This window comes from Burkholderia sp. AU16482, assembly GCF_002223285.1.
In the GTDB taxonomy this organism is placed as follows: domain Bacteria; phylum Pseudomonadota; class Gammaproteobacteria; order Burkholderiales; family Burkholderiaceae; genus Burkholderia; species Burkholderia semiarida.
In genome coordinates, this window is sequence record NZ_NKEY01000004.1 from 224695 (window position 1) to 450720 (window position 226026).

The 226026-nt window shown below is 67.4% G+C and carries 211 protein-coding genes, 1 tRNA gene, 1 other RNA gene, 2 pseudogenes and 1 riboswitch (1 of these 216 only partly in view); of the genes and pseudogenes, 96 read left to right on the forward strand and 119 right to left on the reverse strand.

The window, feature by feature from the left end:
* Window positions 1–92 precede the first annotated feature (92 nt).
* On the forward strand, window positions 93–776 hold the full coding sequence (locus tag CFB35_RS12660) for an HAD family phosphatase (protein ID WP_059576911.1): 684 nt from the start codon (window positions 93–95) through the stop codon (window positions 774–776).
* 82 nt (window positions 777–858) lie between these two features.
* Here CFB35_RS12660 and CFB35_RS12665 read toward each other — a convergent pair whose 3' ends face one another.
* The 5 genes from CFB35_RS12665 to apbC form a co-directional block, all read right to left on the reverse strand.
* Window positions 859–1653, reverse strand: coding sequence for a lysozyme inhibitor LprI family protein (locus CFB35_RS12665; protein ID WP_059576675.1), 795 nt, complete (start codon window positions 1651–1653; stop codon window positions 859–861).
* Entirely contained in the window at window positions 1653–3932 is a 2280-nt protein-coding gene (locus CFB35_RS12670) for an arginine/lysine/ornithine decarboxylase (RefSeq protein WP_059576678.1), read from the reverse strand. Before CFB35_RS12670 ends, CFB35_RS12665 begins: the two co-directional genes overlap by 1 nt.
* 81 nt (window positions 3933–4013) lie before the next feature.
* Window positions 4014–4583, reverse strand: a complete 570-nt coding sequence (dcd, locus tag CFB35_RS12675) for a dCTP deaminase (protein WP_006398615.1) — start codon at window positions 4581–4583, stop codon at window positions 4014–4016.
* A 268-nt stretch (window positions 4584–4851) separates the two neighbouring features.
* Window positions 4852–5388: a superoxide dismutase [Cu-Zn] gene (gene sodC, locus CFB35_RS12680; RefSeq protein ID WP_089465049.1), complete on the reverse strand. Its 537-nt coding sequence runs from the start codon at window positions 5386–5388 to the stop codon at window positions 4852–4854.
* A gap of 133 nt (window positions 5389–5521) precedes the next feature.
* Window positions 5522–6613 carry an iron-sulfur cluster carrier protein ApbC gene (gene apbC / locus CFB35_RS12685; protein ID WP_059576684.1) on the reverse strand — a complete coding sequence of 364 codons (1092 nt, stop codon included), beginning with the start codon at window positions 6611–6613 and terminating at the stop codon, window positions 5522–5524.
* Window positions 6614–6965: 352 nt separating this feature from the next.
* Between apbC and CFB35_RS12690 the strand changes: the two genes are divergently transcribed.
* Complete coding sequence (locus CFB35_RS12690; RefSeq protein WP_059576687.1) at window positions 6966–7613, forward strand: OmpA family protein; 648 nt, start codon at window positions 6966–6968, stop codon at window positions 7611–7613.
* A gap of 378 nt (window positions 7614–7991) precedes the next feature.
* The gene (gene metG / locus CFB35_RS12705) at window positions 7992–10148 is read left to right on the forward strand and encodes a methionine--tRNA ligase (RefSeq protein ID WP_089465050.1); all 2157 of its coding nucleotides are present in this window, start codon (window positions 7992–7994) and stop codon (window positions 10146–10148) included.
* 91 nt (window positions 10149–10239) lie between these two features.
* Here metG and CFB35_RS12710 read toward each other — a convergent pair whose 3' ends face one another.
* Together CFB35_RS12710 and CFB35_RS12715 are read right to left on the reverse strand one after the other, a co-directional pair.
* Entirely contained in the window at window positions 10240–14292 is a 4053-nt protein-coding gene (locus tag CFB35_RS12710) for a translocation/assembly module TamB domain-containing protein (protein WP_089465051.1), read from the reverse strand.
* A gap of 40 nt (window positions 14293–14332) precedes the next feature.
* Window positions 14333–16147, reverse strand: a complete 1815-nt coding sequence (locus CFB35_RS12715; RefSeq protein WP_089465052.1) for an autotransporter assembly complex family protein — start codon at window positions 16145–16147, stop codon at window positions 14333–14335.
* A gap of 248 nt (window positions 16148–16395) precedes the next feature.
* On the opposite strand from CFB35_RS12715, the gene CFB35_RS12720 reads away from it, so the two are divergent.
* From CFB35_RS12720 to panD, 4 genes are all read left to right on the forward strand, one after another.
* Window positions 16396–16584: a DUF3460 family protein gene (locus tag CFB35_RS12720; protein WP_006484044.1), complete on the forward strand. Its 189-nt coding sequence runs from the start codon at window positions 16396–16398 to the stop codon at window positions 16582–16584.
* Window positions 16585–16588: 4 nt separating this feature from the next.
* Entirely contained in the window at window positions 16589–17461 is an 873-nt protein-coding gene (locus CFB35_RS12725; protein WP_012329011.1) for a ScpA family protein, read from the forward strand.
* Between the two features lie 257 nt (window positions 17462–17718).
* Window positions 17719–18558, forward strand: a complete 840-nt coding sequence (gene panC / locus CFB35_RS12730; RefSeq protein WP_059576698.1) for a pantoate--beta-alanine ligase — start codon at window positions 17719–17721, stop codon at window positions 18556–18558.
* A 44-nt stretch (window positions 18559–18602) separates the two neighbouring features.
* Window positions 18603–18989, forward strand: a complete 387-nt coding sequence (gene panD / locus CFB35_RS12735) for an aspartate 1-decarboxylase (protein WP_011885716.1) — start codon at window positions 18603–18605, stop codon at window positions 18987–18989.
* Between the two features lie 134 nt (window positions 18990–19123).
* Here the strand turns inward: panD and CFB35_RS12740 are convergent, their stop codons facing one another.
* From CFB35_RS12740 to CFB35_RS12750, 4 genes are all read right to left on the reverse strand, one after another.
* Window positions 19124–19783, reverse strand: coding sequence for a ParA family protein (locus CFB35_RS12740; protein WP_059576701.1), 660 nt, complete (start codon window positions 19781–19783; stop codon window positions 19124–19126).
* 147 nt (window positions 19784–19930) lie between these two features.
* On the reverse strand, window positions 19931–20344 hold the full coding sequence (locus tag CFB35_RS12745; RefSeq protein ID WP_089465053.1) for a DoxX family protein: 414 nt from the start codon (window positions 20342–20344) through the stop codon (window positions 19931–19933).
* Between the two features lie 149 nt (window positions 20345–20493).
* Complete coding sequence (locus tag CFB35_RS34950) at window positions 20494–20631, reverse strand: hypothetical protein (protein ID WP_179231738.1); 138 nt, start codon at window positions 20629–20631, stop codon at window positions 20494–20496.
* A gap of 91 nt (window positions 20632–20722) precedes the next feature.
* Window positions 20723–22225 carry a cobyric acid synthase gene (locus CFB35_RS12750; RefSeq protein ID WP_089465054.1) on the reverse strand — a complete coding sequence of 501 codons (1503 nt, stop codon included), beginning with the start codon at window positions 22223–22225 and terminating at the stop codon, window positions 20723–20725.
* Window positions 22226–22300: 75 nt separating this feature from the next.
* On the opposite strand from CFB35_RS12750, the gene cobU reads away from it, so the two are divergent.
* The 4 genes from cobU to CFB35_RS12770 are packed head-to-tail and all read left to right on the forward strand — an operon-like array spanning window position 22301 to window position 25737.
* Window positions 22301–22855: a bifunctional adenosylcobinamide kinase/adenosylcobinamide-phosphate guanylyltransferase gene (gene cobU, locus CFB35_RS12755; protein WP_089465055.1), complete on the forward strand. Its 555-nt coding sequence runs from the start codon at window positions 22301–22303 to the stop codon at window positions 22853–22855.
* Window positions 22849–23793 (forward strand): adenosylcobinamide-phosphate synthase CbiB, encoded by a 945-nt coding sequence (cbiB, locus tag CFB35_RS12760; RefSeq protein WP_089465056.1) that lies wholly within the window; start codon window positions 22849–22851, stop codon window positions 23791–23793. Before cobU ends, cbiB begins: the two co-directional genes overlap by 7 nt.
* Window positions 23786–24805, forward strand: a complete 1020-nt coding sequence (cobD, locus tag CFB35_RS12765; protein WP_089465057.1) for a threonine-phosphate decarboxylase CobD — start codon at window positions 23786–23788, stop codon at window positions 24803–24805. The genes cbiB and cobD overlap by 8 nt, the downstream gene beginning before the upstream one ends.
* Window positions 24802–25737 (forward strand): cobalamin-binding protein, encoded by a 936-nt coding sequence (locus tag CFB35_RS12770; RefSeq protein WP_089465058.1) that lies wholly within the window; start codon window positions 24802–24804, stop codon window positions 25735–25737. Before cobD ends, CFB35_RS12770 begins: the two co-directional genes overlap by 4 nt.
* 92 nt (window positions 25738–25829) lie before the next feature.
* Here CFB35_RS12770 and cobC read toward each other — a convergent pair whose 3' ends face one another.
* The 5 genes from cobC to CFB35_RS12795 all read right to left on the reverse strand — a co-directional run bounded on the left by cobC (window position 25830) and on the right by CFB35_RS12795 (window position 30209).
* The gene (gene cobC, locus CFB35_RS12775; protein ID WP_089465059.1) at window positions 25830–26414 is read right to left on the reverse strand and encodes an alpha-ribazole phosphatase; all 585 of its coding nucleotides are present in this window, start codon (window positions 26412–26414) and stop codon (window positions 25830–25832) included.
* Complete coding sequence (locus CFB35_RS12780; RefSeq protein ID WP_089465281.1) at window positions 26399–27151, reverse strand: adenosylcobinamide-GDP ribazoletransferase; 753 nt, start codon at window positions 27149–27151, stop codon at window positions 26399–26401. Before CFB35_RS12780 ends, cobC begins: the two co-directional genes overlap by 16 nt.
* A 13-nt stretch (window positions 27152–27164) precedes the next feature.
* Complete coding sequence (gene cobT, locus CFB35_RS12785; RefSeq protein WP_089465280.1) at window positions 27165–28220, reverse strand: nicotinate-nucleotide--dimethylbenzimidazole phosphoribosyltransferase; 1056 nt, start codon at window positions 28218–28220, stop codon at window positions 27165–27167.
* A gap of 61 nt (window positions 28221–28281) precedes the next feature.
* Window positions 28282–29097 carry an ABC transporter ATP-binding protein gene (locus CFB35_RS12790; protein WP_089465060.1) on the reverse strand — a complete coding sequence of 272 codons (816 nt, stop codon included), beginning with the start codon at window positions 29095–29097 and terminating at the stop codon, window positions 28282–28284.
* On the reverse strand, window positions 29094–30209 hold the full coding sequence (locus tag CFB35_RS12795) for an iron ABC transporter permease (protein WP_089465061.1): 1116 nt from the start codon (window positions 30207–30209) through the stop codon (window positions 29094–29096). Before CFB35_RS12795 ends, CFB35_RS12790 begins: the two co-directional genes overlap by 4 nt.
* A gap of 41 nt (window positions 30210–30250) precedes the next feature.
* A riboswitch (cobalamin riboswitch) is annotated at window positions 30251–30498 on the reverse strand.
* Between the two features lie 154 nt (window positions 30499–30652).
* Between CFB35_RS12795 and CFB35_RS12800 the strand changes: the two genes are divergently transcribed.
* The 5 genes from CFB35_RS12800 (at window position 30653) to CFB35_RS12820 (ending at window position 33068) form a co-directional block, all read left to right on the forward strand.
* Window positions 30653–31003 carry an ATPase gene (locus CFB35_RS12800; RefSeq protein WP_006478092.1) on the forward strand — a complete coding sequence of 117 codons (351 nt, stop codon included), beginning with the start codon at window positions 30653–30655 and terminating at the stop codon, window positions 31001–31003.
* Window positions 31000–31314 carry a cell division protein ZapA gene (locus CFB35_RS12805; protein ID WP_011352906.1) on the forward strand — a complete coding sequence of 105 codons (315 nt, stop codon included), beginning with the start codon at window positions 31000–31002 and terminating at the stop codon, window positions 31312–31314. Before CFB35_RS12800 ends, CFB35_RS12805 begins: the two co-directional genes overlap by 4 nt.
* An 81-nt stretch (window positions 31315–31395) precedes the next feature.
* Window positions 31396–31577, forward strand: a non-coding RNA gene (gene ssrS, locus CFB35_RS12810) — 6S RNA.
* A 108-nt stretch (window positions 31578–31685) separates the two neighbouring features.
* Window positions 31686–32147: an EVE domain-containing protein gene (locus tag CFB35_RS12815; protein ID WP_059576737.1), complete on the forward strand. Its 462-nt coding sequence runs from the start codon at window positions 31686–31688 to the stop codon at window positions 32145–32147.
* Between the two features lie 180 nt (window positions 32148–32327).
* Window positions 32328–33068 (forward strand): SIMPL domain-containing protein, encoded by a 741-nt coding sequence (locus tag CFB35_RS12820; protein WP_059576741.1) that lies wholly within the window; start codon window positions 32328–32330, stop codon window positions 33066–33068.
* Window positions 33069–33202: 134 nt separating this feature from the next.
* Here the strand turns inward: CFB35_RS12820 and lgt are convergent, their stop codons facing one another.
* Entirely contained in the window at window positions 33203–34099 is an 897-nt protein-coding gene (gene lgt / locus CFB35_RS12825; protein ID WP_059576743.1) for a prolipoprotein diacylglyceryl transferase, read from the reverse strand.
* An 89-nt stretch (window positions 34100–34188) separates the two neighbouring features.
* Window positions 34189–35103, reverse strand: a complete 915-nt coding sequence (locus CFB35_RS12830) for a LysR substrate-binding domain-containing protein (protein ID WP_059646287.1) — start codon at window positions 35101–35103, stop codon at window positions 34189–34191.
* A 137-nt stretch (window positions 35104–35240) separates the two neighbouring features.
* Here CFB35_RS12830 and ilvD point away from each other — a divergent pair, with 137 nt between their 5' ends.
* Window positions 35241–36914 (forward strand): dihydroxy-acid dehydratase, encoded by a 1674-nt coding sequence (gene ilvD, locus CFB35_RS12835; protein ID WP_089465062.1) that lies wholly within the window; start codon window positions 35241–35243, stop codon window positions 36912–36914.
* A gap of 126 nt (window positions 36915–37040) precedes the next feature.
* Window positions 37041–37367 carry a c-type cytochrome gene (locus CFB35_RS12840; protein ID WP_059576751.1) on the forward strand — a complete coding sequence of 109 codons (327 nt, stop codon included), beginning with the start codon at window positions 37041–37043 and terminating at the stop codon, window positions 37365–37367.
* 142 nt (window positions 37368–37509) lie between these two features.
* Here the strand turns inward: CFB35_RS12840 and CFB35_RS12845 are convergent, their stop codons facing one another.
* From CFB35_RS12845 to CFB35_RS12855, 3 genes are read right to left on the reverse strand one after another with little or no spacing between them, the layout of a single operon-like run.
* Window positions 37510–38277, reverse strand: coding sequence for a DUF2486 family protein (locus tag CFB35_RS12845; RefSeq protein ID WP_089465063.1), 768 nt, complete (start codon window positions 38275–38277; stop codon window positions 37510–37512).
* A gap of 25 nt (window positions 38278–38302) precedes the next feature.
* Window positions 38303–38719, reverse strand: a complete 417-nt coding sequence (locus CFB35_RS12850; RefSeq protein WP_006484796.1) for a DNA polymerase III subunit chi — start codon at window positions 38717–38719, stop codon at window positions 38303–38305.
* A 34-nt stretch (window positions 38720–38753) separates the two neighbouring features.
* Complete coding sequence (locus CFB35_RS12855; protein WP_060010213.1) at window positions 38754–40265, reverse strand: leucyl aminopeptidase; 1512 nt, start codon at window positions 40263–40265, stop codon at window positions 38754–38756.
* Between the two features lie 122 nt (window positions 40266–40387).
* Between CFB35_RS12855 and lptF the strand changes: the two genes are divergently transcribed.
* From lptF to CFB35_RS12870, 3 genes are read left to right on the forward strand one after another with little or no spacing between them, the layout of a single operon-like run.
* A complete protein-coding gene (gene lptF / locus CFB35_RS12860; RefSeq protein ID WP_059576759.1) occupies window positions 40388–41482 on the forward strand; it encodes an LPS export ABC transporter permease LptF in 1095 nt (364 codons plus the stop codon).
* Window positions 41483–41485: 3 nt separating this feature from the next.
* Window positions 41486–42634, forward strand: coding sequence for an LPS export ABC transporter permease LptG (lptG, locus tag CFB35_RS12865; protein WP_059576762.1), 1149 nt, complete (start codon window positions 41486–41488; stop codon window positions 42632–42634).
* Between the two features lie 27 nt (window positions 42635–42661).
* Window positions 42662–43045, forward strand: coding sequence for a sirohydrochlorin chelatase (locus CFB35_RS12870; RefSeq protein ID WP_059576764.1), 384 nt, complete (start codon window positions 42662–42664; stop codon window positions 43043–43045).
* Between the two features lie 135 nt (window positions 43046–43180).
* Here CFB35_RS12870 and cobA read toward each other — a convergent pair whose 3' ends face one another.
* The 6 genes from cobA to CFB35_RS12900 all read right to left on the reverse strand — a co-directional run bounded on the left by cobA (window position 43181) and on the right by CFB35_RS12900 (window position 49398).
* Window positions 43181–43930 (reverse strand): uroporphyrinogen-III C-methyltransferase, encoded by a 750-nt coding sequence (gene cobA / locus CFB35_RS12875; protein WP_059576768.1) that lies wholly within the window; start codon window positions 43928–43930, stop codon window positions 43181–43183.
* Window positions 43931–44024: 94 nt separating this feature from the next.
* Window positions 44025–45341, reverse strand: coding sequence for a sulfate adenylyltransferase subunit 1 (locus tag CFB35_RS12880; RefSeq protein WP_059576771.1), 1317 nt, complete (start codon window positions 45339–45341; stop codon window positions 44025–44027).
* A 22-nt stretch (window positions 45342–45363) separates the two neighbouring features.
* Window positions 45364–46326: a sulfate adenylyltransferase subunit CysD gene (gene cysD / locus CFB35_RS12885; protein WP_059576774.1), complete on the reverse strand. Its 963-nt coding sequence runs from the start codon at window positions 46324–46326 to the stop codon at window positions 45364–45366.
* Window positions 46327–46401: 75 nt separating this feature from the next.
* Window positions 46402–47154, reverse strand: a complete 753-nt coding sequence (locus CFB35_RS12890; protein WP_059646263.1) for a phosphoadenylyl-sulfate reductase — start codon at window positions 47152–47154, stop codon at window positions 46402–46404.
* Window positions 47151–47693: a DUF934 domain-containing protein gene (locus tag CFB35_RS12895; protein ID WP_059576779.1), complete on the reverse strand. Its 543-nt coding sequence runs from the start codon at window positions 47691–47693 to the stop codon at window positions 47151–47153. Before CFB35_RS12895 ends, CFB35_RS12890 begins: the two co-directional genes overlap by 4 nt.
* Before the next feature lie 25 nt (window positions 47694–47718).
* On the reverse strand, window positions 47719–49398 hold the full coding sequence (locus CFB35_RS12900) for a nitrite/sulfite reductase (protein ID WP_089465064.1): 1680 nt from the start codon (window positions 49396–49398) through the stop codon (window positions 47719–47721).
* 214 nt (window positions 49399–49612) lie between these two features.
* On the opposite strand from CFB35_RS12900, the gene CFB35_RS12905 reads away from it, so the two are divergent.
* The 4 genes from CFB35_RS12905 to CFB35_RS12920 all read left to right on the forward strand — a co-directional run bounded on the left by CFB35_RS12905 (window position 49613) and on the right by CFB35_RS12920 (window position 53418).
* Window positions 49613–50554, forward strand: a complete 942-nt coding sequence (locus CFB35_RS12905) for a CysB family HTH-type transcriptional regulator (RefSeq protein ID WP_027785173.1) — start codon at window positions 49613–49615, stop codon at window positions 50552–50554.
* A gap of 123 nt (window positions 50555–50677) precedes the next feature.
* Window positions 50678–51853, forward strand: coding sequence for an ABC transporter substrate-binding protein (locus tag CFB35_RS12910; RefSeq protein ID WP_089465065.1), 1176 nt, complete (start codon window positions 50678–50680; stop codon window positions 51851–51853).
* Window positions 51854–51945: 92 nt separating this feature from the next.
* A tRNA-Leu gene (locus tag CFB35_RS12915) sits at window positions 51946–52030 on the forward strand.
* Window positions 52031–52203: 173 nt separating this feature from the next.
* Window positions 52204–53418 (forward strand): integrase arm-type DNA-binding domain-containing protein, encoded by a 1215-nt coding sequence (locus tag CFB35_RS12920; RefSeq protein ID WP_089446242.1) that lies wholly within the window; start codon window positions 52204–52206, stop codon window positions 53416–53418.
* Between the two features lie 615 nt (window positions 53419–54033).
* Here the strand turns inward: CFB35_RS12920 and CFB35_RS12930 are convergent.
* From CFB35_RS12930 to CFB35_RS34300, 9 genes are all read right to left on the reverse strand, one after another.
* Window positions 54034–56895 carry a DUF927 domain-containing protein gene (locus CFB35_RS12930; protein ID WP_179231739.1) on the reverse strand — a complete coding sequence of 954 codons (2862 nt, stop codon included), beginning with the start codon at window positions 56893–56895 and terminating at the stop codon, window positions 54034–54036.
* 127 nt (window positions 56896–57022) lie between these two features.
* Complete coding sequence (locus CFB35_RS12935; protein WP_013699103.1) at window positions 57023–57349, reverse strand: hypothetical protein; 327 nt, start codon at window positions 57347–57349, stop codon at window positions 57023–57025.
* Window positions 57350–57359: 10 nt separating this feature from the next.
* Complete coding sequence (locus CFB35_RS12940; RefSeq protein WP_009908645.1) at window positions 57360–57707, reverse strand: hypothetical protein; 348 nt, start codon at window positions 57705–57707, stop codon at window positions 57360–57362.
* Window positions 57700–57912 (reverse strand): hypothetical protein, encoded by a 213-nt coding sequence (locus CFB35_RS12945; RefSeq protein WP_089465282.1) that lies wholly within the window; start codon window positions 57910–57912, stop codon window positions 57700–57702. Before CFB35_RS12945 ends, CFB35_RS12940 begins: the two co-directional genes overlap by 8 nt.
* The gene (locus CFB35_RS12950; protein WP_077188936.1) at window positions 57905–58207 is read right to left on the reverse strand and encodes a hypothetical protein; all 303 of its coding nucleotides are present in this window, start codon (window positions 58205–58207) and stop codon (window positions 57905–57907) included. Before CFB35_RS12950 ends, CFB35_RS12945 begins: the two co-directional genes overlap by 8 nt.
* The gene (locus tag CFB35_RS12955) at window positions 58200–58376 is read right to left on the reverse strand and encodes a hypothetical protein (protein WP_088510010.1); all 177 of its coding nucleotides are present in this window, start codon (window positions 58374–58376) and stop codon (window positions 58200–58202) included. The genes CFB35_RS12950 and CFB35_RS12955 overlap by 8 nt, the downstream gene beginning before the upstream one ends.
* A 327-nt stretch (window positions 58377–58703) precedes the next feature.
* A complete protein-coding gene (locus tag CFB35_RS12965) occupies window positions 58704–59228 on the reverse strand; it encodes a hypothetical protein (RefSeq protein WP_089465067.1) in 525 nt (174 codons plus the stop codon).
* Window positions 59225–59416, reverse strand: coding sequence for an AlpA family transcriptional regulator (locus CFB35_RS12970; protein WP_089465283.1), 192 nt, complete (start codon window positions 59414–59416; stop codon window positions 59225–59227). The genes CFB35_RS12965 and CFB35_RS12970 overlap by 4 nt, the downstream gene beginning before the upstream one ends.
* Window positions 59417–60077: 661 nt before the next feature.
* Entirely contained in the window at window positions 60078–61022 is a 945-nt protein-coding gene (locus tag CFB35_RS34300) for a hypothetical protein (protein ID WP_143328718.1), read from the reverse strand.
* Window positions 61023–61701: 679 nt separating this feature from the next.
* On the opposite strand from CFB35_RS34300, the gene CFB35_RS12975 reads away from it, so the two are divergent.
* On the forward strand, window positions 61702–62670 hold the full coding sequence (locus CFB35_RS12975) for a reverse transcriptase domain-containing protein (protein WP_069224411.1): 969 nt from the start codon (window positions 61702–61704) through the stop codon (window positions 62668–62670).
* Window positions 62667–64010 (forward strand): AAA family ATPase, encoded by a 1344-nt coding sequence (locus CFB35_RS12980; RefSeq protein ID WP_069224286.1) that lies wholly within the window; start codon window positions 62667–62669, stop codon window positions 64008–64010. The genes CFB35_RS12975 and CFB35_RS12980 overlap by 4 nt, the downstream gene beginning before the upstream one ends.
* Window positions 64011–64419: 409 nt before the next feature.
* On the opposite strand, the gene CFB35_RS34305 is transcribed toward CFB35_RS12980, so the two are convergent.
* Window positions 64420–65769: a hypothetical protein gene (locus CFB35_RS34305; RefSeq protein ID WP_143328719.1), complete on the reverse strand. Its 1350-nt coding sequence runs from the start codon at window positions 65767–65769 to the stop codon at window positions 64420–64422.
* 394 nt (window positions 65770–66163) lie between these two features.
* Between CFB35_RS34305 and CFB35_RS12985 the strand changes: the two genes are divergently transcribed.
* On the forward strand, window positions 66164–66739 hold the full coding sequence (locus CFB35_RS12985; RefSeq protein WP_060010189.1) for a recombinase family protein: 576 nt from the start codon (window positions 66164–66166) through the stop codon (window positions 66737–66739).
* A gap of 369 nt (window positions 66740–67108) precedes the next feature.
* On the opposite strand, the gene CFB35_RS12990 is transcribed toward CFB35_RS12985, so the two are convergent.
* Together CFB35_RS12990 and CFB35_RS12995 are read right to left on the reverse strand one after the other, a co-directional pair.
* Window positions 67109–68203, reverse strand: coding sequence for an NmrA family NAD(P)-binding protein (locus tag CFB35_RS12990; protein WP_060010187.1), 1095 nt, complete (start codon window positions 68201–68203; stop codon window positions 67109–67111).
* Between the two features lie 185 nt (window positions 68204–68388).
* Window positions 68389–69306 carry a DMT family transporter gene (locus CFB35_RS12995; RefSeq protein WP_060010184.1) on the reverse strand — a complete coding sequence of 306 codons (918 nt, stop codon included), beginning with the start codon at window positions 69304–69306 and terminating at the stop codon, window positions 68389–68391.
* A 99-nt stretch (window positions 69307–69405) separates the two neighbouring features.
* On the opposite strand from CFB35_RS12995, the gene CFB35_RS13000 reads away from it, so the two are divergent.
* Together CFB35_RS13000 and CFB35_RS13005 are read left to right on the forward strand one after the other, a co-directional pair.
* On the forward strand, window positions 69406–70314 hold the full coding sequence (locus CFB35_RS13000; RefSeq protein ID WP_060010182.1) for a LysR substrate-binding domain-containing protein: 909 nt from the start codon (window positions 69406–69408) through the stop codon (window positions 70312–70314).
* A 672-nt stretch (window positions 70315–70986) separates the two neighbouring features.
* Window positions 70987–71889, forward strand: coding sequence for an SDR family oxidoreductase (locus tag CFB35_RS13005; protein ID WP_089465068.1), 903 nt, complete (start codon window positions 70987–70989; stop codon window positions 71887–71889).
* Window positions 71890–72599: 710 nt separating this feature from the next.
* Here the strand turns inward: CFB35_RS13005 and CFB35_RS13015 are convergent.
* Window positions 72600–73502 carry a LysR family transcriptional regulator gene (locus CFB35_RS13015; RefSeq protein WP_089465069.1) on the reverse strand — a complete coding sequence of 301 codons (903 nt, stop codon included), beginning with the start codon at window positions 73500–73502 and terminating at the stop codon, window positions 72600–72602.
* Window positions 73503–73622: 120 nt separating this feature from the next.
* Here CFB35_RS13015 and CFB35_RS13020 point away from each other — a divergent pair, with 120 nt between their 5' ends.
* Together CFB35_RS13020 and CFB35_RS13025 are read left to right on the forward strand one after the other, a co-directional pair.
* Window positions 73623–74360 (forward strand): SDR family oxidoreductase, encoded by a 738-nt coding sequence (locus CFB35_RS13020; protein WP_089465070.1) that lies wholly within the window; start codon window positions 73623–73625, stop codon window positions 74358–74360.
* Window positions 74361–74403: 43 nt separating this feature from the next.
* Complete coding sequence (locus tag CFB35_RS13025) at window positions 74404–75303, forward strand: SDR family oxidoreductase (protein WP_089465071.1); 900 nt, start codon at window positions 74404–74406, stop codon at window positions 75301–75303.
* Window positions 75304–75333: 30 nt separating this feature from the next.
* Here the strand turns inward: CFB35_RS13025 and CFB35_RS13030 are convergent, their stop codons facing one another.
* Window positions 75334–76224 carry an alpha/beta fold hydrolase gene (locus CFB35_RS13030; protein ID WP_089465072.1) on the reverse strand — a complete coding sequence of 297 codons (891 nt, stop codon included), beginning with the start codon at window positions 76222–76224 and terminating at the stop codon, window positions 75334–75336.
* Between the two features lie 106 nt (window positions 76225–76330).
* Between CFB35_RS13030 and CFB35_RS13035 the strand changes: the two genes are divergently transcribed.
* A complete protein-coding gene (locus tag CFB35_RS13035; RefSeq protein ID WP_089465073.1) occupies window positions 76331–77218 on the forward strand; it encodes a LysR family transcriptional regulator in 888 nt (295 codons plus the stop codon).
* Window positions 77219–77291: 73 nt separating this feature from the next.
* On the opposite strand, the gene CFB35_RS13040 is transcribed toward CFB35_RS13035, so the two are convergent.
* The 4 genes from CFB35_RS13040 to copC all read right to left on the reverse strand — a co-directional run bounded on the left by CFB35_RS13040 (window position 77292) and on the right by copC (window position 80284).
* Window positions 77292–78221, reverse strand: a complete 930-nt coding sequence (locus CFB35_RS13040) for a LysR family transcriptional regulator (RefSeq protein WP_089465074.1) — start codon at window positions 78219–78221, stop codon at window positions 77292–77294.
* A gap of 168 nt (window positions 78222–78389) precedes the next feature.
* Window positions 78390–79163, reverse strand: a complete 774-nt coding sequence (locus CFB35_RS13045; RefSeq protein WP_089465075.1) for an SDR family oxidoreductase — start codon at window positions 79161–79163, stop codon at window positions 78390–78392.
* A gap of 179 nt (window positions 79164–79342) precedes the next feature.
* Window positions 79343–79843: a DinB family protein gene (locus tag CFB35_RS13050; protein ID WP_059576802.1), complete on the reverse strand. Its 501-nt coding sequence runs from the start codon at window positions 79841–79843 to the stop codon at window positions 79343–79345.
* Window positions 79844–79909: 66 nt separating this feature from the next.
* Window positions 79910–80284, reverse strand: coding sequence for a copper homeostasis periplasmic binding protein CopC (copC, locus tag CFB35_RS13055; protein ID WP_059576805.1), 375 nt, complete (start codon window positions 80282–80284; stop codon window positions 79910–79912).
* A 114-nt stretch (window positions 80285–80398) separates the two neighbouring features.
* Here copC and CFB35_RS13060 point away from each other — a divergent pair, with 114 nt between their 5' ends.
* Entirely contained in the window at window positions 80399–81115 is a 717-nt protein-coding gene (locus tag CFB35_RS13060) for a 16S rRNA pseudouridine(516) synthase (protein WP_060010162.1), read from the forward strand.
* A 106-nt stretch (window positions 81116–81221) separates the two neighbouring features.
* The gene (locus tag CFB35_RS13065; RefSeq protein ID WP_011546000.1) at window positions 81222–81410 is read left to right on the forward strand and encodes a hypothetical protein; all 189 of its coding nucleotides are present in this window, start codon (window positions 81222–81224) and stop codon (window positions 81408–81410) included.
* Here CFB35_RS13065 and CFB35_RS13070 read toward each other — a convergent pair.
* A complete protein-coding gene (locus CFB35_RS13070) occupies window positions 81393–82427 on the reverse strand; it encodes an NAD-dependent epimerase/dehydratase family protein (protein WP_059576812.1) in 1035 nt (344 codons plus the stop codon). The two genes, CFB35_RS13065 and CFB35_RS13070, sit on opposite strands and share 18 nt — an antisense overlap.
* A 108-nt stretch (window positions 82428–82535) precedes the next feature.
* On the opposite strand from CFB35_RS13070, the gene CFB35_RS13075 reads away from it, so the two are divergent.
* From CFB35_RS13075 to CFB35_RS13085, 3 genes are all read left to right on the forward strand, one after another.
* Window positions 82536–83567 (forward strand): CDP-6-deoxy-delta-3,4-glucoseen reductase, encoded by a 1032-nt coding sequence (locus CFB35_RS13075; RefSeq protein WP_006478058.1) that lies wholly within the window; start codon window positions 82536–82538, stop codon window positions 83565–83567.
* Between the two features lie 295 nt (window positions 83568–83862).
* Entirely contained in the window at window positions 83863–85047 is a 1185-nt protein-coding gene (locus CFB35_RS13080) for an acetylornithine transaminase (RefSeq protein ID WP_059576815.1), read from the forward strand.
* Window positions 85048–85060: 13 nt separating this feature from the next.
* Entirely contained in the window at window positions 85061–85516 is a 456-nt protein-coding gene (locus CFB35_RS13085) for a GNAT family acetyltransferase (RefSeq protein ID WP_059576818.1), read from the forward strand.
* Window positions 85517–85698: 182 nt separating this feature from the next.
* Here CFB35_RS13085 and CFB35_RS13090 read toward each other — a convergent pair whose 3' ends face one another.
* The 7 genes from CFB35_RS13090 to CFB35_RS13120 form a co-directional block, all read right to left on the reverse strand.
* Complete coding sequence (locus CFB35_RS13090) at window positions 85699–86415, reverse strand: ABC transporter ATP-binding protein (RefSeq protein WP_059576820.1); 717 nt, start codon at window positions 86413–86415, stop codon at window positions 85699–85701.
* On the reverse strand, window positions 86415–87191 hold the full coding sequence (locus tag CFB35_RS13095) for an ABC transporter ATP-binding protein (protein WP_059576822.1): 777 nt from the start codon (window positions 87189–87191) through the stop codon (window positions 86415–86417). The genes CFB35_RS13090 and CFB35_RS13095 overlap by 1 nt, the downstream gene beginning before the upstream one ends.
* A 23-nt stretch (window positions 87192–87214) precedes the next feature.
* Complete coding sequence (locus tag CFB35_RS13100) at window positions 87215–88384, reverse strand: ABC transporter ATP-binding protein (RefSeq protein ID WP_059576825.1); 1170 nt, start codon at window positions 88382–88384, stop codon at window positions 87215–87217.
* A 19-nt stretch (window positions 88385–88403) separates the two neighbouring features.
* On the reverse strand, window positions 88404–89354 hold the full coding sequence (locus CFB35_RS13105; RefSeq protein WP_006478051.1) for a branched-chain amino acid ABC transporter permease: 951 nt from the start codon (window positions 89352–89354) through the stop codon (window positions 88404–88406).
* 211 nt (window positions 89355–89565) lie between these two features.
* Window positions 89566–90210 (reverse strand): amino acid-binding protein, encoded by a 645-nt coding sequence (locus CFB35_RS13110; RefSeq protein WP_089465076.1) that lies wholly within the window; start codon window positions 90208–90210, stop codon window positions 89566–89568.
* A 268-nt stretch (window positions 90211–90478) separates the two neighbouring features.
* Window positions 90479–91459, reverse strand: coding sequence for a 4-hydroxy-3-methylbut-2-enyl diphosphate reductase (gene ispH / locus CFB35_RS13115; RefSeq protein ID WP_059576830.1), 981 nt, complete (start codon window positions 91457–91459; stop codon window positions 90479–90481).
* Between the two features lie 2 nt (window positions 91460–91461).
* Entirely contained in the window at window positions 91462–91917 is a 456-nt protein-coding gene (locus tag CFB35_RS13120) for a peptidylprolyl isomerase (RefSeq protein WP_006488950.1), read from the reverse strand.
* A gap of 135 nt (window positions 91918–92052) precedes the next feature.
* Between CFB35_RS13120 and radC the strand changes: the two genes are divergently transcribed.
* From radC to nadB, 4 genes are all read left to right on the forward strand, one after another.
* A complete protein-coding gene (radC, locus tag CFB35_RS13125; RefSeq protein WP_059576833.1) occupies window positions 92053–92826 on the forward strand; it encodes a DNA repair protein RadC in 774 nt (257 codons plus the stop codon).
* Window positions 92827–93063: 237 nt separating this feature from the next.
* Window positions 93064–93297: a 50S ribosomal protein L28 gene (gene rpmB, locus CFB35_RS13130; RefSeq protein WP_004186391.1), complete on the forward strand. Its 234-nt coding sequence runs from the start codon at window positions 93064–93066 to the stop codon at window positions 93295–93297.
* A gap of 17 nt (window positions 93298–93314) precedes the next feature.
* On the forward strand, window positions 93315–93482 hold the full coding sequence (rpmG, locus tag CFB35_RS13135; protein WP_006478046.1) for a 50S ribosomal protein L33: 168 nt from the start codon (window positions 93315–93317) through the stop codon (window positions 93480–93482).
* A 161-nt stretch (window positions 93483–93643) separates the two neighbouring features.
* Window positions 93644–95230: an L-aspartate oxidase gene (nadB, locus tag CFB35_RS13140; RefSeq protein WP_059576836.1), complete on the forward strand. Its 1587-nt coding sequence runs from the start codon at window positions 93644–93646 to the stop codon at window positions 95228–95230.
* A gap of 95 nt (window positions 95231–95325) precedes the next feature.
* Here nadB and nadC read toward each other — a convergent pair whose 3' ends face one another.
* The 6 genes from nadC to purN all read right to left on the reverse strand — a co-directional run bounded on the left by nadC (window position 95326) and on the right by purN (window position 102338).
* Complete coding sequence (gene nadC, locus CFB35_RS13145; RefSeq protein WP_059576839.1) at window positions 95326–96207, reverse strand: carboxylating nicotinate-nucleotide diphosphorylase; 882 nt, start codon at window positions 96205–96207, stop codon at window positions 95326–95328.
* Window positions 96204–97340, reverse strand: a complete 1137-nt coding sequence (gene nadA, locus CFB35_RS13150; RefSeq protein ID WP_059576914.1) for a quinolinate synthase NadA — start codon at window positions 97338–97340, stop codon at window positions 96204–96206. The genes nadC and nadA overlap by 4 nt, the downstream gene beginning before the upstream one ends.
* 261 nt (window positions 97341–97601) lie before the next feature.
* A complete protein-coding gene (locus CFB35_RS13155; protein WP_059576842.1) occupies window positions 97602–98798 on the reverse strand; it encodes an acyl-CoA desaturase in 1197 nt (398 codons plus the stop codon).
* A 214-nt stretch (window positions 98799–99012) separates the two neighbouring features.
* Window positions 99013–100395 carry a mechanosensitive ion channel family protein gene (locus CFB35_RS13160; protein WP_059576844.1) on the reverse strand — a complete coding sequence of 461 codons (1383 nt, stop codon included), beginning with the start codon at window positions 100393–100395 and terminating at the stop codon, window positions 99013–99015.
* Between the two features lie 18 nt (window positions 100396–100413).
* Complete coding sequence (locus CFB35_RS13165; RefSeq protein ID WP_059576847.1) at window positions 100414–101679, reverse strand: RsmB/NOP family class I SAM-dependent RNA methyltransferase; 1266 nt, start codon at window positions 101677–101679, stop codon at window positions 100414–100416.
* Window positions 101676–102338, reverse strand: a complete 663-nt coding sequence (purN, locus tag CFB35_RS13170) for a phosphoribosylglycinamide formyltransferase (RefSeq protein WP_059576850.1) — start codon at window positions 102336–102338, stop codon at window positions 101676–101678. Before purN ends, CFB35_RS13165 begins: the two co-directional genes overlap by 4 nt.
* A 122-nt stretch (window positions 102339–102460) precedes the next feature.
* Here purN and CFB35_RS13175 point away from each other — a divergent pair, with 122 nt between their 5' ends.
* The 5 genes from CFB35_RS13175 to dut all read left to right on the forward strand — a co-directional run bounded on the left by CFB35_RS13175 (window position 102461) and on the right by dut (window position 108675).
* Window positions 102461–103453 (forward strand): bifunctional riboflavin kinase/FAD synthetase, encoded by a 993-nt coding sequence (locus CFB35_RS13175; RefSeq protein WP_059576853.1) that lies wholly within the window; start codon window positions 102461–102463, stop codon window positions 103451–103453.
* A gap of 102 nt (window positions 103454–103555) precedes the next feature.
* On the forward strand, window positions 103556–106393 hold the full coding sequence (gene ileS / locus CFB35_RS13180; protein WP_059576856.1) for an isoleucine--tRNA ligase: 2838 nt from the start codon (window positions 103556–103558) through the stop codon (window positions 106391–106393).
* A 2-nt stretch (window positions 106394–106395) separates the two neighbouring features.
* Window positions 106396–106896: a signal peptidase II gene (gene lspA / locus CFB35_RS13185; RefSeq protein ID WP_059646204.1), complete on the forward strand. Its 501-nt coding sequence runs from the start codon at window positions 106396–106398 to the stop codon at window positions 106894–106896.
* Between the two features lie 67 nt (window positions 106897–106963).
* Window positions 106964–108175 (forward strand): bifunctional phosphopantothenoylcysteine decarboxylase/phosphopantothenate--cysteine ligase CoaBC, encoded by a 1212-nt coding sequence (gene coaBC, locus CFB35_RS13190; protein WP_059646201.1) that lies wholly within the window; start codon window positions 106964–106966, stop codon window positions 108173–108175.
* Between the two features lie 53 nt (window positions 108176–108228).
* Window positions 108229–108675 carry a dUTP diphosphatase gene (dut, locus tag CFB35_RS13195; RefSeq protein ID WP_060966753.1) on the forward strand — a complete coding sequence of 149 codons (447 nt, stop codon included), beginning with the start codon at window positions 108229–108231 and terminating at the stop codon, window positions 108673–108675.
* A 31-nt stretch (window positions 108676–108706) separates the two neighbouring features.
* Here dut and CFB35_RS13200 read toward each other — a convergent pair whose 3' ends face one another.
* From CFB35_RS13200 to clpS, 3 genes are all read right to left on the reverse strand, one after another.
* Entirely contained in the window at window positions 108707–110086 is a 1380-nt protein-coding gene (locus CFB35_RS13200; RefSeq protein ID WP_089465284.1) for an amino acid permease, read from the reverse strand.
* A gap of 103 nt (window positions 110087–110189) precedes the next feature.
* Window positions 110190–112490, reverse strand: coding sequence for an ATP-dependent Clp protease ATP-binding subunit ClpA (clpA, locus tag CFB35_RS13205; protein ID WP_059576869.1), 2301 nt, complete (start codon window positions 112488–112490; stop codon window positions 110190–110192).
* The gene (clpS, locus tag CFB35_RS13210) at window positions 112487–112801 is read right to left on the reverse strand and encodes an ATP-dependent Clp protease adapter ClpS (protein ID WP_006398529.1); all 315 of its coding nucleotides are present in this window, start codon (window positions 112799–112801) and stop codon (window positions 112487–112489) included. Before clpS ends, clpA begins: the two co-directional genes overlap by 4 nt.
* Window positions 112802–113348: 547 nt before the next feature.
* Here clpS and CFB35_RS13220 point away from each other — a divergent pair.
* Window positions 113349–113552 carry a cold-shock protein gene (locus tag CFB35_RS13220; protein ID WP_004196460.1) on the forward strand — a complete coding sequence of 68 codons (204 nt, stop codon included), beginning with the start codon at window positions 113349–113351 and terminating at the stop codon, window positions 113550–113552.
* A gap of 272 nt (window positions 113553–113824) precedes the next feature.
* On the opposite strand, the gene CFB35_RS35315 is transcribed toward CFB35_RS13220, so the two are convergent.
* The 3 genes and pseudogenes from CFB35_RS35315 to CFB35_RS13230 form a co-directional block, all read right to left on the reverse strand.
* On the reverse strand, window positions 113825–114835 hold the full coding sequence (locus CFB35_RS35315; protein ID WP_230951146.1) for a YadA family autotransporter adhesin: 1011 nt from the start codon (window positions 114833–114835) through the stop codon (window positions 113825–113827).
* 54 nt (window positions 114836–114889) lie between these two features.
* Window positions 114890–115483: pseudogene (locus CFB35_RS35610) on the reverse strand (hypothetical protein); the annotation flags it as partial.
* A 338-nt stretch (window positions 115484–115821) separates the two neighbouring features.
* The gene (locus tag CFB35_RS13230) at window positions 115822–117429 is read right to left on the reverse strand and encodes a multicopper oxidase family protein (protein ID WP_059576874.1); all 1608 of its coding nucleotides are present in this window, start codon (window positions 117427–117429) and stop codon (window positions 115822–115824) included.
* 599 nt (window positions 117430–118028) lie between these two features.
* On the opposite strand from CFB35_RS13230, the gene CFB35_RS13235 reads away from it, so the two are divergent.
* Window positions 118029–118253, forward strand: coding sequence for a hypothetical protein (locus CFB35_RS13235; RefSeq protein WP_006490888.1), 225 nt, complete (start codon window positions 118029–118031; stop codon window positions 118251–118253).
* Window positions 118254–118376: 123 nt separating this feature from the next.
* On the opposite strand, the gene CFB35_RS13240 is transcribed toward CFB35_RS13235, so the two are convergent.
* Window positions 118377–120605, reverse strand: a complete 2229-nt coding sequence (locus CFB35_RS13240; RefSeq protein ID WP_059576877.1) for an NADP-dependent isocitrate dehydrogenase — start codon at window positions 120603–120605, stop codon at window positions 118377–118379.
* A 282-nt stretch (window positions 120606–120887) separates the two neighbouring features.
* A complete protein-coding gene (icd, locus tag CFB35_RS13245; protein ID WP_006478026.1) occupies window positions 120888–122144 on the reverse strand; it encodes an NADP-dependent isocitrate dehydrogenase in 1257 nt (418 codons plus the stop codon).
* Between the two features lie 278 nt (window positions 122145–122422).
* Between icd and CFB35_RS13250 the strand changes: the two genes are divergently transcribed.
* From CFB35_RS13250 to CFB35_RS35325, 6 genes are all read left to right on the forward strand, one after another.
* Complete coding sequence (locus CFB35_RS13250; protein WP_059646186.1) at window positions 122423–123001, forward strand: pseudouridine synthase; 579 nt, start codon at window positions 122423–122425, stop codon at window positions 122999–123001.
* A gap of 282 nt (window positions 123002–123283) precedes the next feature.
* A complete protein-coding gene (locus CFB35_RS13255; RefSeq protein WP_006398520.1) occupies window positions 123284–123496 on the forward strand; it encodes a hypothetical protein in 213 nt (70 codons plus the stop codon).
* Between the two features lie 160 nt (window positions 123497–123656).
* Window positions 123657–124157, forward strand: a complete 501-nt coding sequence (locus CFB35_RS13260) for a DUF192 domain-containing protein (protein ID WP_060966750.1) — start codon at window positions 123657–123659, stop codon at window positions 124155–124157.
* Window positions 124158–124372: 215 nt separating this feature from the next.
* Complete coding sequence (gene fusA, locus CFB35_RS13265) at window positions 124373–126484, forward strand: elongation factor G (protein WP_059576886.1); 2112 nt, start codon at window positions 124373–124375, stop codon at window positions 126482–126484.
* A 133-nt stretch (window positions 126485–126617) separates the two neighbouring features.
* Window positions 126618–127667 carry a HoxN/HupN/NixA family nickel/cobalt transporter gene (locus CFB35_RS13270; RefSeq protein WP_059576889.1) on the forward strand — a complete coding sequence of 350 codons (1050 nt, stop codon included), beginning with the start codon at window positions 126618–126620 and terminating at the stop codon, window positions 127665–127667.
* A gap of 289 nt (window positions 127668–127956) precedes the next feature.
* Complete coding sequence (locus CFB35_RS35325; RefSeq protein ID WP_256939982.1) at window positions 127957–129153, forward strand: hypothetical protein; 1197 nt, start codon at window positions 127957–127959, stop codon at window positions 129151–129153.
* A gap of 19 nt (window positions 129154–129172) precedes the next feature.
* Here the strand turns inward: CFB35_RS35325 and CFB35_RS13280 are convergent, their stop codons facing one another.
* Window positions 129173–130018 (reverse strand): aldo/keto reductase, encoded by an 846-nt coding sequence (locus CFB35_RS13280; protein WP_059578345.1) that lies wholly within the window; start codon window positions 130016–130018, stop codon window positions 129173–129175.
* Between the two features lie 167 nt (window positions 130019–130185).
* Between CFB35_RS13280 and CFB35_RS13285 the strand changes: the two genes are divergently transcribed.
* Complete coding sequence (locus CFB35_RS13285; protein ID WP_006489667.1) at window positions 130186–130932, forward strand: GntR family transcriptional regulator; 747 nt, start codon at window positions 130186–130188, stop codon at window positions 130930–130932.
* A gap of 21 nt (window positions 130933–130953) precedes the next feature.
* On the opposite strand, the gene CFB35_RS13290 is transcribed toward CFB35_RS13285, so the two are convergent.
* Complete coding sequence (locus CFB35_RS13290) at window positions 130954–132345, reverse strand: CoA transferase (protein ID WP_059578349.1); 1392 nt, start codon at window positions 132343–132345, stop codon at window positions 130954–130956.
* Between the two features lie 140 nt (window positions 132346–132485).
* Here CFB35_RS13290 and CFB35_RS13295 point away from each other — a divergent pair, with 140 nt between their 5' ends.
* Window positions 132486–133718, forward strand: coding sequence for a citrate/2-methylcitrate synthase (locus CFB35_RS13295; RefSeq protein WP_089465078.1), 1233 nt, complete (start codon window positions 132486–132488; stop codon window positions 133716–133718).
* Here CFB35_RS13295 and CFB35_RS13300 read toward each other — a convergent pair.
* On the reverse strand, window positions 133691–134014 hold the full coding sequence (locus CFB35_RS13300; protein WP_089465079.1) for a DUF2917 domain-containing protein: 324 nt from the start codon (window positions 134012–134014) through the stop codon (window positions 133691–133693). The two genes, CFB35_RS13295 and CFB35_RS13300, sit on opposite strands and share 28 nt — an antisense overlap.
* A gap of 237 nt (window positions 134015–134251) precedes the next feature.
* Here CFB35_RS13300 and mdtD point away from each other — a divergent pair, with 237 nt between their 5' ends.
* Both mdtD and CFB35_RS13315 read left to right on the forward strand, forming a co-directional pair.
* Window positions 134252–135688 carry a multidrug transporter subunit MdtD gene (mdtD, locus tag CFB35_RS13310; protein WP_059578356.1) on the forward strand — a complete coding sequence of 479 codons (1437 nt, stop codon included), beginning with the start codon at window positions 134252–134254 and terminating at the stop codon, window positions 135686–135688.
* 168 nt (window positions 135689–135856) lie between these two features.
* Window positions 135857–137131, forward strand: coding sequence for an EAL domain-containing protein (locus CFB35_RS13315; RefSeq protein WP_059644873.1), 1275 nt, complete (start codon window positions 135857–135859; stop codon window positions 137129–137131).
* A 23-nt stretch (window positions 137132–137154) separates the two neighbouring features.
* Here CFB35_RS13315 and CFB35_RS13320 read toward each other — a convergent pair whose 3' ends face one another.
* Window positions 137155–137760, reverse strand: a complete 606-nt coding sequence (locus CFB35_RS13320; RefSeq protein WP_059578363.1) for a bifunctional 2-polyprenyl-6-hydroxyphenol methylase/3-demethylubiquinol 3-O-methyltransferase UbiG — start codon at window positions 137758–137760, stop codon at window positions 137155–137157.
* 238 nt (window positions 137761–137998) lie between these two features.
* On the reverse strand, window positions 137999–138523 hold the full coding sequence (locus CFB35_RS13330; protein WP_059644867.1) for a DUF962 domain-containing protein: 525 nt from the start codon (window positions 138521–138523) through the stop codon (window positions 137999–138001).
* Window positions 138524–138604: 81 nt separating this feature from the next.
* Between CFB35_RS13330 and CFB35_RS13335 the strand changes: the two genes are divergently transcribed.
* Entirely contained in the window at window positions 138605–139312 is a 708-nt protein-coding gene (locus CFB35_RS13335) for a Crp/Fnr family transcriptional regulator (RefSeq protein WP_089465081.1), read from the forward strand.
* Window positions 139313–139439: 127 nt separating this feature from the next.
* Window positions 139440–140651, forward strand: a complete 1212-nt coding sequence (chrA, locus tag CFB35_RS13340; protein ID WP_089465285.1) for a chromate efflux transporter — start codon at window positions 139440–139442, stop codon at window positions 140649–140651.
* A 111-nt stretch (window positions 140652–140762) separates the two neighbouring features.
* Here the strand turns inward: chrA and sodB are convergent, their stop codons facing one another.
* Both sodB and xseA read right to left on the reverse strand, forming a co-directional pair.
* The gene (gene sodB / locus CFB35_RS13345) at window positions 140763–141341 is read right to left on the reverse strand and encodes a superoxide dismutase [Fe] (protein WP_059578375.1); all 579 of its coding nucleotides are present in this window, start codon (window positions 141339–141341) and stop codon (window positions 140763–140765) included.
* Between the two features lie 229 nt (window positions 141342–141570).
* Entirely contained in the window at window positions 141571–142953 is a 1383-nt protein-coding gene (gene xseA / locus CFB35_RS13350; RefSeq protein WP_059644857.1) for an exodeoxyribonuclease VII large subunit, read from the reverse strand.
* 473 nt (window positions 142954–143426) lie between these two features.
* Between xseA and lpxK the strand changes: the two genes are divergently transcribed.
* From lpxK to adk, 4 genes are all read left to right on the forward strand, one after another.
* The gene (gene lpxK, locus CFB35_RS13355) at window positions 143427–144455 is read left to right on the forward strand and encodes a tetraacyldisaccharide 4'-kinase (RefSeq protein ID WP_089465082.1); all 1029 of its coding nucleotides are present in this window, start codon (window positions 143427–143429) and stop codon (window positions 144453–144455) included.
* A complete protein-coding gene (locus CFB35_RS13360) occupies window positions 144436–144630 on the forward strand; it encodes a Trm112 family protein (protein WP_006482216.1) in 195 nt (64 codons plus the stop codon). The genes lpxK and CFB35_RS13360 overlap by 20 nt, the downstream gene beginning before the upstream one ends.
* Before the next feature lie 123 nt (window positions 144631–144753).
* Window positions 144754–145545: a 3-deoxy-manno-octulosonate cytidylyltransferase gene (gene kdsB, locus CFB35_RS13365; RefSeq protein WP_089465083.1), complete on the forward strand. Its 792-nt coding sequence runs from the start codon at window positions 144754–144756 to the stop codon at window positions 145543–145545.
* A 207-nt stretch (window positions 145546–145752) separates the two neighbouring features.
* Window positions 145753–146415 carry an adenylate kinase gene (gene adk, locus CFB35_RS13370; RefSeq protein WP_089465084.1) on the forward strand — a complete coding sequence of 221 codons (663 nt, stop codon included), beginning with the start codon at window positions 145753–145755 and terminating at the stop codon, window positions 146413–146415.
* A 230-nt stretch (window positions 146416–146645) separates the two neighbouring features.
* Here the strand turns inward: adk and CFB35_RS13375 are convergent, their stop codons facing one another.
* Window positions 146646–147488: a SirB1 family protein gene (locus CFB35_RS13375; protein ID WP_060313760.1), complete on the reverse strand. Its 843-nt coding sequence runs from the start codon at window positions 147486–147488 to the stop codon at window positions 146646–146648.
* 8 nt (window positions 147489–147496) lie between these two features.
* On the reverse strand, window positions 147497–149047 hold the full coding sequence (gene murJ, locus CFB35_RS13380) for a murein biosynthesis integral membrane protein MurJ (RefSeq protein WP_059578388.1): 1551 nt from the start codon (window positions 149045–149047) through the stop codon (window positions 147497–147499).
* Window positions 149048–149350: 303 nt separating this feature from the next.
* On the opposite strand from murJ, the gene rpsT reads away from it, so the two are divergent.
* On the forward strand, window positions 149351–149623 hold the full coding sequence (gene rpsT, locus CFB35_RS13385; protein WP_006482211.1) for a 30S ribosomal protein S20: 273 nt from the start codon (window positions 149351–149353) through the stop codon (window positions 149621–149623).
* Window positions 149624–149779: 156 nt separating this feature from the next.
* Here the strand turns inward: rpsT and CFB35_RS13390 are convergent, their stop codons facing one another.
* Entirely contained in the window at window positions 149780–150100 is a 321-nt protein-coding gene (locus tag CFB35_RS13390) for a DUF3579 domain-containing protein (protein WP_034178852.1), read from the reverse strand.
* A 413-nt stretch (window positions 150101–150513) separates the two neighbouring features.
* Between CFB35_RS13390 and argF the strand changes: the two genes are divergently transcribed.
* A complete protein-coding gene (gene argF / locus CFB35_RS13395) occupies window positions 150514–151443 on the forward strand; it encodes an ornithine carbamoyltransferase (RefSeq protein ID WP_089465085.1) in 930 nt (309 codons plus the stop codon).
* Window positions 151444–151528: 85 nt separating this feature from the next.
* Here argF and murB read toward each other — a convergent pair whose 3' ends face one another.
* The gene (gene murB, locus CFB35_RS13400; RefSeq protein ID WP_089465086.1) at window positions 151529–152578 is read right to left on the reverse strand and encodes a UDP-N-acetylmuramate dehydrogenase; all 1050 of its coding nucleotides are present in this window, start codon (window positions 152576–152578) and stop codon (window positions 151529–151531) included.
* A gap of 136 nt (window positions 152579–152714) precedes the next feature.
* Here murB and CFB35_RS13405 point away from each other — a divergent pair, with 136 nt between their 5' ends.
* Window positions 152715–153200 (forward strand): YajQ family cyclic di-GMP-binding protein, encoded by a 486-nt coding sequence (locus CFB35_RS13405; protein WP_034208219.1) that lies wholly within the window; start codon window positions 152715–152717, stop codon window positions 153198–153200.
* A gap of 78 nt (window positions 153201–153278) precedes the next feature.
* Here the strand turns inward: CFB35_RS13405 and plsY are convergent, their stop codons facing one another.
* Both plsY and ybaK read right to left on the reverse strand, forming a co-directional pair.
* A complete protein-coding gene (plsY, locus tag CFB35_RS13410; RefSeq protein ID WP_059578394.1) occupies window positions 153279–153920 on the reverse strand; it encodes a glycerol-3-phosphate 1-O-acyltransferase PlsY in 642 nt (213 codons plus the stop codon).
* Between the two features lie 116 nt (window positions 153921–154036).
* Window positions 154037–154528 (reverse strand): Cys-tRNA(Pro) deacylase, encoded by a 492-nt coding sequence (gene ybaK, locus CFB35_RS13415; protein ID WP_012329097.1) that lies wholly within the window; start codon window positions 154526–154528, stop codon window positions 154037–154039.
* A 235-nt stretch (window positions 154529–154763) separates the two neighbouring features.
* Between ybaK and CFB35_RS13420 the strand changes: the two genes are divergently transcribed.
* Complete coding sequence (locus CFB35_RS13420; RefSeq protein ID WP_089465087.1) at window positions 154764–156326, forward strand: class I adenylate-forming enzyme family protein; 1563 nt, start codon at window positions 154764–154766, stop codon at window positions 156324–156326.
* A gap of 68 nt (window positions 156327–156394) precedes the next feature.
* Here CFB35_RS13420 and xerD read toward each other — a convergent pair whose 3' ends face one another.
* The 3 genes from xerD to queG form a co-directional block, all read right to left on the reverse strand.
* Window positions 156395–157345: a site-specific tyrosine recombinase XerD gene (gene xerD, locus CFB35_RS13425; protein ID WP_089465088.1), complete on the reverse strand. Its 951-nt coding sequence runs from the start codon at window positions 157343–157345 to the stop codon at window positions 156395–156397.
* Window positions 157342–157812 carry a methylated-DNA--[protein]-cysteine S-methyltransferase gene (locus CFB35_RS13430; protein WP_059578402.1) on the reverse strand — a complete coding sequence of 157 codons (471 nt, stop codon included), beginning with the start codon at window positions 157810–157812 and terminating at the stop codon, window positions 157342–157344. Before CFB35_RS13430 ends, xerD begins: the two co-directional genes overlap by 4 nt.
* Window positions 157813–157877: 65 nt before the next feature.
* Window positions 157878–159101 (reverse strand): tRNA epoxyqueuosine(34) reductase QueG, encoded by a 1224-nt coding sequence (gene queG / locus CFB35_RS13435; protein WP_059578404.1) that lies wholly within the window; start codon window positions 159099–159101, stop codon window positions 157878–157880.
* A 17-nt stretch (window positions 159102–159118) separates the two neighbouring features.
* Here queG and tsaE point away from each other — a divergent pair, with 17 nt between their 5' ends.
* The gene (tsaE, locus tag CFB35_RS13440; RefSeq protein ID WP_059578407.1) at window positions 159119–159670 is read left to right on the forward strand and encodes a tRNA (adenosine(37)-N6)-threonylcarbamoyltransferase complex ATPase subunit type 1 TsaE; all 552 of its coding nucleotides are present in this window, start codon (window positions 159119–159121) and stop codon (window positions 159668–159670) included.
* Complete coding sequence (locus CFB35_RS13445; protein WP_089465089.1) at window positions 159652–161178, forward strand: N-acetylmuramoyl-L-alanine amidase; 1527 nt, start codon at window positions 159652–159654, stop codon at window positions 161176–161178. Before tsaE ends, CFB35_RS13445 begins: the two co-directional genes overlap by 19 nt.
* Before the next feature lie 45 nt (window positions 161179–161223).
* Here the strand turns inward: CFB35_RS13445 and CFB35_RS13450 are convergent, their stop codons facing one another.
* Window positions 161224–162105, reverse strand: coding sequence for an EamA family transporter (locus tag CFB35_RS13450; RefSeq protein WP_179231749.1), 882 nt, complete (start codon window positions 162103–162105; stop codon window positions 161224–161226).
* 43 nt (window positions 162106–162148) lie between these two features.
* Window positions 162149–162364, reverse strand: coding sequence for a hypothetical protein (locus tag CFB35_RS34960; protein ID WP_059578415.1), 216 nt, complete (start codon window positions 162362–162364; stop codon window positions 162149–162151).
* Between CFB35_RS34960 and CFB35_RS13455 the strand changes: the two genes are divergently transcribed.
* On the forward strand, window positions 162363–163244 hold the full coding sequence (locus CFB35_RS13455; protein WP_059578417.1) for a pirin family protein: 882 nt from the start codon (window positions 162363–162365) through the stop codon (window positions 163242–163244). The genes CFB35_RS34960 and CFB35_RS13455 overlap by 2 nt on opposite strands.
* Window positions 163245–163296: 52 nt before the next feature.
* Window positions 163297–164145: a thioredoxin gene (gene trxA, locus CFB35_RS13460; protein ID WP_059578420.1), complete on the forward strand. Its 849-nt coding sequence runs from the start codon at window positions 163297–163299 to the stop codon at window positions 164143–164145.
* A 108-nt stretch (window positions 164146–164253) separates the two neighbouring features.
* Here trxA and CFB35_RS13465 read toward each other — a convergent pair whose 3' ends face one another.
* The gene (locus CFB35_RS13465; protein ID WP_059578424.1) at window positions 164254–165111 is read right to left on the reverse strand and encodes a ThiF family adenylyltransferase; all 858 of its coding nucleotides are present in this window, start codon (window positions 165109–165111) and stop codon (window positions 164254–164256) included.
* A gap of 128 nt (window positions 165112–165239) precedes the next feature.
* Here CFB35_RS13465 and pdxH point away from each other — a divergent pair, with 128 nt between their 5' ends.
* The 3 genes from pdxH (at window position 165240) to CFB35_RS13480 (ending at window position 168548) form a co-directional block, all read left to right on the forward strand.
* Window positions 165240–165884 (forward strand): pyridoxamine 5'-phosphate oxidase, encoded by a 645-nt coding sequence (gene pdxH / locus CFB35_RS13470; RefSeq protein ID WP_059578428.1) that lies wholly within the window; start codon window positions 165240–165242, stop codon window positions 165882–165884.
* A gap of 121 nt (window positions 165885–166005) precedes the next feature.
* Window positions 166006–167226 (forward strand): cyclopropane-fatty-acyl-phospholipid synthase family protein, encoded by a 1221-nt coding sequence (locus CFB35_RS13475; RefSeq protein WP_059609116.1) that lies wholly within the window; start codon window positions 166006–166008, stop codon window positions 167224–167226.
* 23 nt (window positions 167227–167249) lie between these two features.
* On the forward strand, window positions 167250–168548 hold the full coding sequence (locus CFB35_RS13480) for a DUF72 domain-containing protein (protein WP_089465090.1): 1299 nt from the start codon (window positions 167250–167252) through the stop codon (window positions 168546–168548).
* A 22-nt stretch (window positions 168549–168570) separates the two neighbouring features.
* Here the strand turns inward: CFB35_RS13480 and msrA are convergent, their stop codons facing one another.
* A complete protein-coding gene (gene msrA / locus CFB35_RS13485) occupies window positions 168571–169131 on the reverse strand; it encodes a peptide-methionine (S)-S-oxide reductase MsrA (protein WP_059578436.1) in 561 nt (186 codons plus the stop codon).
* A gap of 216 nt (window positions 169132–169347) precedes the next feature.
* On the reverse strand, window positions 169348–169581 hold the full coding sequence (locus tag CFB35_RS35330; RefSeq protein WP_226094298.1) for a hypothetical protein: 234 nt from the start codon (window positions 169579–169581) through the stop codon (window positions 169348–169350).
* Window positions 169582–169693: 112 nt separating this feature from the next.
* On the opposite strand from CFB35_RS35330, the gene CFB35_RS13495 reads away from it, so the two are divergent.
* From CFB35_RS13495 to CFB35_RS13505, 3 genes are all read left to right on the forward strand, one after another.
* Window positions 169694–171100, forward strand: a complete 1407-nt coding sequence (locus CFB35_RS13495) for a selenium-binding protein SBP56-related protein (protein WP_089465091.1) — start codon at window positions 169694–169696, stop codon at window positions 171098–171100.
* Window positions 171097–171762, forward strand: a complete 666-nt coding sequence (locus CFB35_RS13500) for a hypothetical protein (RefSeq protein ID WP_089465092.1) — start codon at window positions 171097–171099, stop codon at window positions 171760–171762. The genes CFB35_RS13495 and CFB35_RS13500 overlap by 4 nt, the downstream gene beginning before the upstream one ends.
* A gap of 284 nt (window positions 171763–172046) precedes the next feature.
* The gene (locus CFB35_RS13505; protein ID WP_059578443.1) at window positions 172047–172556 is read left to right on the forward strand and encodes a flavin reductase family protein; all 510 of its coding nucleotides are present in this window, start codon (window positions 172047–172049) and stop codon (window positions 172554–172556) included.
* Here CFB35_RS13505 and CFB35_RS13510 read toward each other — a convergent pair.
* On the reverse strand, window positions 172543–173043 hold the full coding sequence (locus CFB35_RS13510; protein ID WP_006477992.1) for an Lrp/AsnC family transcriptional regulator: 501 nt from the start codon (window positions 173041–173043) through the stop codon (window positions 172543–172545). The genes CFB35_RS13505 and CFB35_RS13510 overlap by 14 nt on opposite strands.
* A 129-nt stretch (window positions 173044–173172) precedes the next feature.
* On the opposite strand from CFB35_RS13510, the gene kynB reads away from it, so the two are divergent.
* The 3 genes from kynB to kynA all read left to right on the forward strand — a co-directional run bounded on the left by kynB (window position 173173) and on the right by kynA (window position 176122).
* Window positions 173173–173814 carry an arylformamidase gene (gene kynB, locus CFB35_RS13515; RefSeq protein WP_089465093.1) on the forward strand — a complete coding sequence of 214 codons (642 nt, stop codon included), beginning with the start codon at window positions 173173–173175 and terminating at the stop codon, window positions 173812–173814.
* Window positions 173815–173842: 28 nt separating this feature from the next.
* Window positions 173843–175096: a kynureninase gene (gene kynU / locus CFB35_RS13520; RefSeq protein WP_264160269.1), complete on the forward strand. Its 1254-nt coding sequence runs from the start codon at window positions 173843–173845 to the stop codon at window positions 175094–175096.
* Between the two features lie 90 nt (window positions 175097–175186).
* Window positions 175187–176122 carry a tryptophan 2,3-dioxygenase gene (kynA, locus tag CFB35_RS13525; RefSeq protein WP_059578451.1) on the forward strand — a complete coding sequence of 312 codons (936 nt, stop codon included), beginning with the start codon at window positions 175187–175189 and terminating at the stop codon, window positions 176120–176122.
* 20 nt (window positions 176123–176142) lie between these two features.
* On the opposite strand, the gene CFB35_RS13530 is transcribed toward kynA, so the two are convergent.
* From CFB35_RS13530 to mdlC, 4 genes are all read right to left on the reverse strand, one after another.
* Window positions 176143–177615: an MFS transporter gene (locus CFB35_RS13530; RefSeq protein WP_179231742.1), complete on the reverse strand. Its 1473-nt coding sequence runs from the start codon at window positions 177613–177615 to the stop codon at window positions 176143–176145.
* A gap of 194 nt (window positions 177616–177809) precedes the next feature.
* Complete coding sequence (locus CFB35_RS13535) at window positions 177810–178754, reverse strand: ketopantoate reductase family protein (protein ID WP_060012036.1); 945 nt, start codon at window positions 178752–178754, stop codon at window positions 177810–177812.
* A gap of 14 nt (window positions 178755–178768) precedes the next feature.
* On the reverse strand, window positions 178769–180220 hold the full coding sequence (locus tag CFB35_RS13540; RefSeq protein WP_089465095.1) for an aldehyde dehydrogenase: 1452 nt from the start codon (window positions 180218–180220) through the stop codon (window positions 178769–178771).
* A 29-nt stretch (window positions 180221–180249) separates the two neighbouring features.
* The gene (gene mdlC / locus CFB35_RS13545; RefSeq protein WP_089465096.1) at window positions 180250–181857 is read right to left on the reverse strand and encodes a benzoylformate decarboxylase; all 1608 of its coding nucleotides are present in this window, start codon (window positions 181855–181857) and stop codon (window positions 180250–180252) included.
* A gap of 99 nt (window positions 181858–181956) precedes the next feature.
* Between mdlC and CFB35_RS13550 the strand changes: the two genes are divergently transcribed.
* The 4 genes from CFB35_RS13550 to CFB35_RS13565 all read left to right on the forward strand — a co-directional run bounded on the left by CFB35_RS13550 (window position 181957) and on the right by CFB35_RS13565 (window position 187102).
* Entirely contained in the window at window positions 181957–182868 is a 912-nt protein-coding gene (locus CFB35_RS13550) for a LysR family transcriptional regulator (RefSeq protein ID WP_059578464.1), read from the forward strand.
* A gap of 175 nt (window positions 182869–183043) precedes the next feature.
* Complete coding sequence (gene dalD / locus CFB35_RS13555; protein WP_060966723.1) at window positions 183044–184438, forward strand: D-arabinitol 4-dehydrogenase; 1395 nt, start codon at window positions 183044–183046, stop codon at window positions 184436–184438.
* A 105-nt stretch (window positions 184439–184543) separates the two neighbouring features.
* Entirely contained in the window at window positions 184544–186025 is a 1482-nt protein-coding gene (gene xylB, locus CFB35_RS13560; protein WP_089465098.1) for a xylulokinase, read from the forward strand.
* Window positions 186026–186088: 63 nt separating this feature from the next.
* The gene (locus tag CFB35_RS13565; RefSeq protein WP_089465099.1) at window positions 186089–187102 is read left to right on the forward strand and encodes a sugar-binding transcriptional regulator; all 1014 of its coding nucleotides are present in this window, start codon (window positions 186089–186091) and stop codon (window positions 187100–187102) included.
* A gap of 28 nt (window positions 187103–187130) precedes the next feature.
* Here CFB35_RS13565 and CFB35_RS13570 read toward each other — a convergent pair.
* Both CFB35_RS13570 and CFB35_RS13575 read right to left on the reverse strand, forming a co-directional pair.
* Window positions 187131–187418, reverse strand: a pseudogene (locus CFB35_RS13570) (MFS transporter); the annotation flags it as partial.
* Window positions 187419–187560: 142 nt separating this feature from the next.
* Window positions 187561–188382, reverse strand: coding sequence for an IclR family transcriptional regulator C-terminal domain-containing protein (locus tag CFB35_RS13575; RefSeq protein WP_089465100.1), 822 nt, complete (start codon window positions 188380–188382; stop codon window positions 187561–187563).
* Between the two features lie 105 nt (window positions 188383–188487).
* Between CFB35_RS13575 and CFB35_RS13580 the strand changes: the two genes are divergently transcribed.
* The 3 genes from CFB35_RS13580 to CFB35_RS13590 all read left to right on the forward strand — a co-directional run bounded on the left by CFB35_RS13580 (window position 188488) and on the right by CFB35_RS13590 (window position 192162).
* Window positions 188488–189447, forward strand: a complete 960-nt coding sequence (locus CFB35_RS13580) for an NAD(P)-dependent oxidoreductase (protein WP_059578479.1) — start codon at window positions 188488–188490, stop codon at window positions 189445–189447.
* A gap of 65 nt (window positions 189448–189512) precedes the next feature.
* Window positions 189513–190796 (forward strand): MFS transporter, encoded by a 1284-nt coding sequence (locus CFB35_RS13585; RefSeq protein ID WP_059578481.1) that lies wholly within the window; start codon window positions 189513–189515, stop codon window positions 190794–190796.
* Between the two features lie 49 nt (window positions 190797–190845).
* Window positions 190846–192162 (forward strand): D-amino acid dehydrogenase, encoded by a 1317-nt coding sequence (locus CFB35_RS13590; RefSeq protein WP_338084707.1) that lies wholly within the window; start codon window positions 190846–190848, stop codon window positions 192160–192162.
* Between the two features lie 47 nt (window positions 192163–192209).
* Here the strand turns inward: CFB35_RS13590 and CFB35_RS13595 are convergent, their stop codons facing one another.
* From CFB35_RS13595 to CFB35_RS13630, 8 genes are all read right to left on the reverse strand, one after another.
* Window positions 192210–193319, reverse strand: a complete 1110-nt coding sequence (locus CFB35_RS13595; RefSeq protein ID WP_089465288.1) for an ABC transporter ATP-binding protein — start codon at window positions 193317–193319, stop codon at window positions 192210–192212.
* Between the two features lie 60 nt (window positions 193320–193379).
* Complete coding sequence (locus tag CFB35_RS13600) at window positions 193380–194057, reverse strand: HAD family phosphatase (protein WP_059578794.1); 678 nt, start codon at window positions 194055–194057, stop codon at window positions 193380–193382.
* A 32-nt stretch (window positions 194058–194089) separates the two neighbouring features.
* Window positions 194090–194941 carry a carbohydrate ABC transporter permease gene (locus tag CFB35_RS13605; RefSeq protein ID WP_059578484.1) on the reverse strand — a complete coding sequence of 284 codons (852 nt, stop codon included), beginning with the start codon at window positions 194939–194941 and terminating at the stop codon, window positions 194090–194092.
* A complete protein-coding gene (locus CFB35_RS13610; RefSeq protein ID WP_006496497.1) occupies window positions 194938–195891 on the reverse strand; it encodes a carbohydrate ABC transporter permease in 954 nt (317 codons plus the stop codon). Before CFB35_RS13610 ends, CFB35_RS13605 begins: the two co-directional genes overlap by 4 nt.
* Before the next feature lie 114 nt (window positions 195892–196005).
* Entirely contained in the window at window positions 196006–197331 is a 1326-nt protein-coding gene (locus CFB35_RS13615) for a sugar ABC transporter substrate-binding protein (protein ID WP_059578487.1), read from the reverse strand.
* 72 nt (window positions 197332–197403) lie between these two features.
* Entirely contained in the window at window positions 197404–198768 is a 1365-nt protein-coding gene (locus tag CFB35_RS13620; protein ID WP_089465101.1) for a D-tagatose-bisphosphate aldolase, class II, non-catalytic subunit, read from the reverse strand.
* The gene (locus CFB35_RS13625; protein WP_059578492.1) at window positions 198756–199712 is read right to left on the reverse strand and encodes a sugar kinase; all 957 of its coding nucleotides are present in this window, start codon (window positions 199710–199712) and stop codon (window positions 198756–198758) included. Before CFB35_RS13625 ends, CFB35_RS13620 begins: the two co-directional genes overlap by 13 nt.
* Before the next feature lie 97 nt (window positions 199713–199809).
* Window positions 199810–200586, reverse strand: coding sequence for an L-iditol 2-dehydrogenase (locus CFB35_RS13630; RefSeq protein ID WP_048988957.1), 777 nt, complete (start codon window positions 200584–200586; stop codon window positions 199810–199812).
* 328 nt (window positions 200587–200914) lie between these two features.
* On the opposite strand from CFB35_RS13630, the gene CFB35_RS13635 reads away from it, so the two are divergent.
* The 4 genes from CFB35_RS13635 to CFB35_RS13650 are packed head-to-tail and all read left to right on the forward strand — an operon-like array spanning window position 200915 to window position 204011.
* Window positions 200915–201376: a Fur family transcriptional regulator gene (locus tag CFB35_RS13635; RefSeq protein WP_011546084.1), complete on the forward strand. Its 462-nt coding sequence runs from the start codon at window positions 200915–200917 to the stop codon at window positions 201374–201376.
* Between the two features lie 46 nt (window positions 201377–201422).
* Window positions 201423–202334, forward strand: a complete 912-nt coding sequence (locus CFB35_RS13640; protein ID WP_059578497.1) for a metal ABC transporter solute-binding protein — start codon at window positions 201423–201425, stop codon at window positions 202332–202334.
* A 17-nt stretch (window positions 202335–202351) separates the two neighbouring features.
* Complete coding sequence (locus tag CFB35_RS13645) at window positions 202352–203236, forward strand: ABC transporter ATP-binding protein (RefSeq protein ID WP_059578500.1); 885 nt, start codon at window positions 202352–202354, stop codon at window positions 203234–203236.
* The gene (locus CFB35_RS13650; RefSeq protein WP_059578504.1) at window positions 203229–204011 is read left to right on the forward strand and encodes a metal ABC transporter permease; all 783 of its coding nucleotides are present in this window, start codon (window positions 203229–203231) and stop codon (window positions 204009–204011) included. The genes CFB35_RS13645 and CFB35_RS13650 overlap by 8 nt, the downstream gene beginning before the upstream one ends.
* A gap of 107 nt (window positions 204012–204118) precedes the next feature.
* On the opposite strand, the gene fghA is transcribed toward CFB35_RS13650, so the two are convergent.
* From fghA to CFB35_RS13665, 3 genes are all read right to left on the reverse strand, one after another.
* On the reverse strand, window positions 204119–204967 hold the full coding sequence (fghA, locus tag CFB35_RS13655; RefSeq protein WP_059578505.1) for an S-formylglutathione hydrolase: 849 nt from the start codon (window positions 204965–204967) through the stop codon (window positions 204119–204121).
* Window positions 204968–204983: 16 nt separating this feature from the next.
* Window positions 204984–206090: an S-(hydroxymethyl)glutathione dehydrogenase/class III alcohol dehydrogenase gene (locus CFB35_RS13660; RefSeq protein WP_059578509.1), complete on the reverse strand. Its 1107-nt coding sequence runs from the start codon at window positions 206088–206090 to the stop codon at window positions 204984–204986.
* Window positions 206091–206304: 214 nt separating this feature from the next.
* Window positions 206305–207786, reverse strand: a complete 1482-nt coding sequence (locus tag CFB35_RS13665; protein WP_089465102.1) for a xylulokinase — start codon at window positions 207784–207786, stop codon at window positions 206305–206307.
* 438 nt (window positions 207787–208224) lie between these two features.
* On the opposite strand from CFB35_RS13665, the gene CFB35_RS13670 reads away from it, so the two are divergent.
* Window positions 208225–209598, forward strand: coding sequence for a nucleobase:cation symporter-2 family protein (locus tag CFB35_RS13670; RefSeq protein WP_059578514.1), 1374 nt, complete (start codon window positions 208225–208227; stop codon window positions 209596–209598).
* Between the two features lie 120 nt (window positions 209599–209718).
* Here CFB35_RS13670 and CFB35_RS34325 read toward each other — a convergent pair whose 3' ends face one another.
* From CFB35_RS34325 to CFB35_RS13700, 7 genes are all read right to left on the reverse strand, one after another.
* Entirely contained in the window at window positions 209719–210138 is a 420-nt protein-coding gene (locus tag CFB35_RS34325) for a hypothetical protein (protein ID WP_143328720.1), read from the reverse strand.
* Between the two features lie 57 nt (window positions 210139–210195).
* On the reverse strand, window positions 210196–210849 hold the full coding sequence (locus CFB35_RS13675; protein ID WP_059578516.1) for a M35 family metallo-endopeptidase: 654 nt from the start codon (window positions 210847–210849) through the stop codon (window positions 210196–210198).
* Complete coding sequence (locus tag CFB35_RS13680) at window positions 210846–211400, reverse strand: hypothetical protein (RefSeq protein ID WP_081066496.1); 555 nt, start codon at window positions 211398–211400, stop codon at window positions 210846–210848. Before CFB35_RS13680 ends, CFB35_RS13675 begins: the two co-directional genes overlap by 4 nt.
* Window positions 211397–212074 (reverse strand): PAAR domain-containing protein, encoded by a 678-nt coding sequence (locus CFB35_RS13685; protein ID WP_081066497.1) that lies wholly within the window; start codon window positions 212072–212074, stop codon window positions 211397–211399. Before CFB35_RS13685 ends, CFB35_RS13680 begins: the two co-directional genes overlap by 4 nt.
* A gap of 522 nt (window positions 212075–212596) precedes the next feature.
* Entirely contained in the window at window positions 212597–214117 is a 1521-nt protein-coding gene (locus tag CFB35_RS13690) for an efflux transporter outer membrane subunit (RefSeq protein WP_089465104.1), read from the reverse strand.
* The gene (gene bpeB, locus CFB35_RS13695; RefSeq protein ID WP_059578522.1) at window positions 214117–217317 is read right to left on the reverse strand and encodes an efflux RND transporter permease BpeB; all 3201 of its coding nucleotides are present in this window, start codon (window positions 217315–217317) and stop codon (window positions 214117–214119) included. Before bpeB ends, CFB35_RS13690 begins: the two co-directional genes overlap by 1 nt.
* Window positions 217318–217332: 15 nt before the next feature.
* Window positions 217333–218607, reverse strand: a complete 1275-nt coding sequence (locus CFB35_RS13700; RefSeq protein ID WP_089465105.1) for an efflux RND transporter periplasmic adaptor subunit — start codon at window positions 218605–218607, stop codon at window positions 217333–217335.
* Window positions 218608–219006: 399 nt separating this feature from the next.
* Between CFB35_RS13700 and CFB35_RS13705 the strand changes: the two genes are divergently transcribed.
* Window positions 219007–219648 (forward strand): TetR family transcriptional regulator, encoded by a 642-nt coding sequence (locus CFB35_RS13705; protein WP_060966712.1) that lies wholly within the window; start codon window positions 219007–219009, stop codon window positions 219646–219648.
* Between the two features lie 37 nt (window positions 219649–219685).
* Here CFB35_RS13705 and CFB35_RS13710 read toward each other — a convergent pair whose 3' ends face one another.
* Window positions 219686–220351 (reverse strand): cysteine hydrolase family protein, encoded by a 666-nt coding sequence (locus CFB35_RS13710; protein WP_060966711.1) that lies wholly within the window; start codon window positions 220349–220351, stop codon window positions 219686–219688.
* Window positions 220352–220505: 154 nt separating this feature from the next.
* Here CFB35_RS13710 and CFB35_RS13715 point away from each other — a divergent pair, with 154 nt between their 5' ends.
* Window positions 220506–221513: a helix-turn-helix domain-containing protein gene (locus tag CFB35_RS13715; RefSeq protein ID WP_089465106.1), complete on the forward strand. Its 1008-nt coding sequence runs from the start codon at window positions 220506–220508 to the stop codon at window positions 221511–221513.
* Between the two features lie 59 nt (window positions 221514–221572).
* Here CFB35_RS13715 and CFB35_RS13720 read toward each other — a convergent pair whose 3' ends face one another.
* The 5 genes from CFB35_RS13720 to CFB35_RS13740 form a co-directional block, all read right to left on the reverse strand.
* Window positions 221573–222280 (reverse strand): CoxG family protein, encoded by a 708-nt coding sequence (locus tag CFB35_RS13720; protein ID WP_060315140.1) that lies wholly within the window; start codon window positions 222278–222280, stop codon window positions 221573–221575.
* Between the two features lie 28 nt (window positions 222281–222308).
* Complete coding sequence (locus CFB35_RS13725) at window positions 222309–222668, reverse strand: DUF427 domain-containing protein (RefSeq protein ID WP_089465107.1); 360 nt, start codon at window positions 222666–222668, stop codon at window positions 222309–222311.
* Window positions 222669–222797: 129 nt separating this feature from the next.
* Complete coding sequence (locus tag CFB35_RS13730) at window positions 222798–223235, reverse strand: carboxypeptidase-like regulatory domain-containing protein (RefSeq protein WP_089465108.1); 438 nt, start codon at window positions 223233–223235, stop codon at window positions 222798–222800.
* A 103-nt stretch (window positions 223236–223338) separates the two neighbouring features.
* Window positions 223339–224820 (reverse strand): DegQ family serine endoprotease, encoded by a 1482-nt coding sequence (locus CFB35_RS13735; RefSeq protein ID WP_059578544.1) that lies wholly within the window; start codon window positions 224818–224820, stop codon window positions 223339–223341.
* Between the two features lie 118 nt (window positions 224821–224938).
* Window positions 224939–226026 carry the 3' portion of an ATP-binding protein gene (locus CFB35_RS13740; protein ID WP_059578545.1) on the reverse strand. It continues 259 nt past the right edge of the window, so only the last 1088 of its 1347 coding nucleotides appear in the window; its start codon lies beyond the right edge, outside the window; it ends in the stop codon at window positions 224939–224941.

The window sequence follows — 226026 nt, forward strand, 5'->3', positions numbered from 1 at the left end:
CCGGACGGACGCCCGCGGCGTCCGTTTTTCATTCGGGCGGCCATCGTGCCGCTCGTCGCCTTCCCCGCTTCACCGCTTCACGGATGCTCCCGATGACCTTCTCCGCCGCGCTCTTCGACATGGACGGCCTGCTCGTCGATTCCGAGCGGACTATCATGAACACGTGGATCGACGTGTCGAACGCGCACGGCGTCGTGCTGACCGAGATCGATTACCTGCAGATCGTCGGCCGCTCGTTCGCCGAAGGCCAGGTGATCCTCGCGCGGCTGATCGGCGACCCCGCTACGTTCGACGCGGTGCGCGTCCGCGTGCGCGAGCGGCTCGCCGCCCCGGAGCCCCATCCGAAGTTTCCGCTGAAGCCGGGCGCGCTTGCGCTGCTCGACACGCTCGCGCAGGCCGGCATTCCGTGCGCGGTCGCGTCGTCGTCCGCGGGCGACGTGATCCGCGCGCGGCTCGACGCGGTCGGCGTGCTGCCGTTCTTCCGCGCGGTCGCGGGCGGCGACGAAGTCGCGCGCGGCAAGCCCGACCCTGCCGTCTACCGGCTCGCGGCCGAACGCCTCGGCGTGCCGGCCCACGCGTGCATCGCGTTCGAGGACAGCGACTTCGGCGCGCTCTCGGCCGCCGGCGCCGGCGCGGCGGTCGTCACCGTGCCCGACCTGAAGGCGCCGACGCCGGAGATCGTCGCGCTGAGCCTGCACGTGCTCGCGTCGCTCGACGATGCGCTCGCGCTCGTGCCGTCGTGGTTCGGGCTGCAGGGCATGTCGCAGCCGGCGTAGGCGATACACCGCGCCATGCAAAACGGGCACCCTCGGGTGCCCGTTTTGTCGTGTCGCCGGCTCGGCAGCGGCGCGGCAGCCGTTACCGATTGCCGGCCGTCTCCGACAGCCGCTTCATCGTCGCGATGCGCGCGCCGATCAGGTCGACGCGCCCGTCCTCGCCGACGAGCGGCGCCGTCGCATCGCGGAACGCCACCCACGCGCGCTGCGCGCGCACGAGCGTCGCGGCCGAATGCGCGGGCATCTTGCGGCGCAACTTCTGGTAATAGCGGTTCAGGTCGAACAGCGCGTGCTCGCACGCGGCATCCTGCGCACACGGCCGCACGCGGCGCAGCGCCGGCTCGCGGGGCGCGTTCGCCGACTTGGCGCCGCCCTGCGCACCGCTCGTCGCCGCCACCGGCACGGCAGCGGGCGGCGGCGCATAGCGATCGGCCGCCCCGCGTAGCGCCAGCGCGCGATCGCGCACCGGCTGCAGTTGCAGGTCGGCGCTCGACATCGCATACGCGGTGCCGCGTGTCGTGTCGTATACGGCCTTCAGCAGCAGCACCTCGTCCTTGCGCCACGTGAGCCAGCGGCGCTGGCTGTCCTGCCAGCCGCGCTTCGCGTCGGCCGGCGCATCCTTCAACAGGCGCTGGTACGCGCCGTCCATCACTGCCTGCCACTGCTGCTGCGCCTCGCCCATGCACTGGATCTGCCCGGCCGGCGACGACCGGTCGCGCCGCGCGAGGCATTGCCGCATCGCGACGTCGATCGGGTCGGCCGCCGCGACTTCCGCATGGGCGACACCGGCGCCCGCGAGCCCCGTCAATCCTGCCGCCCAGACGACGAGCGCGGCCAGCGCCGCGCGCATCGTCCGGATTCGTCCATGCGTCGCCATCAGTCGCGCACGCAGTCGACGAAGTACTCGACGCGGCCGTTCACCTCTTCCGCGACGAGGCCGTGGATGTCGGTGTGGAAGCCCGGGAAGCGCTCGTTGAAGTCGCGCGCGAACCGCAGGTAGTTCACGATCGTCTTGTTGAAGCGCTCGCCCGGGATCAGCAGCGGAATGCCCGGCGGGTACGGCGTGAGCAGGATGCTCGTCACGCGGCCTTCGAGCTCGTCGAGCGGCACGCGGTCGATCTTGCGGTGCGCGAGCTTCGCGAACGCGTCCGACGGCTTCATCGCCGGCTCCATGTCCGACAGGTACATCTCGGTCGTCAGGCGCGCGATGTCGTTCGCGCGGTACACGTCGTGGATCTGCGTGCAGAGGTCGCGCAGGCCGACGCGCTCGTAGCGCGGATGCTGCGCGACGAATTCCGGCAGCACGCGCCACAGCGGCTGGTTGTTGTCGTAGTCGTCCTTGAACTGCTGCAGCTCGGTCACCATCGAGTTCCAGCGGCCCTTCGTGATGCCGATCGTGAACATGATGAAGAACGAGTACAGGCCGGTCTTCTCGACGATGATCCCGTGCTCGGCCAGGTACTTCGTGACGATCGCGGCCGGAATGCCGGTCTCGCCGAACTCGCCGTCGACGTCGAGCCCCGGCGTGATGATCGTCGCCTTGATCGGGTCGAGCATGTTGAAGCCTTCCGCGAGCGGGCCGAAGCCGTGCCAGTGGTCGTTCGGCTTCAGCATCCAGTCCTCGCGCGAACCGATGCCTTCCTCGGACAGGTTGTCCGGGCCCCACACGCTGAAGAACCAGTCGTCGCCGTATTCGGCGTCGACCTTGCGCATCGCGCGGCGGAAGTCGATCGCCTCGGCGATCGATTCCTCGACGAGCGCGGTGCCGCCCGGCGGCTCCATCATCGCGGCCGCGACGTCGCACGACGCGATGATCGCGTACTGCGGGCTCGTCGACGTGTGCATCAGGTACGCCTCGTTGAAGCGGTGCTTGTCGAACGTGCGGTTCTCCGAATCCTGCACGACGATCTGCGACGCCTGCGAGATGCCCGCGAGCAGCTTGTGCGTCGAATGCGTCGCGAACACGAGCGCGCCGGTGCGCGGACGACCATCGCCGATCGCGTGCATGTCGCGGTAGAACGGGTGGAACGTCGCGTGCGGCAGCCACGCTTCGTCGAAGTGCAGCGTGTCGAGCAGGTCGCCGAGCAGGTCCTTGATCATCTCGACGTTGTAGACGACGCCGTCGTACGTGCTCTGCGTGATCGTCAGAATGCGCGGCTTCATGTCCGGGTTCTGGCGCATCGCCTCGCGCGCGAACGGGTTCGCCTCGATCTTCCTGCGGATGTTCTCCGGCTTGAATTCGTCGCGCGGGATCGGCCCGATGATGCCGAAATGATTGCGCGTCGGCGTGAGGAACACGGGGATCGCGCCCGTCATCGTGATCGCGTGCAGGATCGACTTGTGGCAGTTGCGGTCGACCAGCACGATGTCACCGGGCGCGACCGTCGCATGCCAGACGATCTTGTTCGACGTCGACGTGCCGTTGGTCACGAAGAACAGGTGGTCGGCGCTGAAGATGCGCGCCGCATTGCGCTCGGACGCCGCGACCGGCCCCGTGTGGTCGAGCAGCTGGCCGAGCTCGTCCACCGCGTTGCAGACGTCTGCGCGCAGCATGTTCTCGCCGAAGAACTGGTGGAACATCTGGCCGAGCGGGTTCTTCAGGAACGCGACGCCGCCCGAGTGACCGGGGCAGTGCCACGAGTACGAGCCTTCGTCCGCGTACTTGACGAGCTCCTTGAAGAACGGCGGCGCGAGCGAATCGAGATAGACCTTCGCCTCGCGGATGATGTGGCGCGCGACGAACTCCGGGGTGTCCTCGAACATGTGGATGAAGCCGTGCAGTTCGCGCAGGATGTCGTTCGGCAGATGGCGCGACGTGCGCGTCTCGCCGTACAGGAAGATCGGGATGTCCGCGTTGCGGCGGCGCACTTCGGTGACGAACGCGCGCAGCTCGATGATCGCGGTCGCGAGCTCGGGCAGCTCGCCGTCCGGGCCGGTTTCGCCGAGCATGAGTTCGTCGTCGTCGATCGACAGGATGAAGCACGACGCGCGGCTCGATTGCTGCGCGAACGACGTCAGATCGCCGTAGCTCGTGAGGCCGAGGACTTCCACGCCCTCCTTCTCGATCGCTTCGGCCAACGCCCGGATGCCGGAGCCCGAGATGTTCTCGGAGCGGAAATCTTCGTCGATGATGACGACGGGGAAACGAAACTTCATGGGCGATTCTCCAAAAAGAACGACCGCGGCGCGTCACGCGCAGCGGTCACCCGGAAACTGGTGAGACGTTATGCAACCAGATCAGGTTTTCGGCAGCGTGACACCGCGCTGCCCCTGATACTTGCCGCCGCGATCGGCGTACGACACGTCGCACACCTCGTCGCTTTCGAAGAAGAGCACCTGCGCGACGCCTTCGTTCGCGTAGATCTTCGCGGGCAACGGCGTGGTGTTCGAGAATTCCAGCGTGACGTAGCCTTCCCATTCGGGTTCGAACGGCGTCACGTTGACGATGATCCCGCAGCGCGCGTAGGTCGACTTGCCGAGGCAGACGGTGAGCACGGTGCGCGGGATGCGGAAATATTCGACGGTGCGGGCCAGCGCGAACGAGTTCGGCGGGATGATGCACACGTCGCCCTTGAAATCGACAAACGAACCCTCGTCGAAGTTCTTCGGATCGACGATCGTCGAGTTGATGTTCGTGAAGATCTTGAATTCGTCCGCGCAGCGGATGTCGTAGCCGTAGCTCGACGTGCCGTAGCTGACGATCCGGCGGCCGTCCTCGGACGCGCGGACCTGATCGGGCACGAACGGCTCGATCATCTTGTGCTCTTCGGCCATGCGCCGAATCCATTTGTCGGACTTGATGCTCATGCCAGCCTCCGCCGGGCCGTCCCAAGGGCGTAGCAGGGAATTCGCAGAGCACCGCTCTGCGCCTGCGCAGCCGGCCGGCTTTGCAAAGCCGGCCGTGGGCGGCTGGCCGTCCCGTCGGGGGACAACGAACGAAGTGAGCGTTGGGGTCGTTGCATATTCAGGGCGCCTGGAAACGCTGCGTGACAGTCGGTGGGGGCCTTACCCGCGAAGCGGCGGCCGGGAAAGGCGCACATTTTACGCGATCATCGGGCCACGCACGCGGCGGCCGTCAACGGATCACGCCGCACGCCAGCGCGGGCCCCGCGCCATGCTGCGCGAACGCCGGGTCGCTCGAGTCGCGGTGCACCAGCGCCGCCCGGTTCATCGCGGAGCGCACGCCATCGAGGGCCAGATCGGGCGCGACGATGAAGCCGGCCGCGACGCCGTTCGCATCCGCATGGATGTTGCCGAGATCGCCGGCGACGCGCGCCCCGGCGCGCAGCCGGTCGGCGGCCGGCGCGAACACGGGGCCTGCGCTCGAGCCGTCGCCGGCGTTGCAGTCGCCGCGTTCGTGCACCTGCAGCGCGTGATCGCTGTTCGGCGGCAGGCCGACCAGGTTGTAGGTGACCTGCACGCCGTCCGGGCGCTCGACGAATGTCACCGCGCCGCGCGCCTGCGAGCCGACCGTCGGCTGCAGTTGCGCGTCGGCCCGTTTTTCGTGCGACGAGGAAAAGGAGCTACAGCCGGCCAGCAGGCCCAGCGCGGCGGCGGCCAGCAGCGCGCGCCGCGCGCGGCCGGCGCGCACGCCGTGATGTCGTTGTTTCATTCGATCCTCATGCCGGCTGGCGGCCGTTTGACACGGCGGCCGCGCCGGGCGGGTAAAGGGACCCGGGAAAAGTCGCCATGATACCGCGCCTCGCGGCGCCGTAAACAGCGTAAGGCCCCGCCCCGCAAGGGTTTTACGTATTTTGAACAACGATCGACGGGAACTTCGACGTCATGTCGCGCGATCGCTCGGCAATCGCCAGCGCGACCCCGCGCGCGATGTCGCGGTAGCGACGCGCGAGCGCGCCTTCGGGATCGGCCGCGACCGTCGGCGTGCCGCTGTCGGCGCGCTCGCGGATCGCGATGTCGAGCGGCAGGCTGCCGAGCACGTTCACGTCGTAATCCTTCGCCATCCGCTCGGCCCCGCCGGCGCCGAAGATGTGCTCCTCGTGGCCGCAGTTCGAGCAGATGTGGATGCTCATGTTCTCGACGATGCCGAGGATCGGAATCCCGACCTTCTCGAACATCTTCAGCCCCTTCTTCGCGTCGAGCAGCGCGATGTCCTGCGGCGTCGTGACGATCACCGCGCCGGTGACGGGCACGCGCTGCGCGAGCGTGAGCTGGATGTCGCCGGTGCCCGGCGGCATGTCGACGATCAGGTAGTCGAGCGCGCGCCAGTTGGTCTGGCGCAGCAGTTGCTCGAGCGCGGACGTCGCCATCGGGCCGCGCCACACCATCGGGTTGTCTTCCTCGATCAGGAAGCCGATCGAGTTCGCCTGCAAGCCGTGGCCGACGAGCGGGTTCATCGATTGATTGTCGGGCGACTCGGGGCGCTGGCCGTGGATGCCGAGCATCGTCGGCAGCGACGGGCCGTAGATGTCGGCGTCGAGTATGCCGACCGACGCGCCTTCCGCGGCAAGCGCGAGCGCGAGGTTCACGGCCGTCGTGCTCTTGCCGACGCCGCCCTTGCCCGACGCGACCGCGACGATGTTCTTCACATTCGGCAACAACTTCACGCCGCGCTGCACCGTATGCGCGACGATTTCCTGCGACACGGCGACGCGCGCGTCGCGCACGCCCGGCACGCCCTGGAGCGCCGCGGCGACGCGCGCGCGCACGTCATCGTGCTGGCTGCGCGCGGGATAACCGAGCACCACGTCGAGCGCCACGACGTCGCCGTCGATCGCGACGTTGCGCACGCCCTTGTTCGCCGCATACGGGCGGCCGGTATTGGGGTCGACGACTGCCGCCAGCGCGGCGTCGACTTGTGCCCGGTCAATGCTCATCAAGACTCCGTGAAAACGTTTTTCTCGCGCGCAAACGTCAAAAAATATCAAATTACGCTGCGAAAATCGGGAAAAGTGAAAGAATCTGTTGCACGCCATTGCGCGAACGCGCGACCCGGCGCACTCTTCGCGTGCGGCATGCTATAGGGCCAAATCGGCCACTCACCGCCTATATTGTAGAGGCTGACGCGTCGCCCCGCCCGAACAGCCCCGCTGACGGACAGGGCATGCGAGCGCCTCGGCGGCTGCCGCGAGCGCAGGCCGGCCCTCCTTTTTCGGACGGCCCGCGCAGGGAGCCATAACTGTTGTTTGTCGTCGTTGTCGACTCGTTCAACCAAGAGAGGAATCCAAGATGAACATGAAAATCGCGACTCGCCTGTCCGTCTTCGCACTCGCCGGCGCACTGCTGGCAGGCTGCGCCACGCAGCAAGGCAACAATACGGCCGTCGGCACCGGCACGGGCGCGGCGCTGGGCGCAGGGATCGGCGCACTGGCCGGCGGCGGCAAGGGCGCGGCGATCGGCGCGGGCGTCGGCGCACTGGTTGGCGGCGTGACGGGTTACAACTGGCAAGCGATCAAGAACAAGCTCGCGCCGTCGGCGGCGCAGACGGGCACGCAGGTCACCGAGCAGCCGGACGGCTCGCTGAAGCTGAACGTGCCGAGCTCGGTCACGTTCGCGACGAACCAGTACGCGATCACGCCGGCGTTCACGCCGCTGCTGAACGACCTCGCGACGACGCTGAACCAGAACCCGCAACTGACGGCGTCGATCGTCGGCTACACGGACAGCACGGGCTCGGCGCAGTTGAACCAGACGCTGTCGCAGAACCGTGCGCAAAGCGTCGTGAACGCGCTCGTGCAGCGCGGCGTGAACGGCGGTCGTCTGTCGGCGCAAGGCATGGGGCCGTCGAACCCGATCGCGGACAACGCGACCGAAGCCGGTCGCGCCCAGAACCGCCGCGTCGAGATCTACCTGCGCGCGCCGCAACAGCATCAGTAAGCACGACCACGAGGGGAAACGTGCGGGCGCCTTGCCCGCACAGCCCCGCCCGGCAAGGCTTTGGGCGGGGCCGGTAACAAATCGAAAAAATTTTCGAACTTCTGTCGCAGGCCGTGGTCAGTATTTACGGTACGCGGCTGGTGTTGCCGGCGCGTCACCATTCTCCTCTTGTCGTTGTTGCTCCGGGGCCGTATCCGCCCCGGTTTTTTTTGCCCGCCGAATTCGTGCTGCAGCGCAGCACAACACGACCGGGCACGCCGCACGTGCGGCCTCGTCCCCGCTGCCGCCCCGTCGCGGCGCTTGCTCGCCGCGCTGGTCCGCGCCCCTGCTAGAATCGCAGTTTCCCGTCGTTTTTCCCGCTGTTCTTCTCCAGACCCTATGTCCGCATCCGACCTCACTTCCGTGCAGGCTGCGGCGCCGCAAGGCGGCCGCCAGATCCTCGTTACGTCCGCCCTGCCCTATGCCAACGGGCAGATCCACATCGGCCACCTGGTCGAGTACATCCAGACCGACATCTGGGTGCGGACGCTGCGAATGCATGGCCACGAGGTCTACTACATCGGCGCCGACGATACGCACGGCACGCCGATCATGCTGCGCGCGGAGGCGGAAGGCCTGACCCCGAAGCAGCTGATCGACCGCGTGTGGGCCGAGCACAAGCGCGACTTCGACAGCTTCGGCGTGTCGTTCGACAACTTCTACTCGACCGATTCGGACGAGAACCGCGTGCTGAGCGAGAAGATCTATCTCGCGCTGCGGGAAGCCGGCCTGATCGCCGAACGCGAAATCGAGCAGGCCTACGATCCGGTCAAGGAAATGTTCCTGCCGGACCGCTTCATCAAGGGCGAGTGCCCGAAGTGCCACGCGAAGGACCAGTACGGCGACAGCTGCGAAGTGTGCGGCTCGACCTACCTGCCGACCGAGCTGCTGAACCCGTATTCGGTCGTGTCGGGCGCGACGCCGGTGCGCAAGACCTCGAAGCACTACTTCTTCCGCCTGTCCGACCCGCGCTGCGAATCGTTCCTGCGCGAATGGGTGAGCGGCCTCGCGCAGCCCGAGGCGACCAACAAGATGCGCGAATGGCTCGGCGACGCCGGCGAAGCCAAGCTCGCCGACTGGGACATCTCGCGTGACGCGCCGTACTTCGGCTTCGAGATCCCGGGCGCGCCCGGCAAGTATTTCTACGTGTGGCTCGACGCGCCGGTCGGCTACTACGCGAGCTTCAAGAACCTGTGCGCGCGCAACGGCGTCGATTTCGATGCGTGGATCCGCCCCGGCTCGAAGGCCGAGCAGTACCACTTCATCGGCAAGGACATCCTGTACTTCCACACGCTGTTCTGGCCCGCGATGCTCGAGTTCTCGGGCCACCGCACGCCGACCAACGTGTTCGCGCACGGCTTCCTGACGGTCGACGGCGCGAAGATGTCGAAGTCGCGCGGCACGTTCATCACCGCGCAGAGCTACATCGACACGGGCCTGAACCCCGAGTGGCTGCGCTACTACTTCGCCGCGAAGCTGAACGCGACGATGGAAGACATCGACCTGAACCTCGACGACTTCCAGGCGCGCGTGAACAGCGATCTCGTCGGCAAGTACGTGAATATCGCGAGCCGCGCGGCCGGCTTCCTGATCAAGCGTTTCGACGGTCGCGTGCAGGACAGCGCGATGAACCATCCGCTCGTCGCGAAGCTGCGCGATGCCATTGCGCAGATCGCCGCGAGCTACGAAGCACGCGAATACGGCCGCGCGCTGCGCCACACGATGGAGCTCGCGGACGAAGTGAACGCGTACGTCGACGGCGCGAAGCCGTGGGATCTCGCGAAGGATCCGGCCAACGCGGTCGCGCTGCACGAAACCTGCAGCGTGAGCCTCGAGGCGTTCCGCCTGCTGTCGCTCGCGCTGAAGCCGGTGATACCGCGCGTCGCCGAAGCGGTCGAAGCGTTCTTCGGGATCGCGCCGCTCGCGTGGGCCGATGCCGGGAAGCCGCTGTCGTCGGCGCAGCCGATCAAGGCGTACCAGCATCTGATGACGCGCGTCGATGCGAAGCAGATCGAAGCGCTGCTGGCCGCGAACCGCGATTCGCTGCAGGCCGGGGCAACGGGTGCGGCCGCCGCGAGCGCGAACGCCGCGAAGGATGCGAAGAACAACGCGAAGGCGAACGCGAAGCCGGCCGCCGCGAATGGCGCCGACGACGCGCCGATCTCGATCGACGATTTCGCGAAGATCGACCTGCGCATCGCGAAGATCGTCGCGTGCCAGGCCGTCGAAGGCTCGGACAAGCTGCTGCAGCTCACGCTCGACGTCGGCGAGGAAAAGACCCGCAACGTGTTCTCGGGCATCAAGTCCGCGTACCAGCCCGAGCAGCTCGTCGGCAAGCTGACGGTGATGGTGGCGAACCTCGCGCCGCGCAAGATGAAGTTCGGCCTGTCCGAAGGGATGGTGCTCGCCGCGTCGGCCACCGACGAGAAGGCGGAACCGGGCCTCTACATCCTCGAGCCGCACAGCGGCGCGAAGCCGGGCATGCGCGTGAAGTAAGCGCAACGCGCGGCTGCCGGCGCAAAAAAGCCCCGCACGAGTCGAATCGTGCGGGGCTTTTTTATCGTCGCCCGGTACGCCGTGCCCGCCCTCACCGCTGCCCGAACCACCGATCGAAGCGCCGCGTGTAGTTCAGGTCGACACCCTGGAACGTGCCGCCGTACGCCGACACCGACCAGAAGCGCGTCAGGTTGATCGTCGCCTTGAACGCGTTGCTCGCCGATTGCAGCCCCTGCTCGAAGCCGAGCACGAAGCGCTCGTTGATCGCCTTCGACACCAGCACGACCTGCGGATCGGTCAGACCGACTTCGCTGCGGCCGACCGACACCTCGTCGAGACCGAAAGTCTGTGCGACACGCTTGCCGGTCACGCTGCCGAGCAGCCCGAGCGCCGCCGTCATCGCGCCCTGCTGGCCGACGTTGTTGCCCTGGTCGGTACCGTGCCCGAACAGCAGCCACGACAGCTTTTCGTTGTCGGTGACGTTCGGCTCCGACACGAGCTTGACCGTCGGCGACTGGATCGTGCCGACCACCTGCACGCCGGCCTCGACCTCCTGGTTGCGCCGCATCGCGAGAATGTTCACGCCCGGGTTCGACACCGGGCCGTTGAACGTGAAGAAACCGTTCTCGATCGCGAGCTTGCGGCCGAACGTCGTGTACGTCGAGCCTTCGGTCACGCGCACGTTGCCGACCGCGCGCAGCGGCACGCCCGGCGCGCTCATCACGGTGATCGTGCCGCGCAGCCCGAGATCCGCGCCGTGGCCCTTGAAGCGGAAGTTGTTGCCGAGGCCGACGTCGATGTTCGCGCGCGGCGCCAGCGACGGCGCCGGCTTGTTGTCGACCGGCTTCGGCTTCGCGGCCGCGGTGCCGGTCGGCGTCTCGCCGCGCACCGTGCCGTCCGGCTGCACGATCACGACGTCGTCGGACAGGTGCGGCGCCGATTGCTCGGGCAGGTCGAACAGCGCGCGATCGACCATGAACTTGCCGTCGATCGACAGCGCGCCGCGCGGCCCGTCGTTCGCGACGGTGGCCTTGCCCGACAGCGACAGCTTGCGGTCGGGCGCCGCGAACAGTTCGAGCTTGTCCGCGACGATGCTCGCGGTCAGGTCCGGCGCCTCGCCGTCGAGGCGCACGCGGCCGAGCGCGCGCAGCGTGCCGTCGCCGCCGTGGAACTCGACCTGCTGGAATTCGACGAGGTTGTCCGACAGCTTCACGCGCACGATGCCGTCCTTCAACTGCACGCCCTGATCGATCAGCGTCGCGGACAGCTCGTCGCCGGTCAGCGTCCCCGACAGGTTCGGCTTCACCGGCGTGCCGGAGACGGTCAATTTCAGCGCCGCGCGCCCGCCGAGCAGGTAGCTCGGCCCGAACAGGTTGCCGGTCGTCTTCAGCGCCGGGATGTCGGCATCGATGCGGCCCGACAGCGGACCGTCGTCGACGATGCCGAACACGCCGTCGCGCAGCGCGAACGGCACCGCGACGTTCGCGTCGAGCGTGCCGATCCGGCTCGCCTTCGCGAGCGCCGTCACGTTGAGCCGGTTGCCGGGCGCGAAGCTCGCGCGTGCGGACAGGTCGGTCAGGCCGAGCGACGCGATGCCGCGCCCGGTCTCGATCGTCACGTCGCCGCCGCGGCGCTTCACCTGCACGTAGCCCGTCGCGTTCGCGCCGAGCGAGAAATCCCAGTCGGCATCGAGCACGACGTCGGTCCGCACCGGCGGCCGCTGGCCGGTCAGCGCCTGGCGCACCTCGAGGAAACGCGCGACCGACGCGCCCGTCACGGCGCCCGCCGAGCGCATCTGGCCGTGATCGAACACGAACGATTTCAGGTCGATCGCCGCGCCTTCGAGCGTCAGCCGCGTCGCGCCGAGCGTCACGCGCCCGGCGCCGGCCGATATCGTCAGCGGCGCCTGCAGCGCGAGCGCCGGCGTGCCGCGATTCGCGAGACGCGTGACGGTGCCGTCCCAGCGCATGCCGTCGCGGGTCTCGACCACACCGCCGTTCGCCGCGAGCGTCAGGTCGATCACGCGGCCGCCGGCCGCCCCGAGCGCCGATGCGTCGAGCGTGTGCTTCGCGCGCGTGCCGTCGAGGTTCGCGCGCAACGACTTCAACTGGAACGACCCGAGCGCGATGTCGGCCGCGTCGGCCGTGAACACGAGGGCGCCGTGCGCGCCGTCGCGGATGTCCGCGCGGCCCTGCGCGGTGCCGATCCGGTTCGAACCGACGACGACGTGCTCGGCCTTGTAGGTGGCCGTCACGTTCGGATGCGCGAAGCTGCCGGTCAGGTCGCCCTGCGCCTGCACGAGCCCTTCGACACCGAAGCCGAGCCGGTCGAGCTGCGGCGCGTCGACGACGAAGCGCAGCCGGTCGCCGGGTGCGCCGAAGCTGCCGCGCAGGTCGACGTGGTTGCCGGCGATCGACAGGTTCGCGTTGCTCGGCAGGATCCGCGAGCCGGCGAGCTGCACGACGCCGGCGCCCGTCAGCGGCACGCCGTCGTACAGGCTGTCGGCGAGCTTGAAGGTCGCCTTCGTCGACACTTGCGGCGCAAACGCGCCCGACGCGGTCAGCGTGCCCGACACGCGCGTCTCGCCGCGCCCGGCCGGCGCCTTGGCGGCCTTCGCCGGCGCCTTGCCGCCGCCCGCCTTCGGCGCGCTCGCCGCGGCCAGCAGCAGCGGATCGAACGCGGTCAGCGTCGCCTTCGCGTCATAGGTCGAATGCGCGTCGTGGCGGAACACGCCCGTCAGGTCGATGCGTCCCTTGCCGGCCGTCACGCGCGTGTCGGTCAGCACGGTCTGCTGCCGCGTCAGCGCGACCTTGGCGCGCGCGCCCAGCGCGAGCTTCGGGTCGTTCAGGTTGAAATCGACGGTCGTCACGTCGCCCGCGAGCGTCACGCCAAGCGGGCCGCCGAGGCGCATCGGCCGCAGCTCGGCGACGAACGCGTTCAGGTCGAGGTTCGCGACCTTCAGGTCGAAGCGGCCCTTGCCGCCCGCGAGCGTACCGCCGCCGGTCACGCTGCCGTCGCGGATCAGCTTCAGCGCGAGGCCGTCGATGCGCTGCGCGTGCGCGTCGAGATGCACGGTCGCGTGCGCGTCGATCACCGGCAGCAGATGGTCGCCGAGCGTGCCCGGCTTCGCGTTGACGATCGACACCGGGCCCGTCACCGCGAAGCCCTTCGCGGGCGCGGAGCCCGCCGGCGCGCTCACCGGCGCGAGTTCCGCGCGCACCGCGAGATCGGCTGCGGGCGCGCCGGGCGACAGCGCCTGCGGGTTCACGTGGTCGAACACGAGCGACGCGCGCGTGAGCGGCACCGGGCCGAACGGCGCGGCCTCGACGTGCGCGCGCCCGTTCAGCTTCATCCCGCTCGCGTCGACGTCGGCGACGAGCGCCTCGAGCGAGCCCGACACACGGGCCCGCGCGTCGACCGGTTCGTCGGACAGCTTGCCGGCGTAGGTCGCCTCGCCCGTCAGCGCGAACGGCTTCACGCCGTCGAGCTTCGCGCGCGCGGTCAGCGCGCCGTACGGCGTATCGACGCCGTCGAGCACGAGTTCGTGGTGGCGGCCGTCGCTGCGGCCGTTCAGCGCGAGATGGTCGAGCTGCGTCGTCGAGCCGCCGTCGTGAATGGCGAGGCGATCAACGCGCAGGTCGTCGATCCGCACCTGCAGCGGCAGGCTCAGGTTCTGCGGCGTCGTGCTCGGCGTCGACGGCCCCGGCGCGATCCGCACGTCGATCGTGCCGGCGCGCAGATACGCGATGGACAGCCGCCACGGCGCGCGCGTCAGCGCCCAGCGACCGTCGAGCCGGTCGATGCGAACCTCGGTGCCGGTGCCGTCGGGGCTCGTCCACGCGAACCCGCGCAAGCGCACGCCGGTCGCGAGCGAGCCGCCGTCGAGCGTGCCGGCGAGCCGCGTGCCGAGCACCTTGCCGGCCGCCTGCCACGCGAGCCGCGTGCCGCGCTCCGTCGTCACCGCCCCCACCACGAGCCCCGCCGCCAGCACGACGAGCAGCACGAGCGACACGAGCGTCCACGCGAGAACGCGCCACGCGCGGCCGCGACGCGGCGCGCGCGGCGGCCGCGGCGGCGTATCGGGCGCGCCGTCGGGCGAATCCGGATCGTGAGGCGGCGGCGTGTCGTTCGGGTCCTTCGTCATGCGGTTCGTCGTGCGGGTCGTCGTGAACAGGGCGACAGGTTCAGAAAGCGATGCCGAGTGTCAGGTACGGGCGCACGCTTTGGTTGCGCAAGCCGTACGCGACGTCGACGTTGATCGGGCCGACCGGGCTGCGCCAGCGCGCACCGACGCCCACGCCCGGATAAAACACGCGCTCGCCCCACGCATCGGTCGCGGTGCCGATGTCGAAGAACGTCGCGGCGCCCCAGTCGCGGTTGAACCAGTGCTGGTATTCGGCCGTACCCGTCATCAGGTACTTGGTCGGCAAAACGGAGCCGGCGACACTGTTACCGATACTCTGGTAACCGTAGCCGCGCACCGAATTCGAGCCGCCCGCGCGGAACAGCAGCGACGCCGGCACGCCCGACGAGCTGCCGCTCGTAAACACGCCACCGAGCTCCGCGCGGAACACGAACAGGTCGCGCTTGCCGATCGGCAGGTATTGCTGCCCGCGCGCGTAGCCGCGAATGAAGGTTTCGTCGGCCAGCACGTGCTTGACCGCGAAGCCGGTCTCCGCGTGAATCAGGTTGCCCGAGCGCGGGAACAGCGGATCGTCGACGTTGCGGCGGGTCCACGCCCACTGCGGCACCAGCGCGCGGCTCGTGGTCGGCCCCGCGCCGTTCTGGTCGAGCCGGTCCTGGTAGTACATCAGCGAATACGCATAGTCGATGAACTGGCCGGTGCGCGTACGCTGCACGCCGACCCGCGCGCTGTAGATGCGCGTATCCGACACGTTGGTGTTCGTGTACGACGCGAGCACGCTGTTGGTCCAGCCCCGCTCGCCCGGCGGCATCGACAGCTGCACCTGCCCGTACTGCTGGATCTGGTCGACCCGGCCCGACACGGTCAGCGGCCATGCGGCGCCGAACGTGTCGAGATACGTATAGGAGCCTTGCACGTGCGGCCCGGTATCGGTGGCAAAGCCGACGCCGCCGCGAATGTTGTTGTACGGGAATTCGCTGACCTTCACGTGCACGGGCGTGCGCTCGGGCTTCGACGTATCGTCGCCGACGTCGATCGCGACGCTCGCGTAGTAAGGCGTGTTCTGCAGTTGCCGCTGCAATTCGGCGATCCGCCGCACGTCGTAGATCTCGCCTTCCGACAGCGGATTGACGTTCGTGACGATCCTTTCCGGATAACGGCGCACGCCGTCGACGTCGACCTTGCCGATCGTAAACGTCGGGCCGCTGTCGAACGCGACCGCGAGCGTCGCGCGCTGCGTGCGCGGATCGATGCGCGCCTCGGACGACGCGATCTTCGCGCCGAGATAACGGCGCGACTGCAGTTGCCGGAGCGCCGCGCTCTTCGCGTCGTCCCAGTCGGACTGCGTGAACGGGTCGCCAGGCTTCATCGAGAACGCGAAGCGCGTGGCGGTTTCCTGCTTCGGATCCTCGGTTTCGACGGGGCCCTTGAACGTCAGGTCGACCGTCGACACGACGGTCTGCTTGCCCGGATCGACCGCGATGCGCACGTCGCGCTTGCCGTCGCGGGTGCGCACGTCGGTGCGCACGATCGGCGAGAAATAGCCGGCCGTCGCGGCCAGATCGCGCACCTGCTGCGGCGTGGCGGTCACGAGGAAGTCGAACTGGTCGTCGCTGATGTCGTCGCGCTTCGCGAAGCGGGCGATATCGAGATGCGTCTTCAGGAGCTTGCGGATCGAGCGCGGCGCGTCGATGTCGACGTCGTACTTCGCATGGGCCGGCAGCGCGAAGCACGCGGCCAGGCAGCCCGCGAGGGCCGCCCGCGCGACGCGGGCCGCGGCGCCGGCGTGATCGCGCGCCGCGCGCGGGCCTGCATCATGCGCCGTGTGTGCTCGATGGTTCGACTGCCCCGCCAAATATGACCTCGCCGTGCTGGTTTGTTACGGTTTCGTGGAAAACCCTGTATTTGACCACAGGGCGCGGGCGTCACAGCCAAACGATTGTGAAAGAATGCCAGCCCCGGGCACGGCCGCCGCACGATCCGCGTCGGCACCGGCCCGCCGATTCGACGCGCGATTGGCGCCGGCTGTTCCCCGCGATGCGGTAAAATCCCGCCATCGTGAATCCGGCGCATCGTGCGCCGCCCGAAACGGAAGATCCAGCCATGCCGTACCAGTCCGACGTCACGCAGTTCCTGAACCAGCTCAAGCAGCAGAAGCCGACGCTCGAGGAAGAGCAGCGCAAGGGCCGTTCCCTGTTGTGGGACAAGCAGCCGATCGATCTCGAGGAGCGCGCCGAGCAGCAGGAATCGCGCGTGAAGCAGACGCCGTACGTCTACTACCAGAACTTCTGACGACGTGAGCGCCGCCGACGAGGCCAGCGCCGCCCGGCAGGACGACGCGATCGCCGCGCCCGCGGGCGCCGATTCGACGCCCGACACGGTCGACGGTGTCGCGGCGTTCGCTCGCCTGTACGGCGAGCCGCTCTTCAAGCTGCCGCAGGATCTCTACATCCCGCCCGATGCGCTCGAGGTGTTCCTCGAGACGTTCGAAGGCCCGCTCGACCTGCTGCTGTACCTGATCCGCAAGCAGAACTTCAACGTGCTCGACATCCCGATGGCGCAGGTCACCGCGCAGTATCTGGGCTACGTCGACCAGATCCGCACGTCGAACCTCGAGCTCGCGGCCGAGTACCTGCTGATGGCCGCGATGCTGATCGAAATCAAGTCGCGGATGCTGCTGCCGGTCAAGAAGGCCGACACCGGCGAGGAAGCCGAGGATCCGCGCGCCGAACTCGTGCGCCGGCTGCTCGAGTACGAGCAGATGAAGCTCGCCGCGCAGCGGCTCGACCAGTTGCCGCAGCTCGGCCGCGATTTCCTGCGCGCCGAGGTGTACATCGAGCAAAGCGTCACGCCGCGCTTTCCCGACGTCAATTCGGACGACCTGCGCGCCGCGTGGGCCGACGTGCTCAAGCGCGCGAAGCTCGTCCAGCACCACAAGATCTCCCGCGAGGAGCTGTCGGTGCGCGAGCACATGAGCCTGATCCTGCGCCGGCTGCAGAACGCCCGCTTCATGGAGTTCGCCGACCTGTTCGACACGTCGCGCGGCGTGCCGGTCGTCGTCGTGAACTTCATCGCGATGCTCGAACTCGCGCGCGAATCGCTGCTCGAGATCACGCAGGCCGAGCCGTTCGCGCCGATCTACGTGCGTCTCGCGTACCTGCCCGCGTAAGGGCCCCCCCGCCGCTTCCCGTTCCCGGTTCGTCCCGACGCTCGCGCTTCGCCGCGGCGGAAGGCCGTCCGGCGGGTGTCCCGCACGTCCCGATATAAAGTGAACGATCGTTCTTTTATCGATGCGTCGCGCGGCCAAATCCTCTACAATCCGCCGACGCCCGATGCGCCGCCCGCGCGCCGGCGTTGTCCGCTTCGACCCCGGCGCCGCTGCTGCGGCGCCCACGCGCACCTGCGCGAGGAACCCGCTACCCGATCATGAAAGTCATCAGCTCGATCCAGGAACTGCGCGACCAGCTGCGCGGCCAGAACCGCACGGCGTTCGTGCCCACGATGGGCAACCTGCACGAAGGGCACCTGTCGCTGATGCGCCTCGCGCGCCAGCACGGCGACCCGGTCGTGGCGAGCATCTTCGTCAACCGGCTGCAATTCGGCCCGAACGAGGATTTCGACAAGTACCCGCGCACGCTCCAGGACGATATCGAGAAGCTGCAGCAGGAAAACGTGTACGTGCTGTTCGCGCCGACCGAGCGCGACATGTACCCTGAGCCGCAGGAGTATCGCGTGCTGCCGCCGGACGACCTCGGCGGGATACTCGAGGGCGAGTTCCGTCCCGGCTTCTTCGCCGGCGTGTGCACGGTCGTCACGAAGCTGATGTCCTGCGTGCAGCCGCGCGTCGCCGTGTTCGGCAAGAAGGATTACCAGCAGTTGATGATCGTGCGCCGGATGTGCCAGCAGCTCGCGCTGCCGGTCGACATCGTCGCGGCCGAGACCGTGCGCGACGAGGACGGCCTCGCGCTGTCGTCGCGCAACCGCTACCTGACGGCCGACGAGCGCAAGGAAGCGCCCGAACTGGCGAAAACGCTGCAGCGCGTGCGCGACAGCGTGCTCGGCGGCGAACGCGACCTCGGCAAGCTCGAGCAGCACGCGCACACGCACCTGGCCGAACGCGGCTGGGCGCCCGACTACATCGCGATCCGCCGCCGCGCGAACCTGATCGCACCGAGCGCCGCCGAACTCGAAGCCGGCGAGCCGCTCGTCGTGCTCGCGGCCGCGAAGCTCGGCGCGACGCGCCTCATCGACAACCTGGAAATCTGACGGCCGGCCCGCCCGCGCCTCTCACGACGCATCACGGAGACCCCATGCAGCGCCACATGCTCAAATCGAAGATCCACCGTGCGGCGGTCACGCACTGCGAACTGCACTACGAAGGTTCGTGCGCGATCGACGAAGACCTGCTCGAAGCGGCGGGCCTCATCGAAAACGAACGGATCGACATCTGGAACATCAACAACGGCGAGCGCTTCTCGACGTACGCGATTAAGGGCGAGCGCGGCAGCGGGATGATCTCGCTGAACGGCTCGGCCGCGCGCCGCGCGCAGCTCGGCGATCTCGTGATCATCGCGGCGTTCGCGATGGTCGACGAAGCCGAACTGCAGGCCGGCTGGAAGCCGAAGCTCGTGTTCATCGACGAAGGCAACAAGATCAAGGGCCATCGCGATCACGTGCCGACGCAGAGCTGGACGTAAGCCGAGCGGCACGCGCGCGGGCCGCGGCGCGCGGCTGCGGCGCTGCCGTTTGCCGCCGACGGGCCGGATACCGTACGCCACGGGATCCGGCCCTTTCTCATTGGGTGTCGCGCCGGCCGGGACGGCCCGGGCGCTCAGGAAGCCTTCACGGCCTTCTCGGCCTTCGGCGCGCGGCGCTCGGCCCATTCGACGATCGGCCGCCACTGCTCGAGATCCTTCTCGACGCGACTTTTCGCGACGTCCCACAGCGTCAGGCCGTGCGCGGCGATCTGCACGTAGTTCTGCGTGTCGCGCACGTAGCCGAGCACCGGCAGGCCGAGCCCTTCGACGAACCGGTGCAGCTGGTCGGACGAACGCGTGCGCGCATCGACCCGCATCCCGACGATTCCGACCTCGACGCTGCCCTTGCGCACGGCCTTCTCGCCGGCGAGGCGCTCCAGAAACTGCTGCGTCGCGAGAATATCGAACATCGACGGCTGCAGCGGCACGATCACCTTGTCGGCCAGTTGCAGCGCGACGTTGAGCCGCGTGCCGTGCAGGCCGGCCGGCGTGTCGATCACCGCGTATTCGAGCCCGCGCGGCGGCTTCGACGGCGCCTCCGGATCGAGTTCCCACGCCTCGATCGCCGGCAAGCCGGCCGGCCGCAGGTCGAGCCACGCATGCGCGGACTGCTGCCGGTCCAGGTCGGCCAGCGCGACCCATGCGCCCTGCGCCGCGAAATAGCCGGCTAGATTGGTGGACAGCGTGCTCTTGCCCACGCCGCCCTTCGGATTCGCCACCACGATGACCGTCATGAATTCCCCCGAAAAAGCCGCGCGGCGCCGGCCGCATGGCAGGCGCCGCTCGATTGCGGATACAGGGAGCGATGATATCGGCAAACGGGGGGTCACCGGAACCGGTGGCGCGGCACCACGCCCCCCTTTCGTCCGCTTTCCTTCACGTCACGCGCGCTGGAGGGCTGTGTCCCGCGCGCCGATCGCGAACGCGCCGCCGCCCAGCAGCGCCTGCACGGCCAGCGTGACGGCCCAGAACGCCGGATATTCCCAGCCGCCGTGCGGCGACGAGAAGCTCCAGCCGTTCGGCAGATGCGCGGCGACCGCGCCGAGCATGAACGGCAGCAGCACCAGCGCGGCGATGCGCACGCGGAACCCCGCGAGCAGGGCCAGGCCGCCCGCCAGTTCGACGAACGTGGTCAGGTACGCGAGCCAGGCCGGCAGGCCGATCGACGCGAAGAACTGCGCGGTGCCCGGCAGCGTGAAGACGAATACTTTCTGCGCGACGTGCGCGAGGTACAGCACGCCGAGGGCGACGCGCAGCAGCGTCGCGGCGAAATCGTTCAGGCGGTTGGTGTTCATGACGGCTTCCTTCGTGAGTGGAGGGGAATGGATCGCACTCTATTCGAATCGATTCGGCCGATAAACACGCGAACCCGCTTAAATTGTTTCCATTCAGGAATGAATTGATGCAACAAAAAGGGCATGACCGATCATGCCCCGCATCCTGCTCAGTAGCCGCTCTTGCCTTGCGTGGCGTCACCGCCGGACTGGCCGCCACCCGGCGCATACGAATCGCACGCCTGCGCGGCCGCGGACACGCCCAGCAGCGCCGCGAGCAGTACGCCCCACCACCATCGAGCCTTCATCGTCGCCCTCCTTCGGGCGGACCTCCGCCCTCCTCTGTTGTACGCGATCGGGCGGAAAAAGCGAGGGCCGACCGACGCGGCCCGAGGAAACTCAGCGAAACTCGGCGTACAGCGCGTCGAGGTCGAGGTGCTCGGCGAACGTGTCGGCCAGCCGCTCGAGCGAGGCCTCGCGCAGCGCCGGATAGTCGATGCGGGCCGCGCCGTCGAGCCCCGCCCATGCGAGCAGCGCCGCGCAGGCGTCGGGCGCGTCGAACAACCCGTGCACGTAGGTCGCGAGGATCTGGCCGTCGGCCGACCGCGCGCCGTCGGGGCGCACGCCGTCCCGCGCGGCGTCGGCGGCCAGCGTCAGCGCGGGCGTCGCGAGCGCCGGCCCGCGCGTGTCGCCCATGTGGATCTCGTAGCCGCGCACGGCGGCCTCGCCCGGCAGCGCGAGTTGCCCCGTCACGTTCTTCAGCGTCTTGTCGGGTTGCAGCGTCGTGTCGAAATCGAGCAGCCCGAGCCCCGGCACGCTGCCGGGCGCGCCTTCGAGGCCGAGCGGATCGTCGAGCGTGCGGCCGAGCATCTGCATGCCGCCGCAGATGCCGATCACCTTGCCGCCGTAGCGCAGATGGCGCCGGATCAACGTTTCCCAACCCGCGTCGCGCAGCCACGCGAGGTCGCGCTGCACGCTCTTCGAACCGGGCAGGATCAGCAGGTCGGCGTCGGGCACGGGGCCGCTCTTCCAGTACGTGAATTCGACCTGCGGATGCGCGCGCAGCGGATCGAAATCGGTGTGGTTGCTGATGCGCGGCAGCGCGGGCACGACGACGCGCAACACGCCGGCTTCGCCGCGTGCGGCGGCGCTGCGCGCTTGCCCGGGCAGCATGTCCTCCGCGTCGAGCAGCAGCCCGTGCAGGTATGGCAGCACGCCGAACACCGGCTTGCCCGTGCGCGCACGCAGCCAGTCGAGCCCCGGTTCGAGCAGCTTGAGGTCGCCGCGGAAGCGATTGATCACGAAGCCGCGCACGCGCGCGCGCTCGCTGTCGGACAGGCAGGCGAGCGTGCCGACCAGATGCGCGAACACGCCGCCGCGATCGATGTCGGCGACGAGCACGACCGGGCAGTCGACGCGCTCGGCAAAACCCATGTTCGCGATGTCGCCGTCGCGCAGGTTGATCTCGGCCGGACTGCCGGCGCCTTCGACGATCACCGTGTCGTAACCCGCACGCAGGCGCGCATACGACTCGAGTACCGCATCGAACGCGACCGGCTTGTAGTCGTGATACGCCCGCGCGTCGAGGTTCATGCGCGCCTTGCCGTGAATGATCACCTGCGCGCCGCGGTCGCTCGTCGGCTTCAGCAGCACCGGATTGAAATCCGTATGCGGCGCGACGCCGGCGGCCAGCGCCTGCAGCGCCTGCGCGCGGCCGATCTCGCCGCCGTCGACCGTCACCGCGCTGTTGAGCGCCATGTTCTGCGGCTTGAACGGCGCCACGCGCGCGCCGCCGCGGCGCGCGAGGCGACACAGGCCCGCGACGAGCGTGCTCTTGCCCGCGTCGGATGTCGTGCCCTGGATCATCAGCGTGCCGCGCGGCCGCGGCTCGGGTGCATTCATCGTGTAAAAGGTCGTCGCGAAGCAAAGGCCGCATTATCGCCCGCGGCGGGTCGCCCGCGCCGTTACAATCACGCGATGATTCCGCACGACCTCACCTTCGTCCTCGGCGGCGCGCGCTCGGGCAAGAGCGCGCATGCCGAGCGGCTCGCCGCCGCCAGCGGCCGCCCCGTCACCTACATCGCAACCGCGACCGCCGCCGATGCGGAGTTCGAACAGCGCATCGCGCATCACCGCGCGCGCCGGCCCGCCGAATGGGGGTTCGCCGACGCGCCCGTCGATCTCGCGGGCACGCTCGCGCGGCTCGACGATCCGCACGCCTGCCTGCTCGTCGACTGCCTGACGCTGTGGCTCACGAACCTGCTGTGCCCCGCCGACGGCGAACCGCTCGACGATGCGCAGTACGCGGCGCAGGTCGAGCGGCTCGAACGCGCGTTGCGCGGCGCGCGCGCGAAGGTGATCGTCGTCAGCAACGAGATCGGGCTCGGCGTCGTGCCGCTCGGCTCCGTCACGCGCCGCTACGTCGACGAGCTCGGCCGCCTGAACCAGCGCGTGGCGGCGCTCGCGACGCGCGTCACGCTGCTGGTTGCCGGGCTGCCGCTCGACCTCAAGGCGGGCGCCCCGTCATGCTGATGCTGTCGCTGCCCGTCGTCGCGATGCTCGCGGTCGCGGCCGCGCTCGTCGACCGCGCGATCGGCGAGCCGGCCGGCTGGCATCCGCTTGTCGCGTTCGGCCGCTTCGCCGCGCGCATCGAAGAAGCGCTGAACACGGGGCGGCGCGGCCGCGTGGTCGGCGTCGCCGCGTGGCTCGCGGCGGTCGTGCCGCCGGTGGTCGTCGCGGCATGGCTCGTCGCCGTGCTGCCGTGGCCGTTCGCGGCTGCGCTGCACGTCGCGCTGCTGTGGTTCGCGCTCGGCGCGAAGAGCCTCGCCGACCACGTCGCGCCGATCGCCGCCGCGCTGCTGCGGCGCGACCTCGACGCGGCGCGCACGCTGACCGCGCGCATCGTGTCGCGCGACACGAGCAACGCTGACGAAGGGGCGCTGTCGCGCGCGGCCGTCGAATCGGCGCTCGAGAACGGCAACGACGCGATCTTCGGCGCGCTCTTCTGGTTCGTCGTCGCGGGCGGCCCCGGCGCGTTGCTGTTCCGGCTCGCGAACACGCTCGACGCAATGTGGGGCTACCGCACGCCGCGCTTCCTGACCTTCGGCTGGGCCGCCGCACGCATCGACGACGCGTTGAACTGGATTCCCGCGCGCCTCACCGCCGCGAGCTATGCGCTGCTCGGCGACACGGCCTCCGCGTGGCGCTGCTGGCGCACGCAGGCGCGCCAGTGGGACAGCCCGAACGCGGGCCCCGTGATGGCCGCGGGCGCCGGCAGCCTGAACGTGCAGCTCGGCGGGCCGGCCGTCTATCACGGCGAGATCGAGGATCGCCCGGCGCTCGGCACCGGCGCCACGGCAACCGCCCTTCACATCGTCGCCGCGCTGTCGCTCGTCACGCGCACGCTCGCCCTGTGGCTCGCGCTGCTGGTCGCGAGCGGCGCACTCGTCATGGCCACCCATCATGTCTGATTCATCCATCGCGCACGGCGGCAACCTGCACGAGGCCGCCCGCCGCCACGGCATTCCGTACGACGCGTGGCTCGACCTGTCGACCGGCATCAATCCGGTCGGCTATCCCGTGCCGCCCGTGCCGGCCGACGCCTGGCGCCGGCTGCCCGACGACGGCGACGGCCTCGCGGCCTGCGCCGCGCGGTACTACCACGCACCCGATGCCGCGCACGTGCTGCCGGTCGCCGGCAGCCAGGCCGCGATCCGCGCGTTGCCCGCGCTGCTGCCGGCCGGCGAGGCCGGCGTCGCGGCGCTCGCGTATGGCGAATATGCGCCCGCGTTCGCGCGCCACGGCCATCGCGTCGTCACGCTCGACATCCGCGCGGATACGCTGCCCGCGACGCTGCACCACGTCATCGTCGGGAACCCGAACAATCCGACCGCCGAATGCGTGCCGACCGGGCGCCTGCTCGGCTGGCATGCGCAACTGGCCGCACGCGGCGGCACGCTGATCGTCGACGAAGCGTTCGCCGATACGGGCGCGACGCCGTCCCTGGCGCCGCACGTCGATCGTCCGGGGCTCGTCGTGCTGCGCTCGGTCGGCAAGTTCTTCGGGCTCGCCGGGATCCGCGCGGGCTTCGTGCTCGCGCGCCCCGATCAAATCGTCGCATTGCGCGACAGGCTCGGCGCGTGGACGGTCGGCGGCCCCGCGCGCCACGCGGTCGCCGCGGCGTTCGCGGATCGAGCGTGGCAAGCTGCCGCCCGCGAGCGGCTTGCGGCCGACGGCGAACGACTGGCCGCGCTGCTGCGCGCGCACGGCTTCGCGGTCCGCGCGACGCCGCTCTTCAGCTGGACCGACGACCCGCGCGCCGCGGCGCTGCATGCGGCGCTCGCGGCGCGCGGGATCTGGACGCGGCACTTCCCGACCCCGTCGAGCATGCGCGTCGGCCTGCCGGGCAGCGAAGCCGAATGGCGGCGCCTCGGCGACGCGCTCGCGCATTGCGTGCCGCTGCTGCAGCGGGGCCCGGCATGAGTCCGCGCCCGCTCCGCCCGCTCCGCCCGTTCCGCCGGCTTGCGCCGGCCGCGCTGCTGGCTGCGCTCGCCCACGCGCCGCTCGTCCACGCCGACGTCACGGCCCGCGACGACGCCGGCAATACGGTCACGCTGCCCGCGCCCGCGCAGCGCGTGATCAGCCTCGCGCCGCACGCGACGGAACTCGTCTACGCGGCCGGCGGCGGCGCGAAGCTCGTCGGCACCGTCACGTACAGCGACTATCCGCCCGCCGCGCAAGCGGTGCCGCGCGTCGGCGACAACAAGGCGCTCGACCTCGAACGCATCGCCGCGCTGAAGCCCGACCTGATCGTCGTCTGGCGGCACGGCAACGCGCAGCGGCAGACCGACGCACTGCGCGCACTGCACATCCCGCTGTTCTTCAGCGAACCGAAACATCTCGACGACGTGTCGTCGTCGTTGCGCCGGCTCGGCACGCTGCTCGGCACGCAATCGGCCGCCGATGCCGCCGCGGGCGCCTTGACGCGGGACATCGCCACACTGCGCGCACGCTACGCGGCACGCGCGCCCGTCACGACGTTCTTTCAGGTGTGGGACCGCCCGCTGACGACGCTCAACGGCACGCACCTGATCAACGAAGTGTTCGAACTCTGCGGCGGCCGCAACGTGTTCGCGTCGCTCAAGCCGCTCGCGCCGACCGTGACCGACGAGGCCGTGCTCGCCGCGAATCCGGAAGCGATCGTGACGACGAGTGCCGGCGCGACCCGTTCGAACGAACCGCTGCCGAGCCTCGCGCGCTGGCGCGCGTGGCCCGCGCTGACGGCCGTGGCGCGCGACAACCTGTTCGCGATCGACGGCGATCTGCTGACGCGGCCGTCGCCGCGGATCGCGCAAGGCGCGGCCGCGCTGTGCGAGGATCTGGATGCCGCGCGTGCGCGGCGGCCGGCGCGCTGATTTCCGGCGGGCTGCGGATGCATCGCGCACCGATGCCCGGATGCGTACGGTGTGCGAGACAGAGCGTCGTTCACATGCAGACGCAAGTGTGCCTATGCGTCCCAGTGCACGACTTCCCACGTTCGCGCGGCATCCTCCATGCGCAGCCACACAACTCCGCCTGTCGGCACCGGCCGCGAGAGCAACGTATCGAGCGGTATGCGCAGCACATGCGACGCCAATGCGCGGATCACGCCCGCGTGCGTAACGATCCATTGCGGCCCGTCGAACGCCGCAAGCGCGTCCGCCTGCCGTGCAACCCGCGCGGTGAATCGCGCGACGCTTTCCCCGCCGTGCGCGCAGGCATGCATCAGGTCGGCCGCCCACGCATCGAGCGCCGCGCGGTCGATATCGTCCCAGCGCCGCATTTCCCACGCGCCGAAATCCATTTCCTGCCAATCGCCATCGCGCCGCAGCGGCGCGTCGAACACCCGCGCGAGCCGTTCGGCCACCGATGCGCAGCGCGTCAGCGGGCTCGTCCACACCTGTTCCGGCGACGGCACACCCCGTTCCGCCAGATGCGCGCGCACGGCCCGCGCGCCGTCATCAGCCGATTCGGCGAGCGGCACGTCGCTGCGCCCGTAGCAAACGCCGGGCTCGATGCCGACGGCCGGATGACGGATCAGGACGACGTCCATCCGAGCACCACGAGATAGATCGCCAGTTCGCCCAGTTGCTGCGCGAAACCGAGACAGTCGCCCGTATAGCCGCCGATCCGCTTCACGAAATAGCGGGCCAGCCACGCGCGCAACAGCACGAGCGCCACGCATGCGGCAACGCCCATGCGCCAGTCCGGCCAGAACAGCCACGGCAATCCGAACACCGCCGCGATGCACGCGGCACGTGCACCCATCCGTTGCGCGACCGGCTTCGCCTTGCCTTCTGGCCGCACGTAGTCGAGCGTCGTCAGCAGGCTCACGGCCATCGCGCGGCTCGCCGCATGCGCGGCGATCATCGTCCATGCGGCGCGCAGCGGCAGCATCGACGCGAGCGCCTGCCATTTCAGCCCGAGCGCGATCACGAGCGCGACCGCGCCGAACGTGCCGATCCGCGAATCGTGCATGATGCGCAGCACGTCGTCGCGCGTGTAGCCGCCGCCGAACGCATCGCAACTGTCGGCGAGGCCGTCTTCGTGGAATGCGCCGGTCGCGAACAGCGTCGCGGCCATCGACAGCCCGACCGCGATCGATGCCGGCAGCGCCCGCAGTGCAACGAGATAGACGAGCGCGCCCCATGCGCCGACGCAGGCACCGACGAGCGGGAAATAACGCGCGGCCTGGTCGAGATCGCCGGCCGCGTAGCCGATCGAGCGCGGCACGGGCACGCGCGTGAAATAGCCGAGCGCGACGAAGAAGTAGCGCAGTTCGGCCCGCATGCCGCGCGCGCGCTCAGGCGTCACGATCGTCGACGCCGGCCGATTCGAAGCTCGCCATCTCGGCGAGGAACGCGGCCGCCGCGCGCACCAGCGGCAGCGCGAGCGCGGCACCCGTGCCTTCGCCGAGCCGCAGGTCGAGCGCGAGCAGCGGCTTCGCGCCGAAATGTTCGAGCATGCGCCGGTGGCCGGCCTCGTGCGACGTATGCGAGAACACGCAGTAGTCGCGCACGCCGGGCGCGATGCGCTCGGCGACGAGCAGCGCGGCGGTCGCGATGAAGCCGTCGACGAGGATCGTCATCCGCTCGCTCGCGGCCGCGAGGTACGCGCCCGTCATCATCGCGATCTCGAAGCCGCCGAACGTCGCGAGCACGTCGAGCGGCGCGATCGCATGCGAGTGCTTGACGAGCGCGCGGCCGAGCACCGCGCGCTTGTGCGCGAGCCCCTGGTCGTCGAGGCCCGTGCCGCGCCCGACGCATGCGTCGATCGGCACGTCGAGCAGGCGGCTCATCAGACAGGCGGCCGACGACGTGTTCGCGATCCCCATCTCGCCGAAGCCGATCACGTTCGTGCCGAGCGATGCGTGCACGCGCACACGCGCCGCGCCGGCTGCCAGCGCCGTCATCGCTTCTTCACGCGTCATCGCCGGCTCCGCCGCGAAGTTGCGCGTGCCGCGCGCGACCGGCAGCGACACCAGCCGGTCCGACGGCGGCAGCGGCGACGCGACGCCCGCATCGACGATCTCGAGCGTGCTCTGCGCGACGCCCGAGAATGCATTGATCGCCGCGCCGCCGGCCAGGAAGTTCGCGACCATCTGCGCGGTCACCGCCTGCGGGTAAGGACTAACGCCTTCGGCGGCGATTCCGTGGTCGCCCGCGAACACGATCGTCACGGGACGCTGCACGACCGGCCGCTCGGAGCGCTGGATCAGGCCGATCTGCAGCGCGAGCGCCTCGAGCTGGCCGAGGCTGCCGGGCGGCTTGGTCTTGTGGTCGATCACATGCTGCAGGCGCTGGCGCAATGCGTCGTCGAGCGGCGCGATCGCGGGCGGGAATTGGGTCGGAGTCGTCATCGAGGAGCCGTGTCGTGCGCGCGGCATGCGCCGCGCATCGGAAAAGTCGGAACAGGAAAGGTCATGGTCGCGCAGGCCACGCCGGCAGCAGCGCATCGCGGCCGTTCTCGCGGATCAGCACGAGCGGATAGCCGAACGCGTCGCTCGCGCGCTCGGGCGTCAGCACGTCGTGCACGAGGCCGGCCCACGCATGGCCGCGGCCGTCGAGCAACAGCGCATGCGTCGCGAAACGCCGCGCGAGATTCAGGTCGTGACACGAAAACATCACCGTGCGCGAGCCGGCCGCGAGCCACGCAGCCAGCGCGGTCAGGCAGTCGATCTGGTGATGCAGGTCGAGATGCGCGAGCGGTTCGTCGAGCAGCATCAGCGGCGCATCCTGGCACAGCGTCGCGGCCAGCGCGACCCGCTGCCGCTCGCCGCCCGACAGCGACATCACGTCGCGCGACGCGAGCGCGGCGAGGTCGAACGTCGCGAGCGCAGCGCGCGCGGCCGCGCGGTCGCCGTCGCGCTCCCAGCCCCAGCCGCCGAGATACGGAAAGCGGTTGAGCAGCACCGTGTCGAACACGGTCGCGCTGAACGCATCGTGTAATTGCTGCGGCATCAGCGCGCGGCGCTGCGCGAGTCGTTCGGGGCGCCACGCGGCAAGCGGCCGGCCGTCGATCTCGACGTGTCCTGCGGCGGGCGGCCGCAATCCCGCGAGCGTGGCGAGCAGCGTCGTCTTGCCGGCGCCGTTCGGCCCGGCGACGCACCAGATCTCGCCGGGGCGGAACGCCTGCGTGAAGCCGTCGAGCAGCGTGCGCGCGCCGGCCTTCAGCGTCAGGTCGACGGCCGTGTAGCGCATGTCGCCGGCAGCGGCGTTCAGTGCGGCACCCGTCATCGCATCGGTCTCCTCAACAACATCCACAGGAACACCGGCACGCCGATCAACGCGGTCATCACGCCGACCGGCAATTGCGCGGGCGCGATCGCGGTGCGCGCGAGCAGGTCGGCCGCCATCACGCCGCCGCCGCCCGCGAGCATCGCGGCCGGCAGCAGCATCCGCTGGTCGTTGCCGAACGCGAGCCGCAACGCATGCGGCACGACGAGGCCGACGAAGCCGATCGTGCCGGCCGTCGTCACGGCGGCCGCGGCGGCCAGCGACGCGACGAGATAGATTCGCACGCGCAGGCGCGCGACCGGTACGCCGAGCGCTTGCGCGGTGGCGTCGCCGCGCAGCAGCACGTTCAGTTGCGGCGCGGCCGGCAGCGCGACGCCTGCGCACAGCAGCAGCGCGCCCCACGCGAACCACGGCGCCGTCGCGCCGTTCAGGTCGCCCGTCAGCCAGAAGATGATGCCGCGCAGCCGCGCGTCGGGCGCGAGCGACAGCAACAGCGTGACGAGCGCGCCCCACCCCGCCGCGATCACGACGCCCGTGAGCAGCAGCCGCGGCGATGCATCGCGCGATTCGCCGCGCCACACCTCGCGCCTCGCGAGACCGAGCACGAGCGCGACCGAGACGAGCGAACCCGCGAACGCCGATGCGTCGACGAGCCACCACGCGCCGCCCGCGATCATCGCGACGAGCGCGAAGCCGGCCGCGCCGCCGGACACGCCCAGCACGTACGGCTCGGCGAGCGGATTGCGCAGCAGCACCTGCAACAACGCGCCGGCCAGCGCGAGCAGCGCGCCGCACGCGAAACCCGCGAGCGCGCGCGGCAGGCGCAGCGTCGTCACGATATCGGCAAGGAGCGTATCGCCGCCATGCGGCACGAGCGACGCGAGCGCCTGCCACGGCGACATCGGCACGCTGCCGATCGACAGCGACGCGACGAACAGCAGCGCGACCGTGGCGGCCAGCGCGGCCCAGATGGCGGCGGCGCGCGCGGCGTTCATGCCGCGCACGGCCGCACGCACGACGCGCGGCGCATCCGCTTGCGGGAGTCGGCCGGGCGCGACGTGGGCGCGTGGCGGACGATTGGGGTCGGCATCGAAGAACGTTCCGTGAAGCATTGCGCGCCCTGCTTCCCCGCAGGCCGCGCGTCATGGAGCCCGTGCGGGCTCCCCGTCTCGGCCGGTATCCGGGCTGGCGGCGGTCCGGCTCGCCTTCCCGCGCGACGACGCGCAGTGGCCCGCGCCCGCGTGCGACCTGCACGCGAAACGCGCCCGAGCCGGCCTGCGTCACGCGACGCGGCCGCTTACCGTTGCGGGGGCAGCGCAGGTTGGCGCGCGTGGAGCCCGCACCCTGCTTCCCGTTTAACCGCGCATCCTGCGCGCGAGCACCGAGGCGGCGCCAGTTTAGGAGCCGGTCGTGCAAGCGTCAAGGAAGCGTCCGGACCCGCGCGAGACGCACCCATTCGCGGCAAGAAGCAGGGGTGTTACGACTGGAAACGTTACAGATGTCAGATTGCGCGGTATTCCGCGCTAAAATGCTGGGTCTTTAGAGGACGCAGCAAATGCTCAACGAACTCGAAACCCTGTCTCAAAATATTGGCCGTCTGATTTCGCTGAACAAGCGCTATCACTCGGAACGGCTCGCGCTCGAGGAGCAGGTCGCGCAATTGCGCGCGGAAGCGGACACGGTCCGCGCGGAGCTCGCGCAGCTGCGCGACGAACGCAATGCGCTCGCGGCCGAGCGCGACACGTTGTCGGCGAAGATCGACGACGCCCAGGTGAAACTGAACGCGATTCTCGAAAAGCTGCCGCGCTCGAAGAGCGCGGAGCAAGCCGACAACCAGCTCGACCTGCTCGATGCGCAGGCGCGCACGGATGGCGATGACGCGGCCAGCCACGGAGAACATGCATGAGCACCAAGCAGATCGAAGTCTCGATTCTCGGTCAGGCCTATCGGCTCGCCTGTTCGGCCGAGACCGAAGCGGCGCTGCTCGAAGCGGTCGCGCGCGTCGACGCCGAAATGTCGAAAATCCGCTCGAACAGCTCGGTGCGCGGCACCGATCGCATCGCGGTGATGGCGGCGCTGTCGCTTGCATCGGAATTGCTGCGGCTGCAAACGAGCGTGCGGCACGGTGAAGCATTTCCGGCCGAGGAAATCCGTCGTACAATGCACCAGATGAACGAACAGCTCGGCGCGGTGCTCGCACAGCACGAGACGCAGTAACGTTTCAAACGATGTGTCGATTCCCCTTGATCTCGGCGGTCAACGGTGGTCAAATTGGCGCATCGAATCACAGTTCAGTCAGCTTCCCTGCCTGGTTCGCCAAGGTCATATATTCCTTGAACCAATGCCATGTGCACGGTTGCGGAAATTTGTAGCACGGGCGCGCGCGTCACTCTGTCTGATGTACCCGAAGTGCTGCTAACTGCGACCAATTCTGAACCTCAGGTTCAGGATGCCGGCCTAGCGGCCAAGGTGGGGGCCTATCCAACGGCATCGGGAACTCCCGATGCCGTTTCCTTTTTGAGGGCCTGCTTGCATGCGGCGCGCGCATGCAAGCAGGCCCTCATGCCCCTTCTGCGCCGATCACGACCATGCAATACTGGCTGATGAAGTCCGAACCGGACGAAGCAAGCATCGACGATCTCGCCAACGCACCGCAGCGCTCGCTGCCGTGGACCGGCGTGCGCAACTATCAGGCGCGCAATTTCATGCGCGACACGATGAAGATCGGCGATGGCGTGCTGTTCTATCACTCGAGCTGCCCCGAGCCAGGCATCGCCGGCCTCGCCGAAGTATCGTCGACGCCCTACCCCGATCCCACGCAGTTCGATCCGAAAAGCCCCTACTACGACCCGAAATCGACGCGGGAAGCGCCACGCTGGCTGCTCGTCGACGTGCGCTTCGTGAAGAAATCGCCGCTCGTGCCGCTCGCCGCGCTGCGCGAGCACGACGAGCTCGCCGACATGCGCGTGCTCGCGCGTGGCAACCGGCTGTCGATCACGCCCGTCACGCGCGCCGAATGGCGGTTCATCACCGAAAAGTTGATGAAGTAGGCACGCGCCAAAGGTCAAATCTGGTCAGTACACCCTGCCGTCACGGAACTCGCGGCACGTTCGCGCGGCCTAAGCAACCGCTGTCGGCCGATCGGGCCGGCTGTCGTTTTTTCGTCGCGCGGCACGCCCGCGTCGCGCACGCGTGATCCGCGTGCGCGCCCTCGCACAAGGAGTCCAACAATGACCAAGAAATCCGCACTCGCGCTGTCGCTCGCCCTCGCCGCCGCCGTCCCCGTCGCGCTGACGCTCGCGTCGCCCGCCGCACACGCCCAGACGGCGAACCCGCACTTTCCGGAGCCGGCGGGTGTGTTGTCGCTCTCGTCGCAGGCGAGCGCCGACGTACCACAGGACATCATCCACATCACGCTGTTCTACGAGCAGCAGGCCAAGGACCCGGGCAGCCTCACCGCGCAGTTGAACCAGCGTGCGGACGCGGCCCTGTCGCAGGCCAAGGGCGTATCGGGCGTCACCGCGCACACGGGCGCGTTCTCCGTGTATCCGAGCACCGATCGCGACGGCAAGATCTCCGCATGGCGCGGCCGCACCGAGGTCGCGCTCGAATCGCGCGATTTCGCCGCGGCGTCGAAGCTGGCAGGCCAGTTGTCGAACCTGATGCAGGTCGCGAACGTCGAGTTCTCGCTGTCGCCGGAAGCACAGCGCGCGGCCGAGCAGAAGCTCACGACCGAGGCGATCAAGTCGTTCCGCGCCCGCGCGGACGAAGCCGCGAAGGCGTTCGGCTACAGCAGCTACACGATCCGCGACGTGAACGTCGGCAGCGGCCGCAACGTGCAGCCGTACCCGCGCATGATGGCGATGGCCGCGGCGCCGATGGACAGCGCGAAGATGAGCGCGCCGATCGCGGTCGAAGGCGGCAAGGCCACCGTGTCGGTCACCGTCAACGGCTCCGTGCAGATGAAGTAACGCGCATCGCGCAGTCGCCGAAACGCAAAACGCCGGCCCGAGGGCCGGCGTTTTTCATGCGCATCCGGTATCGATGCTCGCGCCGATCGCGCGTGCATCGATACCACGTCATGCAGCCACCTCGTGCAGCCGCCTCATGCGGCCGCATTCGCGTTCGCCGCGCGGCGGCGATACGCCCAGACCATCATCGCGATACCTGCGACGATCATCGGCAGCGACAGCCACTGCCCCATCGACAAGCCGAGCGCCAGCAGACCGAGGAAGTCGTCGGGCTCGCGCGCGAACTCGACCGTGAAACGTGCGAGGCCGTAACCGATCAGGAACAGCGCCGATATGGCGCCCATCGGCCGCGGCTTGCGCGCGAACAGGAACAGCACGAAGAAGAGCGCGATACCTTCGAGCGCGATTTCATAGAGCTGCGAAGGATGGCGCGGCAGCATCTGGTATTGCATGAACACGTCGGCGAGATGCCACTTCTCGACGAGTTCCGGATGTTTCGGCAGCCATGCCGCATCGTCGCGCATCGCGCCCGGGAACAGCATCGCCCACGGCGCCGTCGGATCGGTCACGCGGCCCCACAGTTCACCGTTGATGAAATTGCCGAGCCGCCCGGCCGCGAGCCCCGTCGGCACCATCGGCGCGACGAAATCGGTGACCTGCAGCCAGTGCCGCTTGCGCTGCCACGCGAACAGCGCCATCGCGAGCGTCACGCCGAGGAAGCCGCCGTGAAACGACATGCCGCCTTCCCACACCTTGAACACGTCGAGCGGATGCGAGAAGTAGAAATCGGCCTTGTAGAACAGCACATAGCCGAGCCGGCCGCCGAGCACGGTACCGAGCACGCCGTAGAACATCATGTCGTCGATGTCCTTCGCGGTCCAGCCCTGCGCCGCGACGTGCGGCAGCTTCAGGCGGATCCGGCCGACGACGATCGCCGCGATGAAGGCGACGAGATACATGAGGCCGTACCAGCGCACGGCCAGCGGCCCGAGATGGATCGCTACGGGGTCGAAATTCGGGTGAATGATCATGGGTTAGCGAAGAAGTTTTCGAATACGGTGCGGCCGTCGCACACATGCAGGACCGCGCATTGGACGGCGATCGCGCGCCGTCGTTCACGTCACGTGGCGAGGCCCTGCGCGCGCACGACGTCGATGAAGCCGGCGAGCACGGGGCTCACGTCGCCGGTGCGCCACACGAGGCCCGTCTCGACGACCGGCGCAACGCCGGCAAGCGGCCGGTAGACCACGCCGGTGCGCCGCAGGTTACGCAGCGATTGCGGCACCAGTGCGACGCCCATGCCGGCCGACACGAGGCTGACGATCGTCTGCATCTGGATTGCCTCCTGGCCGATGCGCGGGGTTTCCCCCGCCGCGCCGTAGCAGCCCGTAATGATGTCATAAAAGCCGGGCGCCAAACGACGCGGAAAGATCACGAGCGGCAACGCGGCGACCTCGGCGAGCTGCACGGGCGCATCCTCGGGCGCGTCGGACGCCCCGGCCGGCATCGCGACCACCAGCGGCTCGCGCACGACGGGCAGGTACGACAGGCCGGCCGCATGACGCGGCGGCACGGGCGGAATCACGAGCCCGGCGTCGATGCGCCCGGCGACGAGTTCGTCGATCTGCACGTCGCTCGTCGCTTCCGCGAGCTGCAGCCGCACCTGCGGATAGCGCGCGCCGAATGCGCGAAGCAACGACGGCAACAGCCCGTAATCGGCGGTCGACACGAACGCGAGCGACAGCGAGCCGGCCTCGCCGCGCGCGAGCCGCCGCGCGAGCGGCGGCAGCGCATCGGCCGACGCGAGCAGCCGGCGCACGTCCGGCAGCAGCGCCGCGCCGACCGCCGTCAGCGCCACCGAGCGCTTGGTGCGCACGAACAGCGCGACGCCGAGCGCATCCTCGAGCGCGCGGATCGCCTGCGACAGCGGCGGCTGCGTCATCGACAGGCGCTCGGCCGCGCGGCCGAAATGGCGCTCGTCGGCGACGGTCGCGAAATAGCGCCACTGGCGCAGGTCGGGCGTGGGTTCGGCCATGTTCAACTCATTCGCAAAACGACTTAATAGGCTATGAATAATATATTGGACATCCCAAACCGGACACTCCATTCTTGACCGATCCGAACCGGCACGCCGTTCGCGCCGGCGTCGCCAAAACTACGATGGAGCTCCCCATGTCGTACAACCGCCGCTCTAAAAACATCACGCAAGGCGTGGCCCGTTCGCCGAACCGCTCGATGTATTACGCCCTCGGCTACCAGAAGGACGATTTCGACAAGTCGATGATCGGCATCGCCAACGGCCATTCGACGATCACGCCGTGCAATTCCGGCCTGCAGCGGCTGTCGGACGCGGCCGTGGAGGCCGTGAAGGCGGCCGGCGCGAATCCACAGATCTTCGGCACGCCGACGATTTCGGACGGCATGTCGATGGGTACCGAAGGCATGAAGTACTCGCTCGTGTCGCGGGAAGTGATCGCCGATTGCATCGAAACCTGCGTGCAGGGCCAGTGGATGGACGGCGTGGTGGTGGTCGGCGGCTGCGACAAGAACATGCCGGGCGGCATGATCGCGCTCGCGCGCCTGAACGTGCCGGGCATCTACGTGTACGGCGGCACGATCCGCCCGGGCAACTGGAAAGGCCGCGACCTGACGATCGTGTCGTCGTTCGAGGCCGTCGGCGAATTCACCGCGGGCCGGATGTCGCAGGAGGATTTCGAAGGCGTCGAGAAAAACGCGTGCCCGACGTCGGGTTCGTGCGGCGGCATGTACACCGCGAACACGATGAGCTCGTCGTTCGAGGCGCTCGGGATGTCGCTGCTGTATTCGTCGACGATGGCGAACCCCGACCAGGAGAAGGTCGATTCGGCCGCCGAATCGGCGCGCGTGCTGGTCGAGGCGGTGAAGCGCGACCTGAAGCCGCGCGACATCATCACGAAGCAATCGATCGAGAACGCGGTGTCGGTGATCATGGCCACCGGCGGCTCGACCAATGCGGTGCTGCACTATCTCGCGATCGCGCACGCGGCCGAGGTCGACTGGACGATCGACGACTTCGAGCGCATCCGCAAGCGCGTGCCGGTGATCTGCGACCTGAAGCCGTCGGGACAGTACGTCGCGACCGACCTGCACCGGGCCGGCGGGATTCCGCAGGTGCTGAGGATCCTGCTCGATGCGGGGCTGCTGCACGGCGACTGCATGACGATCACCGGCCGCACGATCGCCGACGAACTGAAGGACGTGCCGGCCGTGCCGCGCGCGGACCAGGACGTCATCTTCCCGATCGACCGTGCACTGTACAAGGAAGGCCATCTGGCGATCCTGAAGGGCAATCTCGCGGAAGACGGCGCGGTCGCGAAGATCACCGGCCTGAAGAACCCGGTGATCACGGGCCCGGCGCGCGTGTTCGACGACGAACAGAGCGCGATGGACGCGATCCTCGGCGACCGGATCCGCGCGGGTGACATCCTCGTGCTGCGCTACCTCGGCCCGCAAGGCGGCCCGGGCATGCCGGAAATGCTCGCGCCGACCTCCGCGATCATCGGCAAGGGGCTCGGCGAATCGGTCGGCTTCATCACGGACGGCCGCTTCTCGGGCGGCACCTGGGGCATGGTGGTCGGCCACGTCGCGCCGGAGGCATTCGTCGGCGGCACGATCGCACTGGTGCAGGAAGGCGATTCGATCACGATCGACGCGCACCGGCTGCTGCTGCAACTGAACGTCGACGATGCGGAACTCGCGCGCCGTCGCGCCGCATGGCAACAGCCGGCGCCGCGCTATACGCGCGGGGTGCTCGCGAAATTCGCGGCGCTTGCCCGGCCGGCGAACCAGGGGGCGGTCACAGGCTGATACGGGGCGCGCATTGCATACGACCCCGATAAACGGGGCGGCCGGGGAACGCGCAAAACGTGCTTCCCCTTTGCTTCTATAATGCGCGGACCATGAAGCCGGCCGTCCCCGCCGGCGGAGAACCGCATGAAACAGACGATATTGCGCGTGCTGCTCGCCACGCTGCTGACCGGCAGCGCGGCGGCGGCCCGTGCCGACCAGGCCGGCGGGCTCGCGCTGGCGCAACGCAAGAACTGCATGGCCTGCCATGCCGTCGGCAAGCCGCTGATGGGGCCGTCGTTCCACGACATCGCCGGCAAGTACGCGGCGCGCGGCGACGCCGTCGATTATCTGGCGCAATCGATCGTGAAAGGCAGCGTCGGTGTATGGGGCAGCGTGCCGATGCCCGCCAATACGCAACTGACGAGCGCCGAAGCGCACACGCTTGCCCAGTGGGTGCTGTCGGTACGCTGACGCGGATACCCGCGCGGCGTGCCCATGCCGTGCAGGGCGTCGCAGGCCGGCGGCCCTGACCGGCGGACCGGCGCCTCACCGCCGGCTTCGCAGGCCCTTACCCAGCCGCTCCCTCTTTTTCACCGTCGCGAACGATGGCCGTTCAGCCGGCATGCCCGGCGCGACGACGGGCGATTTCTTCATCGACCGCATCGCGCACCCAGTCCATCACCTCGGTTTCCAGTGCGAGTGCGACTTCGCGCGTGACCTGGCCGACCAGCCAGGCCGAATGTTCATGCAGCGCATCGCGACAACGCGCTTCGATGGCCTCGCGCCCCGCCCCGGTCAGATAGTTCGTCAGGCGATGGCGCAGCCGTTCGGCGATGTGCTGCGCATCCTCGGGCGTGAGCGCGGCCGCGGCGGGTGCGTCCGGCAGCGGTGCGGTGCCCGACGGCCCCGCGTCCAGCACTGCCGTCTCGGGCGCGTGCACGGCCGCCTCGCGCGCAATCGCGGCGAACGTGGGCTGCGGCAACCCCTCATCGACCAGCGACGAGCGCAGCGGCGCCGTCATCGCCGCCGCCTCTTCGGCAACCACGTGCCCGGCGGCGCCCGGTTCGGCCGGCGCATCGGTCTCGCCCGCGTCCGCAGGCGTCACCACGTCTCCCTGCAACTCGACAGCCGGGACGTGCGGCGTCGGCACGGGTTCGACGACGACGGATTCGGGGTCGGCTTCGGTTTTCGGGGCAGCCGGCGCGGCGCCTGCGCCGGGGACGATCACGTCGGTGAGCACCGGAATCGCCGCGCTGTCGTGCGGCAGGGGTGCGGCCGACGCGGACACGGCGGCCGATGCGGACGAGCGAGCCGGCGCCGGCTTGCCCGGCACCAGCACGTCGGTCAGCGTCGGGATCGAGGATGAATCGGCTTCTGTCACGGGAACACTCCGTCGACGGTTGCGGCTAGCCGCCCTGCTTGTAATTGTTCAGCGCGTAGCCGCGGTCGCGGTAGAACCGGTAGCGGTCGCGGCCCGCGGCCAGCTCGTCCGGCGCGTTGCCGACCACTTCGAGCAGGCGCTCGAAGCGGGCGAACTGCGCGGGCACGGTCGCGCCGAGGTTCAGCAGCACGTGGTGATGCGGCGCGCGATCGAGATCGGCGGCCAGCACGATCGGCGTGCCGGCTGCGTGCTCGCTGTCGACGCCGCAATGCGGGATGAAATCGAGCGGCGAGAACGTCCAGAGCCGCTCGTCGAGCGCGCGCAGGCGCGCGGGCTCGGCGAGCACGACGACCGGCTGCCCGGCCTGATAGGCCTTGCGCAGCAGCCGGCACGCATACGCGAGCGAATCGCCGACGTTCGAGTGGAAATCGATCCGCGTCATTGCCCGCGCACCCGCTGCGTCGTCGGTACCGCCATCACTGGCCGGCGCGATCGATCAGGAACTGCGCGAGCAGCGGCACCGGACGGCCCGTCGCGCCCTTCGCGGCACCGCCCTTCCATGCGGTGCCCGCGATGTCGAGGTGGGCCCACGGATAGCTCTCCGTGAAGCGCGACAGGAAGCACGCCGCGGTCACGGCGCCGGCCGGACGCCCGCCGATGTTCGCGAGATCCGCGAAATTCGACTTCAGCTGCTCCTGGTACTCGTCGTCGAGCGGCATGCGCCATGCCGGGTCGTTCGCCTCGCGCGACGCGTCGAGCAGTTCGCCCGCGAGCGCGTCGTTCGTCGAGAACAGCCCGCTGTTGTGGGCGCCGAGCGCGATCACGCACGCGCCCGTCAGCGTCGCGACGTCGATCACGGCGGCCGGCTTGAAGCGCTCGGCATACGTGAGCGCGTCGCACAGGATCAGGCGGCCTTCGGCGTCGGTGTTCAGCACCTCGATCGTCAGCCCCTTCATGCTGGTGACGATATCGCCCGGCTTCGTCGCGTTGCCGCCCGGCATGTTCTCGCAGGTCGGCACGATCGCGACGACGTTGATCTTCAGGCCCATCTCGGCGACCGCGCGGATCGTGCCGAGCACCGAGCCCGCGCCGCACATGTCGTACTTCATCTCGTCCATGCCCTCGCCCGGCTTCAGCGAGATGCCGCCCGTGTCGAACGTGATGCCCTTGCCGACCAGCACGACCGGCGCGGCCTTCGCGGCGGCGCCCTGATAGTGCAGCACGATGAATTGCGGCGGCTCGACCGACGCGCGCGCGACCGACAGGAACGACCCCATCTTCAGCGCCTGGATCTGCTTGAGCCCGAGGACTTCGGCCTTCAGGCCCCAATCCTTCGCGATCTTCTTCGCGGTGTTGCCGAGATAGGTCGGCGTGCAGACGTTGCCCGGCAGGTTGCCGAGATCGCGGGTGAGATCCATCCCGTTCGCGAGCGCGACCGCCTGCTTGATCGCGACCTTCGCGGCCTTCTCGTCGGCCGGGTCGACGCTGAACACGACGCGCTTGAGCGTGTGCGACGCCGGTTCCGGCTTGCTCTTCATCTGCGTGAAGCGGTAGGTCTCGTTGCGCAGCGCGAGGATCGCGGCGCGCACGCCCCAGTCGGAGCTGCGCTCGTCGACCGGCAGCTGCGCGAGCGAGAACGTGACCTGGACGACCTTGGTCGCCAGCAGCGCGCGCCACGCGGCGGTGACCGCGTCGTTGTAGGCTTTCTGATTGAAAGCATCCTGCTTGCCGAGCCCGACGAGCAGCACGCGCGACGCGCCGATGCCCGATACTTCGTGCAGGAACAGCGTCTTGCCGCGCTTGCCGTCCATGTCGCCGGCCTTCACCACGCGCGAGATCAGCCCCTTGGTGGCCGTGTCGATGTCGAGCGCCGCGCCCGACAGGGTCTGCGCCTCGAAGATGCCGAGCACGATGCAGTCGGACTTCCCGGTCAGGAACCCCTTGGCCTCGCCTTTGCTCCAATCACAGCCTTTTATGCTAAAGTCCATCGCGCTTGTCCTCGGATAAAATCTGGGCTAAGGATGAAAGCCGCAATTATCCGCTATTTTTCCCGTGGCGGCGCGAGCGCTCCACCACGCGTGCGCAGCCTCCCGCCCTCTTCTCATCAAGAATGATCTTCGAACGCTCCCTCCAGCGCGAGCTTGCGTATACGGCTGGCGCCGTGTTCATGGTGCTGCTCACGATCATGCTCACGACGATGATGATTCGCATCGTCGGCTACGCCGCGTCCGGCGAAATCGATCCGCGCGACGTGCTCGTGCTGATCGGCCTGACCGTGATCGGCTACCTCGCCGTGATGCTCGTCGTCACGCTGTTCGTGTCCATCCTGTTCGTGCTGACCCGGTGGTACCGGGACTCCGAAATGGTGGTGTGGCTCGCGTCGGGCGTGAGCCTTACGCGCCTCATCAAGCCGATCGGCGTGTTCGCCACGCCGATCATCCTGCTGATCACCTTCTTCGCGTTCGTCGGCTGGCCGTGGTCGAACCAGCAGAGCAAGATGATCAAGGCGCGCTTCCAGCAGCGCGACGAGATCTCGCTGCTCGCGCCCGGCCAGTTCCGCGAATCGGCCGCGAATCATCGCGTGTTCTTCATCGAGAAGATGTCGCCCGACCAGAGCAAGGTGCAGAACGTATTCGTCACGTCGACGGAAAACGGCAAGCTCAACGTGGTCGTGTCGCAGACGGGCCACACGGAAACCTCGAAGGACGGCGATCGTTTCGTCGTCCTCGAGGACGGCCGCCGCTACGACGGCACGCCCGGCCAGCCGAACTTCAAGATCATGGAGTTCGAGCGCTACGGCGTGAAGATCACGAGCAAGCCGGTCGTCAACGTGCAGACCACCAACAGCACGCCCACGCCCGACCTGCTGCGCAACCCGACGCGCGACAACCTCGCGGAATTCGCGTGGCGCGCGGGGCTGCCGCTGATCGCGATCAACCTGATGGTGCTCGGCATCCCGCTCTCGTACCAGAACCCGCGCCGCAGCCGCACGATCAATCTCGTGATGGCCGTGCTGATCTACCTCACGTACTCGAACCTGCTGAACGTCGTGCAGGCGCAGATCGAGCAGGGCAAGATGTCGTTCGGCGTCGGCCTCGTCGGGCTGCACGTGCTCGTCGCGGCGATCGTCGCGTTCATTTTCTGGTTGCGCGTGCGCAATCGTCCGTTGTTGACACGCGCGCTGTTCGGCCGCTCGGGAGCATGATCGATGCGGCTCTATGAAAAGTACTTCGCGCGACAGATCTACGTCACGTTCATCTTCATCCTGTTCGCGTTCTCCGGCCTGTTCTTCTTCTTCGACCTGATCAGCGAGCTGAACTCGGTCGGGCACGGCAACTACAAGTTCGGCTACGCGGTGCTGCGCGTCGCGCTGCAGACGCCGTCGCGCTTCTACGAGATCATCCCGGTCGCCGCGCTGATCAGCGCGATCTACGTGTTCGCGCAGATGGCCGCGAACTCGGAATTCACGATCTTCCGCGTGTCGGGCCTCGCGACCAACCAGGCGCTGCGCTCGCTGCTGAAGATCGGCGTGCCGCTCGTGATCGTCACCTACCTGATCGGCGAATTCGTCGGGCCGTACGCGGATCAATTGTCCGAGCGCGTGCGGCTGCAGGCGCTCGGCGCGTCGGTGTCGTCGAACTTCCAGTCGGGCGTGTGGGTGAAGGACACGCTCGCGGCCCGCGAGAACGGCGAGCAGGTCACGCGCTTCGTCAACGTCGGCAGCCTGTCGCCCGATTCGACGATCAGCAACGTGCGCATCTACGAATTCGATTCGAAATTCCAGCTGCAGAACGTGCGGATCGCGCAGACCGGCCGCTACGAGCCGCCCGGCCACTGGCTGCTGACGGGCGTGACCGAAACCGAGCTGACGCCGATCAAGCCGGTCAGCGGCCAGCCGGCCGATGCGCTGAACCCCGTGTACCGGTCGCAGCAGGTGTCGCTGCCCGAATACCGGCTGCGGTCCGACCTGACGCCGCAGATCCTGTCGGTGCTGCTCGTGTCGCCGGAGCGCATGTCGATCATCAACCTGTTCCGCTACATCCAGCACTTGCGCGAGAACCAGCAGGACACGCAGCGCTACGACATCGCGCTGTGGCGCAAGCTGCTGTATCCGTTCGCGGTGTTCGTGATGCTCGTGCTGTCGCTGCCGTTCGCGTACCTGCACACGCGGGCCGGCGTGGTCGGCGTGAAGGTGTTCGGCGGCATCATGCTCGGCATGAGCTTCCAGCTGCTCAACACGCTGTTCTCGCACATCGGCACGCTGAACACGTGGCCCGCGCCGCTGACCGCCGCGACGCCGGGCCTCATCTATCTCGCGCTCGGCCTGTTCGCGCTCAAGTGGGTCGACCGGCACTGAGCGCCGCGTCGCGACGGAGGCTTCGACATGCATTCGCACGGTATCGTCCTGTTCGGCCACGGCGCCCGCGACCCGCGCTGGGCCGAGCCGTTCGAGCGGCTCGCCGCGCGGCTGCGCGGCGCCGGCTCCCCCGCCACGCAGGTGTCGCTCGCGTTCCTCGAACTGATGACGCCGTCGCTCGGTGAGGCCGTGGCCGCGCAAGCCGCGGCCGGCTGCACGCGCATCACCGTGGTGCCGGTCTTTTTCGGCCAGGGCGGCCATGTGCGCCGCGATCTGCCGCAACTCGTCGACGCATGCCGCGCCGCGCATCCGGGCGTCGACATCCGCTGCGCGACAGCCGTCGGCGAAGACGACGGCGTGCTCGACGCGGTCGCGCGCTATTGCGTCGACCAGATCGATCGCGACGCGTGAGCGAAGCGGCGAGCCGTAGCGGCGAGCCGTAGCGGCGAGCCCAAACAAAAAAGCGCTGGCTTCGGTAGCCAGCGCTTTTTTTTCACCTATCGGACCCATCGCCGCATCGCCTGTCACGCGGACCACTCCGCCGACTCAAGCGGCATTGCGCAACGCGTCGCCCTCTTTCGCGATCCGTACGCGTTCGGCGAACGCATCGCCGATCATCAGCAGGCTCGGTTCGGCCGGGTCGAGCCACGCCTGCGCGTCGCCCGCGGCCATCTGCGCGAGCGTCAGCGTCAGCGTGCGCTCGCGCGCGGTGCTGCACGCCTCGACGATCGCGACCGGCGTCGCGGGTGCACGGCCCGCGTCAATCAGCTGCTGTGCGATGCCGGGCGCGCTGTCGCGGCCCATGTAGTAGACGATCGAATCGGCGCGCGCGGCCTCGCGGATCTCGTCGCTGCCCGGTGCGCGGCTGTGCGTCGCGAACGCGACGCTGCGCGACACGCCGCGCAGCGTCAGAGACCGCTTCAGCGTCGCCGCGCCGGCCAGCGCCGCGGTGATGCCCGGCACGACCTCGTAGTCGATGCCTGCCGCCTCGAGCGCGCGCATTTCCTCTTCCGCGCGGCCGAACAGCATCGGATCGCCGCCCTTCAGCCGCACGACGCATGCATGCTCGCGCGCCGCATCGACGATCTGCTTGTTGATGAAATGCTGCGCGGTCGAGCGCTGCCCGCAACGCTTGCCGACGGCGATCTTGCGCGCGTTCGGCGCGTAGTCGAGCATCGCCGGCTCGACGAGCGCGTCGTGCAGCACCACGTCGGCCTGCTCGAGCAGCCGCATGCCGCGCACCGTGATGAGGTCCGCGGCGCCCGGCCCTGCTCCGATCAGATACACCTTGCCCATGTTTGTCGCTTCGCTAGTCGTGCTCATGCGGATGCCGGCCGGCGCGCGCCGCCGCGTGGGCGGCGCTGAACGCCGGTCATGCCGCTCATGCGCGTTATGCCGAGAACGCCCGGATCATGCCGGCGGCGACCGTGTGATGCGTCGCCTCGTCGATCAGCACGAACGCGCCCGTACCGGGATGCGCATCGTACGTGTCGCAAACGATCGGCTTCTGCAGCGTCAGCGCCACGCGGCCGATGTCGTTCATCTTCAGTTCCTGACGGTCGGTCGCGTGCGACAGCGTATGCACGTCGAGCACCTGCTTGACCGCGCCGATCTTCGCGAACACCGTGCTGGTGGTCTGCTTCAGCAGGTACTTGCGCTGCGGCGACAGCGGCGCCTCGTCGAACCAGCACAGGTCGGCCTCGAGCTTCTTCGCCGGCTCGACCGGCTCGGCGGTCGTGACGAACATGTCGCCGCGCGACACGTCGACGTCTTCCTCGACGCGAATCGTCACCGTCTGCCCCGCGAATGCATGCGGCACGGCCGCGGTGCCGCCCGGCACCGGTGCGATGATCTCGGCGACCGTCGCGGTGCGGTTCGACGGCAGCACGACGATCGTATCGCCGACCTTCACTTCGCCCGACTCGATCCGGCCCATGTAGCCGCGGAAATCGTCGGCCGAGCTGCCGTCCTGGCGCGCGACCCACTGCACCGGGAAGCGCAGCGCGTCATGCGCCTGCGTCTCGACCGGCAGCGACTCGAGCACGTCGAGGAGCGGCTCGCCCGCGTACCACGGCATGCGCTCGCTCGCGCCGACGATGTTGTCGCCCTTGAGCGCCGACACCGGCACGAAGCGCACGTCGGTCAGGCCGAGCTGCTTCGCGAGCGCGACGTACGCATCGCGGATCTCGTTGAAGCGCGCCTCGCTGTAGTCGACGAGGTCCATCTTGTTGATCGCGACGATCACGTGCTGCAGCCCGAGCAGCTTGACGATCGCGCTGTGGCGCTTGGTCTGCGGCAGCAGATCGGCGACGCCGTTCTCGATCGTCACGCGCGTCGCGTCGATCAGGATGATCGCCGCGTGCGCGGTCGACGCGCCCGTGACCATGTTGCGCGTGTACTGCTCGTGCCCCGGCGTGTCGGCGATGATGAATTTGCGCTTCGCGGTCGCGAAGTAGCGGTACGCGACGTCGATCGTGATGCCCTGCTCGCGCTCGGCTTCGAGGCCGTCGGTCAGCAGCGCGAGGTCGAGTTCGTCGCCGACCGTGCGCTTGTTCTTCGCGCGCGACAGCGCGGACAGCTGGTCGGACAGCACGGCCTTGCTGTCGTACAGCAGGCGGCCGATCAGCGTGCTCTTGCCGTCGTCGACGCTGCCCGCGGTGATGAAGCGCAGCACGCCGAGGTCTTCGGTGTTCTCGATGATGCTCATGATGTGAATGTCCTCGTGTGCTTCAGAAATAACCTTGCTTCTTGCGCTGTTCCATCGCGGCTTCGGACGCCTGATCGTCCATCCGGGTCGCGCCGCGCTCGGTGATCTCGGTCACCGCCGTCTCGGCGATGATCTTCTCGACGTCGTCCGCGTCGCTCTCGACCGGGCACGTGCAGCTGATGTCGCCGACCGTGCGGAAGCGCACCTGCGCGAGCTCGCTCGTCTCGCCGTCACGCATCGGCGTGAGCGGCGTGACCGGCACGAGCAGCCCGTTGCGGCGCACGATCTCGCGCTGGTGCGCGTAGTAGATCGACGGCAGTTCGAGGTTCTCGCGCGCGATGTACTGCCACACGTCGAGTTCGGTCCAGTTCGAGATCGGGAACACGCGCAGATGCTCGCCCTTGTGCAGGCGCGCGTTGTACAGGCTCCACAGTTCCGGGCGCTGGGCTTTCGGATCCCACTGGCCGAATTCGTCGCGGAACGAGAAGATGCGCTCCTTCGCACGCGCCTTCTCTTCGTCGCGGCGCGCGCCGCCGATCAGCGCCGTGTAACCGTGCTGCTCGATCGTCTCGAGCAGCGTGACGGCCTGCGCGGCATTGCGCGAATCGGTCTCGCGGCGCAGCACGACCGTGCCGCGCTTGATCGAATCCTCGACGTGGCCGACCACGAGCTCGGCGCCGAGCTCCTGCGCACGGCGGTCGCGGAAGTCGATCACTTCCTCGTAGTTGTGGCCCGTGTCGATATGCACGAGCGGGAACGGCAGCGTCGTCTTGCGGTTCGCGCCGAGGCCGAACGCCTTCAGCGCCAGATGCAGCACGACGACCGAATCCTTGCCGCCCGAGAACAACAGCGCCGGCTTGCTGCATTCGGCCACGAGTTCGCGCAGGATGTGGATCGACTCGGCTTCGAGCCAGTCGAGGTGGCCCATGCGGCTGTCGGCGCCGGCGGGCGGGGCAAAGGCGGATTGCTCGAGCGTCGTGCTCATGATTTCAGTCCTTCTCTTCTGGGTTCGTGCCGCCCGCTGTCGCGGGCGGCGCAATATTCGGTTTCTTGTCGGCTTTCAGTGCGCGGCGCCGGCGTCGGCATTCGCGGGAATCGGCGTGATCGTCGTGACGTGCAGCCCGCATTCCTTCGTGTCGCGCGACTCCCACCACCAGCGGCCCGCGCGGCTGTCCTCGCCGGGGCGGATCGCCCGCGTGCACGGCTCGCAGCCGATGCTCGGATAGCCGCGCGCATGCAGCGGGTTGACCGGCACGTCGAACGCGTCAAGGTACGCCCACACGTCGGCTTCCGTCCAGTCGGCGAGCGGGTTGTACTTCGCGATCCCGCGCGCTTCGTCCTGTTCTTCCTCGTGCAGCTCCGCGCGCGTGACCGACTGCTCGCGACGCTGGCCCGTCACCCACGCGCCGACGTCGGCCAGCGCGCGGTTCAGCGGCTCGACCTTGCGGATATGGCAGCACGACTTGCGCAGCTCGACGCTCTCGTAGAACGCGTTCAGGCCGTGCTCGGCCACATACTGGTCGACCGCGTCCTGCCGCGGGTGGAACTGCTCGATCTCGTAGCCGTAGCGCTCGCGCACGCGGTCGATCATGCCGAGCGTTTCCGCGTGCAGGCGGCCCGTGTTCAGCGAGAAGATGCCGATCGGCACGCCCTTCGACAGGATCGCGTGCGTGAGCAGCATGTCTTCCGCGGCGAGGCTGCTCGCGAACTTCACCTTGTCGTGACGCTCGCCGATGCGCGCGAGCAGCGCGTCGAGGCGCTCGACCTTCGCGGCGAGTTCCGGCGTCAGCGCGGTGGCGGTCGCGGTGCTCATGCGCTCACCTTGGTGTCGGCCGCGGCCGCGCGGCGGCGGAACAGCGGCGCCGGCTCGTCGAACGCGCCCTGGTAACGCTGCGTGAATTCCGTGAACGCGTTCAGCGCGTCGTGGATGTCCTTGTCGGCCCGCACCGCGAATGCGTCGAAGCCGCAACGCGACATGTACAGCAACTGGTCGCGCAGCACGTCGCCGATCGCGCGCAGCTCGCCGGTCCAGCCATGCCGCTCGCGCAGCAGGCGCGCGATGCTGTAGCCGCGGCCGTCCGCGAAGCGCGGGAAGTCGACGGCGATCAGCGAGATCGCGCCGAAGTCGGCCACGAGATCGGCCGGTTCGCTATCCGGCGCGAGCCACACGCCGAGTTCGTCCTTCGTCTTCGCGGCGACGAGCGCCGCGCGCTCGGCCTGCCACAACGCGAACGGCACCAGCACCTTGCCGGCCGGCAATGCGTCGACCGCGGGCAGCGTACCGTCTTCCGCCGCGCGCACGACCTGCCATGCGTCGTCGATCACTGCGCGGTTCTTGATAATCGAAGCCATCTGCAAATTCCTTCTACCCGGTTGGTTACGCGTTCACTGCCTGGCGCGCCGCATACACGCGCTCCTTGAACGGCGCGATGCCGATGCGATCGTACGTATCGACGAAGCGCTCGCCGTCGATGCGTGCCTCGACGAACGTATCGATCAGCTTCGCGATCACGTCGGGCACTTCTTCCGCCGAGAACGACGGCCCGATCACGCGGCCGAGGCGCGCGCCGTTGCGGCCCGTGCCCTGCTCGCCGCCGAGCGACACCTGGTACCACTCGGCGCCGTCCTTGTCGACGCCGAGGATGCCGATGTTGCCGACGTGGTGGTGACCGCACGAGTTCATGCAACCGGAAATGTTCAGCGACAGGTCGCCGAGGTCGTACACGTAGTCGAGATCGTCGAAACGCTGCTGGATCGCCAGCGCGATCGGGATCGACTTCGCGTTCGCGAGCGAGCAGAAGTCGCCGCCCGGGCACGCGATGATGTCGGTCAGCAGGCCGATGTTCGGCGTCGCGAAACCGGCCGCCTTCGCCTTTTCCCACAGCGCGAACAGGTCGCGCTTCTTCACGTTCGCGAGAATCAGGTTCTGCTCGTGCGACACGCGCAGCTCGCCGAACGAGTACGCGTCGGCCCAGTCGGCGACCAGATCCATCTGCGCGTCGGTCGCGTCGCCCGGTGCCACGCGGTGATCCTTCAGCGACAGCGTGACGGCCGCATAGCCCGGCACCTTGTGCGGCGCGACGTTACGCTCGACCCAGCGCGCGAACGCCTTGTTCTCGAGCAGGTGCTGTTCGAACGACGCGTCGGTGTCGGCCAGCTTCTCGTAGACGGGCGGCTGGAAGTACCGCGACACGCGGTCGAGTTCGGCCTGCGTGAGCGTCGACGGGCCGTCCTTCAGGTGCTGCCACTCTTCCTCGACCTGCTGCGCGAACTTCGCCGGCGACAGCGCCTTCACGAGGATCTTGATCCGCGCCTTGTACAGGTTGTCGCGGCGGCCATAGCGGTTGTACACGCGCAGCACGGCTTCGCAGTAGGTGAGCAGGTGCTGCCACGGCAGGTCTTCCTTGATCACCGCGCCGACGATCGGCGTACGACCGAGGCCGCCGCCCGCGAGAATGCTCGCGACCACCTCGCCCTGCGCGTTCTTCTTCAGGTACACGCCGAGGTCGTGGATCTGCACGGCCGCGCGGTCATGCTTCGAACCCGACACCGCGATCTTGAACTTGCGCGGCAGCCACGCGAATTCGGGATGGAACGTCGACCACTGGCGCAGGATCTCGGCCCACGGGCGCGGATCGATCTCTTCGTCCTGCGCGACGCCGGCGAACTGGTCGGCCGTGATGTTGCGGATGCAGTTGCCCGACGTCTGGATGCCATGCATCTGCACCGACGCGAGCTTCGCGAGGATCTCGGGCGTGTCCTCGAGCTGGATCCAGTTGAACTGGATGTTCGAGCGCGTCGAGAAGTGGCCGTAGCCGCGGTCGTGCTCGCGGGCGATGCGCGCGAGCATCCGCAGCTGGTCGCTGCGCAGGTTGCCGTACGGAATCGCGATGCGGTGCATGTACGCGTGGCGCTGCATGTACAGGCCGTTCTGCAGACGCAGCGGACGGAACTCGTCTTCGCTCAACTCGCCCGACAGCCGGCGGCGCACCTGATCGCGGTACTGCGCGACGCGTTCGTCGACGATCGTCTGGTCGTATTGGTCGTACTGATACATTCGGGGACCCCAGGGTTTTCGTGGTGACCGCGCGACGTCCTAGCCACGTCGCGCCCGAATCTCCGTTCCGTCGTCACCGCCGCCAACCGCTGCCGGCTGGATTGCTAATGACGAAAACAGATATCCATATTTGAAAAACTCCGGTGAATCGTAATAAACTCGCCTTATATTTCAAACGACTAAAAAATTCTGTTGATATGCGGAAGGGTTATAAATGAACCTGCACCAATTTCGCTTCGTGCGCGAGGCCGTCCGGCAGAATTTCAACCTCACCGAGGCCGCCAAGGCGCTCTACACGTCGCAGCCGGGGGTATCGAAGGCGATCATCGAGCTCGAGGACGAGCTGGGCGTCGAGATCTTCACGCGGCACGGCAAGCGCGTGCGCTCGCTCACCGAGCCGGGGCGGATCATCCTTGCATCGGTCGAGCGGATCCTGCAGGAAGTGGAAAGCCTGAAAAGGGTCGGGAAGGATTATGCGGCGCAGGATCAGGGCAATCTGACCATCGCGGCGACCCACACGCAGGCCCGCTACTCGCTGCCGGCCGCGATCGCCGAATTCAAGAAGCGGTTCCCGAAGGTCCACCTGTCGATCCTGCAGGGCAGCCCGACGCAGGTGGCCGAGATGGTGATTCACGACCAGGCCGATCTCGCGATCGCGACCGAGGCGATCTCCGACTACAAGGAGCTCGTGTCGCTACCCTGCTTCCAGTGGCATCACGCGGCCGTCGTGCCGGCCGACCACCCGCTGCTCGAACGCAAGCCGGTCACGCTGGACGATCTCGCGCAATACCCGCTGATCACGTACGACGACGCATTCGCCGGGCGCAAGAAGATCAATCATGCGTTCGCGCTGCGCGGGCTGTCGCCGGACATCGTGCTCGAGGCGATCGACGCCGACGTGATCAAGACCTATGTCGAGCTCGGACTCGGCGTCGGCATCATGGCCGACATCGCGTTCAATCCCGAGCGCGACCGCGGCCTGCGGCTGATTCCGGTCGGCCACCTGTTCGGCAGCAACGTGACGCGCGTCGCGCTCAAGCAGGGCGCCTACCTGCGCAGCTATGTGTATACGCTGGTCGAGCTGCTGTCGCCGACGCTGAACCGCAAGCTGATCGAACAGGCGCTCAAGGGCGAATCCGAATCGTACGAGCTGTAAGCGCGCCCAGGCCCCGAGGGGCTCGGCAGAACCCGGGGCGGCCCGGCGTTTTCTCGAGCCCGCGTGTATAAACACAGGGGGCGCATATCGCGCCCCTTTTTGCTGCCCGACGGAGATTCCCGCATGACGCTTCCCGCCCTGCCACGGCTTCCCGCTTCGTTGCGCCGCGCCGCCGGCGCCGCCCTCGTGCTGGCCTGCGCGGCCGCGCATGCCGACCTGAAGGTCGGCGTCGACCTGTCGTCCACCGGCCCGGCCGCCGCGATCGGCATCACGAGCAAGAACGCGATCCTGATGTGGCCGAAGACGATCGCCGGGCAGCCCGTGCAGGTCACGGTGCTCGACGACGCGTCCGACCCGGGCAACGCGGTACGCAACATCCGCAAGCTGGTCGACGAGGATCACGTCGACGTCGTGGTCGGGCCGAACATCACGCCGGCCGCGCTCGCGGCGCTCGACGCGGTGGCCGCCGCGCAGACGCCGATGATCACGCTGGTCGGCTCCGGCGCGATCGTCGAGCCGCAGGAAGGCGCGCGGACCTGGGCGTTCAAGATGGCGCAGGGCGACCGTGCGATGGCCGACGTGATGACGCGCTACATGGCCAACCACGGCGTGAAGACGGTCGGCTTCATCGGCTTCGCGGACAGCTACGGCGACAGCTGGCTCAACGAATTCACGCGCTTCGCGGAGCTGCGCAAGATTCGCGTGGTCGCGACCGAGCGCTTCAACCGCACCGACGCGAGCGTCACGGGCCAGGCGCTGAAGCTCATCGCGGCGAAGCCCGATGCGATCCTGATCGCGGGCTCGGGCACGCCGGCCGTGCTGCCGCAGCGCACGCTGATCGAGCGCGGCTACAAGGGGCCCGTCTACCAGACCCACGGGATCGCGACGCCGGAATTCATCAAGCTGGGCGGCAAGGACGTCGACGGGACGCTGTTCCCGACCCAGCCGGTCGTCGTCGCGCGCACGCTGCCGGCCGACCATCCGGCCCGCCAGGCCGCGCTCGCGTTCGTCGACGCGTACGAGGCGAAGTACGGCGCCGGCACGGTCACGCAGTTCGCGGGCGACGCGGCGGGCGTGTACCCGCGCCTGGCCGATGCGGTCGGCCGTGCGTTGAAAACCGCGCAGCCCGGCACGCCCGCGTTCCGCACGGCGCTGCGCCGCGAGCTCGAACGCGCGCACGAACTCGTCGTGCCGAACGGCGTCGTCAATACGAGCGACAAGGATCACGTCGGGCTCGATCAGCGCGCGAGCGTGATGGGCGTCGTGAAGCAGGGTCGCTTCGTCTACCTGAGCCAGTGACTTGCGTGCGGATGCCGGGCAGCTTGCCCGGCATCCGGTTTTCCGCCATAATTCGCGTTTAGCCGCGTACGACCATGCGCGGCCAGGATCAAGCCCAGGTGGTGAAATTGGTAGACGCAGGGGACTCAAAATCCCCCGCCGCAAGGCGTGCCGGTTCGATTCCGGCCCTGGGCACCATGACATAGTTCCGGGAAATTCCCGGAAGTCCCAAAACCCGCGACAGCACAAGGCTTCGCGGGTTTTTTCATTCCGGCAAAGTGCCGTGTGGTGCGTAGACAGCCGGGGGCAAGCGGGGGCAACATTGGGGGGCAACCCAACCGAAATTGCCTTACCTGTTAGGAGTTGCCCCCGTGCCATTAACCGATACAGCCATCCGGAACGCCAAGCCTGCCGACAAGCCCGTGCGCCTGTTCGACGGAGGCGGCCTTTATCTGGAAATCGCCCCGAGCGGGGGCAAGTGGTGGCGCCTCAAATACCGATTTGGGGGCAAGGAAAAGCGCTACTCGCTCGGCGTCTACCCGGAAGTTACATTGGCGACCGCGCGGAAGAAGCGCGACGAAGCCCGCGAAAAGCTCGCTGCCGGCATCGATCCGGGTGAAGCGAAGAAGGCGGAAAAAAGGGCCAGCCTGCTCGCGGCCGCCCATTCGTTTGAGGTTGTCGCCCGTGGCTGGATGGCCGAGCGCAAGACGACCGTGGAGCCAGCGCAGCATGCCAAGACGCTCGCCCGCATGGAGAACGATGTATTCCCATGGCTCGGCAAGCGCCCTATCGCTGAAATCGACGCCCCGGAGATACTGGCCGTGCTGAAGCGCGTAGACGGGCGTGGAGCCAGATTTACCGCCCATCGCATCCGCAGCGAGATTAGCCGGGTATTCCGCTACGGCATCAAAGAGGGGCACTGCAAGGCCGATCCGGCCCGCGATCTGGTAGATGCAATCCCGCCCGCGCAGACAACACACTTTGCCTCGATCACTGAGCCGGAGAAAGTGGGCGAGATGCTTCGCGCGTTCGACGGCTTCACCGGCACGTTCCCGGTTCTCTGCGCGCTCAAGCTAGCCCCGATGCTGTTCGTTAGGCCGGGCGAGTTGCGGAAGGCAGAATGGGCGCAATTCGACCTCGACAAAGGCGAATGGCGCTATTTCGTCAACAAAACGAAAACGGATCACCTTGTTCCGCTGGCCGCGCAGGCTGTCACGATTTTGCGCGAGCTTCACGCCCTGACTGGCGAAGGCGTCTACGTGTTCCCCGGTGCTCGCGACCGAAATCGGCCGATGAGCGAGGCCGCTATCAATGCAGCCCTTCGTCGGCTCGGCTACGACACTCGCACCGAGATTACGGGTCACGGCTTCCGGGCAATGGCACGGACGATCCTGCATGAAGAGTTGGAGGAAAAGCCGGAAGTGATCGAGCACCAACTAGCGCATACCGTCCCTGACAGCCTTGGGCGGGCGTACAACCGAACAAAATTCATCAAGGCACGACGTTCGATGATGCAACAGTGGGCGGACTACCTCGACAAGCTCAAAGCCGGGGCGGAAATCATCCCGATCGCGGCGGCAAGATAGACCCGTGCCGCCACGCGTATGACCCCCTTGCGGCGCGCCTCCCACCGATTTTTCAGAGTTGGCACCGCACTGTCGGTCCCGTGCATGTCGGTATGAATATGACCCCCCTTAGGCGCGCCGAGAGTAGGAAAAACACGCGGGTGTGAGCCCCCGCGTCTTTGCCCTAGACGCAGGGTCCCCCGCTTTCCGCCCCCCCGACACTTGCGGTCGGCGCAACAATGTGCGATCGGGGCGCGTCGCGGACACCCCCCTCGAAAACACGTCGTCGATGCCCTTGGAATCCCGGAGAGCCGCGTCCCGTCTGGCTTCGTGGTCGACGCAGACGGTCGACGCCTGCCCGCTCAGTGCAAAACGAGTTGGAGATTTGGAGATAAACGCCTGAATCGGCCGCAAAGCCTTGTGGGGTAAGGCTTCGTGTGTCTCCAAACGATTTGGAGAACGCTGGAGATACTGGAGATAAACCGGGCTGGATTGTTACGGCTACGGCAAGATTCGCGGCCATCGCCGGCCCGGTTCCGTCTGGAGCGGATCGCTCAAAGTAACTTTGACGCACGGGCCAAAAATGCCGCGCAAAGGAATGCCCGCCACCGCCCTCCCGGACGGCGGCGGCGCATTTCACAGCTCAAGCGTGAAGATCGACGGCAGCACACGGTAGACCATGAACTTGCCGTGACCGGGGATGTATTCCTGCCGGTACGGATAGCCGTCACTACGCGGCATCAGCACGCCCCGCTTCATCAATGCCTTGGCGACGATCTTGTGATCGAAGCCGGCGCACACGTCCTTGCGGAACACGGCCGCTTCGATCAGGTATTCCGTCTCGACGCTTTCCGCATCGTCGGCGCTCATCTTGCCGCCGAACTCGGCGTAATACTCGCGATCGGAGGCGATGGGCGTTCGCCGCTCGTCGCGTTTCACGTGCTGCTTGAAGCCCGCTCGATGCGGCACGTTCGGCCGATGGTCGTCCTGCGCCCGGTTCATCCACACGAAACGGTTGTCGCCATGCGCGGCGAGGAAATGCTGCACCTGCCGCACGGCTTCGGCTTCGTCCGAGTTGCCGGTGCCGCCGCGCAGTTCGAGCCAGCCTTCGAAGCAGCGACGCGCAGCCTCGACCGCTTCGCCCTGCGGCCAGCCGGTCAGGCCGTGCGCCGTCGCCAACTCGCCGGCCACCGCAACGAGGCAGAACCGCTTGGCGACGCGCGCGACCTGCGAATGCGAGCCGTCCGGCACCCATTGCCCGACCAGCTCGTCGACGCGCATGCGCAGATGCTCGGCCAGCTCGCCGGCCTGCGACGACGCCCACTCGATGAACGCGGGGCCGGCCGTGCCGTAGTGCATGCCGGCGTGCCGCTCTAGATGCTCGATCAACGCGGCCGGCGTCGGGAAGCCGTGCAGTTTCTCGACGACGCCCATTTCGCCGACCTCGGCCGGGATCGCCGGCAAGCGCACCTCGATACCGCCTTTCATGGGCTTGTTGCCCTCGGCCATCAGCGCGGACACGCTCTTTTCGCCGTTCGACAGGAACAGCAGCCGCCACGTGAGAACCGGCTTTGCCGAGCCGCTACGTGACGCGCGGGCCTTGCCCGACTCGTTCGCGAGCATGTAGATCACATCGCCGACCAAGCGCGGCTCGACCTGTCCGATTTCGTCGAGGATCAGCAGCGCGTCGCTATGCTGCGTGGCGACGGCTTCGAGCGCGTTGTCGGTCGCCTTCCAGCTCCGCACGTAGTCCGGCGAGCCGAACACGGACGCGGCGATGACGCCGCCCGTCGACTTGCCCTTGGACGTCGTGCCGAGCAGGTGGAAACCGCCCGACTGAAGCCCGGAGAAGTGCAGCAGCGGACCAGCGAAGGCGGTAGCGACGCAGAACAGCAGCCGGCTATTGCCAACGCAGTAGGCCGCGACCTCGCGTTGCCAGTCGTCCAGCGTCCCGCGCTCCTTGAACTGGCTCTGGATCGGCGTGTCGGCCTGATAGATCAGCGCCTCTTTGCCGGTGCCGATGACGCGATCCGGCAGCACGAACGCGCCGTGATGCCAGCCGACGCGCGGCACGCAGCGCACGCGCTCGTCCGGCTGCGCCATCTGCACATAGTTCGCGATCTGCGTGCGGGCGATCTGCGTGACGCCGAGCTTCACGCCCATATCGAGCAGCATACGGCGCAGCTCCGTGCCGTCGCCGGCAAAGAGGCCGGCCGGCACCGCCCACCGTTTCAGGATGCCGTCGCGGTCCGTGAATTCGAGCAGGTAGCCCCACTCGCTGTTCATCTCGTTTCGCGTCTCCGCAATCACGTCGATACGCGTGCTGACCCAATGCGGCGGCAGCGGATCGCCCTGATTGTTGAAGCCGTGAAACCACACGCCCTTGTCGTCGACGACGAACCGCGACTTGCCGTCCTGCGCGCGGGCCGTTTTCGGGCGCTTGGCGGGCTTCGCGACGGCTGGAGCGGCCTTGCCCCTGCCGGCATCCGCTGAGCCGGCCGGTGCGAGCGCAGCGCGCACGGCGGCGGCTACCGCATCCGGGCCGACATGCGCAGCCAGGTCGTTGAAGTCGGTGCCGGCCGGAGGACGGTTTGAGCCGAAGTCGGGCACGGCGACGATGCCGGCGACGGCCTCGGCCGCCGCGCGAGCCTTCGTCACGCCCGGATTGCCCTTCGTCGTGTGGTCGTCGTCGGCGCACACGACGATGCGGGCGTCCGGATACTGGCCGCGCAGCGCCGTCGCGACCGCGTACAGGTTGCCGGCGTCGAACGCGACAGCGGCCGGATAGCCGGTCGCGGCCGCGAGCGTCGCGCACGTGGCGTAGCCCTCGCCAATCAGTACCGTCGACGGAGCGGAAGATAGCGGCCCGCCGATCAACGAGAAGCAGCCCGCCTTGCGGCCGTTCGGCAGATAGCGTTTCTGGCCGTCCGTCAGGACGAACTCCAGCGTCCATAGCTTGCCGTCCGCGTCACGTGCCGGGATGACCAGTGCTCCGTCGCATGCGGCCGTGCCGATGCACAAACTGCCGCGATAGACGCGCAGCGCGTCGACCGGGATGCGCTTGCGAACGAGATACGGATGATCGGCCGGCGCGGGCTCGGCCGCCGACCAGATCGATTCAGCGAGGGCCGATGCGGCTTGCTGCTTCTCGGTCAGTTCGGCCAGCTCGGCCGCCTCGCGGGCCGCGCGTTCGGCCTTCTGCCGCTCGCGTTCCGCTGGATCGACGGGCTTGGCTCGATGCGCACGCGGATCGAAGCCACCTTGCTTGGCAAGGTGAAACAGCGTGTTGATGGTGATCTTGCCGCCTTTGAACGACTTCCACACATCGCGCGCGTCCTTGCCGTTGTAGTTCTGCGCGCCTTGGCTCCATTCGTTCCAGAGGGCGAAGCCCTCCTCGCCAAACTCGGCCTTGAGCGCCATCCCCACCTGACGCCACGTGTCGCGGTCGTCGGGCGGAACATAGCCGAGCGCGACTCTCGCCCGCTCGAATTCGGACATGGGTGCGTTACTCATAGGTTCCCACTGGACGCGCGTCGGTCGGCTTCCGATTAGTAGTCCATATCGGGCAAGCAGCTACCCGACGCGCGAAGAATTGAATGATGCGGCGATGCCTAGCGGCGCAGCGTCAGCCGGCCGCGCGAGGCACCGACAGAACCGCCCCGCCGGCCGTGACGTCGTTGCTGTAGACGTAGCGGCCGAGCCGCGACTCGCCAAGGGCGTCGTTGGCCGCCTCCAGCGCTGCGCCGATCGACGGCAGGGACGCGCGGAACAGGCTCAGCACAAGCCAGTAGTCGTCATCGGACATGGCCTTGTCGGCCGCCCAATGCAGGCTGTCCAGCAGCTCCATCGCATCGCTGATCCGTGTCCCGATGCGGGTGGGATCGGGGCGGTTCACCTCGGCCACGAAGTGCGACGCGAGCGGTTGCACGGCATTCTTGTTCGTCTTTGCCATGACCGACCCCTCAGTGCGTTGTACGCGGTTCGCGCGTGACGAGGCCGAGCGCCGCGAACAGGTGCTGTTGCACGCGCCCCATCAGGCCGGCCGCGAACGCTTGCCGGCTGATCGTCACGCGGTGCGCGTCGACGTCGCCTGCGTCCTGCATGGCGGCTTCCATGCCGCGCGCGAACGCGGCGGCCTGATGCGCCGCGTAGTCGTGCAGTCGCACGTCGCCTTTCAGGTCGAGCCATGCGTCGGCGCAGATCGCGCCAAGGTCGACGGCGAATTGCAGCTCGATCGGTGCGCCCGTATCCAACGGCGGTGCGTTGTCGAATCCGTCGACAACCGCGGTTCGGATGCGCTGGTCAGTCATGGCACACCTCCGGCTGCGCGGTGCGGCGCATTTCGGCCGAATACCGGCTCGCGACGCTCTGCCCCATGTCGACGAGCGCTCGCTCGTAGGTGCCCTCCGCAAGATGCGAACGGACAGCATCGAACAGGGCTTCGAGGTGGGCGAACTGATGGGCCGCACACATGGCGATCATCGTGACTTCGTTCGGCAGGCGGTATTTAGACATGGCGCACCTCCAGAATCGACGCGAGGAGGTGCCGGACGTCGACCGTGCAATCCAGCTCCGCTTCGCCGCGAATCGGCGTGAGGTTCCAGTCATAGACGGCCGCGTGCGCGAAATCGCCAGACCGGCGACCGCAGACGCTACGCCCCGAGACAGGGCCGCCCAAGATCCGCACACGCCAATCGTGATCGGGCGTCGGACGAGCCGACGCCACCTCGACCAGCATGCCGATACGCGAGCGCGCATCGCATTTCGTGACGATCGCCAGATCGCCGATCTTGCAGCGCAGGTCAGCCATGGCGCACCTCCGCACGGACGAGCGCGGCGATTGCGGCCAGCGCCGCTCCGGTTGCGTCGAGCGCGTCCTGATACGTGCTGGCGGTTGCCGCATCGCGCAGTGCTGCGCGGACGATGGATTGAATGAGGTGGGATTGCTGCCCGGTACGGGCGTGCGTGGGCTGGCGCATTGGGTGCGACCTCCTTGGACGGGTTGACGAACCCGGTCCCGCTGTCAAACGGGGTGGCCGGGCACATGGCAGGGTTGACAGACCGGCGTCCAAGGGAACCGGCGTGCGCGAACGCACCCCCACCAAGGCCCGACCATAGAAGGCGCAAGGTGTACGGACGTAAAAAAACCGCGCGAAGGCGGTTGTCCGCCTTGGAACTATTCCGGCTGTCACCCCGGGCCGCTGTTGTCTCAGCGACGCGCACAGGATACCGCGCGATGCTGGACGACGCAAATCGCGACGCCCCTCGCCGCGTATTGCCTAGTGCAAAGCGACTTTGGGGGAGCATCAGGCGGCCTCCCCCTTGAGCACAGCGGTCGCCAGCTTGAGCTGTTCGATATCCAGTCGCGAGCTGCCCTGCGCCAGTGATTGGCCGAGCGCGACGCCTCGCAGCAGGGCGCTAACTTGCAAACGGCGCGTCCCGTCCGTGCACTGCGCATCGAAGTCGTTGTAAAGCGCACGATAGGCTTTCCGCAGCTGTTGGTACTGTTGACGACGATAGTTCGCCGAATCCTGTTCAGCAGCGGCAATCGCCTGGACGAACTTCTCGCAGGCGGTGCCAAGTTGCTTTGTCGTCAGACGCGGGGCTTCGAGCGCGAGCGTCGAGGCAAGCGTTACGGCGATCGCAACGAGCTTCCCGGCGTCGTCGCCACGGTTCCAGAAGCAGCCCTCGATGTCATCGAGGATTCCTGCGAGCTTGCGGAGTCGGGCGTCGCGGCAACGCACGAACGCAGCGTCGCGGGCCGTGACGGCGGCGCCCATCGCCCGACCATACGGGCCGCCGCGATCGATCATAAGGGAGGGCGCGCTCATGCTTGCTCCCGCGTCGATTGGCGGGATTCGACCCAGTTCTGGACGTCTTGCGCGCGCCAGCCGACGCTCCTGGCCCCTAACTGGACCGGCGCTGGAAACGTGCCTTCACGAATCCAGCGATACAGCGTCGTTTTCTTGACGCCGACGCAATCCAACACACCAATAAGTCGAAGAATCTTAAGAGCCATTTTCTGTTGAGAAATGGCCTGTTCCGCAAGAAGGAGGAAAACGGTGGCAATAAACCGCGCCCGTACTATCAAAGTACGGGCGCAATGAAGTTCGCGGGAGAGGCACAAAGTAACTTTGCAAAGTTACTTTGCACGGCGCGCCGTGCGCGGTATCATTCGTCCCAACAAGAGCTATGCGTTTCCTAGGCGCGGTGGCTCTTGTGGTTCCTCCAATTATGGAACAGGCAGCCAAGCCAAAAAATCGCCGGCGGGATGTGTTGGTAGCACACCCCCGGCACCCTCTCGTCAGCGCGACGAAATATGTTCAACGATTGAGCATTCCCCGCCTTTTTCCCTTGTATCGCCCACATATTCCTAGAGCCGTGTTCGATTAGGTGCCAACAAGTACCGTCATTATATCGAAAGGTCTGCCCCCATAAAAGGTTTGTCTCGGATTATCTAAGACCTCGATACATGGTGTCGCTGTTCGGCCATGAGCGCTCATTCGTCGATCACTACGCACAGACGTTTGAGGAGAGAGTTCTGCTTGAGATAACAGACATTCGCGAACATGTTTGGATATCGGCGGATCGACCAGAGGGAATCACATGCACCCCGCAAACCAGAACGCGAAGTCCGCCACCCGAACGGCATACCCAACGACCACGACCTGCGCGAACCGTCAAAACTTGGACTCTTGACGAATCGATATCGTGCGATTGCCCCCATTCACTTTCATCGCGGCTTGCTCGGCTACCCAACTATTGACGAGATCGGTTACCCACTGAACCGTCACAAATGTACATGCCCGTGTGCGACCATTCGTCATCACGCCTACAAGGAAGTAATTGAAGTTATTCCTTCCAATGGGAAGTCTGAGGAAGACGGGGCCTCCGCTCAACCCATTTATATCCGAGACCGGGCTGCCTTGCTCAAAATCGGCAGTTATCGAATGCGGAAACGGTCCGGGTCCACTCACATACCCTGTCAGATGAACACCCTGTTGAATGATCGTTGCTGATTCATAAGCGATTGACGATTCCGTACCATTGAGGGGAAAGCCCCGCGCGCGAAGCCTTATTTTTTCGGATGTTCGGTTATTTTCAACGACGCTATCAAACCAAGTGCCTGCCGGAGGTAACTTTATCGCATTCGCGAGCACTGCCGAGCTAGCGCGACTAGAGAGACCCGTCAATGGCAATACTGCGATATCGAATTCACCGTTTTGCGTAAATTCGTCGGTGCGTTCCAAAGCCTTCGCAGTTAGCACCTCGCTGAAGGTAAGCCAGAAGTCCCCCCGCGGGCTGCGGTCAGTGTTCGTAGTATGCTTTCGCCGCCCGTGCGTGCCCGCTTTCTTCGTTGAGATCAGCCCCCGCTGCTTAAGTCCTCTGGCATGCTTGCGGAAAGGAGCGGGAATCAGCAAGTTACGAACGTTATCTGCCAGAGACTGTCCGGGCTTCCAAATGCAATGGAGCGATGTTACGACAAAACAATGTTCACCAGACCGGACGAAGAAACCGGACCCGTGCATGCCCGTCGACATTTCGACTCCGGGTATATGGGAAATGATTGGAAAGGCGCAAAGCTGCGGTAGTCCTGTATGTTTGAATGAAATGTCTGCGTCCATATACACCGCTTCTCGTTTGATCCCGCTCGGACGCGGGCGGTCCGACAGCAATCCAACACCGTTCTCGGGCAAGGACTCTAGCAGGTCGGCTTACCGACCTCAATGCATATGGGGTCGGCTCATGAAGTGGCCGTTGTGGCTCAGCAGCCGCGTTTGCGTTTTCAAAGCTAGCGCCGGCTGAGCTGGGTCGTCCTGCGCCGGTCGAGCGTGACACGGCGGCGGCCGGCCGCGGCGGCCATATGGGACAATCGTTCGACGCATTGTTCAGGCATTCAAAAGGCCCCTTCACTCAGCAAGCGGTCATTCGATTGTTGAGAGCGCGACCTTCCCCCTCTTCAGCAGGGCCAGCCGGCGCCGCTGAGCGTTTGCACTGGGCGGCGAGTTGCGTTAAGCTCCCAACATGCCAGCGACTAGGAGCATCTCCAGTCTCACGTCTGGCCTCTCCCGGCTCTGCATCTACTTTACGATTGGGCGGTGCGCCTCCTCTAGGCCGCCGCCCAAATTGTAACCGCTGTCAAAAGCGACCTTCTCGCTCTCCCACTCTGCCACCCGTTCCGTCATCTTTTATGTGACGATGGCGTTGCATCGGCAGTACGTACATGCCGGCAGCACAATCGCACTCGGTCGGTCGTTTCGCGTGTCGCGAGACGGGTTCGTTGACCTTACTTCACTCGTCTCCATGACTAAGAAGCCACTCGCAGAGCTGTTTCGGGCGATGTATCACGGCAAATACGACTATCGTGACTTCATAGGCGAAGCCCTGGATTCCCGATACAAGCCGCTCAACGTGGGCGGAACCCAAGCGTCGAAGGAACGCCTTGTCTACGCACCAGACAAGACAATGAAGATCTATCATAGTTTCCTCAACCTGTTTCTGTTCGAGTACCTTGATGTCAATGAACAGGTCGTGTTTTCCTACCGAAAAGGCGTAAACGTTCTCGGGGCCGTGAGAAAGCACGCGCATAACAAGCACTTCTTCCAAGCCGACATCCAGGATTTTTTCCCGAATATTGATTCGACGATGGTGCGTGCAGTCGTTGAGAGTGCCGCGGCGCGCACGCCGATCTCCGACCTCTTGGATCATGTCGATCGCATTATCGAACTGGTTACGATCGACGGCGCCTTACCAATTGGCTTTCCTGCCTCCCCGCTCATCAGCAATGCGGTGCTGCGTACCTTCGACGATCGCTTCGAGGGCTATTGCGCGGAGCACGGGATGGTCTACACGCGATACTCCGATGACATCATCGTCTCTTCGCAAAACAGGGATGACCTCACCAATCTCGCAGCCATTATCGAAGTGATGCTTCAGTCCGTCGGATTAGCTCAACTCAAACTCAATCCGGAGAAAACAAAAATTACGAGCGTTGGCCGGAAAATCAAACTTCTCGGCTTGGTGATACTACCGAATGGAGCCGTTTCTGTCGACATCAAATTGAAGCGACAAATCGAGACGATGCTTCATTTTTACATTACGGATAGTGCGAAATTCCGTGATTTTTCAGATACAGATCTTGCCAAAGCTACGGAGCAACTTTCCGGCTATGTGAACTACGTGAACACTGTCGACCCAGCATACCTCGATAAGCTCCGTAAAAAATATGGCGTCACCGTAATCGACACCCTTATGCACCAAGGATCAAAATGAAGCTGATCCTGAAAATTGAGAACGTGCAGCACATCCGCTCGGCAGAGCTAGCTCTTGATCTAGACGAGAATGGAATCACCTGCCTCGTTGGGCGCAATGGGATTGGGAAGACCACTCTTATTAAGGCGTTGCGCAATCTTCGTATAGCGGATACATTCAAGAAAACGGCCATCGACAGTATTTTTTCGACGTCGAGCAAGATCGTTTACTCGTGCGATCCGTATGAATACGCCTTTACTTTCGACCCTAAACTTAAGAGCCTCAACTGCAAAGCAGTCGTCGCACAGCAGCTTCGCGATAGCCTCGAAGTTGAGCTTCCAATGCCCTATGGTGATCGTTTCAACTTTTTCCAGAGTATCAGCGATGCCGACCGCGAAATCCGACGTAACATCGTCATTGAAAATTATACGCGCCCCGATGAGCTGATCGATCTTCTCGGTGCGATCTACGACAGCAATAAATTTGACAATCTGCGTTGCATCACCATCAAGAAGAGAACTTACTATTGCCTTATTCTTGACGAAAGTAGATATATCCGGGAAGACTATCTCAGCTCCGGAGAGTATTTTCTGATATCACTCTACCGAAACATCGTTTCCGGCAGAAAGCTGATCGTTATCGATGAGATTGATATTTCCCTTGACGCTGCCGCTCAGGCAAAGCTTGCGGAGCAGCTGAGGCTGTACTGTCAAAAGTATGCGGTAAACATTATATTCACGACGCACTCGCTTGCGATCATGGGAACCCTACGCTCCGATGAGCTACATTACATCGAGTCGCAAGACGGGGTGCTCGACATTCAACCCGTTTCTTTTAACTATGCAAAGAGCCTATTATTCGGATTTTCAGGGTGGGATAAGTACATCCTCACCGAAGACGATGTACTTGAAAATTTCATTGAATTTTCCATCAAAAAATATCTCCCAAGGACATTTTACAAATACAAAATTATATTTATCGGCGGCGGAACTAATACAGTCAAATTGATGGACAGAAATTCCGATCAACACTTTCTTTCCACCGAAGATAACGTCATTTCTGTTTTGGACGGTGATCAGCGCGGATTTCGCTACGCTCGAGATCGGAGAAATATCGAGTTCCTGCCGTGGGATAGCATCGAAAAACAGATTTTTATCGAATATATGAATGGAAAATACTGGCCGCGTTTATCTACGGAAGAAAACCCGGGCATCGACAATCCAGATGGAAAGAATTTATACGCCGCATTGATTCGAAACAGGATCGTGTCACAAGAGGAAATGTTCCTGCACTTGTGCACTACATACGATGAGCAGGCACGTGCATTTGCACATTCGCTGTCTGGTTTTTTGAATAATTAGTTGCGCATCCGGCTCCAGAGACTGCGCAACGGGTGGATACCCGCACTAAATCGACCGGTAGCAACGCTCGCGTCCTTGTTTTCCATCACCTTGTCGCCGTGATGCGTCTCCAGTGACGGAGTATGTATGAACCAGCAACCCTCACCACCCCGACCCGGCGGGCAACCATCAATCGAATCGCGAGCGGCAGTTCTGGGTCGACTTCTGCCGTCGGCGACCACGGCCACCAACGATGCGTGCAAAACTACATCGTCGGTCCGGGTTCGGCCAACTGCGGACTCTCGTTGCTCCGACGCGGAAGTCCGCTGTTGTATAGCCAACGGACGGCTGTCGTCCGAAAAGGAGAGGACTTGCCGCTGGTCGTTTGCGTCCGATCCGGCAACTCACAATCAGGAAAGCAATCGCGATATCACCAACGAACCTTCCACATTCCTCCACCAGTACATGCCCCGCAATGTTGGATACTTTTCCAATTGCTTCTTCCTACTAGTTTTTCTACCCCCTTCTTCGCTTTTTCTGCTTTTGAGGCGCTTTGCCAACTTGTGTGGCCGCAGTCCTTAACCTCAACAAGCACATCGTAAGCAGGTTTGCTGTGAGCTTTTTTGTAATAACGTATTTCGCCGCCCTTCGGTTCAGGCGGCACATGCGCCATGGCTGCTGGTTGAGCATCAAGATCGGGACCCTTGATCTGCTCTAGAGCATATTCCGCCGCTTCAGCACGATTACTTAGAATCGCAATATCGTTTTTTGCCTGTGCGAGATCAGCTTTGAGTTGCTCGTTATCGTCAAGATACATCTTCGCGATCTCGAGTTCCTCAGAATTTGCGGAGGCCCGTTTCTCGAGTTCCGTCAATCTGGAGCGAGCTGCTTCGCTCTTAATCTGCCTAATTTCCGCCGGCGGTACAACCGTCAATGCCGCAACCGACATAACTTTGTGGCGCAAAGTTGAGCGAAAGCGCAACGCCCCCTTCCCATCGTGGTCGTTAGACAAGAGCGCGGATGCGGTCCAGACGCGTCCAAAGAACTGGGCCGTAGCAGAACTGCTAGTTGTAACCGGCCAGTAGAGCCGTACTGCACCAAGGTAGCACGAATTTTCCTTCCCAACCTCATCTGTAAGCATCCAAGATGCTTCGTCATCGATTGTCACTACATGCGCCAACCCAGCTAGATCGTATGCAAGTGCTTCGTCGAATTTCGACCATAATATCTCTCCGTCGTTCTTGGAAACTACAACAATTGGCATACGTCGCTTGCTGGAGCGCAGTTGGTCAAGTAGCGTCCGTGCTCCATCTTCACCAACAAGCGGAGTGAATTTCCCAATGGGTATTCGGTTCCCATTCATTGACCAACCAACGTCAAGCGCAAGCAACTGCCGAACTACCGCTGGGCAACGGGGATCAATGTATACCGGCGCGATCAAGCTAACCGTATTTGTAACGGATAGCGTCACATGGACAGAGACGTCGGATGACGATCGGGCGACCGTAAGTGTCGTCGAAAATATCTGCCCCGCTTTCGAAAATTCGTCTAGCCTAATTTCTTCTAAATCACCCCCGTCCGCGACTGTACGCTCTCTGGCAAATTTTCCTTGACCATTCTCCGTTAAAGAATTGAAAGTACCTTCGTTACAGGTGGGATCGCTCACACCTTTGTCAGATAACCATTGAAAAATGACGCCTGTGACATCATTTTTAAGTTTTTCGGCCTCGTTAATGGGAAGGCTGCGAGCTTCGAGGAGGTAGGCAGAGATATGTTGCATATTTGATCGGCGGGGCTAGTTTGGAGAGTTGGTCGGAAACGATCTACCATTACCATGGATATTCAGCATAAACGATACCAACTTTTAAGGGCAAGCATGTGCTTCTCTATTCGCTTGCACGAAATTCCCAATGTCTGGTAACAGCTGAGTGGCGGGCGGTTGGCCATCGGTCATGACCGGCCGCTCCGGGTCGGTTGTTGTCGTTCGAATAGTGGCACCTTCCTACCTGTCCCCGCGGCCGACCGGAAGGCAATCGGCCTCCAATCCAATCCGCCAGTCCAAAACCGATCCCTTGCGGACAGAGGCATTTTGCCCTGTCCGTAAATAAGGGTTGAAATGTTTTGGACATCGCCTTATATTCGGACATCTATTTCGTACAGATTGAGTGCCCGATATGTCCCGAACCTTTGCCTATGCCCGCGTCAGTACGTCCGACCAGACCACCGCGAACCAGTTACGCGAGATCGAGGCGGCCGGCTTCTCGGTCGACAAGCGCCGCGTTGTGTCGGAAAGCATTTCGGGGAGCGTAAGCGCCGATCAGCGGCCGGGGTTTGCGCAGTTGCTCGTCAAGATGGAAGAAGGCGACGTGTTGATCGTGACGAAGCTCGACCGACTCGGCCGCAATGCGATGGACGTGCGGGCCACGGTCGAAGGATTGGCCGAACGCGGTATCCGCGTTCATTGTCTCGCCCTCGGCGGCGTAGATCTGACGAGCGCGGCAGGCCGGATGACGATGCAGGTATTGAACGCGGTGGCCGAATTCGAGCGGGATCTGTTGATTGAGCGCACGCACGCTGGTATCGCTCGCGCGAAGGCGGAAGGCAAGGCGATGGGGCGGCCGTCCGCCCTGTCGGACAAGCAGCGGGCGGACGTGCTGCGCGAGTTGGACGCGGGGGCAAGCGTGGCCGCGCTTGCTCGGCGATTTGGCACGAGCCGCCAGACGATCATGCGGGTACGCGACGCAGTCTAAGCGCGCGCGCCGTTCAACTCACGCCCTGCTAGAGCCCGGCTCGCTGGGTGGTGGAGCGAGCAGCTTAAAGGCGCGAGGCGGCGCATGCGCGGTTCCGGATGGATATCGGTCCGCATTGCCCAAGTGGCAGCACTCCAAAAGTGCGTCCAGTCTCTCATCTGTATAGGACTGGACCAGACCAAGCAGACAGTGTCAGGTTGTCTGACTCAGTTCGGCCATGTCCGGACATTGGCATGTCGTTCCTCGTTGGCCGCCTTGCCGACAGCTTCGGACGTTGAGCGTCGACGATCTTCGCCGGCATCGCAGCGTGAGAAAACGCGTGGCAAGTAGTGAGGCGTTTTGCAGTTGAGCCAGAAGTTCGCGAGGAACTTATAACGCGCCCTTCCTCTTGTCTTCGGACAGCTTCAAGACAGGCGGCGATCTGAGCAGATTTTCAGGCTGAACCCGTTCCCAGAGGCCTCCGTTGCCCAGTGCTCGTCCCAACTGATCTTCGCGCCTGAGCCATTGTTCGACCGTCCTGATTCGCCCGGGATGAATTTCGTCGAGCAATGCGTAGTCTCTCTTGACGATCCCGTACTTCCACAGATTCCAGAAGCCAGTGAAGTTTTCGCGGAAGCTCATCGTACTTTTGTCGCGGAGATCGGCGTTATATCCGGACGGCAAATCGGCTGCGGCCTTGAGCGGTCCGCTCCAGTATGCTTCGAGGTCGGTATCAATATATTGCGCGGGATGTCCGGTCACGGCTTCGAACGCCTCGGCAAGCTTCGCATACTCGACATGCTCGATCGCGACCTCGAGATTCATGCCATTCGCACGCTCCGGATTGTCGAAAAGCCAACGTGCGTAGTACCCGCAGTCCTCAAGCGCTACATGCGGAACGGCGCCGTCACCGAGTGGCACCCGCCACGTAACGACGCCGCTTTCCACGGACGGCGTCATTGGTGTCATTGCCGAGACGGCCATCTCCATATACGGACCGGTCGTAAGCAGCGCGGCGCCCATCCGGTCCCGGTTTGTCAGGTTCTGGAACAGAATCCATTCCCCTACGCGGCCCTTGCCATCATAGTGGCCTGTCCGAAACCGGGAATCGTATCCGGACCTTTTGAGCGCGTAATCGAGGTTTCCGTATACGAAGAACTTGACTCCTTCTTCGATGGCTATTTCATAGCATCGGATGGCCCAATAAATCTCAGTCTTCTCCCCGGTGTTGAATCCATCGAGATTGATATACGCTGCGCTGCAATTACGAAAACCGTCACGCAGGACCGCTTCATCGGCAAACGTGCCCTTCACGATCGAGACGTTCCCAAGAGTGGAGAGCTCGATGGCCCGTCGCGATTCAGGATCTCGGCTCAAGGCGCGCACGGCATATTTGCCGTCGGCGACGAGCGCCCGGATGACGGGCAATCCCTGTGCGCCCGTTCCACCGATGACGAATATGGTCGAGGGGACCCGTGAAGACATGTTTGTTTACGCTGGTATGAGTTGGATAGATTTGCCGACCGCTGCGCGCCGATGGCACGGATGTCAGCTTCATATGGCATCGGGCACCGGTACGCCGACCACTCGCCCGTGAACTTCTGTCGAGATGCCGAATTGCGGTCTGCGCGATATTTCATCGAAGCATTCATTCATACGACACTGCGGCCCTAACCGGCCGCCTTCGCCGGACCGCGCGCCGCGACTGCGCGTGGTTGCCGGCTACGTTGCAGCAGAAACACACCACCGAGGATTGCGCCCATCGCGAACAGTTCGACTGCGCCGATCGGTTCCTGCGCAAGCCACGAACCCATCAGCAACGCAACGACCGGTGGAATGTACGTCACGCTGGACGCGGCCACTGCTCCGAGCCGTCCGACGATGAAGTAATAAAGGATGTAAGCGATCCCGGTGCCCGTCAGACCGAGTCCCAGGACGAGGCCGAGCAGCGCTCGCGCATCGCCCGTCACACGCACGATGCCGTGGAAATCCGTGACGCAGCCGATCAGGACCAGTGCGAAGCCGATCTGCCACGTCGACAGCGCGAGCGGTGAGAGGTCCAGGCCGGAAAGAAAGCGGCGCGCGTACACGAACGAGCAGCCCACGCTGAGCGAGCCGGCGATCATATAGCCGACTCCGAGCAGGTTGACGCCAGCCGCGTGCGCATTCCACGGACGCGCGATCAGCAGTACGCCGACGAATCCGCAGACGATGCCCGCGATCATTCGCGCGTTCGGGCGTTCCTCGCGCAGCAGTGCCCATGCGCACAGGAAGGAAAAAAGCGGGATGGCGCCGCTTAGCATCCCGGCAATGCTCGAGAACAGCAGCCCGGCCCCTTTCGCGAACGCATAGTAGTAAATCACGGTCGCAAGCAGCGACATCACCACGAAGTGGTGAGCGTGCCGAAGATGGCGCCATTTGAGCGCCTTAGTGAATAGCGCGACCGTGAGCAGCGGGATGAAGCCGAAAAGCACGCGCAGGAAGACGATCTGACTGGCAGCCAGATCGACGCTCGCCCACTTCATGAACAGGAAGTTGGTGCCCCAGATGAACCCGAGGGCGGCGAAGGCGAAATAGGCGGGATTCATGTCAGCGCACCAGGAAAGCGGATGAAGTCCCGATTGTGTTCCGCACCGGTGTGCTCTACAAATGATTTAATGTCGACTATGGAATAGAAAAACTGAGCTATGCGATCGACTCCTCCGCTGAAAGCCCTGCCTGCCTTCGAAGCTGCCATGCGGCACGGCAGTTTTACTCTTGCATCCCGAGAACTGAACGTGACGCCTGGTGCGATAGGGCAGCAGATTCAGAAGCTTGAGGAATGGCTCGGCGTTGCCCTGTTCGTGCGCCAGATACGGCAGGTAACGCCCACAGAGGATGGTCGCGCCTACTTCGCGCAGATTCAACCCGCCCTGGCAGAGCTTATTCATGCGAGCCATCGCATTCGTGAGCGTCGCGGTAGCGGCGTGCGGTTGTCGATGCCGCCGAGCTTCGCTGCCAAGTGGTTCGCCCCACGCATGGCCGACTTCCTGCAGGCAAACCCCGGGATTGCGCTGAGCCTGAGCACATCGACAACGATGGTCGACTTCGAACTGGATGGCGTCGATCTCGCGGTTAGGCATTTCGACGGGATGGATGCACGACTATCCGTTCAACTGCTGTGCCATGACGAGGCACGCGCGTATTGCCATCCGGCATACGCGAAGCAGCGCCGATTGAAGCGCCCCGACGATTTGCGCACGGCGACACTGCTCCATAACACGCTACACCCGCACTGGGCCACGTGGCTTGCTCGATTCAGCGGTCTCGACGGTTCGCAGATTGACACCATTACCGGTATCAGGTTCGACCAGTCGTTGATGGCGATCGACGCCGCAGTGCGCGCGCAAGGCGTTGTGCTTACCGGCCCCCTGCTGGTAGAAGCGGAACTGGCTCGTGGAGAACTGATCGAGCCATTCGATAATGCGCTGGCCTTGGACGCCGGATACTACCTCGTCCATCCCGCCAGTGCCGGAACCAAACAGGCGGTTCAATTGCTCAAGGCGTGGTTTGTCGGCAGCATCGCTGTGGGATGTGCGCGACGTGGGGGCATTTAGTCGTCGAATTATTGTCTCAATGACTGCTGTCGGCTCTAATTCCGACGCCGGATAATGCGATTCCGACCGGTAACAATGGGTCGACTTCCGCCGTCGGCGACCACGGCCACCAACGATGCTGCAAAACTACATCGTCGGTCCGGGTTCAGCCATGAAGCGTCATTGGTTTGCGTCAACGGCGAGACGTTGAGGCGTCCCGTCTGGCTCAGGGAGCGGACACCCAAGTCAGGCTATGCGAATTTTCCGATTGGTTGCCCGGCAGGAAGTTCGTGCGTGCCGCGCCAGGCATCGCTAACCATTGACGCAATAACGTCTGGACAAGGTTCATCGCGGATTGCGCGAAGAGAGCGCCGCGATGGATCACCAAGCTGCGCGGCATGGCGTCGGTAACCGCCGGCCGCATTCGTCGGTTTGCGGCCACTTGCAGTGGTTAAGCCACGTCGGGATGGGTTGCCTAAGCAGCCGAAAATTTACACCGGTGAGTTTACTTTTCGCCAAGAAAACTACACTATGCGGTGTACTTCACCGAAGTCATCCCTGCGGGTCCACCCGGACCGTCCAACACCAGACCCATTTCTCAGCTGCACGTGCGTTGTCGGCTGAAGCTGAACGCCTGCCGGCTGTCCGCGTCAGAGCCCCGCTTTATCGAATGAACTCATAGGAGAAACGCGAATGTACAAACCTCTTGATCAGCGGGGGCGCCGTATTGTAATTACCGGAGCCAATAGCGGCACCGGCAAGGAGGCGACTAGGCGATTGGTGGCGGCTGGTGCCGACGTCATCATGGCTGTACGCAACGAGTCGAAAGGCGATGCCGCCCGCCGGGATATACGCAAGGAGTTTCCAGGGGCATCGATTGAGGTCCGCACGCTGGATCTCTCAAGCCTCTCGAGTGTGAGGAATTTTGGTCGCCAGTTGCTCGAGGAGGGACGCCCTCTCGACGTGCTCGTAAACAACGCAGGGATCATGATGCCGCCGACCCGTGTACTGAGCTCCGACGGATTCGAGCTACAGTTTGCGACCAATTTCCTAGGCCACTTCGCACTGACCAATCTGCTGTTGCCGCTTCTGCTTGGAGCGAAGTCTCCTCGCGTCGCCACGATGACAAGCAGCGCCGCAATTGGTGCCAAAATCAATTTCGACGACCTTCAAGGCGAAAGGTCGTACAAGCCCATGACGGCGTATGCGCAGTACAAGTTAGCCTGCCTGCTGTTGGCAAATCGATTGGCAGAAATTGCGCGCGAGCGTGGCTGGCCCCTGCTCAGTACGAGTGCCCATCCAGGCCATACACGCACCAACCTTCAGACGACCGGTCCGAATATGGGTACTGATTCAACCCGCAAGAGGCTATCGTTCCGACTTGTACCGTCCATGGATGTGAAATGGGCCACGGACTCGCTCTTGCAGGCGGCAGTCGACCCCACAGCGACTCAGGGCGCATTCTACGGCCCCCGCTTTCTGCTCGTCGGGAACTCGCACGTTGCCAAACAGCCCCGATCCGCCACGAGCGCGGATTCGGTTCGCCTGTGGCAAGTAGCAGAAGCATTGACGGCGACGAGTCCACCGCAGGTGTGATGTGCACCCGCTGCGCGGCCAGCCAGCCCCCGAATCAATCTTGTCGCGATTATGCCGCGCGTCCTCGTGCCGATCACTGACGTGATGCGACGGTTGCAAAGTAACTTTCTAGCGTAACGCCGGCTCGGGGGTGTGGGCGCGCGGGGCGTTCTTTGCGCGCAGCGTTCCAGAAGGCAGGGCAACTCTCAACGTCGTCGTGCGGACGCCATAGCTCAGCAGTCTGTCTCCAACTTTATCTCCAAGAAAATGTGTACTTTGGAGATAGACTTGGAGATAACCACAGCCTTGCCAGACAAGGCTTACAGGCCGATACAACCGTCTATCTCCAAATCTCCAGATATTTTTGCTTCCGGCGGCACAGCAACGTTCCGCACGGCACCGGCCTTCGACTGATCGAGCCTACGCTGATACGCTTGTTGATATCTTCTGAACGACCTCGCCCGAACGGCACACGCAGCAGAGCGATATGAATTCTGCGGCTGCCAGAAGCGCGGGGGGCAACTCTGGGGGCAACTCAGCAACACCACACAAGCAACACCCTTATACTACGGGCCTCACATAGAATTATTTCATTCCGGCCCTGGCACCAGTCTTTCGCAGCATCCCGTGCTGCCACTGTCGAAACCCGCGCAAGCTCGCCGCTTCGCGGGTTTTTTGTTTTGGCCGCGCGTTCCTCACCGCGTCGAGTGACCGACAGCGGCCTGCCGTCCTCAGCCCGTCAACTCGCGAACGAAGTCGAGAAACACCCGCACCTTCGCGGCGACGAGGTTCGACGCGTGGTGATACGCGTAAAGCGGGAAGGTCTCGTCGGTCCATTCCGGTAATAGCAGGACCAACCGCCCTTCGGCGAGGATGTCCCGCGCATAGAGCTCGAGCAGTTGCGCGATGCCGACGCCGCCCAGGCACGCGCCGAGCAGCCCGCCCGTATCGTTGACCATCAGCCTGCCGGCGGCGTCGACCGGCACGACTTCCTTGCCGCGATGAAATTCCCATCCGTACGGTCGCCCCGTCACCGGATCGCGGATCAGCACGCACCGGTGACCGTCCGCGAGATCCCGAGGGTGCCGCGGCTCGCCGTGACGCGCGACGTAGGCCGCCGACGCGCAGGTCAGCACGCGCGTCTCGAGCAGCAGTCGCGCTCGATACGACGACGGCTCCGGGATGCCGAAGCGCACGGCCACGTCGAAGCCGTCGGCGACGAGGTCGCCCATCCGGTCCCGCACGCTGATCTCGACCGACAGATCGGGAAAGCGGTCGAGAAATTCCGCCATCCGCGGCGCCAGCACGTAGTGGCCGAACGTGCCGTCAACGTTGACCCGCAGCCGCCCCCTCACGCGTGCCTTCGACTGGCCGGCGTCGAGCGCGGCCTCCTCGATGCCGGCCAGCAGCGGCGCGACCGCCTCGTAAAAGCGTCGCCCTTCGTCAGTCAACGTGATCGCGCGCGCCGTGCGATTGAAGATCCGGATGCCGACCCGCTCTTCCAGCCGCGCGACCGCGCGGCTCACCGCCGGTTGCGTCAGCCCCATCGCCTCGCCCGCCCGCGCGAAGGTGCCGGCCTCGATCACCGCCGAGAGCACGCCGATACCACTGAGCAACCTGCTGTCGAATCCCATGAGACATACTTTTAGTCATTCATCTACTTATCATTATTCATTATTTTTATTGATCGAGGAAGCCTACAGTAGTCCTGTCGCCGGATCGAACGGCATTCACCCATTCACCAGGAGCAGGACATGAGCACATCGGAACAGGTCGCCCTCGTCACGGGTTCGTCGCGCGGCATCGGCGCGGAAATCGCCCGCCAGCTTGCCCGGGACGGCTTCCGGGTCGTCGTCAACTATGCCGGCAGCGCCGGCCCGGCTCGCGAAGTGGTCGACGCGATCGTCGCCGACGGCGGCCATGCCGTCGCGGTGCAGGCGAACGTCGCCGACCCGGCGGCCGTGGCCGCGCTGTTCGACGCCGCCCACGACGCATTCGGCGGCCTGGACGTGGTGGTCAATTCCGCGGGCGTGATGAAGCTGGCGGCCATCGCCGACTGCGACGATGCGCTGTTCGACGAAACGTTCGCGATCAACGTGAAAGGCACGTTCAACGTCTGCCGCGAAGCGGCCAGGCGGGTGCGCGACGGTGGACGCATCATCAACCTGTCGACCAGCGTGATCGGCATGCGCATGCCGACTTACGGCGTGTACGTCGCCAGCAAGACGGCGGTCGAAAGCCTCACGCAGGTGCTGGCGCAGGAAATGCGCGGGCGCGGCGTCCGCGTGAACGCGGTCGCGCCGGGGCCCGTCGCGACCGAGTTGTTTCTGCAGGGCAAGAGTCCCGAACTCGTCGATCGGCTCGCGAAGCTGAACCCGCTCGAGCGGCTCGGCCAGCCCGACGACATCGCGCGCGTCGTTGCATTCCTCGCCGGCCCGGACGGCGCGTGGATCAACGGCCAGATCCTGCGCGCCAACGGCGGCATGTGCTGACCGACCGCTCGCGGCCATTCGTCTTTTCGCCAGGAGATCGCTCATGAAGGAAGTCGTCCTCGTCACCGGTGCGTCCAGCGGCTTCGGCTTGCTGACGGCCCAGGCGCTCGCCCGCGCCGGTCACACGGTCTACGCGTCGATGCGCGAGCTCGCCGGGCGCAACGCGCCGCGCGCCGCCGCCGTCGCCGCCTATGCGCAAGAACACGGCGTCGATCTGCGCACCATCGAACTCGACGTCGGCGACGACGCATCGGTCGATGCCGCAATCGAGCGCGTGATCGCCGACCACGGCCGTCTGGACGTCGTCGTTCACAACGCCGGCCACATGGTGTTCGGGCCGGCCGAAGCCTTCACGCCCGAACAGCTCGCGCAGCTCTACGACGTCAACGTCGTGTCGACCCAGCGCGTGAACCGCGCGGCGCTGCCGCACCTCCGCCGTCGAGGCCGCGGCCTGCTGGTGTGGGTGTCGTCCTCGTCGGCGCGCGGCGGCACCCCGCCGTTCCTCGCCCCCTACTTCGCCGCGAAAGCCGCGATGGACTCGCTCGCGGTGTCCTACGCGGCCGAACTCGCCCGCTGGGGCATCGAAACGTCGATCGTCGTGCCGGGCGCGTTCACCCGCGGCACGAATCACTTTCTCCACGCGGGCAAACCGGCCGATACCGCCGTGCAGGCCGCCTACGACAGCGGGCCGTACGCGGGCGTCGCCGACCAGGCATTGACGGGCCTCGCCGCGCTCGAGCCGGCGGACGCCGACGCCGGCGCCGTCGCCACGGCGATTGCCGAGCTCGTCGCGGCGCCGGCCGGCAAGCGCCCCTACCGCGTGTTCGTCGATCCGTCGCAGGACGGTGCCGAGGAAGTGTTCCGCGTCGGCGATCGCATTCGCCGCGAAATGTTCAGGAGCATCGGGCTCGCCGACCTGCTCGCGCCGCGCGTCGGCGGCTGATCCTTCGCGCGCCGGGCCGGCCGGCGCGCGTCAACCCGGCTCGCAGAACCCGAGAATCGCGTCCGCGACCGCCGCCGGCGCCTCCCGCTGCGGGAAGTGCCCCACGCCGTCCAGCACCTGCCGCGCGTAGCGCCCGGCGAAGAACCGCTCGCGCCCGGCCGAGCTGTCCGGATGATTGCAGGCGTCCGCGCCGCCGTGCAGCACGAGCGTCGGGACCGCCAGCACGGGCGCCGGGTTCAGCCGCGCGTCGTCGTCGGCATAGGCCGGCGTGCCCGGCGCGAAGCCCCAGCGCTGCCGATACGAATGCAGCACGACGTCGATCCAGTCGGGCCCATCGAACGCGACGGCCGCTGCGTCGAAATCGCTGTCGCGATACCAGCCCGGCGGCGACCACGTATCCCACATCAGGCGCGCGAACGCGCGCCGATCGTCGCGCAGCGCCTGCTCGCCGCGCGGCGTCGCCATGAACCAGTGATACCAGTAGTTGCGCGCCTGCTGCAGTGACAGCGGCTGAGCGGGATCGTTGGTGCCGTACCCGACCGACAGCATCACGAGCTGGGATGCAACACCGTCTTGCAACCCGCACGCGTTCGCGGCCGCGCGGGCGCCCCAGTCGTGCCCGACCAGCACGGGCCGCTCGATACCGAGCGCATCGACGAATTCGAGCAGGTCGCGCCCGAGCGCCGCGAGCTGGCCGCTGCGCGGCACGGACGCGTCGCGAAAGCGCGTCGGCGCGAAGCCGCGCAATGCGGGCGCCAGCACGCGATAGCCGCGCGCGGCGAGCGCCGATGCCACCGGCTCCCAGCCGACCGGGCTGTCCGGCCAGCCATGCAGCAGCATGGCCACGCGTTCGCCGCGCGGGTTCCATTCGAGATAGGCAATGTCGAGCGACGCGGTCGTCGCATGCGCATAGGTCGTCATCGTGTACTCCGCCAAAGGGGCTTGAACATACGATGGTATGCCGGCCTTTCATCACGATTCACGGAGTATCATCATTCATTACTCATATATTGCGTCGAATCGATCCATGGAACCGTCGCCCTCGCCCGCCTCGACCGCGCTCGACATCGCGTTGCTGCGCACGTTTCTCGAAGTCGTCGACAGCCGCGGGTTCGCGCCGGCCGCGGAGCGCCTCGCGCTGACGCCGTCCGCCGTCAGCGGCCACATCAAGCGGCTCGAACAGGCGGCCGGCACCGTGCTGCTCGCGCGCACGACCCGCCGGATCGCGCTGACGCCGGCCGGCGAGACGCTGTACGCGTACGCGCGCAACATCGTCGACATGGAGCGCGAAGTGCGCGCCCGGCTGCGCGGCGCGCCGGCGCACGGGCCGCTGCGGGTCGGGGCGTCCGAGGATTTCGCTTGCACGTGGCTGCCGCAGGTGCTGCGCACGTTCCGCGACGGCCATCCGCACACCTCGATCGAACTGAAGGTCGGCATCACCGCGTCGCTGCTGCGGGAGCAATCGCTCGGCCGGCTCGACGTCGTGTTCGGCAAGCAATGCCGACAGGTCGACACGCCCGGCGAGCTGCTGTGGGAAGAGCCGCTCGTGTGGGCGTTCGCGGCCGATACGGCGCTCGACGCCGAGGAACGCGTGCCGCTCGCGCTGTTTCCGGAGCCGTGCGTGTACCGGGAAGCCGCGGTGTCCGCGCTCGCGGCGGCGCTACGGCCGTTTCGGGTGCTGTTCGAAAGCGCGAGCATGGCCGGCTGCATGTCGGCCGCGCTCGCCGGCTTCGCGGTCACGGCGCTCGCGCGCAGCCAGTTGCGCGACGGCCTGCGCGCGTGCGGGCCGCAAGACGGCCTGCCGGCGCTGCCGGCCGCGCGCTTTTACGCGTTCGCATCGAAGCCCGCGGGCGTCGGCGCCGCGTTGATCGACGCGGTACGGGCGACCGGGCGCACACGGCAGTTCGCCGCCTGAGCGCCCGCGGCGCGCTCGTCTCACGGGCCGACGAACGGCGGCACGGCCCGCGGAAACCCGCGCGTTGTCGCCTTCAATCGCCGCTGCCGCTCGCGCCCGCGCCGTTCAATGCATCGGCCATCAACTCCCCGAACCACTCGACGAACGCGTTGAGCCGCCGGGAGCGGTGCCGCCGGTGCGGATACACGGCCGACACGTCCATCGGCTCGGCGCGATGGCCGGGCATCACGTCGACGAGCGCGCCGCTTGCCAGCAGATGCTCGACGTCGAAGCGCGGAATCTGGATCAGCCCCATTCCGGCGATACAGCTCGCGATATAGGTTTCTGCGTTGTTGACGATCACGCGGCTCGGCAGCGTCAGCACGTGCCGCTGCCCGTTGGCGCAGTATTCCCAGCCGAGCTCGCGCCCCGTCGTCGGCGACGCATAGCCGATCGCCCAGTGCCCGCGCGCGAGCGCATCCGGATGCTCGGGCACGCCGCATTCGCGCAGGTAGTCGGGGCTCGCGCAGTTGATCAGCGTGAACTGCCCGAGCGGCCGCACGACGAGGCTGCTGTCCGCGAGCCGCCCGACGCGGATCGCGCAATCGACGCCCTCCTGCACGAGATCGATCGCGCGGTCCGTCGAGCCGAGCGACAATTGCAGCTTCGGGTGGCGGCGAAACAGCGACGGCAGCGCGGGCGCCACGACGCGGCGCGCGATCCGGCTCGGCACGTCGACGTTCAGCCGCCCGACCACGTCGCGGTCGCGGCGCCGGAACAGGCGGTCGAGGTCGTCGGCTTCCGCGAGCAGGCGCCGGCCGCGTTCGACCAGCAGCGCGCCGTCGGCAGTCAACTGCACCTGGCGTGTCGTGCGGTGCAGCAGCCGTGTGCCGAGCGCCGTCTCGAGCTGCAGGACGGCCGCCGACACGGTCGCGCGCGGCACGTCGAGCGCATGCGCGGCCTTGATGAAGCTGCCCATCTCGGCAACCTGCAGGAAGATCCTGACCTGATCCAGCTTGTCCATCGGCGGGAAACCCGGGTTCGAACGACGGTCGCCGCCGGCTCGCCGCGCATCGCGGCCGGCTTCGGCGGCACAGAGAAAACGGGCGCGCGGCCTCGTGGCTGCGCGCCCGTCCATTGTCCACGCAAACGCGCCAGTGCGGTGCGCCGCGCGGCCGCAAGCGGCCCCCGGTTACTTGGTCGTGTAGCCGCCGTTGATCAGGATCGTCTGGCCCGTGATCCACCAGCCGTCGGTCACGAGATGGCGGATGAACGGCACGACGTCCTCGATGTCGGTCAGCCCCGTCTTGCTGAACGGCGACAGCGCGGCGGCCGTCTTGTGATACGCGACCGCGTCGGCACCTTCGGCCGGATAGAAGAACGGCGTGTCCATCGGCCCCGGCCCGACGGCCGTCACCGAAATGCCGCGTGCGCCGTACTCCTTCGACGCCGCGCGCGTGAAGTGCTCGACCGGCGCCTTCGATCCTTCGTATGCCGCATAGAACGGCGTGAACGCGCCGAGCAGCGACGTCACGAGCGTGACGAGCTTGCCGTGATCCTCGAGATGCTGCCCGGCTTCCTTGATGAAGAAGAACGCCGACTTGCTGTTGACCGCGAACATCTCGTCGTACTCGGCTTCGCTGATCTCGGTGAACGGCTTCTTCAGCACCTTGCCGACCGTGTTGATCGCGATGTCGATCTTGCCGAAGCGCTGCTTCGCGTCGTCGAACAGCTTCTCGACCGCGGCCGCCGTCGTCAGGTCCGCCTGGAACGTCTCGGCCTCCGCGCCGGCCGCGCGCACCGCGGCGGCCGTTTCCTCGGCCTGCGCCTGCGACGCCGCGCTGTTGTAGTGAATCGCCACCGCCTTCGCGCCGTGGCCCGCCAGGTCCCGGGCGATCAGGCCGCCGAGATTCTTTGCGCCGCCTGCGATCAGGACGACCTTGTCTGCGAGCGTATGAGTTGCCACGGTTGACTCCTTTTTTCGTTGAACGAAGCTAGGAGTGTAGGCACACGCGCCCCGCCGATCAGCCGGCCGCGGCTGGATGGATTATCCAGAAAATCGATCCAGTCGAAGCCGCGCAAGGAGGTCTTCCGCACCGACGGCGACGCCGGATTCCGCTGTCGATCGCGCGGCCGCCGGCCGGCTCAGCGCGCGTACAGCGCCGCGTCGATCTTGCCGAGCAGCCACTGCATGCCGGCCAGATGCTGCTGGTCGTGACTGCACAGGTAATGGACGAGCCCGCGCACGGTCAGCGAGCCGTAGCCGTCGAATTCGCCGGTACGCTCGAACTGTTCGGGCGTGAGGCGCGACAGCAGCGCCAGCGTCTCGCGCCGTGCGTCGCGGATCGCCGCGAGCACGTCGGACGCATACGCGTCGTCGTAGCGCCGCTGAACCGCGAGCGCGTCGCCGTCGATCGACACGAGCAGCGGCCGGTCTTCGTCGAGCATGCGCCGCAGCCGCACGTGATAGCCGTCGATCTCGATGTCGCGCACGTGGCAGAGCTGCCCGAGCGGCGAGAAATGCTCGCTCGGTATGCCGGCCCAGTCGTCGGGCGTCCAGCGCGCATAGCCGTCGGGCACGGCCGCGAAATGCGCTTCGAGTTGACGGGGGAAATCGGCGAGTGCGTCGAGCGTCGTCGGATTCATGCGGAAGACTCCCTGTCGGATAGAGGCGGGCAGCAACCCTGGCACAGGCCTGCCGCCCCCGTTGCGTCACTTCACGCCGAAGCCGTACGCGCCCTGCGTGCGATGCCCGTCGGTCGCGACGGCCACCCACTTCACCGTGTACGCGCCGGTGGCGAGCGCCGCGAGCGGCACCGTCATGCGCTTGCGGTTCGACGCGTCGATGCGCGCGCGGCCGTTCGACACCGTCTTGCCGTCGGCGTCGACGACGACGATCGAGCTGAATGCGGGCTCCAGCGGCTCGGTGAAGTCGATCGTGACGGCGGCCGGTGCGGCAGCCAGCATCGCGCCCGACGCCGGGTCGCTCTTCGCGAGATGCGCGTGCGCGAACGCGGCCGACGAAACGGTTGCTGCGACGATGACGGCGGCCGCGTGGCGGCCGAACGGGAATGAATCGAAACGCATGAACTGTCCGTGAAGAATGGGCGGGCGCCGCGCACCGCACGGCGTTCCGGCAGCTTACCAGCGCATGCGCGTTCATGCCGGCCCTACGCCGCCGCTTGATAGAATGCGCGCGCTATGGATCTCGAAAGCATTCTCTACACCCAGGGCTTCGGCTCGCGCCGCCAGTGCCGCGGCCTGATCGAGGCGGGCCGCGTCGCCGTCGCGGGCGCCGCCGCGACCGACCCGGACGCCACCTTCGACACCGACGGCCTCGTGTTCGAGGTCGACGAGGCCGCATGGCCGTTCCATGCGCGCGCGTATCTCGCGCTCAACAAGCCGGCCGGCTACGAGTGTTCGCGCGATCCGCAGCACCATGCGAGTGTCTTCAGCCTGCTGCCGGCGCCGCTCGTCGCGCGCGGCGTGCAGTGCGTCGGCCGGCTCGACCAGGACACGACCGGCCTGCTGCTGCTGTCGGACGACGGCCAGTTCGTGCACGCGTACACGTCGCCGAAGCGGAAGGTGCCGAAGACCTACGTCGCGACCGTGCGCCACCCGCTCGACGACACGCAACTGCACGCGCTGCGCACCGGTGTGCAACTGCATGGGGAGCCGAAGCCGATCGCGGCCGTCGCCGCCGACGCCCGCACCCCGCACACGCTCGCGCTGACCGTCCTCGAAGGCAAGTACCACCAGGTCAAGCGGATGGTCGCGGCAGCGAGCAACCGCGTCGAATTGCTGCACCGCGAAAGGATCGGCGGCTTCACGCTGCCGGCCGATCTCGCGCCCGGCGCATGGCGCTGGCTCGACGAAGCCGACCTTTCCGCGCTGCGCAATCCCGTCGAAACCCTGTAAGGGAAAATCCGCACGACCGTTCGGTGTCCGGCCGCCTCTCGGCCGCAGGTTCCCCCGCTATACTGAAATCACAAGCTGCAAGAGCGGCGATGCAGGGGGAGACATCATGAACATCAACCATTCTTTCGAACTGTCGTCCGTGATGATCGCGTTCGCGGTCATCGGCGTCATCGTGATCGGCGGGCTGCTGGCCACGATGCATCTGAAGCACAAATATCACCCGAACCTGATCGGCGCGCTGATCGGTGCGCTGCTGTGCTTCCTGCTGATCGAGGCGTTACCGGCGCTCACCTGACGCGCTGCCCGGCGCGAGCGTTTGAAGGAAATCGTCTACGGTCGGATAGCGCAACGTCACGCACAATTCGGCCTTGAGCCGTGCGTTGGACAGGCGCCGCGACTCGCGCATGAAGGACAGCAGCGTCGGCTCGAGCAGGCGTTCGGCGTCCGCGCGGCTCACGCGCGGCGGCCTCGGCAGACCCAGCGCCTGCGCGACCCGGTCGAAATACTCTCCCATCCGCAGTTCGGTGTCGTCCGACGCGTGCACGACGCGCGCCGGCTTGCCGCGCTCGGCCGCACGACGCAGGATCGCCGCGAGATCGTCCGCGTGGATGTGGTTCGTGTAGACGTCGTCGGCCGGCTCGAGCGCCGGCGTGCCGCGCTCGAGCCGCGCGACCGGCAGACGGTTCGCCGCGTAGATGCCCGGAATGCGCACGATGCGCGCGGACAGCACGCCGCGCACCGTCGCCGCACGCAGTTGCCGCTCGGCCGACACGCGCCGGAACGCGCGCGGGTTCGCGGGGCGCAGCGGGTGCGTTTCGTCGATGCGCGCGCCGCCGCAGTCGCCGTAGACGCCCGTCGTGCTGGCATAGACGAGCCTCGGCGCGCGAAGACCGTCGGGTACAATACGCGCTGCCCGAACGGGCGCGCCGGCCTGTCGCGCCGCGGTGCGCAGCCGTCGGAGCCGGCCGACCGCCGGTGCCGTCGGAGACGGCCGACGCGCGGGCATGGACGTTGCGGCGATCAGCGCACGCGTGCGCCGGTCGTCGCGGCCGTCGGATGGCGGCGGCGCGAGATGCAGGATCGTGCGGGCGACGCCCGCGAGGCGACGGAGCGTCGCCGGGCGATCGAGATCGCCGACGATCGGCGTCGCGCCCGCGGCGCGCAATTCGCTGCGGCGAGCCGGGTGGCTCGTCAGCGCGAGGATGCGCAGGTCGGGGCGCGCGTCACGCCATTGCGCGACGCAGCGCATGCCGACGTCGCCGCAGCCGACGATCAATACGCGCGGCCGGCGCAGGATTCGTGTCGCGATCATGTTGGTTGCGAGATTCAGTAGCCGCCGTTGCGCGACGCGCAACGGTTTTGCATTGTAGCTGCCGTGCGCGACATGCACGGTCCCCCCATTTTGTTCTAGTTTGGTTCTATGGCATTCAACGTCACTCTCAAGCAAAGCGGCCGGCAATTCCAGGTCGAGTCGGACGAAACCGTGCTGGCGGCCGCGCTGCGCCAGAACGTCCACCTGCCGTACGGCTGCAAGAACGGCGCGTGCGGTTCCTGCAAGGGCCAGATCGTGTCGGGCCAGATCGAACAGGGCCCGCACGCCGCGTCGGCGCTGTCCAACGACGAACGCACGCGCGGCCTCGCGCTGCTGTGCTGCTCGAAGGCGCAATGCGATCTCGAGATCGACGTGCGTGAAATCGCCGGCGTCGACGGCGTGCAGGTCAAGAAGCTGCCGTGCCGCATCGCCGCGCTCGAACGCAAGGCGGACGACGTGATGGTCGTGAAGCTGCAGTTGCCTGCCAACGAACGCCTGCAGTACCTCGCGGGCCAGTACGTCGAGTTCATCCTGAAGGACGGCTCGCGCCGCAGCTACTCGATGGCGAACGCGCCGCACGAGGAAGGCCCGATCGAGCTGCACATCCGCCACATGCCGGGCGGCAAGTTCACCGACCACGTGTTCGGCGCGATGAAGGAGCGCGACATCCTGCGCTTCGAAGGCCCGCTCGGCACGTTCTTCCTGCGCGAGGATTCCGACAAGCCGATCGTGCTGCTCGCGTCGGGCACCGGCTTCGCGCCGATCAAGGCGATCATCGAGCACGTGAAGCATTCGGGCATCACGCGCCCGATGACGCTCTACTGGGGCGCGCGCCGCAAGAAGGACATCTACCTCGCCGAGCTCGCCGAGCAATGGGCGCGCGAGATCCCGAACTTCAAGTACGTGCCGGTCCTCTCCGAACCGGACGACGCCGACCAGTGGACCGGCCGCACGGGCTTCGTCCATCGCGCGGTGATCGAGGACCTGCCCGATCTGTCCGGCCACCAGGTGTACGCGTGCGGCGCGCCCGTGATGGTCGAATCCGCGCAGCGCGATTTCACGCAGCACCACGCGCTGCCGGCCGACGAGTTCTACGCGGACTCGTTCACGAGCGCCGCCGATCTCGCGCATCCGGTCTGAGCGCCGGGCGCCTGAACGCGCCCCGCTGCGCGCCGCCCGTGTCACATCCGTGGCATCGCGGCGGTTTACAGTGGGGCGCGGGATGCCTTATGCTTGCGCACATGAACCGCTTCCTGTCCGCTCTCCGACGTCGCCGCTCGCCGCTCCGCCCGGATGCCGCCGGCTCGTCACGGACTCGCGCGTAACCCTCCTCCGCTTCACCGGTTACGCACAAGCTGTTCGACCCACCAGCCACGGCCTTCCGTGGCTTTTTTATTGCCCGTTTCCCTTTCAACGCCCGCTGGAGTCTGCTGCCATGCCCCTGAACGATTACCCGATCGACTCGCTGATGTACATCACGAACCGCCCCGACATCGTGTTTACGCACGGCAAGGGTTCGTGGCTCTACGATCACACGGGCAAGCGCTATCTCGACTTCATCCAGGGCTGGGCCGTCAACAGCCTCGGCCACTGCAACGACGGCATCGTCGAGGCGCTGAAGACGCAGGCCGAAAAGCTGCTGAACCCGTCGCCGGCGTTCTACAACGAGCCGATGGCGAAGCTCGCGGGCCTGCTCACGCAGCACAGCGTGTTCGACAAGGTGTTCTTCACGAACAGCGGCGCCGAGGCGAACGAAGGCGCGATCAAGCTCGCGCGCAAGTGGGGCCGCAAGTTCAAGAACGGCGCGTACGAGATCATCACGTTCGACCACAGCTTCCACGGCCGCACGCTCGCGACGATGTCGGCCAGCGGCAAGCCGGGCTGGGACACGATCTACGCGCCGCAGGTACCGGGCTTCCCGAAGGCCGAGCTGAACGACATCAACTCGGTCGAGAAGCTGATCACCGACAAGACCGTCGCCGTGATGCTCGAGCCGATCCAGGGCGAAGGCGGCGTGATCCCGGCGACGCGCGAATTCATGCAGGCGCTGCGCGCGCTGACGAAGCAGCACAACCTGCTGCTGATCGTCGACGAAGTGCAGAGCGGCTGCGGCCGCGCGGGCACGCTGTTCGCGTACGAGCTGTCCGGCATCGAGCCGGACATCATGACGCTCGCGAAGGGCATCGGCGGCGGCGCACCGCTCGGCGCGCTGCTGTCGAAGGCCGACGTCGCGGTATTCGAGGCCGGCGACCAGGGCGGCACGTACAACGGCAACCCGCTGATGACGGCGGTCGGCTATTCGGTGATCTCGCAGCTCGTCGCGCCCGGCTTCCTCGAAGGCGTGCGCGCGCGCGGCGAGTATCTGAAGCGCAAGCTGCTCGAGCTGTCGGAGGAACGCGGCTTCGAGGGCGAACGCGGCGAAGGCCTGCTGCGCGCGCTGCTGCTCGGCAAGGACATCGGCCCGCAGATCGTCGAGAAGGCGCGCGACATGCAGCCCGACGGCCTGCTGTTGAACGCCGCACGGCCGAACCTGCTGCGCTTCATGCCAGCGCTCAACGTGACGACCGACGAGATCGACCAGATGATGGCGATGCTGCGGTCGATCCTCGACACGCTGTAAGGAGGCCACCGCGATGGATGCCGCCGCCGATGCTGTCGCGATCCGCCCGTTCGAACGCGCCGACACCGATGCCGTGCTCGCGGTATGGCGCGACGCGTTCCCGCAGTACGACGAAGCCGGTGCGCCGCCGCACCGCGATCCGCTGCGATCGATCGAGCTGAAGCTCGCGACGCAGCCGGAACTGTTCTTCGTCGCGACCAGCGGCGCGCGCGTCGTCGGCACGCTGATGGCCGGTTTCGACGGACATCGCGGCTGGCTCTACTCGTTCGGCGTCGCGAACGACGCGCGCCGGCTCGGCGTCGGCCGCGCGCTGATCGCGCATGCGGAACGCGCGCTCGCCGCGCGCGGCTGCCTGAAGATCAACCTGCAGGTGCTGCCCGGCAACGACGACGCGTGCCGCTTCTACGCGGCGCTCGGCTATCGCGTCGAGGAGCGCATCTCGTTCGGCAAGACGCTGCCGGCCGCGTAAGACCGCCGCCGGCCGCGGCGCGATTCGGCGCGCGATCGGCCCCGCGTCCGGCAGCGGATCGCCGAGCGCGTCGGTCGGCACGATCAGACCCGCCACACGAAAAAAAACCGCCACGGTTTCCCGTGACGGCTTTTCGACAGCCCGGCTGCGCCATGCGCGGCCGGGCCCGTTCATTCGATCGCTTACTCGCCCAGATACGCGGCGCGCACCTTCGGATCGTCGAGCATCTGCTTCGCGTCGCCTTCCATCGTGACCATGCCCGAATCCATCACGTAGCCGCGGTCGGCCGCCTGCAGCGCGAGGCGTGCGTTCTGCTCGACCAGCAGCACCGTGATGCCCTCCTTCGAGATCTCGCGCACCACTTCGAAGATCTTCTCGACCATGATCGGCGACAGACCCATCGACGGCTCGTCGAGCAGCAGCAGCTTCGGCTTCGACAGAATCGCGCGCGACATCGCCAGCATCTGCTGCTCGCCGCCCGACAGCGTGCCCGCGAGCTGCGTCGCCCGCTCCTTCAGGCGCGGGAAGAAGCCGAACATCCGGTCGACGTCCTTCTTGATCTGCTCGTTGTCGTTGCGCAGGTACGCGCCCATCTGCATGTTCTCGATGATCGACATCCGCGCGAAGATCCCGCGGCCTTCCGGCACCATCGCCAGGCCGCGCTTGAGCAGCTCGTGCGGCGGGATGCCCTTGATCGACGTGCCGTCGTACTCGATGTCGCCCGCCGAGTACGGCTTCAGGCCCGTGATCGCCTTCATCGTCGTGGTCTTGCCGGCGCCGTTCGCACCGATCAGCGTCACGAGCTCGCCCTGACGGACTTCCATGTCAACGCCCTTGACGGCCTGAATGCCGCCGTAGTTGACCTGCAAGCCCTTGATTTTCAACATTGCCGCTGCCATCAGTGCACCCCTGCGCCGAGATATGCCTCAATCACCTTCGGATTCTTCTGCACGTCCTGCGGCAGACCCTCGGCGATCACCTTGCCGTAATCGAGCACCGTCATCCGGTTGCACAGCCCCATCACGAGCTTCACGTCGTGCTCGATCAGCAGAATCGTGCGGCCGTCCGAGCGGATCTTGTCGAGCAGGCGCGTGAGTTCGACCTTCTCGGTCGCGTTCATCCCGGCTGCCGGCTCGTCGAGCGCGAGCAGCTTCGGGTCGGTGGCCAGTGCACGGGCGATTTCCAGACGACGCTGGTGACCGTACGACAGGTTGCGCGACGTGTAGTCGGCGTACTGCAGCACGCCGACGTAGTCGAGCAGCTCGATCGCGCGTTCCTTGATCTCGCGCTCTTCCTGGCGTTCGGCCGGCGTCTGGAACACCGCGCCGAGCAGCCCGTGCTTGGTGCGCACGTGGCGGCCCACCATCACGTTCTCGAGCGCCGTCATCCCGCCGAACAGGCGGATGTTCTGGAACGTGCGCGCGATGCCGGCCTTGGCCACCTGGTGCACGGCCGTCGGCGTGTAGTTCTGGCCGTCCAGCTTGAAGTCGCCGGAGTCCGGCGTGTAGAGGCCCGTGATCACGTTGAAGAACGTGGTCTTGCCGGCGCCGTTCGGGCCGATCAGCCCGTAGATCTCGCCTTCCTTGATCTGCAGGCCGACGTCGGACAGCGCCTGCAGCCCGCCGAAGCGCTTGTTCACGCCCGAGACGGACAGTCGGATTTGCTTGTCGCTCATGTGGTTATCCCCTTGTCCGTAGGTTAAGCGCGCACCGGCTTCTTGCTGTTGCGCTTCGCCAGTTTCGCGATCTTGTCCTCATGCTTCGGCGCGGGCCACAGGCCTTCCGAGCGGTACAGCATGATGATGACCATCGCGAGGCCGTACAGCGCCTGACGGATCACTTCCGTATCGACGATGTCATGACCGAACAGCGCATGCTGCAGCGGGCTCATCGTCGAGCGCAGGAATTCCGGGAAAATCGCGAGCAGCACCGCACCCAGGATCACGCCCGGGATGTGGCCCATGCCGCCCAGCACCACGCAGGCGAGCACGACGATCGATTCCCAGAACGTGAACGACTCGGGCGACACGAAACCCTGGAACGCGCCGAACATCGAGCCCGACAGGCCGCCGAACGACGCGCCCATCGCGAACGCGAGCAGCTTCACGTTACGGGTGTTGATGCCCATCGCCTTCGCGGCGATCTCGTCTTCGCGGATCGCGGCCCACGCGCGGCCGATACGCGAGTGCTGCAGACGCGTACACACCCAGATCACCAGCAGCGAGCAGAGCACGAACAGGTAGTAGTACATGTACACCGACGGCAGCTGGAAGCCGAACAGCGAGTGCGTCTGCGACAGGTTGAAGCCGCCGACGTGCACCGGATCGATGCCCGTGATCCCCTTCGGGCCGTTGGTGATGTTCACCGGACGGTCGAGGTTGTTCATGAAGATCCGGACGATTTCACCGAAGCCGAGCGTGACGATCGCCAGGTAGTCGCCGCGCAGGCGCAGCGTCGGCGCGCCGAGCAGGATCCCGAAGGTCGCCGCGAGCGCCATCGCGATCGGCACGATGATCAGGAACGGCACGTGCAGCCCGTTCGGCGCGAGCGCCGCGATCCACTCGAACTGCGAGGTCAGGTGCGGCGAGCTCAGCAGCGCGGCCGTATAGGCGCCCACCGCGTAGAACGCGATGTAGCCGAGGTCGAGCAGGCCGGCGAAGCCCACCACCACGTTCAGGCCCAGCGCGAGCATCACGTACAGCATTGCGAAGTCGAGCACGCGGACCCAGTAGTTGCCGCCGGCCGAGCCGATCACGATCGGCGCGGCGATCACGAGGACGGCAGTGAGGAGGCCGATGACGACGGTCTTGGCGGTGTTGCGCTCTTCGACGAGCGACGTCGACGATTCGATCGGTTGAATGGATGTCATGTTGTTTGCTCCCCTTCCGTTACGCGCGGTCCGCGACACGTTCGCCCAGCAGGCCCGACGGACGGAACACCAGCACGATGATCAGCACGACGAAGGCGAACACGTCCTGGTAGTTGCTGCCGAACACGCCGCCCGTGAGGTTGCCGATGTAGCCGGCCCCGAGCTGCTCGATCAGGCCGAGCAGCACGCCGCCGACCATCGCGCCGCCGAGGTTGCCGATCCCGCCGAGCACCGCGGCCGTGAACGCCTTCATGCCGGGGATGAAGCCCATGTAGAAGTGCACGTTGCCGTATTCGGACGCGATCATCACGCCGGCCAGCGCGGCGAGCGCGGAGCCGATCATGAACGTCGCGGAGATCACGAAGTTCGGGTTCACGCCCATCAGGCTTGCCGTATTCGGGCTTTCGGCGATCGCGCGCATCGCGCGGCCGAGCTTGGTCTTGTGCACGAGCAGCAGCAGGCCGCCCATCACGATGAACGCAACCGCGATGATCACGATTTCGGTGACCGAGATCACGGCGCCGGGCGTCGTGTCGGTGGCCTTGATCACGTTGATCGGGTCGGTCGGCAGCAATTGCGGGAACGGCAGCGGGTTGCGCGACCAGATGATCATCGCGGCCGTCTGCAGCAGGATCGACACGCCGATCGCGGTGATCAGCGGGGCGAGGCGCGGCGCGCGGCGCAACGGCCGGTACGCGACGCGCTCGATCGTGAAGCCGACGAACGCGCAGACGACCGCGGCGATGCCCAGGCCGATCGTCAGCGTCGCGACGTTGCCGAGTCCGGGAAAGTGGTTCTGCAGCACGGTGATGGCCGACAGCGCGACCATCGCGCCGATCATCAGCACGTCGCCGTGCGCGAAGTTGATGATGCCGAGAATGCCGTACACCATCGTGTATCCCAACGCGATGATGGCGTACACACTGCCGAGCACCAGCCCGTTGAGAACCTGCTGGACGAAAATATCCATTTAAAGCTCCTTGGCCCGTGCTGCCGGAGGACGTTGCGCCCCGCGGGTAAGCGAGGAATCGCGCCTTCTCGGCGGCACTGCGGGTACTAGTCGATACCGGTAAGGGTGGATCGTCCCGGCGCGCGCCGCCCGGCCTGTACGGCCGGACCTGCCGCCGGAGCGGATACAAAAACGGCACCGCACTGTTCCGGTGCCGTCATGAGTCCCGTCGCTAAATCGTCACGACGTCGAGGACGGTGTTCGTGGCCTCCTTGAAGTCGTGGGGCAGCATGCCGAGACGGCCGTCATCCGGTTTCCCGGCATCCGTGCCTTGGCCCGTCCAGTGCCATGCAAGCATCGCGCCAGGACGGGTCGGATTCCGCGCCGCGTCGCCCGGGAAGGCGTTGCGACGGGCGCGCCCGACTTTCGTCAGGACTGCATCGGAATCCATCGTACGAACCAGGCTGCGCACCGCGACACGGTCGGTCGCGGCAGCACGCTGTTTCGTCGAATCGAATTGAAGGGGAGACAATGGCTTCGGCACGCTACCGGCAGCGCCGCGATCGTCCGCCATCCGTGGACCCGCCCCTTGCCGCGCTACAACCTGCATGTCCGCTGCCGGCCCGATCGCCAGGCCATGCGTGTTGATTTCCTCGATCGTCAAACGTGCCCCGTTTTCCTTGTCCCTGCCCAGTTGCGCGATACGGCGCGCCGATGGCGCCGCAGGTCCGGTTCCGGCGACGCGCACGCCGGTGGCCGCCGGTGCCGCGTACACCGCAGCCTCCCTGGCCGCCCCGCCGTCGCTCTTTTTGCTGCAGCCGGCAAACATTGCAACCGGTGCGGCGACGGACACGGCGTAAGCCAACTTCACATGCATCGAATGGTCTCCCGCGCCTTGCCAAAACCCGTTTCAAAGCCATTCCGGCTTGAAAACGGGCGCATTGTAACTCCATTTATAGGACGCCAATAATCCTGATTCGATGGGGTTTTCCTGCATTGCAACCAATTTTGAGACACGATTGGGCGCGCTCGGAGCAACCGGGTTGCACCACGCTTGGGAATAACGGTTGCGATGTGAATTTCGAGGCACAAAAAAAGCGCGCCGACGGGCGCGCTTCGGTATTCCGCAGGGTGCGATGCGGCAATCAGGCCGCGGGCGGCAGGTTCAACCCGCGCGGCAGCGGAAACGACACGTTTTCCTCGATGCCCTCGAGTGCGCGGACGTTGCGCACGCCGAGCTCGCGCAGCCGGGCGATCACGGCCTGGGCGAGCACTTCGGGCGCCGACGCGCCGGCCGTCACGCCGATGCGGCGCTTGCCGGCAACCCATGCCGGATCGATCTGATCCGGCGCATCGACCATGTACGCGGCCACCCCGCGCTTTTCGGCCACTTCCCGCAGCCGGCTCGAGTTCGAGCTGTTCGGACTGCCGACCACGATCACGACGTCGCATTGCGGCGCCATGAACTTCACCGCATCCTGCCGGTTCTGCGTCGCGTAGCAGATGTCCTGCTTCTTCGGCTCGCGGATCTTCGGATACTTCGCCTTCAGCGCGCCGATGATCTCGGCCGCGTCGTCGACGGACAGCGTCGTCTGCGTGACGAGCGCGATGCGCTCGGGATCGGCGAGCTCGAGCTTCTGCACGTCCTCGACGCTTTCGACGAGATGCATGCCCCGCTCGACCTGGCCCATCGTGCCTTCGACCTCGGGATGGCCCTTGTGTCCGATCATGACGATGTCGACGCCGTCCTGGCGCATCTTCGCCACTTCGACGTGCACCTTCGTGACGAGCGGGCAGGTTGCGTCGTAAATGCGCAACCCGCGCACGTCCGCCTCGTCGCGCACGGCTTTCGACACGCCGTGCGCACTGAAGATCACGGTGTTGCCGGCCGGCACTTCCTCGAGTTCCTCGACGAAGATCGCGCCCTTCTTCTTCAGATCCTCGACCACGTACTTGTTGTGGACGATTTCGTGACGCACGTAGATCGGCGCACCGTGCATCGCGATGGCGCGCTCGACGATCTCGATCGCGCGGTCGACGCCCGCGCAGAAACCGCGCGGCTGGGCCAGCAGGATTTCGGCGTCGGCGGCGACGGTCTGCGCGGACAGCGTATCGGTGGTACTCATGATTACAGGATTCCGATGATTTTCACTTCGAACGTGAGCGCCTGGCCCGCGAGCGGATGATTGAAGTCGAACAGCGCCGAGGTCTCGCTGACTTCCTTCAGCACCCCCGCGTAGCGGCCGCCATCCGGTGCGTTGAACTCGATGAGCTCGCCCGGCGTGAAATCGTCGCCGACCATCCCGTTCTCGCGCAGCGTCGACAGCGTCACGCGCTGAAGCATGTCGGGATTGCGGGGGCCGAACCCCTGATCGGGCGCTAGCTGAAAAGTCGAGTGGTCGCCGACCCTGAGCCCGAGCAGAATCTGTTCCAGCGACGGCGCCAGTTGCCCCGCGCCCAGCAACAGCGTGGCCGGCTTGTCCGAGAAGGTGTTGACGATGTCGGCGCCGTCGGCCAGTGCCAGCCGGTAATGCAACGTGACGTGGGAACCGGGCTTCACTTCGGATAGATCGATGAGGCTCATGAATTACTCGTTCGGTCGGCGCCCGCTACGGCCGAATGGCCCGGCGCAAAGCCAATATTGTAAGTCACCTGAGCGTGCAAGGCGGAAAGTGCGACGACGTCGCGCACGCCGCCCGCCGCCAATGGAGTTCAGACCATGCTGTCACCCCGCCTCATCCTGCCGTCGGCCGAATGCCGCGACACCAGCGATGCGCCGGCCGATCCGCCCGCCCGCGTCATCCCGATCAACCGGCGCAGGCGCCGACCGGGCGACTGGCGGCCGGAGCGGCCGCGCGAGCGGCTGCTGGAACGCGGGCCGGCCGCGCTGACCGACGACGAACTGATCGCGCTGCTGCTCGGCACGGGCAAGCCCGGTCACGACGTATTCGTCATCGCCCGCGATCTGATCAAGCAGTACAAGTCGCTGCGCGGATTGCTCGAAGCGGGCGCCGACGATTTCGAGGCGCACCCCGGCATCGGCCCCGCGCGCTCCGCGCGGCTGGTCGCGGTCACCGAGATCGCCCGGCGCATGCTGGAGGAGAAGGCACGGGACGGCATGCAGATCGATTCGCCCGGCGCCGTCGAGGATTGCCTGCGAATGAAGATCGGCACGCTCCCGCACGAAGTATTCGTCGCGGTCTATCTGGACGCCCGCAACCGCATGATCGACATGGAGGAACTCGCGCGCGGCTCGCTCACGCGGATGGCCGTCTATCCGCGCGAGATCGTGCGCCGCGCGATGCAACAGAACGCCGCGGCGCTGATCGTCGCGCACAACCATCCGTCGGGCGCGGTGCAGCCGAGCGCGGAAGACCGCCGCCTGACGCGCGTGCTGAAAGACGCGCTCGAGCTCGTCGACGTGCGGCTGCTCGATCACGTCGTCGTCGGCGTCAGCGATACTTTCTCGTTCGCGCGGGCCGGTTGGCTGTAGACTGTGGCGCGGCAGCCCGTCCCAGGGCGCCGCAACGGCGAAGCGAAATTAGGTTTGATTTTTCTGAACTTTTTCTGCTAGAATCGCCGTCTGTCTTTTTTCCAACCAGTTCTAGCCATCGAAGGGCCTTGTCTGTAAGGGCTACGGCGTTCTGAGTGCAGCCATGGATCACGTGGCGGTGCGATGGAACCTTCACCGGCGATCGAACCCCGAATTTAGCGTATTAGGAGTGCTCTCATGGCACGCGTATGCCAAGTAACTGGGAAAGCGCCGATGAGCGGCAACAACGTTTCCCACGCCAACAACAAGACGAAGCGCCGCTTCCTGCCGAACCTGCAAAACCGCCGGTTCTGGGTGGAGAGCGAAAACCGCTGGGTGCGTCTGCGCGTCTCGAACGCCGGCCTGCGCCTGATCGACAAGAACGGCATCGATTCCGTGCTCGCTGACCTGCGCGCACGCGGCGAAGCCTAAGCCCAAGGAGCACAATCATGGCAAAAGGCGCCCGCGACAAGATCAAGCTCGAGTCGACCGCTGGTACGGGTCACTTCTACACGACCACGAAGAACAAGCGCAACATGCCGGAAAAGATGGCGATCAAGAAGTTCGATCCCGTCGTCCGCAAGCATGTGGAATACAAAGAAACCAAGATCAAGTAATCTCCGGTTTCTGCCAGCTTGACGGTGACCGAAAAGCCCCGCACATGCGGGGCTTTTTGTTTTGCGCGCACGCGCGGGCCCCCGACGCGGTATGCTCTCCCCTTTCCGCGGCGACAGCCGACGGAACGCAAGATCAAAAAGCGTAACGATGGAGATGCAGCATGAAATTCGACGTGGCGATCGTCGGCAGCGGCCTGGCAGGGCTGTCGGTCGCACTCAATCTGGCCAGCACGCGACGTGTCGCGCTGATCGCGAAACGTTCGATGATGGAGGGGGCGAGCGATAACGCGCAGGGCGGCATCGCAGCGGTCCTCGACTCGGCGGACAGCATCGAGAACCACGTCGACGACACGCTGGTCGCCGGTGGCGGCCTGTGCGACGAAGGCGCGACGCGCTACATCGTCGAGCACGGCCGCGAAGCGATCGAATGGCTGATCTCGCAAGGCGTGCCATTCACGAAGGACGACGCGGCCGAACTCGGCTTTCACTTGACGCGCGAAGGCGGTCACAGCCACCGCCGGATCATCCATGCGGCCGATGCGACCGGCCATGCGGTGCTCGCGACACTGTCGGAGCGGGCGCGCCAGCATCCGAACATCACGTTCCTCGAAAACCACCACGCGATCGACCTGATCACGTCGGACCGGCTCGGGCTGCCCGGCCGCCGCTGCCACGGCCTGTATGCGCTCGACGTCGACAACGACCGCACGATCACGATCGAGGCGCCGCACACGGTACTCGCCACCGGTGGCGCGGGCAAGGTCTACCTGTACACGACGAACCCCGATACCGCGACCGGCGACGGCATCGCGATGGCATGGCGTGCCGGCTGCCGCGTGTCGAACATGGAATTCATCCAGTTCCACCCCACCTGCCTGTTCCATCCATACGCGAAATCGTTCCTGATTTCGGAAGCCGTGCGCGGCGAAGGCGGCCTGCTGAAGCTGCCCGACGGTACGCGCTTCATGCCCTCGCACGATCCACGCGCCGAGCTCGCGCCGCGCGACATCGTCGCACGCGCGATCGACTTCGAGATCAAGAAGCGCGGGATCGACTGCGTGTATCTCGACATCAGCCATCAGCCGGAAGCATTCCTGCGCGAGCACTTCCCGACGATCCATGCGCGCTGCCTCGAATTCGGCATCGACATCGCGAAACAGCCGATCCCCGTCGTGCCGGCCGCGCACTATACGTGCGGCGGCGTCGTCACCGATCTCGCGGGCCGCACCGATCTCGCCGGCCTGTATGCGGTCGGCGAAACGTCGTACACGGGGCTGCACGGCGCGAACCGGCTCGCGAGCAACTCGCTGCTCGAATGTCTCGTGATCGGCCGCGCGGCAGCCGGGGCGATCGAGGCCGCCGGCTTCGACGCCGACACGCCGGCCGCGCTGCCCGCCTGGGACGAAAGCCGCGTGTCGGACGCGGACGAGGAAGTCGTCGTGGCGCACAACTGGGACGAATTGCGCCGCCTGATGTGGAACTACGTCGGCATCGTGCGCACCGACAAGCGTCTCGAACGCGCGAAGCACCGGCTGTCGCTGCTGCGCGACGAAATCCACGAGTACTACGCGAACTTCCGCGTGACGCGCGATCTGCTCGAACTGCGCAACCTCGTCGACGTGGCAACGCTGATCGTGAAGAGCGCGTACTCGCGCCGCGAAAGCCGCGGGCTGCACTACAGCCGCGACTGGCCGCATACGCTGCCGAAGGCGCTGCCGAGCGTGCTCACGCCGCGCTCGCGCCGCTAAGCGGCGCGCCGCCCTTCCCGGCTGCGGCCGCACAAGAAAAAGGCCGTTGGCGTTTGCGCGCCAACGGCCTTTTTGTCCGATCGGACGCGAATCGGTCAGTCGACGATCCGCATCGAATAGTCCGTCGCCCGCACGTCCTTCGTCAGCGCGCCGATCGAGATGCGATCGACGCCCGTCTCCGCGAACGTGCGCACCGTATCGAAATTGACGCCCCCGGACACTTCGAGCACGGCCTTGCCGGCCGCGACGCGTACCGCTTCGCGCATCATGTCCAGCGTGAAGTTGTCGAGCAGCACCGATTGCGCGCCATGCGCGAGTGCCGTGTCGAGCTGCGCAAGCGTCTCGACTTCGATCTGCACCGGCACGCCCGATTCGAGCGCGAACGCCGCATCGAGGGCTTCACCGACGCCGCCTGCCGCCGCGATGTGGTTCTCCTTGATCAGGATGCCGTCGTACAGCGCGAGACGCTGGTTCTCGCCGCCGCCCACCCGGACCGCGTACTTCTGCGCGAGCCGCAGCCCCGGCAGCGTCTTGCGCGTATCGAGGATCTTCGCGCGCGTACCTTCGACACGATCGACGTAACGGCGCGTCGCCGTCGCGACGCCCGACAGCAGCTGCAGGAAGTTCAGCCCGTTGCGCTCGGCCGTCAGCAACGCGCGCGCCGGCCCCTCGAGTTCGCACACGGCCGAATCGGGCATCATCCGGTCGCCTTCGCGATAGCGCCATTGCACGACGATCGACGGATCGATCCGCGCGATCACGGCCTCGAACCACGGCACGCCGCACAGCACGGCTTCCTCGCGCACGATGATCCGCGCACGGCGGCGCTCGGCGGCCGGCACGAGCCGCCCGGTCTGGTCGCCGGCACCGACGTCCTCGGCGATCGCGTCGGCCACGTTGCGCGCGATCGCTTCGTCGAATGCCGCCCCGTATTGGGCGCGGACGGCGTCGAACAGCGGGGAGACGGCGTTGCTCATGCGGCCCCCACGTTCGCGAACAGCTGCTGGTCGCGCTGCAGGTCGCCGCTCGCCTGCACGCGCTTCTTGTGCGCGGCCGCGAATTCGAGCATCCGGTCGATCGGCAAGCGCGCGCGTTCGCCGATCGCGGGATCGACGAAGATCTGGTTGTGACCGCGCTCGAGCACGTCGGCGAGGTTCGCGAGGCCGTTCATCGCCATCCACGGGCAGTGCGCGCAGCTCTTGCAGGTCGCGCTGTTGCCGGCCGTCGGCGCGGCGATGAAAGTCTTGCCGGGCGCGGCAAGCTGCATCTTGTGCAGGATGCCGAGGTCGGTCGCGACGATGAAGCGCTTCGCGTCGAACTTGACGGCCGCGTCGATCAGCTGCGTGGTCGAGCCGACGACGTCGGCCTGCGCGACGACGTTTTCCGGCGATTCCGGATGCACGAGCACCTTCGCGTCCGGATATTCGGCGCGCAGCAGGTCGAGCTCGATGCCCTTGAACTCGTCGTGGACGAGGCACGAGCCCTGCCACAGCAGCATGTCGGCGCCGGTTTTCTTCTGGATATAGCTGCCGAGATGGCGGTCCGGCGCCCAGATGATCTTTTCGCCGCGCGCGTGCAGGTCGGCCACGATCTCGAGGCCGATCGACGACGTGACCATCCAGTCCGCGCGCGCCTTCACGGCCGCGCTGGTGTTCGCGTAGACGACCACGGTACGGTCCGGATGCGCATCGCAGAATGCCGAGAATTCGTCGACCGGGCAGCCGAGGTCGAGCGAACAGGTCGCGTCGAGATCGGGCATCAGGATGCGCTTGTTCGGGCTCAGGATCTTCGCGGTCTCGCCCATGAAGCGCACGCCGGCGACGACCAGCGTCTGCGCGTCGTGATCGCGGCCGAAGCGGGCCATTTCGAGCGAATCCGCCACGCAGCCGCCCGTTTCGTCGGCCAGTTCCTGCAGTTCGGCATCCACGTAGTAGTGGGCGACGAGCACGGCCTTTTCACGGGTGAGCAATGTCTTGATGCGCGCCTTCAGCGCAGCGCGCTCCTCGGCGGACGGCGCATCGGGCACCTTGGCCCATGCTTGCCCGACGCTACAGACGGTGCCTGCCGACACCGGCCGGTCGTACTCGACGGATTTGATCGTCGATTGCATCTCCATATCTCCTGTCGACCCAAGTTAGCGCTTCAGCGCTTACTTGGGTCCCATGCTTCGCGGTCGGCCCAAGTTAGCGCTTTAGCGCTTACTTGGGTCCATGCTTCGCGGTCGGTGTGAGCGGTTTTTCGGCCCTGACGCGGCACCCAAACTTCACACCAATTCCGGCGCCTGGGCCATCCTGCAAAAACCAGCCGCCCAAATGAAAAAACCCCGCCAACGCGGGGTTTGTGACGTCCTGAGATTCTAATCGATTTCGAATCAGGCGTAGCGGCGCAGGCGCGTCGCGAATTCCTGCAGCGCCTTGATGCCGCTTTGTTCTGCGCGATGGCACCAATCCTGTAATTGCGCGAGAAGCTGTTCGCGCGACGCGGTCGAACGGTCCCAGATCGCGGCGAGATCCTGGCGCAGCTGGAAGTACGTATGCAGCTTCTGGCTGTTCGCGAAGATTTCCGGCAGCAGCTTCTTCTGCGGCTCGTCGAGGCCGTCGGCGTCCTTGTGGAACCACTTGCGCGCGCTGCGCATCAGCTGGTACTTCTCGCTCGAACCGAGTTCCTTCAGGTGCGCGAGCTCCTGGCGGTAGGCACGCTTGACGGCCTTGCCGTAGCGAGCCATCACTTCGTAGCGGTTCGACAGCACGGCCTGCAGCGTTTCCTGGTCGAGCACCGTCTTAGGCTTGTTCAGACGCGGCGTGGGCGCGACCTTCTTCACCTTCGCGAGACCGAATGCCGACATGATGCGGATGTACATCCAGCCGATGTCGAACTCGTACCACTTGTTCGACAGCTTCGCCGACGTCGCGAACGTATGGTGGTTGTTGTGCAGTTCCTCGCCGCCGATCACGATGCCCCACGGGAACAGGTTCGTGCTCGCGTCGGCCGAGTTGAAGTTGCGATAGCCCCAGAAGTGACCGAAGCCGTTGACGACGCCCGCCGCCCAGAACGGAATCCACACCATCTGCACGGCCCACACGGTCAGGCCGAGCACGCCGAACAGCGCGACGTCGATGACCATCATCAGGCTCACGCCGAGAATCGGGTACTTCGAGTAGACGTTGCGTTCGATCCAGTCGTTCGGCGTGCCGTGGCTGAACTTGCGCATCGTCTCTTCGTTCTTCGCTTCCGCGCGATACAGCTCGGCGCCCTCGAGGAACACCTTCCAGATGCCGCGCGTCTGCGGGCTGTGCGGATCTTCCTCGGTCTCGCACTTCGCGTGATGCTTGCGGTGAATCGCGGCCCACTGGCCGGTCAGCATGCCGGTGGTCATCCACAGCCACAGGCGGAAGAAATGGCTCGCGATCGGATGCAGCTCCAGCGCGCGGTGCGCCTGGCAGCGGTGCAGGTAGACCGTCACGCCGATGATCGTGACGTGCGTGACGGCGAGCGCGAACAACGCGACCTGCCACCACGAAAAATGCAGGAGCCCGTGGGAAAGAAAATCGAGCAGGGAATTCAACAAGGCAGTTACCTGTGATGAGAGCGACGCCCGTTGGCGTCAGAAGAATGAAAGCATACCGCGTGTAGACCAGAATTTTACTTCAACCGTTCCAAGTCTTTGTAAAAAATGAACATTTTCTTGCCCTCACGCAATCCGCGCGGTCCATGGGCGGACTGGGAAAGGCCTGCGATCCGGTTTCGACCGCGAAATCGGTACGATTGACCGGCCGCGAGCGCTATGCCGCCGGCGCGCGCGCGCCCAGCGCACCGTTGGCGGCAGCCGGATCGCGCCCGGCCGCCGCGCCGGCCGCGGGAAAGCCGTCCGGCAGTCCGACCACGCGCACTTCGCGCTGCGGAAACGGAATGGAAATCCCGTGCTCGCCGAACAGCCGCCAGATGTTGCGGTTCACGCTCGAGCGCACGCCCGACGTGCCTTTCGCCGCATCCTCGATCCAGAAACCCAGCTCCAGGTCGATCCCGTCCGCGCCGAAACTCGCGAGGTACGGCGTCGGCGCCGGCTCGGCCAGCACGCGCGGCACGTCCTTCGCGGCTTCGGCAAGCAATGCGAGTGCCTGCTCGACGTCGCTCGTGTAGGCGACCTGCACCGCGACCTTCGCGTAGCCGCGCGTCAGGTACGACGACTGGTTCTGCACGACGTCGGTGATCAGCTTCTCGTTCGGGATCAGCGTCTCGTTGCCGTCGAGGCCGCGCACGACCGTGTAGCGCGTGCGGATCTGCGTGACGACGCCCTGCAGCCCGCCGACGCTGATCGCATCGCCGAGCCGCAGCGAGCGGTCGAGCAGGATGATGAAGCCCGACACGTAGTTGCTCGCGATCTTCTGCAGCCCGAACCCGAGGCCGACGCCCACCGCGCCGCCGAACACGCCGAGCACCGTCACGTCGATACCGACGAGCGACAACCCGATCAGGATCGCCGCGAACACGAGCAGCGCGCGGCCGACCCGCGACAGCACGACCTTCAGGTTCGCGTCGAGCGTGCTCGCGCGCGACAGGCGATCCTCGAGCACCGAGCCGAGCCACATCGCGACCATCAGCGTCACGCACACCCACAGCGCGCCGGAGATCACCGACAGCAGCGTGAGGTGCGCGGTCGCGACCCGGAACTGCACGCTGTCGAGCCAGCCGAGCACGTCGCGCTGGATGCCGAGCACGGTCATCACCATCGCGGCCCACACGACGGTCGACACGATCTTCTCGACGACCGACAGCCACGCGTGCGTGTGGCCGTCGCGCGCGAACACGCGCCGCGCGAAGAAGAACAGCACGTAGATCAGCCCGATGCCGAACAGCGGCACGAGCGCGAGCGACAGCAGCGACGTCGACATGAACGGCTCGAACGCGAGCTGCGCGCCGCCGACGAACACGCCGCCGAACAACGGAAACAACGCACGCTTCAGGCTTTGCGCGCCCGCGCCCGGCGCGCGTCCGGCTGCCCGGCGCCGCGCATCGATCCGAGCGTGCACGAAGCGCGCGGCCACCCACGCGAGACACAGCGCACCGACGAGAATCGCCGCCTGCCAGATCATCACCGGCTGGTGGAAATCGCGAATCACCGATGCCAGCCGGCGCGACAGCAGGCGGCTCTGCAGACTCTCCATCGTCCGTCCGGCCAGCCGTTACTGCGCGGCGCGGCGTTCGAGCACCGCGGCGAAGAAGCCGTCCGTCGCGTGACGGTGCGGCCACAGCGACAGGTAGTCGCCCGTCTCGAGTTCGACGCGCTGGTCGGCCAGCACCTTCTGCGCCGGCACCAGCACGAACTCGGGATGATCGGCGAGGAACTGTTCGACGATGCGCTCGTTCTCGGCATCGAGCACGCTGCAGGTCGCGTAGACGAGCCGGCCGCCCTTCTTCACGAGGCGCGCGGCGCTCGCGAGGATCGACGCCTGCTTCGGCGTCAGCTCGTCGATCGCGGTGCGCGTCTGGCGCCACTTCAGGTCGGGATTGCGGCGCAGCGTGCCGAGGCCGCTGCACGGCGCGTCGACCAGCACGCGGTCGATCTTGCCGGCGAGCCGCTTGACCTTCGCGTCGTGCTCGCTGTCGATCAGCACCGGGTTCACGTTCGACAGCCCGCTGCGCGCGAGGCGCGGCTTCAGCTTCGCGAGGCGCTTCTCCGACACGTCGAACGCATAGAGGCGCCCCGTCGAGCGCATCATCGCGCCGAGCGCGAGCGTCTTGCCGCCCGCGCCCGCGCAGAAATCGACGACCATTTCGCCGCGCCGCGGCGCGACCAGCGAGCACAGCAGCTGGCTGCCTTCGTCCTGCACCTCGATCGCGCCTTCCTCGAACAGCTTCAGGCGCGTCAGCGCCGGCTTGCCGACCACGCGCACGCCGAACGGCGCGAACGGCGTCGCGCCCGCATCGATGCCGCTCGCGCGCAGCGCGTCGATCACCTGGTCGCGGGTCGCCTTCTGCGCGTTGGCACGCAGGTCGAGCGGCGCCGGGTAGTTCAGCGCGGCGGCGAGCTGCGCGAGCTCCTCGGCGTCGAAACGGGCCGACAGCGCCTGGTGAATCCAGTCGGGCAGGTTCGTGCGGATGCGCACCGGCAGGCTCGCCGGATCGATCTTCGACACGTGTTCGAGCCATGCCGACTCGGTGTCGGACAGGAACGGCTTCAGCGCATTGCGACCGACCGTCTGCATCAGGCCCAGCAGCGTGAGGCGCCGCGCGGGCGTGCCGGTGCCGCTCTCGGCCAGATGCGAAAACTCCATCTTCCGGCGCAGCACCGCGAACACGGCCTCGGCGATCACGCCGCGCTCCGCATGCCCGAGCTTCGGGTGCGCACGGAAGAACCGGCTCGTCGTCGCGTCGGCGGGGCCGGCGAATTTCAGCACCTCGGCCAGCAAAGTCTCGGTCTGGCCGATCAGGAATCCGTGCAGCTTCATACGCCCTCACTCGTTTCGGTATGCGGTTGATCCGCGAAAATCCAGCGCGCCTCGTCGGGCGCCACCACTGCGCGGCCGTTCTCGAGGCGCAGCCGCCCCTCGACGAACCAGCGCACCGCACGCGGATACAGCACATGCTCGACCGCCAGCACACGCCCCGCGAGCGCGGCCGCGTCGTCGCCGGCGCGCACGGGCACCGCGCCCTGCGCGACGATCGCGCCGCTGTCGAGCTCCGGAATGACGAAATGCACGCTCGCGCCATGCAGCGCGACGCCGGCGTCGAGCGCCTGCTGGTGCGTGTGGATGCCCTTGAAGCTCGGCAGCAGCGACGGATGGATGTTGAGCAGCCGGCCTTCGTATCGTCTGACGAATGCGGGCGTCAGGATGCGCATGAAGCCGGCGAGGACGACGAGATCGGGCGAGAAACGGTCGATCTCGGCGGCGAGCGCCGCGTCGAAGCTGTCGCGGCCGTCGAACGACCGGTGGTCGACCACCGCCGTCGCCGCGCCGTGCGACGCGGCAAAAGCCAGTCCGGCCGCATCGGGCCGGTTGGCGATCACGGCGGCAATCTCGGCCGGCCAGCGTTCCTGCGCGCACGCGCGGACGATGGCCTCCATGTTGCTGCCGCGACCGGAAATCAGGATCACGAGTTTTTTCATCCGCGAATTTTACCATTCGCCCTCGCGTTTCCCGCCTTCTCGGCCGTCGGCCCGCCCGAACGTTTATAATCTTCTGCTTTGCGGCATTCCACCGCTCATTCCCCGACGCTGCATCCGCTATCGTGAAAGTCTTCCGCGGCCTGCCCAACGCCGAGAGCCGCGCCCCGTGCGCGCTGACGATCGGCAACTTCGACGGTGTCCATCGCGGCCACCAGGCCCTGCTCGCGCGCGTGCGCGCGGCGGCGGACGCGCGCGGCCTGCCCGTGTGCGTGATGACGTTCGAGCCGCACCCGCGCGAATTCTTCAATCCGGCCGGCGCGCCGCCGCGCATCGCGATGCTGCGCGACAAGCTCGAGGCGCTGCGCGAGCACGGTGTCGACCGCGTCGTCGTCGAGCACTTCAACCACACGTTCGCGAGCCAGTCGCCGCAGGCGTTCGTCGAGCGCACGCTGGTGAACGGGCTGCACACGCGCTGGATGATGGTCGGCGACGATTTCTGCTACGGCGCGAAGCGCGCGGGCACCTTCGATACGCTGAAGGCGGCCGGCGAGCAGCACGGCTTCGAGGTCGAGCAGATGGGCACGGTGGCCGGCAGCGACGGCACGCGCATTTCCAGCTCCGGCGTGCGCGCGTCGCTCGCCGCGGGCGATCTCGACGCGGCCGCGCAGGCGCTCGGCCACGGCTATGCGATCAGCGGCCACGTCGCGCACGGGCTGAAGCTCGGCCGCGATCTCGGCTTCCCGACGCTGAACCTGCCGATCGCGCACAAGCGGCCGGCGCTCGCGGGCATCTTCGTCGTGCAGGTGCACGGCCTCGGCCCCGAGCCGCTGCCGGGCGTCGCGAGCCTCGGGCTGCGTCCGACCGTCGACGATTCGGGCCGCGTGCTGCTCGAAGTGCACCTGCTCGACTGGCACGGCGACGCGTACGGCAAGCTGATCCGTGTCGAATTCCTGAAGAAGCTGCGCGACGAGGCGAAGTTCGACGATCTCGAGGCGCTGTCGCGCGCGATCGCGCTGGACGTCGCGAACGCGCGCGCGTACTTCGTCGAGCGCGACCGTGCGCCGGGCAGCCGGGCGACGGGCTTCGCGACGTCGGCCACCGACCGAATTAGCTGATCCGGACGGCGGCGCGCTGGCGCCGCACCCTCGCGCGCCTGCTCGCGCGCCTACCCGATTCACGACGCCCGAGCGTCCCCCGATTTAGATAGCGATCCCATCATGAGCAACAAGAAAGCCGATTCGAAACCGCAGGCCAAGTATCCGGTCAACCTGCTCGACACGCCGTTCCCGATGCGCGGCGACCTGCCCAAGCGCGAGCCGCAGTGGGTCAAGGAGTGGGAAGAGCGCGGCATCTACGACAAGATCCGCGCGGCCAGCAAGGGCCGGCCGAAGTTCATCCTGCACGACGGCCCGCCGTATGCGAACGGCGACATCCACCTCGGCCACGCGGTCAACAAGATCCTGAAGGACATCGTCGTCAAGTCGCGCAACATGGCCGGCTTCGACGCGCCGTACGTGCCGGGCTGGGACTGCCACGGCATGCCGATCGAAATCCAGATCGAGAAGCAGTTCGGCAAGTCGCTGCCGGCGGCCGAAGTGATGAGCAAGGCGCGCGCGTACGCGACCGAGCAGATCGAGAAGCAGAAGGTCGGCTTCAAGCGCCTGGGCGTGCTCGGCGACTGGGCCAACCCGTACAAGACGATGAACTTCGTGAACGAGGCGGAAGAGATCCGCGCGCTCGGCAAGATCATCGAGAAGGGCTACGTGTATCGCGGGCTGAAGCCGGTGAACTGGTGCTTCGACTGCGGCTCGGCGCTCGCGGAAGCGGAGGTCGAGTACAAGGACCGCACCGACCCGACGATCGACGTGATGTTCGCGTTCGCGGAGCCGGAAAAGACCGCGCACGCGTTCGGCCTGCCGGCGCTGCCGCGCGCCGAAGGCGGCATCGTGATCTGGACCACCACGCCGTGGACGATTCCCGCCAACCAGGCGCTGAACCTCCACCCGGAAATCGTCTACGCGCTCGTCGACACCGAGCGCGGGCTGCTGATCATCGCGCAGGAGCGCGTCGAAGCCTGCATGGCCGACTTCAAGCTGACCGGCCGCGTCGTCGCGACCGCGCCCGGCGTGAAGCTCGCGAACCTGCGCTTCCACCACCCGCTCGCGTCGGCCCACCCCGGCTACCAGCGCACCGCGCCCGTCTACCTCGGCGACTACGTGACGACCGATACGGGTACGGGCGTCGTGCACTCGTCGCCCGCGTACGGCATCGAGGACTTCCAGTCGTGCAAGGCGCACGGGATGACCGATTCCGACATCATCAACCCGGTGATGGGCGACGGCCGCTACATCGAGTCGCTGCCGCTGTTCGGCGGCCTGTCGATCTGGGACGCGAACCCGAAGATCGTCGACGCGCTGAACGCGGCCGGCTCGCTGCTGCGCAGCGAGAAGTACACGCACAGCTACATGCACTGCTGGCGCCACAAGACGCCGATCATCTACCGCGCGACGTCGCAATGGTTCGCCGGCATGGACGTGGCGCCGCGCGACGGCGGCAAGACGCTGCGCGAGACGGCGCTCGAAGGCGTCGACGCGACCGCGTTCTACCCGTCGTGGGGCAAGCAGCGCCTGTTCAGCATGATCGCGAACCGTCCCGACTGGACGCTGTCGCGCCAGCGCCAGTGGGGCGTGCCGATGGCGTTCTTCGTGCACAAGGAAACCGGCGAGCTGCACCCGCGCACGCTCGAGCTGCTCGAGGAAGTCGCGAAGCGCGTCGAGCAGTCGGGCATCGAGGCATGGCAATCGCTCGACCCGCGCGAGCTGATCGGCGACGACGCGAACCTGTACGAAAAGAACCGCGACACGCTCGACGTGTGGTTCGACTCGGGCACGACGCACTGGCACGTGCTGCGCGGCTCGCACAAGGATCAGCTGCAGTTCCCGGCCGACCTGTACCTCGAAGGCTCCGACCAGCACCGCGGCTGGTTCCACTCGTCGCTGCTCACGGCATCGATGCTCGACGGCCGCGCGCCGTACAAGGGCCTGCTCACGCACGGCTTCACGGTCGACGGCGAAGGCCGCAAGATGAGCAAGTCGCTCGGCAACGGCATCGACCCGCATGAAGTCGCGAACCGCCTCGGCGCGGAAATCATCCGACTGTGGATCGCGTCGACCGACTATTCGGGCGAGCTCGCGATCTCCGAGGAAATCCTGAAGCGCGTGACGGAAGGCTATCGCCGCATCCGCAACACGCTGCGCTTCCTGCTCGCGAACCTGTCGGATTTCGACTTCGCGCAGCACGCGGTGCCGGTCGACGAATGGCTCGAGATCGACCGCTACGCGGTCGCGTTCTCGCAGCAACTGCAGACGGAACTGCTCGGCCACTACGAGAAGTACGAGTTCCACCCGGTCGTCGCGAAGCTGCAGACGTACTGCTCGGAGGATCTCGGCGGCTTCTACCTCGACGTGCTGAAGGATCGCCTGTACACGAGCGCCGCCGATTCGCGCGCGCGCCGCTCCGCGCAAACGGCGCTGTACCACCTGACGCAAGGCCTGCTGCGCGTGCTCGCGCCGTTCCTGTCGTTCACGGCGGAAGAAGCGTGGAAGGTGTTCCAGCCGGCGAGCGACACGATCTTCACGGAGACCTACTATGCGTATCCGGAAGTCGCCGGCGCGGCCGCGCTGATCGAGAAGTGGGCGCTGCTGCGCGACGTGCGCGGCAACGTGACGAAGGCGCTCGAGGAAGCGCGCACCGCGAACCGCATCGGTTCGTCGCTGCAGGCCGAAGTGGCCGTGCATGCGAGCGGCGCGCGCTACGACGCGCTGACGAGCCTCGGCGACGATCTGAAGTTCGTGCTGATCACGTCGGCCGCGACGGTCGTCAAGGTCGACGACGACGCGCAGGAAAGCGTCGACGTGGCCGCGTCGAAGTACCAGAAGTGCGAACGCTGCTGGCACTACCGCGAAGATGTCGGCGCGCACGCCGATCATCCGACGCTGTGCGGCCGCTGCTTCTCGAACCTGTTTGAAAACGGCGAAATCCGGAGCGCTGCATAAATATGGCGAAGACCCTGTCGAAACCGGCCAGCGGCGCGCTCGCGCCCTGGCTCGGCATTTCGCTGATCGTGATCCTGTTCGACCAGTTGTCGAAGATCGCGATCCTGAAAACGTTCGCGTACGGCGCGCAGCATGCGCTGACGTCGTTCTTCAATCTCGTGCTGGTGTACAACCGCGGCGCCGCGTTCGGCTTCCTGTCGGCCGCGAGCGGCTGGCAGCGCTGGGCGTTCACCGCGCTCGGCATCGGTGCGACGCTCGTGATCTGCTTCCTGCTGCGCCGTCACGGCCAGCAACGCCTGTTCAGCCTGTCGCTCGCGCTGATCCTCGGCGGAGCGCTCGGCAACGTGATCGACCGGCTCGTCTACGGTCACGTGATCGACTTCCTCGATTTCCACCTCGGCGCGTGGCACTTCCCGGCGTTCAACCTCGCCGATTCCGCGATCACGATCGGCGCGGTGCTGCTGATCTACGACGAGCTGCGGCGCGTGCGCGGCGCGCGCTGAGCGCGCATACTCCGTGTCGACGGCCGGCTTCGCGCCGGCCGTTCCGTTTGACCCCAGGAGGCCTGAGTTGGCACACGCAGAACTCGCAGGAAAACACCTCGTTCTCGGCCTGACGGGCGGCATCGCCTGCTACAAGATCGCCGAGCTCACGCGGCTGCTCGTGAAGGCCGGCGCGACCGTGCAGGTCGCGATGACCGACGCCGCCACCCAGTTCATCACGCCGGTCACGATGCAGGCGCTGTCGGGGCGGCCCGTCTACACGAGCCAGTGGGACGCGCGCATCGACAACAACATGGCGCACATCGACCTGTCGCGCGAAGCCGACGCGATCGTGATCGCGCCCGCGTCGACGGATTTCCTCGCGAAGCTCGCGCACGGGTTCGCCGACGATCTGCTGTCGACGCTGTGCGTCGCACGCGACTGCCCGCTGCTCGTCGTGCCCGCGATGAATCGCCAGATGTGGCAGAACCCGGCCACGCAACGCAATGCCGCGCAACTGCGCGCGGACGGCGTATCGGTGCTCGGCCCGGACTCGGGCGCGCAGGCATGCGGCGAAGTCGGCGACGGCCGCATGCTCGAACCCGAGGCGATCTATGAAGCGATCGTCGCGCACTTCGCGCCGAAGGTGCTCGCGCACCGGCGCGTGCTGATCACGGCCGGGCCGACGTTCGAGCCGCTCGACCCGGTCCGCGGCCTGACGAACCGCTCCAGCGGCAAGATGGGCTTCGCGCTCGCGCGCGCCGCGCAGCAGGCGGGCGCCGACGTGCATCTCGTCGCCGGGCCGGTCGCGCTCGACACGCCGTGGGGCGTGACCCGCCAGGACGTGCAGACCGCGCAGCAAATGTACGACGCGGTGATGCAGGCGGTCGCCGATGCCGACATCTTCATCGCGGTGGCGGCGGTCGCCGACTGGCGCGTCGACCAGCCGGCCGAGCACAAGATGAAGAAGACGGCCGACCGCAAGATGCCGGCGCTCGCGTTCGTCGAGAACCCCGACATCCTCGCGTCGGTCGCCGCGCTGCCCGATCCGCCGTTCTGCGTCGGCTTCGCGGCCGAAAGCGGCGACCTCGACGTGCACGGCGACGAGAAGCGCAAGCGCAAGAACGTGCCGCTGCTCGTCGGCAACCTCGGCCCGCTGACGTTCGGGCGCGACGACAACGAAGTCGTGCTGTTCGAGGCCGCCGGCCTCACGCGCCTGCCGCGCGCGCCCAAGGACGAACTCGCGCACGCGCTCGTCGCGGAAATCGCGAAGCGCCTGCCCGACAATCGCCTGATCTGATCCCGCGCGGCGGCACTGGCCGCCGCGCCCTTCCCGACCGATTCGACGACCGCATGAAACTCGACCTGAAGATTCTCGACGCGCGCATGCGCGACTACCTGCCCGCCTACGCGACCACCGGCAGCGCCGGCCTCGACCTGCGCGCGTGCCTCGACGCCCCGGTCACGCTGAAGCCGGGCGAAACCACGCTCGTGCCGACGGGCCTCGCGATCCACCTCGCCGATCCCGGCTATGCGGCGCTGATCCTGCCGCGCTCGGGCCTCGGCCACAAGCACGGGATCGTGCTCGGCAACCTCGTCGGCCTGATCGATTCCGACTACCAGGGCCAGTTGATGGTCTCGACGTGGAACCGCGGCCAGACCGAATTCGTGCTGAACCCGTTCGAACGGCTCGCGCAGCTCGTGATCGTGCCGGTCGTGCAGGCGCAGTTCAACATCGTCGACGAATTCACCGAGAGCGATCGCGGCGAAGGCGGCTTCGGCAGCACCGGCCGCCACTGAGCCACGCAGCACGAAAAACCGGGCCGCACGATCAGCGCGCGTGCCGGTGCCGGTAATGCAGCGCGTAGGCGAGCGTCAGCAGCACGACGAACACGACGCCGACCACCATCGTCATCCGGAATTCGCGCGTGAAAGCGGTTGTCAGCAGGATCGCCGCGACGAGCGCCGCGCCGAGCAGGCTGCCGAACGGGTGCCCCCACATCCGGAATGCGAGCGCTGGGCCCCGATACTTCGAACGGAAGCGCAGGTGCGTGACGAAGATCATCAGCCACGTAAACAGCGCGCCGAACATCGCGATCGCCATCATCACCGTGAACGCGGTGTCGGGCGCCAGCGCAACCAGCACGGCCGCCACCGCGACGCCGCTCGTCGAGATCCATAGCGCGGCGCGCGGCACGCCGTTCGCGCCCAGCCGGCCGAATACCGCCGGCGCGAGGCGCGCGCGCGACAGGCTGAACATCATCCGCGTCGTCACGTAGAGCTGGCTGTTCATCGCCGACAGCGCCGCGATCAGCAGCACGAAGTTGATCACGCCCGCCGCATACGGCACGTGCGTCGCGGCCATCACCTTCACGAACGGGCTTTCGTCGGTGCCGGCCTGCGTCCACGGCACGATCGCCAGCATCAGCGACAGCGTCAGCAGGTAGAACAGCACGAGCCGGAACACGGTCGAGCGGAAGGCGCGCGTGACCGCGTGCTGCGGATCGCGCGCCTCGCCGGCCGCGATCGCGACGGCTTCGATGCTCATGTAGCTGAAAATCGCGACGATCACCGCGACCCAGGTACCCCAAGGCCCCTTCGGCATGAAGCCGCCGTGCGCGGTGTAGTTCGCGAAACCGACGCCCGATGCGGCCGGCGCCGACCACACGAGAAACGCGCCGAGCACGATGAACACGACGATCGCCGCGATCTTCAGCAACGAGAACGCGTATTCGACCGTCCCGTACAGCGTGACGCTCGCGAGGTTCACCGCGATCAGCAGCGCGGAGAAGCCGATCACCCAGTACCAGCCGGGCACGGCCGGGAACCAGTACTTCATGAACACGGCGATCGCGCTGATCTCGGTGCCGATCGCGAACACGACCGCGAACCAGTACGCATAGCGCACCAGGAAGCCCGCGAGCGGGCCGACGTAATGCTCGGCATACGCGCCGAACGAGCCGGCCGTCGGATGCGCGACGGTCATTTCCGCGAGTGCGCCCATCAGCAGCAGCGCGATCAGCGCGCCGATCGCATAGGAAACCAGCACGCTCGGGCCACCGAGCCCGATCGCGAACCCGCTGCCGAGGAACAGCCCCGTGCCGATCGCGCCGCCGATCGCGATCATCGCCATCTGCCCCGACGTCAGCGCGTGGCGCAACCCTTGTTCGCGCGCGACGATATCGTCGAACGACCGTTGTTGTTGTGTCACTGCGTTACCACTCCCCTGCACCACCATCGCGCCGCCGGCGCCGGATAAAACGAAACGGCGCGGAGAACTTCCCGCGCCGTTCGCATGAACAACGAATGATCGCTTACTCGACTTCGACCGTCTCTTCGTTCGGCTTGTGCGGCGGATTCGCCAGCTTGTCGAACGACAACTGCACCTTGTCGCTTTCGTCGACGTCGACGGTCACGTGACCGCCGTTGACGAGCTTGCCGAACAGCAGTTCGTCGGCCAGCGCGCGCCGGATCGTGTCCTGGATCAGCCGCTGCATCGGCCGCGCGCCCATCAGCGGGTCGAAGCCGTGCTTCGCGAGATGCTTGCGCAACGCGTCGGTGAAGAGCGCGTCAACCTTCTTCTCGTGCAGCTGTTCCTCGAGCTGGATCAGGAACTTGTCGACCACACGCATGATGATTTCCTCATCGAGCGAGCGGAAGCTGATGATCGCATCCAGGCGGTTGCGGAACTCCGGCGTGAACAGGCGCTTGATGTCGGTCATCTCGTCGCCCGTTTCGCGGCGCGTCGTGAAACCGATCGTCGCCTTCTGCATCGACTCGGCGCCCGCGTTCGTCGTCATGATGATGATGACGTTGCGGAAATCCGCCTTGCGGCCGTTGTTGTCCGTCAGCGTGCCGTGGTCCATCACCTGCAGCAGCACGTTGAAGATGTCCGGATGCGCCTTCTCGATTTCGTCGAGCAGCAGCACGCAATGCGGCTTCTTCGTGACGGCTTCGGTCAGCAGGCCGCCCTGGTCGAACCCGACGTAGCCCGGCGGCGCGCCGATCAGCCGGCTCACCGCGTGACGCTCCATGTATTCCGACATGTCGAAGCGGATCAGCTCGATGCCGAGCGTGAACGCGAGCTGGCGCGCCACTTCGGTCTTGCCGACACCCGTCGGGCCGGAGAACAGGAACGCGCCGATCGGCTTGTCCATCTTGCCGAGGCCCGCGCGCGCCATCTTGATCGAGGCCGCGAGCGCATCGATCGCCGGATCCTGGCCGAACACGACGCTCTTCAAGTCGCGATCGAGCGTCTGCAGCTTGCTGCGATCGTCCTGCGACACGCTCTGCGCCGGCACGCGCGCGATCTTCGAGATGATTTCCTCGATCTCGCCCTTGCCGATCGTCTTCTTCTGCTTCGACTTCGGCAGGATCCGCTGCGCGGCGCCCGCCTCGTCGATCACGTCGATCGCCTTGTCCGGCAGGTGACGGTCGGTGATGAAGCGTGCCGACAGCTCGGCCGCGGCCGACAGCGCACCCGACGAGTACTTGACGCCGTGATGCTCCTCGAAGCGCGACTTCAGCCCGCGCAGGATCGCGACCGTCTGCTCGACGCTCGGCTCCGTCACGTCGACCTTCTGGAAGCGCCGCGACAGCGCCGCATCCTTCTCGAAGATGCCGCGGTACTCGGTGAACGTCGTCGCGCCGATGCACTTGAGCGTGCCCGAAGACAACGCCGGCTTCAGCAGGTTCGATGCATCGAGCGTGCCGCCCGACGCGGCGCCCGCGCCGATCAGCGTATGGATTTCGTCGATGAAGAGGATCGCGTGCGGCCGCTCCTTCAACTCCTTCAGCACCGTCTTCAGACGCTGCTCGAAATCGCCGCGATACTTGGTGCCCGCGAGCAGCGCGCCCATGTCGAGCGAATACACCTGCGCGTTCGCGAGGATGTCCGGCACTTCGCCGCGGGTGATCCGATACGCGAGCCCTTCGGCGATCGCGGTCTTGCCGACGCCGGCTTCGCCGACGAGCAGCGGGTTGTTCTTGCGGCGACGGCACAGCACCTGCACGACGCGCTCGACCTCCGGCTCGCGGCCGATCAGCGGATCGATGCGGCCGTCCTTCGCCATCTGGTTCAGGTTCTGCGTGAACTGCGCGAGCGGCGTTTCCTTCTGCGCGTTCGCGTCCTCGCTTTCCGCGTTCGCGTCGGTCGACTTCGCGGCTTCGCCGCTGTTCGTCTTCGCGATACCGTGCGAAATGAAGTTCACCACGTCGAGACGCGTGACGCCCTGCTGCTGCAGGTAGTAGACGGCGTGCGAATCCTTCTCGCCGAAGATCGCGACCAGCACGTTCGCGCCGGTGACTTCCTTCTTGCCGTTCGACGTCGACTGGACGTGCATGATCGCGCGCTGGATCACGCGCTGGAACCCGAGCGTCGGCTGGGTATCGACATCGTCGGTGCCCGGGACGGTAGGTGTGTTGTCGTGGATGAAATTGCGCAGGTTCTGACGCAAGTCCTCGATGTTGGCCGCACACGCGCGCAACACCTCGGCTGCCGTCGGATTATCCAGCAGGGCCAGCAGCAGGTGCTCGACCGTAATGAACTCATGGCGCGCCTGGCGTGCTTCCATGAACGCCATGTGCAGGCTGACTTCCAATTCCTGGGCAATCATGCTTCCTCCATCACGCACTGCAGCGGATGCCCTGCCTGCCGCGCATGGGTAACGACTTGCTCAACCTTGGTCGACGCGATGTCCCGCGTATAGACCCCACAAACCCCTCGCCCTTCGCGATGGACCTTCAGCATGATCTGCGTGGCCGTCTCGCGATCCTTCTTGAAATACTCCTGGACCACCATCACGACGAATTCCATCGGCGTGAAGTCGTCGTTCAGCAGCACCACCTTGTACATCGAAGGCGGCTTCAGCTTCTGCTGCTTGCGTTCCAGGACGGTACTGTCCTGCTTGTCCGGGATAATCGCCATACACCCATTCTAAACAACTCGGACAGGCCCGCAATCCTGCCATTACCCGACCGACCGGCCGGCGCCCTCCCCGGTATCCCGGAACACGCGATCGCCCTCGCGCCATACGAAAGCCGGCTGCGGTGCCGGCTTTCACGCATGGCGCGGAACACGAACCGTCAGTGGGAGTCGCACCGGAACGTCGTGTCCGCATCCAGTATCCCACAAGCCGGGACGACTCGAACGCGTGTCACTCGAGCCTGGTATATGAGCCGATTATGCGGCTTTTCAAGCCCCCGCGCTTGGCCACATGCTGCAAAGCAAAGCCGGAAAAACCCTGAAAATGGGTTCTTTACAACGACCCTCCAACCGTCTAAAAATTCCACTTGACACTCCAATAAAGAGCGCCAACAATCAAGCTGGCACTTTTTTCAATTCGTCTGACGGCGAAATGAAAGAGGCCGAAGGTGAGCTTGTGAGGGGGGAACGGCTGTATTTTCCGGTCGTTTAGCTTTTCGAGCGTGCTCGTGGTAAGTAGCAGCGACTGTGTGACAGGGGAAGTAGGAAAATGGCAACTGGTATCGTTAAGTGGTTCAACGACGCGAAGGGCTTCGGTTTCATCACTCCCGACGAGGGCGGTGAAGATCTGTTTGCGCACTTCTCGGCCATCAACATGCAGGGTTTCAAGACCCTCAAGGAAGGCCAGAAGGTAAGCTTCGAGGTCGTCCAAGGCCCGAAGGGCAAGCAGGCTTCGAATATCCAGGCTGCCTGAAGGCAACGGATTTCGGATGAAGAAACCCGGCATATGCCGGGTTTCTTTTTTTGTGGCGCATCTTTCAAAGCGCCAATGCATCGGCGATTTGATTGCCGTTTTCATACAATCGCGGCGCGCAATATACGATTGTCGCGCCAAAGATGCGAATGCGTGGCGCATGAAAAACGGGCGCGCCGCCGAAGCGCCGCGCCCGCCCGATACCCGCACTTGCTGGCGACACGTGCGGCGTACCGGATCCGACACGCCGGCAACGCCGCCGGCGCCATTCGTTACCAGCTGTACGACGCGCCCGCGCCCCACGTCGTCGCCGCGGAGCTAAAGCCGGCGCCGATCTTCATCTTCAGGTTCTCGCGGAGCCGGACCGACGCGCCGAACGCGCCGGCCTGATAGCCGAGATAGCTGCCAAAGCCCATGCCGACGGCAATCGTCTTGCCGGGATCGACATCCGGAATCATCGTCAGCGCGGTGGCCGCCGCGACGCCGCTGTAGGCACGTCGCGCGACCGCGTTGAGTTGACGGAGGTTCACGGCATCCGAAGGCAGCACGGCGTCCGCGAGGTTGGCGATCTTCCTCTCGTTCGTCGGCGTGCCCACCGACACGGTATTGTCACGATCCGCCACCGAGCCGCTCCCCAGCGCCACGGAGTTCGCGCCGGTCGCGACCGCGTCCGTACCGATTGCCGTGCTGTGCGCGCCGGCCGCCGATGCCCCAGAGCCGAGCGTCACGCTGCCGTTGCCGGCCGCGACCGCGCCCGTGCCAACCGCGACGCTGCGCGCGCCGAGCGCCTGGGCGCGCACGCCGTTCGCCATGCTCGCGTCGCCCGTTGCGGCCGCTGCCGCGCCCAACGCCATGCTGTTGTCCGCGCCCGCCAGCGCGCCGACACCCACCGCGGTGCTGTTCGCACCCGATGCGTACGCACCGGCTCCGGCCGCGAGACTCGCATTGCCGGCCGCCGCGGCCTGCGCGCCAAGCGCCGTACCGTTCACGCCCGACGCCGTCGCGCCGGTGCCGGCCGCCATGCTCTGCTCGGCGCTCGCATTCGCGCCCTTGCCGAGCGCGACGCTCGCGTCGCCCGTCGCCGACGCCGAATTGCCGAGCGCCGTGCCGTCCACACCCGCGGCCAACGCGTTCACGCCGACCGCCGAGCCGTTCGCGCCCGATGCCGTCGCGCCGGTGCCGGCCGCCATGCTCTGCTCGCCGCTTGCGTTCGCTCCCTTGCCCAGCGCGATGCTCGCGTCGCCCGTGGCCGATGCCGAATTGCCGAGCGCCGTGCTGTCCACACCCGTCGCCGACGCGTGCACACCCACCGCCGAGCTGTTCACGCCCGATGCCGTCGCGCCGGTGCCGGCCGCCATGCTCTGGTCGGCGCTTGCGTTCGCGCCCTTGCCGAGTGCGATGCTCTCATCGCCCGTCGCCGATGCCGAATTGCCGAGCGCCGTGCTGTCCACACCCGTCGCCGACGCATTCACGCCGACCGCCGAGCTGTTCGCGCCCGATGCCGTCGCGCCGGTGCCAGCCGCCATGCTCTGGTCGGCGCTTGCGTTCGCGCCCTTGCCCAGCGCGACGCTCGCGTCGCCCGTCGCCGACGCCGAATTGCCGAGCGCCGTGCTGTCCGTGGCGGACGCGTTCGAGTTTTTCCCGAGCGCGACGCTGTTTTGCCCCGTGCCGGGTGACGGCAACGAAGAATTGGCAAGCCTGTCGTTGATGTTGTTGATCGATCCGGCCAGCGAATCGGCCGTCGCGCCCAACCGGCCGACTGCGTTGCTCAATTGATCGATCTGCTCCTGCAACGACAGTTGAGCGCGCGCATCCGTGGCCAACAGACTCGACATGCCAATCACACTTGCCGCGATGGTACGCAAGGTCAGAACGCGCACGGCACGCTTTTCGTTCATCAGACCGCCCATCGGGTTTCTTATTAATTTCATAAGAGTCCTAAATACTTGATTTCGTCACTCATGGCGCGACATCGTTTGAATTCAAGAGAAACGGATATCGTCTTGCGCCCGCGTCAATACCGCGCAACGTCATGGCGACACCGGCGATGCCCGCCCGCATGGGCCGGCACCGTAGCGCGTCATGGAAATTGCACTCGACCGAGTATAGGGACCGTCAACTCAAAAGAATATGAGCCAAGTACGAAATTAAGCGCTGTCCGATTGCGTGGATATCGAACATCGGATGCGTCCGAACAGGAATGGCCGCTGTGCGATCGCGGGACGATCGATCCGCCGTCAAACCAGCCCGACGGCGGATCGATCCGGCATCACATCACCTTCAGCGTTCCCATCATCCCGAGATCCTCGTGTTCGAGGATGTGGCAGTGAAACATGCGCTCGCCGGACATCTCCTGCGTGGTGAGGATCGTCACGGTTTCGCCGCTGCGCACGTTCACGGTATCACGCCATGCGCGGAACGGCTCGGGGATGCGCGAGCCGTTCGACGCGCGCTCGATCACCTGAAACTGCGTGCCGTGCAAATGGAACGGGTGATCCATGTCGGTGGCGTTGTGGATCTCCCAGCGCTCGACGTCGCCACGGCGGCTCGTCAGCGTCGCGCGATGCGGCGCGTACGTATCGCCGTTGATCGTGAAGCGCATGCCCGCCGGGCGGCCGTGCGCCGCCCCCTTCATCATCGCGTCCATGTCCATTTCCTCGCCGAACGCGACCGTCTTGTGCGCGACCGGTTCGCCCAGCGGCGGCACCGTGCGCAGCGTGGCAGGCAGCGCGCGGGCCTCGGCGGGCGCGAACGCGACATCGGCCAGCGCCAGCGCCGGATCGGGCGGCAGGCTGCCGTGACCGTCGTCGTGCGACATCGCCATCTTGCGGCGGTCGTACTCCGCCGCCTGCAGCACCGCGCGGGACACACGATCGCCGGCACGCACCAACAGTTCCGCGCGCTCGCCCGGCGCAATCAGCAGCGACGTCACGCGCCGCGGCGCGTCGAACAGCCCGCCGTCGGTGCCCACCTGCTCGAACGCGCGACCGTCGTCGAACGCGATGCGCAGGTAGCGTGCGCTGCACGCGTTCCAGACACGCCAGCGTTCGTCGCCCGCGACGTCGATGCGCGGCCGACGCGCACCGTTGACCAGCACGAACTGGCCTTCGCGGCCGTTCATCCAGTCCATCATGTCGTTCGGCGCGATCGTGCCGTCCCGCGCAAGCTTCAGATCCGACACGAACAGGTGGCGCTCGGGCCAGCCGGCAAGCGGATCCTCCGCGGCGCGCACGACGAACGGGCCGGCCAGCCCGCGAAACACCTGCTCGGCGGTCATCATGTGCGGATGCGGGTGGTACCAGTACGTACCGGCGCTACCCTTCGGCAGCGTGAAGCGATACACGCGCGACGCGCCGGGCGCGACCGGATCGGACGGGTTGCCGTCCTGGTCGGGCGGCACGGGCAGGCCGTGCCAGTGGATCGTCGACGGCTGCGGCAGCTTGTTCACGAACCGGATCTCGACCGTATCGCCCTCGCGCACGTCGATCAGCGGGCCGACGACGGGGCCTTGCGTGCCCGGGCCGAACTGCCAGAACGGGGTCGGCCGCGCACCGCGCAGCAGCGCTCGCGCCACCGGTTGAGCGACCAGCGTGGCCCGGAATGTGCCGGGCTCTTGGCTTTCGTTGGCCAGCGTGCGCAACGTCGCGAGCGGCGCGCCGGCCGGCAGCGCGTCGGCGGCCGCCAGGGCAGCCGGCGCGGGCTTGCCGTGCTGCGCGTGCGCCGACATCCCTGGCATACCCGACATGCCCGGCATGTCGTCCATCGAATCCATGCCGGCCATGCCCGCGTGACCGGCATGCTGCGCCGATGCGGCGCGCGCGAACAGCGACGCGGCCGCGACACCGATGGTGCGCGACAGGAAGGTTCTCCGTCTCATCAATCGATCCTCGTTATGCGTGCAGCGCCGCGCGAGAGCCGCGGCGATCGCGTCATCATAACCGCAGGGCCGGATCGAAAAACGCCGCCGCGGGACGGGTGGCGATACGCCGCAGCGCGCATCGTTACTGCGTCGGACGGCGTCACGACCGCCATCGCCGGGCGGTGCTTCGGCACGCATGGCGCCGCCCCTTCGCACATTCCAGCGGACGCGCTGTGCGCCTTCCGCTCGGCCCTCGCGCTCTCCGCCGCTGCAGCCGGATGCTCGCACCCGCCGATTTTTCACGATGCGGAACAAGTCATTGCGTTATAAAAATTCGTGGTGCAGGGCACAAATTTCCCGTTTCGCGATGCCGAAAAACGTTCCGCAATACAAAACCACGAAAATAATCAATTGTTTTTAAAAGGGAATTTTTGTTTCGAGAAGTCGCTCTACGCGCACCATTCGAGCGGGGCGCGGACGTAGACTTGGTTCCATGCACTGACGCTTCGCCACGACGTTCGACACGGAATCCGGCGCAAGCAGCCAGTCGGGCCACAGCCGGGCGAACCGGCGGACGGCGCAACAGAATCGCTTGTGATCAGAAAGGGAGAACGGAAATGAAGGGATTTCGCTTTGGTTCAGCGCTCGGGTCGTTCTACATCCTGCCGGGTAACGGCGGCTGGGAAGCGACGTTCGGCAACGCCCTGCTCGGCGCGTTCTCGTGCCCCGAAGTGGCGGCCGACCATATCTCGCGCGGCGACTGCGAGCAACTGTCCGAACTCGACACCGCGACGCTCGAAGTGCCGCATGAAATCGCCGAATGGGAAATCGTTCACGTCTGAATGGCAACCCCGCAACGACAAACGCCCCGGGCGACCGGGGCGTTTTTCTTGAGTGCCGGGCGGCGAACGGTTCAATCCGCCGCACCGGCACATGCATCGGCTCGCGCGAGTGCGCGGCCGGCGTCAGGCGACCGCGTCGACGATGCCGTTCAGCGTCGCGCTCGGGCGCATGGCCTGGCTCGTCAGCTCGACGTTCGGACGGTAGTACCCGCCGATCGCCTGCGGCTTGCCTTGCGCGGCCGCCAGTTCTTCCAGGATGCGCGCCTCGTTGTCCGACAGCGCCTTCGCCACACCTTCGAACTGCGCCTTCAGCGCGGCGTCCTCGCTCTGCTCGGCCAGCGCCTGCGCCCAGTACAGGCACAGGTAGAAGTGGCTGCCGCGGTTGTCGAGGCCGCCGACCTTGCGCGCCGGCGACTTGTTCTCGTCCAGGAACTTGCCGGTCGCCTGGTCGAGCGTCTTCGCGAGCACGAGCGCCTTCGCGTTCTGGTATGCGTTGCCGAGGTGTTCGAGCGACGCGGCCAGCGCGAGGAATTCGCCAAGCGAATCCCAGCGCAGGAAGCCTTCCTCGACGAACTGCTGCACGTGCTTCGGCGCGGAGCCGCCCGCCCCCGTTTCGAACATCCCGCCGCCGGCCATCAGCGGCACGATCGACAGCATCTTCGCGCTGGTGCCGAGTTCCATGATCGGGAACAGGTCGGTCAGGTAGTCGCGCAGCACGTTGCCGGTGACCGAGATCGTGTCCTTGCCCGCACGGATGCGCTCGAGCGAGAAACGCGTCGCTTCGACCGGCGTCATGATGCGGATGTCGAGGCCGTTCGTGTCGTGATCCTTCAGGTAGCGTTCGACCTTCGCGATGATCTGCGCATCGTGCGCGCGCGCCGGATCAAGCCAGAACACGGCCGGGGCGCCGGTCGCGCGGGCGCGGTTGACCGCGAGCTTGACCCAGTCCTGCACCGGTGCGTCCTTCGTCTGGCACATGCGCCAGATGTCGCCCGACTCGACCGCGTGCTCGAGCAGCACGTTGCCGGCTTCGTCGATGACGCGCACGACACCGTCCGCCGGAATCTGGAACGTCTTGTCGTGCGAACCGTATTCCTCGGCCGCCTGCGCCATCAGGCCGACGTTCGGCACGCTGCCCATCGTGACCGGATCGAACGCGCCGTGCTGCTTGCAGTCCTCGATCACGGCCTGGTACACGCCCGCGTAGCAGCGGTCCGGGATCACGGCCTTCGCGTCGTACAGTTGACCGTCCGGGCCCCACATGCCGCCCGAATCGCGGATCATCGCCGGCATCGACGCGTCGACGATCACGTCGCTCGGCACGTGCAGGTTCGTGATGCCCTTGTCCGAGTTGACCATCGCGAGGCGCGGGCGCACCGCGTACTCGGCCTTGACGTCCGCTTCGATCGCCTCGCGCGTGTCGGCCGGGAGATCCTTCAGGCGCGCGTAGAGGTCGCCGATCCCGTTGTTCGGGTTGAAGCCGGCTTTCGCCAGCACGTCCGCGTGCTTCGTCAGCGCGTCGCGGTAGAACACCGACACGAAGTGGCCGAACAGGATCGGGTCCGAGACCTTCATCATGGTCGCCTTCAGGTGCACCGAGAACAGCACGTCCTGCGCCTTCGCGTCGGCGATCTGCGCTTCGATGAAGCTGCGCAGCGCGTTGCGGCTCATCACCGACGCGTCGATCACTTCACCGGCCTTCACGGCCGTCTTTTCCTTCAGCACCTTCTTCGCGCCGTCGGTGGTCGTCAGTTCGATCTTCACGCTGCCGGCCGCGGCGATCAGCGCCGACTTCTCGCTGCCGTAGAAGTCGCCTTCGGTCATGTGCGCGACGTGAGCCTTCGACGTGGACTTCCACGCGCCCATCTTGTGCGGATGCTTGCGTGCGTAGTTCTTGACCGACAGCGGCGCGCGGCGGTCGGAGTTGCCTTCGCGCAGCACCGGGTTCACCGCGCTGCCCTTGATCTTGTCGTAGCGCGCCTTGACGGCCTTCTCTTCGTCCGTCGACGGATCTTCCGGATAGGCCGGCAGCGCGTAGCCCTGCGCCTGCAGTTCGGCGATCGCGGCCTTCAGTTGCGGCACCGATGCGCTGATGTTCGGCAGCTTGATGATGTTCGCTTCCGGCTTCAGCGTGAGCTGGCCCAGCTCGGCCAGATCGTCGGAACCCTTCTGCTCCGACGGCAGGATGTCTGCGAATGCCGCGATGATGCGGCCGGCGAGCGAGATGTCGCGCGTTTCGACGGCGACGCCGGACGAACGCGTGAAGGCCTTGACGATCGGCAGCAGCGAATAGGTCGCGAGCGCGGGCGCTTCGTCGGTGAGGGTGTAGATGATCTTGGGCGAAGTGGACATGGTGGTCAAAGCATTGCTACGTGATGGTGGGACTGAAGAGCGCCGGCGGTAACCGGCGGGGAGCGACCGGGTCGATCGCGAAAGGGGCGCGCCGGCTCAGCCGGGCGGTGGTGTTGCGAGGGCCGTCATGTTCTACCTTGCAGGGCCTGCGGGCCGCATCGCGGCGCCGCGGCCCGGATGCCGGGCCGCCCTGCCAACAAACCTGCCATCCACGAAACGCTCCGGCGCCGGCAGACAGCGCCGGGGCGGCCGGCATCGTGCCGGCCCACCCCGGAAGGGGTCTTACATGTTCTCGATCAGCACTTCGCCGAAGCCGGAGCACGACACCTGCGTCGCACCTTCCATCAGGCGCGCGAAGTCGTACGTGACGCGCTTCTGCAGGATCGACTTCTCCATCGCGGCGATGATCGTGTCGGCTGCTTCCGTCCAGCCGAGGTGGCGCAGCATCATTTCCGCCGACAGGATCTCGGAACCCGGGTTCACGTAATCCTTGCCCGCGTACTTCGGCGCCGTGCCGTGCGTCGCCTCGAACATCGCGACCGAATCCGACAGGTTCGCGCCCGGCGCGATCCCGATGCCGCCGACCTGCGCGGCCAGCGCGTCGGAGATGTAGTCGCCGTTCAGGTTCAGCGTCGCGATCACGTCGTATTCGGCCGGGCGCAGCAGGATCTGCTGCAGGAACGCGTCGGCGATCGAATCCTTGATCACGATCTCGTTGCCCGTCTTCGGGTTCTTCACGCGCATCCACGGGCCGCCGTCGATCAGCTCGCCGCCGAATTCCTTCTGCGCGAGCGCGTAGCCGGCGTCACGGAACAGGCCTTCCGTGAACTTCATGATGTTGCCCTTGTGCACCAGCGTGACCGACTTGCGATCGTTGTCGATCGCGTACTGGATCGCCTTGCGCACGAGACGCTCGGTGCCTTCGGTCGACACGGGCTTGACGCCGATCCCGGAGGTTTCCGGGAAGCGGATCTTCTTCACGCCCATCTCGTCCTGCAGGAACTTGATCACCTTCTTCGCCTGCTCGGAGCCCGCGGCCCATTCGATGCCCGCGTAGATGTCTTCCGAGTTCTCGCGGAAGATCACCATGTCGATCTTCTGCGGCTCGCGCACCGGCGACGGCACGCCCTTGAAGTACTGGACCGGGCGCAGGCACACGTAGAGGTCGAGCTCCTGGCGCAGCGCGACGTTCAGCGAACGGATGCCGCCGCCGACCGGGGTCGTGAGCGGCCCCTTGATCGACACCACGTATTCCTTCAGCACCTGCAGCGTCTCGTCCGGCAGCCACACGTCCGGGCCGTACACCTTGGTCGCCTTCTCGCCCGCGAAGATCTCCATCCAGTGGATCTTGCGCTTGCCCTTGTACGCATGCGCGACCGCCGCGTCGACGACCTTGATCATGACCGGCGTGATATCGAAGCCCGTACCGTCGCCTTCGATATAGGGAATGATCGGCTGATCGGAAACGTTGAGCGAGAAGTCCTTGTTGACGGTGATCTTGTCACCGCCCTCCGGAACCTTGATGTGCTGATACGGCATGATCGACTCCAGTGACGTGGCTGAGCAGGTGATGCTGGTCGAAGCTGCGCGCGCGGCGGGGGCGCGGCATGGCCACCCCGTGACGGCAACAGCGAGCCGCTATTCTAGCGCCCCAACCGGGCACTTCGGCGCGAACCGCGGCACTGCGTATCAAGACCTCACTTATGTCTTATATAAGACAGAGGACTTGCCGTTCCGTATTATGCATTAAGATTCCGCCATTTGCCATAGACCGCCCGCCCCCGCTCCGTGCGGGGCGCCGGGCGGGCGCCCCTGCCATGAACCTGATCGCCCTCAACAAGCCGTTCGGCACGATTTGCCAGTTTTCCGCGCACGAGACGCGGCCGTCGCTCGGCGACTGGGTAAAAACGCCCGGCGTGTACGCGGCCGGCCGGCTCGATGCGGACAGCGAGGGGCTGCTGCTGCTCACCGACGACGGCGCGCTGCAGGCGCGCATCGCGGAGCCGCGCCACAAGCTCGTGAAGCGCTACTGGGCGCAGGTCGACGGCGCGCCGGGGCCGGCCGACCTGAAGGCGCTCGCGCGCGGCGTCGATCTCGGCGACTACGTGACGCGCCCGTGCCGCGCCGAATTCATCGAGCCGCCCGACACACTGTGGCCGCGCAATCCGCCGATCCGCTACCGCGCCGCGATCCCGACCACGTGGATCGAGCTCGCGATCACCGAGGGCAAGAACCGGCAGGTGCGCCGGATGACGGCGGCCGTCGGCTTTCCGACGTTGCGCCTGGTGCGCGTCGGCATCGGCGCGCTCGATATATTCGCGCTCGGCATTGCGCCGGGCGAAACAATCGCGCTGCCGCCGCGCGCGCCGTGGGACGGTTTCGCAACCGCCGGGTAGCGGATCCGGGCCGCGCGAATTTTTCGTCGTCTTTTTCGTCAACCGGGCGCGCAGATCGCGCGTTAAACCACGCAGATGCCAACCTTAGCTATCCGGCATTGGCAGCCGAACCCCGTGTTTGCGTCACGAAAGCGACGTTTTATTCGAATACGATTCGGCGCCCGCAGCGCAAAGAGAAATTTCTCGAAGCGTCTGTCAACCGAAAGGTGGATGGCACCGTTAGACGACATGACTCCTATTGCCGGGTCATTTGGTTAATTAACTAAAGCTGAGGAACACAACATGAACAAACTGATCGCCGCTCTGGTCGCTGGTCTCTTCGCAACGGCTGCTTTCGCACAAGCATCGGCTCCGGAAGCTGCTTCGGCTGCTGCTCCGGCAGCTGCTTCGGCACCGGCAAAGCACAAGGCTGCCAAGAAGCACCACGCCAAGAAGCACCACGCAGCGAAGAAGGCAGCTAGCGAAGCCGAAGCGCCGGCAGCTGCTTCGAACTAAGTAAGCAAGCTGTAATAACGCAGTCAAGAACACGCAGTCCTGCCGTTCTTACGGCGTTGAAAGGCAGATCACCGCAAGGCGATCTGCCTTTTTCTTTTTTGTGCCCGCCGCCGCGCATCGCGTACCATGCGGGTCTTGCTTTCCAGACAGGAGCCATGCTGTGCCATTCTCCCTGCGCCCGTCGCTCGGCCGCCTTGCGCGCGCCGCCGTGTTTCCCGCCGCGCTCGCCGTTCTCGCGCTCGGCATGCAGGCCGCCTGCGCGCAAGTGCCGCCCGGCGCCAAGCAGCCGAGCGAGTTCCCGCGCGTGAAGCTGCGCGCCGGCATGTACGTGATCGACGCGGCCGTCGCCGCGAACGACGCCGACCGCGAACAGGGGCTGATGTACCGTTCGCAGCTCGCGCCGAACGAGGGCATGCTGTTCGTCTTCAACGAGAACGCCGTGCACTGCTTCTGGATGAAGAACACGCTGATTCCGCTGTCGATCGCGTTCATCCGCGCGGACGGCACGATCACCGACATCGACGAGATGAAGGCCGAGACGACGGACAACCACTGCCCGCGCAACAACGGCGTCTATGCGCTCGAGATGAGCAAGGGCTGGTTCGCCGCGAAGGGCATCAAGCCGGGCATGAAGCTCGACGGGCTGCCCAAGCCGCAGTAACCGCCCATGCCGCGGCGGCGCCGCGCGTCGACCCGAGCCGGCCGCTCGCAGCGCGCCGGCTTTTTTTTCGCCCGCCCGCGGCGCCCGCCTTGATTCGGCACACGCTGCCCGCATCTGCAAAAGCCACGGACAAGCGCTATCCTTTAAATCTCGCTTGTTCCAGTCCGGGCCGGCCCAGCCGGCCCCCTTACGATCCGAACCACCAGGAGGTTCACGTGCCCCGCAAAACCCCCATCGAGCGCTATCGAAACATCGGGATCAGCGCTCACATCGACGCCGGCAAGACCACGACGACCGAGCGCATCCTGTTTTACACCGGTGTGAGCCACAAGATCGGTGAAGTGCACGACGGCGCGGCCACGATGGACTGGATGGAGCAGGAGCAGGAACGCGGCATCACGATCACGTCGGCGGCGACCACGGCCTTCTGGAAGGGCATGGCCGGCAACTATCCGGAACATCGGATCAACATCATCGATACGCCCGGGCACGTCGACTTCACGATCGAGGTCGAGCGCTCGATGCGCGTGCTCGATGGCGCGTGCATGGTCTACGACTCGGTCGGCGGCGTGCAGCCGCAATCCGAGACCGTGTGGCGCCAGGCGAACAAGTACAAGGTGCCGCGCATCGCGTTCGTCAACAAGATGGACCGGATCGGCGCGGACTTCTTCCGCGTGCAGAAGCAGATTGGCGAGCGCCTGAAGGGCGTCGCCGTGCCGATCCAGATTCCGATCGGCGCGGAGGACCATTTCCAGGGCGTCGTCGATCTCGTGAAGATGAAGGCGATCGTGTGGGACGACGAAAGCCAGGGCGTGAAATTCACGTACGAGGACATCCCCGCGAACCTCGTCGATCTCGCGCACGAATGGCGCGAGAAGATGGTCGAGGCCGCGGCCGAAGCGAGCGAGGAACTGCTCGAGAAGTATCTGCACGACCATGAATCGCTGACCGAGGACGAGATCAAGACCGCGCTGCGCCAGCGCACGATCGCCAACGAGATCGTGCCGATGCTGTGCGGCAGCGCGTTCAAGAACAAGGGCGTGCAGGCGATGCTCGACGCGGTGATCGACTACCTGCCGTCGCCCGTCGACGTGCCCGCGATTCTCGGGCACGACTTCGCCGATCCGGAGAAGCCGGCGGAACGCCACCCGAGCGACGACGAGCCGTTCTCGTCGCTCGCGTTCAAGATCATGACCGACCCGTTCGTCGGCCAGCTGATCTTCTTCCGCGTGTATTCGGGCGTCGTCGAGTCGGGCGACACGGTGCTCAACGCGACGAAGGACAAGAAGGAGCGGCTCGGCCGGATCCTGCAGATGCATGCGAACGAGCGCAAGGAAATCAAGGAAGTGCGCGCGGGCGACATCGCGGCGGCCGTCGGCCTGAAGGAGGCGACCACCGGCGACACGCTGTGCGATCCGGCCAAGCCGATCATCCTCGAGAAGATGGAATTCCCGGAGCCGGTGATCTCGCAGGCCGTCGAGCCGAAGACGAAGGCCGACCAGGAAAAGATGGGCCTCGCGCTGAACCGGCTCGCGCAGGAAGATCCGTCGTTCCGCGTGCAGACCGACGAAGAGTCCGGCCAGACGATCATTTCGGGGATGGGCGAGCTTCACCTCGAAATCCTGGTCGACCGGATGAAGCGCGAGTTCGGCGTCGAGGCGACGGTCGGCAAGCCGCAAGTCGCCTATCGCGAAACGGTGCGCACGACGGCGGCCGACGTCGAAGGCAAGTTCGTCAAGCAGTCGGGCGGTCGCGGCCAGTACGGCCACGCGGTGATCACGCTCGAGCCGAATCCGGGCAAGGGCTACGAGTTCCTCGACGAGATCAAGGGTGGCGTGATTCCGCGTGAATACATCCCGGCGGTCGACAAGGGTATCCAGGACACGCTGAAGTCGGGCGTGCTCGCGGGCTACCCGGTCGTCGACGTGAAGGTGCATCTGACGTTCGGTTCGTACCACGACGTCGACTCGAACGAAAACGCATTCCGGATGGCCGGCTCGATGGCGTTCAAGGAGGCGATGCGCAAGGCGAAGCCCGTGCTGCTCGAGCCGATGATGGCCGTCGAGGTCGAGACGCCCGAGGACTTCATGGGCAACGTGATGGGCGACCTGTCGAGCCGGCGCGGCATCGTGCAGGGAATGGAGGACATCGCGGGCGGCGGCGGCAAGCTGGTGCGCGCCGAAGTGCCGCTCGCGGAGATGTTCGGCTATTCGACGTCGCTGCGCTCGGCCACGCAAGGCCGTGCGACGTACACGATGGAGTTCAAGCATTACGCGGAAACGCCGGCGAACGTGTCGGAAGCCGTGATCAACGCGAAGACGAAGTAAGCACTGCTCACCCGCGCGCGGTCGCGGGTACGCGAAGCCCGTCCGGTTCCGGACGGGCTTTTTTTCGTCCGGCGCACACGGCGAATCGCGGCCCTTTTTGATCGGCGCGCCGAGCTTTTTTTCGCGTGCCACAATGGATGGCGATTCGTCAGATGGAACCCGCCCGATGCCGCCCACCCCCACCCCTGCCCTGCGCCGCCTGCTGACCCTCTATGCCGGCCTGATCGCCGCGAACGTCGCCGTCTGGCTGTGGGCGCTCGCGGTGCTGCGCGACCATCCGCTGCTGCTCGGCACCGCGGCGATCGCGTACGGGCTCGGGCTGCGTCATGCGGTCGACGCGGATCACATCGCCGCGATCGACGTCGCGACGCGCAAGCTGATGCAGGACGGCCAGCGTCCGGTGAGCGTCGGCCTGTTCTTCTCGCTCGGCCATTCGACGATCGTGATCGTCGCGACGCTCGGCATCGCGCTGACCGCGTTCGCGCTGCGCGACCGGTTCGACGCATTTCGCGAAATCGGCGGCACGATCGGCACGGCCGTATCGGCCACCTTCCTGCTGGTGCTCGCGTGCGTGAACCTGATGATCCTGCGCGACGTGTGGCGACGCTATCGCGGCGCATCCGGGCATACGCACGACGGCGCGCACGACCATCGTCCCGCCGGACTCGTATCGCGGTTGCTGCGCCCGCTGTTCCGGTTCGTGTCGAAGAGCTGGCACATGTACCCGGTCGGCGTGCTGTTCGGGCTAGGTTTCGATACTGCAACCGAAATCGGCCTGCTCGCGATCGCCGCCGCGCAGGCGAGCCAGGGCCTCCCGGTCTATACGGTCATGCTGTTTCCCGCGCTGTTCACGGCCGGCATGACGCTGATCGACTCGACCGACAACGTGCTGATGATTCGGGCATACGGCTGGGCGATGGACGATCCGCAGCGCAAGCTGCTCTACAACGCGAGCATCACGTTCGTGTCGGCGGCCGTCGCGCTGGCGATCGGCGGGATCGAGGCGGCCGGCCTGCTGGCCGACAAGCTGGCGCTGTCGGGCCCCGTGCGCGACACGCTCGATGCGATCGGCGAACGCTTCGGCTCGATCGGCTACGGCATCGTCGCGCTGTTCCTCTTCTGCTGGATCGCGTCGATCCTGTTCCACCGCTGGCAACGCGCGGCCGACGCGCCGGCGCGCTGAACGACGCCCCTACGTTTCATTCCGGAAACAAAACGCCTCCCAACGGTGCTGCATGCGCGCTCGCGCGACTGCGCACGCCTTTCGTCACGGCCCTGAGCGGCCGATGGCACGAATCTCGCAGAGTGGGATCCGCACGGCGGGCCCGCGTGCCGATCCGCGTCCGCGGCTGGCGTCAAGCGCCGGCCCGAACGTCATCGGCCGACGATAGGACAACGAATCTTCTGAGCCCCCTGCACTACACGTAAATCGTCGCGCGGCAACGAGGCATCGCGCGCATGGGGAGGCCATGATGCATAAAACGACACAACCGTTCCGCGCGGCGGGACGGCGCCCTCGTGCAACCTTGCTGGCCGCAGCCGCGTTGGCGTGCTGCTGCTCGTATGCCGTCGCACAAAACACGACACCCGACTCCGCGTCCGACACGAACGCCAGTGCGGACACCATCATGACGCTGGTCGAGAACGCCTCGCCGTGCGCCGCCGATCCGGCTGGATGCGCGGCGCACGTCTATGCCGGCCGGGGCGCCGGTAATGGCGGTCCCGGCGCGAGCGGCAGCGGCGGCGGGAATGGCGGTGGGACAGGTGGCGGCAGTGGCAACGGGAACGGTAGCGGCGGAAACAACGGGAACGGCGCCGTCGGACCTGCCGGTGTCGGGGGAACGACGGGGGGAACCTCGGGCAGCCCGGGCGGCACGGGCCGCGGTGGCAACGCGTCGGGCAACGGCGGTTCAGGTGGCGGCTCTTCCGGTGGCGGTACTTCGGGTGGCGGTACTTCCGGTGGCGGTACTTCCGGTGGCGGCACTTCGGGTGGCGGTACTTCGGGTGGCGGTACTTCGGGCGGCGGCACTTCGGGTGGCGGTACTTCGGGTGGCGGTGGCCACGGTGACGGCGGTGGTGGCGGTCACGGCGGCGGTCACGGAGGCGGTCACGGCGGTGGTCACGGCGGTGGTCACGGTGGCGGTGGCGGTGGCGGTGGCGGTGGCGGTGGCGGTGGCGGTGGCGGTGGCAGCGGCGGCAGCGGCGGCGGCGGCGGTGGCGGCGGTGGTGGCGGCGGTGGCGGCGGTGGCGGCGGTGGCGGCGGCGGCGGCGGTGGCGGCGGTGCTGGCGGCGGCGGTGCTGGCGGCGGCGGTGCTGGCGGCGGCGGTGCTGGCGGCGGCGGTGCTGGCGGCGGCGGTGCTGGCGGCGGCGGTGCTGGCGGCGGCGGTGCTGGTGGCGGCGGTGCTGGCGGCGGAGGCCATGGCAATGGCGGCGGCAACGGCAACGGCGGCGGCGGCGGCGGTCACGGCAATGGCGGAAACGGTAACGGCGGCGGGAGCGGCGGCGCCAATGGCACCGGCGGCCACGGCAATGGCGGCGGCAACGGTAACGGCAATGGCAGTGGAGGCGCCGGCAACGGCGGGGCCAACGGTGTCGGCAACGGCAACGGTGGCGGTCGCGGCAACGGCGGCGGTCACGGCAACGGCGGATCGCCCGGCGGCAACCACTGACCCCAGGCGTTGCCCGGGGTCAGAGCATCTCGAGCGCGCGCTTGCTGCGCGGCGGACGGAAATACGCGTCAAGCTGCACGCGCTCGTCATCGCTCAACACCACATCGAGCGCGGCGCGGTTGTCGCGCACGTGCTCGATTCGCGACGCCTTCGGAATCGCGAATACACCCGGCTGCGCGAGCACCCATGCCAGCGCGACGCGCATCACCGACACGCCGCGCAGCCGCGCGATCTCGTCGAGCGGCGAGCGTTTCGGCAGCCGCCCGTGATCGACCGGACTGTATGCCATCGCCGGTATCCGGCGCTCGGCCAGCCACGGCAGCAGGTCGAATTCCGGGCCGCGTCGCGCGATGTTGTAGAGAATCTGGTTGGTGGCGCACGCACCACCGCCCGCCTCGTCGACGAGTTCGGCCATGTCGGCCGTATCGAAGTTGCTCACGCCCCAGTGGCGAATCTTGCCCGCACGCTGCAACGCGTCGAAACCCTCGACCGTTTCCTCGAGCGGCACCGAACCGCGCCAGTGCAGCAGATACAGGTCGAGGCGATCGGTACGCAGGCGCTTGAGGCTCGCGTCGCACGCGGCGACGACCCCACGCCGGCTCGCATGGTGCGGATAGACCTTGCTGACGAGGAACACGTCGTCGCGCAGGCCCGCGAGTGCGTCGCCGACCAGTTCCTCGGTCGCGCCGTCGCCATACATCTCGGCCGTATCGACCAGCGTCATCCCGAGTTCGACGCCTTCGCGCAGCGCGGCGATCTCGTCCGCGCGCCGCGCCGGCCGCTCGCCCATTTCCCAGGTGCCCAGGCCCAGCTTCGGAATCGTCTCGCCGTTCGGCAAGACGACCGTGGCGATCGTGTCTGTCATGCGTTTCCTCGTTGCGGATTCGTGGCCGCGCACCGCGGCCGAAGCATCGGATACGACGCATCAGTGTAGTCAATCGGTACGCCTCCGGCCTGTTACGCGGCAAAAACCGGCTATAACGGCACGGCATGATGACTTAGAATGGCCGCAACCTGATCGATACCCATTGTATGAAGGCACCCACGGACGACCGCTGGCAGGACCTGCGCCCCGACCCCGACAACGATACGCCGCTCTACCTGCAGCTCGCCCGCAAGCTCGGCGATGCAATCCACGACAACCGCTGGACGGCCGGCGAAGCGCTGCCTTCCGAGCGTGTGTTGTCCGAAGCGCTCGGCGTGTCGCGCATCACCGCGCGCAAGGCGATCGCGCTGCTCGTCGAGCAAGGCTTGATCCGCCGCACGCAGGGCGCGGGCAACTTCATCCAGCCGCGCTACGAGGATCCGCTGTCGCGGCTGTCGAGCTTCAGCGAAATGCTCGAGCGCCGCGGCTTCAAGCCGAGCTCGCAGTGGCTCGCGCGCGAAATCCAGCCGGCCAACCGCGACGAAGTGATCCAGCTCGGGCTGTCGCCGGCCGCATCGGTTACGCGGCTGAAACGTCTGCGCCTGGCCGACGGCATCGTGATGGCCGTCGAGAACTCGACGTTCCCCGCGACGCTGATTCCCGATCCGCAGGCGATCGTCGGTTCGCTGTACAGCTATCTCGAAGCGCGCGGCACGCCGATCGTGCGCGCGCTGCAGCATTTCCGCGCGGTCAACGCGACCGACGAGATCGCCGAACAGATGGGCATCGCCCCGCACGACGCCCTGCTGCTGATCACGCGGATCGGCTATACGTCCGACCAGCGCGCGATCGAACTGACCGATACCTACTGCCGAAACGACTACTACGATTTCGTCGTCGAGCTGCGCAAGTAACGCGAGGCGAGGCGCCGGCGCTCACAACCAGCGCGCATCGTCGGTGCCGAGCGGCACGGGCGGACGCGCGAACGACGGCGGCGTCGCCGACAACCGCTCGGCCGGCCGCACGGTGTCGAGCACGCCGAACGGCGACGCGACGCGCTCGATCCGGTCGCGCACGTCGGCCAGCGCGAGATCGGGCGCGTGCAACCCGCCCGGCACGGCGCCGAACGACTGCAGCCAGCGCCCCGTCTGCGCGAGCGACGTCCGCACGTGCCAGCTTCCCCCTTCGCGCGCCCGCCGGGCGAGCGCGATCATCGCGCCGAACGCCGCGAGATACCCCGTTGCATGGTCGAGCGCCTGGCATGGCAGATGGCGCGGCCCGCTCGCCTGCGCGGCCTGCTGCTCGTGCCATGCGATTCCGCTCGCCGACTGCACGAGGCTGTCGAACCCGCGCCGCTTCGCCCACGGCCCGGCGTGCCCGTACGCCGACACCGACACGTAGACGATGCCGGGCCGCCGCTCGGCCAGCGCCTGCGGCGCGAACCCGCGCGCGGCGAGCGCGCCGGGCCGGTACGACTGCAGAAACACGTCCGTCTCGCGCGCCAGCGCGTGCAGCGTATCGACGCCTGCCGCGTCGCGCAGATCGATCCACGTCGAGCGCTTGCCGCGTCCGTTGTCGATCACGAGCGGCGCGATGTTCGGCAGGTGCGGGCCGTTGACGAGCAGCGTCTGCGCGCCATGCGACGCCAGCGTGCGGCCCGCGACCGGCCCCGCGATGATGCGCGTGAGATCGAGCACGCGCACGCCGGCCAGCGGCCGGCCGCCCTCGCCGCGGCCGATCGGCTCGGGCGGCGCGTCGCCGATCCGCTCGATCTCGAACAGCGGCAGCGACGCGATCGCGCGCGCCTGCTCGTGCGCCGCCCATTCGTCAGGCGTTCTGATCAATGCCGCGCACAGGCCGGCGTCGGCCAGCGCGGTATCGAGCGCCGCGCCGTCCCACGTGCGAATCGCCGCGGCGACGTCGGCCGGCTGCGGGCCGCAGCCGAGCACGTCGAGAATGCCGTGCAGGTGATGCGGGAAATTCGCGTGCAGCTGAATCCAGCGTCCGTCGCCCGTCTCGAAGAAGCCGGTGACGGGATGACGCAACTCGGGCGGCGGCCCGTCGTCCACGCGCAGGTAGCGTTCGCTGCGAAACGCCACGAGCGCGTCGCGCACCGACACGTCGACCGATTGCGCCACGCCCGTGCGCAACCGATGGCATTCGGCTGCCGCGAGCGCGGCCGCGGCGATCGTCGCGGCGGCAAGCGTGCCCACATGAAACGTCGACGGCAACGTCGGGTCCTGCCCGGTCACGGTCGTGCGAGCCAGCGCGTCGCGCTCGCCGTGTGCGAGTTGCCAAAGATGCGCCAATGCGGATTCGGGTGTCATGGTGAGGGAGATACCGTCGAGGAGACGGAATCGAGTCTAGAATTCGCGACAGGCGCGATCAATCTTGATTGCGCGAATCAATACATAACGAATAGTTGTAGCGGTTCCGCGCTTCATGCGCGGCGACAGGAGCAACCGGCATGACGTCCCTCAGTGCGCAGGAAGCCGCCGGCATGCTCGGCGTCAGCGTGAGCACCCTCTATGCATACGTGAGCCGCGGCCTGCTGCGCTCGCTCCCCGACGGCGCGACCAAGCGCCGCCGCTACGACGCCGACGAAGTGCGCCTGCTCGCGCGCCGCCGCGCCGACGCGAAGCGCGCGGGCGGTGTCGCCGAACGTTCGCTCGACTGGGGCGTGCCGGTCCTGGAATCGCGGATCACGCAGATCGCCGACGGCCGCCTGCGCTATCGCGGCGCGGATGCGATCGCGCTGGCCGATACGGCGACACTCGAGGAAACGGCCGCGCGGCTGTGGGATTGTCCGCCCGCGCGGCTGGCCGCCGCGTCGCTCGCATCGACCGGTTTCGACGCGGCGCAGTGGCGCGACTGGGCTCATCGCTGGGCGCCGCTCGCGCCGCTCGAACGCACGCTGGTGCTGCTGCCGGCCGCGGCTGCATCGCTGCCGCGCCTGTGGGCGCAGGGGCGCGATGCACATCTCGATTCCGCCGCGTTGCTGCTGCGCGTCGCGACGGCCGCGCTCGCCGGCATCGCGCCGGGCGACGCGCCCGTGCACCGGCAGCTCGCGGCCGCGTGGCGCGTGCGACGGCGCGCCGAAGCCGACCTGCTGCGGCGCGCGCTCGTGCTGTGCGCCGATCACGAACTGAATCCGTCGACCTTCGCGGTGCGCTGCATCGCGTCGACCGGCACCCATCTGTTCGGCGCGATCTCGGGCGGGCTCGCGGCGCTGTCGGGGCCGCGCCACGGCGGCGAGACGTTCCGCGCTGGCACGCTGCTCGACGAAGCGGCCCGCACCGCCGATCTCGATCGCTACCTCGCGCTGCGGCTCGCGCACGACGAACGCGCGGACGGCGGCCGCACGGCCCTGTCCGGCTTCGCGCACCCGCTATACCCCGACGGCGATCCGCGCGCACGGGCGCTGCTCGATGCGCTGCACGCGGCGGCGCCCGAGCGGCCGGCGCTGCGCGTGGCGCGCGCGCTCGCCGCGCGCGTCGAAGCGGCGACGGGCCTGCGGCCGGCGATCGATTTCGCGCTCGCGGTGCTGGAGCGCACGCTCGCACTGCCCGACGGCGCGGCGTTCACGCTGTTCGCGGCCGGCCGCACGGCCGGCTGGATCGCGCACGCGCTCGAACAGTACGCGGACGGAAAGCTGATCCGGCCACGCGCACGCTACGTCGGCAGCGACGCGGCCGTGTGACGCCGGCCGTGACGCCACGCGGCGAACGGACGCCACCACGCGGACGCTGAGCGCACGGCCGGCGCCGCGAGCGGGCCGAACGCGAACGTCGCGCCGCGCGGCCCGGCGCCGACCCACGCGCGCATGCCGGGCAGCAACGTCAGCGATGCGCCCGCACCCAGCCAGTGATCGTCGGGCCGGCCCTCGACGGTCACCCACACGTCGCCTTCGGCCACTTCGAGCAGCGTGAAATCGACGATCCGCCACCGACCGGCCGGCTCGTCGCCGTCCATCACGTAAAGTCGCAGTTCGCGCATGGCAGCCTCCTGGTCGCACGGGTTCGACGACACCAGTATTTCGGACGGAGGCGGCACACGGACAGATACGGCAGCAGACGCTTTCGGCTGAACTGTACTGGCCGCCCGACGGGGACAGGCTTCCCGTGGCACGGCCGGCCGAGGTCGAGTCGGGCCGCATCACATATCGCCCCGAACCTGCACGGCGCGGCGGCTTTCCCTACAATGTCGGCTGTCCCGCGCCACCACCCCGCCCTCATGTTCCAACGCCCGCCCGCCGCCGCTCCCGGCGAAAAAAACCTCACCGTGATGCTCTGGCTCGTTGCGACGGGCTTCTTCATGCAGACGCTCGACGCGACGATCGTCAACACGGCGCTGCCGTCGATGGCCGCGAGCCTCGGCGAATCGCCGCTGCGGATGCAATCGGTCGTGATCGCGTACTCGCTGACGATGGCGGTGATGATCCCCGTGTCGGGCTGGCTCGCCGACACGTTCGGCACGCGACGCGTGTTCTTCAGCGCGATCCTGGTGTTCTCGCTCGGCTCGCTGCTGTGCGCGAACGCGCATACGCTGACGCAACTCGTCGCGTTCCGCGTCGTGCAGGGCGTCGGCGGCGCGATGCTGCTGCCGGTCGGGCGGCTCGCGGTACTGCGCACGTTTCCGGCCGAGCGCTACCTGCCCGCGCTGTCGTTCGTCGCGATTCCGGGCCTGATCGGCCCGCTGATCGGGCCGACGCTCGGCGGCTGGCTCGTGAAGATCGCGTCGTGGCACTGGATTTTCCTGATCAACGTGCCGGTCGGCGTCGCGGGCTGCATCGCGACCTTCTATTCGATGCCCGATTCGCGCAACCCGGCCGCCGGCCGCTTCGACCTGAAGGGCTATCTGCTGCTGACGATCGGCATGGTCGCGATCTCGCTGTCGCTCGACGGGCTCGCCGATCTCGGCATGCAGCACGCGGCCGTGCTGGTGCTGCTGGTCCTGAGCCTCGCGTGCTTCGTCGCGTACGGGCTGTACGCGGTGCGCGCGCCGCAGCCGATCTTCTCGCTCGAGCTGTTCAAGATCCACACGTTCAGCGTCGGGCTGCTCGGCAACCTGTTCGCGCGGATCGGCAGCGGCGCGATGCCGTACCTGATCCCGCTGCTGCTGCAGGTGAGCCTCGGCTACTCGGCATTCGAGGCCGGGCTGATGATGCTGCCGGTCGCGGCGGCCGGCATGTTCTCGAAGCGGATCATCACGCGGCTGATCACGCAGCACGGCTATCGGAAGGTGCTGCTCGCGAACACGATCATGGTCGGCGTGATGATGGCAAGCTTCGCGCTGATGCGGGACACGGTGCCGGTGTGGGTGAAGGTCGTGCATCTCGCGCTGTTCGGCGGCTTCAACTCGATGCAGTTCACCGCGATGAACACGCTGACGCTGAAGGATCTCGGCACCGGCGGCGCGAGCAGCGGCAACAGCCTGTTCTCGCTCGTGCAGATGCTGTCGATGAGCCTTGGCGTCACGGTCGCCGGCGCGCTGCTGGCGACGTTCACCGGCATGCTGCGCACCGTGACGCCGAGCAACACGCTGCCGGCGTTCCACGCGACGTTCATCTGCGTCGGGATCATCACGGCCGCGTCCGCGTGGATCTTCGCGCAGCTCGCGCCCGAGATCCGCGGCCCGGCGCGCAAGACCGACCCGTCCGAGCGCGCGTGACGCGCGGCGCGCGCCGAATCGGGCCGGCGCGCACCATCGCGGTGCAACGCGACCCGGCCGCGCGCGTGCCGGCCGCGCCGGGCGGCCGTACACGGTGCCATGCCGCCGTGCATGCTTCTTGCTGGCCTATTCTGTAGGTAAACTGGCAGCCTTCCTTCGGCCGACATCATGAGCATGATCGAAATCGATCCCCCCGGCTTTCAGCCGCCCCGCCCGGTCGCCGGCGACGACGGGAACCGGCGCACCGTGCTGTACGGCGGCTACACCGTGTTCAGCGTGTTTCAGCCCGTTTTCTCGGTGTCGCACCGGCGCGCGATCGGCTATCACGCGTCGCTGCGCGCGCACGACGAGGAAAACCGCCAGGTGGCGTCGCACGAGGTGTTCACGCAGGCGGCACGGCGCGGCGACCTGCTCGAGCTCGGCCGGCTCGCCGAATCGTTGCATCTCGGTAACTTCCACGCGTTCGACAGCCACGACGAGTGGCTCTTCCTGAGCCTGCATCCGGCCGCGCTGATGGACACCGTGTACGGCGACGCGCTGCTCGCGAACCTGAAGGCGCTCGGGCTGCCGCCGCACCGCGTGGTGCTCGAGGTGCCCGAACAGGCCGGCGGCGAGACGCCGCGCTATGCGGCGATCATCGACGGGCTGCGCAAGGCCGGCTTCCTGATCGCGCTCGTCGGATTCGGCGCGAAGCATTCGAACATCGATCGCGTGTGGCACCTGCATCCCGACATCGTCACGCTCGACCGCGGCATCCTCGCGCAGGCGAGCGAGCACTCGCATCTCGAACGCGTGCTGCCGGGGCTCGTGTCGCTGCTGCACGAATCCGGCCAGCTCGTGCTGATGGGCGGGCTCTCGACCGAACGCGACGCGCTGATCGCGCTCGAATGCGACGTCGATTTCGTGCAGGGCCAGTACTTCGCGGGGCCGAGCGTCGATCCCGTGCAGCCGCAGGCCGCCGCGGGCTGCATGGATACGCTGTCGGCCGCGCTGCGGCTGCGCGTCGCGCAGCGCGAGCGCACGCAGGCGGAACGGCTCGCGCCGTACGTCGCCGCGCTCGAGGAAGCGAGCCGCAAGCTCGGCGCGGGCGAATCGCTCACCGATGCGGCGGCCGCGGTGCTCGGGCTGCCCGAGACCGCACGCTGCTTCCTGCTCGACGCGTCGGGCCGCCAGATCGGCGACAACGTGCTCGCGCGCGGCAGCGTGTCGCAACGCGCGAAGCGCTTCCGGCCGCTGCTGCATTCCGAAGGCGCGAGCTGGGAACGCCGCCCGTACTTCATCGACGCGATGCGCGCGCCGGGCGGCGTGCATCTGACGCCGCCCTACCTGTCGATCAACGAGGCGCACCTGTGCGTGACCGCGTCGATCGCCGCACCGGCCGCGACGGGCATGCAGGTGCTCTGCGTCGACATCAACTGGGAAGCGGCGCTCAGCCGCGAATGAATGAGTGCGCCGGCGCGGCGCGCTCATGCGTCGCCGCCCGCCCTGCGCACGATCAACCGGTGCACGCGCTTGCCGGACGATGCGCTGACGACCTCGTGCTCGTCGATCACGCGCACGCCGGCGCCGAGCGCCGCATGCATCCGCGCCGAATCGAGCGGCGTATAGAGGCGGCCGCGCTCGTCGCGCAGCACGCCGTTTCCGGCCACCCGCCAGCTCAGGTACAGCGTGCCGCCCGGCATCAGCAGATCGGCCAGCCGCGCGGCGGCCGCCGCCGCGTCCGCCTGTTCGAGATGCATGACGACCGTTTCGCACAGTACGTTGCGAAACGCGCCGGACGGTACGCCGGCCAGCGCCGGGAGCGCGGCCCGCTCGAAAATCAGATCCCGATGGCGCCGCCGCGCCTCGTCGAGCAGCGCGGCGCTCGCGTCGTAGCCGCGCACGTCGAAGCCGCGCGACGCGAGCCACGCCGTATCGCGCCCCGCGCCGCAGCCGACGTCGGCGGTCAGCCCCGGCGAGAAATACTGTTCGAGCAGTGCGTACATGTCGTCGGGCGCAGCCTGGTCGAGCCAGTCCTGCGCGTATTGCGCGGCATGGGCGTCGTAGGCATCGAGGGTCGGGCGATCCACCATGGCGATTGCTCCGCAAAGGCGTCGTATGACGCACTCCGCATCTTAGCCGTTGCGTGCGGCCTGCGCCGACGGCGGATGGTGCGACGCCGGCCTGCGCGGCCTGCACGCGCGCCGCACGCGACGGCTGACGCGCCGCCGCGCTTTCCGCGTCGTGAACGAGCACGCACAGTCGCGCATTGACCGGCGCCGGCGCACCGAAGCGCCCGCGCCGAACACGCAGACCGGCCCGGCCGGCGCATCAGACAGGTGAATGCGCGCCGCCGTGCACGGGGCCCGCGCGCCGCTCGACTTCGCGGCGCACGTCGCCGCGCAGCCCCGCGAAGAACGCGACCTCGGCGACGACGAACAGCGGCCCGACGATCAGGCCGGTCAGATCGTCGACGAACGCGGGCTTGCGGCCTTCGAACCAGTGCCCGACGAACTGCACGATCCAGCCGACGACGAATGCGCCGATGCCGATCGCGAGCCATTGCGCGGTCGGCCTCAGCGCCAGCGACTGCGCGGCCCACAGGGCGAGCGCGAACAGCACGGTCATCACGATCCCGAACCGCAGGTCGAGACGCAGGTAAAACGCCGCGGACGCGACGGCGAGCAGCAGTGCGGGCGACAGCGCGATGCCGGCCGGCGTCCCGAGCGCCGGCCGCGACAGCAGCACCGCGATCGCGAACACGATCATCGGGATGCCGACCAGATGCGTCGCGATGTTGCGCGCGTCGCGATGGTAGGCCGCATACTGGGAAAGATGGTCTTCGAGGGTCTTCATGGCGTCTCCTGATCGGTTATTGAGCGCTATGATGCGCATCACGCCCGAGAACCGCTGTCAGCTACCCGACATCGCGCGCCCATGCCTTCCTCGCTCGCCCCGTACCTGCCGCAGATCGAAGCGAACCCGTGGTTCGCCGCGCTGCCGCCCGCGCTGCGCGCGGAGCTGATCGCCCGCGCGACGCCGCGCCATCTGCCGTCCGGCCAGGCGCTGTTCCGGCGCGGCGACCCGCCGTGCGGGCTGTACGCGGTGCTGGCCGGTTCACTCACGATAGGCGCGGTCGATCCGCAGGGCAAGGAAACGCTGCTGACGGTGGCCGAGCCCGTCACCTGGTTCGGCGAGATCGCGTTGTTCGACGGCCGTCCGCGTACGCACGACGCCATCGCGCTCGACGACACGCTGCTGCTGCACGTACCGCAGGCCGCGCTGCTCGCGATCCTCGATACGACGCCGCAATACTGGCGGCAGTTCGCGCTGCTGATGGCGCAAAAGCTGCGCCTGAGCTTCCTGACGGTCGAATCGATAAGCGTGATGCCGGCCGCGCAGCGGCTTGCCGCGCGGCTGCTGATGATCGCCGAAGGCTACGGCGGCATCAGCGCCGGGCGCACGCACATCCGGCTGTCGCAGGAAATGCTCGCGTCGATGCTGTCGCTGACGCGGCAGACCACCAACCAGTTGCTGAAGGCGCTGCAGGCCGATGGTGTCGTGCGGCTGCACGTCGGCGAGATCGAGCTCGTGGACGTCGACGCGTTGCGCCGCGCGAGCGGGCTCGGCGACGGCGCGTACTGAACGGCGCGCCACGGCCTCTATCGGCCTCTATCGGCCCCTATCAGCCTGTATCGGCCGCGACGCGCTGCCCGCGGCGGCCGAGTTGCGCTATCGTGGCGGCTCGTTTCCGTCCACCGCGCGCATCGCCTTGAACACGTCGACCGTCCCCGCCCCCGCCCGTCATCCGTGGCCCGTCTTCATCGCGTTCGTGCGGCTAGGCCTCACGTCGTTCGGCGGGCCGGTCGCGCATCTCGGCTACTTTCGCGCGGAATTCGTCACGCGGCGCGGCTGGCTCACCGAGCGCACCTATGCCGATCTCGTCGGGCTGTGTCAGTTCCTGCCCGGGCCGGCGAGCAGCCAGGTCGGGATGGCGATCGGTCTCGCGCGTGCCGGCTATGCCGGCATGTTCGCCGCGTGGCTCGGCTTCACGCTGCCGTCGGCGCTGCTGATGATGCTGTTCGCGCTCGGCGTTCACGCGACAGGCGCGCCGATCGAAGCCGGCGCGCTGCACGGGCTGCGCATCGTCTCGGTCGCGGTGATCGCGCAAGCCGTGTGGGGCATGGCGCGCACGCTGTGCCCGGATGCGCGGCGCGTCACGCTGATGGCCGCGGCCGCGTGCGTGGCGCTGCTCGCGCCGGCCGCGTGGACGCAGGTCGCGGTGATCGCGGTGGCCGCGGCCGCCGGTCTCGCGCTGCTGCCGCAGCCGACACGCGACGCGCACGAACCGTTGCCGCTGCACGTGTCGCCGCGCGCAGGCGTGTTGTGGCTCGCACTGTTCGCGGCGCTGCTCGCCGCACTGCCGTTCGCGGCCCGCGCGCTGCGCTCCGATACGCTGGCCGTCGTCGATGCATTCTTCCGCACGGGCGCGCTCGTGTTCGGCGGCGGTCATGTGGTGCTGCCGCTGCTGCAGGCGGCCGTGGTCGCGCCGGGCTGGGTCGGCGATTCGGCGTTTCTCGCCGGGTATGGCGTCGCGCAGGCCGTGCCGGGGCCGCTGTTCACGTTCTCGGCATTTCTCGGTGCGTCGCTGCGCGACGCGCCGAATGGCTGGCTCGGCGGCACGATCGCACTCGTGTCGATCTTCGCGCCGTCGTTCCTGCTCATCGCCGGCACCGCACCGTTCTGGGAACGCCTGCGCCGCAGCACGCGCATGCAGGCAGCGCTCGCCGGCGTGAACGCGGCCGTCGTCGGGCTGCTGCTCGCCGCGCTCTATCACCCGGTCTGGACCGACACGATCGTCGCGCCGCGCGACCTGGCCGCCGCGCTGGTCGCGTTCGTCGCGCTGGTGTTCTGGCGCGTGCCGCCCTGGGCCGTCGTGATCGCGAGCGCGGCGCTCGGCTGGCTGCTCGGCATGGCCGGCTGAGCCGGCCGGCGCGACACGTTCGGGGCGGGACAAAACAAAAAGCCCTCGAAACCGAGGGCTCCGAGGGCCTTGTTCGATGCCGCGCGCCGTGACGGCGCGCAGGCGCCGGACTTACGCGAAGTTCTTCGCTGCGAAGTCCCAGTTCACGATGTTCCAGAACGCTTCGACGAACTTCGGACGCGCGTTGCGGTAGTCGATGTAGTACGCGTGTTCCCACACGTCGATCGTCAGCAGCGGCTTGTCGGCGGTCGTCAGCGGCGTGGCGGCGTTGCTGGTCGACACGATGTCGAGCGAACCGTCGGCCTTCTTCACGAGCCATGCCCAGCCCGAACCGAACGTGCCGACCGCGGCCTTCGTGAACGCTTCCTTGAATGCGTCGTACGAACCCCACTTCGCGTTGATCGCGTCGCCCAGCGCGCCCGACGGTGCGCCGCCGCCGTTCGGCGACAGGCTGTTCCAGAAGAACGTGTGGTTCCAGATTTGCGCGGCGTTGTTGAAGATGCCGCCCGACGACTTCTTGATGATCTCTTCCAGCGGCAGGTTTTCGAATTCCGTGCCCGGGATCAGATTGTTCAGGTTCGTCACATAAGCCTGGTGGTGCTTGCCGTAGTGGTACTCGATCGTCTCTTTCGAGATGGTCGGCGCGAGTGCGTCTTCAGCGTACGGGAGCGGCGGGAGCGTATGAGCCATGGCGATTCCTTCGTTGAGTATGTAGGGAGGCTGTGTTGGATGCTGCCGAGCGTCCGATTGTAGGCGAGGACGAATAACCCCGCAAACTCACGGGCCATTTATCCGCGGTATGCGGAAAAGCGATGCTGGCGCAACGTCCGGCAGGGCGAACCGGACGATGCGCAGCATTCGTGCCCGGCCGCGCGGCATGCGTTGCGATGATCCTCGCGCCTCGCGCGCGACGCTTGCGTCAGATCGTATCGGTCAGCCGCGGCTGCACGTCGGCGAGCGACACGTCGGCCGCGCCTTCGGCGAGATGCACGGTCAGGCGCCGCTGCGGCTTCAGCGCGCTCGGCGCGCGTACCGCGCGGCCCGTCTGCGCATCGATCAACGCCGCATAGCCGCGCTCGAGCGTACGCTGCGGGCTCAGCACCTCGAGCCGTGCGGCACAGGCCGACACACGCGCAGTGTCGCGTTCGTGACGACGCTGCAGCGCGACCGCGAGACGTTGCGACAACCCCGCGAGCGCGTGGCGCGCCTGTGACGCGTCGGGCCGCGCGCGCTGCCAGCGTAGTTGCGCGAGCGCGAAACGCGCGCGCGCATCGCGCACCGGCCGCGATGCCGCCGACGCGAGCCGCACCGCGAGCTGCTCGACGTGCGTGCGCTGCCGCTGCAGCCGCTCGGCCGGGCTCACGAGCCGGCGCGCGAGCCAGTCGAGCTGCTGCGCGCGCTGTTCGAGCCGGCGCGCCATGCCGCGCGCGAGCGCGCGCTGGCGCTCGTCGACCTCGCGCAGCAGCAGCGCCCGCTGCGGGCTCGCGAGTTCGGCCGCGCCGGTCGGCGTCGGCGCGCGCAGGTCGGCCGCGAAGTCGGCGATCGTGAAATCGGTTTCGTGCCCGACGCCGCTCACGACCGGCAGCTCGCTCGCCGCGATCGCGCGCGCGAGCGCTTCGTCGTTGAACGACCACAGATCCTCGATCGAGCCGCCGCCGCGGCACACCAGCAGCACGTCGACCTCGCGCCGCGCATTCGCGGTCGCGACGGCCGCGACGAGCTTTTCGGCGGAACCGGCGCCCTGCACGGGAGCCGGATAGACGATCACCGGAATGTGCGGCGCGCGCCGGGCGAGCGTGGTCAGCACGTCGCGCAGCGCGGCGGCCTGCAGCGACGTGACGATGCCGATCGCGCGCGGATGAGCCGGCAACGGCCGCTTGCGTTCGGGGGCGAACAGGCCCTCGCCTTCGAGCTGCGCCTTCAGCCGCAGGAACGCCTCGTACAGGCGCCCCTGTCCGGTGCGCCGCACGGCTTCGACGTTGAGCTGCACTTCGCCGCGCGGCTCGTACATCGTGACGACCGCGCGCACCTCGATGCGGTCGCCTTCGCGGGGCGTGAATTCCGCGTATTGCGCACGGCCGCGGAACATCACGCAGCGCATCTGCGCCTGCTGGTCCTTGATCGAGAAATACCAGTGGCCGCTCGCGGCGCGCGTGAAGTTCGATACTTCGCCGGAAATCCACAGCAGCGGAAACGCGCGCTCGAGCATCGTCGAAATCGCACGGTTGAGCGCCGAAACGGGAATCACTTCGTCGCCGCCGCGCGTGGCGCCGGGTGCGGAAAAAGGAGAATCGGAAAGCATGGGCGGTCGGATGAATGCTGGCGGCGTCACGATAGTCCGACACGCGCGCGGCGTCCAGCGTCGCCGTATTCGCCGCCACGCGTGGAAGGTGTCCACACGCTGACATTCATCCGCGTAAAACGCGCGGAAACCGCCAAAAAATCCAGACGATTCTCCGTAACGCCTTGATTTCTATAATTTTTTAAACCTTTCAGAATGATTCTCATCCGATTCGATGCCCGCCGGACGGGCGTTTGAGGCAATCGACCGGGGAGTTCTTCACAGAGTTATCCACAGGCCGGCACGATCCCGCCCCGTCGGCCGGGTCGGGTCGGGCCGGGTCGGGCCGGGTCGGCCGGTCGCGCTTGCCGCGTCGGCGTGCGGCGCGCTAGAGTGCCGCCTTCCACGGCCCTGCGGCACGCGCCGCCCAACGGAGAATCCGCCTTGACGAATCCGTCCCTCGCCGCGGCGCACGACGCGCCGCGCCCGGCCCGATGAGCGCGCCCGGCGGCCCGCTCGCGCGGCTCGAAGCGCGCCTGACACGCGAATGGCAGCGGCGCGGCGCGCTCGCGTGGGCGCTCACGCCGTTCGCGTGCGTGTTCGGCCTGTGCGCGGCGCTGCGGCGCACTGCTTACGCGCAAGGCTGGAAGCAGCCGATCGACGTCGGCGTGCCCGTCGTCGTGGTCGGCAACGTGACCGTCGGCGGCACCGGCAAGACGCCGACCGTGATCGCGCTCGTCGACGCGCTGCGCGCGGCCGGCTTCACGCCCGGCGTCGTGTCGCGCGGCTATGGCGCGAACGTGAAGGCGCCGACCGCCGTCACGCCGGCGTCGCGCGCGGGCGCGGCCGGCGACGAACCGCTGCTGATCGCGCGCCGCACCGGCGCGCCCGTGTGGGTGTGCCCCGACCGCGTCGCGGCCGCGCAGGCGCTGCGCGCCGCGCACCCGGACGTCGACGTGATCGTCAGCGACGACGGCCTGCAGCACTACCGCCTCGCGCGCACCGTCGAGCTCGTCGTGTTCGACCACCGGCTCGGCGGCAACGGCTTCCTGCTGCCGGCCGGGCCGCTGCGCGAGCCGCTGTCGCGGCACCGCGACGCGACGCTCGTCAACGATCCGTACAGCGGCGCGCTGCCGCCGTGGCCCGACACCTACGCGCTCGCGCTGACGCCGGGCGCCGCGTGGCACCTCGACCAGCCCGCGCTGCGCCGCCCGCTGTCGCAGTTCGCGAACGAACGCGTGCTCGCCGCGGCCGGCATCGGCGCGCCGGAGCGCTTCTTCGCGACGCTGCGCGCGGCCGGCCTCGCGCCGGCGACCCGCGCGCTGCCCGACCATTACGCGTTCGCGGACAATCCGTTCGTCGACGATGCCGTCGATGCGATCCTGATCACCGAGAAGGATGCAGTAAAATTGGGCGCTTCCTGGCGCGACGCCCGACTGTGGGTGGTCCCCGTCGAAGCCGCGCTCGACCCTCGCCTCATTGCCCTCGTTGTGGAGAAACTCCGTGGACGCTCGCCTGCTTGAAATCATTGTGTGCCCTATCTGCAAAGGCCCGCTCCACTACGACCGCGCCGCGCAGGAGCTGATCTGCAACGCGGACAAGCTCGCGTACCCGATCCGCGACGGCATCCCCGTGATGCTCGTCGACGAAGCGCGCCAGACCGTCGAAGGCACGCCGGTCGACCCAGCCGGCCGCTGAGCCGCCGCGCCGCTCGCCGGCGCGACGATTCGACACCGACGGCCCGGCCCCGGCCGGGCCGCCGCACTCCGCCGGGCGACCGGCTTCCGGCGTCGCCCGCCTCGTTCTTCTCAGCGCTTCCCGATGACTCACCCGCAACCCTTCATCGCCGTCATTCCCGCCCGGCTCGCGTCGACGCGGCTCCCGAACAAGCCGCTCGCCGATCTCGGCGGCAAGCCGATGGTCGTGCGTGTCGCCGAGCGCGCGCGCGAAGCGGGCGCGCAGCAGGTGCTCGTCGCATCCGACGCGCAGAGCGTGCTCGACGCGGCGCGCGATCACGGCTTCGACGCGGTGCTCACGCGCGCCGATCATCCGTCCGGCACCGACCGGCTCGCGGAAGTCGCGGCGGCTTTCGGCTGGCGCGACGACACCGTCGTCGTCAACGTGCAGGGCGACGAACCGCTGATCGACCCCGCGCTGGTCCGCGACGTAGCGTCGCACCTGGCCGCGCATCCGGCGTGCGCGATCGCCACCGCGGCCCACCCGATCCACGACGCGGCCGACGTGTTCAACCCGAACGTCGTGAAGGTCGCGCTCGACGCGCAGAGCGTCGCGCTGTACTTCTCGCGCGCGCCGATTCCGTGGAGCCGCGACGCATATCAGCCGCACTGGCCCGACGTCGCGGCCATGCCGGCGCCGGCTTTCCCGGTCTACCGGCACATCGGCCTCTATGCATATCGCGCGCGTTTCCTGCGCACCTATCCGTCGCTCGCGCAGGCGCCGATCGAGCAGGCCGAGCAGCTCGAACAGCTGCGCGCGCTGTGGCACGGCGAGCGCATCGCGGTGCTGATCACCGAATCCGCGCCCGAAGCCGGCATCGATACGCCGGCCGATCTCGCGCGCGTGCAGGCCCTTTTTCGGCCGGGTTCAAAATAACCCATGGCATAATCAGGCGATTGTGCGAGCCGTCCGCGACCAGCGCGTCCTCGCTTGACCCGCCCGTGGCGCCGCCGGCAGCCGCGCGTCGCTCGAACCGACGCGCCGCATCAGACCGGTCCGCCACGCGCCGTGCAAGCCCCGCGCCCACTGTCGCCGGCACGTTTGTGTCTCGCCACACGAATCTACATACTTGGAGATATCACCATGCGTTTGATCCTGTTGGGCGCGCCCGGCGCGGGAAAGGGCACCCAGGCAAACTTCATCAAGGAAAAATTCGGCATCCCGCAAATCTCGACGGGCGACATGCTGCGCGCGGCCGTTAAGGCCGGCACGCCGCTCGGCGTCGAGGCGAAGGGCTACATGGACGCCGGCAAGCTCGTGCCGGACGCGCTGATCATCGGCCTCGTGAAGGAGCGCCTGATCGAACCCGACTGCGCGAACGGCTATCTGTTCGACGGTTTCCCGCGCACGATCGCGCAGGCTGACGCGATGAAGGAAGCCGGCGTCGCGATCGACTACGTGCTCGAGATCGACGTCCCGTTCTCGGAAATCGTCGAGCGCATGAGCGGCCGCCGCACGCACCCGGCATCGGGCCGCACGTACCACGTCAAGTTCAATCCGCCGAAGGTCGAAGGTCTCGACGACGTGACGGGCGAACCGCTGATCCAGCGCGACGACGACAAGGAAGAAACGGTCAAGAAGCGTCTCGAAGTGTACGAAGCGCAGACCAAGCCGCTGATCACGTACTACGGCGACTGGGCGCGGCGCGGCGAGGAAAACGGTCTGAAGGCGCCGCAGTATCGCAAGATCTCGGGCCTCGGCACCGTCGACGAAATCCGCGAGCGCGCGTTTGACGCACTGAAGTAAGCCGCGCGTCGCGCACCGGCAGGCCGCCCGTTCCGGGCGGCTTTTTTTTCGCCTGCGCGCGATTCGCGCGACCGGGCGCGTGTCGCCACAGCGGGAATCCGATGCTCGGCGGCGAAGTGATTCGCGTCGACTGTGTGATCCGGATGCAGCCGAAGCCAACGCACGCGCACAAGAAAAACGCCCGCGGTGCGGGCGTCGTTGTCGCGTACCGGCGCCGGCGCGGTGGTCGCTCAATCCTCGCCGTCGCGCTGCATTCGCTGTCGCAACTCGCTGACCTGCGACTCGACGACGGTCGCGTCTTCCGCCTCCGGACGCTCGCCGAGATACTGCTCGAGATCCTCGAGCGCGGGGCGCAGGTAGTCGAGCCGCGCATACGCGAAGCCGCGGTCGCGCACCTCGTCGAGCTGCTCGGGCAACAGGATCACGAGCCGCTGCTGCACCGCGAGCAGCCGCTGCCAGCGTTCCGTCTGCAGATAGATCGTCTTCAGGTTGCGCAGCATCCGCGCGATGATCTCGCGGCTCGTCGCGGGCTGCAGCAGCGCGCGCAACGCGCTGTCGACCGCGCCGGCCGCCCGCGCGACGTACGGCTCGAGCATCTCGACCATCTCGGCCTCGGACAGCGAATGGCCGTTGGTCGGATCGATGATCAGGTCGCCGTCCGGCAGCGTCACGCGCAGCAGGAAATGGCCGGGAAACGACACGCCGCGCGCCGGCACGCCGATCTGCTCGGCGAGCTCCAGATACAGCACCGACAGCGAGATCGGAATCCCGCGCCGCCGTTTCAGCACCGCATTCAGGTGGCTGTTATCGGGGTCGTAGTAATCGTTGTGATTGCACGCGAAGCCGAGCTCGCGGAAGAAGAAGTCGTTCAGCGCGGCGACGCGGCCCTTCAGGTCCGCATCGTCGGCGAGCCGCCGTCGCAGCCGCGCCGCCAGCATGTCGAGTTCGGCCAGCGTGCCCTGCAGGTCGAGGTCGGGATACGCGTCCTGCGCCAGCGACAGCGCGGCTTCCGTGACGGGCAGACTGTCGTCGTCCGCCACGAGCGTGCTGAAGTAGTCGAGGACGCGGGTCATTGCGGTCGTCACTTGGCGCGCCTTCTGAAGTAAGCGTATTTGAAGCCCATCACCCACAACATACCGAAATATAGTGCAGCAAACAGCACGAGGCACGCGGCCATCAGCGCGATGCGATCGAGCGGCTGCGCGCGCATGCCCGTCCAGTCGAAACTGATCGCGCACCAGTGCATCAGGCCCGCGAGCACGAGCGCCGCGCCGACGAGCTGCACGAAGAAGCGCAGCCAGCCCGGCGACGGCTGGTAGATGCCGCGCTTGCGCAGCCCGAGGAACAGCAGCAGCGAATTCAGGCACGCGCCGACGCCGATGCTCAGCGTGAGGCCCGCGTGGCCGATCAGCGGCACGAACACGTAGTTCGAGAGTTGCGTGACGATCAGCACGCCGACCGCGATCTTCACGGGCGTCTTGATGTCCTGCTTCGCATAGAAGCCCGGCGCGAGGATCTTGATCAGGATGATGCCGACGAGGCCGATTCCGTAGGTCGCGAGCGCGCGCGCAACCATCGTGACGGTATGCGCGTCGAACTTGCCGTAGTTGAACAGTGTCGCGGTGAGCGGCGTCGCGAAGAAGAACAGCGCGAGCGCACTCGGCGCCGCGAGCAGGAACGTGACGCGCAGCCCCCAGTCGAGCAGCGCCGAATATTCGTGCGAATCGGCGTCGACGTGCGCCTTCGACAGGCTCGGCAGCAGGATCGTGCCGAGCGCGACGCCGAGCAGCGCGGTCGGGAATTCCATCAGGCGGTCGGCGTAATTGATCCACGACACGGCGCCCTGCCCGAGCCGCGACGCGATGTTGGTGTTGATGATCAGCGACAATTGCGCGACGGACACCGCGAACGTCGCGGGCACCATCTTCGCGAGCACGCGCTTCACGCCCGGATGACGCAGCGCGCGCAGCGGGTTGACGCCGATCAGCGGCACCATGTCGATCTTCTTCAGGCCCGGCAACTGCACGAGAAACTGCAGCACGCCGCCGACGATGACGGCCCACGCGAGCGCGTAGACCGGCACCTTCAGATGCGGCGCGACGAACACGGCCGCGGCGATGAACGCGACGTTGAGCAGTACCGGCGCGAACGCGGGCAGCGAGAAGCTCTTGTACGTGTTCAGCACGCCCGACGCGAGCGTCGTCAGCGAAATGAACACGATGTAGGGGAACATGATCCGCGTCATCGTGACCGCGAGCGGGAACGCCTGGCCGTCGCCGTGCAGGCCGGACGCGACCGCGAACACGACCCACGACGCGCCGGCGATGCCGACGACCGACAGCACGGCCAGCGCCCACGCGAGCACGGTGGACATCGCGTCGACGAGCGCCTTCGTCGCATCGTGCCCCTGCTGGTTCTTGAACTCGGCGAGGATTGGCACGAAGGCCTGCGAGAACGCGCCTTCGGCGGACAGGCGGCGCAGCAGGTTCGGAATACGGAAGGCGACGTAGAACGCGTCGGTGTATTGACTGGCGCCGAACGCACGGGCGATCAGCGTCTCGCGGGCCAGTCCGGTCACGCGCGACAGCAGCGTGAAGCCGCTGACCGTCAGCAGGGCTCGGAATAGATTCATGGGGCGCTTATTATACGGACGTTGCGCGACCCGGCCATCGCCGATGCCGAAAAGCACGGCCGCCGCCCGCGCCCCGCCCGGCGAGCGTTACGTCGAGCTTGCCACTCGCTTGATTTTGTTGCTATAATCGCCGGTTTCTGGGCTCGTACATGCACGGCAACTGCCGTTTTCATGTCCCGGCCTCGGTTAAAATCACCGTTTTTTTATGCGCCCCTGGGCAATCGTTCTCAGGGGACGGATCGAAAAGCAGCGCTTGGCCGTCAGGCTCCAAGCTCTGGAAACAGGACAGGATAAGGAACCGTCATGGCTAACTCCGCACAAGCACGCAAGCGCGCCCGCCAGGCCGCGAAGGCAAACTCGCACAACTCGGCGCTGCGCTCGAAATTCCGTACCGCGATCAAGTCGGTTCGCAAGGCTGTTGAAGCCGGCGACCAGGCAAAGGCTGCCGAGCTGTTCAAGGCTGCCGTGAAGACGATCGACACGATCGCCGACAAGAAGATCGTTCACAAGAACAAGGCCGCTCGCAGCAAGAGCCGCCTGGCCGCAGCCGTCAAGGGTCTGCAGGCAGCAGCGTAAATCCGGTGCGCCCGCGCGAGCGGGCGCTCCTGTTTCCTGCGATCACGAAAAAGCCCGCCTAGGCGGGCTTTTTTGTTGCCTGCCGCCGGCGCATCGGGCGGCGGCAGGATTTGCCCGGGCTGGCGCAGCTCGCGCCCTCGCCCGCCGGCATCACACTCACTTCTTCGCGCCGTAGTCCGGCAGTTCGCACGCCTCGGTCACGACGAGGTTGTTGTCCTTCGCGAAATTCAGCACGAAATCGAAAGCCATCGGCTCGATGTCGCGCAACCGCGAATCGAGGATCACGCATTTCAGGTCGCCGAGCATCGTCGGGCGCACGTACAGCGAATACTTGAGACGCGCATTCGGCCCGCTCGCCCCCGGCCCGAAGCAGGCCATCACACCGGCCAGACGTTCCGACCAGTCGCTCGGGCGAAACTTTTTCCCGTCTTTCGTGATGCCCTGGATGAAGAATTCGGTCGGAGGGGTTTCAGCCATGTGGTTACCCAAGTGACGGCCCGGCGATGCCCAGGCAACGGCGCCTGGATACGCGAACACAAAGCTGGAGTGGCAAGCGGCACAAGCGTTCCGATATCCCGAAAACGGGGCGTCGATGTGCGCCGCCGGTGGACTGCACCGGATTTGTGCAGCGCACGGCTTGTGTCCGGCAGAGCGCGAAAAGCCTTGCCTGCCGGGCTGGAGAAAACTTTTGGATTATACCGCAGCGCGCCATCGCGCGTCGTCCCGACGCCCGTCTACCCGCACCGCCGGCCACGCGCGGCGACGCTGCCCCGCGTCGCGCCACGGCTCGTCAAAGCACGGAAAATCCTTTATGCTGCTTTGAGTTATCCACACCCGACGGCGGCGCCGTCCGGCCTCGCTGCCGGGTGAGACCCGCCGTATTTCGTTTCATGACCGCCAAAACCATTCGTCACTACCTGCAGTTCAAGGATTTCTCGCTGGAAGACTACGAGTACGTGCTCGAACGCACGGGTATCCTGAAGCGCAAGTTCAAGAACTACGAGACCTATCACCCGCTGCACGACCGCACGCTCGCGATGATCTTCGAGAAGAGCTCGACCCGCACGCGCCTGTCGTTCGAGGCCGGGATCTTCCAGCTCGGCGGCCACGCCGTGTTCATGAGCACGCGCGACACGCAGCTCGGCCGCGGCGAGCCCGTCGAGGATTCCGCGCAGGTCATCTCGCGGATGGTCGACATCATCATGATCCGCACGTTCGAGCAGGACGTGATCACGCGCTTCGCGCAGAATTCCCGCGTGCCGGTGATCAACGGCCTGACGAACGAATACCACCCGTGCCAGGTGCTCGCCGACATCTTCACGTACTACGAGCACCGCGGCCCGATCGCCGGCAAGACCGTCGCGTGGGTCGGCGACGCGAACAACATGCTCTACACGTGGATCGAAGCCGCGCAGATCCTCGGCTTCAAGCTGCGCCTGTCCACCCCGCCCGGCTACGCGCTCGACATGAAGCTCGTGTCGCCCGACAGCGCGCCGTTCTACGACGTGTTCGACGATCCGAACGAAGCGTGCAAGGGCGCCGATCTCGTGACGACCGACGTGTGGACGAGCATGGGTTTCGAGGCCGAGAACGAAGCGCGCAAGCAGGCATTCGCCGACTGGTGCGTCGACGAGGAAATGATGGGCCATGCGAATCCGGATGCGCTCTTCATGCACTGCCTGCCCGCGCACCGCGGCGAGGAAGTGACGGCCGGCGTGATCGACGGCCCGCAGAGCGTCGTGTGGGACGAAGCGGAAAACCGCCTGCACGTGCAGAAGGCGCTGATGGAGTTCCTGCTGCTCGGCCGTCTGAAGCACTGATGCGCGGCAGCGCACACGCGTAAAAAAGCGCCGGTCGACGATCGGCGCTTTTCGTTTGGGTGCGCCGAAACCGACGCGCGCTGCGTTACAGGCAGACCGGTTCCGCCTCCAGCTCGACGCCGAACCGCGCGCGCACGTCGGCCTGGATCGCCCGCGCCAGCGCGAGCACGTCGGCGCCCGTCGCGCCGCCGCGATTGACGAGCACGAGCGCCTGGCGGTCGTGCACGGCCACCGCCCCGAGCGCGCGCCCCTTCCAGCCGCAGCGGTCGATCAGCCAGCCGGCCGCGAGCTTCACGTGGCCGTCCGGCTGCGGATAGGACACGACGTCGGGCACGCGCGCACGCAGCGCGTCGAACTGCGCGGCGTCGATCACCGGATTCTTGAAGAAACTGCCCGCATTGCCGAGCACCAGCGGATCGGGCAGCTTCGCGCGGCGGATCGCGACGACCGCATCGAACACGTCGCGCGGCGTCGCCGCGTCGGGCGCGATGCCGCGCGCGTCGAGCTCGCGCGTGACGTCCGCGTAGCCGAGCCGCGGCGTCCATTGCTTCGGCAGCCGGAACGTCACCGCGACGATCGCGAACCGGCCGCGCCCGTCCCGCTTGAAGAAGCTGTCGCGGTAACCGAACGCGCAGCGCGCGGCGTCGAAACGCTCGCGGCGCCCCGTCGCCAGCTCGACCGCGACCAGCGAATCGAAGTACGCCTTCATCTCGAGGCCGTATGCGCCGATGTTCTGGATCGGCGCGGCGCCGACGGTACCCGGGATCAGCGCGAGATTCTCGAGGCCCGGCATCCCGTGCTCGAGCGTCCACGCGACGAATGCGTGCCAGTTCTCGCCGCCGCCGGCCTCGACGTACCACGCATCGCCGTCCTCGCGCACGACGCGGCGGCCCGCGATCTCGTCGAGCAGCACGACGCCGTCGAAATCGCGCGTGAACACGATATTGCTGCCGCCGCCGAGCACGAGCTGCGGCAGGTTCGCGACTCGCGGGTCGCGATGCAGCGCCTCGAACTGCTCCGCGTGCGTGATGCGCGCGGCGAAGCGCGCGCGCGCGGCGATGCCGAACGTGTTGTGCGCAGCGAGCGGATGGTCGGGAAGCAGCGACAGGGCGGAATCGTCAGGGGGCATCGGCATTCGCGGTCACGTCGGCCCGGGCGGCGCAGGGCCGGCCTTGGGCAAACGCAGGGGCATCGGTAAAATGGCAAACAGTCCGCAATTATAGCGAGTGCCCGCGCGCGAGCCGGGCGCCCGCATCTCAAGGGAGAATGCCATGCCATCGTTCGACGTCGTTTCCGAAGCGAACATGATCGAAGTGAAGAACGCCATCGAGCAGTCGAACAAGGAAATCTCGACGCGCTTCGACTTCAAGGGCTCCGACGCACGCGTCGAGCAGAAGGAACGTGAGCTGACGCTGTTCGCCGACGACGATTTCAAGCTTGGCCAGGTCAAGGACGTGCTGATCGGCAAGCTGGCCAAGCGCAACGTCGACGTACGCTTCCTCGACTACGGCAAGGTCGAGAAGATCGGCGGCGACAAGGTCAAGCAGATCGTCACCGTGAAGAAAGGCGTGACGGGCGACCTCGCGAAGAAGATCGTGCGCCTCGTGAAGGACAGCAAGATCAAGGTGCAGGCGAGCATCCAGGGCGACGCGGTGCGCATCTCGGGCGCGAAGCGCGACGACCTGCAGAGCACGATCGCGATGCTGCGCAAGGACGTGACCGACACGCCGCTCGACTTCAACAACTTCCGCGACTGACCGGCCGCCGGCCCGTCGCGTCATCCGGCCGGGCCCGCACACGCGGCGCGCCCGGCGCGCGGCCCGCGCCGCGCGTTCTCAGGCTTTCCCGCCGTCCTGCGCGCCGCCGTCCGCGGCCGCCTTCTTCTTGTCGCCGATCCGGCTCTCCTGCCCCGCGAGCAGCTTCGAAATGTTGCCGCGGTGACGCCACACGAGCAGCACGCTCATCGCAAGCACGGCCCAGGCGACCGGGTTGTGGCCCGGCGTGCCGAACAGGAACACGTCGAACACCGGCGCGAACACGGCCGCCACCAGCGCCGCGAGCGACGAATAGCGGAAGAAGAATGCGACGATCAGCCAGGTCAGCGCGGTCGCGAGCCCGAGCACCGGGTGCACGGCAAGCAGCACGCCGGCCGCGGTCGCGACGCCCTTGCCGCCCTGGAAGCGGAAGAACACCGGGTACAGGTGGCCGAGGAACACGGCGATCGCGACCCACGCGATCGCGACGTCGGGCAGGCCGAAGCGACGGGCGAGCCAGACGGCGATCCAGCCCTTGAACGCGTCGCCGACGAGCGTGAGGATCGCGGCCTTCTTGTTGCCGCTGCGCAGCACGTTGGTCGCGCCGGGATTCTTCGACCCGTACGAACGCGGGTCGGCCAGGCCCATCACGGAACTGACGACGACGGCGAACGACACCGAACCGATCAGGTAGGCAACGAGGGCGGCGAGCAGGATCTGCATGCGGAGGACTCTTCTTTCAACGTATCGGGAAAGGGACGGCCGTGCGCGGCAAGCCGGCAGGCCGAAACGGCGCCCATTCTACCGAACGGGCGCGAGGTGCCACGAAGGTGAAACCCTCAGTCGACGCTCGCGCATTGCACGGGCTGCGCGCCGAGCAGCGACGTGAGCACCGCCGGCGCGAGGCTGACGAGGTAGCCGCGCCGGCCGCCGTTCAGATAGATCGTCGGCAATTCGAGGATCGTCGCCTCGACGTAGACGGGCATCGTCTTGCGCGTGCCGAACGGCGACGTGCCGCCGACGAGATAGCCCGAATGGCGGTTCGCGACCTCGGGCTTGCATGGCTCGACGCGCTTCGCGCCGATCTGCCGCGCGAGATTCTTCGTCGACACGGTGCGGTCGCCGTGCATCAGCACGATCAGCGGCTTCGCGTGTTCGTCTTCCATTACGAGCGTCTTCACGACGCTGTGCTCGTCGACGCCGAGCTGGCGCGCCGATTCGCCGGTGCCGCCGTGCTCGACGTATTCGTACGGATGCTCGCCGAATGCGACGCCATGACGGCGCAGCAACTGGGTCGCGGGGGTTTCGGACACGTGTCTGGATTTGCTCATGGCGGCATTTTAATGGCGAACGATCGGCGGGCGCGCAATGGCGTGCCCGCGCCGACGGTATACTCGCGGCCCGTTTTCCGCCGGCCCGCCGCACCGCCGTCGCGATTGCGCCCATCATCGTTGCGAACTTCGTGAAGCGCTATTGTCCGATTGGCCGATTGTCGCGCACGCGCCGCCATGGCACGATCGTTCGCAAATATCGTCGGCCGTCGCCGGCCCATCATCTGGAGACGCCATGTCCTCGCCCATCCGTTCATCCGAATCGCTCGATGTCGAGGCGCTGCTCGCCGCGCTGCCGCGTCGGATTGCCGACGTGCCGGCGCACCGGGCCGCGCGGTCGCCCGCGCATCCGGCGCTGATCGAGGATGCGCGCCGGCTGTCGTACGGCGAGCTGGCGCAGGCCGTCGACGCGGCGGCCGCACGGCTGGCGGGCCTCGGCGTGCAAGGCGGCGACCGCGTGATGATCGTCGCGGAGAACTGCGTCGCGCAGATCGTGCTGCTGTTCGCGGCCGCGCGCATCGACGCCTGGGCGCTCGTGTCGAACGCGCGGTTGTCGGCCGCCGAGCTCGATGCGATCGCCGCGCACGCGCGGCCGAAGCTGATCGCGTTCACGAGCGACGCGTCGGCCGATGCGCGCGCCCATGCCGGGCGGCTCGGGGCAACGCCCGCCGGTGCGCTGCCGGTCGACATCGGTGCGTGGTCGTATCGGGTCGATGCGGGCGCGCCGGCCGAACCTGTGGCCGCCGACGGCGCCGCGCAATGCGCGGCGCTGATCTACACGACCGGCACGACCGGTACGCCGAAAGGCGTGATGCTGTCGCACCGCAACCTGCTGTTCATCGCGGCGACGTCGAGCATGCTGCGCCGCGTGTCGCCCGACGACGTCGTCTACACGGTGCTACCCGTGTCGCACGTGTACGGGCTCGCGTCGGTGTGCCTGGGCAGCCTCTACGCAGGCGCGACGCTGCGGCTCGCGCCGCGCTTCTCGCCGGAAGCCGTGCGCATCGCGCTCGCCGACGAAGGCGTCACGATCTTCCAGGGCGTGCCGGCGATGCACGCGAAGCTGCTCGAACACGTGCACACGCACGGCCATGCCTGGCGCGCGCCGCGGCTGCGCTTCGCGTATTCGGGCGGCTCACCGCTCGATGCGAATCTGAAGGCGCGCGTCGAGCGCCTGTACGGCGTGCCGCTGCACAACGGATACGGGATGACCGAAAGCAGCCCGACGATCACGCAGACGCCGCTCGACGCGCCGCGCACGGACAGCTCGGTCGGCGTACCGATTCCGGGCGTCGACATGCGGATCGTCGCGCCGGACGGCACCGACGTGCCGCCGGGCGAAGTCGGCGAGATTCGCGTGCGCGGGCCGAACGTGATGCTCGGCTACTACCGCGACGCGGACGCGACGCGCGCGGCCGTGTCGCCGGACGGCTGGCTGAGCACCGGCGATCTCGCGCGGCAGGGCGCGGACGGCGCGGTGACGATCGTGGGCCGCAGCAAGGAGCTGATCATCCGCTCGGGCTTCAACGTGTATCCGGTCGAGGTCGAGCAGGTGCTGAACGCGCATCCGGACGTCGTGCAGGCGGCCGTGATCGGCCGCGCGATCGACGGCAACGAGGAAGTGCTCGCGTTCGTCGAGCTGGTGCCGGGCGCGGCGGCGGACGAGGCGGCATTGCATGCGTGGTGCGAGGAGCGGCTCACGGCTTACAAACGCCCCGCGCACATCCGCGTGCTCGATGCGCTGCCGGCCGCATCGACCGGCAAGGTGCTCAAGCACCGGCTGCGCGAGCTGGTCTGACGCAGCCGCCGCGCGCATCGCGGGTTCGGGTCGCAGCCCGCGCCGCGCGAATGCACGCGCGCCGCGCGTCACCCGCGCGGGTGGTGCTCCGCATGCAGCGTCTTCAGCCGCTCGCGCGCGACGTGCGTATAGATCTGCGTGGTCGAGATGTCGCTGTGGCCGAGCAGCAATTGCACGACGCGCAGGTCGGCGCCGTGATTCAGCAGGTGCGTCGCGAACGCGTGCCGCAGCGTGTGCGGCGACAGGTGCGCGCGCACGTCGGCCTGCTGCGCGTGACGCTTGATGATGTTCCAGAACTGCTGGCGCGTCATCCCGTCGCCGCGCGCGGTCACGAACAGCGCGTCGGCCGCGCGCGCGCCGAGCAATGCCGGCCGCGCGTCGCGCAGGTAGCGTTCGATCCAACCGTGCGCGACTTCGCCGAACGGCACGAGCCGCTCCTTCGAGCCCTTGCCCATCACCCGCACGACGCCTTCGTTGAGTCCGACCTCGACCGTCTTCAGCGTCACGAGTTCGCTCACGCGCAGCCCGCTCGCGTACATCAGCTCGAGCATCGTGCGATCGCGCAGGCCGAGCGGTGTGCCGATGTCGGGCGCGCCGAGCAGCGCCTCGACCTGCGCCTCGGACAACGTCGACGGGAACCGCGCGCCCTGTTTCGCGGACGTGATCCGCAGCGTCGGGTCGGCGCTCGCGCGATGCTCGCGCACGGCCCAGCCGTAATAGCGACGAAATACGGACAGCCGCCGGTTCGACGACGTCGCCTTGCCGTCGCTGCGTGCGGCGATGTAGCCCGTCACCATCGCCTCGTCGGCCGCGTCGAGCGGCGCGTCGTACGTCGCGGCCAGCCACTGGGAAAACAGCACCAGATCGCGCCGGTACGCGTCGAGCGTGTTGCGCGCGAGCCCGTGTTCGAGCCACAGCGCATCGCAGAACACGTCGATCGACGCGCGGCTCGCGAGCAGCGCGGGCGATGCCGCGACGGCATCGTCGTCGGCCGCGGGGGAAATCATCGGTTCGCTCATCGGTATGGCACGCCCTCGTGCGCGAGCAGCCAGCGCTTCACTCGCTGGTAATAGCCGTTGTCGTCGTGGTTCGCGAACCCGCCGAGGCCGCCCGCCGCGACGACGCGATGGCACGGAATCACGAGCGGGAAGTAGTTCGCGCCGCACGCCTGGCCGACCGCGCGCGGCGCGCTGCCGATCCGCTTCGCGACCTGGCCGTAGGTCAGCACCGTCCCGGGCGGGATGTCGCTGATCACGTCCCACACGCGATGCTGGAATGCGCTGCCGACGTCGGCGAGCGGCAGGTCGAAGCGCGCGGACGCGCGCTCGAAATAACGTTCGATTTGCTGGACCGCGCGCTTCGCGAGCGCCGAATCCGGTTCGACCGCCTTCATCGACTCGGGCAGATAGACGATCTCGCGCACCACCGCGGCATCCGTGCGGATGCCGACCTTGCCGAACGGCGCGTCGATCACTGCGTTGAACATTGCCTTCTCCTGACCGGGGGATGCGCGCGGCCCTGCCCGCGCGCCGACGACACTTTACGCCGCCTTCACGCGGCTCGCAGCGCCCATTCGACATGCTCGCGCACGACCGGCGACGGATCGTCGGCCCGCGCGCGCAGCGCGGCGACGATCGCGTCGCGCGCCGCCGGCGAGAGCCGGTCCGCGCCCGCGCGCAGCGCATTGCCGAGCCCGACCGCGAGATTGCGCAGCCAGCTTTCGTAGCCGATGCGCCGGATCGCGCTGCCCTGCATCCGCGTATCGAACGTGCCCGCGTCCCACGCGAACAGCTCGACGAGCGTCGCACGGTCGAGGCCGTGCCGCACGTCGAAATCGGCGACGGGTGCGGCCTGCGCGAACTTGTTCCACGGACACACGAGCTGGCAGTCGTCGCAGCCGTACACGCGATTGCCGATCATCGGCCGCAGCGGCTCGGGGATGCTGCCTTTCAGTTCGATCGTCAGGTACGAGATGCAGCGGCGCGCATCGACGCGGTACGGCTCGACGATCGCGCCGGTCGGGCACGCGTCGATACAGCGCGTGCAACTGCCGCAGTGCGCGCCGGGCGTCTCGGGCGCGGTGTCGGGCGACGTGCGCGCGTCGGTCGGCAGCGGCAGGTCGACGTAGATCTCGCCGAGAAAGAACAGCGAGCCGGCATCGCGCTGCAGCAGCAGCGTGTGCTTGCCGCGCCAGCCGACCCCGGCCTTCTGCGCGAGTTCGACTTCGAGCACGGGCGCCGAATCGGTGAACACGCGATAGCCGAACCCGCCGATCTCGTGCTCGATGCGCTCCGCGAGCGTCTGCAGCCGGTTGCGCAGCACCTTGTGATAGTCGCGGCCGCGCGCATAGATCGACACGACCGCCGCCTGCGGATCGTCGAGCCGTGCGCGTTCGCGCGTGCGCCAATCGTGCGGCACGAGCGCGCCGGGCTCGTCGTCAGCCAGCGTTTGGGCCGGTAAATAAGCGAGCCGCACGGAGATCACGCGTCGCGTACCGGCCACAAGTTCGGCCGGCCGCGCGCGTTTCATCCCATGTTTCGCCATATAATCCATTTCGCCGTGGTAACCGGCTTCCAGCCAGGCGGCGAGGCCCGCTTCGGCATCCGAGAGATCGGTGTCGCTGATGCCGATCGCCCCGAAACCCAATTCGCGCCCCCACGCCCTGATGCGAGCGGCGAGCGCAGTCAACGCCGCATCGTCGAGCGCGCACGGCGCCGCGCCTTCGGCACGAGTCGAAGGCCTGTCGGATGCGGCGCGTTCCGGTAGTCGGTTCATCGCACTATTTTACGAGAATGCCAGCCACGCCCAGCCAACCGCCTCACGCCATGCTGCCCGCCCCGCTCGCGGAGCGCGTGATCGCGCTCGCCGACGAAGCGGCGACCGAGGCCTTCGGCACCCGCTTCGCGCACGCGCTCGACGCCGCGCGCATCGCGCTCGACCGCGCCCACGCGTTCGACGGGCTGCAGATCCAGCTGGTCGGCGATCTCGGCGCGGGCAAGACGACCCTCGTGCGCGCGATCCTGCGCGGCCTCGGCCACCAGGGGCGCGTGCGCAGCCCGACCTATACGCTCGTCGAGCCGTACGCGCTCGAACGCAGCGACGGGGAACTCGAGGTCTATCACTTCGATCTGTATCGATTCAACGATCCGGCCGAATGGTCGGACGCAGGCTTTCGCGAGTATTTCAATTCCAGCGCGATCTGCCTCGTCGAATGGCCGCAACAGGCGGGCGCCCTGCTCGGCGTGCCCGATCTGGTTTTCTCGCTCGACGTGGACGGCGACGGCCGCGTCCTCACCGTCCGGGCGTACAGCGCTTCAGGAAACGCATGTCTCGAAAGATGTTGATCAAACCGTTCCGCTCGATCGAATCGGCGGCCACCGCGACGCACAACTGGCGGCGCCGTCAGATCCTGCGCGCGGGGGCGTCGACGCTGGTGCTCGGTCTCGTCGCGCCGCGGCTCGCGCACGCGTCGTCGGTGCTCGGCGTGCGCGTGTGGCCCGCACGCGACTACACGCGCGTCACGATCGAATCCGACCAGCCGCTGCAGAATAGCCAACAACTGCTGCAGGGTCCCGACCGTCTCGTCGTCGACCTGAGCGGCCTCGATCTCGACCAGGCGCTGCGCGACCTCGTCTCGAAGATCGCGCCGAACGATCCGCAGATCCAGTCGGTGCGCGTCGGCCAGTATCAGCCGCACGTCGTGCGGATGGTGTTCGACCTGAAAGGCTCGGTGAAGCCGCAGGTGTTCACGCTGCCGCCCGTCGGCACGTACAAGTACCGGCTCGTGTTCGACCTGTACCCGGCCGTCGCGCCCGATCCGCTGTCCGACCTGATCGCGCAGACGGAACGCAAGGAACAGGCGCTCAACGACACCGCGCGCGCGCAGCAGATGCAGCCGCCGTCCACGCTGGCCGGCCCGGGCACCCCGCCGCCCGCCGCCGGCGACAACAGCGACGCATTCTTCCAGCGTTTCGCACAGAACACGCCGGCCGCGCCGCACACGCCGCCGGCCGCCGGCACGCCGTCGACGCCCGCGAAGCCAGCCATCAAGCCGCCGCCCGTCATCGCGCGCCGCGACGACAGCGACGACGACGGCGACACCTACAAGTTCACCGCGCCGAAATCGGGCAAGGGCGGCACCGTGCGCCTGCTGACGGTCGCGATCGACCCGGGCCACGGCGGCGAGGATCCGGGCGCGATCGGCGGCAACGGCACGTACGAGAAGCACATCGCGCTCGACATCGCGAAGAAGCTGCGCGCGAAGATCGACGCCGCACCGAACATGCGCGCGATGATGACGCGCGACGCCGATTTCTTCGTGCCGCTGAACGTGCGCGTGCAGAAGGCGCGCCGCGTCGGCGCGGATCTGTTCGTGTCGATCCACGCGGACGCGTTCACGACGCCGTCCGCGCGCGGCTCGTCGGTGTTCGCGCTGTCCGACCACGGCGCGTCGAGCGCCGCGGCGCGCTGGCTCGCGAACAAGGAAAACTCGTCCGACCTGATCGGCGGCATCAACATCAAGACCCAGGACGCGGCAGTCAGCCGCGCGCTGTTCGACATGTCGACGACCGCGCAGATCCGCGATTCGCTGCGCTACGGCAACTACGTGCTGAAGGAAGTGGGCGGCATCAACAAGCTGCACAAGGGCTCGGTCGAGCAGGCCGGGTTCGCGGTGCTGAAGGCGCCCGACATCCCGTCGATCCTCGTCGAGACCGCGTTCATCAGCAACCCGGACGAAGAGCGCCGGCTCAACGACGACAGCTATCGCGACGAGATGGCAGACGCGATCTTCCGCGGCATCAAGCGCTACTTCGCCGCGAATCCGCCGCTCGCGAAGAGCCGGATGGCCTGAGCGCCATCCGTTCCCTGCCGCCGGCACGCGGCGCGTGCCGGCGCGTCACGACGATGCCGCGAAGCGGCTCAGCAGTTTCCCGCCGAACACGTTCACCGCGAGCCCGCCCATCACGAGCGCGGCGCCGATCAGCTGCGCTTGCGTCAGATGCTCGTCGAGCAGCAGCGCCGACGACGCGAGCCCGACGATCGGCACCAGCAGCGAGAACTGCGCGACCTGCGCGGCCGGATAGCGCGACAGCAGGCGGCTCCACAGCCCGTAGCCGAGCAGCGTCGCGACGAACGCCAGATAGACGACCGCGAAGATCGACGCGCCGTCGAGCCCGGCGAGCGCGGTCGCGATCCGCCGCGGCCCCTCGAACCACAGCGACAGCAGGAAGAACGGCACGGGCGGCACGAGGCTCGCCCACACGACGAGCGACACGAGGTTCGCCTTCCCGACCTTCTTCGTGACGATATTGCCGAAGGCCCACATCGCGGCCGAGCAGATCGTCAGCAGGAAGCCCGCGAGCGTCATCGCACGGCCGCCCTGCGCGGCGATCACGACGAGGCCGCCCGCGGCGATCGCGAGCCCGATCAGGTTCTGCACGCGCAGCCGCTCGCCGAGGAACAGCATCGCGAACACCAGCGTGAAGAACGCCTGCGACTGCAGCACGAGCGACGCGAGGCCGGCCGGCATGCCGACGTACATGCCGGTGAACAGGAACACGAACTGGCCAAGCTGGATCGTCGCGCCGTACAGCACCAGCAGCCGCCACGAAATCTGCGGCCGGCGCACGAAGAAGACCGCGGGCACGGCCGCGAGCGTGAAGCGCAGCGCGCCGAGCAGCATCGGCGGCATGCCGTGCAGGCCGACCTTGATCACGACGAAGTTCACGCCCCACGCCAGAATCACGACCAGCGCGAGCAGCAGATCCTTCGGGGCCATCATCGGCGTCTCCTCGATTGTCGAATCGTCGTTGTGAAGCCGGTCAGTCTACCCGGTTTCGCCGCCGCGCCGGATACCCGCGCGGCGCGCATGGAATCGGCAGCGGGCGCAGCGGCTGGCGCGACGCGGTGGACACCGCACGATGCGTGCCCGCCGCGGCCGCATCGCGCCGCGCGCGTTTCGCGCTGCCCGTCACGCGCGCCGCCGTGCCGCCAGTACAATGACCGGCAATCCAGCCGTTCCCCACGAGGCCCGCCATGACCGACTCGATCAAAGCCTTGCTGAAGCCGCACGTGCGCGACATCGGCAACCTGCAGGTGCGCCGCACACTGCCCGCGCTCGCCGCACGCCTCGTCGGCCCGTTCATCTTCTTCGATCACATGGGGCCCGCCATGCTGCCGGCCGGCACGGGGCTCGACGTGCGCCCGCATCCGCACATCGGGCTCGCGACGGTCACCTATCTGTTCGACGGCGCGATCCTGCACCGCGACAGCCTCGGCTCGCGGCAGGAAATCGTGCCGGGCGACGTGAACTGGATGACGGCCGGCCGCGGGATCGTCCACTCGGAGCGCACGCCCGACGCGCAGCGCGCGAGCGGCCACACCGTGCACGGGATCCAGACCTGGGTCGCGCTGCCGAAAGCGCACGAGACGACCGAGCCGTCGTTCGAGCACCACGCAGCCGACACGCTACCCAAGCGCGACGAAGACGGCGTGGCGCTGACGGTGATCGCCGGCGACGCGTTCGGGCTGCGCTCGCCCGTGACGACGTTCTCGCGCACGCTGTACGTCGCGGCCGAATTCGCGGCCGGCGGCCGGCTCGAACTCGATGCGTCGCACGAGGAGCGCGCGGTCTACGTGGTCGACGGCGAGCTCGCGATCGACGGCGCGCCGGTGCCGGCCGAACGGATGGCCGTGCTCGCGCCGGGCGCGAGCGTCACGCTGACGAGCGGCAGCGGCGCGCGCGCGATGCTGCTCGGCGGCGACCGGATGGACGGCGAACGCTTCATCGAGTGGAATTTCGTCGCGAGCAGCCGCGACGCGATCGAACGCGCGAAAGCGGCGTGGACGCGCCAGGAGATGGGCAAGGTGCCCGGCGAGACCGAATGGATTGCGCTGCCCGAAGCGAAGCCGCGTTGAAAAAGCGGCGCACCGCCCCCACCCTGACGATATTCGAACGGAAGAGAACGCCATGGACACCACGCTTGCCACATTCGAGAAAGACGTCATCGAGGCGTCGCTGGACACGCCCGTGCTGGTCGACTTCTGGGCGCCGTGGTGCGGGCCCTGCAAGACGCTCGGCCCGCTGCTGGAAAAGCTCGAAGCCGACTACGCAGGCCGCTGGAAGCTCGTGAAGGTCAACGTCGACGAGAACCAGGAGCTCGCCGCGCACTTCCAGACGCGCAGCATCCCGCACGTGATCGCGTTCGCGGACGGGCGGCCGGTCGACCAGTTCGTCGGCGTGCTGCCCGAAGGGCAGTTGCGCGCGTTCCTCGACCGGTTGCTGCCGGCCCCCGAGGAAGCCGAACGCCGCGCCGCGCAGTACGCGATGGCCGAACAGCGCTTCGACGATGCGCGCGCGCACCTCGAAGCGGCGCTCGCGCTGAACCCCGGCTACGACGACGCGCGCCTCGACCTGATCGAGCTGCTGCTCGCGCGCAACGAAGTCGATGCCGCACGCGCGGAGACCGAGCGCCTGTCGCCGCAAACCGTGCAGAACGGCGACCCGCGCTACCAGGCGATCAAGACCCGTTTCGACGCGCTCGACGCCACGGCCGACCTGCCGCCGACCGACGCGCTCGAGGCGCGCATCGCGGCGAACCCGGCCGATCTCGACGCGCGCTTCGACCTCGCGCAGAGCCTGATCGCGCGGCGCGCGTACGAAGGGGCGCTGGAACAGTTGCTGGAAATCGTGACGCGCGATCGCGCGTACGGCGACGATCTCGGCCGCCGCACGATGATCTCGGTGTTCGAACTGGCCGGCGATCGGCCCGACCTCGTCGCCGCGTGGCGACGCAAGCTGAGCATGGCGCTCAACTGACCCGACGCGCGACCGGCCGGGCCGCCACGGCCCGGCCGCATCGGCCTATCGCTCGCGGCACGTCGCCCGCGCCGCGGCATCGTCCTTGCGTGCCCGCGCGCCGCACGCTCAGCCGGCCGCCCGTGCCGCGATCGCCCGCAGCGCATGCGCGGCCGCCGCGAAACCGAAGCTCGCGGTCACGCACACGCTCGAACCGAAGCCCGCACAGTTGAGCCCCGCGACGTGCGCGGCCGCGGACGGCTCGGCGCCGTCCTCGATGTCGCAGGCCGCCGCTTCCGGATAGATCAGCGGCTCGTCCGAATACACGGCGCTGACCTTGAAGCGCGCCTTCGGCCCGCGCGGAAAGCCGTGCTGCTTGCGCAGCTGCGCGCGGACCTTCGACAGCAGCGGATCCTGAATCGTCAGCGCGAGATCGTCGATGCGGATGCGCGTCGGGTCGAGCTGCCCGCCCGCGCCGCCGACGACGATCAACGGCTGCCGTTTCGCGACGCACCACGCGATCAGCGCGACCTTCGTGCGCACGCTGTCGATCGCATCGATCACGTAGTCGAAGCCGCCGCCGAGCAGCGCGTCGAAATTGTCGGGTTCGACGAAATCCTCGACGCGGTTCACGCGGCATGCGGGATCGATCAGCGCGATGCGCTCGGCCATCGCGTCGACCTTCGGCTTGCCGTAATTGCCGTCGAGCGCATGGATCTGCCGGTTCGTGTTGCTTTCCGCGACGTTGTCGAGATCGATCAGCGTCAGCGTGCCGACCGCGTTGCGCGCGAGCGCCTCGGCCACCCACGACCCGACGCCGCCGATTCCGATCACCGCGACGTGCGCCCGCTCGAACGCGGCGGCCGCCGGCGCGCCGTACAGGCGCGCGACGCCGCCGAAACGCCGCGCGCGATCCACGTCAAGCTGGATTTCCGGGGTCGGGGTAAGATCGGAAGAACTGGGCGGGGCGGCGTCGGCGGCGGACATGGCAGCAAGGAAAACGTAAGTCGTGCAGCCCTCTATTCTGCCTGAACTCCCCGCTCGCACGCGCTACCGTGCACGCACGATTCTCGCGCGTTCGCTATACTGGCCCCAGATTGAAGCGTTTGCATAACATGACGACTCTCGCCGATCTTCGGATCAACTATTCGCGCGCTTCGCTCGACGAAGCCGATGCCGCCCCCGACCCCTTCGCCCAGTTCGATCGCTGGTTCAAGGAGGCGCTCGCCGCCAAGCTGCCCGAGCCGAACACGATGACGCTCGCGACCGTCGGCGCCGACGGCCGGCCGTCGGCCCGGATCGTGCTCATCAAGGGCGTCGACGAACGCGGGTTCGTCTTCTTCACCAATTACGAAAGCCGCAAGGGGCACGATCTGGCCGTGCATCCGCACGCCGCGCTGCTGTTCTACTGGATCGAGCTCGAGCGCCAGGTACGCATCGAAGGCCGGATCGAGAAAACCAGCGCGGAAGAAAGCGACCGCTATTTCGCGTCGCGCCCGCTCGGCTCGCGCATCGGCGCGTGGGCGTCGGACCAGAGCACCGTGATCGACAGCCGCGCGACGCTCGAAGCGCGCGAACAGGCCGTCAGCGAACGCTACGGCGACAACCCGCCGCGCCCGCCGCACTGGGGCGGCTATCGCCTCGTGCCCGACGCGATCGAATTCTGGCAGGGCCGCCCGTCGCGGCTGCACGACCGCCTGCTCTATACGCGCGACGCCGCGGCGGCGCCGGGCTGGACGATCTCGCGCCTGTCGCCGTAAGCGCGGCGCCGGCGCACGCCGGTCGTGTCTCGTGTTGCATCCGGGCGCCCGCGCCGCAAGCGGTGGGCGCCGGTCAAGATACTTGGCTGTATTCGATTCAACGAACAAACGGAGAATCCAAATGTTCTGGGAAAAGAAGCTGGCACAGTGGGCGGACGAAGTACGGGCAAAAGCGAACATACCGGCGCGACTCGTGCTGTGGAACGGCGATCAACTCGATTTCGGCACCTTCAGCGCGCCGCAGGTCACGCTGAAGGTGAACAGCGCGTCGGCGCTGCCGCTGCTGCTCGAACCGAGCCTCGACAACCTCGGCGAGGCATACGTGAAGGGCAAGATCGACATCGAAGGCAAGCTGTCGGACATCATCAACATCGGCTACTCGCTCGCGCGCAGCACCGTGACGAGCGCGAGCAAGCTCGCACGCGTGAAGCGCTACTTCAATCACACGAAGAGCACCGACAAGAAAGCGATCCAGTACCACTACGACGTCTCGAACGAGTTCTACAAGCTGTGGCTCGACGAGAACATGGTGTACTCGTGCGCGTACTTCGAGAACGGCGACGAGGATCTCGCCACCGCGCAGATCAAGAAGATCGACCACATCCTGACGAAGATCCAGCTGCAGCCCGGCCAGCGCCTGCTCGACATCGGCTGCGGATGGGGCGCGCTGGTGCTGCGCGCCGCGCAGAAGTTCGGCGCGACGTGTCTCGGCGTGACGCTGTCGCAGAACCAGTTCGACCTCGCGACCGCGCGCGTGAAGGCGGCGGGGCTCGAAGACAGGATCGAGATTCGTCTGCAGGATTACCGCGAGATCGAAGGCCAGTTCGACCGCATCACGAGCGTCGGGATGTTCGAGCACGTCGGGCGCAAGAACCTGCCGCTCTATTTCTCGCGCATCCGCGAGCTGCTGACCGACGACGGCATCGCGATGAACCACGGGATCACGTCGACCGACGCGGAAAGCGGCGAAACCGCGCTCGGCGGCGGCGAATTCATCGACCGCTACGTGTTCCCCGACGGCGAGCTCCCGCACATCAGCCTCGCGCTCGAAGCGGCGCAGCGCGGCGGGCTCGAGGCGGTTGACGTCGAAAGCCTGCGCCGGCACTATGCGCGCACGCTCGACATCTGGACGGAAAACTTCGAGGCGAAAGCCGAGGAAGCGCGAAAGCTCGTCGACGACGAAAAATTCCGCATCTGGCGCGTGTATCTCGCCGGCTGCGCGTATGCGTTCGAGCACGACGACGTGTCGATCTTCCAGATCGTGTGCCGCAAGGCCGGGCGCAGCGCGAAAACGCTGCCGTGGTCGCGGCGCTATATGTACGAACACGCGCTGCCGCGCTAGGCGGCGCATCACGCTGGGCATGCATGGGTGACGGCAGGACGCGGCGCAAGGCGCCGCCGCAACGACAGCGGCACGACGACGCCGACGAGTCGCACGCCGACGGGCAGTTCGACCTGTTCGGCGTGCCGACGGACGCCGCACGCACGTCGCCGGCGGACGGTGACCGCTCCGCCAGCCCCGACGAGCCCGTGACGCCGGACGCAGCGAAAGACCCTCGACCGGCGCCGCCCGCCCGTACGACCGCCCGACCCGCCGCCGAAGACGCCCCCGCCCCGTCGTCCGGCCTGCTGTGGGACGAACCGCCGTCGGCGGTCGCCCCGCCAAAGAAAGGCCGCCGCAAGCGCGGCGTGCTGCCCGCGCCGATCTCGGCGGACGTCGCCGAAGTCGCGGCCGGCCTGCCGCCGAACGTGCGGCTCGGCACCTCGTCGTGGTATTTCCCCGGCTGGAACGGCATCGTCTACGACGGCGACTTCGCGCAGACGAAGCTGTCGCGCGAAGGGCTCGAAGCGTACGGCGCGCATCCGCTGCTGAAAAGCGTGAGCCTCGACCGGTCGTTCTACGGCCCGCTGTCGGTGGCCGACTACCTGCGCTACGCGCAGCAGGTGCCCGACGATTTCCGCTTCGTCGTGAAGGCGCCGGCCGCGGTGACCGACGCGGTGATCCGCGGCCGGCGCGGCGAGCCGTCCGGGCCGAACCCGACGTTCCTCGATGCGCCGCTCGCGACCCGCGAATTCGTCCAGCCGTGCCTCGACGGGCTCGGCCGGAAAGCCGGCGTGCTCGTGTTCCAGTTCTCGCCGCTGCCCGATCAACTGCTCGCGCAGCCGGCCGCGCTGATCGACCGGCTCGCCGCGTTCTTCGCGGCGCTGCCGCCGCTGCCGCCGGACGCCGACGGCACGCGCTATGCGATCGAGATCCGCGATGCGAGCCTGCTCACGCCGCGCTTCATCCGCACGCTGGCCGCGCTCGGCGTGCGCTACTGCGTCGGCCTGCACGCGCGGATGCCCGACCCGCTGCGCCAGGCCGCCGCGCTCGCGCTGCTCGACGGCGACGCGCCGGGCCCGCTGATCGTGCGCTGGAGCCTGCACGGCGGCTTCAAGTACGAGCAGGCGAAAGCGAAATACGAGCCGTTCGACAAGCTCGTCGACGAGGATCCGGCCACGCGTTCGGCGCTCGCCGAACTGGCCGCGCGCTACGCGCTGGCCGGGCAGCCGGTGATCATCACGATCAACAACAAGGCGGAAGGCTCGGCGCCGCTGTCGTGCCTCGCGCTCGCACGCGAAATCGCCGCCGCGTGCGCGCAGTGGCGCAACGAGGCGGCGTGACGCCGGTTGCCGCGGCCGACGCTCAGGCGCCGCGCAGCGACTTCAGCCGGTGCGAGAACTTCTGCCGGAATTTCGCGAGCTTCGGCCCGATCACGACCGAGCAATAGCCCTGCCCCGGGTTGCGCGCGTAATAGTTCTGATGATAGTCCTCGGCCGGCCAGTAGTTGCCGTCGAGCGGCACGACCTGTGTGACGATCGGCTGGCCGAACACCTGTTCGCGCTCGAGCTCGCGGATCACATCGAGCGCCGTATCGCGCTGCGCATCCGAGTGCGTGAACACGACCGACCGGTATTGCGTGCCGACGTCGTTGCCCTGCCGGTTCAACTGGGTCGGATCGTGCGTCGCGAAGAAAATCTCGAGGATCTCGCGATAACCGATGCGCGCCGGGTCGAACGTCACGTTGACGACTTCCGCGTGGCCCGTGTCGCCTTCGCAGATGTCGCGATAGCCCGGATTGCGGGTATGACCGCCCGCGTAACCCGACTGGACGGCCGTCACGCCGTCGACGTCGAGAAACACGGCCTCCGTGCACCAGAAACACCCGCCTCCGAGCGTCGCGGTTTCAAGCATTTCGTTCCCCATGAAATCAGCCTCTCGTGGATGATGGCAGCCGGCACACGCGTGCCGGCTGCCACGGTTTCGCATCGCCGCTGCCGGCCCGCGGTGCGGGACGCGGCGGCACTCCGGCAAGTATCTCACTCGCGCGCGAAACTGGCAGATCGGCCAGGCGTCGCACGCGACCGGCAGCGTATTTCTCGTCTACACTAGGCACGCGCACGCGGCGGTCACCCCGCCGCGTCAACCCAGCGTCCGATGCATGCCCGACCCCGATGCCAACACCATCTGCCGGAACATCGATATGCACGCCTTAACAGACATCGCCTGCGTCGCGGCCCCGCTCGCCGCTACGTCAATCGCACCGTCGCGGTGGCGCGTGCCCGTTTCACGGAGCGCGCCGCGCGGCAACCCGTCGCCTTTTCCCGCTTTCACGACCTGATGCACGGCATCGCGCGCGTCGCCGACGCGTTGCATTCGCCTGCCGCTCGCTCCGCCGGCATGATGCGCGCCGCGCGGCCACCGCAGTCCGCACGTCCGCAACGAACGGCCGTGCGTCCACGATCCGACACCTTCGAGAGACACCACCATGAGCATGCGGCCTGACCCGACGTTTCACGCTTCGCCCGAGCTTGCGATGCAGGCGCCGGCGGAAGAGTTTGCCTATACGTTGTTGCTGAGCCCCGATTTTTCCAGACCCGACGCGCTCGCCGTGATCGACGTGAAGCCCGGTTCGTCGACGTACGGCAAGATCGTGCATACGGTGACGATGCCGAACACCGGCGACGAGTTTCACCATTTCGGCTGGAATGCGTGCTCGTCGTCGCTGTCGCCGCTCACCGGCCATGCGTTCCTCGAGCGCCGCTTCCTGATCATCCCCGGCCTGCGCTCGTCGCGCATCTACGTGATCGACACGAAGCCGCATCCGACGCAGGCGCGCATCCACAAGATCATCGAGCCCGACGAGATCTTCGCGAAAACCGGCTATTCGCGGCCGCACACCGTGCATTGCGGCCCCGAGGGCATCTACGTGAGCACGCTCGGCGGGGCGGGCAAGGACGGCACCGACGGCGCGCCCGGCATCTTCATCATGGATTGCGAAACCTTCGACGTGCTCGGCCGTTGGGAAATCGACCGCGGCCCGCAGGACAAGCACTACGACTTCTGGTGGAACCTGCCGCGCGACTACATGGTGTCGAGCGAATGGGCGCTGCCGCCGCAATTCGAGAACGGGATCGTCCCCGAGGATCTGCTCGCGAACAAGTACGGGCACCGGCTGCATTTCTGGGATCTGCGCGCGCGACGCAACGTGCAGACGATCGATCTCGGCGCGCAGCACCAGATGGCGCTCGAGGTGCGGCCCGCGCACGACCCGGTGCGCGAGTACGGATTCGTCGGCGTCGTGGTCGATACGACCAATCTCGAGGGCTCGATCTGGACCTGGTGGCGCGAAGGCGGCAAGTTCCATGTGAAGAAGACCGCGACGATCCCGGCCGAGCCGGCGGCGGCCGACGCGCTGCCGCCGCTGCTGCAAGGATTCGGCGCGGTGCCGCCGCTCGTGACCGACATCGACCTGTCGCTCGACGACCGCTTCCTGTACGTGTCGTGCTGGGGCACCGGCGAGATGCGCCAGTACGACGTGTCGGACCCGCACCACCCGGTGCTCGCCGGGTCGGTGCGCATCGGCGGCATCGCACGCCGTGCGCCGCACTCGAACGGCCGCACGTTCGCGGGCGGCCCGCAGATGGTCGAGATCAGCCGAGACGGCCGGCGCGTGTACTGGACCAACTCGCTCTATTCGACGTGGGACGACCAGTTCTATCCGGACGGCGTGCCGGCCGCGCAGGTGCTCGCGCACGCGGGGCCGGACGGCGGGCTGACGCTCGCCGACGACTACTGGGTCGAATTCCCCGACGGCTATCGCGCGCACCAGATCCGGCTCGAAGGCGGCGACTGCTCGACCGACTCGTTCTGCTATCCGTCGGTCAAGCGTTGAGCGCCGGGCTTCATGCGCCGTTCGCGCTGTGGGCGGCCGTGCTCGCGAGCGGCGTCTATCACGGGCTCAACCCGGCGATGGGCTGGCCGCTCGCGGTGTCGAACGCGCTGATGACGCGCCGCGGCGGCGCGCTCGTCGCGGCGCTCGGCTATCTCGCGCTCGGTCATGCGCTCGCCGTCTTCACGGTGATGCTGCCGTTCGGGCTGCTCGCCGCACTGCTCGCGTGGCAAACGGCGATCCGGATCGGCGCGAGCGCGCTCGTGATCGGCTTCGGCGCGGTGCTGCTGATCCGGCGCCGGCATCCGCGGGCGCTCGCGCGGATTCCGCCGGCGCGGCTCGGCCTGTGGTCGTTCGCGGTCGCGCTCGCGCACGGCGCGGGGCTGATGCTCGTGCCGATCTACCTCGGCCTGTGCGGGCTCGATCGCGATGCCGGCCACCGCGCGGCAGCGATGCTCGTCGATGCGCATCTCGGGATGGCGCTCGTCGTCGCGGCCGTGCACGCGACCGCGATGATCGCCGCCGGCGGCGGGCTCGCATGGCTCGTGTACCGCTATCTCGGGCTGAAGTTCGTGTCGCGGAGCTGGTTCAATCTCGACACGGTGTGGGCGTCGAGCCTGATCGTGACGGGGGCGCTGTCGCTCGGGCTGGCGGCGGCGCGATAGCGCGCGATGCGATGCAATGCCCGGCAGCGCAATCCGGCGCCGGGACGAACGGCCGCACCGTCAAAAAGCGTGACGGAACGGCGATGCCGGCCGCGCGCCGCACTGTTCGCTACGTCACCCTGCCGTCACGATGCGCCGCCCGACCGGGCCCGGCGGCCCCGATTCCGCTAAAATCGGGCCATGCGCACCCCTTCCTCATCGACCGCCTTGTCGTCTTTCGTCCGCCGCGCCCGTCGCACCCGCGCCGTGTCGCGCCCGCCCGTCCCGTTCCGGATGGCTGCCCGATGAGCCACGCCAATCCGCCGGATTTCGACTCGGCCGCCTTCCGGCAGGCGCTCGGCCAGTTCGCGACGGGCGTGACGGTGATCACGACGCAGGCGCCCTCCGGCCAGTTGATCGGCATCACCGCCAGCTCGTTCAATTCGGTTTCGCTCGATCCGCCGCTCGTGCTGTGGAGCCTCGCGCACAAATCGGCGTCGACGCCGGTGTTCCGCGGCAACAGCCATTACGTGGTGAACGTGCTCGCGGCGTCGCAGCTCGACCTGTGCAAGCGCTTTTCGACCTACAAGGGCGACCGCTTCGAAGGGATCGCGCACGCGGCCGGCAACTCGGGGATGCCCGTGCTCGACGGCGCGCTCGCGTGGTTCGAATGCCACAACCGCAGCCGCTACGACGAAGGCGACCACGTGATCTTCGTCGGCGAAGTGGAACGCTGCGGCGTGCGCGCCGTATCGGACGCCGCCCCGCCGCTCGTGTTCCACGGCGGCGGCTTCCACGGCCTCACACCGCTTTGATCGCCCCCGTGCGCGCGAGGCCGACCGGCGCGCCGGCTTCGTCCTTCAGTGTCTGCAGCACGATGTTCGAACGGATGTCCATCACGCCCGGCGCCTTGTACAGGCGGTTCAGCACGAAATCCGAATAGTGCTTGAGGTTGTGCGCGAGCACGCGCAGCAGATAGTGGCTCTCGCCCGTCACGACGAACGCGCCGACCACCTCCGGCCATTCGCGCAGCGCTTCCGCGAAGCGCTCGTGCCATTGATTCTCTTCGTTGCGCATCGACACCTGCACGAACGCCTCGAGCTCGAAGCCGAGCTTCTCGCGGCTCAGGCACGCGCGATAGTGCTCGATCACGCCCTGCTCCTCGAGCAGGCGCATGCGGCGCAGGCAGGCGGATGGCGAAAGCGAAATGCGTTCGGCCAGGTCGAGATTGCTGATTCTGCCCTCCTCCTGCAATACCGCCAGAATCCGGCAGTCGGTGGCATCGAGCGTGATCGCGTGCATTTTTGGTCCCCGTTTTCCCTCTGAGTCGAATTATCTGCCAATCCGGCGGATTGTCCATGTTTATTTCGCAAGCACTTTCTGCGAGCGTCCACCTATCATTCGATGCATCGATTCACGATTCGTCATGCCATGGACACACTCTGGGACATCTCGCCGCCCGTCAGCCCCGCCACCCCCGTGTGGCCGGGCGATACGCCGGTTTCCGTCGAGCGCGTGTGGCGGATGGAGGCCGGTTCGCCGGTCAACGTCGCGCGCCTGACGCTGTCGCCGCACACGGGCGCGCACTGCGACGCGCCGCTGCACTACGACGCCGACGGCGCGCCGATCGGCGCGGTGCCGCTCGACACCTATCTCGGCCCGTGCCGCGTGATCCATTGCATCGGCGCGGCGCCCGTCGTGCGGCCGGCCGATATCGCGGCCACGCTCGACGGCGTGCCGCCGCGCGTGCTGCTGCGCACGTATGCGCGCGCCGCGGTCGAACGATGGGACAGCCATTTCTGCGCGGTCGCGCCCGACACCGTCGATCTGCTCGCCGCGCATGGCGTCAAGCTGATCGGCATCGACACGCCGTCGCTCGACCCGCAGGAATCGAAGACGATGGATGCGCACCATCGCGTGCGCGCGCACCGGATGGCGATCCTCGAAGGCATCGTGCTCGACGACGTGCCGCCCGGCGACTACGAATTGATCGCGCTGCCGCTGAAATTCGCGACGCTCGACGCGAGCCCCGTGCGCGCGGTGCTGCGCGCGCTGCCCGCACGCGCCGCCTGACTACCCCGACCCACGACCCCACATCATGATGATCAAGACCCGTGAAGACGCGCTCGCGCTCGACCGCGACGACCCGCTGGCGCCGCTGCGCGACCAGTTCTCGCTGCCCGACGGCGTGATCTACCTCGACGGCAATTCGCTCGGCGCGCAGCCGCGCGCGTCGGCCGCCCGCGCGCAGCAGGTGATCGGCGCCGAATGGGGCGAAGGCCTGATCCGCAGCTGGAACACGGCCGGCTGGTTCGCGCTGCCGCGCCGCCTCGGCGACAAGCTCGCGACGCTGATCGGCGGCGCGCCCGGCGAAACGGTCGTGACCGACACCATCTCGATCAACCTGTTCAAGCTGCTGTCGGCGATGCTGCGCCACCAGGCCGAGCGCGCGCCCGAGCGCCGCGTGATCGTGTCGGAGCGCTCGAACTTCCCGACCGATCTGTATATCGCGCAGGGGCTGATCGAACAGCTCGGCGGCGGCTACGAGCTGCGCCTGATCGACGATCCGGCCGACCTGCCCGGCGCGCTCGGCGCGGACACGGCCGTCGCGATGATCACGCACGTGAACTACCGCACCGGCTACATGCACGACATGCCGGCCGTCACGCAGCTCGTGCACGACGCGGGCGCGCTGATGCTGTGGGATCTCGCGCACTCGGCCGGCGCGGTGCCGGTCGACCTGAACGGCGCACGCGCGGACGGCGCGGTCGGCTGCACGTACAAGTACCTGAACGGCGGCCCCGGCTCACCCGCGTTCGTGTGGGTGCCGCAGCGTCACCTCGCGCATTTCTCGCAGCCGCTGTCGGGCTGGTGGGGCCATCGCGCGCCGTTCGCGATGCAGCCGGGCTTCGCGCCGGATCCGGGCATCGCGCGCTTCCTGTGCGGCACGCAGCCGATCGTGTCGATGTCGATGGTCGAATGCGGGCTCGACGTGTTCCTGCAGACCGACATGGATGCGATCCGCCGCAAGTCGCTCGCGCTGACCGACGCGTTCATCGCGCTCGTCGAAGCGCGCTGCGCGGGCCTGTCGCTGAAGCTCGTCACGCCGCGCGCGCATCACCAGCGCGGCTCGCAGGCGAGCTTCGAGCATCCGCACGGCTACGAAGTGATGCAGGCGCTGATCGCGCGCGGCGTGATCGGCGACTACCGCGAGCCGTACGTGCTGCGCTTCGGCTTCACGCCGCTCTATACGCGCTTCGTCGACGTGTGGGATGCGGTCGAGACGCTGCGCGACATCCTCGCCACCGATGCGTGGAAGGCGCCCGAATTCGCCGAACGCGGCGCGGTGACCTGAGCGGTCTTGCGCGGCGCGCCGCCGTTGCAGGCGGCGCATGCGCCGCGCGTTCGTCATTCAAATCTGGAGAAAGTCGTGAATTCTGGTCATATGCAGCCGCCCGGCGGCGACGCGCCGGCAGGCTGCCCGTTCTCGGGCGCACGCGCCGCACAACCGGCGCAAGCCGCGCATGAAGCGCCGCACGTGCCGGGCGAGGCCGACACGCAAGCCGGCTGGCACAACGCGCAACTCGATTTCTCGAAGTCGATGAGCTACGGCGACTACCTGTCGCTGAATTCGATCCTCGACGCGCAGCATCCGCTGTCGCCCGATCACAACGAGATGCTGTTCATCATCCAGCATCAGACGAGCGAGCTGTGGATGAAGCTCGCGCTGTTCGAGCTGCGCGGCGCGCTCGACGCGGTGCGCACCGACGCGCTGCCGCCCGCGTTCAAGATGCTTGCGCGCGTGTCGCGCATCCTCGAGCAACTGGTGCAGGCGTGGAACGTGCTGTCGACGATGACGCCGTCCGAGTATTCGGCGATGCGGCCGTATCTCGGCCAGTCGTCGGGCTTCCAGTCGTACCAGTATCGCCAGCTCGAATTCCTGCTCGGCAACAAGAACGCGCAGATGCTGCAGCCGCATGCGCACCGGCCGGACATCCTCGAACAGGTGCGCGCGACACTCGAGGCGCCGTCGTTCTACGACGAGGTCGTGCGCCTGCTGGCGCGGCGCGGGTTCGCGATCGCGCCGGAGCGGCTCGAGCGCGACTGGACGCAGCCGATGCGGCACGACGAGACGGTCGAGGCTGCATGGCTCGAGGTCTATCGTCATCCGCAGCAGCACTGGGAGCTGTACGAGATGGCCGAGGAACTGGTCGATCTCGAAGATGCGTTCCGCCAGTGGCGCTTCCGTCACGTGACGACAGTCGAACGCATCATCGGCTTCAAGCAGGGCACGGGCGGCACGAGCGGCGCGCCGTACCTGCGCAAGATGCTCGACGTCGTGCTGTTCCCCGAGCTCTGGCACGTGCGCACCACGCTGTAACGCCCGTCACGCGCCCGCCGTCACGACGACGTGCGGGCGAGTTCCTCCCCTTCGCGCGGCTGAGCCGGCGCGCGCGACAGCCGCGGAATGTGCCGCCGCACCGCGAGCAGCGCGACGCACACCACGCCCATCGCGACGGCCAGCATCGTCAGGTACGCGCCCGCGCCGCCCGACGTGATCACGATCGCGCCCGCGAACGCACTGAGGATCGCGCCGAGCCGGCCGAACGCGAGCGCGCTCGCGGTGCCCGTCGCGCGTACGGCCGTCGGGTAGATGTACGCGCAGAGCGCATACATCGTCGACTGCACCGCGTTGACGAACAACCCGTGCAGGCCGAGCCCGACGATCAGCCAGCCCGTGTGGCGGCTCGCATCGACACCCATCAGCCACACCGCGCTCGCCGCGCCGCCGATGCTGCACAGCGCGAGCGGCCAGCGCGAGCCCGCATGCGCGATCGCCCATGCGCACAGCAGCGCGCCGATCACGCCGCCGAGGTTGTACGCGGTGAGCCCCGAGCCCGCGACCGACACGCTCAACCCGCTCGCCGCGAGCATCGTCGGCAGCCAGCTGAACGCCGCATACACGGCGAGCAGGCACATGAAGAACGCGCACCAGAGCGCGATCGTGTCGCGCGCCTGCCCGCCCGCGAACAGCGCGCCGAAGCCGCCGCGGCCGCCCGGCGCACGGGCGTCCTTCATATCGGTGAACACCGTGCCCGGCGCGACCGGCCGCCGCATCCGCGCGAGCAGCGCACCGAGTTCCGGCCAGCGTGCGGGGCGCCGCGCCAGATAACGCGGCGATTCCGGCAACGCGCGCACGAGCACGAAGCCGAGCACGAGCGGCAACGCGCCGCCCGCGAAGAACAGCCCGCGCCAGCCGTAGCGCGGCAGCACCTCGTGCGCGAACAGGCCGGCCAGCATCCCGCCGAGCGGCACGCAGACGATCGTCGCGGTCACCATCATCGTGCGGCGCCGCGCGGGCGTGTATTCGGCGGTCATCGTCGTGGCCGTCGGCAGCGCGCCGCCGATCCCGAGCCCCGCGCAAAAGCGCAGTATCGCGATCGTCGCGACATCGGGCGCGAACCCGATCGCGCAGGTCGCGAGGCCGAACAGGAATACGCTGCCGATCACGGCCCGGCGGCGACCGAAGCGGTCCGCGACGATCCCCGCGCACGCGCTGCCGATCCCCATGCCGACCAGCCCCGCCGCGACGGCCGGCGCGAACGCGCCGCGCGCGATGCCCCATTCGCGGATCAGCACGGGAATCGCGAAACCGATCAACTGGCCGTCGAAGCCGTCGAGCACGATCGCGAGCGCGGCGAGCAGCACGACGCAGCGCTGCATCGGCGTGAACGGCCCGTCGTCGAGCGTCGTGCCGATGTCGACCGACGGCGGCAGCCGTTCAGTCAGTGCGTCGGTCGTGCTCATGCGGCCTCCGATGCACCGCGCGCCGGCGGCAAGATGCGCGGACGGCGCGCGACGAGACAACGGCATTCGATGGTTTTCATGGCGTCTCCGGTTGTCCGGGCTGGCGCACGCTAGCGTGCCCGGATCTCATGCTGTGCAGTCGACCGGCGCCCATCGAGCGGCGCCGGTGTGTTGTCCCACCCTTCACGATCCATTGCCGTCGCTTCGCGGGTGCGGCATCCGTATCGTCACGCGGCGCCAGCCGGCCGCCGGCCTGTTACTCAGTTCGCCCGTGCGTCGATCAACCGGACCAGCGCGAGCAGCGTCTCCGCATGCGGCACCGCGACGCCCGTTTCGCGCGCGGCCGCGACGACCTTGCCGCTGATCGCGTCGATTTCGGTGCGGCGGCCCGCGAGCACGTCCTGCAGCATCGACGGGCGATGGCCGCGATGGTCGCGGATCGCATGCTCGACGTTGCGCGCGATGCGCGCGCCGTCGACCGCGATGCCCTTCGCGCGCGCGACGGCGGCGGTCTCGGCCGCGATCGCGAGCGCGAGCCGCGGCCCGTCGTGATGATGGCCGAGCTGGTCGACGGTGCAGCCCGTCGCCGCGCACACCGTGTTGAGCGCCGCGTTGAACGCGACCTTCTCCCAGATCGCGGCCCACACGTCGGCGTCGAGCGTGCAGGCGAGCCCCGCGCGCGACAGCGCGTCGGCCACGGCCGCCGCGAACGGGCGCGCCGCGCCGTCGGCCGTCATCATGCGGACCGTGCCGGCGCCGTGCGAGCGCACGTGCGCGGGCCCGGCCGCATCGGCCGGCCACGTCGTCACGCCGACCAGGATGCGCTCGATCGGCACGAACGCATTCACCGTCTCGACGTTGCCGAGCCCGTTCTGCAGCGTCAGCACGAACGTGTCCGGCGTCAGCAGCGCGCGCACGCCGTCGAGCGCCGCCCGCGTGTGCAGCGATTTCGTGAAAACGATCAGCAGGTCGAACGGCGTGTCGGGCGCGGCGGCCGCGTCCGCATTCGCGGCTTCCGGCCGCATGGCGTGCAGCGTGCGAATGCGCCGTTCGCCGCGGTCGTCGTCGATGCGCAGCCCGTCGCGGCGGATCGCTTCGAGATGCGCGTCGTTCACGTCGATCAGCGTGACGGCTTCGCCGCTTTCGGCGAGCCGCCCGCCGAACAGCGAGCCCATCGCGCCCGCGCCCAGAATCGCAATTTTCATCGTCGGCGGCCTCGTCAGAACGGATAGTGGCGCGGCGCCGTCTGCACCGTGATCCAGCGCAGGTCCGTGAACGCGGCGATGCCGGCCTTGCCGCCGAAGTGGCCGAAGCCGCTGTCCTTCACGCCGCCGAACGGCATCTGCGCCTCGTCGTGCACGGTCGGGCCGTTCACGTGACAGATGCCCGATTCGATGCGTGCCGCGACGCGCAGCGCCCGCGCGACGTCGCGGCTGAACACGGCCGACGCCAGCCCGAACGCGTTGTCGTTCGCGCAGCGGATCGCGGCCTCCTCGCCGTCGACGCGTACGATGCCCTTCACCGGGCCGAACGACTCTTCCGCGTAGATGCGCATCGCCGGCGTCACGTGGTCGAGCAGCGTCGCGGGAAACAGCGTGCCGTCGGCCTTGCCGCCGCACACGAGCGTCGCGCCGTGCGCGAGCGCGTCGTCGATCAGCGCGTTGCAGCGCTCGACGGCCTTCATGTCGATCAGCGACCCGAGCACGACGGGCCCGTTGCGCGGGTCGCCGAGCGGCAGCGACGCGGCCTTGTCGGCGAGCTTCGCGACGAATGCATCGGCGATCGATGCGTCGACGACGATGCGCTCGGTCGACATGCAGATCTGGCCGGAATTCGCGAATGCGCCGAATGCGGCCGCGGCGACCGCCGCGTCGAGATCGGCATCGTCCAGCACGACGAACGGCGCCTTGCCGCCCAGCTCCAGCACCGACGGTTTCAGGTGGCGCGCGCACGCTTCGGCGACGATCCGGCCGACCCGCGTCGAGCCCGTGAAATTCACGCGGCGCACGGCCGGGTGCGCGATCAGTGCGTCGACGACGGCGCCCGCATCGTCGGGCGCGTTCGTCACGAAGTTGACGACGCCCGGCGGCAGCCCGGCCTCCTGCATCGCCTCGACGACCAGCCCGTGCGTGACGGGGCACAGCTCCGAGCCTTTCAGCACGATCGTGTTGCCGCACGCGAGCGGCAGCGCGAGCGCGCGCGTCGCGAGAATCACCGGCGCATTCCACGGCGCGATGCCGAGCACGACGCCGGCCGGCTGCCGCACGCCCATCGCGAGCGAGCCCGGCACGTCGGACGGAATCAGCTCGCCGCCGACCTGCGTGGTCAGCGACGCGGCCTCGACGAGCCCGCTCGCCGCGAGCTGCACGTTGAAGCCGGCCCACAGCGCGGACGCGCCCGTCTCGGCCGCCATCGCGGCGACGAACTGCTCGTGCTTCGCTTCGAGCGCGGCGGCCGCCTTCAGCAGCCATGCGCGCCGCGCGCCGGGGCCGAGCGCGGCCCAGCCGGGCAACGCGCGGGCGGCCGCGTCGGCCGCCGCGCGCGCATCGTCGGCGGTGGCCGCGGGCGCGGCCGACGCGATTTCGCCGTCGAGCGGGTTGCGGCGCACGAAGGTCGCGCCGCTGGACGAGTGCCGGCGTTCGCCGCCGATCAGCATCGCTACGGTTTGCATGGAATCTCCGGAAAGACGCGCGCGGCGCATCAGGCAATCTCGACTTCGACGACGACCGGCGTCGCCGCACGCAGCGCGTCGGCCAGCGTATCGCGCAGGAGCGCTGCATCGGCCACGCGTACGCCGCGGCAGCCCATCCCTTGCGCGAGCGCGACGAAATCCAGGTCGGGCAGATCGGTGCCCTGCACGGGGTCGCCGGGGCCGAAGCCGAACACGGGCGCGAAATCCTGCAGCGCCGCATACCGCCGGTTGTTCAGGATCACGAACGTGATCGGCAGCTTCAGCTGCGCGGCGCTCCACAGCGCCTGGATCGAATACAGGCTCGAGCCGTCGCCGATCAGCCCGATCACGCGCCGGCCCGGCCGCGCGAGCGCGACACCGACGGCGGCCGGCATCCCGTAGCCGAGCCCGCCGCTGTCCATCGTGTAGAACGTGCCGCTGCGCGTGAACGGCAGATGTTCCTGCATCACCGGCCGCGCGCTCGGCGCCTCCTCGACGACGATGTCCTGTGCGTCGCGCACGTCCGCGAGCGTCTGCAGCGCGAACGCGACCGACATGCGCGCGCCGGCGGCAGGCGCGTCGACGCGGACACGCGGCGCGCGCGGCGCGGGCATCGGCCGCTCGGGCGGCGCGGGCCGCGCCAGCAGATCGCGCGCGGCGAGCCGCAGGTTGCCGACGACCGCATCGCCCGACGGCGTCCACGCGGCGACGCCCGGATCGTCGACGAGCTGCACGAGCGTCGCGCCCGGCGGCACGTGCGGGCCGGAGCCTTCGATGTGATAGGTGAACGCGGGCGCGCCGAACGCGAACACGAGATCGTGCCCGTCGAGCCGCGCGACGATCTTCTCGCGGATCGCGGGCAGGAAGCCGGCGAACAGCGGATGGTCCTCCGGAAAGCTGCAGCGCCCCGACATCGGCGCGACGTACACGCGCGCACGGTGCCGCTCGGCAAGGCGCACGGCGTCATCCCAAGCCCCTGCGCGATCGACGGCCGCGCCGACCACGAACGCCGGGCGCCGCGCGGCGTCGAGCGCGTCGCCGAGCCGCGCGAGCGCGTCGGGATCGGGCCGCACGATGCTGCTGACGTCACGGCGCGGCAGCCGTTCGGCCGGCTGGTCCCAGTCGTCGACGGGAATCGACACGAACACGGGGCCGCGCGGCTCCTGCATCGCGATCCGGTACGCACGCGCGATCGCGGCCGGCACGTCTTGCGCGCGCGCAGGCTCGATGCTCCATTTGACGTACGGCTTCGGCAGCTCGGCGGCCTGCGTCGCGCCGAGGAACGGCTCGAACGGCAGAATCGCGCGCGCCTGCTGGCCCGCGGTGACGATCAGCGGCGTGCGGTTCCTGAACGCGGTGAAGAGATTGCCCATCGCGTTGCCGACGCCCGCCGCCGAATGCAGGTTCACGACGGCCGCATGGCCGGTGGCCTGCGCATGGCCGTCCGCCATGCCGACCACGACGGCCTCCTGCAGGCCGAGCACGTAGCGGAAATCGTCGGGAAAATCGCGGAACATCGGCAGCTCGGTCGAGCCGGGGTTGCCGAACACGCGGTCGATGCCGAACTGGCGAAACAGATCGATGACGGCGTCGCGGACGGTAATCGGCGCGGCGGATTGGGACGGGTTGCCGGACATGCTCGGGCGTCTCCTCGATGGCTTGGCGGTTTCCACAGTATCGAAGCGCAGGCCATTCACGGATACTGTATTTTTTGCCAAAAGCCATTACGTCCCGGCATGACTTTCGATCTCCGACAATTGCACGCGTTCACGACCATCGTCGCGTGCGGCAGCCTGGGCCGCGCCGCCGACGCGCTGCATGTCACGCAGCCGGCGCTGAGCCGGATCCTGAAGCGGCTCGAGGCGCAGGTCGGCGCGCCGCTGTTCGAGCGCCATTCGAAGGGCGTTCAGCTCACCGCGTTCGGCGAAGCGTTGCTGCCGCACGCGACGCTGCTGCAGCACGAGGCCGAGCATGCGCGCGAGGAACTCGACGCGATGCGCGGGTTCGCGAAGGGAACGATCAAGGTCGGCACGGTGGGCAGCATCGCGAGCCTCGTGCTGCCGGTCGCGGTCGGCCGTGTGCTCGACCGCTGGCCGAACCTGCGCGTCGAAATCATCGAAGGCGTGTGGGACCGGCTCGCGCAAGGGCTGGTCAAGCACGAGATCGACCTCGCGCTGTCCGCGCACGGGCCCGACACCGACGAGATCGTCGCGATTCCCGAATGCCGCTGGGAAGATCGCAGCCATATCGTTGCCGCGCCGCACCATCCGCTGCGCGCGCTCGGCCGGCCGCCGACGCTCGCCGATACGCTGCACGCGCGCTGGGCGATTCCGCCGCGCGGCACCGCGCCGTTCGACCACATGCGCGCGACCTTCGACGCGCACGGGCTGCCGTTGCCCGACATCGCGGTCGAGACGCGTTCGGTCATCACGCTGAAAAGCCTGGTCGCGCATGCGGGATTCCTCAGCTGGATGGCCGAGCCGATGGTCGGCGCCGAACGGCGCGCAGGCACGATCGACACGCTGCCGGTGCGCGAGGTCGTCGCGGTGCGCACGCTCACCGCATTCCGGCGCCGCCACGGGATCCTGCCGGGGCCGGCCGGCAAGCTCCTCGACGAACTCGTCGCACTCACGCGCGAAGGGCGCTGACGCCTTTTTCCGCCGGCCCCGCCGCGCCCGCCCTGCCCCGCACGCCGCCGCAGCGCACCATCGAAATGCCGTTTCCGCGCCTTGACTTTCGTTCGCCCGAATACGATCATTCGCTCACACAAAGAGCAAAAGATCGTATTCGACGAAACAGACAGGCAGGAACAGGAGACACCGGATGAGCGAATCGCCCGCCGCCCACGCGCCCGTGCTGCTGCACATCGGCGCGGGCTCGTTTCACCGCGCGCATCAGGCGTGGTATCTGCATCGCGTGAACGCGGCCGTGCCGGCCGACGAACGGTGGTCGCTGACCGTCGGCAACATCCGCGACGACATGCGCGCGACGATGGACGCGCTGGCCGCCCAGCACGGCGCTTACACGCTCGAAACCGTCACGCCGCAAGGCGAACGCGCGTACGAGACGATTCGCGCGATCACCCGCGTGCTGCCATGGTCGATCGACCTCGCCGCGCTGATCGACGCCGGCGCCGATCCGGCCTGCCGGATCGTGTCGTTCACCGTCACCGAAGGCGGCTACTACCTCGACGAACACAACCGGCTCGACGTCGCGAACGCCGATCTCGCTGCCGACCTGCAGGGCGCGCGCACGACGCTGTACGGTGCGCTCGCGGCGCTGCTCGCCGAACGCGTCAAACGCGGCGCGGGCCCGCTCACGCTGCAAAGCTGCGACAACCTGCGCAACAACGGCGCGCGCTTTCGCGCGGGCATGCGCGAATTCCTCGAACGGCGCGGCGAAGGCGGGCTGCTCGCATGGTTCGATGCGAACGTCGCGACGCCCAGCGCGATGGTCGACCGCATCACGCCGCGCCCGACCGACGACGTGCGCGAGCGCGTGCGTGCGGCCACCGGCATCGACGACGCGTGCCCGGTGATGGGCGAATCGTTCATCCAGTGGGTGATCGAGGACCGCTTCGCGGCCGGCCGGCCGCGCTGGGAGCTGGCCGGCGCCGAACTCGTCGACGACGTGCATCCGTACGAGGAAGCGAAGATCCGCATCCTCAACGCGACGCACAGCTGCATCGCGTGGGCCGGCACGCTCGCGGGCTACACCTACATCCACGAAGGCACGCACGACGCGGCGATCCGCCGCTTCGCGCACGACTACGTGACGCAGGACGTGATCCCGTGCCTGACGCCGAGCCCGCTCGATCTCGCGCGCTACCGCGACGTCGTGCTCGAGCGCTTCGGCAATCCGTACGTGCTCGACACGAACCAGCGCGTCGCGGCCGACGGCTTCTCGAAGATCCCCGGCTTCATCGCGCCGACGCTCGTCGAATCGTTCGCGCGCGGCGCCGCGCCGGTCGCCACGGCCGTGCTGCCCGCGCTGTTCCTGCGCTTTCTCGAACGCTGGGCGCGCGGCACGCTGCCGTATGCGTACCAGGACGGCGTGATGGACGACGGCGCCGCACGCGCGATCGTCGAAGCCGACGACCCCGTCGTCGCGCTGTGCGCGAGCCGCGCCTTGTGGGGCTCGCTCGCCGGCAACGCCGCGCTGCTCGACGCGTTGCGCGCCGGGCTCGCGCGCGTCGATGCCTGGCTCGCGGCGCGCTGACGACCCGCGCGCCGATGCCCGGCCGCGCGGCCGGGCGAACCCGCTTGGCACAGGCCGTGCGGCCCGGCTAAAGTAGCGGCTCCTCACCGACCGAACGGATCGCTCATGTATCTCGGCATCGACCTCGGCACCTCGGAAGTGAAGGTGCTGCTGCTGGCCCCGGACGGCACGGTGGTCGGCACCGCGGGCTCGCCGTTCACCGTATCGCGCCCGCACCCGCGCTGGGCGGAACAGCATCCGGACGACTGGTGGCAAGGCACGCTCGCCGCGCTCGCGGCGCTGCGCGAACGGCATCCCCAGGCGTTCGCGCAGGTGCGCGGCATCGGCCTGTCGGGCCAGATGCACGGCGCCGTGCTGCTCGGCCGCGACGACCGCGTGCTGCGCCCCGCGATCCTGTGGAACGACATGCGCAGCGCCGACGAATGCGCGCTGCTCACCGAACGCGCGCCCGATCTCCACGCGCTGGCCGGCAACCTCGCGATGCCCGGCTTCACCGCGCCGAAGCTGCTGTGGGTCGCGAAGCACGAACCCGACGTGTTCGCGGCGACCGCGTGCGTGCTGATGCCGAAGGACTACCTGCGGTTCCGGCTGACGGGCGCGAAAGTGTCCGACCCGTCGGACGCGGCCGGCACGCTGTGGCTCGACGTCGCACGCCGCGACTGGTCCGATGCGCTGCTCGCCGCGTGCGGGATGACGCGCGAACAGATGCCGCGCATCGTCGAAGGCAACGCGCCGTCCGGCACGCTGCGCGCGGACGTCGCGCGCGAGCTCGGGCTGTCCGAGGCCGTGCTGGTCGCGGGCGGCGGCGGCGACAACGCGACGAGCGCGCTCGGCATCGGCGCGATCCACGCGGGCGACGGCTTCGTGTCGCTCGGCACGTCGGGCGTGCTCAGCGTGGTCGGCGACCGCTTCATGCCGAATCCCGCGTCGGCCGTGCATGCGTTCTGCCATGCGATTCCCGATCGCTGGCAACTGATGAGCGTCGTGCTGTCGGCCGCGAGCTGCCTGCGCTGGGTGTGCAAGCTGACCGGCACCGACGAACCCGCGCTGCTCGCCGAAGTCGAGGCGCTCGACCCCGACGCGCTCGCGGCGGCCCCGCTGTTCCTGCCCTACCTGTCCGGCGAACGCACGCCGCACAACGATCCGTACGCGCAGGGCGTGTTCTTCGGGATGACGCACGCGACCGAGCGCGCGCATCTCGGCTACGCGGTGCTCGAAGGCGTGACGCTCGGCCTCGCCGACGGCCTCGACGCGCTGCACGCGGCCGGCGTCGAAACCGACCAGTTGTCGCTGATCGGCGGCGGCGCGCGCAGCGCGTTCTGGGCGCAACTGATCGCGGACGCGCTGAACGTGCGCACGCGCCAGATCGGCGGCGGCGAAACGGGCGCGGCGCTCGGCGCGGCACGGCTCGGCTGGCTGGCCGCCGGCGGCGATCCGCATACGGTGCTGACCAAGCCGCCGGTGCGCGCCGAATACGCACCGGACGCCGCCCGCCATGCGCGGCTGCGCGAACGCGTCGATGCGTTCCGTACGCTGTACCGCCACGTGCGGCCGCTGTACGAGCCGTCGCGCGCACGGCTCGCGTAGGCGCCGCGCTCGCGCGGGCCGCCGCTGGCCGCGCGCGCGACATGCGTTACAGTGGATGCCGTCATGCGGCCCGCCGGCCGGCCCGCGGGGCGGCCCCCCGATCCGAACCGAATCGCTATCGTGTCCAAGTCCTCAGAAAAACTCGATCTCGCCACGCGCGCCGCGTGGCTCTATTACGTCGCGGGCGACACGCAGAACGAAATCGCCGAAAAGCTGCAGGTGTCGCGCCCCGTCGCGCAGCGCCTCGTCGCGTTCGCGGTCGAGAAGAACCTGATCCGCGTACGCGTCGACCATCGGCTCGCCGATTGTCTCGACCTCGGCGCGCAACTGTCGAAACGCTACGGCCTCGCGATGTGCGAAGTCGTGCCCGTCGACGCCGATGCGCCCGACGCGATCGACCGCAAGCTCGCGGTCGCCGGCGCGCAGGTGATGGAGCGCTACCTGAGCGAAACGCGGCCGATGGTGATCGCGGTCAGCAGCGGCCGGACGCTGAAGGCCGCGGTCGCGCAGATCGCGCAGATCGATCGCCCGCAGCACCGGCTCGTGTCGATGGTCGGCGCGATCGCGGCCGACGGTTCGTCGAACCGCTACGACGTCGCGCAGTACATCTCCGAGAAAACCGGCAGCAAGCATTTCCTGCTGCCCGCGCCGCTGTTCGCCGACAGCGATGCCGAGCGCGCGCAGTGGTGCAATCACCGGCTGTACCGGATCGTCGAGGCGCTGTCCGGCGAGGCCGACGTCGCGTTCGTCGGGATCGGCAACATCGGCCCGCACTGCCCGCTCTACGAGGACGGCTTCATCACCGAACAGGAGCGCGACGAGATGACCGCGCTCGGCGCGGTGGCCGAGCTGCTCGGCGTGCCGATCGACGCGCAGGGCACGCGAATCACCGTGTCGACGAGCGCGCGCGTGACGAGCGTCGCGCTCGCCACGCCGCCGAAGCGGCCGACGATCGCGTTCGCCGGCGGCCCGAGGAAACACGACGCGGTGATCGCCGCGCTGCGCGGCGGCTGGCTGTCGGGCCTCGTCACCGACGAAGCGTGCGCGCGCGCCGCGCTCGCCGCGAAGGCGGCCTGACGCCGCCGTCGCCATCGCACACGCCGGCTCAAGCCGCGCGCGGCGCCGGAAACGCATGGCGGCGGGCACGCCACGCGCCGACCCACGCCAGCGCCAGCAGCGCGACGAGCACCCATGGAATCGCGCCGGCGCCCGTCGCGCCCAGCAGCATCGCGCCCGCGATGCCGCCGCCGGCAACCGCGAGATTCCACACCATCACGAGCATCGACTGCGCGACGTCGGCCGATTCGCCCGCGGCGTTCGCGGCGGCCGTCTGGAACAGCGTCGGCGCGCCGCCGAACGCGAGCCCCCACGGCACGACGCCTGCATAGACGATCGTCATTCCGGAACGACGCCGAAGCTGCGCGCGTTCGTCGACTACATGGCCGAGCACCTGCGCCTCTGCGCGGCGCGCGAAGCGAAGGCAGTCGGACTACCGACGAACGCGGGATTCCGAACGCTCACGCGCGGCATCCTCTTCACGCACGATCAGGCGCCCAGCCCGCTCGTCGAATTTTCTCGCCGAGCGCGTCGGCCGCGTCCCGCAACGGCGCCAGGTAGTTGTGCACTATCTGTTCTTCGGTCGCGATCGCGGGAATCCATACGACGCAAATGCAAGCCACCGCGTGGTCGCCGCGCAGGACCGGCACCGCGAGCGCGCCGAAACGCTCGGGCGAATCCACGCTGGCATGCGCCGCACTTCTGGTGGCATAACCCTGATGGCGGACCATCGCGATCATGCGCCTCAGTTCGTCGGGATGTAGCCCCGCGCGATCGGCCTCGACGCGAGAGCGGGCAAGCGCGGCGAGAATGTCCTTGCGATCGTCCTCGGAACAGAACGACAGGTAGCAACGCCCCAGCGAGGATCGGAGCATCGACGGCCGCGAGCCGAGCACGCTGAAGTTCGCGCTCATGCCGTTGCCGGCGTAGGGCCCGTCGACGCTGAGCATGGCCGCGCCGTCGCGTATCCCCAGATCCGTCGGCCACGGTATCCGACGCTGCAGCGTGACGCGGATGTCGGCCGAGAGCCCGGAAAGACGCGCGTGCGACGCAGTCGACGACGAAGGTACCGACGCGCCCGGCACCAACGAATAACGGCCCGTTCGTGCATGATGCCGAATCCAGCCCGCCTCACCGAGCGTCTTCAGCACGCGGGCCAACGTCGCTTTGGGAAGCACGGTCTGCATCTGGAGTTCCGAAAACGTGCCGGCGCAAGCTCGATCGATTGCCCGAAGCACTTCGAGCCCGCGCTTCAACGAGGCGATCGACTTGACGCCTGACGCAGATTCCAGCCGTGACATATCGAATATTGGACCGCAGGTTCACCTGGTGAAACTATACCTGACGGACATCCGGCGCATTTCGCACACTCCCTCCTGTTCGCCCGGCACGGGCAAGGAGGCAAGATGACGACGTTGATTACCGGGGCCGGCTTGATTGGCCGAATGACGGCGCGCCGATTGCGCGCGCACGGCGAGCGCGTTCTGCTGGCGGACATCCGGCAGCCCCTTCCTGATGACCTGGGCGACCTGCCGCTGGTGCAACTGGACGTGACTGACTGGCAAAGCCTGAGCAATCTGATCCGCGCGCATCGGGTGCATTCGATCGCACACACGGCGGCAATGCTCACGCCCGCTGTCCGTCGAGATCCATTGACGGGTGTCCGGGTGAATGTGATGGGAACGACGAACGTTCTCGAAGCTGCCCGGCAATTCGAACTTCGAAGAGTGGTCATCGCCAGTTCGACAACCGTCATGTACTCCGCCTTCGGATCATTGCCCGGCACGCCGCTTCCGGAGGATTTCTCGTACCGGATCGTCAGCGAACGCCCCGCGAGCATCTACGCCTGCACCAAGGTCGCCAACGAGCATCTGGCACTTGCCTATGCGCAGCAGTACGCGGTGGATGCCGTCGTGCTGCGTTACGGCGCCGTGCTGGGAACGGGCTCGGAGGCCGCGTCCAGCGTTCCCGGCCAGATGCTCGACTGCCTGTTGCGCGCGGTGCGAAGCGGCGAGCCCGCCCGATTCGAGGATGACAAGCTGCTGTGGGGCGGTCGGGAAGAGTTCATCGACGTGCGCGACTGTGCAACCGCCACTGTCGCGGCGTTACACGCGAAACAGCCTGCACAGCGGGTCTACAACGTCGCTACCGGCGAGTGGTTTACGTTCGCCGAGTTCGTCGAAGCCGTGCGACGCCGCTTCGGCACGTTGCAGGTCGCCGATGTCCGCCTTCCTTCCGGCGGCCTGTCGGGATTCCCGTTCCAGCGACCGGCGCCGTCGGACGTCGAAGCTGCGTGGAGGGAGCTGGCGTTTCGTGCCCGCTACTCGCTTGACGACACCCTCGCGAATATCGTCGGCATCGTCTGAAGACGCTCGGCCGCCCGCGCTGCGCGGCATGCTTCCCAATATCGAAGAGCCCCAGGAGCAGAGGCATGAAATCCAGATCGTTACGCTGGTTCGGCATCCTCACCTTGTTCATCGTCGCCGCGATCTCATACATCGATCGCATCAACATCTCCGTCCTGGTGATGGATCATGCGTTCCTGGACCATCTGGGGATCGAGGCCGGCGATCGGATCCGGCAGGGTTCGTTCGCGACCGTGTTTCTCGTCGGCTACGGCTTGTCGTCGATTCTTCTCACGCCATTCTGCTCGGCGGCGCTCGGGGTGCGCCGGAGTCTCGTCTACGGCCTGGCATGCTGGGGAACCCTCACGTTGGCGACGACGGTGGTGCACGGATACGGGCTGATCCTGACGTCCCGGCTCTTGCTCGGCCTGTCCGAAGGGCCGCTGTATTCGCTCGCCGCGGCCTACATCAAGGCGCATTTCGCCAATCACGAAAGCGGCAAGCCGAACGCGTTCGTCAACATGGGCACGGGAATCGGTTTGGCAATCGGCTATCCGCTGGTGAGCTACCTCGTCGCGAGCTTCGACTGGCAGACGTCGTTCCTTGCGATCGGCCTGCTCAACCTTGCGCTGGGCATTCCGCTCGTCATCGCCTTCGTCCGCATGCCGGGCGATGAGCCGTCCGGCGCCTCCTCGAGCCCTTCGCATCCCGCCCTCGCGGTGAGACAGGTCGTCGCCGGCGCGCTGCAAACGCGCCATCTTGCCCTGATCACCATACTGACCTCGGCCGCATTGGCCTATCTTTGGGGCAGCAGCAACTGGTTGCCGGCGTATCTCAGCTTATCCCGCGGTTTCTCGCTGCGTGAAATGGGCTGGCTGGCGTCGCTTCCCCAGTACGCGATGGTGCTCGGCGTCCTGACCGGCGGCGTCGTGCTCGACAAGCTGCAACCGAGACAGGTGTCCGGCATGTTCATGGCCGGCAGCCTGTGCGTCGCGCTGTCCGTGTGGCTCACCATCCGGACCGCCGATCGCTACTGGGCCGTAGCCGGAATGGTCGCCGCCAATTTCTTCTGGGGTCTCCAGGCGCCCGCCATTCCAGGCACCGTGCAGGACAATACGCGCGCCGAATACACCGCCAGCGCCTTCGGCGTGGTGAACGGCATCGGAAGCCTCATCGCAGGCCTCATGCCGCTGGCGATGGGCGGCTTCATGCGGTCGATGTCGACCGGCTCGGGTGGGACAGCCTCGGGCTTCCACGCGGGGTTCGCGCTGCTGATCGGCACGCAGGCGATCGTATTCGCATGCGGCATGGCGCTATGGGGCCGCTCCCGCATCTCGGTCGATCCTGTCACGGCGAAGCCGACATCCTGACCGCGAATCCATCCGGCCGAAGCGATGGCAATCGTCACGGACACCATCCGTGTGTCGGTCGGCCATTATTCACAACGCGATCCACAAGGAACTGAAATTCATGCGAGTCATCATCGTCGGCGCAGGGGTGATAGGCGTCACGACAGCCTATTTTTTGCAGCAGCACGGGTGCGAGGTGCAGATTATCGATCGCGCATCAGCACCGGGCATGGCATGCAGCTATGCCAACGGTGGCTTCTATTCGGCCGGACTTGCGGCGCCCTGGTCGGCACCCGGCGCAGTCCGGATGGCGTTCGCCGCTCAATTCGACAAGTCGGCCGCCTTCAAGTGGCGCCCTGACTTCACATGGCGGCAAATCGCCTGGATGATGCAATCGCTCAAGGAATGTCGACCTCACCGGTTTACCATCAATCGGGCCCGGCTCACCAGGCTCGCCACGTATGCGCAGGCGTGCCTGCAGCGCATCGAGTCCGATCTCTCCATCGACTATCAGCGCAGCGCGGACGGAATTCTGCAGGTTTATCGGGAACCCGTGCCGCGAGCGCTGATCGACACCCAGTTGCGCTATCTGGAAACCATGGGCATTGCGGCGGACTTTCTGCCTCGCGAACAGGTCTTCACGCTGGAACCGGCGCTCGCGCACTCCACGCCGCACCTGCTTGGCGGCCTCCGGATACGCGAGGACATGTCGGGTGATTGCCACGTGTTCACCCGTAAACTGGCGGAAGTGATACAGGCTCAGGGTGGAACGTTCACATGGAATACGACCGTGGAATCGCTCCGCACCGATGGTTCCGGAACCACGGGAAAAAGGATTCGTGCACTCGTTTCGCAAGACACGGAATTCCAGGCAGACGCCTATGTCGTTGCCGCTGGAGCCGATACGCCCATGCTACTGAAGTCGCTCGTCGACATACCCGTCTATCCCATCAAAGGCTACTCGATCTCCGCGCCGATCGTGGCGAACGAATGTGCCCCGCGGCACTCTGTCTTCGATTTCGCGACCAAAACCGGCATGGCTCGTCTCGGCAACGAGATGAGGATCTCGGGCATTGCAGAAATCACAGGCTATGACCGCAGCGTGAATGCCACCCGTTGCGCGCAACTGGTCTCGGCCTTCGAGCGCGCATTCCCCGGCGCAATCGATGGTCAATGCGCCAGCCACTGGGCCGGCCTGCGACCGGCCACTCCGGACGGCGTGCCGCTCGTCGGCCGCACGGCTTGCGAAAACCTGTACGTCAACACCGGCCACGACGGGTTCGGCTGGTCGACATCCTGCGGGTCAGGAAAATTGATCGCGGACATTGTCATGGGGCGCCCTGCCGATATCGACGCCGCCGACTACGCTCTGGCCCGCTCGCATTGAAACGTCGATGCGAGCCGTACGCGCAGTCACGGCGGCTCGCTGGACGCTCACGCCGCCTTCGCGTGCACGCTCAGCCGCCGGAACGCCTGCCCGTTTTCGTCGAACAGATGACAGTGCTCGGCCTGCGCATGCACGCGCAACGCGTCGCCGGTGCGGTACGTGTCGAGCGGCGGAATCCGCGCGATCAGCCCATCCGGCGCGACGGCCGACTCCGCATACAGATACGCGGCGTCGCCGAGCGACTCGACGGCCATCGTCCGCGCGGCGACACCCGGCGCCGCCGCATCGACCAGCAGGTGTTCGGGCCGCACACCGACGGTCACCGCCGCGCCGCGCTGCAGCCCCGCCGCGTCCACCGCGACACGCTGCGTCTCGCCGCTGTCGAAGCGCACGAGCACGCCGGCCGCATCGGCCGATTCGACCGTGCCCTTCAGGAAGTTCATCTTCGGCGAGCCGATGAAGCCCGCGACGAACTGGTTCGCCGGCGCGTGATACAGCGCGTTCGGCGTGCCGACCTGCTGCACCGCGCCGCCCGACAGCACGACGATCTTGTCGGCGAGCGTCATCGCCTCGACCTGGTCGTGCGTCACGTAGATCATCGTCGTCTTCAGCTCGTCGTGCAGCCGCGCGAATTCCAGCCGCATCTTCACGCGCAGCGCGGCGTCGAGGTTCGACAGCGGCTCGTCGAACAGGAAGACCTTCGGCTTGCGCGTGATCGCGCGGCCGATCGCGACGCGCTGCCGCTGGCCGCCCGACAGCTGCTTCGGCTTGCGGTCGAGCAGGTGGTCGATGTGGAGGATCTTCGCGGCCTGCTTCACGGCCTGGTCGATCTCGGGCTTCTTCGCGCCCGCGAGCTTCAGGCCGAACGCCATGTTGTCGTACAGCGTCATGTGCGGATACAGCGCATACGACTGGAACACCATCGCGATGCCGCGCTTCGCGCTCGGCACGTCGTTGACCTTCGCGCCGTCGATCAGCAGGTCGCCGTTCGAGATGTCCTCGAGCCCGGCGATCATCCGCATCAGCGTGGATTTGCCGCAGCCGCTCGGGCCGACGAACACGACGAATTCGCCGTCGGCGATGTCGAGGTTCACGTTGCGCAGCACTTCGGTGTCGTCGTAGCGCTTCGCGATGTTGCGCAGGAGCACGCTTGCCATGATCTGTCTCCGTTCGTTCGTGATGCGCCGCATCGAGCGGCGCGCATTCGTTCCTGATTGCTAGTTCGGCAGCACCGCGCCCGTCGCCTGCCAGCGCGCGACGTAGCCGGGCAGCTCGTGCATGTCGTCGAATACGTGACGCGCGCCGATGCCGCGCAGCGCGTCGATCTGGGCCGCCGATGCGTGCCCGCCGCCGATGAAGCCGAGCACGGTCATGCCGGCCGCGGCCGCGGCGGTGATGCCGGTCACGCTGTCCTCGACGACGAGGCATTGCGCGGGCACCGCGCCGAGCGTGCGCGCGGCCGCGAGATACACGTCCGGCGCGGGCTTCGGCCGCGCGACCGAATCCGCGCAGAACAGCCGGTCGCCGAAGAAGCGCGCGAGGCCGGTGCGCGCGAGCGCCGCCTCGACGTATGCGCGATAGCTGTTGCTCGCGCAGGCCGTCGTCAGGTCGATCGCGGCCAGCGCCGCATCGATGCCGTCGACCATCGGCGCATTCACGGCCGCGGCCTCGACCGCGCGGCGGATCGCGTCGATATCATCGTGCGTCAGCGTCCGGCCGACCGCCTCGGACGCACCAGCCAGCACGCGCTCGATGCGCAGCCCGAGCAGCGGCATCACGGCCGGCCGCGCATCGACGCCCGGCCAGCGCGCATCGAGTTCGCGCACGATCACGTCGGCGGCGACGGCCTCGCTGTCGATCAGCACGCCGTCGCAATCGCAGATCAGCACGTTCATGCCGTGACCGACCGCGCCTTTGCTTGCGCCGCTCACTTGACCGCCCCGAACGTGAGCCCGCGCACCAACTGCTTCTGAGACAGCCAGCCGACGATCAGGATCGGCGCGACCGCGAGCAGCGACGCGGCGGACAGCTTCGCCCAGAACAAGCCTTCGGGGCTCGAATACGACGCGATGAACACAGTGAGCGGCGCGGCGTTCGAGCTCGACAGGTTGATGCTCCAGAACGCCTCGTTCCACGACAGGATCACGAGCAGCAGCGCGGTGGACGCGAGCCCCGGCAGCGCCATCGGCATCAGCAGGTAGACGATCTCCTGCCACGTCGACGCGCCGTCGATGCGCCCGGCCTCCAGGATGTCCTTCGGGATCTCGTTGAAGTACGTGAAGGTCATCCACACCGCGATCGGCAGGTTGATCAGCGTGTAGACGATCACGAGCCCCGACACCGTATCGAGCAGCCCGGCGTTCTTCCACAGCAGATAGATCGGCACCAGCACGCCGACCGACGGCATCATCTTCGTCGACAGCATCCACAGCAGCACCTTCTGCGTGCGGTGGTTCGGGAAGAACGCCATCGCGTACGCGGCCGGCACCGCGAACAGCAGCGAGATCAGCGTGACGCCGGCCGAGATCAGCACCGAATTCCACGCGAACGCGAAGTAGTTGCTGCGCGCGAACACCTCGCGGAAGCTGTCGAGCGTCGGCATGAACAACAGCGACGACGCGTACGCCTGCTGCTCGGTCTTGAACGCGGTGATCGCCATCCAGAAGATCGGGAAGAACAGCAAGAGCGCGATCAGCCATGCGAGCGCGCCGGGCAGCGCGCGCCGCACGAGGTCGAACACGGCCGGCGTGCGCCGGCCTGCCAAGGTCAGGTCGCTCATTTTTCGTACTCCCCCTTCAGATTGCGCGCGAGCATCCGCACGAGGAAGAACGACACGACGTTCGCGACCACGACGGCGATGATGCCGCCCGCGGACGCGAGGCCGACGTCGAACTGCTGCAGGCCGAGCGCGTAGATCAGGTACGACAGGTTGGTCGTCGCGTCGCCGGGGCCGCCGCCCGTCGTCGTGTAGATTTCCGCGAAGATCGACAGCAGGAAGATTGTCTCCATCATCACGACCACGGCGATCGCGCGCTTCAGGTGCGGCAGCGTGATGTAGAAGAACATCGCGATCGGGCCGGCGCCGTCGATGCGCGCGGCTTCCTTCTGCTCCTGGTCGAGCGACTGGATCGCGGTGAACAGGATCAAAAACGCGAACGGCAGCCACTGCCACGCGACGATGATGATCACCGCGGTCAACGGGTAATCGGCGAACCAGTCGATCGGCGTCATCCCGAGCGCGCGCATCGCGTTCGCGACGAGCCCGTACACCGGATGCAGGATCATGTTCTTCCAGATCAGCGCGGAGACGGTCGGCATCACGAAGAACGGCGCGATCGCGAGCAGGCGCGCGACGCCCTGCCCGTAGAACTTGCGGTCGAACAGCACGGCCATCAGCACGCCGCCGACCACCGTGATCGCGAGCACCGCGCCGATCAGCACGAGCGTGTGCCAGATCGCGGGCAGGAACGACGGATCGGTCGCGAGGAAGCGATAGTTGTCGAACCCGGCGAAGCCCTTCACGTCCGGGTTCAGCAGGTTGTAGCGCGAGAACGAATACCAGATCGTCATCGCGAGCGGAATCGACATCCACAGCAGCAGCACCGCGACGGACGGCGACACGAGCCAGCTCGCGCCGCCGCGCGCACGGCGCGGCGCGCCGGGCGGCGACGACGCGTCGCCGACCGACGGCGCGTGAGCGTGACTCAGGGGAAGACGCAGGTGACGCATGATCGGAGTCCCTCCGGTTGATGCGCGGGCGCGGACGGCGTGCCCGCCTGTCAGCGTCGCCGGCCCGCGCCGTGTGCCACGGCGCACGATGCGGGCCGCGCGACGGCTTGCGCGTTACTTCTTGTAGCCGGCCTGCCGCACCGCGCGATCGGCCGCGGCCTGGCCGGCGGCGAGCGCCTGGTCGACCGACATCTGGCCCGCGACCGCACCCGCAATCGACTGGCCGACCACCGTGCCGAACGACTGGAATTCAGGAATCCCGACGTACTGCACGCCCGTGTACGGCACCTTCTTCAGCGACGGGTCGTTCGGGTCGGCCGTCTCGATCGCCTTCAGCACGAAGTCCGAGAACGGCGCGGCGGCCTTGTACTCCGCGCGCTGATACGTCGACGTACGCGTGCCCGGCGGCACCGACGCCCAGCCTTCGTCCTTGCCGACCATCTCGATGTACTGCTTCGACGTCGCCCACGCGATGAACTTGCGCGCGGCGTCCTGCTGCTTCGACGTCTTCGGCACGGCCAGCGCCCACGCCCACAGCCAGTGCGAGCCCTTCGGCGTCGCGGCGACCGGCGCGGCCGCGAAGCCGATCTTGTCGGCCACCTGCGACTGCTGCTTGTTGTAGAGCATCCCGGCCGCGACCGTCGCGTCGATCCACATCGCGCACTTGCCGGACGCGGTCAGCGTCAGGTTCTCGTTGAAGCCGTTCGAGCTCGCGCCCGGCGGGCCGTTCTTCTTCAGCAGGTTCACGTAGAAATTGATCGCCTTCTTCCATTCGGGCGACGTGAGCTGCGCGTTCCAGTTCTCGTCGAACCAGCGTCCGCCGAACGTGTTCACGACCGTCGACACGTACGCCATGTTCTCGCCCCAGCCGGCCTTGCCGCGCAGGCAGATCCCGTAGGTGCCCTTCGACTTGTCGGTCAGCTTGTCCGCGAATTCGGCGATCTGGTCGTAGGTCGGCTGGTCGGGCATCTTCAGCCCCTTCGCCGCGAACAGGTCCTTGCGGTAGAACGTCATCGAGCTTTCGACGTAGAACGGCAGCGCGTAGAGCTGGCCGTTGTACGACAGGCTGTCGCGCGCGGTCTTCACGATGTCGTTCAGGTCGTAGTCGGCGGGCAGGCCCGTGATCGGCGCGAGCCAGCCGCGCTTGCCCCACTGCGGCGTTTCATAGGTGCCGATCGCCATCACGTCGAACTGGCCGCTGCCGGTCGTGATGTCGGTCGTCGCGCGCTGGCGCAGCACGTTCTCCTCGAGGATCACCCAGTTCAGCTTGATGTCCGGGTTCGCCTTCTCGAACGCCGGCGACAGCTTCTTCAACTCGATCATGTCGGGGTTGTTCAGCGTCGCGATCGTCAGCGTGCCGGCGGACGCCGCGCACGCCGCCGTCGCGAGCGCGGCTGAGGCGAAACAGCGTGCGGCGGCGTCGAGCATCTTTCGTTGCATGGCATGTCTCCTGTGATTGTTCGAAATGTCGTCGGTCTTGCGTCGGTGTTGCGTCGTTTCCTTCGCGGCCCGTCATGCCGGCCGCTGCATCCCGCACGCGCGCGCATAGTGCGCGATCACGTCGCGTATCCGGTGGCGCACCCAAGCGCGCGGCTCCTTCGCGAGGCCGCCCGCGCGGCACGCCGCGTAGACGTCCGGCAGCCACTGCGCGACGAGCGTTTCCGGCACCGGCTGCCGCGCGAGGTTGCCGAACAGCTGTTCGACCGCGGCCGCGACGGCCGGCTGCAGCCAGTAATAGCGGATGCGGTCGCTGTAGCTGAACTGGCGCGCGAGCCGCTGCGCGGTCTCGTCGCCGCGGTAGTACGGCGCCCAGTGTTCGGGCTGCGCGCGCATCGCCGCATCGACGACGTCGCGCAACCGCGAGCGCTGCGCGACGTCGTCGATCAGCGCGTCCTCGATGAACGTCAGCGCGAACAGCGCCTCGCGCAATGCGAACGTCAGCGCGGGACCGACCTTCAGCACCGCGAAGTGGTCGCGCACGAGCGCGGCGAGCGCGTCTTCGGTCTGATAATCGGTCGAATGCGCTTCGAACACGAGGCGCGGTGTCTGCAGGATACTCGCGCCGAGCGACGCCGCCTTGGCGCTGTCGTAATCGAGCACGTGGCGGTCGTCGAAATCGACGCCCGGCTGCGCGACGATCGCGACGACGCGCGTCCATGCGTCGTCGAGCCCGGCCGCCGAGAACGCGTGGCGGTGCGCGTCGAGCGTCGCCGCGATGCTGTCGCTGCGCGTGACCGCGATCCGCGCGATCGCGTCGTCGCCGGCGTCGTTACCGGCCTCGCCGCTCACCTCGCCGCCCGGCGTCGGCACCTCGGTGCCGATCACGTAGACGGGCGCGATTCCGGCGCGCGCCGCCGCGTCTTCCGCGACGCGGCACAGCTCGGCTGCGCGCGCGGCGATCGTGCGATCGTCGAGCCGCGCCGGATCGTCCGCGCACGCCATGCTCGCGTCGAGATGGATCTTTTCGAAACCGGCTTCGACGTAGGCCGCGACCATCGCACCGGCCTCGCGCATCGCGTCGGCCGCGCGGCGGTGCCGCCACGGGTTCGGGCCGAGATGGTCGCCGCCGAGCACGAGCGCCGACGGCGCGAGCCCGCAGCGCGCGGCGATCGCATCGACGTCGCGGCGAAAATCCGCCGGCGTCATGCCCGTATAGCCGCCGAGATGGTTCACCTGGTTGCAGGTCGCCTCGATCAGCAGCGGCGAGCCGTCGGCGCGCGCGGCTTCGCACGCGGCCTCCAGCACGAGCCGGTGCGCGCTGCAGATCGAATAGATGCCGCGCTGCGCGTCCGCGCGGTTCGCGTCGAAGATCATCCGCAGCACGGTGCCTGCATGCGCGGTCTGCGTGCGCTCGGCAACGGTCGTCAGGCCGGACATGCGATACCTCGTTCGGTCAGGAAGCGGTCGATCTCGGCCGCGCTGCTGTTGCCTTCCATCGGGCCGCGCCGCGTGACCGCGATCGCGCCGGCCGCGTTCGCGCGGCGCAACGCGACGTCGATCGCCATGCCCGCGACGAGGCTCGCGACCAGCGTGCCGCCGAAGCAGTCGCCAGCGCCGGTCGGATCGACTTCGTCGACCGGATAAGCCTGCGCGTCGACGCGGCTCGCACGATCGAATGCGACGCTGCCTTGCGCACCGCGTTTGAGCACGACACGCTCGAGCAGCGGATGCGTCGCAAGCAGGCCGGCGATCGCGCGCTCGGCCGGCTGCGGCCCGCAGAAGAACGGCAGGTCGGCTTCGCTCGGCAGGAACAGGTGGCACGCGGCGAGCATCTCGTCGAGGGCCGCGCGCATCGGGCGGAAACTCAGCATTTCGGGCCGCACGTTCGGATCGAACGACACCTTGGCTCCCGCGCGCGCGGCCTCGATCACGCCGCGCTGCACGGCCGCGATCGCCGATTCGCTCGTCAGCGACGAGCCCATCACGTGGAAATAGCGGCAGCCGTCGAACATCGCGGTGTCGACGTCGGACGCATCGACGCATGCCGCGGCACTGGTCGACAGCGTGAACACGAAACTGCGCGAGCCGTCGTCGCGATACGCGACGAACGCGGTGCCGGTCGGCCGTGCGACGCGGCGAATGCGCGCGACGTCCACGCCGTCGCGGGCGAGCCGCGCGACGATCGCATCGCCGAACGCGTCTCGGCCGACGCAGCCCGCATATGCGACGCGCGCGCCGAGCCGCGCGGCCTGGTCGGCGAAGATCGCCGGCGCGCCGCTCGGGAACGGGCCGGCGAAGAGTCCCGGCACATCGAAGCCTTGGCCGCGCTCGGCGGCGACGAATTCGGCCAGCAGTTCGCCGGCGACGACGATCTCGGCCATCAGGCGAGCCCTCCTCGTTCGACGGCGGCCGCGGCGTGCGGCACTGCCGCCGCGTAGCGGGCCGGCTCGCGAACGGCGCGTGCGAGCGGCGGCATTTTCAGCTCATCCAGTTGCCGCCGTCGACGTTCAACGTCTGGGCGGTGATGTAGTCGGCGTCGGCCGACGCGAGGAACAGCGCGGCGCCCGTCAGGTCGCCCGGCACGCCCATGCGGCCGAGCGGCACGGCTTCGCCCACGAGCCGCTTCTTCTCGCCGAGCGGCCGGTTCTCGTAGCGCGCGAACAGCGCATCGACCTGTTCCCACATCGGCGTGTCGACCACGCCCGGCGCGATGCCGTTCACGTTGATCCGGTGCGGCGCGAGCGCGAGCGCGGCCGACTGCGTATAGCTGATCACCGCGGCCTTGGTCGCGCAGTAGTGCGAAACGAGCGCCTCGCCGCGACGGCCGGCCTGCGACGACATGTTGACGATCTTGCCGCCGCGCCCCTGCTCGACCATCCGTTGCGCGACCGCCTGCATCAGGAAGAACAGCCCTTTCACGTTGACCGAGAACAGCCGGTCGAACACGTCCCACGATTCGTCGAGGAGCGGGCGCATGTCGAACAGCGCCGCGTTGTTGAACAGGATGTCGACGCCGCCGAAGCGCTCGACCGCCGTCGCGACGATCCGCTCGATGTCGTCGCGGCGCGTGACGTCGGCGGTGACGGCCACCGCGCGGCCGGGGTTGGCCTCGATCAGCCGCGCGAGCGAGCCGCCCGCCGGCTTCACGTCGACGAGCACGCAGCGCGCGCCCTCGTCCAGATAGCGTTGCGCGACCGCTTCGCCGATGCCGCTTGCGGCGCCCGTCAGGATCGCGACCTTGTCTTCCAGTCTCACTGGCTGTCTCCGGTTCGTTCTGTTGCATGCCGGTCGCGAAGTGAGCGAACGCTCGGCGACCGATCAATTGCTCTGTTAGTGATCGAATGATCGGATACGCGATACGCGCTGTCAAGACGACGTGACGGCTTTCTATGACGCGCTGCGGCACGGCGGCGCGTAACGACGCCCCGCCGCGCCCGCACGGCAAGGCGCGGCGCGCACGGTGCGACGCAGTGGCATCGGCGGCGACGGGAACGGAGCGAGGACGGAAAACGGAATTCGCGCTGCACGGTGCGGCGATACGTTATATCATCGCGATACTGTGTTTCATCGCCTGCTTCACGCCATGGCTACCTCATCGTCCATTGACGCCCGGCTGTCCCGGGCCGACGCATTCGCCGCCGAGCACGGGCTCGCGTGGACGCCGCTGCGCCGCCAGGTCTACGAACGCGTGCTGGCCGCGCAGCGCCCGATCGGCGCGTACGACCTGCTCGCCGAACTCGAACCGCAACGCGGCCGCGTGCCGCCGACCACCGTCTACCGCGCGCTGGATTTCCTCGTCGAGCACGGCTTCATCCACCGGATCGAATCGAAGAACGCGTTCTTCGCGTGCTGCGAGATCGGCGTGCCGCACGAAGGCCAGTTCCTGATCTGCGATTCGTGCGGCGACACCGTCGAGATTCCCGGCGGCGACCTCGCGAAGCAGTTGTCCGCGAGCGAGCCCGCGCATGGGTTCGAAGTCCACCATCAGGTCGTCGAGCTGAGCGGCCTGTGCGGGCACTGCAAGCGCAAGCCCGCGCAGCGCTGACGCCGAATCGCGCGGCGTACGCGCCGCCCTTCCAACGAGGAGTTCCATGTCCATTGCCCTGAAGCGCGCGCCGCGGCGCGCCCTGTCGCCTGTCCGCTGGCTGGCCGCCGCCGTCGCCGCGCTGTCGTTCGCCGCGCCCGTGGTCGCGCTGGCCGCGCCCGTCAACGTCGTCGCCGCGGAGAATTTCTACGGCGACGTCGCGTCGCAGATCGGCGGCCGCCACGTCGCGGTCACCAGCATCCTCAGCAATCCGGATCAGGATCCGCACCTGTTCGAAGCGAGCCCGAAGACGGCTCGCGCGCTCCAGCACGCGCAGGTCGTGATCTACAACGGCGCCGATTACGATCCATGGATGGGCAAGCTGCTCGGCGCGTCGAAACAGGCGAAGCGCGCGACGATCGTCGTCGCCGATCTCGTCGGCAAGAAGGCCGGCGACAACCCGCACCTCTGGTACGACCCGGCGACGATGCCGGCGGCCGCACGCGCGATCGCGGCCGAGCTCGGCCGCGCCGACCCGGCGAACAAGGCCGAGTACGACGCGAACCTGCAGAAATTCGTCGCGTCGCTGAAACCCGTCGACGACAAGGTGGCCGCACTGCGCGCGAAGTACAAGGGCGTGCCCGTGACGGCCACCGAGCCCGTATTCGGCTATATGTCCGACGCGATCGGCCTCGACATGCGCAACCAGCGCTTCCAGCTCGCGACGATGAACGACACCGAGGCAAGCGCGCAGGACGTCGCCGCGTTCGAGAACGACCTGCGCAAGAAGCAGGTACGCGCGCTGATCTACAACAGCCAGGCCGAGGAACCGATGACCAGGCGCATGCTGAAGATCGCGCGCGACGGCGGCGTGCCGACCGTCAGCGTCACCGAGACGCAGCCGGCCGGCAAGACCTTCCAGCAATGGATGACCAGCCAGCTCGACGCGCTCGGCAACGCGCTTTCGGCCGGCAAGTAACCGACAACCGTCACGACATGACCGCCACTCCCCACGCCCTCGCAGTCGATCGCGTCACGCTCGAACTGGGCGGCCGCACGATCCTGCGCGACGTCAGCTTCTCGATCGAGCCCGGCGAATTCGTCGGCGTGCTCGGGCCGAACGGCGCGGGCAAGACGACGCTGATGCGCGCGGTGCTCGGCCTCGTCCCCGTGTCGGCCGGCACGCTGTCGGTCGGCGGCGTGCCGGTCGCGCGCGGCAACGCGTCGATCGGCTACATGCCGCAGATCAGGAGCGGCCTCGCGAACCGCCGGATGCGCGGCTACGATTTCGTCGCGATGGCCGCCGACGGCCATCGCTGGGGCCTGCCGCACACGAATGCGGCCACGCGCCGCGACGTCGATCGCGTGCTCGATCTCGTCGGCGGCCCGTCGCTCGCGCGCCGGCCGCTGTCCGAACTGTCCGGCGGCGAACGGCAGCGCCTGCTGCTCGCGCAATGCCTGCTCGGCAACCCCAAGCTGCTGCTGCTCGACGAGCCGCTGATCAGCCTCGACCCGAACCATCAGCGCGGCGTCGTCGAACTCGTGCGCAACGTGCAGCGCGAACTCGGCATCACCGTGCTGTTCTCCGCGCACGAACTGAATCCGCTGCTGAACGCGCTCGACCGCGTGCTGTATCTCGGCAACGGCGTGGCCGCGCTCGGCACCGTCGACGAGGTGATCACGAAGCCCGTGCTGTCGCGGCTCTATGGATCGCCGATCGACGTGATGCGCGTGAACGGCAAGATCTTCGTGATGTCGGGCGACGTCGAGATCGAGAAGCACGATCACGAACACGAGGACGACGACGGGCACTCGCACGGCGGCAGCCACGGCCATCACCACCACGGACACGCTCATCCCGGGCATTCGCACGATGTTTGAATACGACTTCATGATCAACGCCTTCGCGGCGTCGGGAATCGTCGCGGTGCTCGCGGGCATCGTCGGCTACTTCCTGGTGCTGCGCGGGCAGACCTTCGCGGGCCACGCGCTGTCGCACGTCGGCTTCACCGGCGCGACGGGCGCGGTGCTGCTCGGCATCTCGCCGATCTGGGGGATGGTCGGCTTCACGCTCGCGGCCGGGATCGGGATGGGCGCGCTCGGCGAAAGGCTCGCGGGCCGCGACGTCGCGATCGGCGTGATCCTGTCCGGCGCGCTCGGCTTCGGCCTGCTGTTCCTGCATTTCTATACGTCGTTCGCGACGCAGGTCACCGCGCTGCTGTTCGGCAACGTGCTCGCGGTCAGCCACGACACGCTCGCGGTGCTCGCGGGCATCGGCGCGGTGAGCCTCATCGCGCTCGCGCTGATCGCGCGGCCGTTGTTGTTCGCCTCGCTGCAGCCGGAACTGGCCGAAGCCAAGGGCGTGTCGCTGCGCACGGTGTCGATGCTGTTCCTGGCGGTGTGCGCGCTCGCGGTAGCCGCGGCGACGCAGATCGTCGGCGTGCTGCTCGTATTCACGCTGCTCGTCGGGCCGGCGGCGGCCGCGCAAAACGTGTCGACGCGGCTGTCGACGGGCGTGCTGCTCGCCGCGCTGTTCGCGCTGTTCGAAGCGTGGGCCGGCATCGTGCTCGCGTATCACACCGATTGGCCGACGAGCTTCTGGATCACCGCGCTGTCGGCGCTCGTGTACGGCGCGAGCCTATTGCGACGCAACTGATCGGCGCGGCGGTCGCCGCCCGATGCCAATCAAAACGCCGGCGTGCCCGAGGGCAGCGCCGGCGTTTTTTCATGCGCACCGGATGCGTTACCTGCTTGCGCCGCTACTCACCGTGCAAGCACACGCGCATGATGCGCGAGGTGATCGGCGATGAACGTCGAGATGAAGTAGTAGCCGTGGTCGTAGCCCGGATGGCGGCGCAGCGTCAGCGGTTGGCCGGCCTTCGCGCATGCGGCTTCGAATACGTCGGGGTTCAACTGGTTCGCGAGGAACTGATCGGCGAGCCCCTGATCGACGAGGATGCCGTCCGCGAACTTCGGCGCATCGGCGCGCGCGACCAGCTCGCTCGCGTCGTGCGCCTTCCACGCTTCCCGATCGGCACCGAGATAACCGGAGAACGCCTTCTCGCCCCACGGGCATCGCGTCGGCGCGGCGATCGGCGCGAACGCCGACACCGACCGGTACAGGCCCGGATGACGCAACGCGAGCGTCAGCGCTCCGTGGCCGCCCATCGAGTGCCCGAAGATGCCGAGCCGCGCGCCGTCGATCGGCAGCTCGGCCACAACGAGCTCGCGCAGCTCACCCGTCACGTACGACTCCATCCGGTAATGTGTCGACCACGGCGCTTCAGTCGCGTCGACGTAGAAACCCGCGCCGACGCCGAAATCCCACGCATCCGTCTCGCCCGGCACGCCCGCGCCGCGCGGGCTCGTATCGGGCATCACGAGCGCGATCCCGTGCTGCGCCGCGTATTGCTGCGCGCCGGCCTTGATCGCGAACGTCTCGTCGGTGCACGTGAGCCCCGCGAGATAGAACAGCGCCGGCACGCGCTGTTGCGCGGCCTGCGGCGGCAGGTACACCGAGAACTTCATCGGCAGGCCGATTGCCGCCGAATCGTGACGGTAGAAACGCTGCTCGCCGCCGTGGCACGCATGCGAGGAAACGAGTTCGAGCATGGCGGTGCGCTCCCGGTCAGTACAGCACGACCGAGCGGATCGACTCGCCGGCCTTCATCAGGTCGAAGCCGTCGTTGATCCGCTCGAGCGGCAGCGTGTGCGTGATCAGGTCGTCGATGTTGATCTTGCCTTCCATGTACCAGTCGACGATCTTCGGCACGTCGGTGCGCCCGCGTGCGCCGCCGAACGCCGAGCCTTTCCACTCGCGGCCCGTCACCAGCTGGAACGGACGCGTGCTGATTTCCTCGCCCGCCGCCGCCACGCCGATGATGAACGACTGGCCCCAGCCCTTGTGCGTGCATTCGAGCGCCTGGCGCATCAGCTTCACGTTGCCGACGCATTCGAACGAGTAGTCGGCGCCGCCGTCGGTCAGCTGCACGATGTGGTCGACGACGTTCTCGACTTCGTTCGGGTTGATGAAGTGCGTCATCCCGAACTTCTTTGCGAGCTCGACGCGCTTCGGGTTGATGTCGACGCCGATGATCTTGTCCGCGCCGACCATCTTCGCGCCCTGGATCACGTTCAGGCCGATCCCGCCGAGGCCGAACACGACCACGTTCGCGCCGGCCTCGACCTTCGCCGAGTACACGACCGCGCCCACGCCCGTCGTCACGCCGCAGCCGATGTAGCAGATCTTGTCGAACGGCGCGTCCTCGCGCACCTTGGCCACCGCGATTTCCGGCACGACGATGTAGTTCGAGAACGTCGACGTGCCCATGTAGTGGAACAGCGGCTTGCCGTCGAGCGAGAAGCGCGACGTCGCGTCGGGCATCAGGCCCTTGCCCTGCGTCGCGCGGATCTTCTGGCACAGGTTGGTCTTGCGCGACAGGCAGAACTTGCACTCGCGGCATTCGGGCGTGTAGAGCGGAATCACGTGGTCGCCCTTGCGCACCGTGCCGACGCCGGGGCCGACGTCGACCACCACGCCCGCGCCTTCATGGCCGAGGATCGCCGGGAAGATCCCTTCCGGATCGGCGCCCGACAGCGTGTAGTAGTCGGTGTGGCAGATGCCCGTCGCCTTCACTTCGATCAGCACTTCGCCGGCGCGCGGCCCTTCGAGATCGACTTCCTCGATCGTCAGCGGCGCACCCGCCTTCCATGCAATCGCGGCTTTCGTTTTCATCGTGTCACTCCTGTGTGTCGGTGAGATCGGCCCGGGCCGGCGTGTCGCTGCCGGCCCGGGACTCATGCAAAGCGGTCGAAGCCGTGCCGCGCGGCACGGCGCAAGAATCTCGTGCTCGCCATGATGGCCGCTCCCGGCGCGCGTCGCGTGCGGGAAACGGCCACCGGCTTGCCAGGATGCGTCATCGCTGACGCAAAAGAACAAGTGTTCGAGTTTAAACGCCCGTCGTGAACCATGCATCCGTGCGGGCGTACAGATCGACGAAGCGCGCGTAACGTGCGGCCAGCGGGCGGTCGTCTTGCGGTGCGGCGACGGGCGACGCCGTCGGCGCCAACGCGTGCAACGCGTCTTCACGCCAATGGCCGATCGCGACGCCCGCGAGCAGCGCGGCGCCGCGCGTCGCGGCGTTCGGGCAATCGATCGCGTGCAGCGACGCGCCGAGCGCGTCGGCGAGCAACTGGCGCCAGCGCGGATCGACCGAGCCGCCGCCCGCGAGGCGCAGCGTCGCCACCGCGTCGCCGGGGTCGGCGTCGCGGATCGCATCGAGCCCCGCGCGCAACGCGAACGCGACGCCTTCGAACGCGGCGCGCATCATCGCGCCGCGCGTGTCGCCGAGCCCGAGGCCGAGCCAGCCGCCGCGCGCATCGGGGTTCATCCACGGCGAACGCTCGCCGCTCAGGTACGGCAGGAAGCACAGCCGCTCGGACGCCGGCTGCGCGAACGCATCGTCGTACGCATCGGCCCATCGCGCATAGCCGAGCCAACCGCGCACGGATTCGAGCGCGAGCCCGACGTTCTGCATCGCCGCCATCGTGTAATAGCCGCCGCCGGCCGCTGCACGATAGCGATGCAATCCGCGCCGCGCGGGCGGCAGCGTATCCGCGAGCACGACGATCTGGCCGCCGCTGCCGGTCGTCAGCAGCGCGTCGCCTGCCGCGGCCAGCCCGCTGCCGAGCGCCGCGCAGGCGGTGTCGGCCGCGCCTGTCGCAAGCGGCACGCGAGCCGGCAGGCCGAGCGCGGCGGCGGCCTGCGCGCCGAGCACGCCGCAGCGCGCGGTGGACGCACGCACCGGCGCGAAGCGGTCGCCCGGCAGGCCGAGCGCCTCGATCAATGCGCTGTCCCACGCGCCGTCGGGCGTCGCGAGCGCCGTCGCGCACGCGTCGCTCGGATCGGCCGCGACGTCGCCGCCGAGCACGATGCGCAGCCAGTCCTTCGGCTGCACGGCCCAGCGCGCGGCGCGCAGCGCGTCGGGTTCGTGCGTGGCGAGCCAACGCAACAGCGGGCCTGCCATGCCGGGCGCGACGGGATTCGGAGCGACTGGATTCGGAGCGACGGGCATTCCGGCGACGGGCATTCCGGCGGCGTGCCAGTCGGCCGCGTCGGCCTCGCGCACTGCGCGTGTGTCCGGCCACAGCAGCGCAGGCCGCACCGGCTCGCCGGCCGCATCGATCAGCACGACGCCATGCATCTGGCCCGAAAAACCGATCGCCGCGACCTGCGCGCGCTCGTCGGCCGGCAGCCGCGCGGCGGCGCGCACGAGCGCCTGCCACCACGTGGCGGGCGCGATTTCCGCCCAGCCGGGCTGCGGCGACGACAACCCGTAAGGTTCGCTCGCGACGGCCCGCTCGACGCCGTCGGCATCGAGCGTGACGAGTTTGACGGAGCCGGTGCCGAGGTCGATTCCGAGCAGGCGCATGACGTGAAGGGAGATTCGGATGAACGGATGTCGATGATAACGGGATCGCGATGCGCGCTCCGGTTTTTGCCGCCGCGCCGACACATCGAACGTGCTGCCGGCCGGGAGATTGACGGGGCCGCACCTTGCACGCAAAAGCGGCCGCTCGCGGGTTAACCCGGCACGTTTTCCGTACGCCCTTTTTTGCCACTATGCGGCCCGCGCGATACACACCATAAAGCACCCCATATTTGACAGGGGGGCCGGCGCTATTTTGAAGCGCTATAAAACCGGTACGCGTCACTCCCGCGGCAGTTTCCCGATGATCGCCCCCCCGTTCCATACCGACATGGCATATCGAACCAGCAAAGAACGGAATAGAACCCAGTGCTCTTGTTGCATGGATTCATTCCGAATAACTTCGTATCACCCCGAAAACAAGATCATGGAGTGAGACAGATGCAATCGAACACGGTCCATCCGTGCGATGAGGTGCTGCCGACCGGCAAGCTGGTAACGCTTGGCCTGCAGCACGTCCTCGTCATGTACGCCGGCGCCGTCGCCGTGCCGCTCATCGTCGGCGCGGCGCTCAAGCTGCCGAAAGACCAGATCGCGTTCCTGATCAGCGCCGATCTGTTTTCGTGCGGCATCGCCACGCTGATCCAGACGCTGGGCCTGTGGATCTTCGGGATTCGCCTGCCCGTCATCATGGGCTGCACGTTCGCGGCCGTCGGCCCGATGATCGCGATCGGCACGAACCCCGGCCTCGGCATTCTCGACATCTTCGGCTCGACCATCGCGGCCGGCATCATCGGCATCGTGCTCGCGCCGATGATCGGCAAGCTGCTGCGGTTCTTCCCGCCGGTGGTGGTCGGCACGGTGATCGCCGTGATCGGGCTGTCGCTGATGGAAGTCGGCATCAACTGGGCGGCCGGCGGCGTCGGCAACCCCGAGTACGGCAGCCCCGTCTATCTCGGCCTGTCGCTGCTCGTGCTCACGCTGATCCTGCTGATCAACAAGTACGGCCGCGGCTTCATCGCGAACATCTCGGTGCTGCTCGGCATCGTCGCCGGCTTCGTGATCGCATTCGCGCTCGGCCGCGTGAACACCGACGGCGTGGCGCATGCGCCGTGGGTCGGCTTCGTGATGCCGTTCCACTTCGGCCTGCCGCACTTCGACCCGCTGTCGATCGTGACGATGGTCACGGTGATGTTCGTCACGTTCATCGAATCGACCGGGATGTTCCTCGCGGTCGGCGACATGGTCGATCGCCCGGTCAACCAGGAGCGCCTCGTGCGCGGCCTGCGCGTCGACGGCCTCGGCACGCTGATCGGCGGCATCTTCAACTCGTTCCCGCATACGTCGTTCTCGCAGAACGTCGGCCTGATCGGCGTGACGGGCGTGAAGAGCCGTTTCGTGTGTGCGACGGGCGGCGTGATCCTCGTGCTGCTCGGCCTGTTTCCGAAGATGGCGCAGGTCGTCGCGTCGGTGCCGCCGTTCGTGCTCGGCGGCGCAGGCATCGTGATGTTCGGGATGGTCGCCGCGAACGGCATCAAGGTGCTGTCGAAGGTCGACTTCGTGAACCACTCGCACAACCTGTTCATCGTCGCCGTGAGCGTCGGCATGGGCCTCGTGCCGGTCGTGTCGCCGCACTTCTTCTCGAAGCTGCCGCCCGCGCTTGCACCGATCCTGCACAGCGGCATCCTGCTGGCGTCGGCCACGGCCGTGATCCTGAACATCGTGTTCAACGGCGTGAAGGGGGAAAAGGAGGCGAAGTGCGAGATCCGTCGCGCGGGGCATGATTTCGACGGGCGGCCTGTCGATCTGCACTGACGAACACCAGGCATGCGTCGGCTCGCGACGGGCCGGCGCTTACTGCATGGTGCGTAAGAGGCTGCTTGACATCGTCGAAATGGCAGCACTGCCGCTGCGCGGCAGATCGCGGCCAATACCTCATTTCACTTGGCAAGGGCATTCATGCGGGCAACCGGGAAGGAAGTCGATTTCTACTCGTCGGCCATTATCCGGCACACCGTTCAGATGATGCGACTTATAAAGCCTGGCATCGACGTCGACAGGGGCTCGACCGAGCCCCAATGTGACTAGAAGCCTCTTGACACTTTCTGCGCGTTGTTGAGCCAGCACGCGCGGCTGCCTTTCGTCAGCGTCGGCAAGGCCACCGACGGACGTACGATCAAGATTGGGATATTTGAGTTGAAGGTCTATCGCCCAGTTCGCCAGCTTTATGAGCTCGTCGCCGGATACTTTGGCAGAATCTCGTTCAAACGAAACATCAAGCGTATGAACCGGGGAGCAGGCGAATGTTCCGGCCGAGAAAAACGCCAACGCAATACATGCCGGTCCTTTCATCATATCGATCTTCCGTTGGACTCGATCAGATTCAACACGGATTGCCGCGCCACGCCGCCTCTAGTCTTCATAGATAATATACCCGGCAATGCTATCCGCATTATTGATTGCGAGATCGGGGCGCGTCCGCGCCAATACCAAGCACTCGCGCATGAAATATTGATGATCCTGAGCGCCGAAAGTATCGGCAAAATGAGTGCACTCATGAATCAGCGTCGATAACATCGAGTCCTTCGCGCTGGATATGGGACGCATCCCACAAAAATTCTCATGGATACAGATAGTATGGGTAGCTGTGTCAGGACCGCAAACATGAGCGACGGCACCATCAGGGTCCTTGTTATTCGGCGTACAACCAAGATACCGATCAAGTTCCTCTGAGTGACGAACAAAGTTTCCAGGCTTGAGATCGCGCATCACCCGACTTACTTGTGCGAGTCCGACTGTCAGACGTTGCCGAATCGTTTCATCGCTTGAGCCAAACCACGTTGCGACGCGTTGACGTTCGACCGCCCCCCACCTGCGCAAGTCTACGAGCCGTACGTCGATCATTCGTACGGCTCTGTCGCGTAACGTTAGAACCATACGGCGAAATTCCGCATCGGTCATGTTTGGACAGATGGGCGGCCCGTTCGATATCAATGCTTCGATTACCGAACCTTCTTTCAGGTCTGTCATCGCCTCCGCAATTGCTACGCGATCGCCATCACTCATTCTTCTTCCCCGCTGACTTCCAGTTTTACCGACTCGGGCTTCAGCGTGACCACTCGCATGGTATGGCCCTGCGCATCGGTAGTCCCCGATGCCAGCACGTCACCACGGCAATTTGTAATCCAATACCGAACGCCTGCAACAGGTTGCCTGGACTTCTTGTTGCGAATGACGAACTGCTGATCATGGACCGCAGTGCGTCCTCTTGCAGGAGCGACGCCTAAGTCATTCTTCCCTGTCAACCGCGCCACCTCTTCCGCGGCAAAGGTCATCTTCATGCCGCGCTCGGCGTAGAAAACAGGTGGCGGATTGCAATCGCAGACGTTGATATCACCACTCAACGCCCACGGCTTGCCGTTTGGTCCAGTGCCGGGCCAACGTGGCCCCTCCGGGGCGACAAACCCTTCCTGCTTGCATGCCGTGCAGTACGTCTTCATGTAGAGCGTTGCGATATGCACGCGCGGCGGCGGATTGGAACAGGTGACGCCATCCAATCCTTCCGTAATCGTGGCGCTGCCGCCCCGGTCACCTTTGGCAAGGAAATAACGGATCATGAATTCTCGCCTCGATGCGCAACAGTTGGACGCCTCACAACGGCGAAGGCGTCAGCCGATACCAAGCCATCACGCTCAGGGCTATCGGTAATGACGTCGCCGTTATCCAGTTCGCTACCGACGAAAGCCAGCGGCTGGAAGTCTCCGTTATCCACCCGCCCAAGGCCGCTTACGATTCGCGCAGTCGAGCCGTCTGCGTAGTGAATCTGATTACCTACGACACCAGCCGTGCCAAGCCGGACACCGGTCTCCCACGTGCCGGTGACTTCGCGCAACGCACCGCCTCGCGCGGTCGTGGCTCTTCGTACAGCCAATCGGTAGCGCGGCGACGCGGGCGGCGGCACATAATCCTTGTTAAACAATCCCTGGGCCGTTTCGCCAGTCGGTACATGAATTCCCCACAACCGCTGAAGCGTTTCGACGATACGATCGCCGTTGCTCAACCGGCTACCCACCAGCGCAAACGGCTTGTCGCTGCAAATCGCATATTCGCCTGCGCCATCCATAATGACGGCCTCGCTGCCATCCTCGTAAGTGACGACATCGCCAACACGGGCAACGACAAGCCCGGCAACTGCCAGGCCGCTGGTAGCAGTGGTTACCCGCGCACCGCGCTCGGTGAACGCCCCGATGGAGGCAAAAAGATGAGTCGGTGCAGCGGGCTCGCGCTTCATCCGGATTTCCTTTCTCGACAATGGGTGAGGAATGCTCCATACAAAATTTGCACGGACGAGAAAGAAGAAGCAATCAGACGAATTCGAATTTCGTATAGCTAATTGTTATAAGCACCGTTCAACAATAATGAACCTGCAGCCGCTCGCTTCGATCGAGCGATGGGCCTGAATTGAAGAATCGAGGGGGAGATTCGACTGTCGGTGGGCGACAGGCTACCGAAGTGGAATGATCATCGCTTGGTCGAAACGAGAAGCTGAACGGTTAGCCGGTACGCGTCGTGCTCGACGGCGCCGGCCCGTGGATTTCACGCCCGCTGCCGAAGTACACACGTGTTCCGCCTGGATCACTGCAGCGTTCCCACGCAAGGTTACTGCGCACTCAAGGACCAACAATCATGGGCTGGCCCTACGTTGTCTCCGTTGCGTTTCGTATCGTTCGTAACGGCCAACGTGCTACAGAACTAACACCCGAATCGCCCTGCCTGCGTGCGAAGCGACCGCACGCAGGCAGGATAACCACAGTTACCCGTTCGCCGCTGCCGACGCCGGCGCCGGCGCGGCCGCCTTGTCGTAGTCGACCGGCGCATCCGGCGCGCGCGGCGCTTCGCCGGCACGCTGGATCCACCCGCCGCCGAGTGCGCGGTACAGGTCGACCAGGTTCGTCCAGCGGGCCAGACGCGCGCTGATCAGCGACTGCTGCGCCGAGTACAGATCCGTCTGCGCGGTTAGCACCGACAGGTAGCTGTCGACGCCGTTCTTGTACCGCAGGTCCGACAAGTCGAAGCGCCGCTGCTGCGCGTGCTCGTTGCGCTCGAGCGCCGCGATCTGCTGGTCGTACGTGCCGCGTGCGGCGAGGCCGTCCGCCACTTCGCGGAACGCCGACTGGATCGCCTTCTCGTAGTTCGCGATCTCGATGCGCTTCTGCACGTTCGCGAGATTCAGGTTCGCGATGTTCTGCCCGCCTTCGAAGATCGGCATCGTGATCTGCGGCGCGAACGACCATGCGGCCGTGCCGGCCTTGAACAGACCGCCGAGCGTCGGGCTGCCGGTGCCGAACGCACCCGTCAGCGAGATACGCGGGAAGAATGCCGCGCGCGCCGCGCCGATGTTCGCGTTGGCAGCCAGCAGCGTCTGCTCGGCCTGCATCACGTCCGGACGACGCGTGAGCAGATCCGACGGAAGGCCTGCCGGCACGTCCGTCAGCAGATTCTGCGCGTCGAGCGGCATGCCCGCCGGCAGGTCGTCCGGCAGCGGCTCGCCGATCAGCAGCACCAGCGCGTTCAGCGCCTGCGCACGCGCACGTGCCTGCGCCTGCTGGTTCGCAAGCGCCGTCTCGACCACCGTCTGCGCCTGACGCAGCTCGAGCTCGGAGCCCGTGCCGTTGTCGAACTGCAGCTTCGTCAGGTCGTAGGACGCCTGCGCGGTCTTCAGCGTGTTCTCGGTGACCTTCAGCAGATCGTCGGTCGACAGCAGCGTCAGGTACTGGTCAGCCACCTGCGACACCAGCGAGATTTCCGATGCCTGCCGGGCATACGACGTCGACAGGTACTGCGCGAGCGCCTGGTCCTTCAGGCTCTGCACGCGGCCGAACAGGTCGAGCTCCCACGACGCCGAGAGCCCGACGTTGTAGTTGCGCGAGATCAGCGGCTGGCCCGTCTGCGATAGGCCCTGCGGGAAACGCTGGATGCTGCCCGTGCCCGTGCCGTCGAGCGACGGGAACAGCCCCGCGCGCGTGATCTGGTACTGCGCGCGCGCCGCCTCGATGTTCAGCACCGACACGCGCAGGTCGCGGTTGTTGTTCAGCGCGATCTCGATCAGCCGCTGCAGGCGCGGATCGACGAAGAACTCGCGCCAGCCGATGGCGGTCGCAGCTTGCCCGTTCGCGCTGCGCGCGCCGGCCGCGCCCGGCTGCGTCGCGTAGACGCCGCCGGCCGGGTACGCCTGCGCGACGGGCGCGTCGGGCCGCTTGTAATGCGGCGCCATCGTGCAGCCCGTGGCAAGGAGCGCGACTGCGATTGCAGTCAAAGCGTGTTTTTGCATCATCACTGTCCCTTGTTGCCTTCGTCGCCGTTGCCCGGCTTCTCTTCGTGGTGCGAGTGCTCCTGAGCCAGGCGCAGCGCCTCGTCGACGTCTTCCTTCTCGCCGCTGAAGATCGCACGGATCTTCACGAAGAACATCGGGATCATGAAGATCGCGAGGAACGTCGCCGTGATCATCCCGCCGATCACGCCCGTGCCGATCGCGTGCTGGCTCGCCGAACCCGCGCCGTTGCTGATCGCGAGCGGCAGCACGCCGAGAATGAACGCGAGCGACGTCATCAGGATCGGACGCAGCCGCAGGCGCGCCGCTTCCAGCGCGGCCTCGATCGGCCCCATCTTCTCCGACTGCTGCAGCTCGCGCGCGAACTCGACGATCAGGATCGCGTTCTTCGCGGACAAGCCCACGGTCGTCAGCAGGCCGACCTGGAAGAACACGTCGTTCTCGAGGCCGCGCATCGTGGCCGCGAGCAGCGCGCCGATCACGCCGAGCGGCACGACCATGATCACCGAGAACGGGATCGACCAGCTTTCATACAGCGCCGCGAGACACAGGAACACGACGAGGATCGAAATCGCGTACAGGATCGGCGCCTGCGAACCGGACTGGATTTCCTGGAACGACAGGCCCGTCCACGAATAGCCGATACCGACCGGCAGCTTCTTCGCGATCGTTTCCATCGCGGCCATCGCCTGACCGGTCGACTTGCCCGGTGCGGCCTGCCCCTGGATTTCCATCGCCGACACGCCGTTGTAGCGCTCGAGCTTCGGCGAACCGTACGTCCAGTGACCGGTCGCGAACGCGCTGAACGGCACCATCCCGCCCGACCCGTTGCGCACGTACCAGATGTTCATGTCTTCCGGCGTCATCCGGAACGGCGCGTCTGCCTGCACGTACACCTTCTTGATCCGGCCGTCGGTATCGAGGAAGTTGTTCACGTACTTCGACGCCCATGCGATCGAGAACGTCTGGTCGATCGCATCCGCGGTCACGCCCAGCGCATTCGCCTTCTCGCGGTCGATGTCGACCTTGTACTGCGGCGTGTCGTTCAGGCCGTTCGGACGGACACCCTGCAGCGTCGGATCCTTCGACGCCATCCCGAGCAACTGGTTACGCGCGGCCATCAGCGCATCGTGGCCAAGACCGGCGTTGTCCGTCAGCTCGAAGTCGAAGCCGGCAGCGGTACCGAGCTCCGGAATCGACGGCGGGTTGAACGGAATCACGAGCGCGTCCTTGTAGCCCGCGTAACGCCCGAACATCCGGCCGATCAGCGCCTGCACCTTCTGGTTCGCATGCTGACGCTGCGCGTAATCCTTCAGGCGGACGAACACGAGGCCCGAGTTCTGGCCGCGGCCCGCGAAGCTGAAGCCGTTGACCGTGAACGCCGATTCGACGATTTCCTTCTCGTCCTTCAGCAGGTAGTCGGAAATGTTCGCGAGCGTCTTCGCGGTCGTTTCCTGCGTGGAGCCGGACGGCGTCTGCACGATCACGAACATCAGGCCCTGGTCCTCATCGGGCAGGAACGACTTCGGCAGGCGCACGAACAGCAGGCCGACCGCGACGATCACGACCAGATAGATGATGAGCCAGCGGCCCGAGCGCTTGATCACGTGGTGCACGCCGACGTGGTACTTGTCGCGGCTGTTGTTGAACGTGCGGTTGAACCAGCCGAAGAAGCCCTTCTTCTCTTCGTGATGCCCTTGTGGGATCGGCTTGAGGATCGTCGCGCACAGCGCCGGCGTCAGAATCAACGCAACCAGCACCGACAGCACCATCGCCGACACGATCGTCAGCGAGAACTGACGATAGATCGCGCCGACCGAGCCACCCGAGAACGCCACCGGCACGAACACCGCCGACAGCACGAGCGCCACGCCGACGAGTGCGCCGGTGATCTGCCCCATCGCCTTGCGGGTCGCCTCCTTCGGCGACAACCCCTCTTCCGCCATCACGCGCTCGACGTTCTCGACCACCACGATCGCGTCGTCGACCAGCAGGCCGATCGCGAGCACGAGACCGAACATCGACAGCGTGTTGATCGAGAAGCCGACCATCGACATGATCGCGAACGTGCCGAGCAGCACGACCGGCACCGCGATCGTCGGGATGATCGTCGCCCGCAGGTTCTGCAGGAACAGATACATCACGAGGAACACGAGCACGATACCTTCGAGCAGCGTCTTGACCACTTCCTCGATCGACAGCTTCACGAACGGCGTCGTGTCGTACGGATACTTCACGACGAGGCCGTGCGGGAAGAACGGTGCGAGCTCGTCGATCTTCGCGCGCACGGCCTTCGCGGTCGCGAGCGCGTTCGCGTTGGTCGCGAGCTGGATACCGAGTGCCGCGGTCGGCTGACCGTTGTACTTCGTGTCGAAGTTGTAGTTTTCGCCGCCGAGGCCGATCTGCGCGACGTCCTTCAGGCGAACTTGCGAGCCGTCCTGGTTGACCTTCAGCAGGATGTTGCCGAACTGCTCGGGCGTCTGCAGCAGCGTCGATTCGGTGATCGTCGCCTGCAGCACGGTGCCCGGCTTCGCCGGCGTGCCGCCGATCTGGCCGCCCGCGATCTGCACGTTCTGCGCGGTGATCGCCGAGCTGACGTCGACCGGCGTGAGGCCGTAGTTGGTCAGGCGGTTCGGGTCGAGCCAGATCCGCATCGCGTACTGCGAGCCGAACAGCGTGACGGTACCGACGCCGTTCAGCCGGCTGATCGGATCCTTCACGTGCGACGCCACGAAGTTCGCGAGGTCGTACTTGTTCATGCTGCCGTCTTCGGAGTTGAAGGCGAGCACCAGCAGGAAGCTGCTGCTCGACTTCGTGACCGACAGACCGAGCTGCTGCACGACCTGCGGCAGAACCGGCGTCGCGAGCGACAGCTTGTTCTGCACCTGAACCTGCGCGATGTCGGCGTTGGTGCCCGGCGCGAAGGTCAGCGTGATCGTTGCGTTGCCCGAGTCGTCACTCGTCGACGACATGTACAGGAAGTTGTCGAGACCGCTCATCTGCTGCTCGATCACCTGCGTCACCGTGTCTTCCACCGTCTTCGCGGAAGCGCCCGGGTAGTTCGCGGTAATCTGGATCGATGGCGGCGCGATCGTCGGATACTGCGAGATCGGCAGCGTGAAGATCGCCGCAACCCCGGCCAGCATCAGGATGATGGCGATCACCCACGCGAAGATCGGGCGATCGATAAAAAACTTTGCCATGAAACAGGCTCCCTGTTATTGCGCGCTCGAAGCAGCGGCAGCACTCGCCGGCGCGGCGCCCGATGCGGCGGCACCGGAAGCGGCGGCGGCGCCGGACCCGGCAGCGGCCGGCGCGGCGGGGGCAGCGGCGCCCGAGGCGGCATCGGCCGCCGGCGCGAGCTGCGCGGGGACCGTCTTCACGGTCGCGCCCGGGCGCACCTTGTCGACGCCCTGCACGATCACGTGATCGCCCGCCTGCAGACCGCCTTCCACGATCCAGTTCTGGCCTTGCATGCCGGTCGTCTTCAGCGGACGCGGCTCGACCTTGTTGCTGGCGTTCACGACCATCGCGATCGCCTGCCCCTTCTGGTCGTGCGTGACGCCGATCTGCGGCACCAGGAACGCGTTCTCGTTCACGCCTTCCTCGATCCGTGCGCGCACGAACATCCCCGGCAGCAGCACGCGGCCCGGGTTCGGGAACACCGCGCGGATCGTCACCGAGCCGGTGGTCTGGTCGACCGTCACGTCCGAGAACTGCAGCTTGCCCGGCTCCGAGTAGGTCTTGCCGTCTTCCAGGATCAGCGACACCTTCGCCGCGCCCGGGCCGCTCGTCTTCAGACGGCCGCTCTGCACGTCCTGGCGCAGCTTCAGCCCTTCGAGGCTCGACTGCGTGAGGTCGACGTACACTGGATCGAGCTGCTGCACCGTCGACATCAGCGTCGCCTGGCTCGCCTGCACGTAGGCGCCCGGCGTGACCTGCGAGATGCCGACGCGGCCGCTGATCGGCGACATGACATCCGTATAGCCGAGGTTGATCTGCGCGGTGTCGACCGCCGCCTTGCCGGCCGCGACGTCCGCCGCGGCCTGGCCTTGCGTGGCCACCGCGTTGTCGTAGTCCTGCTTGCTGACCGCGTTCGCGGCGACCAGCACCTTGTAGCGCGCGACCAGCGCGTTCTGCGTGACGAGGTTCGCCTGCGCCTTCGCGAGCGTCGCCTTCGCGCTGTTCAGCGCCGCGATGTACGGCGCCGGATCGATCTTGTAGAGGCGCTGACCGGCCTTGACGTCGGTGCCTTCGGTGAATTCACGGCGCAGCACGATGCCGTCGACCCGTGCACGCACTTGCGCGACGAGGAATGCGCTGGTGCGGCCCGGCAGGTCGGTGAAGACCGGTACGGCTTGCGGCTGGACGGTGACGACGCCGACTTCCGGCGTTTGCGGCGGCGGTGCCGATTCTTTTTTTCCGCAGGCAGCCAGGAAAACCGCGGCTGCCGCGACAGTGATCAAGCGGTATGGAACCCGTTCGACGCGCATGGAGCGACCTCTGTGTGTAACCAATGGAATAAGTGCGGCACCCGGCGGGAGCGCAACACGGATGCGCCTCGCGGCGCAGATCGAACACCGAATTACTGGACTGCTGGATACAGCACGTCGGCACGAGACCTCCGTGCCGACGGGGATGCCGCGAACTGCGGACTGATACTAGGGCGGGAATCAGCAGAGTGGGATATTAACTGATTGCCACTTGGGTCATTCGATCGTAGGGTGGTATTGTATATACATTCACGAATGTATGTAAAAAGCCCGTTCGTGCTCCGCCGGCTGTTCAGTCTTACGGATTGTTACCAACCGCCAGCATAGCCCGTCCGCATGACGGCGACGAGGGGTTGCGGACCCTATATTCATCCACGATCGATCCAATCAGGCCTGCACATGGTCAGACGTACCAAGGAGGAGGCGCTCGAGACGCGCAATCGCATTCTCGACGCCGCCGAACACGTGTTCTTCGAAAAAGGCGTGTCGCACACGTCGCTCGCGGACATCGCCCAGCACGCCGGCGTGACGCGCGGCGCGATCTACTGGCATTTCGCGAACAAGAGCGAACTGTTCGATGCGATGTTCGACCGCGTGTTCCTGCCGATCGACGAATTGAAGCGGATACCGCTCGACGCGCCGGGCGGCAATCCGCTGGAGAAGGTGCGCCAGATCCTGATCTGGTGCCTGCTCGGCGTGCAGCGCGACGCACAGCTGCGGCGCGTGTTCAGCATCCTGTTCATGAAGTGCGAGTACGTCGCGGACATGGAGCCGCTGCTGCAGCGCAACCGCGCGGGGATGAGCGAGGCGCTGCACATGATCGACGCCGATCTCGCGGCGGCCGTGGGGCTCAAGCTGCTGCCCGAGCGGCTCGATACGTGGCGTGCGGCGCTGATGCTGCACACGCTCGTCAGCGGCTTCGTACGCGACATGCTGATGCTGCCCGACGAGATCGACGCCGAGCAGCATGCGGAAAAGCTCGTCGACGGCTGCTTCGACATGCTGCGCTACAGCCCGGCGATGCTGAAGGACCGCGACTGAGCGCGCGGCGCATCGCGCGCCGCGTCGCCGTACCGGGTCAGGCCGCTTTCGCGCGCCGCGCGCGGGCCCGCCGGTTCGACGCGGCCACCGAATCGCGCGCCGGCATCGCCGCGCCGGCCAGCCCCGCGATCCACGTGTCGGTCGACATCACCGCCGCGAAATTCGACTGGAACACCACCCCGTACGCGCGGTGAATCTCTTCGGCGCTGGCCGCGCCCGCTTCGTTCTCGTAAGGCAGCGCGCCCGTCGCGTCGTTCAGGTACTCGACCTTCAACCCCGCATGCGCCGCGTGATAGACGGTCGACGCATTGCAGTTGTGCGTCATGTAGCCAGCCACCGCGAGCGTGTCGATCCCGTGCGCGTCGAGCCACGCGGCGAGATCGGTGCCGGCGAACGAGCTCGCCTGCGCCTTCTCGATCCGATGCGCGTACGGCCGGCTGGCCACCACTGCGTGCAGCGCGACGCCGTCGGTGCCCGGCGCGAAGATCGGCGCGCCGGCCGGCGCGACGTGCTGAACCACGATCACCGGCACGCCGGCCGCGTGCGCGGCGTCGATCGCGCGGCCGATGTTCGCGAGCGACACGTCGAGCGGCGGATATTCGATCGGCAGGTTGCCCGTCACGTATTCGTTCTGCACGTCGATCACGATCAGTGCGCGGCGGGCAGCGGGACGGGAAGCGGAATGCGGGGCCGTGTTCGACATGGCGATCTCCTGGTCGGGGAGGCGCTGCCCCGCCCCGGAGCGGGACGGCCAGCAGTGCGATGCGATGCATTGTCGGCGCGCGCGACCCGCGCTGATAGTGGCCCGATAGCCATTCTTCGATAGAATCGGGCCATCACCTTCCCGGAACCGCGCCATGCTCGCCGCCGCGTCGCCCGTCAGCTCCATTCCGACCGTCGTCGCGGTGATCGCGTACGACGGCATCAGCCCGTTCCACCTGTCGGTGCCGTCGGTCGTGTTCGGCCAGGCACGCGACGCGGCCGTGTCGCCCGCGTTCGAGTTCCGCGTCTGCTCGGTCGAGCGCGGCCCGCTCGCGACGACGGGCGGCTTCACGATCACCGCGCCGTACGGGCTCGACGCGCTCGACGATGCGGACATCGTCATCGTGCCTTCGTGGCGCGACCCGGACGAAACGCCGCCCGACGCGCTGCTCGATGCGGTCCGCGCGGTCGCCGCGCGCGGCGTGGAACTCGTCGGCCTGTGCCTCGGCGCCTACGTGCTCGCCGCGGCCGGCCTGCTCGACGGTCGCCCGGCCACCACGCACTGGGCGTGGGCCGACGATTTCGCGCAGCGCTTTCCCCGCGTGAAGCTCGATCCGGACGTGCTGTACGTGGACGACGGCAACCTGATGACGTCGGCCGGCACCGCGGCAGGCCTCGACTGCTGTCTGCACGTCGTGCGGCGGCGCTTCGGCTCGGACGCCGCGAACCGCATCGCGCGCCGCCTCGTGATCCCGCCGCACCGTCAGGGCGGGCAGGCCCAGTACGTGCCGCAGCCGGTCGCGGCGCACCCGCGCGACGCGCGGCTCGCGGGGCTGCTCGACTGGGTACGCGGCCATCTCGACGCCGCGCACAGCGTCGATTCGCTCGCCGAACGCGTGCTGATGAGCCGGCGCACGTTCACGCGCCACTTCCGCCAGGCGACCGGCACGACCGTCACCGCGTGGCTGCAGGCCGAGCGCCTCGCACGTGCGCGGCTTCTGCTCGAAACCACCGGCCAATCGATCGACGCGATCGCGCAGGCGGCCGGCTACGGCTCGAGCGTGTCGCTGCGCCAGCATTTCGCGGGCGCGCTCGGCACGTCGCCGTCTGCGTATCGAAGGGAATTTCGCGGCGCCGGAGCCGGTGCCGACGGGGGACGGTGACACCCGCCGCGCGGGCGCAGCGCGGGCCGTGACACGGAACCGGGCGGCCGATCGGCCGCTCAGCCGCCGTTGAACCAGCGTGCCGCGTAAAGCAGCAGCGCGACGAACACGATCATCGCCGCCCAGGCCCACACAGGCACCGTGCCGGAATCGCGATGCCGGAGCGCGCTCGCCGCCCGCCCGCTCAGCGCGCCGCCGAGATGCGGCGGCAGCGAACGCTTCGTCGCGGCCATCAGCGATGCCGGCCGCAGGAACACATGCTGGCGCCGCTGCGCAGGAGCGCTCGCGCGATTCGGCGCGAGGCCGTGCTTCGCCTGCACGACCGCGCTGAACTCACGGAAGAACGTGTCGGTCCATTCCCGCAGCGCATTGTCGATCTGCCGCCCCGGCAACTCGGCGAGCGGCCCGCTCGCGGTGGCCCAGACCACGTACTCGATCCGCGTGGCGGTCGCATCGTCATCCGGCATCAGCACGAGTTCGACCTGGCCGCGCAGCGCGCCGAGGCCGTCGGCCCGCGCCTTGAAGTTGAGCACGCGGCGCGGCTGCCCTTGCGCGTCGCCCTGCTCGGCGGCCGCGTGCGCGCGCACGTCGTAGCGGGCGCGCAGCGGGCCGAGCGGCACCGTGATCGTCAGCGCGAACTCGCCGTGCGCGAGTTTCACGAACGATTCGCAATGGTCGAAGCTCGCGCGCAGCAGTGCGAGATCCTCCAGCGCGTCCCGCACGACAGGCGGCGCGAGCGGTACGCGTAACGTGTCGTTCAGTTCCATGTCGCCTCCCCGATGAACGCGCGCCGCATCAGGACGTCTCGACGAGACTGTCGACCCGTGCGACATCGAAGGCGACGTAGAGCGCGAGCGCGGCCGCCGCCTCCTTCGGTTCTTCGTAACTCCATGCGGCGTTCTCGATCACGCCGTCTTCCGTCTGCAAGTCGAAATGCACGGCCTCCCCCCTGAACGGGCAGGCCGACGTGACGCCCGATTTCACGAGTCGACGCATGTTGACGTCGCCGCGCGGCAGGTAATGGATGTCCGGAAGCCCCGCCTCACGGACGGTCAGCGCACCGTGCGAATCGGCATAGGTGATGCCGCGATGGATCACGCGCACGCGATGACGGTTCGGCACGATTTCGAGTCGAGGGTCGGCTGCATCGGACATCGTTTCTCCTTCGGGCGGCAGTCAGGCCGGGGCAGGAAACGAAAAAGCCACGGCACGCATGCCGTGGCTTTCATTATGGGCGAAACTTCGTCCGATTGCGCGACCGGGATCCCGGCCGCGTGCGGCGGGCTACTGCGCACTCCACTGGAACGCGGCTTTCGCGCCGCCCTTCGCGCCTACCGTGACGGCGCGCGATTCGTCGCTACCCTGGTACGACGCGTGCACCGTGTAGCGCCCAGGCGGCACCTTCACGAGCATGTAGGGCCCACGCGCATCGGTTTTCAGCACTTCGGCGCCCTTGCCGTCGACGATCCGGACATGGACGTCGGCCAGGAACTCGCCGCCCTTGCCGGTGAAGCGCAGCGCGAGCGGCCACTGCGCCTCGCTGCGCTGGAACGCCGTCGATTCGTCCAGCCCGACGCCGCCGGACACGAAGGTGACGTCGCCCTGCTGGCGCGCGGGGGGCAAGCCGTCCGACTGCGCGTACGCGCCGGTCGCGCCGGCTGCGAGGCCGGCGGCCAGCGCCGCGGCGACGGCAAATCGGGACACGTTGCGTAGATTTTGCATGGCTCTCTCCTTGGGGTCGGAACACATACTGGGCGCAGCGTCACGCGATCGCACGGCGGCGGCGCCCGCCGCAGCCGGGCTGGCCGGCCGCGGCCGCTGCCGGTCAGCTCAGGTCGACCGGCACGAAGATCTGTGCATTATCGCGCTGGATCAGCAGAGCAAGACTGTTGCCCGCGCCCTTCACCGCGTCACGCAACTGCTCGGGGCTCGTGACCGGGCGGCCGTTCACCGCGAGGATCACGTCGCCAGGCTGGATGCCCGCGTTCGCGGCCGGCCCGCCGGCCTGCTGCACGATCAGCCCGTGCGACAGGTTGTCCGCGCTGCGCTCCTGCGGCGACAGCGGACGCACCGCGACACCCAGGCGGCCCTGCTCGACCGGCCCGCCGTCGTTCGATGCGAGCTTCGCATCGGCCATCGCGCCGAGCGTCACGCTGATCGACTTCTTCGACTTGTCGCGCCAGATCTGCAGGTCGGCCTTCGAACCCGGCTTCAGGTTCGCGATCTGCGCGGGCAGCGACGTCGAATCGGCGACCGGCGAACCGTTGACCGACAGGATCACGTCGCCCGGCTGCAGGCCGGCCTTCGCGGCCGGGCCGTTGGCGTCGACCGAGCTGACGAGCGCGCCGTCCGGCTTCTGCAGCCCGAACGAGCTCGCGAGCGTCTGGTTCAGCCCCTGCACGGCGACGCCGAGACGGCCGCGGCTCACGTGGCCCGTCTTCACGAGCTCGTCCTTCACCTTGATCGCCTCGTTGATCGGAATCGCGAACGACAGGCCCTGGAAGCCGCCCGTCTGCGAGTAGATCATCGAGTTGATGCCGATCACCTCGCCCTGCAGGTTGAACAGCGGGCCGCCCGAGTTGCCGGGGTTCACCGGCACGTCGGTCTGGATGAACGGCGTGTAGTTCTCGTCGGGCAGCGCGCGCGACTTCGCGCTGATGATGCCCGACGTGACCGTGTTGTCGAAGCCGTACGGCGAGCCGATCGCGACGACCCACTGGCCGACCTTGCTCTGCGCCGGGTCGCCGATCTTCACGGTCGGCAGGCCGCTCGCGTCGATCTTCAGCACGGCGACGTCGGACTGCTTGTCGGCGCCGACGACCTTCGCCTTGTATTCGCGCTTGTCGGTCAGCTTGACCGTGACGACGTTCGCGCCGTCGATCACGTGCGCGTTGGTCAGGATGTATCCGTCGGAACTGACGATGAAGCCCGACCCGAGGCTCGCGCTCGGCTGGTCGTCCGGCTGCGCGTCGCCGCCCATGCCCGGCACCTGGCCGTAGAAGTGCTTGAAGAACTGGTAGAACGGGTCGCTCGGATCGATCGGCAGCTGCGGCTGCGGCGCGCGCCGCGCGACCTGCTTCACGACATGCTTCGCGCTGATGTTCACGACCGCCGGGCCGTAGGTTTCGACGAGCCCGGAGAAATCGGGGATGCCGGTCTTGGCGGCGGCTTCGGCCGGCATCATGGCGGCCTGCGCGGGCGTGATGATCTGCGGATCGGCGCGGCGGGTGCCGGCGAAATAGCCTGCCGACAGGGCGGCCGCCACGGCGACCGCGACGGTGCCGCGCGCAAGGAATCGGGTGTTCATCGTAGGACCTCCTCGTTGTTAGGACGCAGCGTAACGACCCTGACTTAAAGGAGGCTTAATCAGCCTTAAGCGAGGCTTAAGCGGCTGCCGCGCGGCTACCGGCGGCCGGGCTCGCCCTTCAGGCGGATTCGGAAGGCTGCGGCGCCTGGGTCGACATCTCGGCGTCGCGGAACACGACGCTGACGAGCAGGCCGCCCGCGGCCGCATCGCCGAGCGACACCGTCGCGCCCTGCTGCGCCGCCACGCGCTTGACGATCGCGAGCCCGAGCCCGCTGCCCGACACGTCGGTGCGTGCCCGCGCCGTGCTGTCGCGATAGAAGCGGTCGAACACGCGCTCGCGCTCGTCGGCCGGAATGCCCGGCCCGCTGTCGGCGATCTGCACGCACGCGCGGCCGGCCGCGTCGCGCGTCAGCGATACGTCGATGCGGCCGCCGTCCGGCGTGTACTTCACCGCGTTGTCGAGCAGGTTGCCGAACATCACGCGCAGCGCGCCGACGTCCGCGACGACGCTCGCCGCGCACGTTTCCTCGAAGCCGAGATCGATGTCGTGCCGCTGCGCGAGCGGCGCATGCGCGGCCACGCACTCGGTAAGCAGCGCCTGCAGGTCGACCGGCTCGCGCATCGTCGCGCCGTCCGGCTCCGCGCGCGCGAGCGCGAGCAGTTGCTCGGTGAGACGCGTCGCGCGCGACACGCCGTCCTGGAGATCCGCGATCGCCTCGCCGCGCGACGCATCGTCCTTCGCGCGGGCGACGAGCTGCGCCTGGATCTGCACGGCCGCGAGCGGCGTGCGCAACTCGTGCGCGGCGTCGGCGACGAACGCCTTCTGCGTGTCGAGCGCCGCCGACAGCCGCGCGAGCAGCCCGTTCAGCGCCCGCACGAGCGGCTGCACCTCGAGCGGCAGGCGCGCGTCGGGCAGCGGGTCGAGCGCTTCCGGCCGGCGCGCCTCGACCGCGCGCGTCACGCGGCCGAGCGGTGCGAGCCCGCGGCCGACGATCATCCACACGGCCGCGCCGAGGAACGGCAGCAGCACGATCAGCGGCCACAGCGTGCGCAGCGCGACGTTGGCCGCCAGCCGGTTGCGCACCGACAGCGGCTGCGCGAGCTGCACGACGTTGTCGCCGACGATGGCGCCGTACACGCGCCATTCGCCGCGATCGGTGCGCTCGGTCGAAAAGCCGAGCTCCGCGCGCGGCGCGATCGGCGCGC

Excerpts from the sequence above, each read along its gene's own strand:
- CFB35_RS12660 (WP_059576911.1), top strand. The coding sequence starts at position 93 with ATGACCTTCTCCGCCGCGCTCTTCGACATGGACGGCCTGCTCGTCGAT.
- CFB35_RS12665 (WP_059576675.1), bottom strand. The coding sequence starts at position 1,653 with ATGGCGACGCATGGACGAATCCGGACGATGCGCGCGGCGCTGGCCGCG.
- CFB35_RS12670 (WP_059576678.1), bottom strand. The coding sequence starts at position 3,932 with ATGAAGTTTCGTTTCCCCGTCGTCATCATCGACGAAGATTTCCGCTCC.
- dcd (WP_006398615.1), bottom strand. The coding sequence starts at position 4,583 with ATGAGCATCAAGTCCGACAAATGGATTCGGCGCATGGCCGAAGAGCAC.
- sodC (WP_089465049.1), bottom strand. The coding sequence starts at position 5,388 with ATGAAACAACGACATCACGGCGTGCGCGCCGGCCGCGCGCGGCGCGCG.
- apbC (WP_059576684.1), bottom strand. The coding sequence starts at position 6,613 with ATGAGCATTGACCGGGCACAAGTCGACGCCGCGCTGGCGGCAGTCGTC.
- CFB35_RS12690 (WP_059576687.1), top strand. The coding sequence starts at position 6,966 with ATGAACATGAAAATCGCGACTCGCCTGTCCGTCTTCGCACTCGCCGGC.
- metG (WP_089465050.1), top strand. The coding sequence starts at position 7,992 with ATGTCCGCATCCGACCTCACTTCCGTGCAGGCTGCGGCGCCGCAAGGC.
- CFB35_RS12710 (WP_089465051.1), bottom strand. The coding sequence starts at position 14,292 with ATGACGAAGGACCCGAACGACACGCCGCCGCCTCACGATCCGGATTCG.
- CFB35_RS12720 (WP_006484044.1), top strand. The coding sequence starts at position 16,396 with ATGCCGTACCAGTCCGACGTCACGCAGTTCCTGAACCAGCTCAAGCAG.
- panC (WP_059576698.1), top strand. The coding sequence starts at position 17,719 with ATGAAAGTCATCAGCTCGATCCAGGAACTGCGCGACCAGCTGCGCGGC.
- panD (WP_011885716.1), top strand. The coding sequence starts at position 18,603 with ATGCAGCGCCACATGCTCAAATCGAAGATCCACCGTGCGGCGGTCACG.
- CFB35_RS12740 (WP_059576701.1), bottom strand. The coding sequence starts at position 19,783 with ATGACGGTCATCGTGGTGGCGAATCCGAAGGGCGGCGTGGGCAAGAGC.
- CFB35_RS12745 (WP_089465053.1), bottom strand. The coding sequence starts at position 20,344 with ATGAACACCAACCGCCTGAACGATTTCGCCGCGACGCTGCTGCGCGTC.
- CFB35_RS34950 (WP_179231738.1), bottom strand. The coding sequence starts at position 20,631 with ATGAAGGCTCGATGGTGGTGGGGCGTACTGCTCGCGGCGCTGCTGGGC.
- CFB35_RS12750 (WP_089465054.1), bottom strand. The coding sequence starts at position 22,225 with ATGAATGCACCCGAGCCGCGGCCGCGCGGCACGCTGATGATCCAGGGC.
- cobU (WP_089465055.1), top strand. The coding sequence starts at position 22,301 with ATGATTCCGCACGACCTCACCTTCGTCCTCGGCGGCGCGCGCTCGGGC.
- cbiB (WP_089465056.1), top strand. The coding sequence starts at position 22,849 with ATGCTGATGCTGTCGCTGCCCGTCGTCGCGATGCTCGCGGTCGCGGCC.
- cobD (WP_089465057.1), top strand. The coding sequence starts at position 23,786 with ATGTCTGATTCATCCATCGCGCACGGCGGCAACCTGCACGAGGCCGCC.
- CFB35_RS12770 (WP_089465058.1), top strand. The coding sequence starts at position 24,802 with ATGAGTCCGCGCCCGCTCCGCCCGCTCCGCCCGTTCCGCCGGCTTGCG.
- cobC (WP_089465059.1), bottom strand. The coding sequence starts at position 26,414 with ATGGACGTCGTCCTGATCCGTCATCCGGCCGTCGGCATCGAGCCCGGC.
- CFB35_RS12780 (WP_089465281.1), bottom strand. The coding sequence starts at position 27,151 with ATGCGGGCCGAACTGCGCTACTTCTTCGTCGCGCTCGGCTATTTCACG.
- cobT (WP_089465280.1), bottom strand. The coding sequence starts at position 28,220 with ATGACGACTCCGACCCAATTCCCGCCCGCGATCGCGCCGCTCGACGAC.
- CFB35_RS12790 (WP_089465060.1), bottom strand. The coding sequence starts at position 29,097 with ATGACGGGTGCCGCACTGAACGCCGCTGCCGGCGACATGCGCTACACG.
- CFB35_RS12795 (WP_089465061.1), bottom strand. The coding sequence starts at position 30,209 with ATGCTTCACGGAACGTTCTTCGATGCCGACCCCAATCGTCCGCCACGC.
- CFB35_RS12800 (WP_006478092.1), top strand. The coding sequence starts at position 30,653 with ATGCTCAACGAACTCGAAACCCTGTCTCAAAATATTGGCCGTCTGATT.
- CFB35_RS12805 (WP_011352906.1), top strand. The coding sequence starts at position 31,000 with ATGAGCACCAAGCAGATCGAAGTCTCGATTCTCGGTCAGGCCTATCGG.
- CFB35_RS12815 (WP_059576737.1), top strand. The coding sequence starts at position 31,686 with ATGCAATACTGGCTGATGAAGTCCGAACCGGACGAAGCAAGCATCGAC.
- CFB35_RS12820 (WP_059576741.1), top strand. The coding sequence starts at position 32,328 with ATGACCAAGAAATCCGCACTCGCGCTGTCGCTCGCCCTCGCCGCCGCC.
- lgt (WP_059576743.1), bottom strand. The coding sequence starts at position 34,099 with ATGATCATTCACCCGAATTTCGACCCCGTAGCGATCCATCTCGGGCCG.
- CFB35_RS12830 (WP_059646287.1), bottom strand. The coding sequence starts at position 35,103 with ATGGCCGAACCCACGCCCGACCTGCGCCAGTGGCGCTATTTCGCGACC.
- ilvD (WP_089465062.1), top strand. The coding sequence starts at position 35,241 with ATGTCGTACAACCGCCGCTCTAAAAACATCACGCAAGGCGTGGCCCGT.
- CFB35_RS12840 (WP_059576751.1), top strand. The coding sequence starts at position 37,041 with ATGAAACAGACGATATTGCGCGTGCTGCTCGCCACGCTGCTGACCGGC.
- CFB35_RS12850 (WP_006484796.1), bottom strand. The coding sequence starts at position 38,719 with ATGACGCGGATCGATTTCCACTCGAACGTCGGCGATTCGCTCGCGTAT.
- CFB35_RS12855 (WP_060010213.1), bottom strand. The coding sequence starts at position 40,265 with ATGGACTTTAGCATAAAAGGCTGTGATTGGAGCAAAGGCGAGGCCAAG.
- lptF (WP_059576759.1), top strand. The coding sequence starts at position 40,388 with ATGATCTTCGAACGCTCCCTCCAGCGCGAGCTTGCGTATACGGCTGGC.
- lptG (WP_059576762.1), top strand. The coding sequence starts at position 41,486 with ATGCGGCTCTATGAAAAGTACTTCGCGCGACAGATCTACGTCACGTTC.
- CFB35_RS12870 (WP_059576764.1), top strand. The coding sequence starts at position 42,662 with ATGCATTCGCACGGTATCGTCCTGTTCGGCCACGGCGCCCGCGACCCG.
- cobA (WP_059576768.1), bottom strand. The coding sequence starts at position 43,930 with ATGGGCAAGGTGTATCTGATCGGAGCAGGGCCGGGCGCCGCGGACCTC.
- CFB35_RS12880 (WP_059576771.1), bottom strand. The coding sequence starts at position 45,341 with ATGAGCATCATCGAGAACACCGAAGACCTCGGCGTGCTGCGCTTCATC.
- cysD (WP_059576774.1), bottom strand. The coding sequence starts at position 46,326 with ATGAGCACGACGCTCGAGCAATCCGCCTTTGCCCCGCCCGCCGGCGCC.
- CFB35_RS12890 (WP_059646263.1), bottom strand. The coding sequence starts at position 47,154 with ATGAGCACCGCGACCGCCACCGCGCTGACGCCGGAACTCGCCGCGAAG.
- CFB35_RS12895 (WP_059576779.1), bottom strand. The coding sequence starts at position 47,693 with ATGGCTTCGATTATCAAGAACCGCGCAGTGATCGACGACGCATGGCAG.
- CFB35_RS12900 (WP_089465064.1), bottom strand. The coding sequence starts at position 49,398 with ATGTATCAGTACGACCAATACGACCAGACGATCGTCGACGAACGCGTC.
- CFB35_RS12905 (WP_027785173.1), top strand. The coding sequence starts at position 49,613 with ATGAACCTGCACCAATTTCGCTTCGTGCGCGAGGCCGTCCGGCAGAAT.
- CFB35_RS12910 (WP_089465065.1), top strand. The coding sequence starts at position 50,678 with ATGACGCTTCCCGCCCTGCCACGGCTTCCCGCTTCGTTGCGCCGCGCC.
- CFB35_RS12930 (WP_179231739.1), bottom strand. The coding sequence starts at position 56,895 with ATGTCCGAATTCGAGCGGGCGAGAGTCGCGCTCGGCTATGTTCCGCCC.
- CFB35_RS12935 (WP_013699103.1), bottom strand. The coding sequence starts at position 57,349 with ATGGCAAAGACGAACAAGAATGCCGTGCAACCGCTCGCGTCGCACTTC.
- CFB35_RS12940 (WP_009908645.1), bottom strand. The coding sequence starts at position 57,707 with ATGACTGACCAGCGCATCCGAACCGCGGTTGTCGACGGATTCGACAAC.
- CFB35_RS12945 (WP_089465282.1), bottom strand. The coding sequence starts at position 57,912 with ATGTCTAAATACCGCCTGCCGAACGAAGTCACGATGATCGCCATGTGT.
- CFB35_RS12950 (WP_077188936.1), bottom strand. The coding sequence starts at position 58,207 with ATGGCTGACCTGCGCTGCAAGATCGGCGATCTGGCGATCGTCACGAAA.
- CFB35_RS12955 (WP_088510010.1), bottom strand. The coding sequence starts at position 58,376 with ATGCGCCAGCCCACGCACGCCCGTACCGGGCAGCAATCCCACCTCATT.
- CFB35_RS12965 (WP_089465067.1), bottom strand. The coding sequence starts at position 59,228 with ATGAGCGCGCCCTCCCTTATGATCGATCGCGGCGGCCCGTATGGTCGG.
- CFB35_RS12970 (WP_089465283.1), bottom strand. The coding sequence starts at position 59,416 with ATGGCTCTTAAGATTCTTCGACTTATTGGTGTGTTGGATTGCGTCGGC.
- CFB35_RS34300 (WP_143328718.1), bottom strand. The coding sequence starts at position 61,022 with ATGGACGCAGACATTTCATTCAAACATACAGGACTACCGCAGCTTTGC.
- CFB35_RS12975 (WP_069224411.1), top strand. The coding sequence starts at position 61,702 with ATGACTAAGAAGCCACTCGCAGAGCTGTTTCGGGCGATGTATCACGGC.
- CFB35_RS12980 (WP_069224286.1), top strand. The coding sequence starts at position 62,667 with ATGAAGCTGATCCTGAAAATTGAGAACGTGCAGCACATCCGCTCGGCA.
- CFB35_RS34305 (WP_143328719.1), bottom strand. The coding sequence starts at position 65,769 with ATGCAACATATCTCTGCCTACCTCCTCGAAGCTCGCAGCCTTCCCATT.
- CFB35_RS12985 (WP_060010189.1), top strand. The coding sequence starts at position 66,164 with ATGTCCCGAACCTTTGCCTATGCCCGCGTCAGTACGTCCGACCAGACC.
- CFB35_RS12990 (WP_060010187.1), bottom strand. The coding sequence starts at position 68,203 with ATGTCTTCACGGGTCCCCTCGACCATATTCGTCATCGGTGGAACGGGC.
- CFB35_RS12995 (WP_060010184.1), bottom strand. The coding sequence starts at position 69,306 with ATGAATCCCGCCTATTTCGCCTTCGCCGCCCTCGGGTTCATCTGGGGC.
- CFB35_RS13000 (WP_060010182.1), top strand. The coding sequence starts at position 69,406 with ATGCGATCGACTCCTCCGCTGAAAGCCCTGCCTGCCTTCGAAGCTGCC.
- CFB35_RS13005 (WP_089465068.1), top strand. The coding sequence starts at position 70,987 with ATGTACAAACCTCTTGATCAGCGGGGGCGCCGTATTGTAATTACCGGA.
- CFB35_RS13015 (WP_089465069.1), bottom strand. The coding sequence starts at position 73,502 with ATGGGATTCGACAGCAGGTTGCTCAGTGGTATCGGCGTGCTCTCGGCG.
- CFB35_RS13020 (WP_089465070.1), top strand. The coding sequence starts at position 73,623 with ATGAGCACATCGGAACAGGTCGCCCTCGTCACGGGTTCGTCGCGCGGC.
- CFB35_RS13025 (WP_089465071.1), top strand. The coding sequence starts at position 74,404 with ATGAAGGAAGTCGTCCTCGTCACCGGTGCGTCCAGCGGCTTCGGCTTG.
- CFB35_RS13030 (WP_089465072.1), bottom strand. The coding sequence starts at position 76,224 with ATGACGACCTATGCGCATGCGACGACCGCGTCGCTCGACATTGCCTAT.
- CFB35_RS13035 (WP_089465073.1), top strand. The coding sequence starts at position 76,331 with ATGGAACCGTCGCCCTCGCCCGCCTCGACCGCGCTCGACATCGCGTTG.
- CFB35_RS13040 (WP_089465074.1), bottom strand. The coding sequence starts at position 78,221 with ATGGACAAGCTGGATCAGGTCAGGATCTTCCTGCAGGTTGCCGAGATG.
- CFB35_RS13050 (WP_059576802.1), bottom strand. The coding sequence starts at position 79,843 with ATGAATCCGACGACGCTCGACGCACTCGCCGATTTCCCCCGTCAACTC.
- copC (WP_059576805.1), bottom strand. The coding sequence starts at position 80,284 with ATGCGTTTCGATTCATTCCCGTTCGGCCGCCACGCGGCCGCCGTCATC.
- CFB35_RS13060 (WP_060010162.1), top strand. The coding sequence starts at position 80,399 with ATGGATCTCGAAAGCATTCTCTACACCCAGGGCTTCGGCTCGCGCCGC.
- CFB35_RS13065 (WP_011546000.1), top strand. The coding sequence starts at position 81,222 with ATGAACATCAACCATTCTTTCGAACTGTCGTCCGTGATGATCGCGTTC.
- CFB35_RS13070 (WP_059576812.1), bottom strand. The coding sequence starts at position 82,427 with ATGATCGCGACACGAATCCTGCGCCGGCCGCGCGTATTGATCGTCGGC.
- CFB35_RS13075 (WP_006478058.1), top strand. The coding sequence starts at position 82,536 with ATGGCATTCAACGTCACTCTCAAGCAAAGCGGCCGGCAATTCCAGGTC.
- CFB35_RS13080 (WP_059576815.1), top strand. The coding sequence starts at position 83,863 with ATGCCCCTGAACGATTACCCGATCGACTCGCTGATGTACATCACGAAC.
- CFB35_RS13085 (WP_059576818.1), top strand. The coding sequence starts at position 85,061 with ATGGATGCCGCCGCCGATGCTGTCGCGATCCGCCCGTTCGAACGCGCC.
- CFB35_RS13090 (WP_059576820.1), bottom strand. The coding sequence starts at position 86,415 with ATGGCAGCGGCAATGTTGAAAATCAAGGGCTTGCAGGTCAACTACGGC.
- CFB35_RS13095 (WP_059576822.1), bottom strand. The coding sequence starts at position 87,191 with ATGAGCGACAAGCAAATCCGACTGTCCGTCTCGGGCGTGAACAAGCGC.
- CFB35_RS13100 (WP_059576825.1), bottom strand. The coding sequence starts at position 88,384 with ATGACATCCATTCAACCGATCGAATCGTCGACGTCGCTCGTCGAAGAG.
- CFB35_RS13105 (WP_006478051.1), bottom strand. The coding sequence starts at position 89,354 with ATGGATATTTTCGTCCAGCAGGTTCTCAACGGGCTGGTGCTCGGCAGT.
- CFB35_RS13110 (WP_089465076.1), bottom strand. The coding sequence starts at position 90,210 with ATGCATGTGAAGTTGGCTTACGCCGTGTCCGTCGCCGCACCGGTTGCA.
- ispH (WP_059576830.1), bottom strand. The coding sequence starts at position 91,459 with ATGAGTACCACCGATACGCTGTCCGCGCAGACCGTCGCCGCCGACGCC.
- CFB35_RS13120 (WP_006488950.1), bottom strand. The coding sequence starts at position 91,917 with ATGAGCCTCATCGATCTATCCGAAGTGAAGCCCGGTTCCCACGTCACG.
- radC (WP_059576833.1), top strand. The coding sequence starts at position 92,053 with ATGCTGTCACCCCGCCTCATCCTGCCGTCGGCCGAATGCCGCGACACC.
- rpmB (WP_004186391.1), top strand. The coding sequence starts at position 93,064 with ATGGCACGCGTATGCCAAGTAACTGGGAAAGCGCCGATGAGCGGCAAC.
- rpmG (WP_006478046.1), top strand. The coding sequence starts at position 93,315 with ATGGCAAAAGGCGCCCGCGACAAGATCAAGCTCGAGTCGACCGCTGGT.
- nadB (WP_059576836.1), top strand. The coding sequence starts at position 93,644 with ATGAAATTCGACGTGGCGATCGTCGGCAGCGGCCTGGCAGGGCTGTCG.
- nadC (WP_059576839.1), bottom strand. The coding sequence starts at position 96,207 with ATGAGCAACGCCGTCTCCCCGCTGTTCGACGCCGTCCGCGCCCAATAC.
- nadA (WP_059576914.1), bottom strand. The coding sequence starts at position 97,340 with ATGCAATCGACGATCAAATCCGTCGAGTACGACCGGCCGGTGTCGGCA.
- CFB35_RS13160 (WP_059576844.1), bottom strand. The coding sequence starts at position 100,395 with ATGGAGAGTCTGCAGAGCCGCCTGCTGTCGCGCCGGCTGGCATCGGTG.
- CFB35_RS13165 (WP_059576847.1), bottom strand. The coding sequence starts at position 101,679 with ATGAAGCTGCACGGATTCCTGATCGGCCAGACCGAGACTTTGCTGGCC.
- purN (WP_059576850.1), bottom strand. The coding sequence starts at position 102,338 with ATGAAAAAACTCGTGATCCTGATTTCCGGTCGCGGCAGCAACATGGAG.
- ileS (WP_059576856.1), top strand. The coding sequence starts at position 103,556 with ATGAGCAACAAGAAAGCCGATTCGAAACCGCAGGCCAAGTATCCGGTC.
- lspA (WP_059646204.1), top strand. The coding sequence starts at position 106,396 with ATGGCGAAGACCCTGTCGAAACCGGCCAGCGGCGCGCTCGCGCCCTGG.
- dut (WP_060966753.1), top strand. The coding sequence starts at position 108,229 with ATGAAACTCGACCTGAAGATTCTCGACGCGCGCATGCGCGACTACCTG.
- clpA (WP_059576869.1), bottom strand. The coding sequence starts at position 112,490 with ATGATTGCCCAGGAATTGGAAGTCAGCCTGCACATGGCGTTCATGGAA.
- clpS (WP_006398529.1), bottom strand. The coding sequence starts at position 112,801 with ATGGCGATTATCCCGGACAAGCAGGACAGTACCGTCCTGGAACGCAAG.
- CFB35_RS13220 (WP_004196460.1), top strand. The coding sequence starts at position 113,349 with ATGGCAACTGGTATCGTTAAGTGGTTCAACGACGCGAAGGGCTTCGGT.
- CFB35_RS13230 (WP_059576874.1), bottom strand. The coding sequence starts at position 117,429 with ATGAGACGGAGAACCTTCCTGTCGCGCACCATCGGTGTCGCGGCCGCG.
- CFB35_RS13235 (WP_006490888.1), top strand. The coding sequence starts at position 118,029 with ATGAAGGGATTTCGCTTTGGTTCAGCGCTCGGGTCGTTCTACATCCTG.
- CFB35_RS13240 (WP_059576877.1), bottom strand. The coding sequence starts at position 120,605 with ATGTCCACTTCGCCCAAGATCATCTACACCCTCACCGACGAAGCGCCC.
- icd (WP_006478026.1), bottom strand. The coding sequence starts at position 122,144 with ATGCCGTATCAGCACATCAAGGTTCCGGAGGGCGGTGACAAGATCACC.
- CFB35_RS13250 (WP_059646186.1), top strand. The coding sequence starts at position 122,423 with ATGAACCTGATCGCCCTCAACAAGCCGTTCGGCACGATTTGCCAGTTT.
- CFB35_RS13255 (WP_006398520.1), top strand. The coding sequence starts at position 123,284 with ATGAACAAACTGATCGCCGCTCTGGTCGCTGGTCTCTTCGCAACGGCT.
- CFB35_RS13270 (WP_059576889.1), top strand. The coding sequence starts at position 126,618 with ATGGATGGCGATTCGTCAGATGGAACCCGCCCGATGCCGCCCACCCCC.
- CFB35_RS35325 (WP_256939982.1), top strand. The coding sequence starts at position 127,957 with ATGCATAAAACGACACAACCGTTCCGCGCGGCGGGACGGCGCCCTCGT.
- CFB35_RS13280 (WP_059578345.1), bottom strand. The coding sequence starts at position 130,018 with ATGACAGACACGATCGCCACGGTCGTCTTGCCGAACGGCGAGACGATT.
- CFB35_RS13285 (WP_006489667.1), top strand. The coding sequence starts at position 130,186 with ATGAAGGCACCCACGGACGACCGCTGGCAGGACCTGCGCCCCGACCCC.
- CFB35_RS13290 (WP_059578349.1), bottom strand. The coding sequence starts at position 132,345 with ATGACACCCGAATCCGCATTGGCGCATCTTTGGCAACTCGCACACGGC.
- CFB35_RS13295 (WP_089465078.1), top strand. The coding sequence starts at position 132,486 with ATGACGTCCCTCAGTGCGCAGGAAGCCGCCGGCATGCTCGGCGTCAGC.
- CFB35_RS13300 (WP_089465079.1), bottom strand. The coding sequence starts at position 134,014 with ATGCGCGAACTGCGACTTTACGTGATGGACGGCGACGAGCCGGCCGGT.
- mdtD (WP_059578356.1), top strand. The coding sequence starts at position 134,252 with ATGTTCCAACGCCCGCCCGCCGCCGCTCCCGGCGAAAAAAACCTCACC.
- CFB35_RS13315 (WP_059644873.1), top strand. The coding sequence starts at position 135,857 with ATGAGCATGATCGAAATCGATCCCCCCGGCTTTCAGCCGCCCCGCCCG.
- CFB35_RS13320 (WP_059578363.1), bottom strand. The coding sequence starts at position 137,760 with ATGGTGGATCGCCCGACCCTCGATGCCTACGACGCCCATGCCGCGCAA.
- CFB35_RS13330 (WP_059644867.1), bottom strand. The coding sequence starts at position 138,523 with ATGAAGACCCTCGAAGACCATCTTTCCCAGTATGCGGCCTACCATCGC.
- CFB35_RS13335 (WP_089465081.1), top strand. The coding sequence starts at position 138,605 with ATGCCTTCCTCGCTCGCCCCGTACCTGCCGCAGATCGAAGCGAACCCG.
- sodB (WP_059578375.1), bottom strand. The coding sequence starts at position 141,341 with ATGGCTCATACGCTCCCGCCGCTCCCGTACGCTGAAGACGCACTCGCG.
- xseA (WP_059644857.1), bottom strand. The coding sequence starts at position 142,953 with ATGCTTTCCGATTCTCCTTTTTCCGCACCCGGCGCCACGCGCGGCGGC.
- lpxK (WP_089465082.1), top strand. The coding sequence starts at position 143,427 with ATGAGCGCGCCCGGCGGCCCGCTCGCGCGGCTCGAAGCGCGCCTGACA.
- kdsB (WP_089465083.1), top strand. The coding sequence starts at position 144,754 with ATGACTCACCCGCAACCCTTCATCGCCGTCATTCCCGCCCGGCTCGCG.
- adk (WP_089465084.1), top strand. The coding sequence starts at position 145,753 with ATGCGTTTGATCCTGTTGGGCGCGCCCGGCGCGGGAAAGGGCACCCAG.
- CFB35_RS13375 (WP_060313760.1), bottom strand. The coding sequence starts at position 147,488 with ATGACCCGCGTCCTCGACTACTTCAGCACGCTCGTGGCGGACGACGAC.
- murJ (WP_059578388.1), bottom strand. The coding sequence starts at position 149,047 with ATGAATCTATTCCGAGCCCTGCTGACGGTCAGCGGCTTCACGCTGCTG.
- rpsT (WP_006482211.1), top strand. The coding sequence starts at position 149,351 with ATGGCTAACTCCGCACAAGCACGCAAGCGCGCCCGCCAGGCCGCGAAG.
- CFB35_RS13390 (WP_034178852.1), bottom strand. The coding sequence starts at position 150,100 with ATGGCTGAAACCCCTCCGACCGAATTCTTCATCCAGGGCATCACGAAA.
- argF (WP_089465085.1), top strand. The coding sequence starts at position 150,514 with ATGACCGCCAAAACCATTCGTCACTACCTGCAGTTCAAGGATTTCTCG.
- murB (WP_089465086.1), bottom strand. The coding sequence starts at position 152,578 with ATGCCGATGCCCCCTGACGATTCCGCCCTGTCGCTGCTTCCCGACCAT.
- CFB35_RS13405 (WP_034208219.1), top strand. The coding sequence starts at position 152,715 with ATGCCATCGTTCGACGTCGTTTCCGAAGCGAACATGATCGAAGTGAAG.
- plsY (WP_059578394.1), bottom strand. The coding sequence starts at position 153,920 with ATGCAGATCCTGCTCGCCGCCCTCGTTGCCTACCTGATCGGTTCGGTG.
- ybaK (WP_012329097.1), bottom strand. The coding sequence starts at position 154,528 with ATGAGCAAATCCAGACACGTGTCCGAAACCCCCGCGACCCAGTTGCTG.
- CFB35_RS13420 (WP_089465087.1), top strand. The coding sequence starts at position 154,764 with ATGTCCTCGCCCATCCGTTCATCCGAATCGCTCGATGTCGAGGCGCTG.
- xerD (WP_089465088.1), bottom strand. The coding sequence starts at position 157,345 with ATGAGCGAACCGATGATTTCCCCCGCGGCCGACGACGATGCCGTCGCG.
- CFB35_RS13430 (WP_059578402.1), bottom strand. The coding sequence starts at position 157,812 with ATGTTCAACGCAGTGATCGACGCGCCGTTCGGCAAGGTCGGCATCCGC.
- queG (WP_059578404.1), bottom strand. The coding sequence starts at position 159,101 with ATGAACCGACTACCGGAACGCGCCGCATCCGACAGGCCTTCGACTCGT.
- tsaE (WP_059578407.1), top strand. The coding sequence starts at position 159,119 with ATGCCAGCCACGCCCAGCCAACCGCCTCACGCCATGCTGCCCGCCCCG.
- CFB35_RS13445 (WP_089465089.1), top strand. The coding sequence starts at position 159,652 with ATGTCTCGAAAGATGTTGATCAAACCGTTCCGCTCGATCGAATCGGCG.
- CFB35_RS13450 (WP_179231749.1), bottom strand. The coding sequence starts at position 162,105 with ATGGCCCCGAAGGATCTGCTGCTCGCGCTGGTCGTGATTCTGGCGTGG.
- CFB35_RS13455 (WP_059578417.1), top strand. The coding sequence starts at position 162,363 with ATGACCGACTCGATCAAAGCCTTGCTGAAGCCGCACGTGCGCGACATC.
- CFB35_RS34960 (WP_059578415.1), bottom strand. The coding sequence starts at position 162,364 with ATGGCGGGCCTCGTGGGGAACGGCTGGATTGCCGGTCATTGTACTGGC.
- trxA (WP_059578420.1), top strand. The coding sequence starts at position 163,297 with ATGGACACCACGCTTGCCACATTCGAGAAAGACGTCATCGAGGCGTCG.
- CFB35_RS13465 (WP_059578424.1), bottom strand. The coding sequence starts at position 165,111 with ATGTCCGCCGCCGACGCCGCCCCGCCCAGTTCTTCCGATCTTACCCCG.
- pdxH (WP_059578428.1), top strand. The coding sequence starts at position 165,240 with ATGACGACTCTCGCCGATCTTCGGATCAACTATTCGCGCGCTTCGCTC.
- CFB35_RS13475 (WP_059609116.1), top strand. The coding sequence starts at position 166,006 with ATGTTCTGGGAAAAGAAGCTGGCACAGTGGGCGGACGAAGTACGGGCA.
- CFB35_RS13480 (WP_089465090.1), top strand. The coding sequence starts at position 167,250 with ATGGGTGACGGCAGGACGCGGCGCAAGGCGCCGCCGCAACGACAGCGG.
- msrA (WP_059578436.1), bottom strand. The coding sequence starts at position 169,131 with ATGGGGAACGAAATGCTTGAAACCGCGACGCTCGGAGGCGGGTGTTTC.
- CFB35_RS35330 (WP_226094298.1), bottom strand. The coding sequence starts at position 169,581 with ATGCAACGCGTCGGCGACGCGCGCGATGCCGTGCATCAGGTCGTGAAA.
- CFB35_RS13495 (WP_089465091.1), top strand. The coding sequence starts at position 169,694 with ATGAGCATGCGGCCTGACCCGACGTTTCACGCTTCGCCCGAGCTTGCG.
- CFB35_RS13505 (WP_059578443.1), top strand. The coding sequence starts at position 172,047 with ATGAGCCACGCCAATCCGCCGGATTTCGACTCGGCCGCCTTCCGGCAG.
- CFB35_RS13510 (WP_006477992.1), bottom strand. The coding sequence starts at position 173,043 with ATGCACGCGATCACGCTCGATGCCACCGACTGCCGGATTCTGGCGGTA.
- kynB (WP_089465093.1), top strand. The coding sequence starts at position 173,173 with ATGGACACACTCTGGGACATCTCGCCGCCCGTCAGCCCCGCCACCCCC.
- kynU (WP_264160269.1), top strand. The coding sequence starts at position 173,843 with ATGATCAAGACCCGTGAAGACGCGCTCGCGCTCGACCGCGACGACCCG.
- kynA (WP_059578451.1), top strand. The coding sequence starts at position 175,187 with ATGCAGCCGCCCGGCGGCGACGCGCCGGCAGGCTGCCCGTTCTCGGGC.
- CFB35_RS13530 (WP_179231742.1), bottom strand. The coding sequence starts at position 177,615 with ATGCCGTTGTCTCGTCGCGCGCCGTCCGCGCATCTTGCCGCCGGCGCG.
- CFB35_RS13535 (WP_060012036.1), bottom strand. The coding sequence starts at position 178,754 with ATGAAAATTGCGATTCTGGGCGCGGGCGCGATGGGCTCGCTGTTCGGC.
- CFB35_RS13540 (WP_089465095.1), bottom strand. The coding sequence starts at position 180,220 with ATGCAAACCGTAGCGATGCTGATCGGCGGCGAACGCCGGCACTCGTCC.
- mdlC (WP_089465096.1), bottom strand. The coding sequence starts at position 181,857 with ATGTCCGGCAACCCGTCCCAATCCGCCGCGCCGATTACCGTCCGCGAC.
- CFB35_RS13550 (WP_059578464.1), top strand. The coding sequence starts at position 181,957 with ATGACTTTCGATCTCCGACAATTGCACGCGTTCACGACCATCGTCGCG.
- dalD (WP_060966723.1), top strand. The coding sequence starts at position 183,044 with ATGAGCGAATCGCCCGCCGCCCACGCGCCCGTGCTGCTGCACATCGGC.
- xylB (WP_089465098.1), top strand. The coding sequence starts at position 184,544 with ATGTATCTCGGCATCGACCTCGGCACCTCGGAAGTGAAGGTGCTGCTG.
- CFB35_RS13565 (WP_089465099.1), top strand. The coding sequence starts at position 186,089 with ATGCGGCCCGCCGGCCGGCCCGCGGGGCGGCCCCCCGATCCGAACCGA.
- CFB35_RS13575 (WP_089465100.1), bottom strand. The coding sequence starts at position 188,382 with ATGTCACGGCTGGAATCTGCGTCAGGCGTCAAGTCGATCGCCTCGTTG.
- CFB35_RS13580 (WP_059578479.1), top strand. The coding sequence starts at position 188,488 with ATGACGACGTTGATTACCGGGGCCGGCTTGATTGGCCGAATGACGGCG.
- CFB35_RS13585 (WP_059578481.1), top strand. The coding sequence starts at position 189,513 with ATGAAATCCAGATCGTTACGCTGGTTCGGCATCCTCACCTTGTTCATC.
- CFB35_RS13595 (WP_089465288.1), bottom strand. The coding sequence starts at position 193,319 with ATGGCAAGCGTGCTCCTGCGCAACATCGCGAAGCGCTACGACGACACC.
- CFB35_RS13600 (WP_059578794.1), bottom strand. The coding sequence starts at position 194,057 with ATGAACGTGCTGATCTGCGATTGCGACGGCGTGCTGATCGACAGCGAG.
- CFB35_RS13605 (WP_059578484.1), bottom strand. The coding sequence starts at position 194,941 with ATGAGCGACCTGACCTTGGCAGGCCGGCGCACGCCGGCCGTGTTCGAC.
- CFB35_RS13610 (WP_006496497.1), bottom strand. The coding sequence starts at position 195,891 with ATGCGTCACCTGCGTCTTCCCCTGAGTCACGCTCACGCGCCGTCGGTC.
- CFB35_RS13615 (WP_059578487.1), bottom strand. The coding sequence starts at position 197,331 with ATGCAACGAAAGATGCTCGACGCCGCCGCACGCTGTTTCGCCTCAGCC.
- CFB35_RS13620 (WP_089465101.1), bottom strand. The coding sequence starts at position 198,768 with ATGTCCGGCCTGACGACCGTTGCCGAGCGCACGCAGACCGCGCATGCA.
- CFB35_RS13625 (WP_059578492.1), bottom strand. The coding sequence starts at position 199,712 with ATGGCCGAGATCGTCGTCGCCGGCGAACTGCTGGCCGAATTCGTCGCC.
- CFB35_RS13635 (WP_011546084.1), top strand. The coding sequence starts at position 200,915 with ATGGCTACCTCATCGTCCATTGACGCCCGGCTGTCCCGGGCCGACGCA.
- CFB35_RS13640 (WP_059578497.1), top strand. The coding sequence starts at position 201,423 with ATGTCCATTGCCCTGAAGCGCGCGCCGCGGCGCGCCCTGTCGCCTGTC.
- CFB35_RS13645 (WP_059578500.1), top strand. The coding sequence starts at position 202,352 with ATGACCGCCACTCCCCACGCCCTCGCAGTCGATCGCGTCACGCTCGAA.
- CFB35_RS13650 (WP_059578504.1), top strand. The coding sequence starts at position 203,229 with ATGTTTGAATACGACTTCATGATCAACGCCTTCGCGGCGTCGGGAATC.
- fghA (WP_059578505.1), bottom strand. The coding sequence starts at position 204,967 with ATGCTCGAACTCGTTTCCTCGCATGCGTGCCACGGCGGCGAGCAGCGT.
- CFB35_RS13660 (WP_059578509.1), bottom strand. The coding sequence starts at position 206,090 with ATGAAAACGAAAGCCGCGATTGCATGGAAGGCGGGTGCGCCGCTGACG.
- CFB35_RS13665 (WP_089465102.1), bottom strand. The coding sequence starts at position 207,786 with ATGCGCCTGCTCGGAATCGACCTCGGCACCGGCTCCGTCAAACTCGTC.
- CFB35_RS13670 (WP_059578514.1), top strand. The coding sequence starts at position 208,225 with ATGCAATCGAACACGGTCCATCCGTGCGATGAGGTGCTGCCGACCGGC.
- CFB35_RS34325 (WP_143328720.1), bottom strand. The coding sequence starts at position 210,138 with ATGATGAAAGGACCGGCATGTATTGCGTTGGCGTTTTTCTCGGCCGGA.
- CFB35_RS13675 (WP_059578516.1), bottom strand. The coding sequence starts at position 210,849 with ATGAGTGATGGCGATCGCGTAGCAATTGCGGAGGCGATGACAGACCTG.
- CFB35_RS13680 (WP_081066496.1), bottom strand. The coding sequence starts at position 211,400 with ATGATCCGTTATTTCCTTGCCAAAGGTGACCGGGGCGGCAGCGCCACG.
- CFB35_RS13685 (WP_081066497.1), bottom strand. The coding sequence starts at position 212,074 with ATGAAGCGCGAGCCCGCTGCACCGACTCATCTTTTTGCCTCCATCGGG.
- CFB35_RS13690 (WP_089465104.1), bottom strand. The coding sequence starts at position 214,117 with ATGATGCAAAAACACGCTTTGACTGCAATCGCAGTCGCGCTCCTTGCC.
- bpeB (WP_059578522.1), bottom strand. The coding sequence starts at position 217,317 with ATGGCAAAGTTTTTTATCGATCGCCCGATCTTCGCGTGGGTGATCGCC.
- CFB35_RS13700 (WP_089465105.1), bottom strand. The coding sequence starts at position 218,607 with ATGCGCGTCGAACGGGTTCCATACCGCTTGATCACTGTCGCGGCAGCC.
- CFB35_RS13705 (WP_060966712.1), top strand. The coding sequence starts at position 219,007 with ATGGTCAGACGTACCAAGGAGGAGGCGCTCGAGACGCGCAATCGCATT.
- CFB35_RS13710 (WP_060966711.1), bottom strand. The coding sequence starts at position 220,351 with ATGTCGAACACGGCCCCGCATTCCGCTTCCCGTCCCGCTGCCCGCCGC.
- CFB35_RS13715 (WP_089465106.1), top strand. The coding sequence starts at position 220,506 with ATGCTCGCCGCCGCGTCGCCCGTCAGCTCCATTCCGACCGTCGTCGCG.
- CFB35_RS13720 (WP_060315140.1), bottom strand. The coding sequence starts at position 222,280 with ATGGAACTGAACGACACGTTACGCGTACCGCTCGCGCCGCCTGTCGTG.
- CFB35_RS13725 (WP_089465107.1), bottom strand. The coding sequence starts at position 222,668 with ATGTCCGATGCAGCCGACCCTCGACTCGAAATCGTGCCGAACCGTCAT.
- CFB35_RS13730 (WP_089465108.1), bottom strand. The coding sequence starts at position 223,235 with ATGCAAAATCTACGCAACGTGTCCCGATTTGCCGTCGCCGCGGCGCTG.
- CFB35_RS13735 (WP_059578544.1), bottom strand. The coding sequence starts at position 224,820 with ATGAACACCCGATTCCTTGCGCGCGGCACCGTCGCGGTCGCCGTGGCG.